180 protein-coding genes and 1 riboswitch are annotated in these 172,056 nt (G+C 32.7%); of the genes, 131 read left to right on the plus strand and 49 right to left on the minus strand.

What is annotated here, in order from left to right:
• The first annotated feature begins 333 nt into the window (after positions 1-333).
• A complete protein-coding gene (locus J5E45_RS08745; RefSeq protein WP_208182048.1) occupies positions 334-1,542 on the plus strand; it encodes a putative multidrug effflux MFS transporter TcaB in 1,209 nt (402 codons plus the stop codon).
• Positions 1,543-1,632: 90 nt separating this feature from the next.
• Here the strand turns inward: J5E45_RS08745 and J5E45_RS08750 are convergent, their stop codons facing one another.
• Complete coding sequence (locus tag J5E45_RS08750) at positions 1,633-2,181, minus strand: TetR/AcrR family transcriptional regulator (protein WP_039069860.1); 549 nt, start codon at positions 2,179-2,181, stop codon at positions 1,633-1,635.
• Positions 2,182-2,308: 127 nt separating this feature from the next.
• Here J5E45_RS08750 and J5E45_RS08755 point away from each other — a divergent pair, with 127 nt between their 5' ends.
• Both J5E45_RS08755 and J5E45_RS08760 read left to right on the plus strand, forming a co-directional pair.
• The gene (locus J5E45_RS08755; RefSeq protein ID WP_039069861.1) at positions 2,309-2,956 is read left to right on the plus strand and encodes an HlyD family secretion protein; all 648 of its coding nucleotides are present in this window, start codon (positions 2,309-2,311) and stop codon (positions 2,954-2,956) included.
• 13 nt (positions 2,957-2,969) lie between these two features.
• Positions 2,970-4,844, plus strand: a complete 1,875-nt coding sequence (locus J5E45_RS08760) for a DHA2 family efflux MFS transporter permease subunit (RefSeq protein WP_208182050.1) — start codon at positions 2,970-2,972, stop codon at positions 4,842-4,844.
• 386 nt (positions 4,845-5,230) lie between these two features.
• On the opposite strand, the gene J5E45_RS08765 is transcribed toward J5E45_RS08760, so the two are convergent.
• On the minus strand, positions 5,231-5,878 hold the full coding sequence (locus J5E45_RS08765) for a hypothetical protein (protein ID WP_039068132.1): 648 nt from the start codon (positions 5,876-5,878) through the stop codon (positions 5,231-5,233).
• A gap of 274 nt (positions 5,879-6,152) precedes the next feature.
• Between J5E45_RS08765 and J5E45_RS08770 the strand changes: the two genes are divergently transcribed.
• Positions 6,153-7,052 (plus strand): alpha/beta hydrolase fold domain-containing protein, encoded by a 900-nt coding sequence (locus J5E45_RS08770; RefSeq protein ID WP_069792365.1) that lies wholly within the window; start codon positions 6,153-6,155, stop codon positions 7,050-7,052.
• Positions 7,053-7,305: 253 nt separating this feature from the next.
• Here J5E45_RS08770 and J5E45_RS08775 read toward each other — a convergent pair whose 3' ends face one another.
• Positions 7,306-7,710: a hypothetical protein gene (locus J5E45_RS08775; protein ID WP_208182052.1), complete on the minus strand. Its 405-nt coding sequence runs from the start codon at positions 7,708-7,710 to the stop codon at positions 7,306-7,308.
• A gap of 15 nt (positions 7,711-7,725) precedes the next feature.
• The gene (locus tag J5E45_RS08780) at positions 7,726-8,193 is read right to left on the minus strand and encodes a thioesterase family protein (RefSeq protein WP_208182058.1); all 468 of its coding nucleotides are present in this window, start codon (positions 8,191-8,193) and stop codon (positions 7,726-7,728) included.
• Positions 8,194-8,338: 145 nt separating this feature from the next.
• On the opposite strand from J5E45_RS08780, the gene corA reads away from it, so the two are divergent.
• Both corA and fni read left to right on the plus strand, forming a co-directional pair.
• Positions 8,339-9,286, plus strand: a complete 948-nt coding sequence (corA, locus tag J5E45_RS08785; protein ID WP_039068128.1) for a magnesium/cobalt transporter CorA — start codon at positions 8,339-8,341, stop codon at positions 9,284-9,286.
• 74 nt (positions 9,287-9,360) lie between these two features.
• A complete protein-coding gene (gene fni, locus J5E45_RS08790; protein WP_039068126.1) occupies positions 9,361-10,404 on the plus strand; it encodes a type 2 isopentenyl-diphosphate Delta-isomerase in 1,044 nt (347 codons plus the stop codon).
• 162 nt (positions 10,405-10,566) lie between these two features.
• On the opposite strand, the gene gltS is transcribed toward fni, so the two are convergent.
• The gene (gene gltS / locus J5E45_RS08795; protein WP_039068125.1) at positions 10,567-11,775 is read right to left on the minus strand and encodes a sodium/glutamate symporter; all 1,209 of its coding nucleotides are present in this window, start codon (positions 11,773-11,775) and stop codon (positions 10,567-10,569) included.
• Between the two features lie 327 nt (positions 11,776-12,102).
• Between gltS and J5E45_RS08800 the strand changes: the two genes are divergently transcribed.
• The 4 genes from J5E45_RS08800 (at position 12,103) to J5E45_RS08815 (ending at position 15,205) form a co-directional block, all read left to right on the plus strand.
• The gene (locus J5E45_RS08800) at positions 12,103-12,432 is read left to right on the plus strand and encodes a PadR family transcriptional regulator (RefSeq protein WP_069792366.1); all 330 of its coding nucleotides are present in this window, start codon (positions 12,103-12,105) and stop codon (positions 12,430-12,432) included.
• Positions 12,419-12,979, plus strand: a complete 561-nt coding sequence (locus J5E45_RS08805) for a DUF1700 domain-containing protein (protein WP_069792367.1) — start codon at positions 12,419-12,421, stop codon at positions 12,977-12,979. Before J5E45_RS08800 ends, J5E45_RS08805 begins: the two co-directional genes overlap by 14 nt.
• The gene (locus tag J5E45_RS08810; protein WP_208182060.1) at positions 12,976-13,776 is read left to right on the plus strand and encodes a DUF4097 family beta strand repeat-containing protein; all 801 of its coding nucleotides are present in this window, start codon (positions 12,976-12,978) and stop codon (positions 13,774-13,776) included. Before J5E45_RS08805 ends, J5E45_RS08810 begins: the two co-directional genes overlap by 4 nt.
• Positions 13,777-13,876: 100 nt before the next feature.
• Positions 13,877-15,205, plus strand: a complete 1,329-nt coding sequence (locus J5E45_RS08815; protein ID WP_039068121.1) for a Na+/H+ antiporter NhaC family protein — start codon at positions 13,877-13,879, stop codon at positions 15,203-15,205.
• Between the two features lie 120 nt (positions 15,206-15,325).
• Here J5E45_RS08815 and J5E45_RS08820 read toward each other — a convergent pair whose 3' ends face one another.
• Complete coding sequence (locus tag J5E45_RS08820; RefSeq protein ID WP_069792370.1) at positions 15,326-15,937, minus strand: DNA-3-methyladenine glycosylase; 612 nt, start codon at positions 15,935-15,937, stop codon at positions 15,326-15,328.
• 200 nt (positions 15,938-16,137) lie between these two features.
• Between J5E45_RS08820 and J5E45_RS08825 the strand changes: the two genes are divergently transcribed.
• Positions 16,138-16,839, plus strand: coding sequence for a DUF805 domain-containing protein (locus J5E45_RS08825; RefSeq protein WP_069792371.1), 702 nt, complete (start codon positions 16,138-16,140; stop codon positions 16,837-16,839).
• Between the two features lie 102 nt (positions 16,840-16,941).
• Here the strand turns inward: J5E45_RS08825 and J5E45_RS08830 are convergent, their stop codons facing one another.
• Entirely contained in the window at positions 16,942-18,558 is a 1,617-nt protein-coding gene (locus tag J5E45_RS08830) for a ribulokinase (protein WP_101051155.1), read from the minus strand.
• A 240-nt stretch (positions 18,559-18,798) separates the two neighbouring features.
• Here J5E45_RS08830 and J5E45_RS08835 point away from each other — a divergent pair, with 240 nt between their 5' ends.
• From J5E45_RS08835 to J5E45_RS08845, 3 genes are all read left to right on the plus strand, one after another.
• Positions 18,799-19,698 (plus strand): ABC transporter ATP-binding protein, encoded by a 900-nt coding sequence (locus J5E45_RS08835; RefSeq protein ID WP_069792373.1) that lies wholly within the window; start codon positions 18,799-18,801, stop codon positions 19,696-19,698.
• The gene (locus tag J5E45_RS08840) at positions 19,691-20,932 is read left to right on the plus strand and encodes an ABC transporter permease (RefSeq protein WP_039068114.1); all 1,242 of its coding nucleotides are present in this window, start codon (positions 19,691-19,693) and stop codon (positions 20,930-20,932) included. Before J5E45_RS08835 ends, J5E45_RS08840 begins: the two co-directional genes overlap by 8 nt.
• 586 nt (positions 20,933-21,518) lie before the next feature.
• Positions 21,519-22,529 carry an aldose epimerase family protein gene (locus J5E45_RS08845; RefSeq protein ID WP_039068113.1) on the plus strand — a complete coding sequence of 337 codons (1,011 nt, stop codon included), beginning with the start codon at positions 21,519-21,521 and terminating at the stop codon, positions 22,527-22,529.
• A 116-nt stretch (positions 22,530-22,645) separates the two neighbouring features.
• Here the strand turns inward: J5E45_RS08845 and J5E45_RS08850 are convergent, their stop codons facing one another.
• Positions 22,646-23,314, minus strand: a complete 669-nt coding sequence (locus J5E45_RS08850; protein ID WP_039068111.1) for an MOSC domain-containing protein — start codon at positions 23,312-23,314, stop codon at positions 22,646-22,648.
• Between the two features lie 157 nt (positions 23,315-23,471).
• Here J5E45_RS08850 and J5E45_RS08855 point away from each other — a divergent pair, with 157 nt between their 5' ends.
• A complete protein-coding gene (locus J5E45_RS08855) occupies positions 23,472-24,158 on the plus strand; it encodes a ribose 5-phosphate isomerase A (protein ID WP_039068110.1) in 687 nt (228 codons plus the stop codon).
• Between the two features lie 142 nt (positions 24,159-24,300).
• On the opposite strand, the gene sdpC is transcribed toward J5E45_RS08855, so the two are convergent.
• Entirely contained in the window at positions 24,301-25,677 is a 1,377-nt protein-coding gene (gene sdpC / locus J5E45_RS08860; protein ID WP_039068109.1) for a peptidoglycan release complex CPBP-like subunit SdpC, read from the minus strand.
• A gap of 255 nt (positions 25,678-25,932) precedes the next feature.
• Here sdpC and hutG point away from each other — a divergent pair, with 255 nt between their 5' ends.
• On the plus strand, positions 25,933-26,862 hold the full coding sequence (gene hutG, locus J5E45_RS08865) for a formimidoylglutamase (protein ID WP_069792376.1): 930 nt from the start codon (positions 25,933-25,935) through the stop codon (positions 26,860-26,862).
• On the opposite strand, the gene J5E45_RS08870 is transcribed toward hutG, so the two are convergent.
• A complete protein-coding gene (locus J5E45_RS08870) occupies positions 26,852-27,727 on the minus strand; it encodes a LysR family transcriptional regulator (protein WP_107548470.1) in 876 nt (291 codons plus the stop codon). The two genes, hutG and J5E45_RS08870, sit on opposite strands and share 11 nt — an antisense overlap.
• A gap of 140 nt (positions 27,728-27,867) precedes the next feature.
• On the opposite strand from J5E45_RS08870, the gene J5E45_RS08875 reads away from it, so the two are divergent.
• Genes J5E45_RS08875 through hutI form a run of 3 tightly spaced genes read left to right on the plus strand, consistent with a single transcriptional unit; the run spans position 27,868 to position 32,081 of the window.
• Positions 27,868-29,142, plus strand: a complete 1,275-nt coding sequence (locus J5E45_RS08875; RefSeq protein WP_069792378.1) for a YjiH family protein — start codon at positions 27,868-27,870, stop codon at positions 29,140-29,142.
• A gap of 39 nt (positions 29,143-29,181) precedes the next feature.
• The gene (hutU, locus tag J5E45_RS08880; RefSeq protein ID WP_208182061.1) at positions 29,182-30,843 is read left to right on the plus strand and encodes a urocanate hydratase; all 1,662 of its coding nucleotides are present in this window, start codon (positions 29,182-29,184) and stop codon (positions 30,841-30,843) included.
• Positions 30,843-32,081, plus strand: a complete 1,239-nt coding sequence (gene hutI / locus J5E45_RS08885; protein ID WP_208182063.1) for an imidazolonepropionase — start codon at positions 30,843-30,845, stop codon at positions 32,079-32,081. Before hutU ends, hutI begins: the two co-directional genes overlap by 1 nt.
• 481 nt (positions 32,082-32,562) lie before the next feature.
• On the opposite strand, the gene J5E45_RS08890 is transcribed toward hutI, so the two are convergent.
• From J5E45_RS08890 to J5E45_RS08900, 3 genes are all read right to left on the minus strand, one after another.
• On the minus strand, positions 32,563-33,021 hold the full coding sequence (locus tag J5E45_RS08890; RefSeq protein ID WP_119584700.1) for a threonine/serine exporter family protein: 459 nt from the start codon (positions 33,019-33,021) through the stop codon (positions 32,563-32,565).
• Positions 33,022-33,033: 12 nt separating this feature from the next.
• Positions 33,034-33,786 carry a threonine/serine exporter family protein gene (locus J5E45_RS08895; RefSeq protein ID WP_208182064.1) on the minus strand — a complete coding sequence of 251 codons (753 nt, stop codon included), beginning with the start codon at positions 33,784-33,786 and terminating at the stop codon, positions 33,034-33,036.
• A 111-nt stretch (positions 33,787-33,897) separates the two neighbouring features.
• Entirely contained in the window at positions 33,898-34,758 is an 861-nt protein-coding gene (locus tag J5E45_RS08900) for a MurR/RpiR family transcriptional regulator (protein WP_119584703.1), read from the minus strand.
• A gap of 173 nt (positions 34,759-34,931) precedes the next feature.
• Between J5E45_RS08900 and J5E45_RS08905 the strand changes: the two genes are divergently transcribed.
• The 10 genes from J5E45_RS08905 (at position 34,932) to J5E45_RS08950 (ending at position 47,471) form a co-directional block, all read left to right on the plus strand.
• Complete coding sequence (locus tag J5E45_RS08905; protein WP_208182066.1) at positions 34,932-36,422, plus strand: aldehyde dehydrogenase family protein; 1,491 nt, start codon at positions 34,932-34,934, stop codon at positions 36,420-36,422.
• Positions 36,423-36,446: 24 nt separating this feature from the next.
• Positions 36,447-37,331, plus strand: a complete 885-nt coding sequence (dapA, locus tag J5E45_RS08910; protein ID WP_119584707.1) for a 4-hydroxy-tetrahydrodipicolinate synthase — start codon at positions 36,447-36,449, stop codon at positions 37,329-37,331.
• 18 nt (positions 37,332-37,349) lie between these two features.
• Positions 37,350-38,729, plus strand: coding sequence for a flavin monoamine oxidase family protein (locus J5E45_RS08915; protein WP_208182068.1), 1,380 nt, complete (start codon positions 37,350-37,352; stop codon positions 38,727-38,729).
• A gap of 349 nt (positions 38,730-39,078) precedes the next feature.
• Positions 39,079-40,152: a YkvI family membrane protein gene (locus tag J5E45_RS08920; protein ID WP_208182069.1), complete on the plus strand. Its 1,074-nt coding sequence runs from the start codon at positions 39,079-39,081 to the stop codon at positions 40,150-40,152.
• 708 nt (positions 40,153-40,860) lie between these two features.
• Complete coding sequence (locus tag J5E45_RS08925) at positions 40,861-42,051, plus strand: SulP family inorganic anion transporter (RefSeq protein WP_208182071.1); 1,191 nt, start codon at positions 40,861-40,863, stop codon at positions 42,049-42,051.
• The gene (locus tag J5E45_RS08930) at positions 42,051-43,181 is read left to right on the plus strand and encodes an amidohydrolase (protein ID WP_069792382.1); all 1,131 of its coding nucleotides are present in this window, start codon (positions 42,051-42,053) and stop codon (positions 43,179-43,181) included. Before J5E45_RS08925 ends, J5E45_RS08930 begins: the two co-directional genes overlap by 1 nt.
• A 78-nt stretch (positions 43,182-43,259) precedes the next feature.
• Entirely contained in the window at positions 43,260-44,141 is an 882-nt protein-coding gene (locus J5E45_RS08935; RefSeq protein ID WP_069792383.1) for an SDR family oxidoreductase, read from the plus strand.
• A gap of 136 nt (positions 44,142-44,277) precedes the next feature.
• The gene (locus tag J5E45_RS08940; RefSeq protein WP_208182073.1) at positions 44,278-44,889 is read left to right on the plus strand and encodes a flavin reductase family protein; all 612 of its coding nucleotides are present in this window, start codon (positions 44,278-44,280) and stop codon (positions 44,887-44,889) included.
• Between the two features lie 148 nt (positions 44,890-45,037).
• Positions 45,038-45,138, plus strand: a riboswitch (SAM riboswitch).
• Between the two features lie 111 nt (positions 45,139-45,249).
• Positions 45,250-46,542 carry a Na+/H+ antiporter NhaC family protein gene (locus tag J5E45_RS08945; RefSeq protein WP_208182075.1) on the plus strand — a complete coding sequence of 431 codons (1,293 nt, stop codon included), beginning with the start codon at positions 45,250-45,252 and terminating at the stop codon, positions 46,540-46,542.
• Between the two features lie 422 nt (positions 46,543-46,964).
• Positions 46,965-47,471 carry an SRPBCC family protein gene (locus J5E45_RS08950; RefSeq protein WP_039068094.1) on the plus strand — a complete coding sequence of 169 codons (507 nt, stop codon included), beginning with the start codon at positions 46,965-46,967 and terminating at the stop codon, positions 47,469-47,471.
• 291 nt (positions 47,472-47,762) lie between these two features.
• On the opposite strand, the gene J5E45_RS08955 is transcribed toward J5E45_RS08950, so the two are convergent.
• Positions 47,763-48,524 carry a MurR/RpiR family transcriptional regulator gene (locus J5E45_RS08955; RefSeq protein WP_208182077.1) on the minus strand — a complete coding sequence of 254 codons (762 nt, stop codon included), beginning with the start codon at positions 48,522-48,524 and terminating at the stop codon, positions 47,763-47,765.
• Positions 48,525-48,747: 223 nt separating this feature from the next.
• Between J5E45_RS08955 and J5E45_RS08960 the strand changes: the two genes are divergently transcribed.
• Entirely contained in the window at positions 48,748-50,340 is a 1,593-nt protein-coding gene (locus J5E45_RS08960; RefSeq protein WP_208182079.1) for an alpha-glucoside-specific PTS transporter subunit IIBC, read from the plus strand.
• Positions 50,341-50,502: 162 nt separating this feature from the next.
• Here the strand turns inward: J5E45_RS08960 and J5E45_RS08965 are convergent, their stop codons facing one another.
• On the minus strand, positions 50,503-51,033 hold the full coding sequence (locus J5E45_RS08965; RefSeq protein ID WP_069792387.1) for a hypothetical protein: 531 nt from the start codon (positions 51,031-51,033) through the stop codon (positions 50,503-50,505).
• A gap of 265 nt (positions 51,034-51,298) precedes the next feature.
• Between J5E45_RS08965 and J5E45_RS08970 the strand changes: the two genes are divergently transcribed.
• From J5E45_RS08970 to J5E45_RS08980, 3 genes are all read left to right on the plus strand, one after another.
• Positions 51,299-52,213 carry a bile acid:sodium symporter family protein gene (locus J5E45_RS08970; RefSeq protein WP_208182080.1) on the plus strand — a complete coding sequence of 305 codons (915 nt, stop codon included), beginning with the start codon at positions 51,299-51,301 and terminating at the stop codon, positions 52,211-52,213.
• A 227-nt stretch (positions 52,214-52,440) separates the two neighbouring features.
• The gene (locus tag J5E45_RS08975) at positions 52,441-53,085 is read left to right on the plus strand and encodes an HAD family hydrolase (RefSeq protein ID WP_039068089.1); all 645 of its coding nucleotides are present in this window, start codon (positions 52,441-52,443) and stop codon (positions 53,083-53,085) included.
• 4 nt (positions 53,086-53,089) lie between these two features.
• Entirely contained in the window at positions 53,090-53,281 is a 192-nt protein-coding gene (locus J5E45_RS08980) for a hypothetical protein (protein ID WP_039068087.1), read from the plus strand.
• Between the two features lie 49 nt (positions 53,282-53,330).
• Here the strand turns inward: J5E45_RS08980 and J5E45_RS14375 are convergent, their stop codons facing one another.
• From J5E45_RS14375 to J5E45_RS08990, 3 genes are all read right to left on the minus strand, one after another.
• Entirely contained in the window at positions 53,331-53,513 is a 183-nt protein-coding gene (locus tag J5E45_RS14375; protein ID WP_017722850.1) for a hypothetical protein, read from the minus strand.
• Positions 53,513-53,869 (minus strand): hypothetical protein, encoded by a 357-nt coding sequence (locus tag J5E45_RS08985; protein WP_039068085.1) that lies wholly within the window; start codon positions 53,867-53,869, stop codon positions 53,513-53,515. The genes J5E45_RS14375 and J5E45_RS08985 overlap by 1 nt, the downstream gene beginning before the upstream one ends.
• 71 nt (positions 53,870-53,940) lie before the next feature.
• Complete coding sequence (locus J5E45_RS08990; RefSeq protein ID WP_208182082.1) at positions 53,941-54,771, minus strand: formate/nitrite transporter family protein; 831 nt, start codon at positions 54,769-54,771, stop codon at positions 53,941-53,943.
• A gap of 314 nt (positions 54,772-55,085) precedes the next feature.
• Here J5E45_RS08990 and J5E45_RS08995 point away from each other — a divergent pair, with 314 nt between their 5' ends.
• A complete protein-coding gene (locus J5E45_RS08995) occupies positions 55,086-56,474 on the plus strand; it encodes an amino acid permease (protein WP_208182083.1) in 1,389 nt (462 codons plus the stop codon).
• Positions 56,475-56,934: 460 nt separating this feature from the next.
• Positions 56,935-58,362 carry an alkaline phosphatase gene (locus J5E45_RS09000; protein ID WP_039068082.1) on the plus strand — a complete coding sequence of 476 codons (1,428 nt, stop codon included), beginning with the start codon at positions 56,935-56,937 and terminating at the stop codon, positions 58,360-58,362.
• A gap of 226 nt (positions 58,363-58,588) precedes the next feature.
• Here J5E45_RS09000 and J5E45_RS09005 read toward each other — a convergent pair whose 3' ends face one another.
• The 6 genes from J5E45_RS09005 to J5E45_RS09030 all read right to left on the minus strand — a co-directional run bounded on the left by J5E45_RS09005 (position 58,589) and on the right by J5E45_RS09030 (position 64,231).
• Positions 58,589-59,464: a MurR/RpiR family transcriptional regulator gene (locus J5E45_RS09005; protein WP_101093829.1), complete on the minus strand. Its 876-nt coding sequence runs from the start codon at positions 59,462-59,464 to the stop codon at positions 58,589-58,591.
• A gap of 2 nt (positions 59,465-59,466) precedes the next feature.
• Complete coding sequence (locus J5E45_RS09010) at positions 59,467-60,906, minus strand: PTS transporter subunit EIIC (RefSeq protein WP_039068078.1); 1,440 nt, start codon at positions 60,904-60,906, stop codon at positions 59,467-59,469.
• Between the two features lie 73 nt (positions 60,907-60,979).
• Positions 60,980-61,867, minus strand: a complete 888-nt coding sequence (murQ, locus tag J5E45_RS09015; protein WP_107549486.1) for an N-acetylmuramic acid 6-phosphate etherase — start codon at positions 61,865-61,867, stop codon at positions 60,980-60,982.
• The gene (locus J5E45_RS09020; protein WP_107548481.1) at positions 61,864-62,922 is read right to left on the minus strand and encodes a MupG family TIM beta-alpha barrel fold protein; all 1,059 of its coding nucleotides are present in this window, start codon (positions 62,920-62,922) and stop codon (positions 61,864-61,866) included. The genes murQ and J5E45_RS09020 overlap by 4 nt, the downstream gene beginning before the upstream one ends.
• A gap of 98 nt (positions 62,923-63,020) precedes the next feature.
• Positions 63,021-63,350 carry a hypothetical protein gene (locus J5E45_RS09025; protein WP_069792397.1) on the minus strand — a complete coding sequence of 110 codons (330 nt, stop codon included), beginning with the start codon at positions 63,348-63,350 and terminating at the stop codon, positions 63,021-63,023.
• Between the two features lie 188 nt (positions 63,351-63,538).
• Positions 63,539-64,231, minus strand: a complete 693-nt coding sequence (locus J5E45_RS09030) for a helix-turn-helix transcriptional regulator (RefSeq protein ID WP_039068075.1) — start codon at positions 64,229-64,231, stop codon at positions 63,539-63,541.
• A gap of 455 nt (positions 64,232-64,686) precedes the next feature.
• Between J5E45_RS09030 and J5E45_RS09035 the strand changes: the two genes are divergently transcribed.
• From J5E45_RS09035 to J5E45_RS09065, 7 genes are all read left to right on the plus strand, one after another.
• Positions 64,687-65,478: an inositol monophosphatase family protein gene (locus tag J5E45_RS09035; protein ID WP_039068074.1), complete on the plus strand. Its 792-nt coding sequence runs from the start codon at positions 64,687-64,689 to the stop codon at positions 65,476-65,478.
• 127 nt (positions 65,479-65,605) lie between these two features.
• On the plus strand, positions 65,606-66,568 hold the full coding sequence (locus J5E45_RS09040; protein ID WP_237282863.1) for an LCP family glycopolymer transferase: 963 nt from the start codon (positions 65,606-65,608) through the stop codon (positions 66,566-66,568).
• Between the two features lie 292 nt (positions 66,569-66,860).
• Complete coding sequence (fdhF, locus tag J5E45_RS09045) at positions 66,861-69,815, plus strand: formate dehydrogenase subunit alpha (RefSeq protein ID WP_039068069.1); 2,955 nt, start codon at positions 66,861-66,863, stop codon at positions 69,813-69,815.
• A complete protein-coding gene (locus tag J5E45_RS09050) occupies positions 69,815-70,282 on the plus strand; it encodes a helical membrane plugin domain-containing protein (RefSeq protein ID WP_208182085.1) in 468 nt (155 codons plus the stop codon). Before fdhF ends, J5E45_RS09050 begins: the two co-directional genes overlap by 1 nt.
• Before the next feature lie 310 nt (positions 70,283-70,592).
• Positions 70,593-70,826, plus strand: coding sequence for a hypothetical protein (locus J5E45_RS09055; RefSeq protein WP_039068066.1), 234 nt, complete (start codon positions 70,593-70,595; stop codon positions 70,824-70,826).
• Between the two features lie 28 nt (positions 70,827-70,854).
• Entirely contained in the window at positions 70,855-71,631 is a 777-nt protein-coding gene (locus J5E45_RS09060; protein ID WP_039068065.1) for an N-acetylglucosaminidase, read from the plus strand.
• A 45-nt stretch (positions 71,632-71,676) separates the two neighbouring features.
• Complete coding sequence (locus J5E45_RS09065; RefSeq protein WP_208182086.1) at positions 71,677-72,801, plus strand: FAD-dependent monooxygenase; 1,125 nt, start codon at positions 71,677-71,679, stop codon at positions 72,799-72,801.
• 106 nt (positions 72,802-72,907) lie between these two features.
• On the opposite strand, the gene J5E45_RS09070 is transcribed toward J5E45_RS09065, so the two are convergent.
• From J5E45_RS09070 to J5E45_RS09090, 5 genes are all read right to left on the minus strand, one after another.
• Positions 72,908-73,864 carry a 2-hydroxyacid dehydrogenase family protein gene (locus tag J5E45_RS09070; protein ID WP_208182088.1) on the minus strand — a complete coding sequence of 319 codons (957 nt, stop codon included), beginning with the start codon at positions 73,862-73,864 and terminating at the stop codon, positions 72,908-72,910.
• Positions 73,865-73,970: 106 nt separating this feature from the next.
• Positions 73,971-74,285, minus strand: coding sequence for a DMT family transporter (locus J5E45_RS09075; protein WP_039068061.1), 315 nt, complete (start codon positions 74,283-74,285; stop codon positions 73,971-73,973).
• Positions 74,285-74,605, minus strand: a complete 321-nt coding sequence (locus tag J5E45_RS09080; protein WP_039068060.1) for a DMT family transporter — start codon at positions 74,603-74,605, stop codon at positions 74,285-74,287. The genes J5E45_RS09075 and J5E45_RS09080 overlap by 1 nt, the downstream gene beginning before the upstream one ends.
• Before the next feature lie 484 nt (positions 74,606-75,089).
• Entirely contained in the window at positions 75,090-75,560 is a 471-nt protein-coding gene (locus tag J5E45_RS09085; RefSeq protein ID WP_039068058.1) for a CHAP domain-containing protein, read from the minus strand.
• 328 nt (positions 75,561-75,888) lie between these two features.
• Entirely contained in the window at positions 75,889-76,260 is a 372-nt protein-coding gene (locus tag J5E45_RS09090; protein ID WP_208182089.1) for a DUF4870 domain-containing protein, read from the minus strand.
• 270 nt (positions 76,261-76,530) lie between these two features.
• Here J5E45_RS09090 and J5E45_RS09095 point away from each other — a divergent pair, with 270 nt between their 5' ends.
• Together J5E45_RS09095 and nhaC are read left to right on the plus strand one after the other, a co-directional pair.
• Complete coding sequence (locus tag J5E45_RS09095) at positions 76,531-77,601, plus strand: NAD/NADP-dependent octopine/nopaline dehydrogenase family protein (RefSeq protein WP_039068056.1); 1,071 nt, start codon at positions 76,531-76,533, stop codon at positions 77,599-77,601.
• 29 nt (positions 77,602-77,630) lie between these two features.
• Positions 77,631-79,028 (plus strand): Na+/H+ antiporter NhaC, encoded by a 1,398-nt coding sequence (nhaC, locus tag J5E45_RS09100; RefSeq protein WP_039068055.1) that lies wholly within the window; start codon positions 77,631-77,633, stop codon positions 79,026-79,028.
• Between the two features lie 850 nt (positions 79,029-79,878).
• On the opposite strand, the gene J5E45_RS09105 is transcribed toward nhaC, so the two are convergent.
• Complete coding sequence (locus J5E45_RS09105) at positions 79,879-80,622, minus strand: CHAP domain-containing protein (RefSeq protein WP_069792405.1); 744 nt, start codon at positions 80,620-80,622, stop codon at positions 79,879-79,881.
• A gap of 479 nt (positions 80,623-81,101) precedes the next feature.
• Between J5E45_RS09105 and J5E45_RS09110 the strand changes: the two genes are divergently transcribed.
• From J5E45_RS09110 to J5E45_RS09125, 4 genes are all read left to right on the plus strand, one after another.
• Positions 81,102-82,154, plus strand: coding sequence for an LLM class flavin-dependent oxidoreductase (locus J5E45_RS09110; RefSeq protein WP_208182096.1), 1,053 nt, complete (start codon positions 81,102-81,104; stop codon positions 82,152-82,154).
• A gap of 14 nt (positions 82,155-82,168) precedes the next feature.
• Positions 82,169-82,528: a DoxX family protein gene (locus J5E45_RS09115; RefSeq protein ID WP_039068051.1), complete on the plus strand. Its 360-nt coding sequence runs from the start codon at positions 82,169-82,171 to the stop codon at positions 82,526-82,528.
• Positions 82,529-83,061: 533 nt separating this feature from the next.
• Entirely contained in the window at positions 83,062-83,409 is a 348-nt protein-coding gene (locus tag J5E45_RS09120) for a transcriptional regulator, SarA/Rot family (RefSeq protein WP_039068050.1), read from the plus strand.
• Positions 83,410-83,598: 189 nt separating this feature from the next.
• Positions 83,599-84,681, plus strand: a complete 1,083-nt coding sequence (locus J5E45_RS09125; RefSeq protein WP_039068048.1) for a PTS sugar transporter subunit IIC — start codon at positions 83,599-83,601, stop codon at positions 84,679-84,681.
• Positions 84,682-85,162: 481 nt separating this feature from the next.
• On the opposite strand, the gene J5E45_RS09130 is transcribed toward J5E45_RS09125, so the two are convergent.
• Genes J5E45_RS09130 through J5E45_RS09145 form a run of 4 tightly spaced genes read right to left on the minus strand, consistent with a single transcriptional unit; the run spans position 85,163 to position 88,158 of the window.
• Positions 85,163-85,861, minus strand: coding sequence for an amino acid ABC transporter permease (locus J5E45_RS09130; protein ID WP_039068047.1), 699 nt, complete (start codon positions 85,859-85,861; stop codon positions 85,163-85,165).
• Positions 85,862-85,874: 13 nt separating this feature from the next.
• Complete coding sequence (locus J5E45_RS09135) at positions 85,875-86,558, minus strand: amino acid ABC transporter permease (RefSeq protein WP_039068045.1); 684 nt, start codon at positions 86,556-86,558, stop codon at positions 85,875-85,877.
• Positions 86,558-87,412, minus strand: coding sequence for an amino acid ABC transporter substrate-binding protein (locus tag J5E45_RS09140; RefSeq protein WP_039068044.1), 855 nt, complete (start codon positions 87,410-87,412; stop codon positions 86,558-86,560). The genes J5E45_RS09135 and J5E45_RS09140 overlap by 1 nt, the downstream gene beginning before the upstream one ends.
• Positions 87,409-88,158: an amino acid ABC transporter ATP-binding protein gene (locus tag J5E45_RS09145; protein ID WP_039068043.1), complete on the minus strand. Its 750-nt coding sequence runs from the start codon at positions 88,156-88,158 to the stop codon at positions 87,409-87,411. The genes J5E45_RS09140 and J5E45_RS09145 overlap by 4 nt, the downstream gene beginning before the upstream one ends.
• A gap of 151 nt (positions 88,159-88,309) precedes the next feature.
• Here J5E45_RS09145 and J5E45_RS09150 point away from each other — a divergent pair, with 151 nt between their 5' ends.
• The 4 genes from J5E45_RS09150 (at position 88,310) to J5E45_RS09165 (ending at position 92,070) form a co-directional block, all read left to right on the plus strand.
• Positions 88,310-89,461: an acyl-CoA dehydrogenase family protein gene (locus J5E45_RS09150; RefSeq protein ID WP_208182098.1), complete on the plus strand. Its 1,152-nt coding sequence runs from the start codon at positions 88,310-88,312 to the stop codon at positions 89,459-89,461.
• Positions 89,462-89,621: 160 nt separating this feature from the next.
• The gene (locus J5E45_RS09155) at positions 89,622-90,524 is read left to right on the plus strand and encodes an ABC transporter substrate-binding protein (protein ID WP_039068040.1); all 903 of its coding nucleotides are present in this window, start codon (positions 89,622-89,624) and stop codon (positions 90,522-90,524) included.
• A gap of 193 nt (positions 90,525-90,717) precedes the next feature.
• On the plus strand, positions 90,718-91,266 hold the full coding sequence (locus tag J5E45_RS09160; RefSeq protein ID WP_039068038.1) for a biotin transporter BioY: 549 nt from the start codon (positions 90,718-90,720) through the stop codon (positions 91,264-91,266).
• A 54-nt stretch (positions 91,267-91,320) separates the two neighbouring features.
• Positions 91,321-92,070: a GNAT family N-acetyltransferase gene (locus J5E45_RS09165; protein ID WP_039068037.1), complete on the plus strand. Its 750-nt coding sequence runs from the start codon at positions 91,321-91,323 to the stop codon at positions 92,068-92,070.
• Positions 92,071-92,143: 73 nt separating this feature from the next.
• Here J5E45_RS09165 and fdhD read toward each other — a convergent pair whose 3' ends face one another.
• Positions 92,144-92,941 (minus strand): formate dehydrogenase accessory sulfurtransferase FdhD, encoded by a 798-nt coding sequence (gene fdhD / locus J5E45_RS09170; RefSeq protein WP_039068036.1) that lies wholly within the window; start codon positions 92,939-92,941, stop codon positions 92,144-92,146.
• Positions 92,942-93,139: 198 nt separating this feature from the next.
• On the opposite strand from fdhD, the gene J5E45_RS09175 reads away from it, so the two are divergent.
• From J5E45_RS09175 to J5E45_RS14385, 9 genes are all read left to right on the plus strand, one after another.
• Positions 93,140-94,144, plus strand: a complete 1,005-nt coding sequence (locus tag J5E45_RS09175; protein ID WP_208182099.1) for a LacI family DNA-binding transcriptional regulator — start codon at positions 93,140-93,142, stop codon at positions 94,142-94,144.
• A gap of 117 nt (positions 94,145-94,261) precedes the next feature.
• On the plus strand, positions 94,262-95,422 hold the full coding sequence (locus J5E45_RS09180; RefSeq protein ID WP_208182101.1) for a galactokinase: 1,161 nt from the start codon (positions 94,262-94,264) through the stop codon (positions 95,420-95,422).
• A gap of 32 nt (positions 95,423-95,454) precedes the next feature.
• Positions 95,455-96,456: a UDP-glucose 4-epimerase GalE gene (gene galE, locus J5E45_RS09185; RefSeq protein WP_039068032.1), complete on the plus strand. Its 1,002-nt coding sequence runs from the start codon at positions 95,455-95,457 to the stop codon at positions 96,454-96,456.
• A gap of 3 nt (positions 96,457-96,459) precedes the next feature.
• Positions 96,460-97,950 carry a UDP-glucose--hexose-1-phosphate uridylyltransferase gene (gene galT, locus J5E45_RS09190; RefSeq protein WP_069792409.1) on the plus strand — a complete coding sequence of 497 codons (1,491 nt, stop codon included), beginning with the start codon at positions 96,460-96,462 and terminating at the stop codon, positions 97,948-97,950.
• 201 nt (positions 97,951-98,151) lie between these two features.
• A complete protein-coding gene (gene modA, locus J5E45_RS09195; RefSeq protein ID WP_069792440.1) occupies positions 98,152-98,937 on the plus strand; it encodes a molybdate ABC transporter substrate-binding protein in 786 nt (261 codons plus the stop codon).
• 12 nt (positions 98,938-98,949) lie between these two features.
• Entirely contained in the window at positions 98,950-99,621 is a 672-nt protein-coding gene (gene modB / locus J5E45_RS09200) for a molybdate ABC transporter permease subunit (protein WP_039068029.1), read from the plus strand.
• Entirely contained in the window at positions 99,622-100,227 is a 606-nt protein-coding gene (locus tag J5E45_RS09205) for an ATP-binding cassette domain-containing protein (protein WP_069792410.1), read from the plus strand.
• Positions 100,228-100,432: 205 nt separating this feature from the next.
• Positions 100,433-100,768, plus strand: a complete 336-nt coding sequence (locus tag J5E45_RS14380) for an MBL fold metallo-hydrolase (RefSeq protein WP_237282866.1) — start codon at positions 100,433-100,435, stop codon at positions 100,766-100,768.
• A 14-nt stretch (positions 100,769-100,782) separates the two neighbouring features.
• Positions 100,783-101,262 (plus strand): metal-dependent hydrolase, encoded by a 480-nt coding sequence (locus J5E45_RS14385; RefSeq protein WP_237282867.1) that lies wholly within the window; start codon positions 100,783-100,785, stop codon positions 101,260-101,262.
• Positions 101,263-101,298: 36 nt separating this feature from the next.
• Here J5E45_RS14385 and cudC read toward each other — a convergent pair whose 3' ends face one another.
• Positions 101,299-101,856, minus strand: coding sequence for a choline uptake/conversion transcriptional regulator CudC (gene cudC, locus J5E45_RS09215; RefSeq protein ID WP_107548703.1), 558 nt, complete (start codon positions 101,854-101,856; stop codon positions 101,299-101,301).
• A gap of 232 nt (positions 101,857-102,088) precedes the next feature.
• Between cudC and J5E45_RS09220 the strand changes: the two genes are divergently transcribed.
• Both J5E45_RS09220 and J5E45_RS09225 read left to right on the plus strand, forming a co-directional pair.
• On the plus strand, positions 102,089-103,093 hold the full coding sequence (locus tag J5E45_RS09220; RefSeq protein WP_069792412.1) for a ThiF family adenylyltransferase: 1,005 nt from the start codon (positions 102,089-102,091) through the stop codon (positions 103,091-103,093).
• A gap of 10 nt (positions 103,094-103,103) precedes the next feature.
• The gene (locus tag J5E45_RS09225; protein WP_172643877.1) at positions 103,104-103,610 is read left to right on the plus strand and encodes a MogA/MoaB family molybdenum cofactor biosynthesis protein; all 507 of its coding nucleotides are present in this window, start codon (positions 103,104-103,106) and stop codon (positions 103,608-103,610) included.
• Positions 103,611-103,807: 197 nt separating this feature from the next.
• Here the strand turns inward: J5E45_RS09225 and moaC are convergent, their stop codons facing one another.
• Entirely contained in the window at positions 103,808-104,293 is a 486-nt protein-coding gene (gene moaC / locus J5E45_RS09230; protein WP_039068022.1) for a cyclic pyranopterin monophosphate synthase MoaC, read from the minus strand.
• 65 nt (positions 104,294-104,358) lie between these two features.
• On the opposite strand from moaC, the gene J5E45_RS09235 reads away from it, so the two are divergent.
• From J5E45_RS09235 to J5E45_RS09265, 7 genes are all read left to right on the plus strand, one after another.
• Positions 104,359-105,618, plus strand: a complete 1,260-nt coding sequence (locus tag J5E45_RS09235; protein ID WP_069792413.1) for a molybdopterin molybdotransferase MoeA — start codon at positions 104,359-104,361, stop codon at positions 105,616-105,618.
• On the plus strand, positions 105,615-106,106 hold the full coding sequence (mobB, locus tag J5E45_RS09240) for a molybdopterin-guanine dinucleotide biosynthesis protein B (RefSeq protein ID WP_101093818.1): 492 nt from the start codon (positions 105,615-105,617) through the stop codon (positions 106,104-106,106). Before J5E45_RS09235 ends, mobB begins: the two co-directional genes overlap by 4 nt.
• Positions 106,107-106,562, plus strand: a complete 456-nt coding sequence (locus tag J5E45_RS09245) for a molybdenum cofactor biosynthesis protein MoaE (protein WP_039068018.1) — start codon at positions 106,107-106,109, stop codon at positions 106,560-106,562.
• Positions 106,559-106,792: a molybdopterin converting factor subunit 1 gene (gene moaD / locus J5E45_RS09250; RefSeq protein WP_039068017.1), complete on the plus strand. Its 234-nt coding sequence runs from the start codon at positions 106,559-106,561 to the stop codon at positions 106,790-106,792. The genes J5E45_RS09245 and moaD overlap by 4 nt, the downstream gene beginning before the upstream one ends.
• Positions 106,793-106,799: 7 nt before the next feature.
• Positions 106,800-107,408 (plus strand): molybdenum cofactor guanylyltransferase MobA, encoded by a 609-nt coding sequence (mobA, locus tag J5E45_RS09255; RefSeq protein WP_039068015.1) that lies wholly within the window; start codon positions 106,800-106,802, stop codon positions 107,406-107,408.
• Between the two features lie 14 nt (positions 107,409-107,422).
• Entirely contained in the window at positions 107,423-108,445 is a 1,023-nt protein-coding gene (gene moaA, locus J5E45_RS09260) for a GTP 3',8-cyclase MoaA (RefSeq protein ID WP_069792416.1), read from the plus strand.
• A 480-nt stretch (positions 108,446-108,925) separates the two neighbouring features.
• Positions 108,926-109,285, plus strand: a complete 360-nt coding sequence (locus J5E45_RS09265) for a transcriptional regulator, SarA/Rot family (protein WP_208182103.1) — start codon at positions 108,926-108,928, stop codon at positions 109,283-109,285.
• A gap of 509 nt (positions 109,286-109,794) precedes the next feature.
• On the opposite strand, the gene J5E45_RS09270 is transcribed toward J5E45_RS09265, so the two are convergent.
• The gene (locus J5E45_RS09270) at positions 109,795-111,006 is read right to left on the minus strand and encodes an MFS transporter (RefSeq protein WP_039068011.1); all 1,212 of its coding nucleotides are present in this window, start codon (positions 111,004-111,006) and stop codon (positions 109,795-109,797) included.
• 1 nt (position 111,007) lies between these two features.
• Positions 111,008-111,442: a MarR family winged helix-turn-helix transcriptional regulator gene (locus J5E45_RS09275; RefSeq protein ID WP_208182105.1), complete on the minus strand. Its 435-nt coding sequence runs from the start codon at positions 111,440-111,442 to the stop codon at positions 111,008-111,010.
• 212 nt (positions 111,443-111,654) lie between these two features.
• Between J5E45_RS09275 and J5E45_RS09280 the strand changes: the two genes are divergently transcribed.
• The 3 genes from J5E45_RS09280 (at position 111,655) to J5E45_RS09290 (ending at position 117,420) form a co-directional block, all read left to right on the plus strand.
• Complete coding sequence (locus J5E45_RS09280; RefSeq protein WP_069792418.1) at positions 111,655-112,416, plus strand: VOC family protein; 762 nt, start codon at positions 111,655-111,657, stop codon at positions 112,414-112,416.
• 367 nt (positions 112,417-112,783) lie between these two features.
• A complete protein-coding gene (locus tag J5E45_RS09285; RefSeq protein WP_039068006.1) occupies positions 112,784-114,034 on the plus strand; it encodes a lipid II:glycine glycyltransferase FemX in 1,251 nt (416 codons plus the stop codon).
• A gap of 188 nt (positions 114,035-114,222) precedes the next feature.
• Positions 114,223-117,420, plus strand: a complete 3,198-nt coding sequence (locus J5E45_RS09290; protein ID WP_208182109.1) for an efflux RND transporter permease subunit — start codon at positions 114,223-114,225, stop codon at positions 117,418-117,420.
• Between the two features lie 214 nt (positions 117,421-117,634).
• On the opposite strand, the gene mspA is transcribed toward J5E45_RS09290, so the two are convergent.
• Together mspA and J5E45_RS09300 are read right to left on the minus strand one after the other, a co-directional pair.
• Positions 117,635-117,952, minus strand: a complete 318-nt coding sequence (gene mspA / locus J5E45_RS09295) for a membrane stabilizing protein MspA (protein WP_039068004.1) — start codon at positions 117,950-117,952, stop codon at positions 117,635-117,637.
• A 64-nt stretch (positions 117,953-118,016) separates the two neighbouring features.
• Entirely contained in the window at positions 118,017-118,193 is a 177-nt protein-coding gene (locus J5E45_RS09300; RefSeq protein ID WP_172643876.1) for an SE1832 family protein, read from the minus strand.
• 151 nt (positions 118,194-118,344) lie between these two features.
• Here J5E45_RS09300 and J5E45_RS09305 point away from each other — a divergent pair, with 151 nt between their 5' ends.
• Positions 118,345-119,253: an AEC family transporter gene (locus J5E45_RS09305; protein ID WP_101051089.1), complete on the plus strand. Its 909-nt coding sequence runs from the start codon at positions 118,345-118,347 to the stop codon at positions 119,251-119,253.
• 360 nt (positions 119,254-119,613) lie between these two features.
• On the opposite strand, the gene J5E45_RS09310 is transcribed toward J5E45_RS09305, so the two are convergent.
• The 3 genes from J5E45_RS09310 to J5E45_RS09320 form a co-directional block, all read right to left on the minus strand.
• Positions 119,614-120,405, minus strand: a complete 792-nt coding sequence (locus J5E45_RS09310; RefSeq protein ID WP_039068001.1) for a glucose 1-dehydrogenase — start codon at positions 120,403-120,405, stop codon at positions 119,614-119,616.
• 59 nt (positions 120,406-120,464) lie between these two features.
• Positions 120,465-121,322, minus strand: coding sequence for a RhaT/GlcU family sugar-proton symporter (locus J5E45_RS09315; RefSeq protein WP_069792420.1), 858 nt, complete (start codon positions 121,320-121,322; stop codon positions 120,465-120,467).
• A 215-nt stretch (positions 121,323-121,537) separates the two neighbouring features.
• Positions 121,538-122,407: a GNAT family N-acetyltransferase gene (locus J5E45_RS09320; protein ID WP_039069502.1), complete on the minus strand. Its 870-nt coding sequence runs from the start codon at positions 122,405-122,407 to the stop codon at positions 121,538-121,540.
• Positions 122,408-122,530: 123 nt separating this feature from the next.
• Here J5E45_RS09320 and J5E45_RS09325 point away from each other — a divergent pair, with 123 nt between their 5' ends.
• Together J5E45_RS09325 and J5E45_RS09330 are read left to right on the plus strand one after the other, a co-directional pair.
• Positions 122,531-124,669, plus strand: a complete 2,139-nt coding sequence (locus tag J5E45_RS09325; RefSeq protein WP_208182110.1) for a DNA topoisomerase III — start codon at positions 122,531-122,533, stop codon at positions 124,667-124,669.
• A 110-nt stretch (positions 124,670-124,779) separates the two neighbouring features.
• Positions 124,780-126,114, plus strand: a complete 1,335-nt coding sequence (locus J5E45_RS09330) for an NCS2 family permease (protein WP_039069500.1) — start codon at positions 124,780-124,782, stop codon at positions 126,112-126,114.
• A 189-nt stretch (positions 126,115-126,303) separates the two neighbouring features.
• On the opposite strand, the gene J5E45_RS09335 is transcribed toward J5E45_RS09330, so the two are convergent.
• Positions 126,304-126,690, minus strand: a complete 387-nt coding sequence (locus tag J5E45_RS09335) for a hypothetical protein (RefSeq protein WP_208182112.1) — start codon at positions 126,688-126,690, stop codon at positions 126,304-126,306.
• Positions 126,691-127,061: 371 nt separating this feature from the next.
• On the opposite strand from J5E45_RS09335, the gene rpsJ reads away from it, so the two are divergent.
• From rpsJ to J5E45_RS09515, 36 genes are all read left to right on the plus strand, one after another.
• Positions 127,062-127,370: a 30S ribosomal protein S10 gene (gene rpsJ, locus J5E45_RS09340; protein WP_002482611.1), complete on the plus strand. Its 309-nt coding sequence runs from the start codon at positions 127,062-127,064 to the stop codon at positions 127,368-127,370.
• A 27-nt stretch (positions 127,371-127,397) separates the two neighbouring features.
• Positions 127,398-128,057, plus strand: coding sequence for a 50S ribosomal protein L3 (gene rplC / locus J5E45_RS09345; RefSeq protein ID WP_017722923.1), 660 nt, complete (start codon positions 127,398-127,400; stop codon positions 128,055-128,057).
• Between the two features lie 26 nt (positions 128,058-128,083).
• A complete protein-coding gene (rplD, locus tag J5E45_RS09350) occupies positions 128,084-128,707 on the plus strand; it encodes a 50S ribosomal protein L4 (RefSeq protein ID WP_029378518.1) in 624 nt (207 codons plus the stop codon).
• On the plus strand, positions 128,707-128,982 hold the full coding sequence (gene rplW, locus J5E45_RS09355) for a 50S ribosomal protein L23 (RefSeq protein WP_002482614.1): 276 nt from the start codon (positions 128,707-128,709) through the stop codon (positions 128,980-128,982). The genes rplD and rplW overlap by 1 nt, the downstream gene beginning before the upstream one ends.
• Positions 128,983-129,012: 30 nt before the next feature.
• Positions 129,013-129,849, plus strand: coding sequence for a 50S ribosomal protein L2 (gene rplB / locus J5E45_RS09360; protein ID WP_039069498.1), 837 nt, complete (start codon positions 129,013-129,015; stop codon positions 129,847-129,849).
• A 64-nt stretch (positions 129,850-129,913) separates the two neighbouring features.
• Positions 129,914-130,192 (plus strand): 30S ribosomal protein S19, encoded by a 279-nt coding sequence (gene rpsS, locus J5E45_RS09365; RefSeq protein ID WP_017722926.1) that lies wholly within the window; start codon positions 129,914-129,916, stop codon positions 130,190-130,192.
• A 28-nt stretch (positions 130,193-130,220) separates the two neighbouring features.
• Positions 130,221-130,574, plus strand: a complete 354-nt coding sequence (gene rplV / locus J5E45_RS09370; protein WP_017722927.1) for a 50S ribosomal protein L22 — start codon at positions 130,221-130,223, stop codon at positions 130,572-130,574.
• A gap of 24 nt (positions 130,575-130,598) precedes the next feature.
• Complete coding sequence (rpsC, locus tag J5E45_RS09375; RefSeq protein WP_017722928.1) at positions 130,599-131,252, plus strand: 30S ribosomal protein S3; 654 nt, start codon at positions 130,599-130,601, stop codon at positions 131,250-131,252.
• A gap of 2 nt (positions 131,253-131,254) precedes the next feature.
• A complete protein-coding gene (rplP, locus tag J5E45_RS09380) occupies positions 131,255-131,689 on the plus strand; it encodes a 50S ribosomal protein L16 (RefSeq protein ID WP_017722929.1) in 435 nt (144 codons plus the stop codon).
• Positions 131,679-131,888 carry a 50S ribosomal protein L29 gene (gene rpmC, locus J5E45_RS09385; protein WP_002482620.1) on the plus strand — a complete coding sequence of 70 codons (210 nt, stop codon included), beginning with the start codon at positions 131,679-131,681 and terminating at the stop codon, positions 131,886-131,888. Before rplP ends, rpmC begins: the two co-directional genes overlap by 11 nt.
• A gap of 26 nt (positions 131,889-131,914) precedes the next feature.
• Complete coding sequence (gene rpsQ / locus J5E45_RS09390) at positions 131,915-132,178, plus strand: 30S ribosomal protein S17 (RefSeq protein ID WP_002482621.1); 264 nt, start codon at positions 131,915-131,917, stop codon at positions 132,176-132,178.
• 31 nt (positions 132,179-132,209) lie between these two features.
• Complete coding sequence (gene rplN, locus J5E45_RS09395) at positions 132,210-132,578, plus strand: 50S ribosomal protein L14 (RefSeq protein ID WP_039069497.1); 369 nt, start codon at positions 132,210-132,212, stop codon at positions 132,576-132,578.
• A 42-nt stretch (positions 132,579-132,620) separates the two neighbouring features.
• Complete coding sequence (gene rplX, locus J5E45_RS09400; RefSeq protein ID WP_017722930.1) at positions 132,621-132,938, plus strand: 50S ribosomal protein L24; 318 nt, start codon at positions 132,621-132,623, stop codon at positions 132,936-132,938.
• A gap of 25 nt (positions 132,939-132,963) precedes the next feature.
• The gene (gene rplE, locus J5E45_RS09405; RefSeq protein WP_017722931.1) at positions 132,964-133,503 is read left to right on the plus strand and encodes a 50S ribosomal protein L5; all 540 of its coding nucleotides are present in this window, start codon (positions 132,964-132,966) and stop codon (positions 133,501-133,503) included.
• A gap of 21 nt (positions 133,504-133,524) precedes the next feature.
• Positions 133,525-133,710, plus strand: coding sequence for a type Z 30S ribosomal protein S14 (locus J5E45_RS09410; RefSeq protein ID WP_002482625.1), 186 nt, complete (start codon positions 133,525-133,527; stop codon positions 133,708-133,710).
• A 31-nt stretch (positions 133,711-133,741) separates the two neighbouring features.
• Positions 133,742-134,140 (plus strand): 30S ribosomal protein S8, encoded by a 399-nt coding sequence (gene rpsH, locus J5E45_RS09415; protein WP_017722932.1) that lies wholly within the window; start codon positions 133,742-133,744, stop codon positions 134,138-134,140.
• Positions 134,141-134,167: 27 nt separating this feature from the next.
• On the plus strand, positions 134,168-134,704 hold the full coding sequence (gene rplF / locus J5E45_RS09420) for a 50S ribosomal protein L6 (RefSeq protein WP_017722933.1): 537 nt from the start codon (positions 134,168-134,170) through the stop codon (positions 134,702-134,704).
• A gap of 31 nt (positions 134,705-134,735) precedes the next feature.
• Positions 134,736-135,098, plus strand: a complete 363-nt coding sequence (gene rplR, locus J5E45_RS09425; RefSeq protein WP_017722934.1) for a 50S ribosomal protein L18 — start codon at positions 134,736-134,738, stop codon at positions 135,096-135,098.
• A 20-nt stretch (positions 135,099-135,118) separates the two neighbouring features.
• On the plus strand, positions 135,119-135,616 hold the full coding sequence (gene rpsE / locus J5E45_RS09430) for a 30S ribosomal protein S5 (RefSeq protein WP_017722935.1): 498 nt from the start codon (positions 135,119-135,121) through the stop codon (positions 135,614-135,616).
• Between the two features lie 16 nt (positions 135,617-135,632).
• Complete coding sequence (rpmD, locus tag J5E45_RS09435; protein ID WP_002482630.1) at positions 135,633-135,812, plus strand: 50S ribosomal protein L30; 180 nt, start codon at positions 135,633-135,635, stop codon at positions 135,810-135,812.
• Positions 135,813-135,830: 18 nt separating this feature from the next.
• The gene (rplO, locus tag J5E45_RS09440; RefSeq protein ID WP_039069496.1) at positions 135,831-136,271 is read left to right on the plus strand and encodes a 50S ribosomal protein L15; all 441 of its coding nucleotides are present in this window, start codon (positions 135,831-135,833) and stop codon (positions 136,269-136,271) included.
• Positions 136,271-137,563, plus strand: a complete 1,293-nt coding sequence (gene secY / locus J5E45_RS09445; RefSeq protein ID WP_039069495.1) for a preprotein translocase subunit SecY — start codon at positions 136,271-136,273, stop codon at positions 137,561-137,563. Before rplO ends, secY begins: the two co-directional genes overlap by 1 nt.
• A 17-nt stretch (positions 137,564-137,580) precedes the next feature.
• The gene (locus J5E45_RS09450) at positions 137,581-138,231 is read left to right on the plus strand and encodes an adenylate kinase (protein WP_039069493.1); all 651 of its coding nucleotides are present in this window, start codon (positions 137,581-137,583) and stop codon (positions 138,229-138,231) included.
• Positions 138,232-138,403: 172 nt separating this feature from the next.
• The gene (infA, locus tag J5E45_RS09455; protein WP_001118443.1) at positions 138,404-138,622 is read left to right on the plus strand and encodes a translation initiation factor IF-1; all 219 of its coding nucleotides are present in this window, start codon (positions 138,404-138,406) and stop codon (positions 138,620-138,622) included.
• Between the two features lie 31 nt (positions 138,623-138,653).
• Positions 138,654-138,767: a 50S ribosomal protein L36 gene (gene rpmJ / locus J5E45_RS09460; protein ID WP_002471372.1), complete on the plus strand. Its 114-nt coding sequence runs from the start codon at positions 138,654-138,656 to the stop codon at positions 138,765-138,767.
• Positions 138,768-138,788: 21 nt separating this feature from the next.
• Complete coding sequence (rpsM, locus tag J5E45_RS09465; RefSeq protein ID WP_002482635.1) at positions 138,789-139,154, plus strand: 30S ribosomal protein S13; 366 nt, start codon at positions 138,789-138,791, stop codon at positions 139,152-139,154.
• Positions 139,155-139,177: 23 nt separating this feature from the next.
• Complete coding sequence (rpsK, locus tag J5E45_RS09470) at positions 139,178-139,567, plus strand: 30S ribosomal protein S11 (protein ID WP_002482636.1); 390 nt, start codon at positions 139,178-139,180, stop codon at positions 139,565-139,567.
• A gap of 75 nt (positions 139,568-139,642) precedes the next feature.
• Entirely contained in the window at positions 139,643-140,587 is a 945-nt protein-coding gene (locus J5E45_RS09475; protein ID WP_017722939.1) for a DNA-directed RNA polymerase subunit alpha, read from the plus strand.
• Between the two features lie 18 nt (positions 140,588-140,605).
• A complete protein-coding gene (rplQ, locus tag J5E45_RS09480; RefSeq protein WP_017722940.1) occupies positions 140,606-140,974 on the plus strand; it encodes a 50S ribosomal protein L17 in 369 nt (122 codons plus the stop codon).
• Positions 140,975-141,410: 436 nt separating this feature from the next.
• Positions 141,411-142,220, plus strand: a complete 810-nt coding sequence (locus J5E45_RS09485) for an energy-coupling factor transporter ATPase (RefSeq protein WP_101051083.1) — start codon at positions 141,411-141,413, stop codon at positions 142,218-142,220.
• Complete coding sequence (locus tag J5E45_RS09490; RefSeq protein WP_101051081.1) at positions 142,217-143,080, plus strand: energy-coupling factor transporter ATPase; 864 nt, start codon at positions 142,217-142,219, stop codon at positions 143,078-143,080. Before J5E45_RS09485 ends, J5E45_RS09490 begins: the two co-directional genes overlap by 4 nt.
• On the plus strand, positions 143,070-143,876 hold the full coding sequence (locus tag J5E45_RS09495; protein WP_039069489.1) for an energy-coupling factor transporter transmembrane component T family protein: 807 nt from the start codon (positions 143,070-143,072) through the stop codon (positions 143,874-143,876). The genes J5E45_RS09490 and J5E45_RS09495 overlap by 11 nt, the downstream gene beginning before the upstream one ends.
• Before the next feature lie 6 nt (positions 143,877-143,882).
• Complete coding sequence (gene truA, locus J5E45_RS09500) at positions 143,883-144,677, plus strand: tRNA pseudouridine(38-40) synthase TruA (protein ID WP_039069488.1); 795 nt, start codon at positions 143,883-143,885, stop codon at positions 144,675-144,677.
• Positions 144,678-144,891: 214 nt separating this feature from the next.
• The gene (gene rplM, locus J5E45_RS09505) at positions 144,892-145,329 is read left to right on the plus strand and encodes a 50S ribosomal protein L13 (protein ID WP_017722945.1); all 438 of its coding nucleotides are present in this window, start codon (positions 144,892-144,894) and stop codon (positions 145,327-145,329) included.
• 19 nt (positions 145,330-145,348) lie between these two features.
• Positions 145,349-145,741, plus strand: a complete 393-nt coding sequence (rpsI, locus tag J5E45_RS09510; protein WP_017722946.1) for a 30S ribosomal protein S9 — start codon at positions 145,349-145,351, stop codon at positions 145,739-145,741.
• A gap of 223 nt (positions 145,742-145,964) precedes the next feature.
• Positions 145,965-146,831, plus strand: coding sequence for an alpha/beta hydrolase (locus J5E45_RS09515; RefSeq protein WP_208182114.1), 867 nt, complete (start codon positions 145,965-145,967; stop codon positions 146,829-146,831).
• A 120-nt stretch (positions 146,832-146,951) separates the two neighbouring features.
• Here J5E45_RS09515 and J5E45_RS09520 read toward each other — a convergent pair whose 3' ends face one another.
• Entirely contained in the window at positions 146,952-147,959 is a 1,008-nt protein-coding gene (locus J5E45_RS09520) for an LLM class flavin-dependent oxidoreductase (protein WP_208182115.1), read from the minus strand.
• A 150-nt stretch (positions 147,960-148,109) separates the two neighbouring features.
• Between J5E45_RS09520 and J5E45_RS09525 the strand changes: the two genes are divergently transcribed.
• The 6 genes from J5E45_RS09525 to J5E45_RS09550 all read left to right on the plus strand — a co-directional run bounded on the left by J5E45_RS09525 (position 148,110) and on the right by J5E45_RS09550 (position 153,442).
• A complete protein-coding gene (locus J5E45_RS09525; protein WP_069792427.1) occupies positions 148,110-149,117 on the plus strand; it encodes an NADP-dependent oxidoreductase in 1,008 nt (335 codons plus the stop codon).
• Between the two features lie 20 nt (positions 149,118-149,137).
• Complete coding sequence (locus J5E45_RS09530; protein ID WP_208182117.1) at positions 149,138-150,145, plus strand: zinc-binding alcohol dehydrogenase family protein; 1,008 nt, start codon at positions 149,138-149,140, stop codon at positions 150,143-150,145.
• Positions 150,146-150,360: 215 nt separating this feature from the next.
• The gene (locus tag J5E45_RS09535; RefSeq protein ID WP_208182119.1) at positions 150,361-151,944 is read left to right on the plus strand and encodes a BCCT family transporter; all 1,584 of its coding nucleotides are present in this window, start codon (positions 150,361-150,363) and stop codon (positions 151,942-151,944) included.
• A 134-nt stretch (positions 151,945-152,078) separates the two neighbouring features.
• On the plus strand, positions 152,079-152,615 hold the full coding sequence (gene amaP, locus J5E45_RS09540; RefSeq protein WP_017722952.1) for an alkaline shock response membrane anchor protein AmaP: 537 nt from the start codon (positions 152,079-152,081) through the stop codon (positions 152,613-152,615).
• Between the two features lie 12 nt (positions 152,616-152,627).
• A complete protein-coding gene (locus tag J5E45_RS09545; protein WP_029378536.1) occupies positions 152,628-152,867 on the plus strand; it encodes a DUF2273 domain-containing protein in 240 nt (79 codons plus the stop codon).
• A gap of 74 nt (positions 152,868-152,941) precedes the next feature.
• Positions 152,942-153,442, plus strand: a complete 501-nt coding sequence (locus J5E45_RS09550; RefSeq protein WP_039069478.1) for an Asp23/Gls24 family envelope stress response protein — start codon at positions 152,942-152,944, stop codon at positions 153,440-153,442.
• Between the two features lie 255 nt (positions 153,443-153,697).
• Here J5E45_RS09550 and J5E45_RS09555 read toward each other — a convergent pair whose 3' ends face one another.
• Positions 153,698-155,653 carry an IucA/IucC family protein gene (locus J5E45_RS09555; protein ID WP_039069476.1) on the minus strand — a complete coding sequence of 652 codons (1,956 nt, stop codon included), beginning with the start codon at positions 155,651-155,653 and terminating at the stop codon, positions 153,698-153,700.
• Between the two features lie 103 nt (positions 155,654-155,756).
• Between J5E45_RS09555 and J5E45_RS09560 the strand changes: the two genes are divergently transcribed.
• The 7 genes from J5E45_RS09560 to J5E45_RS09590 all read left to right on the plus strand — a co-directional run bounded on the left by J5E45_RS09560 (position 155,757) and on the right by J5E45_RS09590 (position 164,435).
• Positions 155,757-156,935: an MFS transporter gene (locus J5E45_RS09560; RefSeq protein WP_101051076.1), complete on the plus strand. Its 1,179-nt coding sequence runs from the start codon at positions 155,757-155,759 to the stop codon at positions 156,933-156,935.
• Positions 156,932-158,689 (plus strand): IucA/IucC family protein, encoded by a 1,758-nt coding sequence (locus tag J5E45_RS09565; RefSeq protein ID WP_101051074.1) that lies wholly within the window; start codon positions 156,932-156,934, stop codon positions 158,687-158,689. The genes J5E45_RS09560 and J5E45_RS09565 overlap by 4 nt, the downstream gene beginning before the upstream one ends.
• Positions 158,690-158,692: 3 nt before the next feature.
• On the plus strand, positions 158,693-159,754 hold the full coding sequence (locus J5E45_RS09570) for an alanine/ornithine racemase family PLP-dependent enzyme (protein WP_101051072.1): 1,062 nt from the start codon (positions 158,693-158,695) through the stop codon (positions 159,752-159,754).
• 95 nt (positions 159,755-159,849) lie between these two features.
• Positions 159,850-160,860, plus strand: a complete 1,011-nt coding sequence (locus J5E45_RS09575; protein ID WP_208182121.1) for an ABC transporter substrate-binding protein — start codon at positions 159,850-159,852, stop codon at positions 160,858-160,860.
• Positions 160,861-160,871: 11 nt separating this feature from the next.
• Positions 160,872-161,906 (plus strand): FecCD family ABC transporter permease, encoded by a 1,035-nt coding sequence (locus J5E45_RS09580; protein WP_039069802.1) that lies wholly within the window; start codon positions 160,872-160,874, stop codon positions 161,904-161,906.
• A complete protein-coding gene (locus tag J5E45_RS09585) occupies positions 161,903-162,865 on the plus strand; it encodes an iron chelate uptake ABC transporter family permease subunit (protein WP_101051070.1) in 963 nt (320 codons plus the stop codon). Before J5E45_RS09580 ends, J5E45_RS09585 begins: the two co-directional genes overlap by 4 nt.
• A gap of 250 nt (positions 162,866-163,115) precedes the next feature.
• The gene (locus J5E45_RS09590; protein ID WP_208182127.1) at positions 163,116-164,435 is read left to right on the plus strand and encodes a YjiH family protein; all 1,320 of its coding nucleotides are present in this window, start codon (positions 163,116-163,118) and stop codon (positions 164,433-164,435) included.
• Positions 164,436-164,577: 142 nt separating this feature from the next.
• Here the strand turns inward: J5E45_RS09590 and J5E45_RS09595 are convergent, their stop codons facing one another.
• Positions 164,578-164,895: a heme oxygenase gene (locus tag J5E45_RS09595; protein ID WP_039069805.1), complete on the minus strand. Its 318-nt coding sequence runs from the start codon at positions 164,893-164,895 to the stop codon at positions 164,578-164,580.
• A gap of 239 nt (positions 164,896-165,134) precedes the next feature.
• Entirely contained in the window at positions 165,135-165,395 is a 261-nt protein-coding gene (locus tag J5E45_RS09600) for a SunI/YnzG family protein (protein WP_039069806.1), read from the minus strand.
• A 172-nt stretch (positions 165,396-165,567) separates the two neighbouring features.
• Between J5E45_RS09600 and J5E45_RS09605 the strand changes: the two genes are divergently transcribed.
• The 6 genes from J5E45_RS09605 to J5E45_RS09630 all read left to right on the plus strand — a co-directional run bounded on the left by J5E45_RS09605 (position 165,568) and on the right by J5E45_RS09630 (position 171,614).
• Positions 165,568-166,071, plus strand: coding sequence for a metal-dependent hydrolase (locus tag J5E45_RS09605; protein WP_101093802.1), 504 nt, complete (start codon positions 165,568-165,570; stop codon positions 166,069-166,071).
• A 115-nt stretch (positions 166,072-166,186) separates the two neighbouring features.
• Positions 166,187-167,374 carry a UTP--glucose-1-phosphate uridylyltransferase gene (locus J5E45_RS09610; protein ID WP_107548537.1) on the plus strand — a complete coding sequence of 396 codons (1,188 nt, stop codon included), beginning with the start codon at positions 166,187-166,189 and terminating at the stop codon, positions 167,372-167,374.
• Between the two features lie 17 nt (positions 167,375-167,391).
• Positions 167,392-168,075 carry a PAQR family membrane homeostasis protein TrhA gene (gene trhA / locus J5E45_RS09615; RefSeq protein WP_039069809.1) on the plus strand — a complete coding sequence of 228 codons (684 nt, stop codon included), beginning with the start codon at positions 167,392-167,394 and terminating at the stop codon, positions 168,073-168,075.
• A gap of 284 nt (positions 168,076-168,359) precedes the next feature.
• Positions 168,360-169,700, plus strand: coding sequence for a multidrug efflux MFS transporter SdrM (gene sdrM / locus J5E45_RS09620; RefSeq protein ID WP_069792437.1), 1,341 nt, complete (start codon positions 168,360-168,362; stop codon positions 169,698-169,700).
• A gap of 159 nt (positions 169,701-169,859) precedes the next feature.
• Positions 169,860-170,318, plus strand: coding sequence for a SepA family multidrug efflux transporter (locus tag J5E45_RS09625; RefSeq protein ID WP_029378551.1), 459 nt, complete (start codon positions 169,860-169,862; stop codon positions 170,316-170,318).
• Positions 170,319-170,549: 231 nt separating this feature from the next.
• Positions 170,550-171,614, plus strand: coding sequence for a P-loop NTPase (locus J5E45_RS09630; protein WP_039069811.1), 1,065 nt, complete (start codon positions 170,550-170,552; stop codon positions 171,612-171,614).
• The last annotated feature ends 442 nt before the right edge of the window (positions 171,615-172,056 follow it).

The following is a 172,056-nucleotide window of genomic DNA, read 5'->3' on the forward strand; positions in this document are numbered from 1 at the left end:
GCATGAGTTTTTACTCAGGCGTTCCATTTTTTGAAGTGTAGTGGTTCTTACGCATGAGTTTTTACTCAGGCGTTCCACTTTTTGAAGTTAGTTATTCTTACACATGATCAACAAATTTAGAGTTCATGCATAAGATTCTCAAGTTACATTATTTAATAGAAATATTCAGTTTATATGAGTTACAAGTAACTATTTAATTATCTCATTATTAAAGCTATAATAGTAACAATGAACTTTAAAATAACTTGTAAAAGAATGTTTATAATTTTAAGAAATTAAAAAATATAAATATTTTCATCAACGAAATCATACATCATTGTGAGGAGAATAAATATGTCTAATTATCAAGAACAACGTAAACAATCTTTATTGTTCGTAATTATACTAGGGGCACTCACTGCTATTGGTGCATTATCTATAGATATGTTCCTACCTGGATTGCCACAGATTCAATCTGATTTTAATACCACAACATCAAATTCTCAATTAACTTTGTCACTCTTTATGATTGGACTAGCATTAGGCAACTTATTTGTTGGGGCAATATCTGATGCTATGGGACGTAAAACACCACTTGTAGTCGCAATGTTACTATTTACTTTGGCAAGTATTGGCATTATTTTTGTAGAAAATATTTGGGTAATGGTTGCGTTAAGATTTGTCCAAGGTTTTTGTGGTGGTGCTGGCGCTGTTATTTCAAGAGCGATTTCTAGTGATTTATATAGCGGTAAACAATTAACGAAGTTTTTAGCATTGCTTATGTTAGTTAATGGAGTGGCTCCAGTTATAGCACCAGCACTCGGTGGCGTTATACTGTCATTTGCTACATGGCGAATGGTTTTTGTTATATTAACAATTTTCGGGATCTTGATGTTACTTGGCTCTCTGCTAAAAGTTCCTGAATCATTAGTGGAGGAACGTAGAGATAGCCCACATATTATAAGTATATTTAAAAACTTCAAATTATTATTGATGACACCAAGATTTGTATTACCTATGCTAATACAAGGTGTAACATTTATAATGCTATTTAGTTATATTTCAGCATCACCTTTTGTTACGCAAAATATTTATCATATGTCTGCTCAGCAATTTAGTATTATGTTTGCATTGATTGGTTTGAGCTTGATTTTCTCTAGTCAACTAACAGGTAAGTTGATCGATTATATAGATAGACAAACATTATTACGTATTTTAACTATGATTCAATTAATAGGTGTTGCAGTTGTATCAGTTACATTAATTACACATTTGCCAATTTGGATTTTATTTATTGGTTTTATTATACTTGTTGCACCAGTTACTGGAGTAGCGACCTTAGGTTTTTCTATTGCAATGGAAGAACGCACTGGAGGTAATGGTAGTGCATCAAGTTTATTAGGGCTTATACAATCTCTATTAGGGGGATTAGTTTCTCCATTAGTAGGTGTAATGGGAGAAATGAGTTTCGTGCCTTACGTTATAATAATTATCTTAGCTGGTATCTTACTTATTATCTTACAAGTTATAAATTATTTTGTTTTTAAGCCTCAATCATCTTAAAAAATTAAATATAAAAAGACGCTATGTTTTAAAGTAGCGTCTTTTTTATGCTCAAGTAAATAGGCGATAGCACTAATAAAAATATGTTTATCAGCGTCTTAGTTTAATTACATTTGCAAGAAGAATTTGAGCAAGTTCATCTGCCGATTCAGGACAGCCTTCACGTATCCATAAATATACGATACCGATTTGGCCGCCCAATGCATAAGTAACAAATTGTTTTTTCATTTTTACATTTGTATAATCTACAATAATTTTAGTATATGTTTCCTTAGTAAGTGTTACATAATCAGAAAACAAATCGCGATTAGGGTGTGAAACAAATATTGCATGAAAGAAACCATAATGTCGTTCGATATAAGTTAAAATACTTTTGAAAAATTTATATAATTTATAATGATTTATCTCTTCTTTATTTTGACTGTCATATAATGAATTTAATAACTTTGAATACTTTTGTAGATGATACATTTGTATTGTAGATAAAAGATCATATTTATCTACAAAGTAATCATAAAATGTCGTTCTGTTTATACCACTATATGCACATAGCATTTTTATCGTGATGTTTTCAAAAGGGTGTTCTTCTAATAGTACAATCATACTTTTGATTATTTTATCTTTTGCTCTTTGTCTCATTTTTACTCCTTCAAAAACACGGTGGATACAAACCCAACACATTTTATATAAGTGTTGGTGTTTTTTTATCTTGCATGTATCTATAATATATAAAGTGAATTTTAAAAGCAAATAGGAGGAAAGAGTAATGAAAAAAATGGTATTAATCAACATCATTACCATTGTAGTTCTAGTGATTATTGGTGTAGTCGGTTTCCACTTTTATAATCAAGCTACAGGATTTGTAAGTACAGAAAACGCTAAAGTTGACGGGGAACAAATTAAAGTATCTGCGCCAACATCAGGCGAAATCAAATCATTTGATGTTAAAAATAACGAAAAACTAAGTAAAGGCGATAAAGTTGCTGAAATAGCAGCTAAAGGTGAAGATGGCCAATCACAAAAAATGGATATTAAAATGCCACAAGATGGAACAATCGTAAAAACTGACGGCATGGAAGGTTCAATCGCGCAAGCAGGATCTCCAATTGCTTATGCTTATAATTTAGATGATTCTTATATTACTGCAAATGTTGATGAAAAAGACATTTCAGATGTTGAAGAAGGTAAAGATGTAAATGTAAAACTTGACGGCGAAAAGGCTGAACTTAAAGGTAAAGTAGAAGAAATTGGTAAAGCTACAGCTTCAAGCTTTTCAATGATGCCTTCATCAAATACTGATGGTAACTATACTAAAGTTTCTCAAGTAGTACCTGTAAAAATCTCACTTGATTCAAAACCATCTAAAAATGTTGTTCCAGGAATGAACGCTGAAGTTAAAATTCATAAAAATTAAGGGGGGTCTATAAATGACAATGACCTTCATTATTATTTACGTAGTCATAGCGCTCATTTTTGTTGGATTGATTAATCTTTTTATGTCAAAAAGAAAGAAAAAACAATCGAGAAGACAAATGGAACAAACGAAGCACGGAAGTGATGCTTCTAATGAAAATTATCAATCTAAATTTAATGTAAGTGACAAAGAAGGTTCTAACGAATCAACTATGGAGTCAGAAACAGCAACAGAAGAAGATTTGGAAAATAGCGATACTTTAAGCAGTGAAGATGCTGATGTTTCAGAAGATAAAACAGATGCTGATCACGAAAATATCAATCCAAATTCTGAAGAAGCAAAAGTAAATGAAAAATTAAAAGAAAAGCATAGTTCCTTTATGTTTGGTAAAGGAACATCACAAGGTAAAGTACTATTAGCAATGATATTTGGTATGTTTATAGCCATCTTAAACCAAACCTTATTAAACGTTGCTTTGCCTAAAATCAATACTGATTTTAACATTTCTGCAAACACTGGTCAGTGGTTAATGACAGGCTTTATGCTAGTAAATGGTATTTTAATACCGATTAGTGCATATTTGTTTAACAAATATTCTTATAGAAAATTATTTTTAGTAGCAATGACATTATTCACTATTGGTTCTCTAGTCTGTGGTGTATCAGGTTCATTCACAGTGATGATGGCAGGTCGTGTATTACAAGCGATTGGTGCTGGTATACTTATGCCATTAGGAACGAATGTATTTATGACTATTTTCCCTCCCGAAAGACGTGGAGCTGCGATGGGTACACTTGGTATAGCCATGATTTTAGCACCAGCTATTGGTCCTACTTTATCAGGTTATATTGTTGAGAACTATCATTGGAATGTTATGTTTTATGGCATGTTTATTATTGGATTAGTTTCACTAGCTATTTCATATATTTGGTTTAGAGTTTATCAAGTTACAACCAATCCAAAAGCGGATATACCTGGTATTATCTTCAGTACAATCGGTTTTGGGGCATTGTTATATGGATTCAGTGAAGCTGGTAATAATACTTGGAGCTCACCTATAGTAGTAATCTCATTAATTATAGGTGTCATCTTTATTATTGCATTTGTGATTAGAGAGCTTACAATGCGTGTACCTATGTTAAGCATGGAAGTATTAAAATACTCTGGATTTACTTTAACTACAGTAATCAATATGATTGTAACAATGAGTTTATTTGGAGGTATGATTTTACTACCATTATATCTTCAAAATTTAAGAGGATTTACGCCAATACAATCTGGTTTATTATTACTACCAGGTGCATTAATTATGGGTGTTATGGGTCCTGTTGCAGGTAAACTGTTAGATACGATTGGTATTAAACCATTAGCTTTAGTAGGTACTGGTATCATGACATACGCAACGTGGGAATTAACGAAATTAAATATGAATACAACGTATGGACATTTAATGTTGATATACATTATTCGTTCGTTTGGTATGAGTTTTATTATGATGCCGATTATGACAGCAGGCATGAATTCATTACCACAAAGACTGATTTCACATGGTAATGCATTATCTAATACTTTAAGACAATTGGCTGGTTCAATTGGTACGGCGTTATTAGTCACAGTAATGTCAACACAAACTACGCAATACGCTGCTGGTTACGCACAAGATTTAGATAAAACAAGCCCATTTTTAAAAGATCGTTTACAAGAAATGGCACAATCAATGGGTGGAGAGCAAATGGCTACTTCACAAATATTAGAATTTGTACAAAAACTTGCTTCAATTAATGGTGTAAATAGTGCATTCTTAATTGCCACAGCATTAAGTGCACTTGCATTTATCTTAAGTTTATTCTTAAAAGATAAATCACACTACATTTCAAATGAAAAGTAATGTGATATGAAATTAAGCTAGTGTATTTTGTATAAAATATGCTAAGGTTAGACTAAGAATATCATGATTTTTGGCTAAAAAATAAACGTCAATTTCTATTGTAATAAAATAGGGATTGGCGTTTTCTTTGATTTTATAAAATTTTGAAGCTCGTTAAACTGCTACTGTTTCTTTTATGTATAGTGCTATTAGGTTAAATAAAAGATTGTGTGTTGCTTTATTGCAACTTTTATAAATATAGAACTATTAACATTAACTGATATTTTTATATTGTTGATAAAAAATAGATTTTAGTGTGATACAAAGTTTAGCTTCTTGTTGTAATTATAATAAAAGCATACAATTCAGTTATTGACCGAATTGTATGCTTATTCTAGTAATATGATTTAAATAATTCTCTTTTTATAAGTTTTGCGGTTTCTGAAAAATAAACTAATTAAAATCAGAGCAATGCTACAACCTAGTAATATAAACGCATTATGGAGAGCATCTGCTTCGGTTAAGATTTGTGAGGGTTTGACTGAAACATAGTATTGACTCATCGAATCAGCAATACGTGTAGCAATATTTTTAATAAGATATGAAAAACCAAAAGTAATAACTAACATAATAGCAATTACAAATAAGTTTACAATCTTTAATGCAGTTCTATTAAACATGAGTGTGAAAATAGTTAAAACTAAACTAACGATACAGGCAATAAAGAATACATAAAAGACTAATATCAATCGATCTATACTTGTTTGAAGATCATCAATGCTTTCGATATTAATGTTGAGATTCGAAAAATCATTAATTGTATCTTGGAAATTAGTAAGTTGATGGAAGTTAATAGTTTCTTGAACAAAAACTAAATTGAAAATAGGTTCTTTAAACATACTATAGCCAGTAATCGCTATTAATATTAAAACGATGATATGAATAATGATACTAACCCATGATCTTTTCTTTTTTTCATATTGTGAACCACGTTGCATAGGTTCACTAGTTAGGGTGTGCTCAAAATCTTTAAATTGTTGGTGCTTATCGGCCATAAGTACTCCTTTCACTGCATATTGCTAGCATTTGTTTATTTTGTGACTTTTGTTTTGTTATAATGTTTAATAACTACTACATTTTAAGTATTATTAACATGTCTTTTAAATTTAATAATAATGAAATTGTTAGTTTTTAAGTTACCCACATTATATTATGACTATGCTTTTTTGGTCATTATATTAATTTTACCATAACATTTATTTTTTTTAATAAATAAAACAAAGAATATTGAATGATTGCACAATAAATATAGATTGGATGGATTATGGAATGAAATCAAGACTAACAACTAAATTTATAAATAAATATCTATTGCCTCATAGATCTATTATTTTCAACACAGACCAAGATTTTGAGAAATTCATGGAAAATCGTAAAAAGATCAATGATAAGAAACACAAACAACCAGAAACATTAAACGTTAAATCTGATTTAGATAAACAAATATTAGATGACATGCAAGTCTTTAGATTTAGATTTAGGCATAGTCAGGAAAAAAAGATTTTATACATTCATGGTGGTTATAATACTTTACAACCGTCAGCTTTTCATTGGAGATACATGGATAAACTTGCATTAAGCACTTTAAATGAAGTTATTATGCCTATCTATCCAAAAGCACCAAAATATAATATTGAGGATACATTTAATGCTATTTTTAAAGTATATAATGAATTATTAAAAGAGGTTAATAGCAAAGATATTATCGTTATGGGAGATGGCACGGGCGGCGCTTTAGCGCTTAGTCTAGTTCAACAGTTGCAAGAGCAAGAGCAACCAATGCCTAAAAAACTATATTTATTTTCTCCGTTATTAGATGCACAATTAGATAATGCAGACATTACTGAAGTTTTAGATCGAAAAGATGTACTGGTAGATAAAGAGGGAGTTCAGAAAATATTAAAACGTTGGTCAAACAATTTACCATTAAATGACACAAGACTCTCTCCTATAAACGGTAATTTAATTGATTTACCGCCAATCTATATGTTTGCTGGCACTTATGAAATTTATCTGCCAGACATGCTGAAATTTACTGGGATTTTAGCTTCAGAACAACAAGAAATTCACTTTTATGAGTATAAACGTATGGTTCATGCTTTTCCATTATTACCAATTAGAGAATCTCATAAAGTAATTAAACAAATTGTTGAAACAATTAATGAGTAAATAAATTCATATTTTAAGTGATTTAAAGTTACTAACTTTAACGGACAGTTTTGGAAATCAAAGTTAACAAGGTTTCCAAAGCTGTTTTTTATGAAAAACAATAATAAATGTTAATGCGTACATATTGTTGAACAACAATGAGTAGGAAATAGAAATACATTTGATTAAACTTTAACCTCATGAAGGATAAAACAACTGCCAATAAAGCTAACTTTATTGGCAATGAGATTTCTATATAAAAAACAGTATAGGGTTATTGATTTATAATTGTCGTATTAATAGAATCGATGATGAATTTTTGCCCCATTAAAGTGTAATGATGGGCCAATATATCTTCGTAATCACTAGTTGGTTGTTCAAGCATTTTAAATTTTTGTAAAGCAGTGTCATAATCATTTAAAACCTTTGTTGTATACTCATTAAAATTAGAAATGAAAGCCTGTTCATCTGGATAAGATTTTAAAATGGCGTCAATGTGATCAATAGCTCTTTTTTGTCCTTGTAAATAACTAATATCTAAGCCACGTTTAATCAATTGACTATCAGGCCCATTGATAACAAGGCTTTTACTTTGATTAAGTTCACTAAGCTCAAATTTAGTTTGATCAAATAAATCGTATAATTGTAATTCAACACATGCCTGAATATTTTTTGTCATTTGTCTCTCAACTCCTTATCTAAAGATTCCTATACGATGACCTAATTGTTTTGGCCAGTCTATAAGCTGTTGATTATCATAATAGGAAATTATTTGATTTGCATATTGTTCTGGAAATGGGGAGGTTTTTTTGGTTTTGCGGTTGATGCCTAGCATCAAAGCTTCATTAGTTGCAACCGTTGTACCATCTGATTTCGTCATGATTGAGAAAAAGTGCACGCTTTTCTCATTATAATCGTATAAATAAACGGTAATTTGGTATTCATCATTTTCTACTAATTCAGATAAATAAGCGGTTTGTTCTTCCACAGTAAATAGGGTATAGCTTAAATTTTCTCTTTCATCTAAAGATAATCCTCTTTGGTAATTAAATTGGTTGATAGCATCACTGAAAACGATATTATATTGTGCATCATGTACATGATTATTATGGTCAATCATATCTTGTGTTACATAGTGATTAATAGTAAATGGATTTTGCATGAAGACACTCCTTGATAGTCGAAAGTTAATAATCAAATGGTAACAAGTTTTACTTGTCTACAATGTTAGTTTACTAAAAATAACATAAACTTACACTTGAACAGTTTCATGATAAAATAAAGTAAATGATTTAAGGAGGGGAACTATGACAATTACAATTAAATATCAGGCTCCTGGACAAGCATTAATGCAAGCTTCGCACTTGCATGATGTACCTGAAGTAGCCACATTTGTTTGGTACGATTTTCAAGACCCTTCAGAATCGGAAAACGAGATTTTTAAGTCGTATTTTAACTTTAATAAACTCGAAATCGATGATACAGTTAATGGAACGCCTAGGGCAAAATACAAAGTATACGATGCTTATCAGTATATCGTATTACATAGTATTGATACCAAAAGCAGTGGTAACAAGGCGTTGAATTTATTCATAAAAGAGCAAGTCCTTATTACTTATCATCATCAGCCTTTTTCAATTTTAACAGACCTCACACATATGTTGACTACAGATAATCAAAAGGGGTTACAAACATTTGATATCGCGTTACACATCATAGATAAAATGGTTGATAGTTACTTTGATTTAATCTATGAAATTGAAGATAAAGTATACGAATTTGAGGATTATCAACTCAAAGGCACTCCAGTGAAAGACATTATGGAAGAAGTGTTTAAAATAAGGTCGAATATTATTAAAATGAAGCGCATTGTTTACCCAATACAAGAATTAGTTGGTAATATCAAAGAAAGTAGCCTATTACTTGTAGATGAGAAGAATCATATGTATATTCAACATGTAGAGGATCATATTATAAAGCAACAAAATATTTTGAAGATGTCCCAAGAGATGACTGATGAAATTAAAGATAATTATTCGTCATATAACTCATTTAAAATGAACAATATAATGCAAATATTGACTTTGGTGTCGGTAATATTTCTACCTTTGACATTGATTACAGGTATATATGGTATGAATTTTACAAATATGCCTGAGCTGAAATGGCATTATGGTTACTATATCGTCTTAACGATTATGTTAGCGATAAGCTTGGGCTGTATATACTACTTTAAAAAAGAAAAATGGTTTTAATAAGTTATAGCAATATAACGATAGTTCGATATAATAAAATTAATTTAAAAATGTGTTGAAAGTAGGAGCGGAAAATGAGCGATATAAAAAGAGAACAACGTAAAAATGAACATGTAGAAATAGCAATGGCCCAGAAAGATGCAACAATTTCAGATTTTGATGAAATAAGGTTTGTACATCATTCTATTCCTAATATTGATGTTGATGATGTTGATTTAACAAGTAATTTAATAGATTTCACGCTAAACCAACCATTGTATATCAATGCGATGACTGGTGGTAGCGAGTGGACGAAACAAATTAATGAAAAATTAGCTGTTATCGCGCGTGAGACTGGAATTGCGATGGCTGTCGGTTCAACGCATGCAGCATTAAGAAATAGCAAAATGGCTTCTTCGTTTAGTGTCGTACGTGAAACGAATCCAGAAGGTATTATTTTTAGTAATGTGGGTGCAGACGTTCCCGTAGATAAAGCTGTAGAATCAGTTAAGTTACTTGATGCTCAAGCGTTACAAGTTCATGTCAATGCGCCACAAGAATTAGTGATGCCAGAGGGTAATAGAACATTTTCTACATGGATGGAGAATTTAGCACAAATCGTAACACGCGTAGATGTACCAGTTATAGTTAAAGAAGTCGGCTTTGGTATGAGTAAAGAAACAATTAAAAGCCTGAATGAAATTGGTATTAAGTACGTAGATGTAAGTGGTAGAGGCGGTACTAATTTTGTCGATATTGAAAATGAAAGACGTACATATAAGGATATGGATTATTTAGGTTTATGGGGGCAAACAACTGTAGAATCTTTATTAGAAAGTACATCATATCAACAAGATATGGATATTTTGGCAAGTGGTGGAGTCAGAACTCCTTTAGATGCAGTGAAATGTCTTGCCCTTGGCGCAAGTGCTGTAGGAATGTCACGCCCGTTTTTAAATCATGTTGAAAATTATGGTATAACTGAAACACTGAATTATACAGAACAATTTACGGATCATATGAAAAAAATAATGACGATGCTTAATGCAAAATCAATCAAAGATTTACAACACGCACAAATGGTATTTAGCCCAAAACTACAATCATGGATTGAACAAAGAGGTTTAGATATTAAATAAGTAACTATGATAATGGTATAAAACAGTAGATATATGAAACAAAATTAAAACAAGGCTGGAGCAGTTCATTGATAACTGTACCGGCCTTGTTTTTTAAATATCTGAAATTACAGATTTCAAGTATGTTAAATTCTCAAAATGATTGTTTAAATCCATATAAACTTAGCTAAAGATATTAATGAATGTTGTAACTATTGGCACACCTAATAAATCGATTAAAAAGGCACCTACAATTGGTACGACTAAATAGGCTTTTGGAGAAGCACCATATTTCTTGGTAATAACGTCTAAGTTAGCCATCGCATTTGGTGTTGCTCCAAGACCATGTCCAATAAAGCCACCCGTCATAACTGCAGCATCATAGTCTTTACCCAAACCTCGGAATAAAATTATTACAGAGAATAAAACGATAAAAGCGACTTGAACCAATACAATAATGATTAATGGAATTGCCAATTGATAAATTTCAGTTAGTTGAATACTCATTAACGCAATGGATAAAAAGAGACTAAGTGATACATCGCTAATACTGTTAATAAGTTTCATATCAATAATATTTAAATTACTATATTCAGATATATTCCGTATAATAACTGCAATAAACATTGCACCTACATATATAGGGATATTTATACCAGTTAAATCAGAAAATTGAGTTCCTAGATATGAACCAATGGCCATACAAATGGCAACAATTGCAAATTGCATTAGAAATACAGTAGTTGGTGCCATACGCTTATGTAAATACTGATTAGCCGTCACATCACTATAATCTTTGACAGTTTCTTCAGCATTTTCAGGTTTTAAATTATATTTATTAATTAAAAATTTAACAACAGGGCCGCCTATTAAACCACCAGCAACTAAGCCTAGGGTCGCTGCCGCTAAAGCTGCTGTTATTGCAGAATCAATTCCAAGTTCTTGGACTGTTTTCCCATAAGCTGCTGCATTACCATGTCCTCCTTCCATTGACATAGAACCGGCTGTTAAACCTAATAAAGGCGGTATATTTAATAATTTTGCCAGTGATACACCGATGATATTTTGAAAGATTGCTAGAACGCCACAAAAAATAAAATATATTATTAAGACTTTACCACCTAAACGAAGAAGTTTAAATGAAGCTCCTAGTCCAATCGTTGTGAAAAAGGCAAGCATAAAGAAATCTTGAATAAAGTCAGAATCTAACTTTATAGTTAATAATCCTGTTGATTCTAAAATTGCTACCATGACAGCAAAGAGTAAACCACCGATGACTGGTGCAGGTATACATAATTTTTTTAAAATACCAACGTGATTAATAATATAGATTCCTATAAGATACAATACGCTTGCTAAGGCTAAAGTGGTAATAGCATCTAACTCTAGCATGTTCATTCCCCCTTAAATAATAGTATACAAAACTAATAAATTAATCATATATAAACGTCACTTGAGTGAACGCTTACAAAACCCGTAAATTTGATTATACATTTTTGAAAAATAGAATGATAGTAATAAAAATGATTATTGAGAGATTTAATAAAAAACCAAAAAGGAAATTAATTTGTTGTGTATATATTTAATTATAATAGTATATTTAAAGTTGATTGAACAAAGTATAACTCAGTACCTTGTAATGTATAATAGCGTGTGTTATATTTTATTCAAGCTACTGTGTAATATATAGTACTGATTTTAATTATAAGGAGGACATTAATGAATAGCCAGTTTAAAAAGGGTGCATTAGAACTTATCGTTTTACTCATAATCAAAAAGGATGACCAATATGGTTATTCTCTTGTTCAAAATATATCAAGGTATATGACTATTGCCGAGGGAACGGTTTATCCAATACTCAGGAGATTAGTTAAAAGCGGAGAGTTAACTACTTACTACCAACCTTCAACGGAGGGACCAGCGAGAAAATATTATAAAATGACTGATCAAGGCAATGAACGATTAACTTTATTATTAGAAGAATGGGGAGCATTTTCAAAAGCTGTAAATCAATTTATTAAGGAGAGTGACGATAATGCGAAGAACTGAGTATCTTAAAATATTACATAAACATTTAAAACATTTAGATGATAATGAACGTCAAGATATCATAAACGAATACGACACCCATTTTTACAGTGGTATGGAAGAAGGAAAGACTGAAGATCAAATTTCAGAAGAACTAGGTGATCCACAGCAATTAGCGAAACAATTAAATGCAAATGCATCGATAGAAAAAGCAGAACAAAGTAATAATATTAGTGATGTAAGCCATGCAGTTGTATCAGTAATGGGTTTAAGTTTGCTCAATTTTTTCGTTATTTTAATTCCTTTTATAATAATTCTAAGTATAGTACTGTCATTAATTGTAACAACACTTAGTTTCATATTTACCCCCATAGCATTATTAGTTAAAGCTGTTATGGTAGGCTTCCAAGAGATTATGCTACTTGAAGTATACACGACAGGCGTCTTATTTGGTTTAGGTCTTATTTTATTTGTTATCACGTATTTGATTACAAAAGGATTTTACATTTTATGTGTTAAATATTTGAAATGGAATATTAAAGTAGTAAAGGGGAGTGCTACTAGATGAGGAAAGTATTAATATTTACTTTTATAATTGGGTTGGTCATTACAGTAATTTGTGCAATAGGAACAATTAAACAATTTAAAATTGAACAAGAAAAAGCAAAAGATGTAACAACAAACTTTAATAAGTCATATGAAGAAAGTGATATTAAAGCATTAAAAGTTAGTTTTGAGCATAGCAATCTAACGGTAAAGCATGGAGACAAATTTAACATAACGTCTAAAGGTTCGAATGAACAGACGAAAATCAATGCGCAGATAAGTAAAGGTGATTTAAAACTTACAGATAATGATGGTGCGTCTAATATTAATTTGTCACTTCTAGGATTTAAAAAGAACGACGTTGTTGTGACTGTACCTAAACATTTGAAAAGTATGAAGATTGATTCAAGTAACGGTTCAATTGATTTGAATAATATTGAAGTGGAACAAGCAAATATATATTCAGATGTTGGTAAGTTAGCAATTAAAGATTCAAAATATAATAAATTAAATGCTTCTAGCGATGTTGCTGATATTTTAGTAGAAAAGTCTAAGTATAACCAAGGGCAGTTTGAAACGGATACAGGACAGCTAACCATAGAAGACATGCCTATGGATAAACCTACAAATGTTGAAACGGATACTGGAGATGTTGTATTAAATTATGGTGGAGATCAACCTAAGAACACATTAATAGACTTTAACAGTGATATTGGAGATTTAAATATTGAAAATAGTAAATTAAAAGATAAGAAAATTGGTAATGGTGAAAATTTAGTTAAAATTGTAACAGACACAGGAGATACGACAATTAAATAATTAATATTGAAGGCAGGGATAATGTATTTAAAATGACATTATCCCTTTTTTGATTTACCATATATATCATATAAAATCCCTAGGAATAAGGAGCTCATTTATGGAACAAACTATGCGAAGCGAAAAACAATATGGCGCCTTAGCTTTATTGCCTTTAGCAATATTTTTAGTGTTATATATAGGTGTAGGTATTACTTTTACCGCTCTAGGTAAAGAAGACGCCTTTGATCAATTGCCACGTCATGTTGCAATATTAATAGGTATTGTTATAGCTTGGACTTGTTATGACAGAAAAACAGCTTTTACTAAAAAAGTACAAATATTTACTGAACATGCAGGGAATTCTGGCATAGTTAATTTAGGTCTGATTCTACTACTTGCTGGTGCATTTTCAACTGTTACATCTGAAATGGGTGGTAAAACGGCTATGGTGAATATGGGACTTTCTGTTATTCCACCAAGTTTACTCATTCCCGGAATATTTATTATGAGTGGTTTTGCAGCTTTAACATTAGGTACTTCAACTGGGGCACAAGCTGCTTTTATCCCAGTAGGTGTTGCAGTAGCACAAGCAGCTGATTTGAGTGTTGCTGCAGCTGGTGCAGCTGTAATAGCAGGAGCTTATTTTGGCGACAACCTATCTATAATTTCTGATACCACAATTGCTGCAACCAATGGTGTTGGTGCTAAGATGAGAGATAAATTCAAAATGAACATATTTATCGCATTACCTGCTGCTATAATCACGGCTGTTTTCTACGCTGTTGTAGGCGGAACAGGTAAGGTAGAAGGTGACTTAAGTTATAATTTCATTAATATCTTACCTTATTTATTTGTATTAATTGCTGCAATAGCTGGTTTAGACGTCATTCTTGTGCTTATTATTGGAATTGTTATGGCAGGCTTACTAGGTATCGTACAAGGTCAATTAGGTATATTCCAGTTTACAAGAGCTATTGGTGATGGTATGGAAAGTATGTTTAACATCTTTTTAGTAGCCTTTTTAGTTTCAGGGCTTGTCGCTTTAATTCGCTATTATGGTGGTATTGATTGGATTATCAAAGCAATGAAAGCAAAAGCTAAAGGACGTAAAAGTGCAGAATATGTAATCAGTTTAATGTCTGGTGTGCTCTCTGCGGCATTGTCACATAACACATTAGCAATTATTATTTCTGCACCCATTGCAAAAGAAATTGGCGACGAATATAAAGTGCCACCAAAACGCATGGCAAGTTTATTAGATATATTTGCTTGTTGTGCATTAATGGTGTTACCACATGATAGTGGTATGTTAATGGTAGAACAGTATGGAGATGTGTCTTACCTAGAAGTATTAAAATATTCATTTTACCCTGTAATATTTGTGATTTGTACTATAATAACAATTCAATTTGGATTGTTAGATCGGAAGAAAAAGCGTAAAGAATAAAATTTTAGCTAAATTACCAAATGCTAATCATGATATGTATTTAGTAAAAAATAAGAGGTTGAGACAATCAAAAGTCTCAACCTCTTATTGTATATATAGATAAAGTTGTTATTGCCAATATTAATCACGCCAAGTTACGTCTGGGTGTTTCATATCAGATTTGCGCATTCTAGAAACATATGGATTGCCTTTCACGGTAAAACGTAAAGGCTTATTTGTCCATTCACCTTTATTTGGTATGCCTATACGACCGCTTTCCTCAATCATTTTAGGATATTTTCTATTTTTAGAATCTATTTGTAAATGGCCTTCATTAATTTTAGAACCGTCTAAATGTCTTGGTATATTGAATGCTTTGGTCCATTTTCCTGGCCCATTTGTTAAGTCAAATCCTATTTTTCCGCGATTGTGTGTCATTGCCTCGATACCTTCTTCAGGTTCTACCGCTCTGATTAATACGCCTTCAGGTTCATCCTCTAATTGGGTTACAAAATTAATGAGTAAGTGTGTATGCATAACGTGTGCGTAAATTGTTCCACCTGTTTTATATAGTGATTCCACTTTTGGTGTTCGCTTGCCATTAAATCCATGCGCAGCACGATCTTTTTTGCCTACATAGGCCTCTGTTTCTACAATATAGCCAGTGTAAGTTTGTAATTCGTCATGATAGATAACGCGTACACCTAATAAGTCCTTGGCAATTGTAACAGTGTCTCGTTGTATAAAATCCATAAATTGCCCTCCAATATATAGTTTTTAAATTTAAATTTTTTTCGATAATTTTTAAAAAGTTGTAAAATTGTGTTACTACTAAGGTTATATTTTGTTACACTATTTTATGATAAGGTTAGTAGGTTTTTACATATAATCTATTAAAATCTAGTACAAAATAAATCTTATCTTAAACTAAGGAAAATGAAAAGAGGGAGCTTATGGAGAGGAAAATTGGTTTTGGACAAGCACTTAAATTATATTGGAAAAACTATATTAACTTTACAGGGCGGTCACGTAGAAGTGAATATTGGTTTATGGTATTATGGCATATTATTTTCTTGCTACCTGCGATTGTTTTAGGATTCACAGGTTTCTTTGTAATGTTAGCGGGCGCTTCTGCGTATACAGATTCTACGATAGGTTTAGGCGTGCTTATAATGTTTTTAAGTATAATATATGCTGTTATTTACTCTTTAGCTACACTTATTCCAAACTGGGCTATTTTGATAAGAAGATTTCATGATACAGGTAGAACAATGCTCATGCCATTAATTTATTTAGGCTTGTCAGTGATTGCTAATATTGTTAATTTTATCATTGAACTAAATGACCCAAATGAAACAAATATAATGACTAGTATTATACTGATTGTTTTTGGACTAGCTAACTTAGGACTGGGTATTTATATGATTGTCATTGCTTGTTTAGATAGTGAGAGAAAAATAAATAAATACGGCAGTAGTCATAAATATAGTCAATATGCCCAATCTCCAGACTACCTACAAGATAATCATTCAAATTCATTTAATACTGAATCCGTCCAAAATGATAGTCATCAATCAGATCACTTTAAAAATAGCGAAGATTCATTTGATGAAATCAAAGAACAAGATAAAAAACAGGATAATTTTAAATATTAAAGCATAGTTAGTTTTGCGTTTGATTATAAAATATAAACATAGGAGTCTAAGACATAAATAGCTGTCTTGGACTCCTATGTTTGTTATATTAAACTAAGATTATTAATCAATATATGAGAGTTCAGGATGTGATTTACCTAGTAAATCGTGTAATGACTTGTAACGTTGGAAGAGTATTTCATATTTTTTTACTTTTTCTGGTTCTGGCTGTTTGCGATAATATATAGGTTGTTTCATTTGTTGTACAGCTTCTTTTAATGTTGCATATGCACCACCAACGTTTGCAGCCAACATTGCAGCTCCTAAAGCAGTAGCGTTGCTTGAATCGATAACTACTATTTCTTTATTAAGCACGTTGGCATAAATATCAACTAGAAGTTCACTCTTAATTGGAATGCCGCCAGCAGCGTATACCGTGTGTACTGGAATATTATTATTTTCAAATTGCTGCATAATCATTTTAGTACCAAATGCAGTTGATTCGATATGAGCTCGGTGAATCATTTCAAAAGGTGTTTGTAACGTTAAGCCAAAGATACTACCGGTTAGATGACTATCACTTAAAATACTACGATTGCCGTTATGCCAATCAAGTACTGTAACATGTTGCTCGTCGATTGGTATTTCGCTAGCAAGTTGCTCTAAGTATTCAAAAATAGAAATACCTTGTTGTTCGGCTTGATCTGCAATTGCTTTTGGTGCAAGCTCTGCAGAGTAATTGAATAAATCACCAACGGCCGCTTGTCCAGCTTCGTAAGCGTATAACCCAGGAATGATTGCATCTTTTACAGAACCAGTGATTGCGGGAATAGGTTCCTGTTTAGGGTCTAACATAAGATGACAAGTACTCGTTCCAATTACTGGCGTAAATTCACCTTGTTCGATTGCACCTACACCTAATACACCTGAATGTGCATCAATGATGTAAGGAGATATTTGCACGTTAACAGAAAGTCCCCACAATTGTTGATAGTATTCACTAAGATTACCGGCGCTTTCCCCAATAGGGACTACAGGTGCTTCGCATTTATTTTTTACAATTGCAGGTAACTCTGGGTCTACAGCTTCAAAAAAGTCATAATTAAAGCCATCATCTTCATTATAAAAACCTTTAAAGCCAATACCACAATTTGAACGAATGTTTTTATCAGTAAGTAAGCTAACTAGATAATCGCCGGCTTCCATTATATAAGCAGTCTGTTTTAATATTTCAGGTGCTTTATGTTTAACTTCTAATATTTTTGGTATCATCCATTCACTATTAACGCTATGCCCGTAATAATCTAACCATGATGGGTTTATCTCATCACTGACTTTTTTCATTTGTGTTGCTTCATCTTGTGCACCATGATGTTTCCATAATTTAACATATGAATGTGGGTTATCTTTTAAAGCAGGGTTAAGATGTAATGGTTTGAAGTCTTCATCTAAGAACACAATTGTGCAACTTGTAAAATCAACCCCGATACCAATAACAGAATCTGAACTAACATTACTTTCAGCTAACACATGCTTAACACCTTCTTCTAAAATTGAGGTATAGTCTTCTGCATGTTGTAAAAAGTAGTTGTGTGGTAAAGGTTTGCCGTTCAAAGATTCAGAGATGGTGCCATGTTGATATTCTTTTATATAAGTAGAAATAATATCCCCATTAGATGTATCTACTAAAAACACTCTACCTGAAGCGGTGCCATAATCGATGCCGATACTATAAGTCATGTTGTAATGCCTCCTATTTGTTATTGATGAATAATAAGTGTTTGAGTTCTTATTTAACTTTATGATAGGGCTTACATTATTCGATGTAAAGCTAAGAACATCATAGTTTTTATTGAGTAAGATATTTTGTGAAAAATAAAGTATACAGTATTGAAAAATTTATTATTTAAAATGTATGTGTTATGGAATAAATGGTATGATGAGTCTAAAGTAATTTCAAAAGAGAGGGGTCCATATGTCATGTCATTAATGATTGAACATGTCACGAAAAAGTATAAAAATTTTACTGCCGTGAATGATATTTCACTTTCTTTAGAAAAAGGAAAGATGTTAGGATTTTTAGGGAGAAACGGGGCAGGAAAGACAACAACTTTTAGGATGATTTTAGGATTAACTCCGATTACAGAAGGAGCAATAACTTACAATGGTAAAATTATTGATAAATCATTGTATAATCGTATCGGTTATTTACCTGAAGAACGTGGGTTACATCCTAAGATGAAAGTAGAAGATGAGTTGCGATATTTGGCAACGTTAAAAGGTATGAAGTCAAAAGATATTACGGAAGCAATTGATTATTGGTTAAATCGATTTAACATTACAGAAAATAGAGAAAAGAAAATTGAAGCCCTCTCTAAAGGAAATCAACAAAAAATTCAACTCTTAGCAAGTATGTTACACAAGCCAGAATTATTAATTTTAGATGAACCATTTAGTGGACTTGATCCTGTAAATGTGGAATTACTGAAATCTGCTGTTCAAGATTTGAATGATGAAGGAACAACAATTATTTATAGTTCACACCGTATGGAGCATGTCGAAGAACTTTGTGATAACGTCTGCATATTAAATAAAGGGGAACTAGTTGTTTCTGGAGCTATTGATGAAGTGAAATCAAATCATGGCTATAAGCGTGTAGTTATTGAAACTGAACATCAAATGCCTGAAATTGATGCTATTGCGGGCGTGTTGGATGTAGAAAGAAATAAACGAGAAATTAAAGCGACCATTGAATCGGAAATTATTGCGGAAAAAATTTATGATGTTGTGACGCGTTATGGATTTGTTAAACGATTCCAAGTTGTAGAACCATCGCTTAATGAAATCTTTATAGCGAAAGTAGGTGATATCAATGAATAAATTTTGGGCTACTTTTTCGTTAACTTATAAAAATAAAGTGAAAGCCAAATCATTTATCATATTTACTGCTGTAGTGATAATTCTGATGCTCGCCGCATCTAATATTAATAAAATTATTGACTTATTCGATGATGGACCTGATAAAGTTGGGGTTGTGTCATCTAATAATCAGATTTATGAAGTTATTAAGTCACAAGGAAACCAACTAGATGAAGGCGCGAAATTTAGTAAAGTATCTGAAAAACAAGCAAGGATACAAGTGGAAAGCGAAAAATTAGATAAAGCTTATATCATTAAATTAAATGATAACCAAAAGTTATCAGGCAAAATTTTAAGTAAAGATACTGTTTCAGAGCAAGATAAACAAAAGTTAAAGGCGACATTATCGACAATTCAAACGCAATTTGTAGCTAATAGTCTAGATTTATCTCAAGGAGAGTTAAAGCAACTACAAGCCCAAAGCGATGTCTCCTCCGAAATAATTGCTAATAATGCTAAAAGTTCCAACTTAAGTGAGGCCCAAAAAGGCTTTAATACTGTAATTGTTTATCTTGGTATTATGCTTATGTTCTTCATTATATTTAATTACGCAAGTCAAGTTGCAATGGAAATTGCCACTGAGAAAACGTCACGTGTTATCGAAATGATTATAACAAGTGTAACACCAGTAACACATCTCTTTGCTAAAATGGCCGGCGTTATTGCAGTAGCATTAACGCAAATAAGTATTTTTGTAATAGTTGGTGTGATATGTTTCTTAACATTCGATATTGGTGATATGTTACAAGGATTTAAAGTCGAACCGAATGAACTGACACTTCAATTAGCTATTGTAGGATTTGTGTCGTTGATCATAGGTATTTTTTCATATATTATTTTAGCTTCAATACTTGGTTCAATTACTTCACGTATTGAAGACATTAATCAGGCTTTAATGCCTATGACTTTAGTTAGTATGATTGCTTTTTATATTTCATTATTTAGTGTGATGAATCCAGATACATTACTTGTGAAAATCGCAAGCTTTATCCCACTTATGTCACCATTTGTTATGTTTGTTAGAGCGTCTACACCAGATGTTGCAACATGGGAAATCCTCGTTAGTGTTGGCTTATCAATTGTAACGATATTTGTATTACTATGGGTTGCAGTGCGTAGTTATAAAGATACAATTTTAAGTTTTGACAAAGGTTTTATGGGGTCGATAAAACGCATTTTTAATAAAAAAAATTAATGGATTAAACTCAGAGGTTAGGATATAAAGTTATTCTAGCCTCTTAAATTTATTCAAGAGTTAGTCGTACTTATTCAGCAAGTGATTCTAAAATAAACTAAAGTTAAAGAAAAATAGTGAAAAATAGAAAAAACTATAACAATTTTCAATATTGTTTGATAAAATGCAACAATAGTATAGCTAATTATTTGTATAAATTGTTACAATATAAGAGACTTATATATAGATAAGAAATTTTTTATATACATATCATCGATAACTTATTATATTTAACTGATTGTTAGAGTCATGGTTTATGATTGAGGGAAGCGTAAATTGTGATAAACGACATACAGTCAAATAGTACAATGATTAAAGTGTGTGGAAAAGTAAAGCTTGGCTGTGAACGATTTTAGTTGTTTAGTTTTATTATTTTCGTGATTGCCAGATTTACAACGAAGTCTTTAAATTGCTTAATGATACACTTGAGCCCCTCAAGTTCTGCAATTTTTAGCTAGCATTTGAAAATGATGTTTTATTCATGACAACGCCTATCGCCATTAAATGAACAATGAAGGGCGGCGGGTTTGAAAGGGAGTAATTGAGGATGTTTGCAAAAGTAGAAAGTCAAAGTAATGGTATTGATTTGATTAAAATTGATAATGAAGATACGAAGATAGTTTTCACAAACTATGGCGCTAGAATTGTTTCATGGAAGTATGACGATAACAATATTGTGCTTGGTAATGTAGTTGAAGCAGATGAGTTTTATATTGAAAACCCTTATAACTTTGGTGCTACTGTTGGAAGATATGGTGGCAGAATTGCAAATGCAACATTTGAATTAGATGGTGAAAAATACAAACTTGAAGCCAATAATGGCCCACACAATATTCATGGTGGACCTAAAGGTTTAGATAAGCGCTTTTTCGATTACAGAATTGAAGAGCAAGTTGGTCAAGTTAAAGTGATTTTTACTACGGTTATAAAAAGTGAGGATGACCATTTTCCTGGAGATATAGATTTAGAAGTCATTCACACATATGATGTTGATCATAAATGGACGATTGAATATAAAGCTACATCTAATCAAAAAACGTTGTTTAATCCAATGAATCATGTATACTTCAATCTTAATAGAGACAATAATGTTATTGATAATCACAGTATTTCAAGCTCTAAATTAGATATGTATACATTGGATGAGGATAATATTGTAGAAACCAAAAATCCTATTGACTTAGTAGACATATTTAATGAACAAAACATCCAATTTAAGGATATTTTTAATAGTGAAGATGCAATAGTTAAAGAACAAATGGAACGTTTTGGTGGTGTGGATCATCCGTTCGATATAGGTGGCAATGAGATGACAGTTGAGAATAAACATTTCTTACTAACTGTTAAAACAGACATGCCTAATATTGTTATATTCACATTTAATGATACAACAGGTTGGCAAAGTGACTTCAATATTTACAAAGCGCACTCTGGCTTTACTTTAGAAACACAATGTATTCCGAATGATATCAATTTATTTGGTGATGAAGCACCATCTATATTAGAGGCAAATCAGCCATTTTACTCTAAAACATCATATAAAATTTCAGAGAAATGATACACTTATGTTAAGTTTGGAATTGTATATAAAGGTGTTTAACCTTTGTCTATAAAACAGAAATAGGGAGTAGGCGTAAGAAATCAAATTTCATATTTGATTTCTGGCCCACTCCCTTAATTATTTTTAGCTTTTTTAGCGCGTGTTAATAATCTTTCAAGTTTTGATATTCTTTCTTCTGTTAAATATGGATTTTTTAGCGCGTACGTTAAGCGTTCAATATTTTTATTATCACTGTAATAAATTTCATTTAAGTCAAAAACTGAAAGTAATGTTGCATTATCGGCTCGTTTAATTAACTCTAAATTTGAATCTTCTTGGACATAGCCTTCTTTTAAAACTCTAAAATAAAAACCAGTTTTACCAGAAACGGACATACGTTTAATTAAATTGGGTATTTTATACTTTTCTTGTATTTTCCAACATGGCTCTCTAATCTCTGAAACTTCTAATATTGCGTTTCCTAATTGAAATTGATCACCGAAATGTACATCTTTTTCGTCCATATCAGAGACAGTAATATTTTCACCAAACATCGCATATTCTGGAAGTACTGACACATCTTGTTCCCACAGTGAATAATTTTTCTTACTATATAGACAAACAGCTTTATTAGGGCCACCGTGACCTTTATATTCTTGTTCATCCTCAACGAATCCAGTTTTTGATAGCCACATATTACCGACAAATTTCTTTTTATTTAAAGCTGAGCGCATTGGTCGTTTAGCACTATAAGGTAAATCTTCAACTTTACCTGTTGAGATGGCTTCTAAAGTATAAATCATTATTTTTACCTCCAGATAATTAATAATTATAATTTTAAAACAATAAAATGAATATGCAAGTAAAGATATAATTTACTCTGGAAAATGATTTTTGAACTATGTATTTTAATGAATCTCATGTACAATAAGGATAAAAGTACAGTATAAAAGGGGAAGCATTATGGATAAGAAACAGTTGAAAATAAGTACATTTAATGATGCATTAGACCAAATCAAAGATGGTATGATTGTTGGAATTGGCTCTGGATCAACGATTGAATTGCTTGTCCCAAAAATTGCAGAGAAACTGGAACAAGAACAAATTAATATAACCGGTGTATGTACCTCCAATAAAACAGCATTCATTGCAAAGGAATTAGGGATACGTGTAGTTGATATTAATGACGTAGAAGTAATTGATATTGCTATTGATGGCGCTGATGAGATTGATAACAATTTAAATTTGATTAAAGGTGGCGGTGGCGCTTTATTTAGGGAAAAAGTCATTGATGCCATGGCTAATAGATTTATCGTTTTAGCGGATGATAGTAAATGCGTGGATTACTTGGGTCAAACGTTTAAACTACCAGTTGAAGTTGATAAATTTAATTGGTTGCTCGTATCTAAAAAAATAAAAGCATATGATAATTTAAATGTCATAAGACGTATGGCAGATGATGTACCGTTTATTACAGACAATGGTAATTATATATTAGATGTTGATCTAAATAGAAATATAGAGCCAGCTGCAATGCATGAATATTTAATACACCTCGTAGGCGTATTAGAAACAGGGTACTTCTTAGATGTTGCAGATCAAGCAATTATTGGAACGGAAGCTGGAGTTAAAATTATTAATAAATAATTTTTCACTCTTACTTCACTTAATTTTAATAATAGTAAAAATTAAAATTGTTCATTATTCATGTACTTAAAGCTTGATTAAAGATAGTCATAATAGAAAACAAGAGCTAAGACATAAATGTCTTAGCTCTTGTTTTTATATATTAACGACGGTGACCACGTTTACTCTTTAAATCAAATGGTGAGCGTTGGTTACTGTTGTCATTGTCGCTTGGGTTGTCATCTTGTGTTTTAGTTTCTTGCACATTCGTGTCATGTTGACGAGGTGATGCATCTTTAGAGTTTGGGTGTGCTTTTTCTGTTGATGCTTCAACAGCACTGTTAGTATGACGGTTTAATTTATTGTTATCTTCTTGTGGTTCGTTATGATGCGCCATTGCATCAGATTCACTTGAATCGGCAGAAGGTGTATTTTCTTTAATAATATTAGCACGGCTATTATCTTCTTCTGTATCAATTGTGTTCTCTTCTGTATAGTTAGAATCTGCTGTTGTGTCATCATTAGTATGATTTTGTACTGCTGTTGGCGAACCATGTGCTACAGAGTCGTCTGAGCTTGATTGTTGATGATCCTCATTTTGATTAATCTCATTTACAGTAGTAGAGCTATCATCTTGATGTTCTCTGTTCTTAACGTCATCAGTATTATTTTGATGATGTTCTGATGTTTTATCGTTTTGGTCGTCTTCATTAACGTGATCAAGGTAGTTGTTTTCTTCAACTTCATCTAAGTTTCGTTTCGTGAAGAAATAAAGTATTACACGGATAATTAGATTAATTAAAATGTATACAACTGCGACAGCAACCGTAGACAATGCAATTACTTTCATAGCAAAAACTTCACCTAATTCTTCATTAAATAAGAAGACAAGTCCAAATGACATGGACGCATGGAAGATTGTTGCAATATAAACTGTACGTCCTTTTGTAGCACGAATTAATTCCCCAGCAATCATTGAAAAGGCAAACGAGTATAGGAAACTGTATATTGCATAATCAAAACTAAAGGCAATATTAACGTTCCATATAGAATACATAAAACCAACAATAATAGATGCGAAAAATGTATTCATTTTATTCTCAACGATATTTTGTAAATAAGAACGGAAACCAAGTTCTACAAAGAACGCCATTACAATTTGTCCAATTATGATAGATAGAATTGAAACAGATAAGTCTTTTGTTTGTAATAAAACAAAACTATCAGCAAAGATATTAAAACTTACCATAGCAATGATGAAAATAAGCAATGGTAACACGAGTGCCAAAATGACACGTTCAATTACTTTTAAACTAATCGAGAGTTTTAAACTCGCTAATTGCGTACGCTTTTGTTTAAAAACGATAAGACAAATTATAGTAGCAATTAGTGGAGCTAGAGTACTCATGTCAAAGACAAAGCTCTTAAATGGTACTGTATTTTGAAAATCTTTAAGTATAATGGGTAATGCGTAGGCTATAATGAAGAAAATAAATATCATCATTGCCCATTGAAAACCGGGTATACGTTTTGTATTCATTATGTAACCTCCAATAGGGTTTCAGAAAAATCATTCGTTCTTAATTATACATATTTATCATAGAGAAATAAATTAAATTAAGGATTTATCATTGAAATGTAATAGTTTTACATTATCTAACATCTAATTGAAATATTTTTGGCAATTTTTAAATTATAGCGTGCACAATTGGGTAAAGTTAATTATAAATTGAATTGACTATAATGTAAGCGTATACTTTTAGATGGTAATTAAGTAATTATAAGGAGGAGAATTATGTATAAACTAGCACAACGTGATCTTTGGACAGGCAGAATAGATAGTGAAACAGATGAATCGCAATTTAGACATTTTCAAACGATACAGTTTCGCAATATTGAGGATGACTACAATGAACCACGTCAGGGTGTAGGTTTATTAGGCTATGCAGTAGATAAAGGAGTCGAACTTAATAAAGGGCGAACAGGTGCTAAAGAAGGGCCTGACGCAATTAAAAAGGTGTTTGCTAATCTACCTGTAACTAGAAAGTGTAACGTGTATGATTATGGTAATGTAGAACATGACCATCAAACTTTAGAAGAAACACAGGAAGAGTTTGCCCATTACGTAGCCAAATCGATTAAAAGACATAAACAAACATTTCTATTAGGAGGTGGGCATGATATCGCATATGCACAGTATTTGGGTACACGTGAAGCTTATCCAGATGAATCGATTGGTGTTATCAATATAGACGCTCACTTTGATACGAGAGAGGAAGAATATTCTACATCTGGCACGAGTTTTAGACAAATATTAGAACAGGACGACAATGCTGATTATCTTGTGTTAGGTATCCAACAAGGCGGTAATACACAAGCATTATTTGATTACGCTGAAACTAAAGATATCGGTTATGTTTATTCGGAAGAATTACTGCACCAAATTTCTCCTCCAATTAAGGATAAAGTAGAACGTTTTATTCATGATCATGATGTCATCATGTTTACAATATGTATGGATGTTATTGATAGCGCTTTTGCACCAGGTGTGAGTGCAAACGGCGTACTTGGACTATTCCCACATGTTGTCCTCGAATTGTCAAAACGTATTATACCGAATGAAAAAGTTCCAACGATTAGTATTGCTGAAACTAATCCAAAATATGATGTCGATAATAGAACAGCCAAATTATCAGCTAATTTCTTCCATCATTTTATCCTTTAAAATTCCAATAGTTTATACATTGGTCAATGAAAGAAAGCACGCGTTCAGAGTGCTTTCTTTTTTTTAGGTAATTGATGTAAATCGAACGACTTAACGTTGGACGGATATCTATTGCATCTAAGTCTCGTGCGTTAAATGATTGATAATAAACACGAGGAATAATTGCATACCCCAATCCTCTATGGACGAAATTAGTTGCTGCTTCGAAACGGTCAGCTTCAATAACAATATTTGGATGCATATTCATTCGATTAAAATAGTCATCAAGGTGTTTACGTACCTGAGAACCTTTAGTTGGTAAAATGAGTGGTAAAGATGCAATTGACGTCGTGCGTTTATATGGAAACGCATTTTTAGGTGTGATTAATACATAAGACTCTTCGTATAATGGTATGGATGTAATATCTTCATGAATAATTTGTTCATTTGTGAAAGCGAGATGATTTTCGAAATTAATGAGTAATTCTATGATTTTAGTTTGGTCATGAATTTCTGAAACGAGGTAAGTCTGGTCTGTGTTCTGTTTTTTATGTGTAGCTAATACTTGAGAAATCCACTGGTTCGTAGATTCTAAAATGGATATTTTAATTTTAGGCACATGTCCCATATTAAGATCATACATTTTCTCTATTGTTTGATGATAATTCTGTATGAGTTGTTGTGCATAGTTATAAAAATGGATACCTTTTTCAGTGATTTTAATATCTTTAGTAGTTCGCGTAAATAAATCATAACCTAAGTCTGATTCCATTTTTTTAATCGTAGTAGTTAGTGACGGCTGACTAATGTGTAAAAAATTAGCGGCTTTCGTAAAGCTATTGTATTTTACAACTGCTACAAAATATTCTAATTGAACAATCTTCATATCTCATACACCTCTAAAAAATTTATTTATAGTCTTAAGTTATCAATAATTAGTTTATTTATATTGGTAGTCTATATAATAACATACTATACTGTGAAATATAGAGGGAGGCGTACTTTCATGTAAGGGGCGTGAAGTACATGTGGAAATTTTTCGTTTATAGTTTGATTGGTATTATCTTTTTCTTTGTACCAGTAACTATTAGCGGTCAATCAACGATTATGATTGATCATATCGTACAGTGGATATCGAAATTACTTAATCCAATCTTACCGTACTATGTATTGATTTTAATATTGATTGGCGCAGCACATCCATTTATCAATAAGAAATGGAATAAGTCTAAAACAGATATAGTCTTTAGTTTATTTAAAATCATAGGGGTATTTATTGCTTTTATGGTGGTATTTGATTTTGGACCTGGTTTTGTATTAACAGAAAGTATTGGGCCATTTTTATATGAGAAGTTGGCAATACCTTTAAGCGTATTAATTCCTATAGGTGCAATATTCTTATCATTTTTAATAGGATTTGGATTACTAGAATTTATTGGTGTTATTTGTAGACCGATAATGAGACCTATTTTTAAAACGCCAGGAAAATCAGCTGTAGATGCTGTTGCTTCGTTTGTAGGTAGCTATTCAATCGGTTTATTAATTACAAACAAGGTATATAAAGATGGGGGATATACGCACAAAGAGGCAGTAGTGGTTGCAACTGGTTTTTCAACGGTATCTGCTACTTTTATGATTATCGTAGCAAATACATTAGGTATTATAGAATATTGGAATCTTTATTTTTGGTTTACTTTAGCAGTGACATTTATTGTAACTGCAATAACGGTACAAATCCCACCTATAAGAACAGAAAAGACAACGACGTATCAAGGCCAACCGTACAAAGAAGAAATTCGTAGAGATATGCCATTATTAAAAGAATCATGGTTAGAAGCTAAGATAGCTGTCAAAAATTCGAAAACATTGATAGAAAATGTGATAGAGAATTTGCGTGACGGTGTTGTAATGACGATTGCTATTTTACCATCTATTATGTCGATAGGATTTTTAGGACTAATTATCGCGGAATATACACCAATTATTGAATATATTGCTTACATTTTTTATCCAATTATAAGTATATTTCCTGTAAGTGATGTTGCAGTTTTAGCTCAAGCTTCAACAATTTCTATAGTAGAGATGTTGTTGCCAGCAGCGATAGCTCAAAGTGCTGATTTAGCGACAAGATTTACAGTAGCAGTCATGAGTGTTTCAGCCATTATTTTCTTTTCAAGTGTAGTACCAGTTATTCTATCGACGGAAGTTAAAATATCAGTTGGTAAACTAGTCATAATATGGTTTGAAAGAGTGATACTCACATTACTTATTACTATTCCATTTGCATTATGGATATTTTAAACAAAGGATTAATTTTATTAAATTAAGGAGTGATTTTTCATGAGAAAAATAGTAGCAAAAAAAGGTTTAGACATTGAATGTAAAGGTTGGGAACAAGAAGCGGTTTTAAGAATGTTATATAACAACCTTGATCCTGAAGTAGCTGAACGTCCAGAAGACTTGGTAGTTTATGGAGGTATTGGAAAGGCAGCTAGAAATTGGGAAGCATTTGAAGCGATTGAAGAAACACTACGCTCATTAGAAGCAGATGAAACAATGTTAGTACAATCAGGTAAACCAGTTGCTGTATTTAAAACACATGAAGAAGCGCCACGTGTATTAATTTCTAACTCAGTATTGGTTCCAGAATGGGCAAATTGGGATCACTTTAACGAATTAGATAAAAAAGGATTAATGATGTATGGGCAAATGACTGCAGGTAGTTGGATTTATATTGGTTCTCAAGGTATTGTTCAAGGTACATATGAAACATTTGGTGAACTTGCCAATCAACATTTTGGTGGTAAATTGAACGGTACAGTAACATTAACTGCTGGATTAGGCGGTATGGGTGGTGCACAACCACTTGCCGTTACGATGAACGGCGGTGTTGTAATTGGTGTAGATGTAGATGAAACACGTATTGATAAACGTATGGAGACACGTTATTGCGATGTGAAAACACATGATTTAGATGAAGCCTTACGTCTAGCTGCAGAAGCACGAGATAAAGGGGAACCACTTTCTATTGGTTTAGTGGGCAATGCTGTCGATACACATAAAGCAATTTTAGATAAAGGTTTTAAAATTGATATTGTAACTGACCAAACAAGCGCACATGATCCATTAAATGGTTATATACCAGAAGGTTACTCGTTGGAAGAGGCTAAAGCAATTCGTGATAAAGACCCAAAACAATATGTTAAAGAATCTCAAACTTCTATGAGGAAACATGTCGAATATATGCTTGAATTCCAAAAAAATGGTGCTGTCGCATTTGATTATGGTAATAATATTAGACAAGTCGCATTTAATGATGGATTAGAAAATGCATTTGATTTCCCTGGATTTGTACCTGCCTATATTCGTCCGTTATTCTGTGAAGGTAAGGGTCCTTTCCGCTTTGCAGCTTTAAGTGGAGATCCAAAAGATATTGAACGCGCTGATGAGGAAATGAGGAAAATTTTTCCAGACAATGAAAAATTAATACGTTGGTTAGATTTAGCTCAAGAAAAAATTGCGTTCCAAGGTTTACCATCACGTATTGCTTGGTTAGGCTACGAAGAACGTGCAAAAATGGGCTTAGCACTAAATAAATTAGTACGTGACGGCGAAATTTCTGCACCTATTGTTATTGGACGTGATCACTTAGATTCAGGATCCGTTGCAAGTCCAAACAGAGAAACTGAAGGAATGAAAGATGGCTCTGATGCTGTCGGTGACTGGGCTATCTTAAATGCTTTAATCAATACTGCAGCAGGTGGTTCATGGATTTCATTCCATCACGGGGGTGGCGTAGGTATGGGCTATTCGTTGCATGCTGGTATGGTTGTTGTTGCGGATGGTTCAGAACGTGCAGACAAACGTTTAGGACGTGTACTTACTACGGATCCGGGTATGGGTGTAGTGAGACATGCTGATGCTGGATATGAATCTGCAATTGAAGTAGCAAAAGAAAAAGACATAAAAATCCCAATGATTACAGGTAAAGGAGGTAAATAATGAACGATTTAATCATTCAAAATATAAAAGAACTTATTTTACCAAAATCAACTGAACGCCCATTAAAAGGAAAAGAATTAGATGAATTAAATATCATCGAAAATGGAACCGTCGTTGTTAAAGATGGCAGAGTAGTTTATGCAGGCAACCATTCTGATGACTATGAAGCGAATGAAGTTATTGATGCGACAGGCAAAGTAGTTTCACCGGCACTTGTTGAAGCTCATACACATCTTGTGCATGGAGGGTCACGTGAACATGAAATGTCACTTAAAAGACAAGGTGTTTCATATTTAGAAATTCTTGAACAAGGTGGCGGCATTTTATCTACAGTTGAAGCCACTCGCAAGGCTACTGAAGATGAATTGTTTAAAAAAGCAGAAAAGAATCTGTTAACAATGATTGAACATGGTGTGTTAGCTGTAGAGAGTAAAAGTGGTTATGGTTTAGATAAAGAAAATGAACTTAAACAGTTACATGTATCTAACCGCTTGGCAGACAAATACAATTTAGATATGAAGCATACTTTTTTAGGACCTCACGCAGTTCCGAAAGATGCAAAATCAAATCAAGCATTCTTACAAGAAATGATTGACTTGCTACCTGAAGTTAAACCATACGCAGATTTTGCAGATATATTTTGTGAGACAGGTGTATTTACTATCGAGGAATCAAGGAAGTATATGCAAGCTGCTAAGGCATTAGGGTTTAATGTGAAAATACACGCTGATGAAATCGACCCATTAGGTGGACTCGAATTAGCTATTGATGAAGGCGCAATTTCAGCAGATCATCTTGTTGCTTCTAGTACAGAAGGTAAGGCGAAATTAAAACAAAGTGATACTGTAGCTGTATTACTTCCAGGAACAACATTTTATTTAGGTAAAGAAACATATGCAGATGCAAGAGGCATGCTAGATAATGATGGCGCGATTGCAATTGCAACAGACTTTAATCCTGGTAGTTGTGTTACCAATAATTTACAACTTGTAATGTCTATTGCTGCATTAAAATTAAAACTATCACCGAATGAAATTTGGAATGCGGTAACGGTAAATGCTGCAAAAGCAATAGATGTAGATGCTGGAACAATTAATGAAGGCGATAAAGCAAACATTGTAATTTGGGATGCGCCAAACCATGAATATATTCCATATCATTACGGTATTAACCATGCCGAAACAGTAATTAAAGATGGTAAAGTATTATTAGATAATAAAATTCAGTTAAAAGGTTAATCTAATTATTTTATTGAGAGTATGAGACAGAAAAATCTCTGATTAAAGCATAAACGTCAATTTCTATCGAGATGATATAGAAATTGACGTTTTTTTGGGTCTTTGCCAAAGAAATTATATGAATTTTTTGAGAATAAGTAACTTGAAGTTGCTTATTCTCTTTTTTTTTGGAGTAATAAAAAGTCTTGAAGTAAGATTACGAAACCATTATAAATTCTATGTCTAAATGAAATTCTTTTAATAAGTTTTATTTTCCTATATAGTTCAAGAACTCTATATACTCCAATGGAATTTTAGAAAATGGGAGTAAAGTTGTTCAGATTTTTAATATGAATTTAAAATCCAAGAATCTGTCGAACTAATTCACACTATAACTATAAAAAATAACTGTGAAGCATCTATTTTTTATAGTTTGTATCATAACTCTTCATAGAGTTTCTTTGATATAAGCTGATAATCATTTGTAAATGACTTATGTTTACTATAATTGATTTCGTTTAATTTTCATAAATTTCCTTATATTCAAGGTTTTAGATAGTTGGTCAGAAATTATTAAACCTAGTGCTATTGAGCCAGCAATGAGTATGGTTCTAATAAATGTATTGCTTGCATCAGTGAAATTTAGTGTCACAAGTTGCTGCATAGCTCTAAATGCTAGGCTTCCTGGTACTAAAGGAATAATACCAGGAATCATAAAAACAACAACAGGAGATTTGAATAATCTACTCATTATATGGCTGATTAAACCCAAAGTTAAACTCCCTAATAAACTTGTGTAGATGCTATCCATTTGAAATGATGTGTTTAGGGTGAAGTTAATTATATAGCCTAGTGCACCAGCTAAGCCAGCTGGTAAGAACAATTTTTTAGGGGCGTCGTATATCAATGCAAAAAAATAAGAAGCTGTAAAACTAAAAAACAAAGTGTACATAAACGTCATAACGTTGCCCCCCTAAAAAATTAAATAAACAATTGAAATTCCTGACCCAATAGCAAAAGCGATTACTAAAGCTTCTAAAAATTTAGCTGTAAACATTAACATATGTCTGCTGAATAAATCCTGTATAGCAGTAGTAATTAAGACTCCAGGCACAATAGGCATAATAGAAGCAATCATTGCCGGGCCTATTGTTTGATTAATATTAAATAGTTTTGCGCTTAATAAAATAATAAAACCTAATACAAAAGAAGCAACCAATTCGGGTATAAACATTGTTGGTGACCTACTTTGCATCCACTCAACGATTAAAAATCCAACAGAGCCAGCAATAAATGTAGGAATAATATTTTGCCAATCACCGCCTTGTAAATATAAAAAGCTAAGTGAAATAAATCCAGCCGCAATAAGTTTTTTCCATAAAGCGATGGTTAAAGTCGTATGTTCAATATTGGATAAAAGATTATAAGCTTGATGAATTGAAATATTATTATTGGTTAGTTGACGTGAAATAGAGTTAACTTGAAAAATTTTAAGTAGATTTGTTGCATTTTTATTGATTCGAACAATACGTGTATCGTGATTTTCGCTAAGAGAAAAATTTATAAAGTTATTTATAACGTATCCTTGACTATTATTATAGCCCATACAGAGAGCCATTCGTTTCATCGTGTCTTCTACACGTGCAATTTCAGCACCTGAAGATAGCAATATTTTGCCGGCAATTAAAATAACACTCATAGTTATTTTATCTTGAGAACTATTCAATATCTGTACCTCCAAATCAATAATAGTGACACTATTCTAATACTAATCTGTCCAAGAGAAAGGAGTGGAAACTTTGCTAAAAAATAATGCCAGCAAAATTTTATTTAAAAATTATTTATGATATGTAACATTATTTCTAATCAATGTATCTTCTAGTGTTCTTAGTTTATCTAATGAAGATTCGGATGTACGTTTTCCTAATTCTAAGACTAATGCATCTATAAGGGCGATTATTGGTACGATTGAAAAATGATCTTTACTAACGGACAACTTTAATGTTACTGAAGCATATTCGATAATTGGGGAAGAATCATAATCTGTAATTAACAATACATCATTCCCTTGGTTCTTTGTTTCTTTTACTGCGTTAATGACTGAATATGTGTAGGGTTCAAATGCAAATACTATAAGAATATCTTTAGCAGCCATTTTAGTTATTTTATCGAGTGTTGCATCTGTATCCCCGCTTAGTTGATGGACATTTAAATAGAATTCATTTAATAAATGTTCAAGATATAAAGCTGTTGATTTATAAGGTCTAGTTCCCAAAATACTTACACTTGTCGCTTGTTCAATATATTGAACTGCTATATCAAAGTTAGCAATTAAATCAGTTTTCAACGATTGGTTTAATAAGTCCACGCTTTTATCCCATACGTTGGTCAAAGTATTGGTCTTCAATTTTTCACTATGGATAAAAGCATTCTTTAGAGAGAATTTAGTATTACTTGGTAGAGCTTCGTTGTAAATATCTTTTCTAAAATCATTAAAATTTTTATAATCCAAAGCATTGATGGTTCTCATCACTGTAGAAATACCCACATCTGCTTTATTTGAGAGTTCCTTAATAGTTGTAAGGCCTAAATCTTCAAAATTTTTAAGTATATAATTACATAACTTTTGTTGTTTTTTAGGTAGAGTACTTTTTCTATTTACAAGTTTTTCTTTTAAAGATAATGTTTTTCTGTTCATTAAGAATCCTCTCCTTCCGATAATAATTCTTATTTTAACTAATAATAACAGAAGAATTGCAGTAATCAAATAACAATATAAGAATAAAAAAATTCCTTTTTTATTTGAAAAGGTTTACATTTATTCATTTTTGGTGTTAAAATTCAAACCAATAAGATTAAGGAGGCAATTAAATGTTGAATTTTGATATTAAAGATTTGAAACCAAAGGTACAAGAGTTCTTAAGTAGAGAAATCCCGCTATATATAGATGGGAATTACACAAAAGCGATAAACAACAATACTTTTGAAGTAATTGATCCCTCAACAGAAGACTTTGTAGCGAATGTAAGTGAAGCTGGGGGAAAGGATATAGATAAAGCAGTTGAAGCTGCGAGAAAAGCATTTGACGAAGGTTCTTGGACAAAAATGGAAGCGCATACAAGGTCAAATATAATTTACGAATTTGCACGATTATTAAAAGAAAATCGCGAAGAACTTGCCGAATTAGAAGCTATTGATAGTGGTAAACCTTATGAGGTAGCTTTAGCAGACGATATAGATGGTACAATCCAACAATTTGAATACTATGCTGGTTTTGCAACAAAAATATCCGGTAAAACGACTCAAATATCAAATGATTTAGTTAGCTATACTTTACATGAACCAGTAGGAGTTGTTGGTCAAATTATACCTTGGAATTTTCCATTGTTAATGGCTGCTTGGAAGTTAGGTGCAGCATTAGCAGTAGGATGTACCATTGTAATTAAACCAGCGACAGAAACTCCACTATCACTACTTTATGCGGCTGATTTATTTAAACAAGCAGGTTTTCCAGATGGCGTAGTTAATATAGTACCAGGGCCAGGACGTACTGCTGGAGAATTTCTTGTTAATCATGAAAAAGTAGATAAGGTAGCGTTTACTGGATCGACAGATGTTGGAAAAGGTGTCATGAAAGGGGCAGCAGAGCAAATTAAAAATATTACGTTAGAGTTAGGTGGGAAATCTCCAGCTATATTACTAAAAGATGCTGATTTAGATGAAGCGATTGATGGTGCTTTTGATGGGACAATGTATAATCAAGGCCAAAACTGTAGTGCTTGTACAAGAATTTATGTACATCGTGATATATATGAGGAAGTTATTGAGGGATTAAAAACAAGAGCTGAAAACGTGAAAGTAGGTCCAAGTATGGAACAATCAACTGACATGGGGCCGCTTATTTCTAAGAGACAGCAAGATAAAGTAATTGATTATATTAATAAAGGTAATGAAGAAGGAGCAAGATTAATTTTTGGTGGTAGTAAAGTTAACGAACAAGGTTATTATATAGAACCTACAATTTTTGCAGATGTCGAAGATGATATGACAATTGCACGAGAAGAAATCTTTGGTCCTGTAATGGCAGTATTTGTATTTGATGAAATCGATGAAGTTATAGATAGAGCCAATAATAGTGAATATGGATTAGCTTCAAGTGTCTGGACACAGAATCTTAAAAATGCCCATTATATATCTAAAAAACTGAAAGCAGGAACGGTTTGGATTAATACAGTTGGTCTTGAATTAGAGACAATGCCTTTCGGCGGCTATAAACAATCCGGTATTGGAAGAGAAATGGGTGGTGAATACGGGTTACAAAGTTATACAGAAGTCAAAAGTGTAATGATTAATATTGATTAAATAAAAATAAATGGAGGATTTATTATGTATAAACCATATGGAATGATTGCAGCGCTACCAACGCCAATGTTAGAAAACGGAGATATTGATTATAATTCATTCGGTAATTTAATTGAACATGTGATTGCTGGAGGTCTTCAAGGCGTGCTTGTCGGCGGTAGTACTGGAGAGTATTCGTTAATGACTACAGAAGAAAGAAAACAAATTATAGAATTTGTAACTTTAAAAGTGAATAACAGAGTACAAGTCATGGCAGGAACAGGATGTCATAGAACATCAGATACAATTGAATTAACGCAATTCGCTGAAAGTGTGGGTGTAGATTCTGCCTTAGTTATAAACCCGTATTATATGGTTACAAGCGATGAAGGTATTGTAGAACATTATAAAAATGTAGCAGAGAGTACAAGCGTTGGTATAGTTATTTATCATTATCCAGAAGCCACTGGAGTTGAACTTGCACCAGAAATCATTCATGAAATTAGTAAAATTGATGGTGTAGTAGGCATTAAAAACACTGCAGATGGTGTTCACACTTCTAAGGTGCTTGATTTAGTTAAAGATGACCCTGATTTTGCATTATTAAATGGCTTTGAAGATCTATTTTTACCTTCATTAGCAATTGGTGCACAGGGAGCAATAGGTTTAGTAGATAATTTAGTTCCAAGTAAAATCGCTCGCTTATATAAACTTGTGCAAGATAATAACATTCAAGAAGCAATAGAATTAAATAAACAATTACTTCCTTTGTATAATTTATTAGAAGAAGAAACAGTGCCTGGGACAGTAAAAGCAGGATTAAAAGTTTTAGGTATTTCTGGAACAACATGCCGTTTACCGTTAAAACCGGCCACTCCAGCATTTGAAGAAAAAATGAAAGTAGTATTGGATGAAATAAATAATAGTTAAAATAAGAGGTGTTTAATTATGAAAGACGTAATTATTATCGGAGGTGGCCTAGCTGGGCTTTCAGCAGCTTGGCGCCTCAAAAACCACAATATATTGTTACTAGAATCATCAAATCGTGTAGGCGGTCGAGTAATGTCAGAAAGACGAGGTAACTATTGGTTGAACTGGGGAGGTCATGTCTATGCAGGAGAAGGATCAGCTACTGATGAATTATTACAATCTGTAGGTGTTAAATCTACACCTGTACCTGGCACGTTATCTGCTATGCATCTAAATGGAAAGTTATTATTGAGCGGAAGAGTAGAACTTTATCCATTTAGGGTACCGATGTCTTGGAAAGCAAGGTTGGCAATGTTAACTGTTGGCGCAAAGGTTAGGTTAGCAGTTATGAAATATAGTAAAGTAGCGAAGAAACGTCCTTTAGAAGAACCTAGTGTCCAGCAACAACGTATTCTAGATTTTATGAATGATAAAACATTTTCTGAATTTACTGGTAAATTACCTACAGATGCAGATGCAATATTTCGACCTACAGTAAGTCGCTCTACAGGCGATCCAGAACAAATATCAGCTGGCTCAGGTGTGGGATACTTTGATATGATTTGGAGCAAAGAAGGCGGACTCTCAAAAAATATAATAGGAGGTCCTTCAACTTTAACCAACACTATAGCATCAACATTAAAACATCAAATTGAGCTTGAAACAGAAGTTCGAGAAGTAGTTCATAACCAAGATTTTGTGACAGTGCGTTATATTAAAAATGGTAAAGAAATTACTGAAACAGCACGTTATGTGGTTCTAGCGACTCCTGCACCCATAACTAGAAAAATAACTAAGAATTTTAGTGCTGAACTTGATAATGCATTAAGTAAAATTAAATATGGACCTCATGTGAGTGCTTCATTTTTAACAAATGAAAGCGGAAAACAAGTATGGGATGATGTATATGCTTTTGCTACACCCAAAAAATCATTTGATGTTTTGATTCATAATTCTAATGTGAATCATGCTTCAGAGAAAAAAAGAGAACAAGGTAGTAGTTTTATGACTTTTTCTCCAGCAAATAGGGGAAAAATGTTAATAGATAAATCAGAAGAAGAAATTTTGGAAATTTATTTAAATGATTTAGAGGACATGGTCCCAGGCTTTAGAAATTATGTTGTAGAAGGACATGTTAACAAATTTCCGTATGGTTCAGCATATGTTTACCCAGGTCGTGCTAAGATACAACCAACACTAACTAAACCCGAAGGCAGATTATATTTAGCTGGAGATTATTTAGGAACTCTCTATACAGAGACGGCTATTCAGACAGGGTTTACAGCAGCTCAAAATATTAATAGCTTATTAGAATTTAACGAAATTAAAGAAGATAAAAAAATAAAAAATATTTTGTAAGCGCTTACTAATGATTTATTAGTTTATGGATAAAATAGCTTAGAAATATTTTATTTAATTAGTATTAAATTATTTTATCCTATGAGAATTTTTATAATGAACAAAAGAAGTTTGATTCAGTAACTTCTTAGTTATTATTACAATCTGAATTTAACATCGGTTGACAAATCATAAACCTATTTTCGATTATGTTAATTATGTTTGTAACTTGTAGGATAAAATATACTCAAAATTATCTATTTGAAGATAAAAGTAAATCTTGTTGTCAAATAAAAACTTGAATTTTAATTATTATTTGAAATCCTACAAGATTATTTTACAAATAATCGAAAAGGGGATGCTATGGGTAATGAGCAAAGATAATAAAGCAGCATTTAAAGTAACTTTGGCTTATTTAAGCTTTATTGTAGGAGCCGGTTTTACTACTGGTCAAGAGTTGTTACAATTCTTTGTGAATCATGGTAATTATGCATATATAGCTGTGATTCTCACAGGTATTATTATAACTTTTGCAACACGACAAACTTCAAAAATTGGCTATCTTTTAGATGCAAATACTTATGAAATATCGTTAAATAATATATTTGGTAAATTTATTGGGCGTATATTAGATTATCTGACTATATTTTTTTTGTTGGGGCTAACTGTAGTTATGATAGCAGGTGGTGGTTCAGCCTTATATCAAGGGTTTGATCTACCAATTTGGATTGGATCGTTAGCAATTGTTATCTTACTGTTCATCGTATTACAACTTAAATTTAATGGCATTATGGTAGTATTAAGTGTGGTAACCCCATTTCTTGTAATAGCAGTGTTAATCATTGCAGGATATAACATTATTAATCCAACAGTTCCTTTTTCAGAAGTGAATAAATATATCCAACCTTCGCAAACCTCTAGTCCTTTTTGGTGGTGGGATGCCCTTGTATATGGTGGGTTGATTATTGGCAATAGTTTTGGGTTTTTAACCATTATCGGTTGTGATTCAATTAGTCATAAAGCAGCGAGAAGAGGTTCATTTTATGGTGGTTTAGGATTCAGTATCTTACTATTAATCATGACAAGTGGTTTATTAGCAAATATTCAAAAAGCAAACAGTGTAGATATACCGACATTATTATTAGCTAATGATATACATCCATTGGTTAGCGTTTTTATGTCAGCGGTCATGATTGGGGTAATATTTAACGGTTGTGTTGGTATGTTGTATACTTTTTTAAACAGGTTTACTAAACCCAAAAGTAAACAATATGTTTTACTGCTTAGTATTTCACTAGTTGCCTCATTTTTACTTAGTTTCATTGGTTTTGTTGATTTAGTAAATTTCGTTTTCAAAACATTTGGTTATATTGGCTTATTTATTAGCGCAGCTTTATTAGTAAGATGGATTTATAATAAATTCTCAATAACAAGATTGATGTAATAGAAAACCCTATCAACTATAATTTAATAAATTTGTATATCAATGTAATAATAATTATATTTACACTGAACATCTTGAGCTTAAGATAATGATGAAAACACTCTCAAAAATAATTATTAAATCTAAATGGATATTTATTTTACGAAGAACCTTATGATTTCATAGTTAACATGTTTGCTATGTGACTTAGTCTATAAAAGGAATATAAACAATTAACAAGCTTGTATGATTTTGGAATGAAGAAGCGAGTGGTTAGCTTTTATATAGTTACTGCCAATTTAAATATTTATAAATAAGGACTGTCTATTAGTAATTGGATATCTTCATTAAGTCAAAGTTACCCAATTAAAAAGTAGGCGGTCTTTTTATGTATAAAGAGTGAAGGGTATTTACTAAGAAATTAAAACAGTAAATGATTAATTTATATTAAAGTGTAAAATCAAGAACAAATATTATTATAGAATATCTCTTAATAGAAACTACATTAAATTGTTAGTATTATATATGTTTATCTAGTGATTTATATAAGCATAGAGATGTTTGTAGGAGTTAAGGACATCGCAAAAATAATGATTTTGTATTTGTAATATTTGGTAGTGTAGTACATACGTATGAGTATCAGCTCAAGTACTGATGTTTTTATATTTTTGATAAACAGAATTGATAAAATATTTCGACAATTATGATACCATATGACAATAGGAACATATGGAGGTGACATTCGGCGTGACACACATTAGTTATATCAAACAATGGCAAGGTAATATCATGCCGAATGCACTATCTGGTGTATTAATAGCACTTGCACTTCTACCAGGCGCTATCGCGTTTTCTTTTATTGCAGGCGTGAGCCCGACAATAGGCATGTTAAGTACAGGATTGATGATGATTGTTATTAGTTTTACAGGAAATAGGAACTTAATGGTCTCAGCGCCAAGTAGTGGTGTCTCTTTAGTCGTAGCACCACTTATGGCGAGTTATGGTATGCAAGCAGTAATTTTAGCTACAATTTTTATGGGAATAATTCAAATTATATTTGGTTACTGTCATACAAATAAACTATTGGATTATATTCCTACAGGTGTTGTAATAGGGTTTATGAATGCCCTCGGGGTACTCCTATTCACATCTCAGCTTGATAATATATTTTATATTTCTAATACTACTTATATTCTTGTGCTAATTTCATTTTTAATTATTTGGTTGGTTCAACGATATATAAAAATTATACCGGCGCCTTTAGTTTCTATTATTGTACTAACATTTGCTGCTTGGTTAATTAAGCCAGATATTCAATATGTTCACAATTTAGCTCCCATACATGTGCGTATACCCAATATTAGTTTACCTAACATAAACTATGATTTGGAAATTGTTTTTATTATTTTTATGTATGGATTAACAATGGCCATTGTAGCTGTTGTACAAACAACCTTAACTGCTCGAATGATGGACGTTGTTACGGATACGCCTAGTGATAAAAACAAAGAGTCAATTGGTCAAGGTATTGCAAATTTTATTGTAGGATTGTTTGGTGGATATGGTGGTAGCGCATTAGTGGGACAATCAAAATTTAATTTAAGTATGGGAGCAACATCGAGAGTTTCAACTTTGATTACTGGTAGTTTTCTACTTTTTGGTTTATTTGTATTTGGAAGTATTATTGGTCAAATACCTATGGCGGTATTAGCAACCGTATTAATTACGATATCTTTAAATACATTTGATAGAAGAACTGTATCGTTTGTTAAAAAGGCACCAATTTTTAATGGGTGTATAGTAACGTTAACGATGGCGATTATATTAATAACGAATAATTTAGCTGCAGGTGTAGTAATTGTAACAATTGCCTACTATCTCATTTTGCGCTTAAAAAATAAGAAAGGACGTGACATGTAATGCCACATTATGAAGATTACATAAATTGGAGGAGAACTTTTCACCAATATCCAGAATTATCAGATGCAGAATATGAAACAACAAAAAGATTAAGAAGAATTTTAGAATCATATAATATTACAATCTTAGACTTACCATTAGAAACTGGTTTAGTAGCAGAGATTGGTCAAGGTGAACATTTTGTAGCAGTCCGAACAGACATAGATGCATTACCTATTAAAGAGCAAGTTGTACATGAATTTACATCTACGAACGAAGGTATGATGCATGCTTGTGGACATGATATTCATATGGCGAGCATACTTGCAGTAGCGACAAAATTGAAAGAAATTGAATCGCAATTAGCTGGGCGCGTACGCATTATCTTTCAACCTGCAGAAGAACTAGGTTATGGTGCGTATCATATTACTGATACAGGCGCGATAGAAGGCGCTAAAGCGGTGTTAGGCTATCATAATTACCCTACATTAGACATTGATGAATTTGCAGTAAAATCAGGTGTTATTACATCATCGGTAGATCGTTTTGAATTTAAAATTAAAGGTGTAGGGGCTCACGCTGCAAAACCTGAACAAGGTAATGATCCAGTTATTGTGTTAGGACAATTAATTAATAGCGTGCAATCTATTGTTAGTAGAAATTTATCAGCATTCGATAATGGCGTTGTTACTATCGGTGAAGTATCGAGTGGTAATACATGGAACGTTATTGCAGATGAAGCTTATGTTCAAGGCACAGTGAGAAGTTTTGACGAAGAGAAACGCAATTACATCGAAAAACGCTTGCGTGCAATTGGAAGTGGCCTTGCAGAAGCATTTGGTGTTGAAATTGAAACGTTATATCATCGTTTACCAGGTGCAGTTGTTAACGATGAAAAATTAACAGAAGACGCTATAGAGGTTGCTAAATCGGTAGGTTATAATGTGAGTATTATGGATCAACCATTAACCATCGGAGAAGATTTTTCTGGTTTCTCAAATAAATATCCAAGTGTATTTGTGTTTATTGGTTCTAATAGTGAATATGATCTGCATCATCCTAAATATGATCCAGATGAACGTATATTAGAAAAAGTACCTGATTATTTCGTAAGTTTTGTACAAAAACTTTTAAACGAACAATCTAAATAGAATCTTCGATTGATGTATTAAAAGTTAAAAAATCAGGGTAATGCATAAGCATATTCTTTAAATAAGGAGTGTTTGCATATGCCAGGACAAGATCCTAGAACAAAATTTTCAAGTGAAGATTTCCCGAAACAAGAACAAGCCATTCCAGGTTTACAAGATAAATTAGAGCCTAAGCCTGATTGTGGTGAAACAACTTACACCGGTTACGGACGTTTGAAAGATTACAAGATGTTAGTGACTGGTGGAGATTCTGCTATCGGCAGAGCCGCAGCTATTGCTTATGCAAAGGAAGGTGCGGATGTGGCGATTAACTACTTACCGGCTGAGCAAGTAGACGCTGAAGAAGTGCAACAAGTGATTGAAGCTGCGGGTCGTAAAGCGGTATTAATCCCAGGTGATATACGTGATGAACAATTTAACTATGATTTAGTTGAAACAGCTTATAACAAACTTGGTGGATTAGATAATGTAACAATTGTAGCAGGACATCAGCAATATAGAAATAATCTTAAAGGCTTTGATACTGAATCATTTACTGAGACATTCGAAACAAATGTCTATCCTATTTTCTGGTCAGTGCAAAAAGCAATTGATTATTTAGAACCAGGTGCAACGATTACATTGACGTCATCTGTACAAGGGTATAATCCAAGTCCAATCTTGCATGATTATGCCGCTTCCAAAGCAGCTATTATTTCACTTACCAAAAGCTTATCTGAAGAATTAGGTAGTAAGGGGATTCGAGTGAACTGTGTAGCACCAGGCCCATTCTGGTCACCGCTCCAAATTTCTGGTGGACAGCCCCAATCTAAAATTCCTACTTTTGGTCAAAAAGAAGTTTTAGGTAGAGCTGGCCAACCCGTTGAACTTTCAGGCGTATACGTCCATTTAGCTGCCGAGGAATCAAGCTATACAACAGGCCAAGTTTATGGTGTGACAGGTGGCACCCAATTAGATTAGAATTGATGCAGAAATGAGACCGTAATCTAATTTAACTATTAGTATTTTGATATCTAGGCGATACTAAGTATAAGGAGGCAAGGATACATTGATATCCTACCTCCTTCTTATTTATAGAAAGGTAAGGGAATCATTTATGAAGAAATTTAAAGCAGATACTTTAACTAAAAAGCAAAATTATAAATTATTAAGTGGTAGTGTGATACCTAGGCCCATCGCATTTGTTACTTCCCAAGATAAAGAAGGGCGTTTGAATGCAGCGCCATTTAGCTTTTTCAACGTTGTTAATAGTGCGCCTCCAATGATTATGATTTCTACAGGTCGTTCTGAAGGGAAACGCAAAGACACTTCTTTAAATATTGAGGAAACGGCATCGTTTGTTGTCCATATCACAGATGAAGCTACAGTAGAACAAATCAACCAAACAGCAGCACCATTAATCCGTAACCAAAATGAATTGGAAAGAACAAACCTGAATTGTGTTGACTCTGAATTAGTTTCAGTGCCTGGCATTGAACAAGCAAAAATTCGTATGGAATGTAAGTTAGATAGAATTATTCCGTTAGGTGACTCTCAAGAAGGATCTGACTTAATTATAGGTGAAGTAGTCATGTTTCATATTGATGAGTCCGTTTATTTTGAAGATAGTAAAATAGACGCCGATGCGCTTAGTGCAGTAGCTCGTTTAGCGGGTAATGATTACGCTTCTTTAGGAAATAAATTCACAATAGAACGTCCATTGGAGTAACTAAAAGATATTTAACAAAATAAGCTTTATTGAAATAATAGATAGTTGGAAGGGAGAGAAAATGAAAGCATTTATAAAAATTGTTTTCTATCCGCTTTCCTATTTGACGAATTACGATTAATACTGTACTGTAATAAAATAAAATAATAACTTATCAAGAGAAGTGTAGGGACTGGCCCGTTGATACTTCGGCAACATGATGATGCGTGTGCCAAATCCAGTAGCATAAATTATGCTAGAAGATAAGAATGAATCACAGATTACTCTTTCTTCTTAAATAGAAAGAGTTTTTTTATTTTTAGGACTTAAAAATAATAGAATGTTAGATTCTGTTTTAATATTTAGGAAAGTTGGTTATGTATGGAGGAGACAAAAAAAGGTAACGCATGGGCTTTGATACCTTTAATCGTATTTGTTGGTATGTTTTTAGGTGTAGGTGTTGGTACGGGTGACTTTACTACGATGCCACTCAATGTAGCTATATTAGTTGCGTCTATCGTTGGCTTAGCATTAAACAGAAAAGAAGCATTTCATAAAAAAGTTGAAGTTTTTACAAAAGGTGCAGGACATTCTAATATTATTTTAATGATGTTGATTTTCTTGTTAGCAGGTGCATTTTCCCAAACGACAGAAGATATGGGCGGCGTGGAGTCGACAGTTAATTTAGGGTTATCATTAATACCAGAAAACTTAATTATTGTCGGGCTCTTTATTATATGTATGTTTGTATCTTTATCAATGGGTACGTCTGTAGGAACGGTAGCTGCTATAGCGCCAGTTGGTTTTGGTTTAAGTCAGGCTACAGATGTTTCAGCAGCTATCACAATGGCTACTGTTGTTGGTGGCTCTATGTTTGGTGATAATTTATCGATGATTTCTGATACTACAATAGCTGCAGTACGTACTCAGAAAACGAAAATGAGCGATAAATTTAAGGTGAATATAAGAATTGTCTTACCTGGTGCGATATTTACTATTATTGTGCTTTGGTTTTTAACTAATGGTGCGCACATAGATGCAAGTAAAAGTTACGATTATGACCTTATTAAAGTAATTCCATACTTATTTGTGCTTATCTTAGCACTAATAGGTGTAAATGTCGTTATCGTATTAATCGGTGGTGTTGTACTTTCTGCAATTATCGGATTAATTTATGGTTCATTTGGATGGACTGGCTTATTAAATTCAATATCTAAAGGTATTATCGGCATGGAAGATATAGCGGTTATTGCATTGCTCATTGGTGGATTAGTTGCGTTGATTCAACATAATGGTGGTATTACTTGGTTGTTAAATTTTGTACGCAGTAAAGTTAAATCTAAACGCGGTGCAGAATTAGGGATTGCTGGCTTAGTAAGTGTTGCAGATATATCAACAGCAAATAATACTATTTCTATATTAATGGCAGGCCCATTAGCGAAAGATATATCAGAAGAATATGATGTAGATCCGCGTAAATCAGCCAGTATTTTAGATATGTTTGCGAGTTGTTTCCAGGGTATGTTGCCATATAGTCCTCAGCTGATTGCGGCTGCAGGTGTGGCGTCTATATCTCCATTTGAATTAGTACCGTATTCTATTTATCCAATGATATTAGGTGTTTGTGGACTGATAGCAATCTTCTTTAGATTGCCTAGATTAAATAAAAAGTAATTAAGATATATTTAAATTTGAAGTGAGGTAGACTTTTAAGTACTGGCTAGTGTGTCGGAGTTATAAATTGATAAATAGGATTTAGAAAGCATTCGAAAATTTTTTGTTTTCACTGTGATTTTAAATTTTAACTGATTATAATTGATATTAAATTTGAGTCCGGGCATGTGTACACCGGGCTCATTCGCTTTTTTTAATAAATAGTATGTGAACAGAATATGCTAAGATAAGCGTGAAGTTTATTTAGATAATATTCACTAAAAATGAAAGTTTTGACGTTTACTGACTAATAGCGATAAAATGAGATTGTTAAAGCTTTATAAATATTAAAGAACATTACTATATTTATGTATTAATTGTTTAGAAGTATAGTGGAATGCGTTAGAATAGTAATAAGAGTGAAAGTAGGTGAACAATCGATCGTGGGTAAATACAATGTAGAAAATGAGAATGTTGAAATTCGTCTTGAAAGATTATTCAAAGTAGAGCCTGAATTATTATACCAAGCGTGGACAGACCAACGCTTTCTTAAACAGTGGTTTATGACAACTGAAAGAACAAATAAAACTATTGAAGTAGCTGCGGAACAAAATGGAACGTATAAAATTGTTGATGTTCGTAAAGGTAAGGAAAATGTAGTACAAGGTACTTTTGCTTCATTATTGCCTTATGAATATATCGTCATGACAATTGGTATGCCAGAATTAAGCGATTCAGAAGATACGATAGAAGTAGAAATATTCGAAAGAGAACCTGGCATTACACAAATGGTTTTCAATTATACTGCTTTTGTACCAAGAGAAAGAAGATTAACATCTTTAGAATATAAACAGAAGAAGAAAGAATATCATGATTCAACGGCGCATGGATTTGAAATGCTATTCGACAAACTACAATTAACACTTGAAGAGTTTGAAGCGGATTTATAATATTGTTGAGTTGATATTGTAATCATATTGTCTGATATGATTTTGTTGGATTTTCATAATTCTGATAATATCGTTTAAGTTTGAATAAAGTTTCGGCCCGTATCAAAGGAAATACTTTATACGGTTTGCTCGGTCGTTACTTCAAATAAATAACGCTCCCTTTAAAGTAATTACTAAATGTGTAAAAACTTTAGAGGGAGCTTTTTATAAGTAATAAATTCAAAGTAATCATTTAAGCCTCAATACGGTTATTTGAACATGTCGAATAAGATGATAGTTGGAAAGTATATTTTAGTACAATTCACCTACTACTTTACGTTCATTATATTTTCGTAATAAGGTTTCGAAGAAAATATGGTAACTAATAAAGCTTGAATAATCTATGCCGTCTGCTAAGTAAAATGTATTACTAGATACATAAATATTATAATTTGCTTTCTGAGCAAGGGTATTATCTTTTAAAGTGGTAACAGAGAAAAAATATTTTTGACGTAACTGTAATAAATTGCTGATATCTGTTAATTGCTCTGATTCACCAGAAAGAGAAATGATAAAAAAGATATCTTTCGGTGTTGTTTTATTCAATACCATTTTAAATTCGTGTACGTCATGAAGTACGATAATATTTTTATGTACCGTTAGTAAGATACGCTGTGCCTCTTGAGCAACATTCATTTGGGCTAATCCAGTTCCATATAAATAAATGGTTTCTGCTTGGTAAATTTTATCTGTAATCAGGTCATAATCGATTCTTTCTAAATAAGTGAAAGTATTTTCGATTTCTTGTTTAAAACCTTCGATTGAATCTGAAGCTAATTGATGTGATTGTTCAGTTTCAAATTTTAAATAAGATTTAAAATCACTATAACCATCAAAGCCTAATTTACGTGTGAAACGATGAATGGTGGCGTTAGATGCGTGGGTGTGTTCTGCTAATTCTTGTATTTTCATCGTTTTACATTGTAGGATATGTGTATTAATAAAATGTGCGATATGTAAATCATTTTCATTTAATTTATTAAAGTTAGTATTAACACGTTCATCTAAAAACAAATTTGTCACCTCACACTTCATGAAAATATTTTCATGTTTTGAAAATATAATCTGATTATACAAAATTGTTCCGAATGGCGTCAAACTATTGTCTGTATGTAAGCGTTTCCCTTAATATTAAATTAATCACATACAACACATACTCAATGAATTATATTTATAGATTTATTATGAACGATGTGTAGATAAATGCTTATGTATAGAAATAGGAGGTTATACGACTATGAATGCAATTAAACGATTTGGGAGTGCGATGATTGTACCTGTATTAATGTTTGCATTTTTTGGTATTATTTTAGGATTTGCCACTTTATTTAAAAATCCATCGATTATGGGAAGCATTGCTGCTGATGGAACAACTTGGTTTAAAATTTGGTCAGTAATCGAAGCTGGTGGTTGGACAATTTTTAATCATATGGAAGTTGTGTTTGTGGTCGGTTTGCCACTATCTTTGGCTAAAAAAGCGCCTGGACATGCAGCTTTAGCAGCATTGATGGGCTACCTTATGTTCAATACTTTTATAAATGCAATACTTACGCAATGGCCGCATACATTTGGAGCGAATTTGGAAAAAGGCGTTGAAAATGTAACAGGACTTAAAGCGATTGCTGGGATTGAAACGTTAGATACGAATATACTTGGTGGAATTATCATTTCAAGTATCATAACTTGGATACATAATCGATACTACAGTAAACGATTACCAGAGATGTTAGGCGTTTTCCAAGGTCTAACATTTGTGGTGACGATATCATTCTTTGTTATGTTACCAATAGCACTACTTACATGTGTTATTTGGCCGACGGTGCAAGGTGGTATTACTTCATTACAAGGCTTTATTATTGGATCAGGTTATATTGGCGTTTGGTTGTATCACTTCTTAGAACGAGTATTAATTCCAACAGGATTACACCATTTTATATATGCACCAATTGAAGTTGGTCCTGTTGTAGTCAATCATGGCTTAAAAGCAGAATGGTTTGAACACGTTAATGAATTTGCTAAAAGCACTGAACCATTAAAAGAACAATTCCCATATGGATTTATGCTACAAGGTAATGGTAAGGTCTTTGGGGCTATAGGTATTGCTTTAGCGATGTATTCAACTACACCTAAAGAAAATAAAAAGAAAATTGCAGCATTACTTATTCCAGCAACATTAACTGCAGTTGTAGTTGGTATAACAGAACCATTAGAATTCACATTTTTATTTATAGCGCCTTATTTATTTGTTCTCCATGCGTTATTAGCTGCAACAATGGATACGATGATGTATGGATTTGGTTTAGTAGGTAACTTTGGTGGAGGACTATTAGACTTCTTTGCAACAAACTGGATACCGTTAGCACAAAATCATTGGTTAACTTATGTGATACAAATCATTATAGGCTTAGGATTTACTGCGATTTATTATTTCTTATTTAGGTTTTTAATTCTTAAATTTGATATTCCACTTCCTGGCCGTAAAAAAGATGAAAAAGATATGAAGTTATATAACAAAAATGATTATAAAGGTAAAAAGAATGAAGATAATAACGCAATATCCACAGGGAATGAGTATGAAGATAAGGCGATTTATTATTTAGAAGGTTTAGGTGGTAAGGAAAATATCAAAGATGTAACAAACTGTACCACACGCCTAAGACTTACTGTGAACGACGTTGAGAAAGTCGAAGATAGTGCGTATTTTACACATAATCAAATGGCGCATGGATTAGTAAAAAGTGGCAAAAATGTCCAAGTGGTTGTAGGTATGTCAGTGCCTCAAGTAAGAGAAGCATTTGAAAATTTAGTGAATAATGAAGATGTAAAATAATTATATAAAAGTAATATAGGATAAATTAAACAAGCGACAAAACGCTCGTATAAGAATTAATTAATAATTTCATTCTAAGTAACTATTGCGGTTAGATTAAGAGGAACCAAGACAAAAATATATGTCTCGGTTCCTCTTCTTTTGTTATTATTTATATTTATACTATGAAATTCTAGCTTTATTCATCCAACGAGGTTGGTATGCAGCGCCAAGTATATCAATGTTATGTGTAGCAATCATATATATGAGTTTTGCAAAAACTGAGGGTGACGTAGATACGTTTATCTTATTGCGATTGAAAGTATATGTAATGTATTCGGTTTGATTTATTAAATTCAAAATATCGATGACTTTGTCTTTAATGAATGCGTCACGAAGTCCATCTACAACTAATTCAAAACGTCTCGAAGATAATAATAAATGATCTAAATCTAAAAGGTCATTAGTATCTGTACCTAGTAGTATTTGATAAATAGAATAGTTATGAAAACTAAGAAAACTAATTATATATGGTAATTGCTGCTTTGGTAAATTAATCTCCAAAGCATACAAATTATTTTGTTTGAAAATCGTAAATTTAAATGAATTACAAAATTGTATTTGTTTACAAAGTTTGGTTAAATTTTTTCTTGTGGCACGATTATTTAATCCTCCAATATTTAACACAAAAGTTTCAGTTTTATCTAAAAACATATGATACCCCCAATATCTATAGAAAGTGTTTTATCTATATTAATCATAATATTCAATTACACTTAAATTTCCACAAGTTATTATTTCTATTAGATTGTACCACTCTTTTTTATTGGAATCACTAGGTCTTAAGAACGAAGTTAAAATTTTTTCATAGTAATTGATTACAGATGTTATTTTTAGAATATTTAGAAAATTAAGTTGTTTGGAAGTATAAAGTATGATACATTTTTCTTTGTTAATACATAAAGGGAAGTGTTTATAGATGTTATCAAAGGTAAGTAGGTTTGCAACCAACACATTTTTATTATGGATGTTAGTTGCTGCAATTATAGGTTTTATTTTTCCTGATCAATTAGCAACACTAAGTGGTTGGGTACCTTATTTATTAGGTATTGTTATGCTAGGGATGGGGTTAACGATTGACCCTAAAGATTTTAAAATAGTATTTCAAGCGCCGCGTGCTGTAATGATTGGTGTTATATTACAATATACAATTATGCCAGTAGCAGCTTTTTTAATAGCTAAATTATTTCATCTACCACCTGAAGTAGCTATAGGTGTCATTTTAGTGGGATGTTGTCCTGGCGGAACATCAAGTAATGTAATGAGTTACCTTGCTAATGCAAATATCGCTTTATCAGTTGCAATTACAAGTGTATCCACACTATTAGCACCGATTTTAACGCCAGCCTTAATATATTTATTTGCTAATCAATGGTTAGAAGTATCATTTATGAGTATGTTTTGGTCTGTTGTTCAAGTGATCTTAATTCCTATCATCATAGGCTTTGTCTTACAAAAATTATTTAAAAACTTTGCCGCTAAATCAGCGACAGCTTTACCAATTGTTTCAGTTGTAGCAATTTCACTTATCTTAGCGTCGGTAGTAGGGGGAAGTAAATCACAAATACTTGAAACTGGCTTATTGATTTTTGCAATTGTTATATTACACAATATTGTGGGGTACACACTTGGATATACTTTGGCTAAAATATTCCGTTTAGAAAGAGCTGATAAAAAAGCTGTTTCTATTGAAGTGGGTATGCAAAATTCAGGTCTAGCTGTATCATTAGCCACCGTTCATTTTAGTCCATTAGCTGCAGTGCCAGGGGCTGTGTTTAGTCTGATTCACAATATTACTGGACCAATATTAGCTAAGTATTGGAATAAACGATAAAAGTAAGAAGAGGCTAGGCCAAATTATAAACTGTGGACAGTCAAGTAAACAATTAAATAATTAGAGCAACTTAATGGTCGAATTTATAGCTATGCTATGGATTCGACCATTTTTAATGTTATTCATTTGTGTTATAAAAATGGATATATTATTAGTTAATTAAAATATGAAATATGATAAGCTATCATTAAATGAATGTTACCCCATATTAAATAGGAGGCGTAATTATGTATAAGGCAGTTGTATTTGATTTTGATGGCACAATTATAGATACTGAAAAACATCTGTTTGAAATTATTAATAAGCACTTAATTCAACACAATTTACAAGAAATATCATTAGACTTTTATCGTCAATCTATAGGAGGCGCCGCAACGGAATTACATAGTTATTTGGAAGCACAAATCGGTATGAATGATAAAGAAAAGATTTATTTAGAACATAATGAAACGAGTGTTACTTTACCAATTGTTGATGCTATGCATCAGCTTATGGAATATTGTAAAAAACGTCATATACCTATGGCAGTTGCCACAAGTAGTTATCGTGAAGATATTCAGCCAACGTTTGACAATTTAGGATTGAGTGAATATATAGATGTTATTGTAGGACGTGAAGATGTAGAGTCAATTAAACCAAACCCGGATCCATATCTCACTGCTGTCCAAAGGTTAAATTATAACCCAGCAAATTGCCTAGCGATTGAAGACTCAGTAAACGGTGCAACAGCAGCTGTTACTGCGGGCCTTGATGTTATTGTCAACACGAATCACATGACCGAATTACAAGACTTCAGTCATATTGCATATACAGGGAAAGATTTGTCTGCGGATGAAATCATAGCATTATGTTTTGAAGCTGATAGGAGTTAGTTGTATGAATGGTTATTTATTAATATTTTTCTTAGGTGGTCCTATCATATTAGCTATAGGTAATTTAGTTTTAGGGCCAATATTTAATAAAAAGATTCCTTTTAAGATACAATTTCGTTCATTTATGGTCGGTACAATGGTTTATTTATTAGGAGCTGTAGCTTTATATTATTTAGTACTACAAGATAGATTTTGATTATATATACTAAAACAGATGACGCTTTACAAGACAAGCGTCATCTGTTTTATAAAAGTTGAAATATTAATGTTACACATACAAGAACAAGCAGTATAGCATCTATACCTATCATGATAGCAAACCGGGGATTCTTTTCTCCGGTTTCTTTAGTTTTTTTATAGGCTTTCAAATTTGGAATTAAGCTTACAATTAATAAAATAATTACGACGATTCCTAATATTACACTCATTATTTGTCACCACCATTTTGATTTTTTGTTAAAAACTCCCAAACGTAGCCGGCAATAATACCTAAGATTAATCCAATAATGATTCCGGCTTTTATTGCTGAAAAGAGAGCACTTATGATAATCGCAATTAATAATGCAATAGGAATAGTTATACCAAATTTATATTTTCGTTCTGGAGAATTTACAATAGAAAATAAAGTATAATATAAAATGCCAAAAACAAAGATAACCATTACACTTTTTAATATTAAAGGAGCAACTGAACTATCAGACTCACTAAAATAATTTAAAAAGAAAAATAACACACCAAATATAATGGAAACCGTAAGGGTACGTTTCATTAAGTGTTTATTCATATATAACTCCTTTGTAATAAAATCTACTGAAAATTATACCATACAAAATAGATGAAATATTGTATTAGTAGTTATCTTGGTATTTTATGTTCATATTGGTGATGATCATTTAAATAAGCATAGAATAAACCTATAATTAATCCGCCACCGATGTAATTGCCGATGGCTGAAGCTATTAAATTGATACTCACAGGGATAAATATTAATTCACTACTTTGGTAGACTAAACCGCCACCAAATAGTACGGAGTTATATACAACGTGCTCATAACTCATAAATGCAAATATAGATACACCAAACATCATGACGAACATTTTAGCTAAAACATCATCTATTTGCATTGCTATGACTAAAGAAATATTAATGAAGAAATTAGCGAAAATTGCTTTAATCAATATTGCAGTAAAGCCAGCAGTTAAAGTCTTATGTTCAATCGTGTGCTCTAATTGTATTAACATGTCAGTGGTCATCACATCAGAATGACGTAATAACAAGAAAAATAAAAATCCGCCTAAGGCATTACCGATAAAGCATAGTGTAAAAATTTTAAAAACTCTGGTAGGGCTAATGACACGATAATATAAGCCAACTGTAAAATACATAAAATTACTCGTTAGCAATTCTGAATTGGTAAATAAGATAAGTACTAAGGCAAAACTAAATGCTATAGATGCAATTATATTGATAACACCAGAAGGTAGATGAGTGTCTAGTGACGCTTTAATAAGCAAAACGAAGACAGTAATAACACCTAAAATAAAACCAGCCATTATAGCTCGAAGTAAATAGCGTTTAAAATAAAAGCTTTGTAAAATGTCTTTAGTTTTGATGGTATCAACTACGTGGTCAATCCAAGCTTTCCCATAAAATACTTTATCCCATTTAATGTTTTTTTCCTTCAATTTTTTATCCTCGCTTTCTATAATTAATTATAAGTATACTATGTTAGCAAGTATTTGTGATATTTTTCACAATTTCTACATTAATTCACTTGGGATTAGATTTTCGCTCTATTTTAATAGTAGATTGTGAAGGGAATATTTTTTTAATAAAGCTTTACTTTTTAATGTAAAATCGCGTACAATTGTTAAATGGTTATGTAAGCCCTTACATAAAAGTGAAAATAATTGTTTTAATTTTTTGAATTTATAGTATAATAACGTCATAATAAGTGAATTTAGTTCCACTTATATTTGAAAGAGATGGGGTTTGAATGATGAAAGATAATAACGAATTACAGAGGGGGCTAGGTGCACGTCAAATGCGTATGATTGCACTTGGTGGAACGATTGGTGTAGGACTATTTATGGGAGCTACAAGCACTATAAAATGGACAGGTCCTTCTGTTATATTTGCATATTTAATTGCAGGTATATTTTTATTCTTAGTAATGAGAGCGATGGGAGAAATGGTTTATTTACATCCTACTTCTGGTTCTTTTGCTAACTTTGCAAGTGATTACATACATCCAGTAGCAGGTTATCTAACGGCTTGGAGCAACGTTTTCCAATGGGTAGTTGTAGGTATGAGTGAGGTAATCGCAGTCGGAGAATATATGAACTATTGGTTCCCTGATTTACCACAATGGATACCGGGTGTTATTGTTGTAGCGTTATTAGCCGGTGCTAACCTTGTATCTGTTAAAGCGTTTGGTGAATTTGAGTTTTGGTTTGCGATGATTAAAGTAGTTACAATTATTTTAATGATAGTTGCAGGTTTTGGTCTTATCTTCTTTGGTCTAGGAAATGGTGGAGAAGCAATTGGTCTCTCGAATTTATGGTCTCATGGCGGATTTATGCCTAATGGTTGGATTGGCTTCTTCTTTGCACTTTCAATTGTTATCGGCTCATACCAAGGTGTTGAATTAATTGGTATTACTGCTGGTGAAACAAAAGATCCACAAAAAAATATCAAGAGCGCGGTTAACGGTGTTATCTGGCGTATTTTGATTTTCTATATTGGTGCAATTTTTGTAATTGTTACAGTTTATCCTTGGGATGAATTAGGACATATCGGTAGCCCATTCGTAGCTACGTTTGCTAAAGTCGGCATCACTTTTGCAGCTGGATTAATCAATTTTGTTGTACTTACTGCAGCAATGTCAGGCTGTAACTCAGGTATATTTAGTGCCAGCCGTATGTCATTAAATCTATCTCAAAAAGGTATGTTACCTAAATTCTTTGGTAAAGTAATGAAAAATGGTGTCCCTATTTGGACTGTACTAGCAATTGCCACAGGTATTTTAATTGGTGCTTTACTTAATGTAATCTTACCATTGTTTATTAAAGGTGCTGATAGTGTATTCGTATATGTTTATAGCGCTTCGATTTTACCAGGTATGGTACCATGGTTCATGATTTTAATTAGTCATTTAAGATTTAGAAAAAATCATCCTGAAGAAGTGGAAGGTCATCCCTTCAAGATGCCAGGTGGCGCATTTACAAACTACATTACAATGGCGTTCTTTATTATGGTGTTAATTGGCATGTTATTTAATAAAGAAACTGTGGTTTCAGTAGTTATCGGTATTGTATTCCTATTGTTTATGACGATGTTCTTCTTCTTGAAGGGCTACCATAAATTAAGTAAAGATCAACAACTTTAAAGTATAAAGTCCCACTTCTCTAAAGAACCACTTCTCAATGTAATGAGTTAGTGGTTCTTACACATGAGTACTAACTCAGGTGTTCAGCTATTGAGTTAGTGGAACTTGTGCATGAGCATTAGCTCAAGTAAATCTTTTATTATTAAATATAGTCATCTTAAAGGGGTGGGACGATGAAATCTTTTTAAATTAATTAGATTTCTGTCTCACTCCTTGTCTTTTTATGTCATTTAGTCTCCTTGTTGAGAAAGTATTGATACAACGAAATTGTTTAGCAAATAAAGGATGTCTGTCTTGTTATTATTTTTAATTATTATCAGTATGTGAGGTTTGGCTCGTTGAATACATAACTTTATCTTTAATTTACATAAAATTTACTGCGTTAAAACAATTACTCAAAACTTCTGCACTACACTTAAAGTGTAGGTCTATAATACATATTTAAAGGAGTTATTACTTTATGAAAATTTTTAACAAATTAGCAACTGTTTCTGTGGCAAGTGCAATTATTATGGGTTCTGTGTTGGGGAGTGCGCAGTCAACCTATGCCTCGGGTGGAGGAGATACGTCAAAAGAAAATGATGTTTCATATATGGGGAATACAAAAAATCCAAAAAATGTAATATTTTTAGTTGGGGATGGTATGGGTCCTTCATACAATTCTGCTTATCGTTATTTTGCTGATAATCCAGAAACAAAAGAAATGGAAAAGACTGCTTTTGATAAATATTTAGTAGGTAATCAACGTACAAATCCTAGTGATCCAAAAGAAAATGTAACTGATTCTGCGGCTGGGGCAACAGCGTTTAGTTCTGGTCATAAAAGTTATAATGGGGCAATTGGTTTAGATGACAATAAGCAAAAGGTAAAAACTGTATTAGAGCAAGCTAAGGAAAATGGAAAGTCGACTGGACTAGTGTCTACTGCAGAATTGACTGATGCAACACCAGCAGCATACGCGGCACATGTTGATAGCCGTGATAAAAAAGATGAAATTGCTAAACAATTCTATAACGATAAAATTAATGGTGAGCATAAAGTAGATGTCTTACTAGGTGGTGGAGCAGAATATTTTGGCAAAGAAAATGGTAATCTAGTAGATAAATTTAAAAAAGACGGTTATGATGTTGTCGATAATAAAACAGATATGCAAAAGTCCACGAACAAACAAATCCTAGGGCTTTTTGCTGATAACGATATGCCATTGCAAATTGACGCACCAGATAAAAATCCTAAACTTCTAGATATGGCAGATACAGCAGTAAATAAATTACAACAAAATGATAAAGGCTTTTTCTTAATGATAGAAGGTGCATCTATTGATAAGGCTGGGCACCCAAACGATATAACAGGTGTAATGTCTGAAATGAATGGTTTCGAAAAAACATTTGAATTTGCAACAAATTATGCGAAATCAAATCCTGATACATTAGTAGTTGCAACAGCTGATCACTCAACGGGTGGTTTATCTATTGCTAAAGGTAAAGATTATGTGTGGAATCCAGAAGCAATTCAATCTATGAAACACTCAGGAATGTATATGACCAAAGAGATTGCTAAAGGTAAAGATCCACAGAAAGTAATTCAAGAGGGTTATGGCTTTGATGTTGAGCAAGCACAAATTGATAAAGTTAAAGATGAAGCAACAAAACTTAATAAGTTAGATAAAGAATCGGATGAGTATAAAGAACAAATGCAAAAAGTACAAGACGCAGTACAAAAGCCAATTAATGATAAATCACATACTGGTTGGACGACATATGGTCATACTGGTGAAGACGTAAACACTTATGCATACGGACCTGGTAGTGAGCAATTTAGAGGAAATATTGATAACACGGATAATGCGAACAATATCTTTGATTTCTTCAAAAATGAACAAAACTAATTGAATCAAATGAAATTGGTATAAAATCAGTGAGAAAATTATAAATAATGACAAATAAGAAAGAAGTGAGTTTGATAAATCACATAAAACATTGATTTATCTCTCGCTTCTTTCTTTATTTGGTGGTTAAAAATTATATGAGCTAAAATTTCTAATTCATATACCTATTGTAAAAAGATACAACCTACCTAGCAATGTAAAAATCGTTTGATAGGTAGGTTGTATTTTAATGTTTGAAATGAATATTTGATAAATGCTTTCGATAATTGTCTAAAGCCATTTTAGATTGCGTAATAGCATCTAATGAATCATTGTAATTTAGTGCGATGTAACGGTAATATAAAATATCGACTGTGAACAATTGAGCAAATAAAGATGTTGTTGCAGCCATACGTAATTCATTTTCATCCGTTTGCCCATATATCAACGTATAATCTGATATTTTTGCAATATGATTATCATTTGAACTTGAAATAGTAATTATAGGAATTTGATAATCTGTTGCTACTTTTGCCATGGATTGCATTTCACTATGGCTACCTTGATTTGTTACGAATATAATACAATCACGTTCATCATGTGTAGCGAGTGTAGACATAAACAAATGAGTTTCTTGTAAAAGCCTTACATTTAACCCAATTCTAGATAACTTTTGAAATAGGTCTGTAACAATTACAAGTGAAGCGCCATAACCAAATAGAAAAATTGTACGAGCGCTTTGCATTTTTTCGCATATCATATCAATAATTTCATTATCAATATGGTTTGACACAAAGTTCATAGTGTTTGTAGCACGAGACAACATTTTAGACTTCAATACATCTACTGTTTCATTATCCATTAATTCAAGATGATTGTTGTTTAATGTTTCTTCAGGTAAGTAGCGAGAGATAGCTATTTTTAGTTCTTGAAATCCTTTTTCAGTCATTTTCTTACTGAATCTAACAATAGAAGCGGTACTTGTATTTATTTCATTAGATAAATCTTGAACAGACATATTGATAATTTTGTGTGGTGTATTCAAAATATAATCTGCAATTTTTTTCTCACTTTTAGTTAATTCCGTGTATTGTCGATCAATTTTATATAGTACGTTGGTCATAGTTAATCACCTAGAGTATCAGTTTCTCGCATAGCTTTTGTTGTACCAAAGAAATAAGTGAATAAGAAACCACCGGCATATGCTGCGAGTAATCCGGCTATATAGCCTAAGTACATATGGTCCGAAATCAATGGTAATAATGAGATACCACTTGGGCCAATTGCGGTTGCACCTATGTGCCCAATGCCTCCGATAACAGCGCCTCCGATACCGCCACCAATACATGCTGTAATGAAAGGTTTCCCTAAAGGTAGAGTAACACCATATATAAGTGGTTCACCAATACCTAAGAATCCAACAGGTAGGGCACCTTTAAGTGTATCTCTAAGTGTGGTGTTTTTACTACATCTTACCCATAATGCTAAAGCAGCTCCGACTTGTCCAGCACCTGCCATCGCAGCGATTGGTAGCAAATAAGTTGCACCAGTTTGGTTAATCATCTCAATATGAATTGGTGTAAACATATGGTGTAATCCTAACATAACTAGTGGTAGGAAAAATGCACCAATAATAAATCCACTAAAGACGCCACCAACATCGATAATTGCATTTATTACTGAAACAAGGCCATCTGAAACGAAACCAGCTAAAGGCATAAAGATAAAGATTGTTAAAAGGCCTATAATAAACAAAGTAATTGTTGGCGTAACGATAATATCTACGGCATTTGGAACAATTTTATGTAATCGTTTTTCGACGATACTAAGGAGCCATACTGCAAAAATAACGCCGATTATACCACCTTGACCAGCTTGTAACGGTTCGCCTGTGAAAATGTTTGTAATCATATTTTCATCAGTTAGACCCGTTAATAATGTTGTACCACCAATAACACCACCTAAACCTGGCGTAGCGCCAAATTCTTTAGCAGCGTTAATACCTGTAAAGATTGCTAAATAGGCTAGCATACCATCTTTAATAACATTAAAAACGGTGACGAGTTGCGTTACCCACTCGCCAGAAATCTGACCAGCTGCTAAAAGGTTACTTAATACAGCTGCGATACCGCCAATTAAACCTGCCCCAATAAATGCAGGAATAAGAGGGATAAAGATATTAGCGATTGTTTTTAGTAATTTATTAAATTTACCACGTTGCTGTTTGCTTTGAATAGAAGATTTATTTTCTTTGGCTTTTGCTTCGGCATCTGCCCGATAATTTTTACTGTTATGAGGAATCGTTTCACCTAAACGTACACCACTTAACTCAGACATATGAGAAGCTACTTTATTGACTGTTCCAGGACCCACAACAACTTGTACTCGGTCGTCTTTTACGACACCCATAACTCCTTTAATGGCTTTTAGATTTTCATAGTCAATCTTATCTTCATCTAATACTTTTATTCTAACGCGAGTCATACAATTAATAACATTATCCATATTATCAAGTCCGCCTACAGCGTCTATGATATTTTCAGCAAGTAATTGCTCTTTTGTCATAAAATGACCTCCTTTTCTGTCATTAAAAATTTATGAAATGTGTAAATAAATGACAGTTGTATTTAAAAAATATTTAGTCTTTAATGGCTTTTTTGATAATATTGTCGTTGCGTTGTAAACGTTTTGAAGCTTCCGATTTTGATATATTACATAGGTGCATGACAACCGCTACTTTTAAATTTTGATCTGAATCTTTATATAATTTTTGTGATTGTTCATAAGAAATATCACAAATATCTTGAATGATACGAATAGAGCGATCAATTAATTTTTGATTTGTTGCTTTAACATCAACCATAAGGTTATCGTACACTTTGCCAACACCAACCATTGTGATAGTAGATATCATGTTCAGTATTAATTTTTGAGCAGTGCCTGATTTTAATCTAGTAGAACCAGTCAATACTTCTGGTCCAACATTAACTTCAATAGGGAATTGTGCTAATTTGCTAATTTGAGTGTTCACATTGCAAGAAATTGCTACAGTATATGAACCAATTTGAGTTGCATATTTTAGTCCACCTTTGACGTAAGGTGTACTACCGCTTGCAGCAATGCCAATGACAACATCTTTTTCAGAAACATGGATATGTTGTAAATCTTCTTGTGCCAGTGCTTCATCATCTTCAGCACCTTCAACAGCAACGGTCATCGCGCGTTGTCCACCAGCGATTAATCCAATGACCTCATTTGTATCCGTATTAAATGTCGGTACACACTCTGCTGCGTCTAGCACGCCTAATCGACCACTTGTGCCTGCGCCCATATAGATAATACGACCACCTTGTTTAAATTGTTGTGTAGTAATTTCTATTACTTTTGTTAGCTCAGGCAAGATAACTTTTATTTGCTCTGCTACTTTTTGGTCTTCGGCATTCATTGTTTCTAAAGCTTGCTGAATAGTCATTTCATCTAAATGCATTGTTGCTTCATTCCTTGATTCAGTTATTGACTTGTTCATAATTTTAACTCCTTACCAATTATAGTGAATTCAAATGAATCATTAGGTCGCATACAGTTGATGAGTGGTATGTCGTCGGTGTCAATCTGCGCTACAACGTTGACGTTTTTGTGAGATGGTAATACTTTTTTGATGATTTGTAGCTCACCTTGATAACGCCCGTTATGTTTATTGTCTAAAGTAATGGAGCCGCGTGTTCTTTCAGATATCAATAATGGCTGTATGTCAGTTTTACAGTAATTACGGGCCTCTTGAGATCTTATTAAATTGCCTGGATTGTCGGAACGCACCGTGTGTGGCTTTAGTAATATCTCTTCAGCTTGTGAATCACATAATATTATGGATAAACTAAAATGTCTTTGTGTTAAAAATGAGATAAGTTGTCGTGAGCATTGATTATTCAAACGCGGATCCCCAATCATAATATGCTGAGTATTTAAGTCTTGAAGTAACTGGGCGCTTTCAATTGTATGCATATACCTTGTATTTTCTATTGTCGGTAAGCCTTTGAAAAGGGGTCCACGAAGTGTTGTGCCTACGATAAAACCATAAATATTAGCCTGTGGATTATATGATAAAATTAAATCATTTTGTGATTTAACAAATTGGGTTTCTAACCCTGTGTCTGGTCGAGGGTAATAGTTATGACAATAGCATAAGTAATCAAAATGTTTCATGTGTTGATATAAATGTTGAAGTAAATGATTTGAAACGATACTAGCATTTAGACAACATTGAAAATCATTGCTTATAATTTCATTTATTATTTCAATTGAAGTGCTGTGGTCAATTCGAATTATAAATTGTGCAGATTCATATTGCTTTAAAAATTCATAAAAATGATGATCCAGCAACGAAGGATTGATATCAATCATATAGTTCAGCTGATCGTTTGATAAAAATTCTAAAAGTTCTCCCAAATAGCGATATTTAGTGTCCTCATTTTCCTCAGGTATTTGAACTGAAGTAAAAATCGTTTTGTACCCTAGATCGACCATGCGCCTAATATACGACTTATCGATGGGTTGGCCGAGATAAATAGAAAAGCCATGCATCAGTTATCACTCCTTAATTACTGTAATCGTTTTCATTGTACAATACATGAAAAACTATTACAATTTCATTTTCAATAAAACAATTAAGTGAAATTTTATTACAAAACAGCGGAGAGTAATTTTAGTATTTTAAGTAGGCGTTCTTGAACTGTTTCAATGTGCTTGAGCGTATTGCCAATTGTAAATTCATCCATTGGATCTTCTATTTGATTAGATAAAAAGTTGAAATAGTTATAATGAAAAAGGGAATTATGATGCAAGTTATTTTGGATAAAATCGTTGTAATCATGTTCGATGTAAGTATGTAAGTCTTGTTGAAATTTTAATTTATCTCTATGATCGGTCATAATGCCATATTTATATAATTCGATTAAGTTTAATAATTTTGTTATACGTTGCTTGAGATTGTGTAATTCTAGGTGATACATAAAAACATCCTTTCGTAATTTATGAAATTAATTTAAATAGATATTAAATCCTAGCTAAATAATGATGTGGTTAAACTGTATAGAAGATGCTAAGTGGGATATAGAAGAGTTTGTGACATTTTCTCAATTTATATAATGAAAAGTGTAATTCGTCACGACAACAGAAAATTAAAAAATCCAACTGGTTGTTATGACTCAGTTGGATTTAAAAATTGTTGATAATTATTTATATTTATATCTTGCGTTTTAATCGTTTTTTCAAATGAATACGAAATATCGTGGATATCAACAATTGGAATTTCATTTGTTTTACCGAGTCCAATTTCAAAGATAATTGCTTTCCATAATCCTTCATCACATAAGAGGCCAATAAAAATGACATTTTCTGTTACAACTTGATTGTTGTTGTAAAATTCCATCGCCATTACATTTCTTTCGGTACTATATATGAGCACATCAGAAAAGATAGGTGGTAAGTTTGTGTGTTGTTGTTTGTCAAATTTAATATAACGATCTAGTTTTTTTAGCGTGCGTCTCATTTTAGTATAGGGTAAGTTGAGACATTTTTTAATAATAGCATTAATTTCTTCTCTGTATGGAAGTGTTGTATATGATTGACTTTCATTGAGTACCAAGAACAAAGCTGATAATTGGTTCTCAGTCAACTCAATCTCATAACTATTGGGTGTTTCTTGTAGTTGATAGCCGCCAAGTTTACCATGTTTTGCTAGTATTTTGACACCTTGGTCTTCTAAATCTTGAATATCTCTTAAAATCGTACGCTTTGACACATTTAAATTTGAAGCTAACTCTGATGCTGTAATTTGTTTATTCTCTTGAATGGCTAGAACAAGCTTATTTTGTCTTTCGCGTTTATTCATTAGAAAGTCACCTCCCGAATGATTACATATTACATTTAGTATAGCATAAAAGTGACAATGACGACATTTAGAAAATAAATTTTTAAAAATTTAAAGAAAACGCTTACATATTAACGAAGATTATGTTAATATGAATTTAGTAACAAGGGGATAGCGAGTAGATGACAAAGGGGTAGGCTATTACATAATAGTTTTGTTAACATCTATTCGTACGAGTTACTAATCAAACATCTTCAATATTTATTACTTACTTTCCTTTCTATTTAACCGGCTAGCATCGCTAGTCGGTTTTATTTATGTGATGTAAGAGTATCAAAAAGCTACATATTTATATACAGGAGTTTTCAAAGTTAGGGGGCTATCATATATTTCTTTGATAATTCTATGATAGAATATAACAAATTATACATAATGATTATTTATTAAACATACTATTTAAAAGAGGTGTACAACATATGGAAAAAGCACAATTAAATTACATAGATGATTCAGTAATAGCTTGGTTAGAAACTTTAGATGATATTATCCCTAGCCTTATAAAAGAAATGGTGACAAGCACAAAACAAAATAGATTTGATTTAGTAACAAACGTTGATAAATCGATTCAACAAAAATTCGAGCAATTTTTAGCTCAACATTTTCCAGAGCACCAATTATTTGCTGAAGAAAAGTCTAATGTTGATATCAATGCGAGACAAGGGCATGTATGGATAATGGATCCTATAGATGGCACGACAAATTTAGTTAAACAACAAGAAGATTATTGTATTATTTTAGGTTACTTTGTTGATGGAGAACCAGTGTTATCTTATATCTATGATTATCCACATAGAAAATTATATAAAGCAATTAAAGGATACGGTGCTTATGTAAATGGCGAGCCAATATTAGAACCAGAACCAATAGATTTACAAGAAGCAATTATTTCATTTAATTCATTGGTGATTAATGATGAAACTATTCATGATTTACAGGATGGATCCTTTGGCTACCGTTGTATTGGTTCATGTGGTCTAGATTCAATTCGTGTTATTAAAGGACAATTTGGTGCTCATATAAATACAAATCCTAAACCATGGGATATTGCAGCTCAATTCTTATTTTCAAGTGAACTCGGGTTGAAAATGACAACATTGGATAACACAGCGTTAGATTTTGCTAAGGCAGGTCCATTTATAATTAGTAACCCCGCATGCCATGAAGCAGTATTAGCAATTTTGAATTCGGGTAAGGGCTATAAGAAATAAAGAAAGTGATTTACTATATTAATATTTTATTTAATAAATAATAGGTCTTAAGAACTATGTCATCTAAAAAATAATACTATATAATGTATTATTAAATAGAGTAGAAAATTGAATATGGAAATGGAGCATGATAAGAGTGAATCGTTCTGAGAAGAATAGAAAAATGGGATTACCTGCTAAAATATTTTTATGGTTTTTGGGAATATTAGTTTTATTTGCCTTACTAGCAGTGATTTACCTAGGTTTCAAAATATTTTCTGTCGGAGGGTCAATACATAACCCGTTAGATAGAGACAAATCGGCATTGAGAGATAAAAATGTGAACTTAGATAATGGTGATCCATTTAATATAGCATTATTTGGTGTAGATTCAGATGCTAAAAGAGATGCAAATGGAGGCGGGCAACGTAGTGATACGGTGATGGTATTATCGATAAACCCACAAAAGAAAACGACTGAAATTGTAAGTATCCCTAGAGATACACAAGCTGATATCGTTGGTAAAGGTACAACCGAAAAAATTAACCACGCCTATGCATATGGTGGTCCAGATATGGCTGTGAAATCAGTTGAAAAATTATTAAATGTACCAATTGATCATTATGCAACGATAGATATGGATGGTATGAAAGACATGATAGATACTGTTGGCGGTATTTCAGTTACAAGTAATGCTACTTTTTCATATGATGGCTATCAGTTTAATCAAGGCGAAAACAAAAAGATGGATGGCAAAGAAGCTATGGCATTTATAAGAAGCCGTAAAGAAGATGGTGCTGGTGGAGATTTTGGACGACAAGAACGTCAACAATTAGTTATCCAAGGACTTGCGAACAAACTGACAAGTGTAAGTTCGGTTACACACTTTAATTCATTGATGAATCACATCGAAGACAACGTCAAGACAGACCTTTCAATTGGGCAATTAAATAAAGTTAGAAGTAATTATAAAGATGCTAACGACAATGTCAATAGACATCAATTAGAAGGTCAAGGTGGCATACAAGATGATGGACTGTATTACTTTGTTCCGAGTGATAGTTCGTTAAGTGAAATCGAATCAACAATTAAAGATAATTTAGGTATATAATTTATAAAGCTATATGTTTACAGCACCATGTAAACATATAGCTTTTTTATGTGAATTATGACTACTGTAAACGTAATAGTTTCATTTTCCATATTTTTAATTTTGCGCTACATACTAAATAAAGAATAAAAAACAGTGAAATATAATAGAATACCTTAACATTTAATGTAAATACATATACAATGTAAGTAACATTATCTTAAAAAAGTGTGGGGCTTTTTAGATGGAATGTTAACTAACATCTTATGAAGTTTTTACATGGGCAGAATAAATAATAATAGGGGTGAAGATCATGCAAGAACATTTAATTGTCTCTTTAGACGGTAAAGACTATCTTGTAGAACCCGGAACAAATTTACTACAGTTTATTAAATCTCAAGATACTTTTGTTCCGTCGATATGCTATAACGAATCGTTAGGTCCTATACAAACATGTGATACATGTACTGTAGAAATCGATGGGAAAATGCAACGAGCATGTGGCACGACGATAGATAGACCAATGATTGTTAATACGCAAAATGATAAAGTACAAACGAGTCAAAAAGAAGCGCTAGATAGAATTTTAGAAAAGCATATGCTCTATTGTACTGTGTGTGATTATAACAATGGTGATTGTGAAATTCACAATACAATGGACCAATGGGGCTTAGAACACCAAACTTATGAATATAAAGAAAAACCATATGAAAAAGATTATGGTCCGTTTTATCGTTATGATCCAGATCAATGTATTTTATGTGGCCGTTGTGTGGAAGTATGTCAAGACGTTCAAGTAAACGAAACACTTACAATTGATTGGGAACGCCAACAGCCACGAGTAATCTGGGATAATGATACAACGATAAATGATTCATCATGTGTAGGATGTGGACAATGTGCAACAGTATGTCCGTGTAATGCAATGCTAGAAGTGAACATGGAAGGTAACGCAGGTTATATGACAGATTTAGAGCCAGGTTCACTTGCAGCGATGATTGATTTAACTAAGAAGGCAGAGCCTGGTTATGGTCCGTTGTTTGCAGTTTCAGATTCAGAAGCGGCTATGCGTGAAGAGCGTATCGAAAAAACTAAGACAGTATGTACATACTGTGGCGTAGGTTGTTCTTTCGATGTTTGGACAAAAGATAGAGAAGTGTTAAAAGTTCAACCACAACACGAATCACCAGCGAATAAAATTTCTTCTTGTGTTAAAGGGAAATTTGGTTGGGATTATGTTGATTCAGATGAACGTTTAACAAAACCTTTAGTACGTAAAAATGGACAGTTTGAAGAAGTTGAATGGGAAGAAGCTTTAAAAGTTGTTGCGAACAACTTTAACAAAGTGAAAGCATCGCACGGCGCTGACGGTTTAGCATTTATTTCTTCTTCAAAAGCTACAAATGAAGAATCTTATCTCATGCAAAAACTCGCTAGACAAGTTATTGGTACAAATAACGTAGATAACTGTTCACGTTACTGCCAAGCTCCAGCAACTAAAGGATTATTTAGAACTGTAGGACATGGTGGTGACTCAGGTTCTATAGATGATCTTGAGATAGCAGATATGGTTGTATTGATAGGTACAAACACAGCAGAAGCACACCCAGTAATTGCATCTCGTATTAAGCGAGGTCATAAATTATATAACAATACTTTAAATGTCTTTGATATTCGTAAACATGAAATGGCAGAACGTGCCGATAATTTCTATCAACCAAAACCAGGTACAGATTTAGTTTGGCTATCTGCTGTGACAAAATATATCATTGATAACGAATTGCATGATAAGTCATTTATTGATGAATGGGTTAACCATTTTGAAGATTATTATAAATCATTAGCGCCTTATACAATGGAATTTGCAGAAGAAACTACAGGTATTGCTAAAGAAGATTTAATTGATTTCGCGCAACAATTAGCCGATGCCAAGACAGTATCTATTGCGTGGGCGATGGGTGTTACACAACAAGATATAGGTAGTGATACATCCACTGCAATTTCTAATTTATTATTAGCAACAGGTAACTATAGAAAACCAGGTACAGGTGCTTATCCTCTACGTGGACATAACAATGTTCAAGGATGTAGTGACATGGGCAGTATGCCTGATCAATTCCCAGGCTATCAAAAAGTTGTAGACGATGAAATTCGCGCTAAATTTGAAAGGGAATATGGTCAATCTTTACCAAGTGTCCCTGGTAAAGATAATCATCAAATGATGGAAGGCATACATGAAGGTGAAATCGATTCCCTATATTTATATGGTGAAGATACTGGTATTGTAGATTCAAATATCAACTATGTACAAGCAGCATTAGAAAAAGTCGGTTTCTTAGTAGTACAAGATGAATTCTTTACATTTACAGCAACATATGCAGATGTTGTATTACCAGCAAGTCCTTCACTTGAAAAAACTGGAACATTTACAAATACAGAACGTCGTATCCAACGTTTGTACCAAGCTTTAGATACTAAAGGCGATTCTAAACCTGATTGGGAAATTATCCAAGCAGTAGCAAAATCATTAGGCTATGACTGGGGTTACACACATCCAAGTGAAATCATGGATGAAATTGCTAGAGTAACACCACTTTATTCAGGCGTGAATTATGACAGACTTGAAGGTTATAATAGTTTACAATGGCCAGTTGCTGAAGATGGTACAGATGAACCAACATTATATCTTAATGGGTTTAATTTTGAAGATGGGAAGGCTAATTTCTATCCATTGACATTTGATAATTTCTTTAAAGTAAATGAAGAGTATGATTTACATGTTAATAACGGACGTTTATTAGAACATTTCCATGAAGGTAATATGACTTATAAAGTTCCAGGTTTGGAATATAAAATGCCACATGCCTTTGTAGAAATATCTCCTGAACTTGCTAAAGAAAGAGATATTCATGAAGGGGCAGAAATTAAATTGATTTCTGAATCTGGTGAAGCAGAATTAATTGCGCACGTAACAGACAGAGTAAAAGGCAAAGAAATTTATATTCCTTTGAATAATAACGCAATGGTTCATGGTGATAAAGGTGCAATCAACTTATTGACCAATAGTGATGTTGATAAAGACACAGATACGCCGTCATACAAACGCACAAGTTGTCGTATGGAAGTTAAAACACGTAGAGGTAAATCACCATTAAATCCTACAAACTTCCGTGTCAATAAACAACGTCAACCACAGTATAGTGTTCGAGTTCAAGACAAATGGAAACGTGAAGATTATACATTCCCAGGAAGTCAGGTGGATAAATAATGGCTGAAAGAATAACTAATATTAAACGTATGCAAAAGTCCGAAGAAGAACTGAAGCAAGATAGTTTGGCAGAAGTTACAGATGCAATTGTTGCAAATAAAGATAGTATCTTAAAAGCAATTAATATTATCAGCACATTAGATGATGCTAAATTATTAGACGCATTATCCGGTGCAGTTAAAAGTAGAGGCGTTATTGCTAATAAGTTTGCTGTTGAACTCAACAAAGAGCAGTATACAGGGTTAATTTCTAATATGGCTTCACTAGTATTCTTACTTGGCGATTTAAATGTAAATGACCTATCGACAATGCTTAATAAAGTAAATAAAGGTTTAAGCGTTGCAAATAAAGCAAATCCAAATCAAAAAACATCTATTACTAGTTTAATGGGAATTTTGAAAGATGATGAAATGAACCGTAGCTTGACGTATATGCTGAATATGCTAAGAGGTATGTCTAGAGAATAGTTAGTTTGTGATTATAAAATTATATGAAATAAGCGAGGCTAGGATAGTTATTATTGTCCTAGCCTTTGCTATGTTCAAGGTAAGGCGTTAGATTGTATCGATTAATACATATTTAGTTGCTTAAAAATCAAATTATCTGTAGAGAGTGTGATGAAATCAACAGAGGAATTTGAATTTCTTTTGATAGCTTTACTGTTATTGTTTTAAAATGACATATTGAAAGATGATTAAATGTGATACAATTTCTATTATTAGTGTTTTATTTAACTTATTATTTAAGGTTAGGAGTGGAAGACGTATCAATCCGAAAATGATAAAAATCTCAGCTATAATGTCTAATATATTTCTAGTTATCGGTATTGTATTTTTATTAACTTATAATATCTTAATAGCGATGACCATGTTTGTATTATCTTTAGTCATTAGCTTAACTATATTTAACACGTTATTTAGAGATAGAAAAGGTATGAGAATAGCAATTAATGTTTCCTTTGTAATTGTTTTAATTGCTATTGTATTTGCTTATGTTACATTAACAAAATAAAGTGTAGGATAAGGGGTTATTTCACATAATGAATGAAAATCTAAAGCGTAAATTACCGTTGATTTTGGTGGCATTAATTGTATTAATATTTGTTGTTTTATTGGTTATTAATGAAACGGATTTGTTTGATAATCGTAAGACACACACGTTTGATGAAGCGGTTGATAAACAAGTAGGAGCAGGTACATTAAATATGACCGAAAAAGATGGTCAATTTGTTGATGCTTCAAAAAGAGATGTAAAGCAAGCAATGGATGTTAATAATGAAAAAGATAATTTGAATCACATGGATATTTCTGAAAAAGTGCCAATGTCTGAAAAAGAAGTAAATAATATCTTAAAAGACAAAGGCATTTTAAAAAATAAAGGTAAGACGTTTTTAAAAGCGCAAGATGAATATGAAGTAAACGTACTATATTTAATCAGTCATGCGCTTGTAGAAACGGGTAACGGACAATCAGATTTAGCTGAAGGCATTGAAGATGATGGAGAACACTACTATAACTTTTATGGTATAGGAGCATTTGATGAAGATGCTGTGCACACTGGTAGTAGTTTTGCTAAGAAACAGAAGTGGACTTCCCCTGAAAAGGCCATTATGGGTGGGGCTAAATTTGTAAGAAATAATTATTTTGAAAATAAGCAACTTTCGTTATATCAAATGCGTTGGAATCCAGAATCTCCAGGAGAACATCAATATGCCAGTGATATTGAATGGGATGAAAATATCGCAACGTTTATGCAAAGGTACTACAATGATTTAGGTATAAAAAAAGATCATGTAAATAAAGATTATTATTTATAAACAATAACAATAGAGAAGATTAGGGAAAGTTGGAGTGGTTTGAAAATGAAAATAGCTATAGTTGGAGCAGGCATCGGTGGTTTAACCGCAGCAGCTTTATTAAAAGAACAAGGACATGAAATAAAGGTGTTTGAGAAAAATAGAGAAATAGCTGAAGCTGGAGCAGGTATAGGAATCGGTGGTAACGTCATCGATAAATTAGGGAAACATGATTTAGCTAAAGGTATTAAAAATATTGGGCAAATTATAGATGTGATGGAAGTTTTAGACGAGAAAGCTAACGTATTAAGTAAAGCGAAACTTAAAAAGAATACTGTGAATTTAACTATGACAAGACAAGGACTGTTAGATGTTATTAAATCATACGTACCTGACTCTATCATATATACAAATCATAAAGTAAAGCGCGTAGATAGTGGTGCCTTGAAAGTTGAATTACATTTTGCTGAACATCAATCAGAAGCATTTGATTTATGTATTGGTGCGGATGGTTTACATTCTCATATCCGCAGCACAATAGCGCCTAATAGTAAAATATTATATCAAGGTTATACGGTGTTTAGAGGCTTAGTGGAAGATGTAGATATTAAACCGGACAACATTGCCAAAGAATATTGGTCATCTAAAGGAAGAGTAGGAATCGTCCCATTATTGAATAATAAAGCATATTGGTTTATTTCAATTAATGCTAAAACACAAGATGCTAGATTGAAGTCTTATGGTAAGCCTCATCTGCAAGCTAGATTTAATCATTTTCCTAATGAAGTTAGACAGATTTTAGACAAACAAAGTGAAACAGAAATTTTATTACATGATATGTATGATTTACAACCTTTGAAAACATTCGTTTATCAACGTGTGATACTATTAGGCGATGCAGCGCATGCAACTACGCCAAACATGGGACAAGGTGCAGGACAAGCGATGGAAGATGCTATTGTACTTGCAAATTGTTTGGGGGCGTACCCATTTGAAGAGGCACTTCAAAAATATGATAAATTACGTGTTAAACATACAAAGAAAGTAATCAAAAAGTCTAGAAAAATAGGTAAATTAGCACAACTAAGTAATAGACCATTAATTGCTTTGCGCAATAAAATTGCTAAATTAATACCCAATCAATTGGTGTCTAGACAAACGAAATTTTTATATAAAGCAAAAAGCAAATAAAATATTGTAATAAATAATAAGAACCTAGAAATACGTTTGATTTACAAAACGTGTCTCTAGGTTCTTTGCTTATTGCCTAATAACTTTTAAAAATATATTTAAAACGTTAGTTAACTACGTATTTAGGTTCATTATTAGTCAATTTATTAACTGTATCATTTGCAACAATTTTAGACATCATATCACGAGATTCAAATGTTGCATTACCAATATGCGGTGTGAGTACAACATTATCTAATGTTTTTAGTTCGTCGTTAATTTCTGGTTCGAATTCAAAAACATCTAATGCTGCGCCTTCAATTTCTTTATCTTTTAGAGCTTGTACTAAGGCTTGTTCATGTACGATAGGGCCTCTTGAAGCATTGATAAGATAACTTGTTGGTTTCATCATTTTAAATTGTTCAGTATCAATCTGATGATGCATTTTTGGATTATATGCAGCATTTATTGTTACGAAATCCGAATTTTTTAACAATGTATCTAAATCTACGTATTTAGCGCCGATTTCTCGTTCTCTATCAACTTTTTGGTTAGGACCTGTATAAAGCACATTCATATCAAATGCTTTCGCACGTCTTGCTACTGCGCTACCAATTTCTCCAAGTCCGATAATACCAATAGTCTTACAAGAAACTTCTCTACCACGGAAAAATAATGGCGCCCATCCATCAAAACCAGTTGTACGACATAATTTGTCTCCTTCTACAATGCGTCTTGCAGCTGAGAGTACAAGTCCAAATGTTAATTCAGCAGTTGAGTTAGTTGAAGCTTTAGGTGTATTGGTAACATCTATATTGAGTTGGCGTGCATAATCGCCATCTATATTATTGAAACCTGCACCGTAATTTGCAATGATTTTTAAATTATTTGCTGCATCAATCACATCTTTATCTACATTCGTTGAAAGTAGGCTAATTAATGCATCTGCATCTTTCACACCTTCTTTTAGTGTTTCTTTATCAATAATGCCTTTGCCTTCATACATATCAACTTCAAAACCTTGATCTTTTAATAAGTTGAGTCCTACCTCTGGAATTGGACCTGCTATATAAACTTTTACCATGTATAATCACTTCCTTTATATCAAAGTATAGTAAATTTCATTGAGTCAAACAAATAAAAGTGATGATTATATAGAAAAATATGAAAACGTTTTACATTTTTAAAATTTAGTTTATTAATTTTAATCCAACAATAGATAAGATAATGAGAGCAATAAAGAAAATGCGCTTTATACTTTTAGATTCATTATAGATGAGCATACCAACTAAAGTGCCGCCTCCAGTACCAATACCACTCCAAATGGCATAAGCAGTTCCCATTGGTATATCATTCATTGCGACTTTAAGTGTGCTAAAACTACAGACAAAAGCGACAGCTAAGAGTACAACTAGCCATTTATTTTTAGTTCGTGCAATTTCATTTAAGATAACAACGCCGACGACTTCTAATAACCCCGCAATAAATAATATAAACCAAGCCATCAGCTTTCAGCCTCCTCTGTTGATAATTTTAATCCAATGATACCAATAACTAATAAAATGATTAAGCCGACTTTTAAAAAGTTAAACGGGTCACCCAAAAAGATCATATCTACTGCTACAGTTCCAACTGCGCCAATACCAACAAAGACAGCATAAACTGTCCCAACTGGAAGGTATTTACAAGCGGAAATAACTAAGAAGAAACTAATTATAATCACGGTGATTGTACCAGTCCAACTAAGTAAAGAATCAGCAGCATTTAGTCCTGTTACCCACAATATTTCAATTAATCCAGCTAAGATAACTTTAAACCACTGCATAAATTGTGCCTCCTTTTTTCACTAAACTATTTTATTTTCTCAAATAATATATAAGAATTCAATGTTATTAATTGTATAAAAGTTATAGTAATTTGCGATTAATTTTAATATAAAAAGAAAATTATCAGAAAAGTGGGAGACAAAAAAATCAAATTTGAATATTAATATATGGGTAATAAGGGTAATGAGGTTGGAAAAGTTTAATAAGCGTATAATTGAAGTTAATGTGTAGAACACTGATAATTTTCATAAAAGGAACACCTGAGCTAATGCTCATGTGTAGAACACTGATAATTTTCATAAAAGGAACACCTGAGCTAACGCTCATGTGTAAGAACTACTAATTTTCATAAATGAAAAAGTAGTTCTTTAAAAAAAAGTCCGAAACATATGTTTATGTTCCGGACTCAATAGGGTATAAAGTATAAATAAGTTGAATTAAAATTATTTATGTGAAATACCAATATTAATTTTTAACTATATATTAGTTTACGTGGATATAGTTATAAGAGCTTGCTTCACCAGCTGAAATTGTACGTTCACTTACTGAATAAGGTCCGCCGTTATAGTTCATTTCTGATACTGTAACTGAGCCGTCACTACCAACGCTTTCAACGTAAGCCACATGACCCATTGGGCCTGAACCTGATTGTAAGATTGAACCAGCTTCTGGATTGTTATCTACTGAATAACCTGCAGAAGAAGCTGCAGAAGCCCAATTATTAGCATTTCCCCAAGTAGATCCAATGCCTCCGCCTACTTTGTCAAATACATACCAAGTACATTGTCCAGCAGTATATAAGTTAGCACCTGAGTGGTTAGATTGTGTAGTTTCATTTGTTGGTTGGCTTTGTTGTGTTTGTTCAGCTGCATCAGCTTCGTTTCCGTGATCTAATCCTACGATTGCTGCACCAATACCTGCTGTTAACGTTGTTGCTGTAACTAATTTTTTCATAATTAATAAATCCTCCCAAAGATTTTAAAAGTTTATATTTTAGCTTAAATGCTTATCTTTAAATTTAAATTTTATTTTTCGCTTTGCTTTCAACGACAAGTAATACTCTAACAGATGAATCAAGCTTTGTGTGGAATGTTACGCTTTTGTAAAACAATTAAAAAAACCTCACATATCGTTGTAATAAACGAGATGTAAGGTTACAAAATAGTATCGAGCCGTAATATTTCATAAACGGTGATATTACAAGGTTTTTGCTATAAATTTGGAATACGCTCCGACTTTATTGTTACATTCACTGTAAAAAGTCACAAAATTGCGTTTCAAATTATTTGAAGAATCTAATTGATAATGGCGGTAAATAATCTTCACCATTATATGCTTTTACAGCTGCTACAATTGTGAAAATGAAATTTAAAAGTACAAGTATTGGAAGAATAATAATTCCTATAATAATAAGAATAGCGATTGTAGCAACGGTTACCCAAATTAAGTAAGAAAGTAAAAAGTTCAAATAATTCTTACCAGCTCTATCTATAAATGGCGATTCTTCTCGTTTAATTAACCAAATAATTAATGGTGCAATTAAAGATGTAAAGAAACTTAAAACATAAATAAGTGTTGCCATTAATCTTGCGTCCGCATCTGGTTCTTGATTCCCGTGTGTGTGTGAAACTTGCTCGTCAAACTGTTCTGTCATAAGAAACAAACCTCCTTTACTTTAATATAATCATATCAAATATAAGTGGACTTTAGTATGTAATTAAAATAATACAAAAATTTTCAAGATACATCTATTTTGATCTGACTTTAGTTGTTAAAATGTAGCAATGCCACTATAGGTATCTTACTTATGTTATAGCCGTAAAATTAAGTTGTAAACCAGTGTTTATTCAATTTCTTATTAGGTTATAGTTGAAAGTAACATTATAAATTGTACATTCTAAAAAACTTGGAAAGAGGGTTGGTTATGAAAATTGCTATCGTAGGATCAGGGAATGGAGCGGTAACAGCAGCGTTAGATATGATTAATAAAGGACATGAAGTGAAGTTATATTGTCGGAATCAATCTATTAATAAATTTGATAAAGCGTTAGAACAAGGTGGATTTACTTTTAACAATGAAGGTGAAGAAAGCTTTGTAGAATTTACAGATATTAGTGATGATATGGAATATGTAATTGGTGATGCCGAAGTTATTCAAGTAATCATACCATCATCATTCATTGAACATTATGCTCATACTATGGCGCCTTTCGTGAAAAAAGAACAATTGATATTCTTCAATATTGCAGCAGCTATGGGTTCTATACGGTTTATGAATGTTCTGGAAGATATGCATATAGATGTCATGCCTCATTTTGCAGAAGTCAATACGTTAACTTATGGCACACGAGTGAATTTTGAAGAAGCTCGTGTAGATTTATCATTGAACGTGAGAAAAGTACATTTTTCAACTTATGATAAAGATTATTTGAGTGACTGTTTCGATAAAATTGAAATATTATATCCATATATTGTAAAAGAAGAAAGCTTATGGAAAACTAATTTAGAGAATGGTAACCCTGAAGTTCATCCTGGTCCAACATTATTAAACGTAGGGCGCATTGATTATGCAGATGAATTTGCTTTATATGAAGAGGGAATTACTAAACATACAGTGAGGTTACTACATGCAGTTGAATTAGAACGCCTAACATTAGGACGTAAATTAGGGTTTGAGTTATCCTCAGCGAAGGAAGCACGTATTGAACGTGGTTATTTAGAAAGGCAAGACGAGGATGAGCCATTAAATAGATTATTTAATACAAGCCCAGTATTTTCACAAATAAAGGGGCCAAATCATGTTAAAAATCGTTATTTAACTGAAGATATTGCTTTTGGTCTTGTATTATGGTCTAGTCTTGGACGTGAGATTGATGTTCCAACACCGAATATTGATGCAATTATTGTCATTGCTTCAACTATTTTAGAGCGTGACTTCTTTGAAGAAGGGCTGACGATAGGCGAGTTAGGGAAAGATAAATTAGGGCTTGATTAATTAAAATAATTGAGCAAGGGGGATTGCGTATGAAAAGACAACCAACATTTTTAGAGTCAATCTCAACCATATTAGTCATGATTGTAATCGTTATTACAGGTTTTGTGGTTTTTGAAATACCTATACAAGCATTATTAATTTTATCTTCTGCATACGCAGCCTTGATAGCCAGACGTGTAGGTTTGAAATGGCAAGATTTAGAAGAAGGTATAACGCATCGATTAGCAACAGCGATGCCAGCAATTTTTATTATTTTATCAGTAGGAATTATCGTTGGAACATGGATGTTTTCAGGAACAGTTCCAGCATTAATTTATTATGGATTAGAATTTTTAAATCCTAATTTGTTTTTAGTATCAGCTTTTGTTATTTGTGCTATAACATCTGTAGCGACTGGTACAGCTTGGGGGTCAGCTTCTACAGCAGGTATCGCATTAATGGCTATTTCCACACAATTACATATCCCAGCAGGTATGGCTGCAGGCGCCATTATCGCAGGAGCAGTGTTCGGAGACAAAATGTCGCCTTTGTCTGATACAACAAATTTAGCTGCATTAGTTACAAAAGTGAATATTTTTTCACATATTAGAGCAATGATATGGACAACAGTTCCAGCTTCGATTATAGGACTCATTGTTTGGTATATTGTTGGAAGACAATTTGGTGGAAATACGAATACTTCAAATGTTAATGAATTACTCAATGAACTATCCCTAGTTTATAATATTAATATTTTTGTTTGGTTGCCGTTAGTCATCATTATTATTTGTTTGTTGATAAAAATTTCTACAGTACCAGCAATGCTTATTTCGAGTTTAAGTGCCATTATTGTTGGTGTATTCAATAATGGATTTAATATGGTTGATGGGTTCAAATCAACATTTGATGGGTTCAATAAAGCGATGGTGTCATCAAATAATGGAGAATTAACTGATAGAACAATTGGTTTAATTGAACAGGGTGGCATGATGAGTATGACTGAAATTGTCGTTACAATTTTTTGTGGTTATGCTTTTGCCGGCATTGTTGAAAAAGCTGGTTGTTTAGATGTAATACTTAATAAAATTTCTAAAAATATCAATTCTGTTGGTCAATTAATACTAGCTACAGTACTTGGCGGTATTATGATGGTTCTTGCAGCAGGAGTAGCTTCTGTTGTAATTATTATGGTAGGTGTATTGATGTTGGAAATGTATAATAAAATGGGACTTGACCGTTCTAATTTGTCTAGAACGCTTGAAGATTCTGGAACTATGATCATTCCATTAATTCCTTGGGGGACATCAGGCATTTATTATACACAACAATTAGGAGTGACTGTAGATCAATTCTTCATATGGACAATTCCATGCTATTTATGTATCGTTTTTGCACTATTTTATGGTTTTAGCGGTATCGGTATTAAAAAAGCAAGAGTAACAGAGTGAGCATTTTTAATTAATTGGAGTCAAAATGTTTAGAGTTTTTAACACTTGAATAGGAAAGCATGGGAAAGGCTGAGGCAAATTTTTATTGTCTCAGCTTTAATCATTATATTGAGCTAGTGAAACTTATGCATAAGTTTCAGCTCAGGTAAACCTAGTATTCCTTTAACCCTCTAGCCATCTTTACTGAGGGATGTGAGGGATGACGAAATCATTTTTAAATAAACTTGGCTTCTGTCACTTTATCTTATACGCACTTTTTTCCTGTGAAAAGTCAGATATAGTTTGAATAATGCTTTGTTATGCTAATAATATACAAGTTTTTGACTCTTATTTTAATAGGAAATTCAAATTAGAAGTTTAAAAAATTATAAACAGGCTAAACATAACTATGAATGAGGTGGATCTTTGTTATACATAGTAATAATTGTAGCGATATTACTATTAGACATTGAAACTCATCAATATTTCAATATAGGTAAAAATTGTTAAATATACTTCCGTTATCTATTGTGCAATCGGTTTTGTTTTGTATATTGTAGCGATATTACATGACAAAATCGATTGATTAATGTAGCAAAGGCTTTTAGATGAAATATTAGGTATATTGCGATATTTGAATGGATTACTTAAATAATGATTTTTTATCATAAAGCAAAGCCTTAATCATATCTTGATGTATAAAGATAACTTAAAAAGAGAAGTAAAAAATTTAAATATAGTAAGATATTTGTTTTGATTTATGTAGCTAATGCAAGCATTATTAATCAATATGGATATAGTGAACATTTAATTGTAAATATAATAAAAAGACCAAATGCTAAAATAGCATTTGGTCTTTTTTGTATTACTATTAGTGAATGTAGTTGTAACCTGAAGCTTCGCTTGCAGAGATAGTACGTGAAGTTACAACGCCAGCACCTTGGCCGTAGTTCATTTCAGAAACGTTAATTGAACCGTCGCTGTTAACATTTTCAACGTATGCAACATGTCCCATAGCACCAGTTGAAGATTGTAAGATTGAACCTTGTGAAGGGTTGTTGTTTACTGTGTAACCTGAAGATGCTGCTGCGCTAGCCCAGTTGTTAGCATTGCCCCAAGTAGAACCGATTTTACCGCCAACTTTGTCGTATACATAGTATGTACATTGTCCAGCAGTATATAGGTTGTTTGAAGAACCTGAAGTATTTGAAATTGAGTTTGAAGAACTTGATGGTGCACTAGTTGTACTAACTTTAACATTGCTGCTTGAAGTTGAGTTTGAAACTGCGCCACTTCCACCAGTACCTTGGTTATTTGCTGTATATGATTGAGTTGAGTTCGTGTTGCTTGTAGCATATGAATTATTGTTATTGTAGTTATTGTAGCTATAACCACTGTTTGAGTGACCTTGGTCTGCTTGACTTGGGTTCCAGTTACCTTCCCAAGTGTAGTTGTAGTTACCTTGTTGATCTATTGTATAAGAATAGCTATATGAAGTAGGGTCATTTGGATTATAACCACCATTATTGTTTTCTGCTGCGTCTGCTTCATGTTGAGCTAAACCAAAAGTAGCGATTCCTGCAGTAGCGATTGTAGCTGTAGCGATTTTTTTCATTGTTAAATATCCTCCTAAGAATTGTAAATAAATATATCCCAGTCTCTAAACGACAATTTTTATAATTTTTTATTCGCTGTTTTAACGACAAGCAATACTTTATCAGAAAAACTTACGTTTGTGTGGGTTGTTATCATTTTGTAATTTAGTTCTAATAATATATCTGTTTATGTAACAAAAGAAATATAAGACTTCATGTGTATAATCGCTGTTGTTACAGCATTTTCAATTAACTTGGTGTAACATTGCACTACGCTTTATTACAAGGCTGTAAAATAACAGAAAATTTGAAACGCTAAAAAATGCAAGATTTAGATATTTAAAAATCTAAAATTATTACTTACTTTATTATGATGAAATGTCTAATGTATTATGCTAATTAATTTAATATTTGTTATTTAAGCAATGATATTGACACCATATAAGGAAGGTATTAATATAGTAGTATAAAAATTATACCTAATTAGTGAGGTGAACACATGAAGGTTGAATTGGGTTTAACATCTTTTGCTGATAACAGTGACATATATATGGAAGATGGTTATCAACCTGCTATTAGTAACGCACAGAGAATTCGTAATATAATAGAAGAAATTGAAGTAGCAGATCAATATGGACTCGATGTTTATGGCTTAGGAGAACACCATAGGCCTGATTATGCCGTATCTGACCCAGTAACTGTATTAGCAGCCGCAGCAAGGAATACTAAACATATTAAACTTAGTAGCGCAGTAACTGTACTATCTTCTGACGACCCTGTGCGTGTCTATGAAAGATTTTCTACATTGGATGCAGTTTCAAATGGACGTGCTGAAATTATGGTAGGTAGAGGATCATTTATTGAATCATTTCCATTGTTTGGTTATGACTTGAAAAATTATGAGCAACTTTTCAATGAAAAGATTGACTTATTAATGCAGATTAACCAAAAGGAAATTGTAAATTGGGAAGGTCATATGAGATCATCAATTCATAATTTAGGCGTTTATCCAAGAACAGAAAGAGGTTCACTGCCGATTACTATTGCTACTGGAGGTACACCTGAATCTTCTTTAAAAGCAGGAGCATTAGGATTACCGATAACTTATGCTATAATAGGTGGCGACCCAAAAAGATTTAGAAGAAATATAGATATGTACAGATCTATTGCTGAATCTTATGGACATAACGTAGATGAACTACCAATAGCTACACATTCTTGGGGATACATTGCTGAAACAGATGAACAGGCAAAACGAGAGTTCTTTCCATCGGTTAAGGCAAATCATGATATATTGGCAAAAGAACGTGGATGGCCAATGTATGATGAGAATAGTTTTGAGCGAGAAGCCGGACCAAATGGCGCACTATATGTAGGCAGTCCTGAAACGGTTGCTCAAAAAATAATTGAAACGATTGAAGCTTTAGGTATTACGCGCTTTATGTTGCATACCCCTGTTGGATCAATGCCACATGAAAACACAATTAACACAATTAAATTGTTGGCAGAGCGGGTAAAACCTATTGTAGATAAATTTTTTGAAAACAAATAAAAGGAGATTTTGTAATGATATTACGTTATTTAACAAATTTAAAATTAGCTAAAGAATTATATGGCGCAGCAAAACCTAAACTTAAAGGTGACCAATCAATGAAAGATACATTTGTAGAGGTATTTAATTTACCTTCAAACGCAGTACCTTTAGCTGGTTCAGTAGAAGCATTAAGTGCCGTATTCTTCGTATTAAGTTTTGCTAGTAAAAGACTTTCTCGTGTTGCTTCACTATTAACAATTTCAGTTTTAGGTGTAGCTGCATACAAACATTTTGAAGCTGGTCATGGTAAAGCAGGCGCTAAACACGCTTTAGATTTATCAGGTTTAGCAGCGTTAAGCTTCCTTGACACAATTGATTGTAAAAAAAAGTAAGTCGTTAATTTAAACGTATTAATAAATAAAGAGTGACACTTTTGAAGTGTCACTATATAGATGACAAGAGCCGGGACATTTAAGTATGTTTCGGCTTTTATTGTTGTAAGACAAGTGACTTAGGCACTATCTTACTTTATTTATATGGTAGATAATGGAAATAGTTATATTTGAATAACATTCGGACATAAAAAAATAAATTATGAAATAGAATATCTATGATTTACTTTATTATTATATTCGTGATACATCCGAGTAGTTAAGAGAGAAGGGAATAGATTGTAATTTACAAAATCATCATTTGTTAAATGCAATGGTTAGACATATTCTTTTTTTAGTAATAAAAAGAATGAATATCCAACTAAAATTTGAAATTGAAAAGTAAATACTAAAAAAATAGTAGTATTTTTTAATATTTCTTATACTTGGAGATATTGAATTAACGCCACGTAATAGTATAGAATTATTATATTAATATTGTTAGGAATCACTTTGACATATTAACATCACGAAGAAACAGAAGGAGTGGTTTTATGATTGAACAAAATTTTAAAACACTAAATGAATTAATTACAACGTATCAAAAGGGCAAACAATTTTTCAAAACAACTAAAAAGCAACATAAGCTTAACTATGAAGAAATATTCATTTTAAACTATATTTTTAATTGTAAAGACAATGAAATTACGGCAAAAGAAATAGCTAAGTATTCAGAACTACAACCTTATTATTTAACGAAAGCTTTGCAGAAACTAATTAAAATGGGGTATTTGAGTAAAAAGAGAAGTGAAATAGATGAACGAACTGTAGTTGTTCGTGTGAATGAAACGCAACGTGGTAAAATAAATGAGATAATTAAAACATTGCAACAAACATTGTAATGATTGATGAAGGTAGTGGTGAAACCAAATTGTACATAAGTAAAAATAAAAAGAATATTCTGAATAATGTAAAATTATAATATTTATTATGTATCCAACTAATATTTATTTTTAGAAACAAATTAACTGTGTTATACTAATATTTGTTGAATGAAAGCGCATACAAAAACGACTGGGAAAGGTGTTATCATGAATTTACTAATTGGAGTCATATTTTTAGGGATTGTATTATGTTTGTTTACATTATTCACGAGTAAAGCGCCTAATGGTGGTAAGGCGATGGGTGCTCTTGCTAATGCTGCAATTGCGTCATTTTTAGTTGAAGCATTTCATAAGTATGTGGGAGGAGACTTGATTGGTATACCATTTTTAGGCCAATTAGGAGATGCTGCCGGTGGACTTGGTGGTGTTGCAGCTGCTGGATTAGTGGCATTGGCGATGGGTGTATCTCCTGTTTATGCATTTGTTATTGCAGTTGCTTGCGGCAACATGGATTTACTACCCGGTTTCATTGCAGCTTATATTGTTAGTTTTGGTATGAAATGGATGGAAGAAAAGTTACCGGATGGACTTGACTTAATCGCAGCAATCATCGTTATTGCACCAATTACACGATTAATCGCAATTGGTACTACGCCATTGGTTGATGCAAGTTTGCTTCAAATCGGTAATATTATTAAAGAATCTACTACATCAAGCCCAATATTAATGGGCATTGTTTTAGGTGGTATTATTACTGTGGTTGCCACTGCGCCATTAAGTTCAATGGCATTGACTGCATTACTAGGATTAACTGGTACTCCGATGGCTATAGGTGCATTGGCAGTATTCGGTTCTTCATTTATGAATTTTGTATTATTTAAACGTATGAAGTTCGGAGATCGCAAAACGACAATTTCAGTAGCTATTGAACCGTTATCTCAAGCAGATATTGTAACTGCAAATCCAATACCTGTATACATAACTAACTTTGTTGGTGGCGCAATTTCAGGTGTGATTATAGCTATGTTTGGATTAGTAAATGATGCGACGGGTACTGCTACACCAATAGCTGGGCTTATGGTTATGTTTGGTTTTAATAACGCCTTAACTGTGATTACAGTTGCGGTTATGTGTGCTATCAGCAGTGCAGTTTGTGGATACTTAGGTTCTCTTATATTTAAGGATTATCCAATTATCACTAAAAATGAACTACAAAATGGAACGATGTCTAAAAAGGTTAAAAAGTATTATAAATTGAAAAAACAATATGCTAAAAGCTTAGCGTTATAATATTTTGAGAGTGAAACGTTGGCTGATTTAGAAAGGATAGAGACAATAAGATCTATTTAAAAATGATTTATTTTGTCATATTTCTACATATATTAAATATAAAAAAGTATTATAAAACAAAGGATACAATGTTCAAGATGTAGAAGCTTGATATCGTATCCTTTGTTTTTTATGAGCTAAAACTCTACAAGTTCATCGTCTGTAATAGGTGATATTTACAGGTAGTTATTAATATTGATAATGTATCCATATTAATAACTTTTAAATTCATTTTTGAATATAAAGCGTTAATAAAGGTGGAGTAAACGTAAGATCATTAATAATTATTAATTAGAGTAGTTTTAATGATTGAATTAATAAAACAACCAAAAAAATTAAAACCGCTGGCAGTTTGATTGACAAACGTAAACGCTATATTATTTTAATAGCGAGTTGCTATTGTAAATAAAGTATAACTATCTTTAAGACATATTAATTTGTATCAAGTTGTGCGTGTATTTAAGTAACGTGTTGTTCTGTATTCCATTTTTGAAAATAGAAACTCTAATAAAATGGCTAATAGCCAATAAAATGCTGCTGCAACTGAATAAACTGTTATAAACTGATAACCTTCATTAGCAATTACATGACTTACTGCCATAATTTCAGTGACTTGTACGGCAAATGCGAGTGATGTCCCTTTAATTAGCATAATAAATTGGTTTTCTATATTAGGCAGGGCATACGCAAAAGCTTGAGGCAAAACGATTTCTTTATAAATATGAAACCTTGAAAGACCTACACTTTGAGCTGCTTCTATTTGAGCAAATTCTACCGATTGTAATCCACTCTTTATTGATTCTGATAGATAAGCTATCGCATGTAATGAAAAAACAATAAAAGCAATCATTAAAGGTGAAAAAATATCTGGATTAATATGCCATTTGAATTGATCGTTTAAAAATATAATAAAAGCAGGTAAGCCATAATATAAAATAAACAGCTGAACGATTAATGGCGTACTTCTGAAAAATGAATTGTAAACAATGATAAAGTGCGACAGTACGGGAACGTGTTTTAAGCGAATCAGTGCAAAGCATAATCCTACAATCAGGCCTACGATTATGGCAACAATAGAAATCATTATTGTATTAGGAACACCTTTAAGCACTTCAGTTATTGTATATAAAACAAAGTCCAAATGAATATCCTCCTTAAATGCGATATGGTTTTTGTGCACGTTTGTCTATAAAAGTAAATGTGCCTTGTATAATTAAAGCGATAATCCAATAGATGATTGAAATGACAATATAAACTTCTAACATGCCTAAACCATAATTATTCCCGATAATCAATTTAACTTGTCCCATCATATCAATGATGCCTATAGTAAAAGCTAATGAAGTATCTTTTACCAGTTCAATAATTTGCGTTGTTAAATTTGGAATACTATTTCTTAAAGCCTGTGGAACAATTATTTCTTTTAGTATTCTAGGATAGGATAGACCGATTGATAAACCGGCTTCTATTTGATGGTAGTCTACAGATTGATATCCAGCTCGTATTATTTCTGATAAATAAGCTCCAGTATGTAATGTGAAGGCTAAGATAACGAAAAATAATCTACTAAAATGATTAATATCTATATGAATCAATAACAATAGTTGGGGCAGTGCAAAGTAAACTAAAAATAGTTGTAAGAGTAATGGTGTGCTACGTATAAAAGATAAATAAATTCTTACAATTGGTGAAAGTATCTTAATTTGCTTAATGCGAATAAGGGCTAATATAAAGCCTAGAATCAATGCACATATCAATGATATAACAATCATTAATAAAGTTAAGGGTAATTGTTGTAATACTTGTCCAAACAAATCTAACCAATTTACAGATTGCATTATCGTTGAACCTCCAATTGTGTTTTTTTGTCATTAATTTCATCTAAGTCATCGAAGACATTAATATCAAAATACTTTTCTGAAAGTGCTTGTAATTTACCTTCTTTTTTTAATTCTAATGTCGCTTGATCAACATCATCATGTAATTTTTGATGTTTTTTATTGTAAACGATATGTAGAGGTTCTTTTTTTACAATGCCACCAATTTTAACATCTTCTTTGATTTGTGTTTGAATGGCTTTATAAGTATTCCAGTTTAATAACATGGCATCACGTCGTTGCTGACTGACCATTTTTAAATTGTCTCCATTAGAAGGTTCTTGAATCGTGTTAATATTGATTTTTGAAGAATTATTTTTGTTGTACTGAGATAAAATGGAATATAGTCCGCCACTAGGTGCCATAGGTGTGATTGATTTTCCAGGTAAATCATCTAAACTGTGTATGTCTGTATTGTTACTATTGACTACTAACATAGGCAACGCATAACTATAGGGCACATCTTGGTACAGAAATTGTTTTTCGCGTTCAGGTGTTTTGAAAAACCAGTTAATTCCCATATCAAATTTACCAGCACCAATACCAACTAAATTTGATTCTTCTTCACCTATTTCATATTTAAAGTCATATTGTGGTAACTTTTTTTCAATTAATTTCATATAATCCATATCGAGCCCAACAAACTCATTTTGCTTATTGGTATACAGGTATGGTGGGTTGACTTCTGCTGATAATGCTACTTTAACTTCTTTTTTTTGCGTACCCTTATTTGAATTGTTGGTTTGAGTACAAGCAGTTAATAGAACAATAGATGAAAACACAAGGACAGTAATAAATGCTCTTTTTAAAATCATTGATTATCACGCTCCGTGATGACTTTATTTAAGAAACGTTGAATCCTTTCAGATTTAGAATTATCTAATACTTCTTGTGGCGTACCGTGATGAATAATTTGACCATCATCAATAAATATCATTTGATCGGCAATAGCTTTAGCAAATTCAATTTCATGTGTTACTAAAACCATTGTCATACCTTCTTGTGCAATTGATTTAATGAGTGATAGTACACTCTGTATAGATTCTGGATCTAACGCAGAGGTTGGTTCGTCCAACAATAATACATCTGGGTTAAGGGCAAGGGCACGTATGATACCGATGCGTTGACTTTGACCGCCAGACAGTTGGATTGGATATTTGTCTTTTTGATTTAGCAAATTAACGCGTTCTAAATAGGATAACGCGATTTCTTTAGCTTGAGTTGTACTGTGATTTTTACCATGTATTAAACCAACAGTTATATTTTCTAAAATAGTTTTATTCTTAAATAAATTATAATTTTGAAAGACCATTGCAGATTTTTGACGTAATTTTGTAATGTCCTTTTTAGTGTGCTTTGAAGCATTAAATGTTTCATCGCCAATAGTAATAGTCCCAGATTCTGGTAAGGCTAATGCATTTAAAGTCCTTAATAATGTTGTTTTACCAGAACCGCTTGGCCCAATAATTGCAGTAACAGTACCTTGTTCTTGAGCAAAACTTACATCATTAAGTATCGTATTTTGATTATATTTATGTATAAGATGTTTAACATTAATCATTCAATTTCCCCCAATATTTCATTAAGTATAAACTATCATAATAAATCTTATCGGTAAAGTAAGGTTTTTGCGCTTGAAAAGCTTTATTTCAATCATAGCGAGTGTTAAACTTGTATTTAATAAGGAAAAAGTGACGAACGAGGTGAAGGAAATGAATACTTCCGCATTAATAAATACGGAGATTCAAGAAAAATGGATTGCTAAATTAGATACTATAAAAGACGAGTTTAGAGCGAAAGCAGAATACAATGATATACATTCACATTTTCCCTACGAAAATATTGAGTGGCTTGTAAATGAAGGTTATACATTACTAACGTTACCGAAAGCATACGGTGGTGAAGGTGCGACTGTTGAAGATATGGTGATACTTCAAAGTTATTTGGGATCAATCGATGGCGCAACTGCTTTATCAATAGGTTGGCATTTGAGTGTAATTGGACAATTATATGAACAACAAATGTGGGAACCAGATATGCTTAATCAATTTGCTGAAGCAGTCAAGAAAGGTGCATTAGTGAATAGAGCAGTTAGTGAAGCGGAAACTGGTAGCCCAACACGTGGTGGCAGACCGGCAACTAATGTAGTGAAAGTTGACGACGGCTTTGTACTTAATGGTGTGAAGACATTTACATCTATGAGCAAAGGGCTTACACATTTTGTAGTAAGTGCCTATTACGAAGCAATCGACCAAGTGGGTTTTTTCTTAGTAACTAAAGATACTCCAGGGGTGGAAATAGCAGATAATTGGAATATGGTAGGCATGCGTGCAACAGAAAGCCATGACCTTGTATTGAATGATGTACATTTACCAGAAGAAAATTTTGTCGAAATAAGGGGCGCTGGTGGTAAAAAGCCTAATGGATGGATATTACACATACCAAGTGTTTACTTAGGTATCGCTCAAGCTGCGCGTGATTATGCAGTAGATTTTTCCAAAACGTATAGCCCTAATAGTATAGAAGGAACAATTGGTGATTTACCGACTGTCCAACAAAATATTGGGAAAATGGAAACACTTTTATTATCTGCACGCCACTTCTTATGGAGTACAGCTGCTTTATATAATAATGAAGATTCTCAAAAAGTGAAATGGAATGAAACATCTGCTAGTAAAGTGATGGTAATGAATCAGGGATTAGAAGTTATAGATATTGCAATGCGTATTGTAGGCGCGAAAAGTCTTGAAATGGAACGTCCTTTACAACGCTATTATAGAGATATGCGCGCTGGTTTACACAATCCGCCTATGGAAGACATGGCATATACAAATATTGCACACAGCGTATTAGATCATTTTTAAATATTAAGAGCAATACAATAACTATGCATTTAGACAAATTGTCTAAATGCATTTTTTAATAATTAAAAAAATAAAAAATTCACTTGTTTACTATTGTAAAATTACTTGAGTCATTATATAATCAATTGGTACTGATAATCATTTTCATTGGAGGAGAATTATGAAAAAATTAGTGTTTCCGTTACTTGTTTTAGTACTTATTTTAGCTGCATGTGGTAATAAATCAGATAGTGACAAAAAAGAAGAAACAAAGTCATATAAATTAGATAGTGGTAAAAGCCTAGATATACCAAAAAATCCTGAAAGAATTGCTGTTGTAGCGCCGACATATGCTGGCGGTATTAAATATCTTGGAGGTAATATTGTAGCTGTCAATGAACAAGTAGACAGTAGTAAATTACTGAAAGATAAGTTTAAAGACGTAGAAAAAATCGGGGAAAATGATGTAGAAAAAGTAGCAAAAGCTAAGCCAGACTTAATCGTTGTTTACTCTACAGATAAGAACATTAAAAAATACAATAAAATTGCACCAACAGTTGTTTATGACTATGGGAAGCATAAATACTTAGATCAACAAAGAGAATTAGGTAAGTTGCTTGGTAAAGAAGATGAAGTAGCTTCATGGGAAAAAGAATGGAAATCACAAACTAAAAAAGATGGTCAAGAAATCAAAGAGAAAATCGGTGAAGATGCAACAGTCTCTATCTTTGATGAATTTGATAAAAAATTATATAGCTACGGACCAAACTGGGGTCGTGGCGGCGAAGTATTATACCAAGCTTTTGGCCTGAAAATACCTGACAAATTAAATGACCTAGTTAAAAAAGAAGGCTGGGCAGAAGTGAAGCAAGAAAAAATTGCAGACTATGCAGGCGATTACATTGTTTCAACAAGTGAAGGTAAAGCAAAACCAGCTTATGAAAAAACAGATTTATGGCAAAATATACCAGCTGTTCAAAATAATCAAGTGATTCAAGTTCAAGCAGAAACATATTGGTATAATGACCCTTATACATTAGAATATATGAGAAAAGATTTAAAAGAGAAATTTTTAAATAAATAGAAATTTATATTCTATAAAAGTATATGTAAATAAATTTTAATGATTAATTAGCCTAAGGGGCGAGCATATGAAGTCAAAAGTTATCTTTTGGCTTCAAACTCGCTCCTTAAATTATGTCTTCATAAATGTAAACTTATTGTTTTTATTAGTTTACATTTGTGATATAATTTTTCTCATTGAAGGGGGAATCACTTTGACTACAAAATATTTAGTATATACTGCTTTAATGACGGCAATTATAGCTGTTCTAGGTTTTGTGCCTGCTATTCCATTACCTGTCATGCCCGTACCGATTGTATTACAGAACATTGGTATATTTCTAGCGGCAATTTTGCTTGGTCGTAAATATGGTACGTTAAGTGTCATTGTTTTATTATTACTAGTAGCTGCGGGGTTACCTTTATTATCAGGTGGTCGCGGTGGAATTGGTGTATTTGCTGGACCGTCAGCAGGATTTTTATTTATGTATCCAGTTATTACATATCTTATTGGTTTGGTAAGAGACTTATATTTTAAAAAAATTAATTTTGTTGTACTATTAATTACAACAATCGTTTTTGGCGTCTTATTGTTAGATATCACAGGTACAATCATAATGGGATTGATAACTAATTTACCTATTACGAAATCTGTTTCATTATCATTATTATTTATGCCTGCTGATATTTTAAAAGCAATTGTCGCAAGTTTGATTGGTAATATCATGCTAAATCATAGCCAATTTAAACAGTTGTTAAAATAAAAACTTTAGACATTCGTAAGAATAGACGAAGCAAATAAGATAGGGTGAGGGTTCATGACGATTTCGATGGCAAATATATTTCAAGAAGGTAAAATTTATTCTGACGATCAGGTTAAAACAATTTATTTAACGCCAGAAGAACCTTTAGTATATGATGCGAATAAATGGATGTATAAAGAAATGCCTGCAATCAAGGATTGGAAACAACATATGGAAATGCAACAAAGTTTACATAGACAACAATATTCTGACCATTTAGCGTTTACTTTTCCGGAGAATACACCTTTAAGCCAACTTTGGCTAGATGAAATTAAATCCTATGGCTTCGAATTAGGGTGTATGGAACTTTATGCAATTGAGGCGAAAAACATTCGTAGAACTCAAAATCATAATATTGACGTAAAATTTGTCACGAATCAAACCTTAGAAGACTATATTAAAATCTATCGACAGTTTTCGGAACCATTTGGACTTAAATACACAGAAGAAAGTATTCGAGTAATACGTAATCAATTTCGAAGCGAAAATAAATCACGTATTATTGCTTACGATAATCACATTCCAGTAGGTATTTTAGATTTAATAATTACTGAAAAAACAGTTGAAATAGATGGTTTTGGTGTATTAGAAGATTATCAAAGACGAGGGATAGGTAAAACGATGCAATCATTTGTAGCCGATGTCTCGGAAGATAAAGTTATTATCCTTATCGCTGATGGTGAGGATAGTGCGAAACACATGTATATCAAACAAGGATACATTTTTATCAGTTATTGCTACCAAATATTGAAAGAACAAGCTTAAATGTAAATTAAAAAACGATCTTAAGACATATAATTATGTCTTAGGATCGTTTTGTATATTAGTGAATTATTTATTACATATGCTCTAATTGGACGCGTTCAGGGTGACTATATATGTTGAAATTTCCGTCTCTAATAAAGCCAACTGCAGTAATATTTAAGTCTTCAGCTAGCGTAACAGCTAACGTGGTTGGGGCAGATTTCGAAAGTATAACACCTACACCTATTTTAGCGGCTTTAATTAGTATTTCAGAGGAGATACGTCCACTGAAAATTAGCACTTTATTTCTCACAGGGATGTGTCTTTGGATACAATAACCATAAAGTTTATCGAGCGCATTATGACGGCCGATATCTTGACGATGTTCGAAGAACGCCTCTCCGTCACTAATAGCTGCATTATGAAGACCACCAGTTTGTTTGAAAACGGCACTTGCACTTTGTAAACGTGTCATCATATTTAGAATTTGTTTTGGGCTAATAACAATTTTTGACATAGAAGTTTTTGCTACAGCAGCATCATTTTGAAAATAAAATTCCCTACTCTTACCACAACATGATGCAATCATTCTTTTAGTTGAATATTCAAAACGTTCTCCTAGTGGTTTTGTTAATTCAACGTGAGCAAACCCTTTACTATCATCTATTTGAACTGACTTTAAGTCATCACTTTTTAGAATAGCCCCTTCAGACGCTAGAAAACCAAGTACAAGTTCCTCCATATGGTTTGGGCTACAGATTACGGTAGCGAATTCTTCTCCATTGACCATAATTGTTAAAGGGAATTCTGTTACATAGTGATCCGTTTTTTCAATAAGTTTACCATTTTCATATCGTACGATTGGTTGGTTGGTTAAAACGTCTTCATTCATCCATACACCTCTTTTCGTCTTCACTTTATATTTTAGCGCATTTTTAATTATAAAAAAATAATTCGATTTTACTCATGTAAATTAATATAAGTAGAAGGAACACTTAAACCGTAATTATGAATTAGAAATAGTTAAGATTGATTTACGAATCTAATGAAAGTAAACTTGAGGTAAACAAAATAAAGAGGTGAATTTGATATGGTAAGTATAAGAGATATTGCACATTTAGCAGAGGTTAGTCCTGGTACTGTATCCAGAGTATTGAATAACGATCCAACACTTTCGGTATCAAAAAATACTAGAGAGCGTATCCACCAAATAGTAAAAGAGAAACAATATCACAAGTCAACAAGAAAAAATAAAAGTATTCAAATCATTACTTATGCGTCAAGAGCTAAAGAAATGTCAGACCCATATTATAGAGAAATTCGATTGGCAATTGAAGCGGAAGTTAAACGTTTAAATCTATCGTTAAAGCGAACAATACGTATAGATGGTAATCAAAACGATAATGAATTAAATACAATAGAAAAAGCGGGAGCAATTATCGTTATAGGTAATTTTTCAGTTGATGCGCTACACAAACTCCAATATTATAATCCTAATATGGTAGTAATTAATAATCCCCATGTACCTAAATCTATAGATGCTGTATATTCAGATCTTCATTACTCTATGACTAACTTGCTAGATAAGATAAAGGGCTTAGGTTTAACACGCATAGCATACATAGGCGGGTATCATACAATAAGAGATTTAGATGGCACCCCAACTTCAAATGCAACTGATGTAAGATATAAAGCTTATCAAGCTTGGTGTGAAAGACATCAATTAGAAACGATAGCATTGCTTAATGGATGGAAAAAAGAACACGGTGAGCTAGCGGTTAAAACATTTATACAGCACAAACAGGAGCTCCCACAAGTGTTTGTTGCAGGAAATGACATGGTCGCAATAGGCATTTTACAGCAAATTCAAGAGAATAAAATTGCAATACCAGAGAATGTAAAGTTAATCAGTTTTAATGATTTAGAGGTTATCCAATATGCTGTTCCTTCTATTAGTAGTGTACATATTCCTGTAGATGAATTTGGTAGAACTGCAGTAAGGATGGCAGAAGAACGTATTAATCAGACAAGAAAGCTTGCTATTCATATAGTAGTAGAAGCACCATTGAAGTCTCGGAATACTTTTAAAGTCTAAGTGAAGTATATTACGTTGACAAAACTTTTAGTAAACAAGTAAACTTTGTTTGTGTTTACTAATAAAAAAGAATTAATCACTTTGCATTTAATGTAGATAAAAAGGAGTGGGAATCTTATGTTACAAGCAATGCACGAAAAGTTTGAAACGTTATTTGGTGTAGAAGCTGAAGTCAGCGCTTTTGCCCCTGGAAGAATCAATTTAATTGGGGAACATACTGATTATAATGGGGGATATGTTTTTCCAGCAGCAATAGAATTAGGAACTTATGGATTAGCAACTAAAAGAGACGACCGTAAAATTCAACTTTATTCAAATAATTTTGAAGAAAATGGCATCGTAACATTCACTTTGGATGATTTAGTATTTAATCAAGATGATGATTGGGCGAATTATCCAAAAGGCGTCGTAAAATATTTAACTGAAACATTCAATGAAATTGACCAAGGATTTAATATTTTAGTCGAAGGTAACATTCCAAATGGAGCCAGTTTGTCGTCGTCTGCTTCAATCGAAATACTTACAGGTTGGTTATTAAAAGGTTTATTTGATTTGAGATTAGAACGTTTGCAGCTTATTAAAATAGGTCAATTGGTCGAGAATAAATTTATGGGTGTGAACTCAGGCATCATGGATCAATTTATTATTGGCATGGGTAAAGCAAACCATGCAATATTACTTGATACTGCAACATTGGAGTTTGAATATGTACCAGCCAAATTTGGAGATTATGTGATTTCTATAATGAATACGAATAAACGACGTTCATTGACTGAAAGTAAATATAATGAGCGCAGAGCGGAATGTGAATCTGCGCTTGCAGCATTAAAAAAAGAATTGAATATAGGAGCGTTAGGAGAACTTACATTAGCCCGATTTAATCAAAATAAGCATCTTATTAAAGATGAAGTATCACGTCGTAGAGCTAAGCATGCCGTATCAGAAAATGAACGTACAAAACTTGCGCGTAAAGTACTTGCGGAAGATGATTTCGAACAATTTGGCAAACTACTTAATATGTCTCATGCTTCATTGAAAGAAGATTATGAAGTTACAGGAATTGAATTGGATACATTAGCTGAAACAGCTCAACAAGTTAATGGTGTATTGGGGGCGAGAATGACAGGTGCAGGATTTGCAGGTTGTGCGATTGCCTTAGTGCATAAAGACAGTATCAAGCAATTAGAACATGAAGTTTCCCAAGCTTATTTAGAAAAAATTGGTTATGCACCATCGTTTTACCACGTAGGTATTAGCGGTGGCGTAACATCTTTATAAGTGATACAAAATAAATGAAGGAAGGTTTTTATATGTCTGTTTTAGTGTTGGGTGGGGCAGGTTATATAGGCAGCCATGCCGTAGATCAATTGATTGAGAAAGGTTACAAAGTTGTAGTTGTAGACAATTTAGGAACGGGACATAGAGAAGCAGTGCATCAAGATGCAAGTTTCTATGAAGGTGATATTCGTGACAAAGCATTTTTAGAACACGTTTTTACAAATGAACATATTGAAGGTGTGTTTCACTTTTGTGCATACTCATTAGTTGGAGAATCTGTAGGAAAACCATTAGCTTATTTCAACAATAATGTATATGGCTTACAAGTATTATTAGAGGTAATGTATGCGCACCAAGTAGAGCATATTATATTTTCATCAACAGCGGCAGTATATGGAGAACCAGATATAGTACCAATCACAGAAGAAGATTCTAAAACACCAACGAGCCCATACGGCGAAAGTAAATTAATGATGGAAAAAATGATGCATTGGTGCCATAATGCTTATGGTATAAACTATGCTGCGCTGCGCTACTTTAATGTTGCTGGTGCTAAACAAGGTGGATGGATAGGTGAAGACCATCGCCCTGAAACACATTTGATTCCTATTGTATTGCAAGTGGCGTTAGGACAACGTGATGCTTTAACTATTTTTGGTGATGATTATGATACTGAAGATGGTTCTTGCATACGAGATTATTTACATGTTGTAGATTTAATTGATGCACATATTTTAGCTTATCAGTATTTACAAAACGGAGGCGTATCGGGTGCGTTTAACTTAGGTAGTAGTCAAGGCTACTCTGTTTTTGAAATCTTAGAAGCAGCACGTAAAGTAACAAAAGCACCAATTAAAGCTGAAGTTGGGCCAAGGAGAGCCGGGGATCCAAGTAAGTTAGTTGCGGCAAGTGATAAGGCACAGTCTGTCTTAGGTTGGAAACCACAACATGATAATATACACGACATCATTGATTCAGCGTGGCAATGGCATCATCAGCATCCTAATGGTTATCAACAAAGTTTGGAGGGATAACGCATGTTATTAAATCAACAATTAGTGCAGCAATTTGTCGCACAAGCAATTTCATTTGGTGATTATGAACAAGAAGATAGTATTTATATTCAAAATCAATTATTGCGTATTTTAAATGCTCGAGGGGTTACAGAGAGCTTGAAATCCCCATTAGCTAAAGATGCTACAGCAAATGAAATAACACAATATTGGATTAATGAAGCTATAAATGAAAATTGCATTGAAGATGCGTTATACGTTAGAGAAATTGTTGAAGCACAACTTTTAGATTTAATCACACCAAGGCCGTCAGTCATTAATAGGAAGTTTAGAGAAGCCTATGAACAATCGCCAGAAATGGCGACAAATTATTTTTATGAAATTGCTAAACGTAATCATTATGTGAAAGAAGATGCGATAGCAAACAATATTAATTATGAAGTGGATACTGAATATGGTGATATTGAAATAACTATTAATTTATCCAAACCAGAAAAGGATGCAAAGCAAATTGCAAAAGCTAAAGCTGCGCCTGCTACGGAGTATCCTAAATGTGCCTTGTGCATTGAAAATGAAGGTTTTCAAGGCTCTGTTACCCAAGCAGCGCGTGCTAATCATCGTGTGATACGTTTAAATTTAGATGGACAACCATGGGGATTTCAATATTCTCCATATGCTTATTTCTTAGAACATAGCATTGTTTTTTCTGAACAACATGTGCCGATGGAGGTAAATAAACAAACCTTTGTTAATTTAATTGATTTTATAAAAAAATTCCCACATTATTTTATTGGCTCTAATGCGGACATTCCGCTTGTAGGTGGATCTATACTATCACATAATCACTATCAAACTGGGAGACATGTATTCCCTATGGATAATGCAACGGAAATTGAAAAATTTAATATAACAGATTTTCCATCGGTAGAAGCAAGTACTTTAAATTGGCCAATGAGTGTGATTAGATTAAAAAGTAAAAACAGTAGTGAGTTAATTCAAGCGGCTACACATGTGATGACGCAGTGGAATCAATATTCTGATAATAGTGTAGATATTAAGGCTTATAGCAAAGAGGGAGAGAGACATCATACGATTACACCTATTGCAAGGTATAGAGATGAATTGTATGAATTGGATATTGTATTGAGAGATAATCAGACTTCTATGGAGTTTCCAGATGGCATATTCCACCCACACAAAGACGTACAACATATCAAAAAAGAAAATATAGGACTAATAGAAGTGATGGGAACGGCGATATTGCCTGGCCGTTTAAAAGAAGAATTGCAACAAGTGAAATCATATTTACTAGGTGCAGTCCATATTAATCTAGGCGTCCATAAACAATGGGCTGATGATATGAAGCAAACTTATGATATCGACACTGACAATGTAAATAAAATTGTAGATAATGAAGTAGGTTACAAATTTAAACGTGTATTAGAGGATGCAGGTGTCTTTAAAAATACTAAGTTTGGTCGAGCGGCATTTAAACGTTTCATAGATATTTTATGAATAAAATAAATTAACAATAATAGTATAAACAAGGTAGATAAAGTAGCTTTTATGAAACTTTATCTACCTTGTTGTTGGTTAGGAGTAAGATGAGGCTATCAAATAACAAATTTTGATTTGCTTCTATCTTATTCCTATTTTCTTGCTTTTATTTTCTTATTTGCAAGCATATAATAAAGTGAAGGAGTGATTTTTTTGAAAATTAAAATTAAATACTTACTTATTACATTTCTTGTCCTAACAATTATTTTGGCAGGGTGTTCTAATGAAAATAAGGGTAATAAAAATGCTAAAACGAAAAACGAAGAAAATGAAAAACAAGTATTACATGTTGCAGCAGCAGCAAGTCTTACAGATGCAACAAAAGATTTAGAAAAAGCTTTTAAAGATGAACATAGTAATGTAGACGTTACATTTAATTATGGCGGTTCAGGTGCTTTAAGACAGCAAATAGAAAAAGGCGCTCCTGTTGATGTATTTATGTCAGCAAATGAAAAAGATGTAGATGCACTTGTAGACAAAGATCATGCACAAAATACATATGAATACGCGAAAAATAAGTTAGTGCTTATCGGTGGAAAAGATAGTGACTATAAATCTGTTACAGACATTAAAGATGGCGACAAATTAGCTATTGGGGAAACCAAATCAGTACCAGCTGGCAAATACGCTGAACAATATCTGAAAAGTAATGATTTATTTGACAGTGTTAAAGCTCACCTCGTTTATGCAAAAGATGTACGCCAAGTATTAAATTATGTTGAAAAAGGTAATGCGCAAATGGGTTATGTCTACCAGACAGATTTATATCAGAGTCAACAAAACGGTAATAGTAAAGTCAAAGAGATTAATACCGCAGAATTACAAAATCCAATTGTTTATAAATCTGCTACGATAACAGATGATAAGCTAGCTAAAGAATGGATAGATTTCTTAAAAACAGATAAAGCAAAAGCTATTATGAAAAAATATAAATTCGAGGTATAGGAGGTTTTAGCAATGCAAGATATGACACCATTTTGGATATCACTTAAAGTAGCTCTAATTAGTACCATTATTGTTACTTTAATGGGTATTTTAATATCAAAATGGTTATATAAACGCCATGGTATCATTGCTAGGATCTTAGAAAGTATCATTGTATTACCAATTGTATTACCACCTACTGTAATGGGCTTTATTTTGCTAATTATCTTTTCACCCCAAAGTTTCGTAGGTGCATTTTTCAAGAACGTATTAAATATGCCAGTTGTTTTCACTCTGACTGGGGCTGTTATTGCCTCAGTAATCGTAAGTTTTCCACTGATGTATCAGCATACCGTACAAGGCTTTCGTAGCATTGATCATAAAATGATAAATACTGCTAGGACAATGGGAGCTAGTGAGAATAAAATATTCTTTAAACTAATTTTTCCTTTATCCAAACGGCCAATACTTTCAGGTATTATGATGAGTTTTGCACGTGCGATTGGTGAATTTGGCGCCACGCTCATGGTAGCAGGTTATATTCCAAATAAAACAAATACATTGCCATTAGAAATTTATTTCTTAGTAGAACAAGGTAAAGAAAATCAAGCTTGGTTATGGGTAATCGTGTTGGTAGCATTTGCAATTACTGTAATTGGAACTATAAATATATTGAATAAAGATCGTTTTAGGGAGGTGGAGTAATTGTTGAAAATACATTTAAATCATCTACTAAAAGATCAACAGTTAAAAATCGATATCGAGGATAATAAGCCTAAAATTTATGCGATTAAGGGTCCTTCGGGGATAGGAAAAACAACATTATTAAATATGATAGTTGGTTTAAGAAAGCCGAATAATGCTTTTATCCAACTCAATAATCACGTTATTTCTGATACAAAGCGGGCTATAGACGTGAAAATACAAAAACGAAATATTGGTTATTTATTTCAAGATTATCAATTATTTCCTAATATGGATGTTTATCATAATATAACTTTCATGGCCAAACCTTCTCAACATATAGACAGACTTTTACAGCAATTAAATATTGAGCACTTAAAAGCACAATACCCTTTGCGACTATCAGGTGGTGAAGCACAACGTGTAGCATTAGCAAGAGCGCTAAGTACAAGACCAGATTTGATATTATTAGACGAGCCATTTTCAAGTTTAGATGACGCAACTAAAACAGAAAGTATGGAGCTTGTTAAACGTATATTTGAAAAATGGCAAATACCTATTATATTTGTGACACATTCCGATTACGAAGCTACTGGCTTAGCACATGAAGTTATAAATATTGTTTGAATAATACTTATACTGGATATTTACAATGAATAAACTATACAGTCTGAAGAATTAATACCTAAGACTTTGTTTGTTATATAGAAACACATCTTCATGTAATATTAGAAGAATACAAAGAAAGCAATTTACAAAAATCGACTTCTATCCAGTCTCTCTAAATGCTTGGTTTAAGATTATTATAAATACTTTTTAAGGCGGTGAATATATGAAAATAGAGTTTTTGGGGACTGCTGGTGGCGTGCCTTCGTTGTATAAGTCAGTTTCACAACATAAAGACACTGTTCAGCGAACTGGCCCAGCTATTTATATTCACGATTTACAATTGTTAATTGATAACTCGGGAGATATTTTTTATCAATTACGACGTTCTCAAATATATGATATAAAATATGGATTATATTCACATTGGCATCCAGATCATACAATGGGTCTTAGAATATGGGAAACACTCAACTATGATTTTATTAATAAAATACCACAATCAAAAATGTCTAAAATTTATATAACAAAGCAACAAAAGGCAGATTTTAAAAATATTTAGGTCATTGGGACCACTTGAATTACTTGAGTGAAATTGGCGTGATTGAAAAAGAAGTTTTAGAAAATAATTCAACAATAAATATTAAAGATGTGTCGATAGAGTGGGTTCAATTAGCAGAGGAAATTGCATTTGGATTTTATATTATCGCGAATACACAACGTATTTTGATTATCCCAGACGAAATAAAAAATTATAAACCTAGCCAAAAGGTAAAAGAAGTTGACGTGGCGATTTTACCTTTTGGTAGTAACGAAGTTAATCCTGTAACTCATGAACGTATACTTGAAGCAGGGATTCTTGACGGTCTAGGAGAAACACGATTTGATGAAAGTGTAGCACTTGCACGTGAAATAAATGCAAAACATACTTACTTTACACATATAGAAGCAACAGAAAGTTTAAATAAATCACAGTTAATGATGTTAGAACAACAATTAAAGCAGTCAGGCTTGGATGCGACAATCGCTTATGATGGTTTAATTATCCAAATTTGAAAAAGGCATGAAGTCCCAATTGGAACTTCATGCCTTTTACTCGTCACGGGTATTTGGAATAGGGAAATGTTCGAAAATTTCCCCTGTATTAAGTGCTTCAGATAATGTAGATAACCAAGCATAATATACTTTAGAATGGTCCAATTGCTTTGACATTTCTTTAGCTTCTTCGATGACTTCCTCAGATGCACTTTCTGAATGAATAATGGGGTCCAATAATTTTTCTGCTCGTTGAATTGCCAATAAATTTAATTTAATTTCTCTATTCCATTTTTGTGAGAAAAAATTACCGAAGAAAGTAAAGAAATCTTTTTCAGCAACAAAATGTTGTTTTCTACTACCACGCGTAAATTGTTGTTTAACGCCATCAAATTCTTGAAGTTTTTTAACTCCTGCACTCATACTTGGTTTGCTCATTTGTAATTCATAGCGCATTTCATCTAGTGTCATGCTTTTTTGTTCGAACACCATCGTCCCATATAAATTGCCAACGCTACGGTTAACCCCGTAAAGATCCATAGTCTCACCTATAGAATTAATCACGATGTCTTTAGCTTGGGTTAATAGTTGTTCATAATCCCTTGAACGTGCCATTGATTCACCTCCGAATAGTATTCAATTAATTGTATCATGAACGCTTAAGCAAGGGGTATGATTAATTAATATATAGTTTATTGAAAATAATTTCAATATAGAAATGAATTATTAACTACAAATATTTAGCTAAGGGAAAACACTACTTTTCATAATATTAATACCAAAACATTGTTACATTGTGACCCAAGATTTATAATGGAAACAATGATGTATAGAAGGGGTAATGCGTGTGACTAAAGATCGCTATTCAAGACAAACTTTATTTAAACACATTGGTCCTGAAGGACAAGATAAAATTATAAATGCGCATGTTGTAATTATTGGGATGGGTGCTTTAGGGACACATCTTGCTGAAAGTCTAGTTCGAGCTGGTGTAGGTGCGCTGACAATCGTCGATAGAGATTATATTGAGTTCAGTAATTTACAAAGACAAACTTTATATACGGAAATTGACGCACATGAAGCTTTACCTAAAGTCGTTGCAGCTGAACGGCATTTAAAAGCAATTCGCCAAGATTTACATTTAATTTGTCATATTGCACATGTTAATCGGCAATTTTTAGATGAACATTGTAAAAATGTACAGCTTATATTAGATGCGACAGATAACTTTGAAACGCGTCAATTGATCAATGATTTTGCATTCCAACAAAGAATTCCTTGGATATATGGTGGTGTGGTAGAAAGTACATATGTAGAAACAGCGTTTATCCCAGGATTAACGCCATGCTTTAATTGTTTGATACCGCAATTACCTGTTATTAACAGAACTTGCGATACAGTTGGCGTCATCCAACCAGCTGTAGGTATGACGACAAGTTTACAGATGAGGGACGCGTTAAAAGTGTTAACCAAGCAAGGCATTGGCTCCAAAGTAACATACGGAGACTTATGGGAGGGTACACATTTTACGTTCGGCTATAGTAAATTACAGCGGGCACATTGTCCGACATGTGGAGAATCGCCCACATACCCACATTTAAACAAAACAAAGCGGCAATTTGTTAGTTTATGCGGACGAGATACAGTGCAGTATGAAAACCCTAACATTTCCCAGGAAATGCTAGAAGCATTTTTAGTAGAACATCAAATTGCATATAAGCGTAACGACTATTTGCTTCAATTTAAATACAAAGGGTATCGAATAGTAAGTTTTAAAAATGGAAGAATGCTAATACATGGCATGATAAAGCCTGATTTAGCTATTAAACTAATGAATCAACTTTTTGGATAAAGGAGGATTGATAACGATGCATACGAACGTAAAGTTGGATAAAGATATAAATTGCGCAATACTAACTGTATCTGACACAAGAAATTACGATACAGATAAAGGCGGTCAATTAGCAATATCGCTCCTATCTGAATTAAACGTTCATATTGACGAAAATCATTACCGCATTGTAACGGACGATATGTCTGCTATACAGACTCAGTTAAAACAATGGTTGACTGAAGATATTGACGTGATTATCACTACGGGTGGGACAGGTATCGCACAAAGAGATGTGACCATAGAAGCAGTGTCATCTCTTATCACAAAGGAAATTGAAGGATTTGGAGAGTTGTTTAGATATCTTAGTTATACTGAAGATGTTGGTAGTCGTGCAATATTATCAAGGGCGATTGCAGGGACAATTGGAAAACGATTAATTTTTAGTGTACCTGGTTCTACCGGTGCAGTTAGATTAGCTTTAAACAAGCTAATAAAACCTGAATTAAATCATTTAGTCCAAGAAATAACAAAATAAAGCAGGAGCGATATAAAAATCAAAAACATCAATTGATTTAATCATTTCGCTCCTAAGTAAATTGGTTCAATATTTGTTACACGTGATGATATCCATTTACCAAAAACAATATAAGTTTAAGGCCAGTAATATCATAAATCATATTATTATATGCAATTTAGCGCGGCATATACTAGTTAAAAATACATAACTGAGTATTAATTCGGTCGTTGGAAATCACCAGATTTACCACCAGTTTTAGATAGCAAATATGTTTCACCGATAACCATGCTTTTATCTAAAGCTTTAGTCATGTCATAAACGGTTAACGCAACTGCAGAAGCTGCGGTAAGTGCTTCCATTTCGACGCCAGTTTTTCCAGTTGTCGAAACACTTGCTTGGATATTTAAAGTAAACGATGTGGCATTTTCTTTCCAGTTAAATGAAACATCAATCCCAGTAAGCGGTAATGGGTGACACATAGGAATAATATCAGCAGTATTTTTTGCTGCCATGATACCTGCGATTTGTGCAGTATTGAGTACATTGCCTTTTTTATTTGTATTATCGACAATTTGCTGATAAATTGCTTGATTAACTGTAATACTTGAATGCGCAATGGCTGTACGTTTGGTAATGTTTTTTTCTGAGACATCAACCATTTTAGCATTACCTTGTTCATTGATATGTGTGAATTCAGACAAAGATATCCCTCCTAATCGTTTCCTAGTATATCACGAAATCCATTTTTTTAAGGAGTAGATTTTAAATGACAGTTGAAAAAAGAAATCCAATCCCAGTAAGAGAAGCAATCGATCGTGTTGTGAGCCAAAATATATATACTAAACAAATTGAAGTGCCTTTAGAAGACAGTGCTAATTATATATTAGCGGAAGATATTGTAGCTACATATGAAATCCCGAGATTTAATAAATCGCCTTATGATGGATTTGCATTGAGAAGTAAAGATACTGAAGGTGCCAGTGGAAATCATAGAATTACTTTTACAGTGATTGATCATATAGGTGCAGGATCAGTTTCTGAAAAAGAAGTAGGGCCTTTTGAAGCGGTACGTATTATGACAGGCGCTGAAATGCCAAAAGGTGCAGATGCAGTAGTAATGTTAGAACAAACAGTAGAAGATAAACAAAGTTTTACTATAAGAAAATCTTTTGATATCAATGAGAATGTGTCTTTAAAAGGTGAGGAAACACAGATTGGTGATATAGTATTAAATAAAGGTCAACAAATCAATCCAGGCGGTATAGCCGTGCTAGCAACGTATGGCTACACTCACGTTAAAGTATTTGATAAACCTAGTATTGGTATTATTGCTACCGGAAGTGAGTTACTAGAAGTTGGTGATGAATTAGAACCAGGTAAAATCAGAAATTCAAATGGGCCTATGATTGTAGCCTTAAGTCAAAAGTTAAGTTTAGATGTAGCATCTTACCAAATTCAAGAGGATGATTTGAAGAGTAGTATTCAAGTAGTAAGAGATGCTATGTCTAAACATGATATTGTTATCACAACAGGAGGTGTTTCTGTTGGTGATTTTGATTATTTACCACAAATTTATGACGCGATTAATGCGAAAGTATTATTTAATAAAATTGCCATGCGACCTGGTAGTGTAACAACAGTCGCAGTAGCTGATGGTAAATATTTATTTGGTTTATCTGGTAATCCTTCTGCATGTTTTACAGGTTTTGAACTGTACGTTAAATCTGCCGTACTACATATGATGGGGGCAACAGCTATTTATCCTCAAATTATCCAGGCGACTTTAATGGAAGATTTAACCAAAGCTAATCCATTTACCCGTTTCGTACGTGCAACAGCTACTTTTAATGGAAAAGCGATGACAGTCGTACCTTCTGGATTTAATAAATCGGGTGCAGTGGTTGCTATTGCACACAGTAATGCGATGATAATGTTGCCAGGGGGAACAAGAGGATATCAAAAAGGGTATACAGTAGATGTTATTTTAACGGAGTCACAAGCTTATGAAATGGATTGTTTTATATGATTCTACAAATAGTAGGTTTTAAAAACTCAGGCAAGACCACTTTGATGTCACATACAATTAAACTTTTGAAAGCACATGACTTAACCGTTGCTACTGTAAAGCACCATGGACAATATCAACAGGATTTTCAAGATGATGATATTACGTTACAAAAAGATCAGGTGGATCATATGAAACATTTTCATGCTGGTGCTGATCAAAGCATTGTACAGGGGCATGTATATCAACAAACAGTGACGAGAAATGAGAAACAAAGTCTTGAGGAAATCATAAATGAATCTGTTACAATAGACAGTGACATCATATTGGTAGAAGGTTTTAAAAATGCAGGTTTTGATAAAGTAGTCGTTTACACTAATGAAAATGAGCGTCAAGCTTTAGCCAAGCTTTCCAATGTACAGTATTATATGAAAATGAATGATATCAATGCAATGGAGCATTATGAAAATTGGTTATTAACTTATTTTAAGATAAAAGGAATGCATTAAATGAAGCAGTTTGAAGTAGTGAATGAACCCATACAAACAGAAAAGTACAGGGAGTTTGTGTTAAATGAACATCAGGGTGCGATTGTAGTTTTTACAGGACATGTAAGAGAATGGACAAAAGGGATAAAAACAGAATACCTTGAATATGAAGCTTATATTCCTATGGCAGAGAAGAAACTTGCGCAAATAGGTGATGAAATTTCAAAAAAATGGCCAGGGACCTTAACGGCGATTGTTCATAGGATAGGACCACTAAAGATATCAGATATTGCTGTACTTATAAGTGTTTCATCTCCCCATCGTAAAGATGCGTATCGTGCAAATGAATACGCAATAGAACGCATTAAAGAAATTGTGCCTATTTGGAAAAAAGAAATATGGGAAGATGGCGCACAATGGCAAGGACATCAACATGGTAATTATTATGATGCTGTTAAAGGAGATGATTCTAAATGAGGGTATTATACTTTGCAGAAATCAAAGATATATTAGCGAAAACATCTGAAGATATTGATTTGAGTTATGATATTACGGTAGATGAATTTTTAACAGATTTATTTGAACGTTATCCACAAATCAATGATAAACAATTTCAAATTGCAATTAATGAAGAATTCGTTCAACATGATGACATAGTACATCCAAATGATACAGTGGCATTAATTCCACCAGTTAGCGGAGGGTAAATAAGACATGAAGGCTATTATACTTGCCGGAGGACAATCAGAGAGATTCGGCAAACCAAAAGCTTTTGCACAAATAGACTCGCAATATTTTTATAAGCGAATTATTAGTGTGCTAGAAGCAACAAATATGTTTAATCAAATCATAATAAGTACAAATGAAGATTTAGCCACACAATTTGATTATGAAGATATTGTTATTGATGATAATCAAAATAAAGGTAAAGGCCCTTTGGCAGGTATTTGTTCCGTGATGAACTTATATAAAAATGAAGAACTCTTTTTTGTGATTTCGGTTGACACACCAATGATAACGCAAAAAGCAATTAGTAAATTATATCAATTTATGGTGGAACATTTGATAGAGGATCAATTAGATGTTGCAGGTTTTCATGAACAGGGAAGGCCTATACCGACTTTGGCTTTTTACAGCCCACATACATTAAAGACGATGAACGAAGCTTTAGTTTCAGACGATTTCAGTTTAAAAAATGTATATAGTAAAGTTAAAAGTGACTGGCTAAGTGTAGATACTATAGAATCACCAGACTATTGGTATAAAAATATAAATTATCAACAAGATTTGGACTCTTTACAACAAGATATATTAAATAGATAAGGAGGCCTAACGTTATGGTAGAACAAATAACTGATAAACTCGGACGTCCCATTCGCGATTTAAGATTGTCAGTTACTGATAGATGTAACTTCCGTTGCGATTATTGTATGCCAAAAGAAATATTTGGTGACGACTTTGTGTTCTTACCTAAAGATGAACTGCTTTCATTTGATGAAATGGTACGTATAGCTCAAGTCTATACAATGTTAGGTGTAAAAAAGATAAGAATAACAGGTGGAGAACCGTTATTAAGACGTGATTTAGATAAACTTATTTACAAATTAAATCAAATTGATGGAGTTGAAGATATTGGCCTTACTACCAATGGTTTGCTATTAAAAAAACATGGTCAAAAGCTATATGACGCTGGTTTAAGACGTATAAATGTAAGTCTTGATGCGATTGAGGATGAAGTATTCCAAGACATAAATAACAGGAATATTAAAGCTTCAACAATCCTACAACAGATTGATTATGCTGTTTCTATTGGTTTTCAGGTGAAAGTCAACGTTGTTGTGCAAAAGGGTGTTAATGATAATCAAATTCTTCCAATGATTCAATATTTTAAAGATAAGGAAATTGAAATTAGATTTATCGAATTTATGGATGTCGGTAATGATAATGGTTGGGATTTTAGTAAAGTTGTTACGAAAGATGAAATGTTAGAAATGATTGAAAAAGACTTTGATATTGAAGCTGTTAGCCCTAAATACTATGGGGAAGTGGCTAAATATTATAAACATAAAGGCACTGAAGCGCAATTTGGTTTGATTACAAGCGTTTCTCAATCTTTTTGTTCTACATGTACACGCGCGAGGCTTTCATCAGATGGCAAGTTCTATGGATGTTTATTTAGTACAGTAGATGGTTTTGATGTTAAAGAATATTTGAGAAATGGCGCGACTGATACCGAGTTATTTGAACAATTTAAGCTTCTGTGGAATATAAGAGATGATCGTTATTCAGATGAACGTACAGCCCAAACAGTTGAAAATAGAAAACGTAAAAAAATAAACATGAATTATATTGGTGGTTAATTTAATTAACTTATTTAATGATAATAGCTATTATCATTAAATATTAAGAACATCGACGTAATCATTACATTGCTTGAATGGGGTCACTCATTTCTTGTTACTACGTCCCTATTAAAGTAGGCATTTCATACATTGCTTACTTTAATAGGGATTATTTTGTTTTTAAAAATAAAATAAAAACAAACACATTAGCATAGCAAACACTACTATAATTATATCATATCATAAAGAGATTAAAGAATTATAAAATAATAATGTTAAATAAAGAGGTTAATCGAGGTTGAAACATTTTAGGGAATACAAATTTTTAAAGATATTCATTTTAAGTGATATAAATAATGTTCAATAGAAAAAAATATTTATCTTTTCGATTAAAAATAATAGATTAAAAGAAGAAAGTGTTATATAATACTTTTGAAGCTTATTCATTAAGTAAAGCCAAATAAAACAACTAGAGTAGTCAATAAGGAGGCCATTTTTATGGATAGTAAAGTATCATATTTTATAACATCTGAAAGAGATTTGTGTCAGTTAAAGCATTGGTTAAAATCGAAGCGTAAAATGTCAATTGAAGAATTTGTTGTATTGTTTAAAGTATACGAAGCTACAAGAATAAGTGGTAAAGAATTACGAGATGCCCTTCATTTCGAAATGCTTTGGGATACTAGTAAAATCGACGTAATTATAAGAAAGATTTACAAAAAAGAATTGATTTCGAAAGTTCGTTCTGAGACAGACGAAAGACAAGTTTTCTATTATTACAATAATGCTCAAAAACAGTTATTAGATGGCATCATTAAAGAGGTTGAGCAAATTAATGTTGCACAACCAACAAAATGATACATAAGTGATATAACTACAAAAGTAAAGATTAGGTTGGGGCATAAATCCTAGAAAAATAACACTCAGATGTTTTAATTCTGTACTGAACCCTAAAAGTTAGATTTTTAGTCTAACTTTTGGGGGGCACATCAATTCAAATCATCTGAGTGCTTCTTTTTATTCAATACTTCGTATTGTTGGCTCGCTTTCTTAAGGGACAGCTTCAGCCTGTAGTCCTCAGCTTATCCTGTTCCCTCAAAAGTCTCGCCAAAATACCTCACATTTATATATAATTTTACATTATAATACTTTAGAAAAATAACGCCCTTACGTATAATTTAATAAACACGACTAAACTAAATTAACGAGCTAACTATAACCAAAACAATAATGAAAAAGACAATTTCTATTTTATTTCAATAGAAATCGTCTTTTTTCACTAATACAAGAATTTTATATTCTAGATTCTTATCCTTACTATTTTATTACCATAGTTAGATAATAAAATAATATTAAATAAATATTTTCTAGTTAGAAGTTAATTGCTTTACTTTTCTACCATGTAAAAAGTAATAAATAATTGCAGTTATCAATACAATGATTGCCATGATGGCGTAAAGTTGTGCGTAACTTACAGAAGAAGTGATAAAGCCTAATACATATGGTCCAAAACCAAGGCCTAAATCAAGTCCTATGAAATAAGTTGAAGTAGCTATGCCATATTTTGCAGGTGGAGATACTTTTATAGCAATTGCTTGCATACAAGAAGAAATATTACCGTAACCAGCGCCTAAGAATAAACCAGCTAGAATAAGTAACCAACCATTATTTGTAATGCTCAAGGTTAAAAAAGTAATAATTAAGAAAAAGAATGCTGGGTATGCAATAACATTTTCATTTTTTTGGTCCATTAAGCGACCTGCTATTGGTCGAGTAACTAACGAAGCGATAGCGTAAAATATAAAGAAGTAACTAGATATAGTTACAAGGTTGATTTCTTGTGCAAAGAACTGTAAAAACGTAAGAATTGAGGAATACGTTAGACCTGATATTAACATAATGATAGCAACAGGTACTGCTTCTTTTGCGATATAATTGTTGATATTAAATTTCTTATTTTTAACTTGTTCAGACGTAGTTTGCGTTTTTGCTTCTAATTTAAACTCTAGGTTTACAAAGAATGAAATAATAAAACTAACAATGCCACAGACCAAACAAATCAAAAATAATAATTTAATTGGGAAAGTATTGATAAGTAATAAACCAAAGAAAGGACCTATTGCGGCGCCAATAACAAGACTTAATGAGAATAAGCTGATACCTTCACTTTTTCTATCATTTGGTGTTACATATGCTGCAATTGTCCCTGTTGCGGTAGTAGTAACGCCTGTAGCAATTCCATTAATTAATCTAGTAAACATTAATAACGCCAATGATCCTTCTATAAAATAAAAGAGTTGCGTGATGATTAAGAATATCAAACCAATTAATAAGATGGTCTTTGGGCCTACTTTATTAACATATTTACCGGTCGCGAATCGACCAATTAGTGAGCCAATGATAAATAAGCCTGAAACGAGTCCAGCGATACTATCAGAAACATTGTATTCTGATTTAGTATAACTGGCTATAATAACGATAAGTAAATACATACTAAGATATATTGCAAAGTTCGTTATAAAATTGATATTAAAGCTTTTAGTCCATATAGGGGATCTCATGGATGATGATTGATTCATATTATATTTCCTCCATTTTTGTTATCTCTTTATGAATTTTTTCAATGACTTTAACTGTATATTGCAAATCATCTTCAGATAAACCAGTTTTTTGAATGATTTCTTCTTGCACGATAGACACACGTTTATTAATTTTGTCATAAAGGTCTTGTCCTTCTTCAGAAAAAGATAATAATTTTTCTCTTTTATCATCACCTGTTTCTATCTTTAACAAAGACTTTTCAGAGAGTACTTTTAAAATTTTACGAGTCGTAGGTTTTTCGATTGCGCGACGTTTAGAAATTTGAACTAAAGTAGTTGGTGAATTAAGCGCAATGTCTTTCATTACTAACCATTGTGCAGGGTATAAGTCATAATCTTCAAATATAGGTGAAAATAACTTTGTATAAGGTCGGTAAATTGCAATTAAATTATTGAATATACTAGATGTATTCATAATAACCTCCTGAAAATAGTTAGCAAAGCTAACTTTTAATAACGAATAATATTCTAAACCTTTTTAGTAAATAAATCAATAGTATCTTTTTAAGTAACGGTGAAAAATTGTGATATGGATAGAATTAACAAATTATTTGGCTGTTTATAAGAAGTAAAGTGGTACGCAATTTGTTATGATTAGGTTAAAGACGAAAACAGGGGAGAAAAGTTATGCAATATTTAAAATTAGATCATTTAGTACACTATATACAACATTTGGACAACTTTAAATATCCAGGACATTTGCTAACTTTACAACAAGGTGGACAACACGAGAAATTAGGTACATATAATAGGTTGGCTTACTTAAACAATGCATATATTGAGTTAATTGATGTATACAAACCGGATGTCTTACAAAAAATAATTAAAACTGATGAGGGCAGGGTGTCATTTCCTTCTAAAATAGTTCAAGATAATTATGCACAAGGTTTAAAAACATTAGCCTTTCGTACACAAGATATTGAGCAATTAAAATTAGACTTAGAAAAAAAAGATGTAGAGGTTATTGGTCCTGTAAACATGCAAAGAGAGAATATGAAAGGCGATAAAACGTCTTGGAAATTATTATATATTGCTGACCCAGATTATAGAGTAAAACCCCCATTTTTTATCCAATGGAATGAACAAGAAGATACGCGGAATGAAAAGTTAGCATCATTACGTCAAAATGAATTTATAATTCAATCTGTTGAATTGACTAGTACTGAGCGTGAACATACAGTGAATAAGTGGCAACGTTGGTTTGATATGGAAATTATAAACGAAACAGAAAGTGTCACAACATTAAAATTAATGGGGGATGAAATATTATTTAACATTAGTGATGGTAATGATTCAGGTTATAAATCAGTCACTATAAAAGATAATAAAACAACGTCCCCTTATACATTAATTATACGTGGTTTAAGTTACAAATTTATAGCAGACTAATAAATATATAAATATGCACTATGTGCAATTATGAATATGTGTATCAAAGATATGATAAGTGTTAAAATAGCTAAGTAAGTAGAAATTTTTTGAGTACGCAATAATACTAAATAAACAGATATTATAAATGTGAAAGCTGCTAAAATGATTCTTAAGCTTAAATATGAAATTGTAAGTGGTTCATTGATAGCTTGAAAAATGAAAATTAAATTAATTAATAATAGTAAACCAGTAATAAAAATCCTCATAAAAAAACCTCATTTCTATATTTATTATAGTATAGCAAATGATGGTTTGTATGTGAAAATTAGAATAAAACAATATATAATATCAAAGAATTGAATTGATAAAGGAGAAATCGGTTTTTATGGAAAAGATGAATATCACTAATCAAGCGCATGATGCATTTGTTAAAGCTCATCCGCAAGGTGACTTATTACAATTAACTAAATGGGCTGAAACCAAGACATTAACTGGCTGGTATTCAAGACGTATCGCAGTTGGAGAAGAAGGAGAAATTGTGGGTGTAGGACAACTGTTGTTTAAAAAAGTGCCTAAGTTGCCTTATACACTTTGTTATATTTCACGTGGTTTTGTTACTGACTATAGTAATAAGTTGGCTTTAGAGACATTGTTGGAAGCTGCTATGCAAATTGCTAAAGAAGAAAAAGCGTATGCAATTAAGATTGATCCAGATGTAGAAGTAGATAAAGGTGCGGAAGCTTTAACCAATTTACGTGCATTAGGTTTTAAACATAAAGGATTTAAAGAAGGACTATCTAAAGATTACATACAACCAAGAATGACAATGATTACACCAATCGACAAAACAGATGAAGAATTGATTCAAAGTTTTGAGCGTCGTAATCGTTCAAAAGTAAGATTAGCATTAAAACGTGGTACGACAGTTGAACGTTCAAATAGAGAAGGTTTAAAAACATTTGCTAATTTAATGCAGATTACAGGAGAACGTGATGGTTTTTTAACAAGAGATATTAGCTATTTCCAGAATATCTATGATGCCTTACATCCTGACGGTGATGCAGAGTTATTCCTAGTTAAATTAGAACCCAAACCAGTTTTACAAGAATTAAGAAAAGAATTACAAGAAATTGAAGCTGAAAAAGTAAAACTAGCTGAGAAGAAACAAGATAAAAAGACACTTAATAAAATCAACGATGCAGATAATAAAATCAGTAAAACGCAAGAACTGATTGATGAAATGGTTACATTAGAAACTAATCATCCAGAAGGTATATACTTATCAGGCGCATTGTTAATGTTCGCAGGTAATAAATCATATTATTTATATGGTGCTTCTTCAAATGAATATCGTAATTTCTTACCAAACCATCATATGCAATTTGCAATGATGCAGTATGCTAGAGAGCATGGCGCCATGACTTATGATTTTGGGGGCACAGATAACGATCCTGATAAAACTTCTGATCATTATGGTTTATGGACATTTAAAAAAGTTTGGGGCACTTATTTGAGTGAAAAAATTGGTGAATTTGATTATGTATTAAATCAACCACTATATCAAGTTATTGAGAATTTTAAACCTAAACTTACTAAAGCAAAAATTAAATTATCAAGAAAATTAAAAAATAAATAAGCAATCAAATTCAAATGCATGCACGTTATAAAGTTTTAGAATTAATTTAATAAACTATATAACGTGCGCTATTTATGTATACATATTTTACCGGTATTTATATTAATTAATGTTAACGCATCAAAAAGGGAAAATTTATTATTACTACAGAATGTGTCTTACTTAAGAAAAGGGAGAGGGGAAATTATATGATAAAGAAAATGTTGCAGTTTTCGTTGGGGAATAAATTCGCCATATTTCTAATGGTAATATTGGTTGTTTTAGGTGGATTATATGCTAGTGCTAAAATGAAATTGGAATTATTACCTGATGTAGAATCTCCAATGATTACAGTACAAACTTCTATGCCAGGTGCTACGCCGGAAACAGTTAAAGAAGACGTCAGTGATAAGATTGACGATCAAGTTAGATCGATGGCTAGTGTTAAAAATGTCACAGCACAGTCCATACAAAATGCTTCTATGGTTACAGTAGAATATGAAGAAAGTGTAGACTTGGATAAAGCGGAAAATGATTTAAAAAAAGAAATTGATAAAATCAAATTTGATGAGGGTATCGAAGAACCTGAACTTTCAAGAAATTCAATGGACGCCTTTCCGATTGTAGCATATTCATTTACCACTAAAGATAATAACTTAAAAGATACAACTAACAAAATTAATCATCAATTAATACCGAAACTACAAACAATAGATGGTGTACAAAATGCCCAACTAAATGGTCAAACATCACGTGAAGTTTCTATTAAATTTAATCAAGATAAACTTGAAAGTAATGGTTTAACCAAAGATAGCATTGAACAGTATTTGAAAAGTGCTACAAGTGAAACGCCACTGGGATTATTCCAATTTAATAATACGGAAAAATCTGTTGTTATTGATGGTGAATTTACATCTGTAGATGCACTTAAAAACTTAGACATACCATTATCTGTTGGTGCTAGTTCAGGTGCTGCGCAGTCACAAAGTGAAGGTGATTCAAGCGATCAAATGATGCAAGAATCTAATGGACAAAGTGAGCCACAAACTTCAGCTAACGCTCAGGCACAATCGGACAGTTCTTCATTGAGTAGCCAATCTGAAGAAGCTGAAATACCTTCAGTTAAATTAAAAGATATTGCAGATGTAACAGCCGGAGATGAACGTGAATCTATATCTAAAACAAATGGTAAAGATGCTGTAAACGTACAAATTACAAAAGCGCAAGATGCAAACACAGTTCAAGTAGCTAAAGATACGAAAAAAGAAATAGATAAACTTATTAAAGAAAACCCAGATATGGTTGCTACAAAAGTAATGGATACAGCAAAACCGATTGAAGACGCACTGTATACCATGATTGAAAAAGCGATATTAGGTACGATTGTGGCAATTATTGTTATTTTATTATTCTTAAGGAATATTAGAACAACAGCAATTGCCGTTGTTTCAATACCGATGTCTATTTTAATAGCGATGGTTGCTTTAAAATTATCGGATGTATCACTAAACATTCTAACATTAGGCGCATTAACGGTTGCAATCGGCCGGGTCATAGACGATTCAATTGTAGTAGTAGAAAATATTTATCGAAGATTATCAGATAGAAATGAGTCATTATCAGGAGATCGATTAATTGTAAGTGCAACGAGTGAAGTATTTAAACCAATCATGTCATCAACGATTGTAACGATTATCGTGTTCTTACCGCTAGCATTTGTCACTGGCTCTGTTGGTGAAATGTTTAGACCTTTCGCATTAGCGATAGCTTTTAGTTTATTAGCGTCGTTGCTTGTTTCTATTACAATTGTGCCTGCTTTAAGTGCTACATTCTTTAAAAAAGGCGTTAAAAACCATAAAGAAGAGTCTCTAGGTTTTATTGGTAGAAAATATAAAACAATTTTAAAATGGTCATTAAATCACAAATGGCTTGTTATCTTAATTAGTACGATTATTTTAATAGCAAGTATTGGATTAGGTGCAGCTAAGTTAGGAACTAGTTTTATTTCTACGGGTGAAGATAAATTTATGGCATTAACCTACACACCAAAACCTGGAGAAACGAAAAAAGGTGTGTTAAATCATGCAGAACAAGTTCAAAAATATTTAAATAAAAAAGATAAAGTGAAAACTGTACAATATTCTGTTGGGGGCGCATCACCTACAGACCCAACTGGTAGCTCAAACAGTATGGCAATTATGGTGGAATATGATTCAGATACACCAAATTTTGATGAAGAGCCAGATAAAGTGTTACAACACATAGAAAAATTTAAACATCCAGGTGAATGGGCAAATCAAGATATGGGAACAGGTGGTAGTAATAATAAACTTGAAGTTTCAGTGACTGGACCAACGCTTGAAGCCATTAAAGGTACAGTTAATAAAGTTGAAGATGAAATGAAAGACATTAGTGGTATGGCTAATGTCAAATCTGATTTAACACAGACATATGATCAATATAATATTAAAGTAGATCAGAATGAAGCCGCTAAATATGGCTTGTCAGCATCACAATTAGCGATGACCCTAAATCAAAACACACCTGAACAAAGTGTTACTACTGTAAAAGAAAAAGGGAAATCCATTGATGTGAAGATTAAGGAAGATAAAGAAACAGATTGGTCGAAAGAGAAGTTAGAAAATACGGAATTACAAACACCGATAGGCCGAACAATAGAATTAAGCGATATAGCTACATTAGAACAAACTAAAACACCGAATAAGATTGAAACAAAAGCAGGTGATTATACTGCTACCGTCTCAGCTAAAGTGACGAACGACGATGTTGGTGGTACGGCTCAAAAAGTGTTATCTAAAGTGAACGACCTTGATACGCCTACGAATGTGAAAATAAACGTAGGAGGCGCGAATGAAGATATTAGTAATGCAATTACTCAATTAGCTTTCGCCATGTTAGCAGCTATTATCATTGTTTATTTAGTGCTAGTGCTAACATTTAAAGGGGCACTTGCACCTTTCACTATATTGTTCTCTTTACCATACACAGTAATTGGTGTAGTACTCGCATTAGTCATTACGGGAGAAACCATTTCTGTACCAAGTATGATTGGTATGTTGATGTTGATAGGTATTGTTGTTACTAATGCTATTGTGTTAATAGACAGAGTGATTAATAAACAAAAGCAGGGTCTAGAAATGAAAGAGGCGCTATTAGAAGCTGGTGGAACACGTATTAGACCAATACTAATGACAGCATTAGCTACAATAGGGGCACTTGCGCCAATGTTATTTGGTGAAGATAGTTCAATCATTATTTCTAAGGGTATGGCAGCAACTGTTGTTGGAGGATTGATATCTTCTACATTATTAACATTGATTGTCGTTCCGGTTATTTATGAAATATTATTTACTTTAAAAGACAAAGTAATACGCAAAAAGAAATAATTTAAATAAGCATAAAGAGAGTCCGAGGCATAAGTATGTGTCTCGGATTATTCATGTGTTAAAGCACTCTTGTTTAAGTTTAACTAATGGAATGAATATTTTTATATAGAAGCCGTTTCTGCTCACATTCAATTAATGCATAAAAGACGAGACCGTAATCAATATGTAAAATTTGATTGCGGTCTCACATTTATATAAGTATTCAAATGTTATATTAATATAATACTAAAGTTAAAATAGCATAGATTACAAATAAAATAATCGTAATAATATTTAAAATTTGTACTGCTTTTTGATCTTTTTTACCACTTTTAAAACTTGTGATTTCCACGTTACCAACTAATAGTAAGAGTAGGATAAATACCCACCAGTTGATTGCAGGGAATGAAAGTGTTGTAATTGCTACTACGAATAATAATAATAAAGCCATAATTATTCGCAAAATGCGAGTGATGATTGTGTTCATTTTAAATATACTTATGTAACTCACAATTAGATAAAGTATTGGTAACAAGATAAGATATAGTTGCATACGTTGACATCCTTTCTATATTCGCTCTTAATCTTAGCATGTAAAAAATAGATTGACTAGGATGTTATCTATGTTCTTTTTGACTAATTTCTGAACGCACAGATGCAATTTCTTCTTCTATCTCTTCAAGTTGTCTTACCAATGGGTCTACATCTTGGTTGACGGATTCTCTTTTTTCCAAATCGCCTTGTAATCTGACATAATCATATTTAAGTTCTGCTAATTTATCATTTAAATTCATTGCTAGTCACTCCTTTTTTTATATAGCATTGGACTACACGAGTTTGACTAAAATTATAACATGAAATCGAAAGCTTCTAAAATAACCAACATTTATGTTAAAGTATGAAAATGGATTGAAAACGAAAAAATGTAATGAAAGAAGGATTATTGTGACTCAACAATTTATCATAATTATTATACTGATTGCATTGGGTTATACATTAAAGAGGATTAATTACTTTAAGGCGAATGATAGTCAAGTATTCTCTACCTTAGTATTAAATGTCACATTGCCTTCGCTAGTAATAGTTAATTTGAACGGTGCAGAATTAGATTTATCACTTTCAATTTTACCAATAATGATGATTATTTATGGTATTCTTGCCAAAATTATTGTGGTCTGGTTATTTATAAAATATGATAATCAGATTCGTGGTGCCACTGGCATGATGATGGCTTCGTTAAATATAGGGTTATTTGCGTATCCACTCGTTGAAGCGATATGGCCACAAACAGGGATGATATACTTTGGTATGGCTGATATAGGTGGGGCTATTATCATGTTTGGTGTAACTTACTTTGTCGGTAGCTATTTTAGTAGTGCAGGGGATAGTTTCGACTTTAAATATTTAGGGAAAAACTTGCTTAAATCGGTGCCACTCATGACATATATTATAATGTTTATCTTAAATATGCTTGATATTCATTTTCCAGAGCCAGTAATTGATTTCTTCTCTGTGTTATCAGGTGCGAATATGCCATTATCAATGATTTTACTAGGTCTGATGTTAAACTTCAGTATTGATAAGAGATTCTTACCAATTGCTCTTAAATATTTAGCTATACACTATGGCTTAGGTATTATTGCTGGTTTATTAGTACATTTCTTTTTACCAGTTGACGATGAGATGATCAAAACAACTCTACAAGTTGCCTGGTTATTACCAGTTGGCGTAGCTATCATACCTTACTCCATACAATTTAAATATAAAACTTTACCACTAGTAGGTATGGTCACTAATTTAACGATTGTCATTAGCATTGTCATTTTATATATTTATCAAGCTTTATTTGTATAAAACGTTTTTAATGAATACTTTATTTATCAAACACATGTTAAGGTTGCGGCAATTAATTGCCGCAACCTTAATCGTTATATGGGCAGTAGCTTAAACTCTCCTCTATTTATTAGCTTTATTAATTGAAAAACAAGAATAATAATACATTTCAGTTTAATTTAACACTATATATATATGAATAAAATAAAAAGTGCTCGAGACAAAAGTTTATTGTCTCGAGCACTTTAATTATAAATGTTAATTTAGATATTGTTGGTGGGGTATGACAACAATATCGTTTTTGAAAAGACATTTCAGTTTAAATGGTCTTAACAAACGATTTGTCGCTAGACAAGATTAAGTCTAATTGACAAATATAAGTTAGCCTTTACCGCCCATAAATGCTGGGTAGTTTGTCATACCACCATCTACATAGATTGTAGTACCATGAATGTAGTCAGCTAGATCTGAACATAAGAAACGTGCAACATTTGCAACTTGATCAGCTTCACCAATTTCTTTGGCTGGAATCATTTCTAATGTTTCAGCGCGTGTTTCTGGGTCAGAGAATTTTTCTCTTGTATGTTCTGTTACGATAGCCCCAGGTGAGATATTGTTAATGCGGATGCCGTGTTGAGCATATTCCATAGACATTGTTTCCATCATTAATTTCAAACCACCTTTACTAGCAGCGTAGTTTACATAGTTTGGCCAAGGAATTCTATCGTGAACACTTGATGTATTAAGAATAATACCTTTTTTATCTTCTTTAAGGAATTGATTAACAGCTGCTTTTGAACCGATAAATGCACCAGTTAAGTTGATATCAATAACTTTTTGCCATTCTTCTAGAGGCATTTCATGAGTTGGAATTGGTTTTTCGAAACCAGCATTATTAATAAGAATATCTAATGTACCGAATGTATCAACTGCTGCTTTAATTAAATTGTTTACATCTTCCTCTTTTGATACATCTGCATGTACTTTAATTGCTTGTCCGCCTGCATCTTCAATTAATTTGATAGATTCAGCAACATCGTCTAATGAACTTTCTGAAAGATAGTTAATAACAACTTTAGCTTTTTCTTTACCAAATTGTTCTACCATTGCTTTACCAATGCCGCTACTACCACCTGTGATAACTACTACTTTGCCTTCTAAATCTTTGAACATATTCAAACTCCTCCTTAATTAGTAACAATCTAAAGCATGGTCATATCTCTTAATTATAATTATGCTTTAATATTTCCGAGTACAAAGGCTGCAATAACGATAAGTACAATACCAGCCCAAATACCAATCATTTGACGTTTGTCTTTTTTCTCGCCTAATAGGAAAATACCGCCGAGTGTAGATACAATAACTAATAACTGTGAAAATGAGAAACTAGTTGCTACACCAACTTTTGGTTGTGAGTAGAACATAAATAAGTTACCGATACCCCACACAACACCTGGGATTAAATTCCATAGTGTACTTTTAACTGATGTTTCATGTTTAGCTGATAGTATTAAACCACCAATAGCCATACCTATAGATTGGAAGAATAAAGCATTCATTCCATCGACGCCGAATATTTGTGCTACTACTACGTAGACAACATAACCAACAGTAGAAATTAAAAGGATAGGCATCGCTTTACCAAAGTTTTTGGTACTTTCTGATTCTTCATTTTTACCTTTAATAGATGTTAAAGCAATACCGATAACAAGTAATACCATAGCAACAAGTCCTAATGTAACTTGCACACCAGTACTCCATTCACCTAAGAAAATAGCACTAAATAACGTTGTACCAACTAATTGTAAACCTGTAGAAATAGGCATTGTTTTTGAAACACCTATAAGGCTGACAGATTTTAATTGATAACCTTGTCCTAATGCCCAGAAAGCACCAGAAATTAAACCAACGATAATAATCGTAAGGTCATCAAATTTAGCATTACCTGTAAGTAATAAGATAATACCGATGATTAACGCACCAAAAGTTGTCCCTCTAATTTGATTATAAGGACCTCCACCTACAAGAACATTAATTAAAACTACACTACCCCAGAATAACGCGGGTAATAAAGCAATTAATAAATCCATACTTTTACTCACTCTCTCTCTATTTGTTTTTCTCCCCTTAAAACAATCACCAACAATTGTTTACAAACATTCATTCTAAACCAAACTATTATTTTAGTAAAAGTATTAGTTTATAATTTGCAATTTTTTTTATAATTAAATTGCAAAAAGAGAGCAATAGTGGACTATTACTCTCTTTTGTATAATTAAAAAGATTTTATTTTAAATAATATAGTTTAGAGATGTGCAGCTACGTATTTGAATTTTTTATATTCGTAATTAATATAGAAACCTAATTCGTTAAAACGTTCTACTAGTGTGTGATTTTTATTTCTAATCTTGAAATATGTTTTATCAATATCATAATTAGAGAATGCAAAATTTAAGGCGTGCGATAATAAGTCAAATGCGATTCCCATAAATCTATAATCTGTATGAGAAGAGAAATACTTAATTTCAGCATTTTTAGTCTTTTCATATATTTGTAAGTATAAGTAGCCTTTAAGAAGACCTTCAGACATGAAAACAAAAAGTTTATGTTGCTCATCCAATGAATTAACAATTTCTGCAGCGGTCATGACATCATGTTTAAATGTGTGCTCGTGTAATTTTTTGAACGAACGATAATAAGCTGGATGATAGTCTGTTATGTTTTGGATATTATCTACAGTACCAATGTCCTGTGTTGATATTAAATGATAATCTGTAAAACTATATGATGATTGAATTGATTTCATAAAAGAGGAATAATTTTGTTCATTTTCTTCAAAGGAAAAATTAAAATTAGCTGTATCAGGTTTACTTTGCGCCATAGTCTCAAATAAAATTTTAAATGACTCAGTAGTTAATTCACTCTTTTTATCGATGAAAGGACCAATAACTTTATATTTATTATCTTCATATTTAAATGCAAAGATAAGCATAACGATTTCATTTTGTTCATCGACTTGAGCAAATACACCAGGATCGTCTATAGCTTGTCTGATAGCAGTTTCAACATTTTCGTGTGCTTGTGGTAATTTATATAAATAAGATGCGGTATGATAATCAGCGTTATTAATAAACTTTACAATTTGATCATAGTCATTTAACTGAATAATTTTCATAACAATACCTCCATAGAATGATCGCTTAATTTAATTATAAGAACTTTTTTGAATAAATGGAAGTTTTGATGTGCTACATACATGTTACAATATATATTATATTGAATTTGAAAGGGCGAAATTATGAAATCATTAATTATAGCTGAGAAACCTTCAGTAGGTAGAGACATTGCAAATACGCTTAATATCAACGAAAAACGTAATGGCTACTTTGAAAATAATAAATATATTGTCACGTGGGCATTAGGTCATCTTGTAACTAACGCAACTCCAGAACAATATGATACGAATTATAAAGAATGGAAACTTAATGATTTACCAATCATACCTAATAAAATGAAGACAGTTGTTATTAGTAAGACTAGAAAACAATTTTCAACTGTTCAATCATTGATTAATAATAAAAATGTGAAAGACATTGTTATTGCAACCGATGCTGGGAGAGAAGGAGAGCTTGTAGCACGCTTAATTTTAGATAAAGCACATAATAAAAAGCCAATTAAGCGTTTGTGGATTAGTTCAGTAACACAAAAAGCAATTAGAGATGGTTTTAGCAAACTTCAAGACGGTCGCAAATTTAACAATTTATATTATGCTGCGTTAGCGAGAAGTGAAGCAGATTGGATTGTAGGTATTAATGCTACGAGAGCTTTAACTACTAAGTATGATGCACAACTATCGCTAGGGCGTGTGCAAACACCAACAATACAATTAGTTCAGATGAGACAGAATGAAATCAAACAATTTAAACCGAAAACATACTATACTATGTCAATCGATGCAGGAGGGTTAACTTTTCAATGTGCTAAACCACAGTCACATCCGGATAAATCAGCGTTTGAAAGCATAAGAGGAGAAATTAAAGGCCACCCAGCTCAAATAACAACAATTACTAAATCACATAAAAAAGCATATCCACAACAACTATATAGTCTAACTGACCTTCAGCAAGATGCATATAAACGTTTTAACTTAGGCCCAAAAGAGACATTGAATACATTACAAGCGTTATATGAACGTCATAAATTGGTTACGTATCCGCGTACGGATTCTAATTATTTAACTGATGATATGGTAGATACTTTAAAAGATAGATTACAAGCAATTATGGCAACTTCATTAAAAGATATTGCGAAAAAACAAATATCGCAATCATTTACAGCAAAGCAAAAGTTTGTGAATAATAGCAAAGTTTCAGATCATCATGCGATTATCCCTACTGAGGTACGGCCAGACATGGGGCAATTAAGCCAAAGAGAATCGAAAATATATATGATGGTTGCACAAAGATATTTAGAAAACCTAATGCCACCTCATGAATACGAAGCTGTGTCGATAGAGTTGAGTGTTGAGGATTACGTATTCACATTTAAAGATAAAGTGACTACTAAAATAGGCTTTAAAGAAGTATATGAAGATAAGGTAAAAATTAATGCTCAAATGGAGCAACTGCAAAAAGGTGCAAAACTAAGTATTAGTAATATACAAATAGATCAACATGAGACGACACCGCCTCCATATTTTAATGAAGGGACATTGCTTAAAGCGATGGAAAGCCCACAAAAATTCTTTGATTTAACTGATAAAAAACATAATCAAACATTAAAAGAAACAGGCGGTATAGGTACAGTTGCTACGAGAGCGGATATTATTGATAAACTCTTTAATATGAACGCAATTGAATCTAGAGATGGCAAAATAAGAATTACATCCAAAGGGAAGCAAATATTAGAATTAGCACCTCAGAAACTAACTTCACCATTATTAACCGCAGAATGGGAAGAAAAGCTAACCCTTATAGAACAAGGTAAATATGATGCAAATAAATTTATAACTGAAATGAAGTCATTCACTAATGAAGTTGTAGCTGAGATTAAAGAAAGTGAACAAAATTATAAACATGATAATTTAACAACAACAGAATGCCCAACATGTGGTAAATTTATGATTAAAGTGAAAACAAAAAATGGTCAAATGTTAGTCTGTCAAGATCCGCAATGTAAGACGAAGAAAAATGTACAAAGAAAAACAAATGCCCGTTGCCCAAATTGCCACAAGAAAATGACGCTATTCGGTAAAGGTAAAGATGCAGTATATCGTTGTGTGTGTGGTCATACAGAAACACAAGCCCAAATGGAGAAGCGTCATAAAAATAAAAAATCAGACAAAGTAAATAAAAAAGATTTAAAAAAATATATGAATAAAGACGAAGGATTAGAAAATAACCCGTTCCAAGACGCATTAAAAGGGCTGAAGTTCTAGATTTATCGAACAAATGGTACGAAAAATAAAGTAAGGTTCGTGTTTGCTATTGTAAAAAAGTTCGTTTGGTATTAGAATATGTAGGTATTTTAAAAAAAGGAGAACTAACCGTGAAAAAGTATTTCAAGTTTGATAAACACGAAACAAACTATAAGAGAGAGATACTTGGTGGGCTTACAACTTTCTTGTCTATGGCATATATATTAGCTGTTAACCCTCAAGTACTTAGTTTAGCAGGCGTTGATGGCGTGTCTGAAAATATGAAGATGGACCAAGGCGCAATCTTTGTTGCTACAGCTCTTGCGGCATTTGTAGGTTCATTATTTATGGGCTTAATAGCAAGGTATCCTATCGGGCTAGCACCAGGCATGGGTTTAAATGCATTCTTTGCATTTACAGTTGTATTAACCATGGGCATACCATGGCAAATTGGTTTAACAGGGGTTCTGTTTTCCGGAATAGTCTTTGCATTTTTAACAATGACTGGGCTCCGAGAAACAATTATAAATGCTATACCCTATCAGATGAAAATGGCTGTATCAGCAGGAATTGGACTTTTCATAACCTTTGTAGGTTTACAAAGTTCTGGGATAATTGTGAGTAACGATTCTACATTAGTAACATTAGGAAATATTACTGATGGACCAGTGTTGCTAACAATATTTGGTATTATAGCTACTGTTGTATTGTATGCTTTAAGAGTACCTGGAGCTATCTTTGTTGGTATGGCACTTACTTCTATTGTAGGTATGATTACAGGGCTTATACATACACCAAGTGCTATTGTAGGGCAAGTACCAAGTATAGAGCCGACTTTTGGAGCAGCATTTGAAGCGTTCAAAGATCCAAGTCAATTACTTACAGTCCAGTTCTTAATTGTAATATTAACGTTCCTGTTTATTGATTTCTTTGATACTGCAGGCACACTTGTTGCTGTGGCTACACAAGCAGGTATCATGAAGGATAATAAGCTCCCAAGAGCTGGACGTGCACTGTTCTCAGATTCATTAGCGACAATTGTTGGTGCAATATTTGGTACAACAACAACAACTTCTTATATTGAATCAAGTTCAGGTGTTGCAGTTGGAGCTAGAACAGGTTTTGCAAGTGTCATAACCGGGTTCTGTTTCTTGCTAGCGATATTTTTCAGCCCATTAATGGAAGTAGTAACAAGTGCTGTTACCACACCAGCATTAGTTGTAGTTGGCGTGTTGATGGCAGCAAACTTTGCAGAAATAGATTGGAAGAAATTTGAAGTAGCAGTACCTGCCTTTGTAACAATTATAATGATGCCTTTATCATATTCAATTGCTACTGGTATTGCATGTGGATTTATTTTCTACCCGATTACGATGCTTATTTCGAAACGTCATAAAGAAGTACACCCAATTATGTATGCATTAATGATATTGTTTATCCTTTATTTCGTATTTGTTCACGGATAATATAAATATAGAAAAGCGCACATTATCTTTGTCGTCTGACATAGAGCAATGTGCGCTTTTAAATTATCTATAACAAAAGCAAAGCTAATATTAGAACTAAATTTTTTAGTGGTAAATAATAGAAAGAACACGTTTCTTCATTATAATGGTAGAAAAATTATCTATATTAATAATAAATCACTATTAGAGCTATTTATTATTTCGTCTATCTTCTGTATAAATAACTTTAGCGTGCTTATTCGGAACATAAAGTGGCGTAGATAACAAGATAAAGACAAAAAATAACATTAAGAAGAATAAAATCCAATGTACTATCATTCCTACGACAGGTATAAAGGCAATAATGTTTCCTATAATACCTAATAATGGAATAAACATCATAGGTTTGATAGCGTTTTGCTTATCTACGATTAAAATAATCATCATTACAAAATAAAGCAATATGCTTATTAGTAATGGTTGCCAACCCAAACTAAGAATGATACTCCCTCCAAAGAAAGGGATGCCGTAGACTAGCTCACTAATTATTAAAATTATACTCAATATTAAAAGGGAAGTGCGAATTGCACTTTTCATTTTATTTCACCACCTGACACGATTATTATATCTGTCTATTATAAAGGAAATAATTAAAATAGAATAACAATAAGGAAACCTAGAACCAAAAAATTTAAATAATACAGTAGAAATATTAGAAAATAGGTTGAAGTGAAATGCGTAATCAAGTACAATAACAAAGTATGTGTTAGACAAAAGTTTTAAAAACTTTTATAGAAAAGCTTGATAAATCACTGTTTATCATGTATCATATCTAATGTTGGACTTTAAGAACACGCGATGAAGCGAAAGGTTACTGACACACCCGGCCGCTTTGCCATGGCGCTGTGTGAGATAGTTTTCGTGGAGAAGTCTATCACTTAAATGTAGACGAATAAGGAGGGAAAATTATGGCAAAACAAAAAATCAGAATCAGATTAAAAGCTTATGATCATCGAGTAATCGATCAATCAGCAGAAAAAATTGTTGAAACAGCAAAACGTTCTGGTGCAGATGTGTCTGGACCAATTCCGTTACCAACTGAAAGATCAGTTTATACTGTGATTCGTGCCGTGCATAAGTACAAAGATTCACGTGAGCAGTTCGAACAACGTACTCATAAACGTTTAATCGATATTGTTAACCCTACACCAAAAACAGTTGATGCTCTTATGGGCTTAAACTTACCATCTGGCGTAGACATCGAAATCAAATTATAATAGAAAAAATTAGGAGGTGGACTTTCGATGACCAAAGGAATCTTAGGAAGAAAAATCGGGATGACACAAGTTTTCGGAGAAAACGGTGATCTAATCCCTGTAACAGTAGTAGAAGCAAGTCAAAACGTTGTACTACAAAAGAAATCTGAAGAGATTGATGGATACAACGCTATCCAAGTAGGCTACGAAGACAAACAAGCTTACAAAAAAGATAGTAAAAGTAATAAATATGCAAATAAACCAGCTGAAGGCCATGCTAAAAAAGCAGGCACAGCACCTAAGCGCTTCATTCGTGAATTCAGAAACGTTAACGTTGATGAATACGAAGTAGGTCAAGAAGTCTCAGTTGATACATTTGAAGCTGGAGACGTAATTGATGTAACAGGCGTATCTAAAGGTAAAGGTTTCCAAGGTGCCATTAAACGTCATAATCAAGCACGTGGTCCAATGTCACATGGTTCTCATTTCCACAGAGCCCCAGGTTCTGTAGGTATGGCATCAGATGCTTCAAGAGTCTTTAAAGGACAAAAAATGCCTGGACGTATGGGTGGTAACACTGTAACAGTTCAAAACTTAGAAGTAGTTCAAATTGACGCTGAAAACAATGTTATTTTAGTAAAAGGTAATGTACCTGGTCCTAAAAAAGGTTTTGTAGAAATTACAACATCAATCAAAGGTAATAAATAATATAATACGAAAGGAGGAATTGCATAATGGCTAATTATGATGTATTAAAAGTAGATGGATCTAAATCAGGTTCAGTTGAACTAAGCGATGCAGTATTTGCAATCGAACCAAACAACAACGTTCTTTTTGAAGCGATTAACTTACAACGTGCTTCATTACGCCAAGGTACACATGCTGTTAAGAACCGTTCAGCAGTACGTGGTGGTGGACGTAAACCATGGAGACAAAAAGGTACAGGGCGTGCGCGTCAAGGTACAATCCGTGCTCCACAATGGCGCGGTGGTGGTGTCGTATTCGGACCAACACCAAGAAGCTATTCATATAAAATGCCTAAGAAAATGCGTCGTTTAGCATTACGCTCAGCATTATCTTTCAAAGTACAAGAAAAAGGTTTAACTGTAGTAGACGCATTAAACTTAGATGCTCCAAAAACAAAAGAGTTCAAAACTGTACTTTCTAATTTAGAACAACCTAAAAAAGTATTAGTAGTTACAGAATCAGAAGATGTAAACGTTGCTTTATCAGCACGTAACATTCCTGGTGTACAAGTTACTACAGCTCAAGGTTTAAACGTTCTAGATATCACAAGCGCTGACAGTGTAGTAATTACAGAAGCAGCTGCTAAAAAAGTTGAGGAGGTGCTCGGATAATGGAAGCAAGAGACGTTCTTAAGCGCCCCGTAATCACTGAAAAGTCTTCTGCTGCAATGGCTGAAGATAAATACACATTCGACGTTGATACTCGTGCTAATAAAACACAAGTTAAAATCGCTGTTGAAGAAATCTTTGATGTTAAAGTTGATAATGTAAACATCATTAACTATAAGCCAAAGAAAAAACGTATGGGCCGTTACCAAGGCTATACAAATAAGAGACGCGTAGCAATCGTTAAATTAAAAGAAGGATCAATCGATCTATTCAACTAAAAAAGATTACCAATAAGGAGGTAAACGACAATGGCTCTAAAAAAATATAAGCCAATTACTAATGGTCGTCGTAATATGACTAGTTTAGATTTCGCTGAAATTACGAAAACTACACCTGAAAAGTCATTATTACAACCGCTACCGAAAAAAGCGGGACGAAATAACCAAGGTAAATTGACAGTTCGCCATCATGGTGGAGGACACAAACGTCAATACCGTGTTATTGATTTCAAACGTAATAAAGATGGTATCAACGCTAAAGTTGATTCAATCCAATATGATCCAAACCGTTCAGCTAATATTGCATTATTAGTTTATGCTGATGGTGAAAAACGCTATATCATCGCTCCAAAAAACCTTAAAGTAGGTCAAGTACTTGAAAGCGGTGAAGAAGCAGATATTAAATTAGGTAACGCATTACCATTACAATTCATTCCAGTAGGTACTGTAATCCATAACATCGAGTTAAAACCTGGTAAAGGTGGACAAATTGCTCGTTCAGCTGGTACTAGTGCACAAGTGCTTGGTAAAGAAGGTAAATATGTTTTAATCAGATTAAGATCTGGTGAAGTACGTATGATTCTTTCAACTTGCCGTGCTACTATTGGTCAAGTTGGTAATATCCAACATGAACTTGTAAATGTTGGTAAAGCAGGACGTTCTAGATGGAAAGGCGTTCGCCCAACAGTTCGTGGTTCTGTAATGAACCCTAACGATCACCCACACGGTGGTGGTGAAGGACGCGCACCTATCGGTATGCCTTCTCCAATGTCACCATGGGGCAAACCTACGCTTGGTAAGAAAACTCGTCGCGGTAAAAAATCATCTGATAAACTTATCGTTCGTGGACGTAAGAAGAAAAAATAAAAATAACTTATTTGCGTGTGTGGCTTGAAAGCCGCACGCACACAATAAGAAGGGAGGCGCCACTATGGCTCGTAGTATTAAAAAAGGACCTTTCGCTGACGATCATCTAAAGAAAAAAGTTGAAGCTCAAAGCGGAAGCGAGAAAAAACAAGTAATCAAAACTTGGTCACGTCGTTCAACTATATTCCCTGAATTTATCGGACATACATTCGCTGTATATGACGGACGTAAACACGTACCTGTATTCGTAACTGAAGATATGGTTGGTCATAAATTAGGAGAATTTGCACCAACTCGTACATTCAAAGGACACGTTGCAGACGACAAAAAAACTAGAAGATAATTTCTAACAGGTAGAGGAGGAAATTCCAATGGAAGCAAAAGCGGTTGCTAAAACAATAAGAATCGCACCTCGTAAAGTTAGATTAGTATTAGATCTAATAAGAGGCAAAAATGCTGGAGAAGCTATTGCGATTTTAAAATTAAAGAACAAAGCTTCATCACCAGTAGTTGAAAAATTATTAATGTCCGCTTTAGCAAATGCTGAACATAACTACGACATGAACACTGATGAACTAGTAGTTAAAGAAGCTTATGCTAATGAAGGACCAACATTAAAACGTTTCCGTCCACGTGCACAAGGACGTGCAAGTGCGATCAACAAACGTACAAGCCACATTACAATCGTCGTAAGTGACGGTAAAGAAGAAGCTAAAGAAGCTTAATACATTTTTTAAGGAGGGAACACTTTGGGTCAAAAAATTAATCCAATCGGACTTCGTGTTGGTGTAATCCGTGATTGGGAAGCTAAATGGTATGCAGAAAAAGACTTCGCTTCATTATTACACGAAGATTTAAAAATCCGTAAGTATATTGATAACGCATTAACAGAAGCATCAGTTTCTCACGTTGAAATCGAACGTGCTGCGAATCGTATCAACATCGCTATTCATACTGGTAAACCTGGTATGGTAATCGGTAAAGGCGGTTCAGAAATTGAAAAATTACGTAATAAATTAAATTCATTAACAAACAAAAAAGTACACATCAATGTTATCGAAATCAAAAAAGTTGATTTAGATGCTAAACTTGTTGCAGAAAACATTGCACGTCAATTAGAAAACCGTGCTTCATTCCGTCGTGTACAAAAACAAGCAATCACAAGAGCAATGAAACTTGGTGCTAAAGGTATTAAGACACAAGTTTCAGGTCGTCTAGCTGGAGCTGACATCGCTCGTGCTGAACAATATTCAGAAGGAACTGTTCCACTTCATACTCTACGTGCTGACATTGGTTATGCACATGCAGAAGCAGACACAACTTACGGTAAGTTAGGTGTCAAAGTATGGATCTATCGTGGAGAAGTTCTTCCTACTAAGAACACTAGTGAAGGAGGAAAATAATAATGTTACTACCAAAACGTGTAAAATATCGTCGTCAACATCGTCCTAAAACAACTGGTCGTTCAAAAGGCGGTAATTATGTAACATTTGGTGAGTATGGTTTACAAGCAACTACAACTTCTTGGATCACATCTCGTCAAATCGAATCAGCTCGTATTGCAATGACACGTTATATGAAACGTGGCGGGAAAGTTTGGATTAAAATCTTCCCACATACACCTTACACTAAAAAACCTTTAGAAGTACGTATGGGTGCTGGTAAAGGTGCAGTAGAAGGTTGGATTGCAGTAGCAAAACCAGGTAGAATTTTATTTGAAATCGCAGGCGTTAACGAAGAAGTTGCGCGTGAAGCATTACGTTTAGCAAGTCACAAACTTCCAGTTAAAACTAAGTTTGTAAAACGTGAAGAATTGGGTGGTGAAACAAATGAAAGCTAAGGAAATTAGAGACTTAACCACTTCAGAAATCGAAGAGCAAATCAAATCTTCAAAAGAAGAGCTTTTTAACCTACGCTTTCAGTTAGCTACAGGTCAATTAGAGGAAACTGCACGTATTCGCACAGTAAGAAAAACGATTGCACGTCTAAAAACTGTTGCTCGTGAAAGAGAAATTGAACAAGGTAAAGCGAATCAATAATTCAATTGAAAGAGGAGGTTACTAAAGTGAGCGAAAGAAATGATCGTAAAGTTTATGTAGGTAGAGTCGTTTCCGATAAAATGGATAAAACGATAACTGTACTTGTTGAAACATACAAAACACACAAGTTATATGGTAAACGAGTAAAATACTCTAAAAAATACAAAACTCATGATGAAAACAACTCAGCTAAATTAGGGGACACAGTTAAGATACAAGAGACTCGTCCTTTATCAGCAACTAAACGTTTCCGTTTGGTAGAAATTGTTGAAGAATCAGTAATTATTTAATTAAATAGTGAAGATAAAGGAGGTTTAACTCATGATCCAACAAGAAACACGATTAAAAGTAGCAGATAACTCTGGTGCACGTGAAGTTCTTACAATTAAAGTATTAGGTGGATCTGGTCGTAAAACAGCTAATATTGGTGACGTTATCGTAGTAAGTGTTAAAAATGCTACACCAGGTGGCGTTGTCAAAAAAGGTGAAGTAGTAAAAGCTGTTGTTGTACGTACTAAATCAGGCGTACGCCGTAACGATGGTTCATATATCAAGTTCGATGAAAATGCATGTGTTATCATTCGTGATGACAAAGGCCCACGTGGTACTCGTATTTTTGGACCTGTTGCTCGTGAATTACGTGAAGGAAGCTTCATGAAAATTGTATCATTAGCTCCAGAAGTACTTTAATAAAAACATTTATAAATATATAAATTTAAGGAGGTGCCACACATGCATATCAAAAAAGGTGACAACGTTAAAGTTATCGCAGGTAAAGACAAAGGTAAAGAAGGCAAAGTTGTTTCAACTGAACCTAAAAAAGACCGTGTCGTTGTGGAAGGTGTCAATATTATCAAAAAGCACCAAAAACCAACTCAATTTAATCCTGAAGGTGGAATCTTAGAAACAGAGGCAGCAATCCATGTTTCTAACGTACAATTATTAGACCCTAAAACGAATGAACCAACTCGCGTAGGTTATAAATTCGAAGATGGTAAAAAAGTTCGTGTAGCTAAAAAATCTGGCGAAGAAATTAAATCTAATAATTAATAACTAATTGAAAGGAGGATCCACTGTGAACCGTTTAAAAGAAAAATATAACTCTGAAGTTACTCAAAACTTAGTGAAACAATTTGACTATAGTTCAGTAATGGAAGTTCCAAAAATAGAAAAAATCGTAGTAAATATGGGTGTCGGTGACGCTGTTCAAAATACAAAAGTATTAGATGACGCTGTAGAAGAATTACAGTCAATCACTGGTCAAAAACCATTAATTACAAAAGCTAAAAAATCAGTAGCAACTTTCCGTTTACGTGAAGGTATGCCTATCGGAGCTAAAGTAACACTTCGTGGAGAAAGAATGTATGACTTTTTAGATAAATTAATCGCTGTATCACTTCCACGTGTACGTGACTTCCGTGGTGTATCAAAAACTGCATTCGACGGTAGAGGTAACTACACTCTAGGTGTTAAAGAACAATTAATTTTCCCTGAAATCGACTATGATCGCGTAAGTAAAATACGAGGAATGGATATCGTTATCGTAACTACTGCTAACACTGACGAGGAAGCTCGTGAATTGTTAACACAATTCGGTATGCCATTTCAAAAATAATCTCTAAAGGAGGCTAATTAAGTGGCTAAAACTTCAATGGTTGCTAAGCAACAAAAAAAACAAAAGTTCCAAGTACGTGAATATACTCGTTGTGAACGCTGTGGTCGTCCACATTCTGTATATCGTAAATTCAAATTATGCCGTATTTGTTTCCGTGAATTAGCTTATAAAGGCCAAATCCCTGGCGTTCGTAAAGCTAGCTGGTAATAGAAAATAGTCTGAAAGGAGGCAACAATCAATGACAATCAACGATCCAATTGCAGATATGCTAACTCGTGTAAGAAACGCAAACATGGTGCGTCACGATAAATTAGAATTACCTGCTTCTAACATTAAAAAAGAAATTGCTGAAATATTAAAAAGTGAAGGTTTCATTAAAAACGTAGAATACGTTGAAGACGATAAACAAGGGGTAATTCGTTTATTCCTAAAATATGGTCAAAATAATGAGCGTGTTATCACTGGATTAAAACGTATCTCAAAACCAGGTTTACGTGTATATGCTAAAGCTAACGAAGTACCTAAAGTGCTTAATGGTTTAGGTATTGCATTAGTTTCTACTTCAGAAGGTGTTATCACTGATAAAGAAGCTAGAAAACGTAATATCGGTGGAGAAATCTTAGGTTACATTTGGTAATAATAAATAATAAGGAGGTGCGATAACATGAGTCGTGTTGGTAAAAAAATTATTGACATCCCTAGCGACGTAACAGTAAGTGTTGAAGGTAACACAGTTACTGTTAAAGGTCCTAAAGGTGAATTATCAAGAACAATGAATGAAAGAATGACATATAAACAAGACGAAAGCACTTTAGAAGTTGTAAGACCAACTGATTCTAAAGAAGATAGAACAGTACATGGTACAACTCGTGCTTTAATTAATAATATGATACAAGGTGTTAAAGAAGGATACCAAAAAACACTTGAACTAGTTGGTGTTGGTTACCGTGCTCAAATGCAAGGTAATGACTTAATCTTAAACGTTGGTTACTCTCACCCAGTAGAAATTAAAGCTGATGACGGTATTACTTTCGGTGTAGAAAAGAATACAACAGTTACAGTTGCTGGTATTTCTAAAGAACAAGTTGGAGCTATCGCTTCAAACATTCGTTCAGTAAGACCTCCAGAACCTTATAAAGGTAAAGGAATTCGTTACCAAGGTGAATACGTTCGCCGTAAAGAAGGTAAAACTGGTAAATAATAAATAACTTTCTATAGAAAGGAGAATTAAGATGATCAGCAAAATTGATAAAAATAAAGTGCGTTTAAAAAGACATTCACGTGTACGTAGTAAATTAGCTGGTACAGCTGAGAAACCTCGTTTGAATATCTATCGTTCAAACAAGCATATCTATGCACAAGTTATAGATGATGTTAATGGTAAAACAATCGCTCAAGCATCAACACAAGAAAAAGATTTAGCTAATGAATCTGGTTCAAAAGTTGACTTATCAGCTAAAGTTGGCGAAACTGTAGCTAAAAGAGCTAGCGAAAAAGGCGTAAAAACAATTGTATTTGACCGTGGAGGATATTTATACCATGGCCGTGTTAAAGCCTTAGCAGATGCAGCTCGTGAAAATGGTTTAGAATTTTAATTTAAAGGAGGGACATTTACATGGCTCGTAGAGAAGAAGCGAAAGAATTTGAAGAACGCGTTGTTACAATTAACCGTGTTGCGAAAGTTGTAAAAGGTGGTCGTCGTTTCCGTTTCACTGCTTTAGTAGTAGTAGGAGATAAAAACGGTCGCGTTGGTTTCGGTACTGGTAAAGCACAAGAGGTACCAGAAGCAATCAAAAAAGCAGTAGAAGCAGCTAAAAAAGATTTAGTTGTTGTTCCACGTGTTGAAGGTACTACACCTCACACAGTTACTGGACGTTTCAGTTCAGGCAGTGTATTTATGAAACCAGCTGCACCTGGTACTGGTGTTATTGCAGGTGGCCCTGTTCGTGCAGTATTAGAATTAGCGGGTATCACTGATATCTTAAGTAAATCTTTAGGATCAAATACACCAATTAACATGGTTCGTGCAACAATCAATGGATTAAAAAACCTTAAAAATGCTGAAGACGTTGCGAAATTACGTGGCAAATCAGTAGAAGAATTATACAATTAAGGAGGGAATATAAGTTATGGCTAAATTACAAATTACCCTCACTCGTAGTGTTATAGGTCGTCCAGAAACACAACGTAAAACTGTTGAAGCTTTAGGTTTGAAAAAAACAAACTCTTCAGTAGTCGTTGAAGATAACCCTGCTATTCGTGGGCAAATCAACAAAGTAAGTCACTTAGTGACAGTAGAAGAAAAATAATTTTAAGGAGGTGCCGAAATGAAATTACATGAGTTAAAACCGGCAGAAGGTTCTCGTAAAGTTCGTAACCGCGTTGGTCGTGGTGCAGCTACTGGTAACGGTAAAACTAGTGGTCGTGGACAAAAAGGTCAAAAAGCACGTTCAGGTGGTAGTGTAAGACCAGGCTTCGAAGGTGGTCAATTACCATTATTCCGTCGCTTACCAAAACGAGGTTTTACTAACATTAACCGTAAAGAATATGCTATTGTTAACTTAGACCAACTTAATAAATTTGAAGATGGTACTGAAGTAACTCCTGCTTTATTAGTAGAATCTGGTGTAGTTAAGAGTGAAAAAGCTGGTATTAAAGTACTAGGTAAAGGTTCACTTGACAAGAAATTAACTGTTAAAGCTAACAAATTCTCTGCATCTGCAGCAGAAGCTATTGATGCAAAAGGCGGAGCACACGAGGTGATCTAATGTTTGAAACGCTTGTGAATTTCTTTAAAACTAAAGAAGTTCGTAACAAGATCTTTTTTACTCTCGCAATGTTAGTTATTTTTAAAATAGGTACTTATATTCCAGCACCTGGTGTGAACCCAGCTGCTTTTGACAGTCAACAAGGTTCTCAAGGTGTCACTGACTTGTTAAATACATTTGGTGGCGGAGCCTTGAAGAACTTTTCTATCTTTGCCATGGGTATAATGCCTTATATAACTGCATCGATTGTTATGCAGTTATTACAAATGGATATTATTCCGAAGTTTTCAGAGTGGGCAAAACAAGGTGAGGCAGGTAGGAAAAAACTTAATAACGTAACTCGTTATTTTGCGATTGTACTTGCTTTTATCCAATCAATTGGTATGGCGTTCCAATTTAATAATTACCTTAAAGGTCAGTTGATCATGGATCAGTCAGTCCTTAGTTATTTATTAATCGCTGTTGTATTAACAGCTGGTACTGCATTCCTAATTTGGTTAGGTGAACAAATCACTCAGTTCGGTGTTGGTAATGGTATATCCATTATTATCTTCGCAGGTATTTTGTCTTCGTTACCTTCATCATTAATACAGTTTTATCAACAGGCCTTCGTTGGTCAAGATGATACTTCTATGGCATGGTTGAAAGTAATTGGATTAATTATTGGCATGATATTATTAACGGTTGGCGCAATATTTGTATTACAAGCTATTCGTAAAATTCCAATTCAATATGCGAAGAAACAATCAACACAACGATTAGGTTCACAAGCAACATATTTACCTTTGAAAGTTAACTCTGCAGGGGTTATCCCAGTTATCTTTGCAATGGCGTTCTTCTTGTTACCAAGAACATTAACATTGTTTTTCCCTGACGCTAGTTGGGCGCAACGGATATCTGATGTGGCAAATCCATCGAATAACATCGGTATGATTGTATATGTGGTGCTTATTATTGCATTCGCATATTTCTATGCATTTGTCCAAGTTAATCCTGAAAAGATGGCTGATAATCTTAAGAAACAAGGAAGTTATGTCCCAGGTATTAGACCTGGCGAACAAACAAAACTATATATTACTAGAGTTCTCTATCGTTTAACATTTGTAGGATCAATATTCTTAGCTGTAATTGCGATTCTGCCAATTATTGCAACCAAAGTTATGAGTTTACCGCAATCTATTCAGGTTGGTGGTACTAGCTTACTGATTGTAATTGGTGTAGCGATTGAAACAATGAAGAGTCTAGAAGCTCAAGTGAGCCAAAAAGACTATAGAGGCTTTGGTGGTAGATAAATTGTAGGAGGGCACTTATGAATATCATTTTAATGGGTTTACCTGGTGCAGGTAAAGGAACTCAAGCGAGTGAAATTGTTAAGAAATTCCCAATTCCACACATATCTACTGGCGACATGTTCAGAAAAGCGATTAAAGATGAAACTGATTTAGGTAAAGAAGCTAAATCATACATGGATCGTGGAGAATTAGTCCCTGATGAAGTTACTGTGGGTATCGTCAAAGATAGAATATCTGAAGACGATGCAAAAAAAGGATTCTTACTTGACGGCTTTCCTCGTACTATTGAACAAGCTGAAGCATTAAGTAATATTATGCAAGAATTAGATAGAAAAATTGATGCTGTTATCAATATAGAGGTACCTGAAGAAGAATTAATGAACCGCCTTACTGGTCGTAGGATCTGTGAAAAATGCGGAACAACTTATCATCTTGTATTCAATCCTCCAAAAGTTGATGGAATTTGTGATCTTGACGGTGGTAAATTGTATCAACGTGAAGATGACAACCCAGAAACAGTTGCAAATCGTTTAAATGTCAATGTTAAACAATCTAAACCTATCTTAGAATTCTATGATAATAAAAATGTTTTAAAAAACATTGATGGTTCTAGAGATATTAACGTAGTCACACAAGACGTAATTGATATCTTAGAAAATTTAAAATAAAGTCAACTTTGTACGGTCTATGTAATGCTAAAGGTATAATTAAATAAGAGTGACTATGCGTTAACGTAATTCATTTAATTTTGTTAAACTGATTAACAACACTTATAGACTCGTATGGTTAGAGTTGATTTTTGACGATAACCAACTATTTCAAAAAGGGGGAAGTTAATTAATGGCTAAACAAGATGTAATTGAATTAGAAGGTACTGTATTAGATACTTTACCAAATGCAATGTTTAAAGTAGAATTAGAAAATGGTCATGAGATTTTAGCTCATGTTAGTGGTAAAATCAGAATGAATTATATTCGCATTCTACCTGGCGACAAAGTAACAGTTGAAATGTCTCCGTATGATTTAACGCGCGGAAGAATTACGTATCGTTATAAATAATCGTCACTCCATAATATAGGGAGGTATTAAAATGAAAGTAAGACCATCAGTAAAACCAATTTGCGAAAAATGTAAAGTCATTAAACGTAAAGGTAAAGTAATGGTAATTTGTAGCAACCCAAAACATAAACAAAAACAAGGCTAATAAAGAGAGGTGTAATTAATTATGGCACGTATTGCAGGAGTAGATATTCCACGTGAAAAACGTATTGTTATTTCTTTAACTTATGTGTATGGTATCGGTACTACTACAGCAAACAAAATTGCTGAAGAAGCTAACGTATCACCTGAAACACGCGTTAAAGATTTAACTGATGATGAATTAGGTCGTATCCGTGAAGTAGTTGACAACTATAAAGTAGAAGGTGACTTACGTCGTGAGCAAAACTTAAACATTAAACGTTTAATGGAAATCTCATCATACCGTGGTATCCGTCACCGTCGTGGATTACCAGTTCGCGGACAAAAAACGAAAAACAATGCTCGTACTCGTAAAGGCCCAGTTAAAACTGTAGCTAACAAGAAAAAATAATAGGTAAAGGAGGCAAAATTTAAATGGCACGTAAACAAGTATCTCGTAAACGTAGAGTGAAAAAGAATATTGAAAATGGTGTGGCTCACATCCGTTCAACATTCAATAATACAATCGTAACTATTACTGATGAATTTGGTAACGCGTTATCATGGTCATCAGCAGGTGCACTAGGCTTTAAAGGATCAAAAAAATCAACTCCATTTGCAGCTCAAATGGCTTCTGAAACTGCTTCAAAAACAGCGATGGAACACGGTTTAAAATCTGTTGAAGTTACTGTAAAAGGCCCTGGTCCTGGTCGTGAATCAGCTATCCGTGCATTACAATCAGCTGGATTAGAAGTAACTGCAATTCGTGACGTTACTCCAGTACCACATAATGGTTGTCGTCCACCAAAACGTCGTCGCGTATAATTTTATTGTTATTGTCGCAGGTCACTGAGAAATACAGTATATATCAAGTCGACGTAATCAAGGAGGATATTGTAAATGATTGAAATCGAAAAACCTAGAATTGAAACAATTGAAATTAGTGATGATGCTAAATTCGGTAAGTTCGTTGTTGAACCACTAGAACGTGGCTACGGTACTACACTAGGAAACTCCTTACGTCGTATCCTACTATCTTCATTACCAGGTGCAGCCGTTAAGTACATTGAAATCGAAGGCGTGTTACACGAATTTTCAGCAATAGATAATGTGGTTGAAGATGTTTCTACAATTATTATGAACATCAAAAAACTTGCATTAAAAATCTATTCTGAAGAAGACAAAACTTTAGAAATTGATGTTAAAGATGAAGGCGATGTAACTGCAAGTGACATTACTCATGATAGTGATGTTGAAATTTTAAATCCTGAGATTAAAATTGCAACAGTCTCAAAAGGTGGACATTTAAAAATCCGTCTAGTTGCTAATAAGGGTAGAGGTTACGCATTAGCAGAACAAAATAAAACTAGTGATTTACCAATTGGTGTAATTCCAGTGGACTCACTTTATTCACCAGTAGAACGTGTTAACTATACTGTAGAAAATACACGTGTGGGTCAAAGCAGTGATTTTGATAAGTTAACTTTGGATGTTTGGACTAATGGTTCAATCACACCACAAGAATCTGTTTCATTAGCTGCAAAAATCCTAACTGAACATCTGAATATCTTCGTTGGATTAACTGATGAAGCGCAAAATGCTGAAATCATGATTGAAAAAGAAGAAGATCAAAAAGAAAAAGTACTCGAAATGTCTATTGAAGAATTAGACTTATCAGTGCGTTCTTATAACTGTTTAAAACGTGCAGGCATTAACTCTGTTCAAGAATTAGCAGATAAATCTGAAGCAGATATGATGAAAGTACGTAATTTAGGTCGTAAATCTTTAGAAGAAGTTAAATACAAACTCGAAGATTTAGGTTTAGGTTTAAGAAAAGAAGATTAATATAAAGGAGGTTAACTCATGGGTTACAGAAAATTAGGTCGTACTTCTGATCAACGTAAAGCGATGTTACGCGATTTAGCTACTTCACTTATCGTTAGCGAACGCATTGAAACTACAGAAGCACGTGCAAAAGAATTACGTAGTGTGGTTGAAAAATTAATCACTTTAGGTAAAAAAGGAGATTTAGCTTCTCGTCGTCAAGCGGCTAAAACTTTACGCAATGTTGAAATCTTAAATGATGATGAATCAACACAAACTGCATTACAAAAATTATTTGGTGAAGTTGCTGAACGTTATACAGAACGTCAAGGCGGTTACACTCGTATTCTTAAAGCAGGTCCTCGTCGCGGCGATGGCGCTGAATCAGTAATTATTGAATTAGTTTAATTTAAATATACGTAACTACTATGTATAAAGCAAATGAGTGCAACGATAATGTTTGCCACATACAAATATTGTCTAGCTCAGAGTACCCCATCAAAACTTAATAAAATTTAAAGCGTGAACTCAAAATATGATGGGGTGCGCGCTTTTTTATTTAGTCCCCCTTAATTCTTCAGAATTTAGGGGGACTTATGCAATTGCGAAGCAATAGCGAACTGCAGAACCTTAATTCTTCAGAATAAAAAAAGAATACATTCGATAAGCGAATGCATAAGCAGTGCTAGCTAAACAAAGTCTTAGAGTGTTGCTTATACTTATATATAGATACTGTTAAAATCAATATTGAGACCTTCTTTAATGGTAGTATATATTTAAATTTTCATGTAAAATAGATAAGGTATATAAAAAATAGACTTACTAGTTATTGGAGGCAATAGATATGGAGACGCAAGAGCATATTATTAAATTTAAGAATGTTTCATTTAAATATAATAGTGATGAACCACTTGCGTTGAAAGATGTATCTTTTAGTATTCCAAAAGGGAAATGGACTTCCATAGTTGGACACAATGGTTCGGGCAAATCGACGATTGCTAAATTAATGGTAGGCATTGAAAAGCCGTTTGAAGGTAATATTTATTTTCAAAATGAAGCTGTTAGCCAGCAGAATTTGGATTATTTAAGGCAGCATATTGGTATTGTATTTCAAAATCCAGAGAATCAATTTGTAGGATCGACTGTTGAATTTGATGTGGCATTTGGTCTAGAAAATCACAGTATCTCATATGATGATATGAGAGCGATAGTGCCTAAAGCTTTAGATGATGTAGATATGTTAGATAGAGCAAATTATGAACCACAATCGCTTTCTGGTGGCCAAAAGCAGCGTGTCGCAATTGCAGGCGTACTTGCATTAGATACCGATATTATTATTTTGGACGAAGCGACATCTATGTTAGACCCTGCTGGTAGAAAAGACTTAATTGATTTAATTCACCGTATAAAAGAAGAAAAAGACGTAACGATTATTTCTATTACACATGATTTATCAGAAGCTGCAGAAGCTGATTACCTCGTTGTATTAAATGAAGGAGAGGTATATCAAACGGGACTACCAAACGATATTTTCAGTGATGGTGATAAACTCACTCAAATTGGTTTAGACTTACCATTCTCTATACGAATGCATAATCAATTACTAGGTAGTGTTGATTTCATAACATATGAAGGGTTGGTAAAAAAATTATGACTGTTAATTTCAACCGAGTAAGTTATGTTTATCAAAAAGGAACACCATTTGAGCATCAAGCATTAAGTGAAATTGTAACGACTTTTGAACAAGGAAAGTATTATGCAATTATTGGTCAAACAGGTTCCGGAAAATCTACACTAATTCAGCATTTTAATGGACTACTTAAACCAACAGAAGGTTTGCTTCAAATTAATGATGTGGAAATTAGTCATAAGACGAAAGATAAGTATTTGAAGGATGTTCGTAAGCGAGTGGGTGTTGTATTTCAATTTCCAGAGTCACAGTTGTTCGAAGATTCAGTAGAACGCGAGATATTATTTGGTCCAAAAAACTTTAATATGCCATTAGATGAAGTGAAGGAAAGAGCATTTCGTTTGCTCATAGAATTTGGATTTAATAGAGATATATTACAACAGTCACCATTTCAAATGTCTGGTGGGCAAATGAGAAAGATAGCTCTTACATCAATATTAGCAATGGATCCTGACATTGTTATACTTGATGAACCTACAGCGGGTCTTGATCCTAAAAGTAGAAAACAGATAATGAAAATGATAAAGAAACTTCAAGTTGAACAGCAAAAGACAATTATCCTTGTGACGCATGAAATGAATGATGTGTCGAAGTACGTGGATGAAATAAAAATTATGCAACACGGTCAACTGATAGAATCCTGTCCACCTCGCAAACTATTTAGTGATACGAATTATGTGAATCAAATGCATCTTGATGTACCAGATGTTGTAAAATTGCAACGTGATTTAGAAGACAAGCATCAATATTATTTCAATAAAATTGCTTTGACTGAAGAAGAGTTTATTGAAATGTATAAGGGGTGGCGACAAGATGAAAGATAAGTTTATTATAGGACGTTACCTTCCACTAGATACGATTATACATCGTTTAGATCCACGTGCGAAATTGATTTTTGTCTTTATATTTATTATCTTAATCTTTTTTGCGCATTCTTTTACAACGTATTTATGGTTATTTATTTCAATTATTATATTTATGAAACTAGCACAAATTAAATTTTGGTTTTTAGCTAAAGGTTTAACACCCATTTGGATTTTTCTAATATTTACGTTTTTAATGCATTTGTTCTTAACCAAAGGTGGTACAAGGTTATTTGAATTAGGATTTGTCTCAATTGATACAGATGGTATTTTAGAAGGTATTTATATAGTTTTGCGACTTATGTTTATTATTATGATTTCAACCATTATGACGTTAAGTACAAGTCCAATTGATTTAACGGATGCTTTTGAAAAACTACTATCACCACTGAAATTAGTGAAAATACCTGTACATCAATTAAGTATGATGATGTCTATTGCGTTAAGGTTTATCCCTACGTTGATGAATGAATTAGATAAAATTATATTGGCTCAAAAATCCAGAGGTTCTGAAATTAGTTCGGGTAGTATAATTAATAGAGTGAAAGCATTTGTACCTTTGTTGATTCCTTTATTTATTTCTGCGTTCCAACGCGCTGAAGATTTGGCGATTGCGATGGAAGTGAGAGGTTATGATACGAAAAAGCAAAGGACAAATTATCGTAAGCTACAGTGGCAAGTGAAAGACAGTTTAACGCTGTTACTATTATTGCCAATATCAGTAGTATTATTTGTGTTAAAATTCATGGGAGTGTAGTAAATCATGCGTGTTTTAGTAAATATTTCTTATCAAGGAAGCCAATTCCTAGGTTTTCAAATACAACAAAATGGAAGAACGGTACAACAACAATTCGAAAAGATATTAAAGCGTATGCATAAGCATGATGTGAGAATTCACCCAAGCAGTAGAACAGATAGAGGTGTACATGCAATTGAGCAATATTTTCATTTTGACACAGAGTTGGACATCCCTGAACAACAATGGCAATATGCGATGAATCGAGCATTACCGGGTGATATATATGTCAATCATGTCAGTTTTGTTAGTGATGATTTTCATTGTAGATATGATTGTGTAGGTAAATCTTACCGATATAAAATTTATCAATCTAAACACAAAGATCCGTTTCTTAATGGCTTAAAAACACATATCGCTGAAACGTTAGATATAGATAAAATGAATACAGCTGCACGATACTTTATAGGTACTCATGATTTTACAGGGTTCTGTTCGCAAAAAACAGAAGTTGTTAGCAAAGTGAGAACGCTATACGAAAGTCGTATAGAAAAAACAGAAAATGGCTTTGACTATATTGTCACCGGCTCAGGTTTCCTATATAATATGGTGCGTGTGTTAATAGCCTTTTTAATTGAAGTAGGCAAAGGAAAACGACAACCAGAAGAAATACCTAAATTATTAGAGGATAAAGATCGTAATAAAGTACCGTTTACTGCACCGGCAGAAGGGTTATATTTAGAGAAGATTTATCTAACGCCAAGTGAATTAACCACTGATTTTGGTAATGATATAAAATTACATCGAAAAAAATCTATATGAAATTACTAAATGTCGTTGACAAAATGACAAAAAAATTATACGATTACTAACGGTATTGTTTTATATCACCCACGATAAGCCCCGGAATCTTATTGTGTTACAAGATATAGAAGCACGTAGAAACAAACTATTAAAAAAATAGATGAAATTTAAGATTTAGCAAGTATAAACTATTAAATTAAGAAACATTTATTTATTCTAGGAGGACAATTATATGCGTCAAACATTTATGGCTAATGAATCAAACATTGAGCGCAAATGGTATGTTATTGATGCTGAAGGTAAAACACTTGGTCGTTTATCATCAGAAGTAGCAGCTATTTTACGCGGTAAAAATAAAGTAACTTATACACCACACGTTGATACAGGTGATTATGTAATCGTCGTTAACGCTTCAAAAATCCACTTCACTGGTAATAAAGAGCGCGATAAAATGTACTATCGTCACTCAAATCACCCAGGTGGCATCAAATCAGTTTCAGCTGGCGAGTTAAAAGCTAACAACCCAGAACGTTTACTTGAAAATTCAATTAAAGGTATGCTTCCAAGCACACGTTTAGGTGAAAAACAAGGTAAAAAATTATTTGTATATGGTGGCGCTGAACATCCACACGCTGCACAACAACCAGAAAACTACGAGTTACGTGGTTAATTAAAAGGAGGAAATTACATTGGCACAAGTTGAATATAAAGGCACAGGCCGTCGTAAAAACTCAGTAGCACGTGTACGTTTAGTACCAGGTGAAGGTAACATTACTGTTAACGGCCGTGATGTACGTAGTTATTTACCATTCGAATCATTAATTTTAGACATTAACCAAGCATTTGATGTAACAGAAACTAAAGGTAACTATGATGTATTAGTTAACGTTCACGGTGGAGGATTTACTGGACAAGCTCAAGCAATCCGTCACGGAATTTCACGTGCATTATTAGAAGCTGATCCTGAATACAGAGGTTCTTTAAAACGCGCTGGATTACTTACTCGTGATCCTCGTATGAAAGAACGTAAAAAACCAGGTCTTAAAAAAGCTCGTCGTTCACCACAATTCTCAAAACGTTAATATTGCCGAAGCTATTGCAAATTCAATTTGCATACAGGTTTGCTACACAAGTTGCTTAGTAATTTGTGTTCAATTAAACAAACGTTTAAAACTTCCCAATTTCTTGGGAAGTTTTTTTGTTTTACTTTAATAATATTTATTTGTATCAAAATGAATGACTAATCTTGTAAAGTGTCATAGTATAATTAATAATAGAAGACAATTTTAAATTTGAGGTATTTATATGAAAAATAGTAAACATAAATCTAATATATATCTGACTATAGTATTGATTGCATTCATTTTATTTGTCATCGTTATGATTGCAGCTTTTAAAACATATAGTCAACATAAAGAAAATAATTATAAGTATACTAATACACCTACATTTTATTTACATGGTTATGGTGGGACAGAGAATTCCATAAAGTTCCTAATTGACTCGGCGATAGAAGAAGATATTACTCAAGAAGTAGTTAAAGCAAAAGTTTCTGAAAAGGGAATGGTGACATTTGAGGGGGAATTGTCACCTGAAGCGAAAAATCCAGTTATTGAAATTATATTAGAAGATAATACAAATAAAGATTTAAATAAAAATGCGCAATGGATTCAACAAGTTATTATTGCTATGATGAGCCAATATCACTTTGACCAGTTTAATTTTGTCGCACATTCTATGGGTAATCAATCTTTCAGTTATTACATGTTGAATTATGGAGGTAATCAAAACTTACCAAAACTAAATAAACAAGTGAGTTTAGCGGGTAATTTTAATGGCGAAGTTGATATAAATGGTCTTGATTTAGATATTAAATTAGATGAAAATGGGAAACCAAATAAAATGCTAAAAGCATATAAAGATTTGTTACCTATGAAAACATCATACCCAGAAACAGCAAAAGTGCTAAATATTTATGGTGATATAAAAGATGGCACACATTCTGATAATCGAGTTACAAATGTTTCATCTAAATCATTAAGGTACTTAGTTGATGATAAAGTAAGTAGTTATGAAGAATTTAAAGTGATTGGACAAAAAGCTGATCATAGTGAACTTCATGATAATACTTATGTCACCGATAAAATAAATCAATTTTTATGGGGCAAATAAATTTAAAATATCACTTAATTTATTGAGTTAATTGTGCTTATACAATAAGAGAGCTCTTGTTTTCTACAATTTGATAAATGGCACTTACGCATCAAATATAGTACATGTGTAAGTGCTATTTTATTTATATTCAAAGTTCTCTGTTGCGAGTAATTGAATTAATTGTTTTCTGTTACCTTCTCCATAAACATGTGGTTGAATCATAATTTCGTCAGCATCAAAGTCAGTCATCATTACTTTTAATTTGGAGATGACTTCTTTAGGTGAACCTACTATAACTCGATTATTCTGTTGACTCATTTTTTCAACTTCTCTCGAAGAAAATGATTTGTGTTTCACGTAGTTCACAGAGGGATAGAATTTTGGTTGGTCTAAATAACCAATACGCAATAACCACAAATGGAACGCATAAGATAAATCTTGACGTTGATGTTTATTATTTGCCGTAATTACAAAAGAAGTCATGATGACATAAGGATGATTTGTAGGATACTGTGCTTTGAATGAAGAACGATAATGAGTTATTACAGATTTAATTTGATCCTTATCTTGCCCCATATTGGCAATAACAAAAGGTAAGCCTCTATTAGCAGCGAGAGTTGCACTTTTTTTACTTGTACCCAAAACAAACATTTTTGGCTTAGTGTCGATAAGTGGCATCACATATAAATCTGTATAGCGATGATTTATATTGTTCTCACTGTCACTATTAAAATAAGTTATCAGATCATCAATTTGATTCTCATAATCAACAGGTATTGTTTTGTGCTCATTCAAAGCTTTATTTACATTCTTATAACTCTTAGAATGACCAGTACCTAAGTTCACTCTACCAGGGTGTCTAGCTTCCATAGTTTTAAATACTTCAGCCACTTTATAAGCACTATAATGTGGTAACATAACACCCCCGCTTCCAATTTGAATTGAACTAGTATTTTCTAACAATGACATCATAATCATTTCGGGGGCACTAGATGCTACTGAAAAGACTTGATGATGTTCAGCAACCCAATAACGTGTGTAATTTAGCTTTTCAGCTAATTGGGCTAATTCAACAGCATGATTTAATGCTTGAGTAGCGGTACTTCCTTCAAATATTGGTACATAATCTAAAATACTAAGTTTCAATATACAATCTCCTAACGTGATAAAACGAATGATATGTTTTATAAATTAGCAATAGCATAACACGTAATTGAAATAATGAATAAGCGATTTGATTGATTGATGAAAAGTATGCCTTTAGAATAAAGTCAAACAATGAATGGAGGTAATATAATGAACACAGAAAGAATTGTATTAGCAAAAAGACCTGAAGGCATTCCATCCGATGATGTATTTAGATATGAAACTGTGGAAGTAGAAGAACCGAAGCAAGATGAAATTCAAATAGAATCGTTATATATATCAGTAGATCCTTACATGCGTGGTCGTATGGATGATAGTGAATCATATGTAGCCCCATTCCAATTAGACGAACCAATGAATGGTCATGTAGTAGGAAGAGTTACTGTATCAAATGTAGATGGATTTACAAAAGATGACATTGTTACCGGCACGTTTCCTTGGCAAAAAATAGTTAATATTAAAGCCAAACATGCTATTAAAGTGAGCCAAACTGATATTCCTTTATATTTATATCTTAGTGTTTTAGGTATGACTGGGCAGACTGCTTATCATGGTTTACTAAAAATCGGCCAACCTCAAGAAGGTGAAACAGTTGTAGTATCAGCTGCATCTGGTGCAGTTGGTTCAGTTGTAGGTCAAATTGCAAAGTTAAAAGGCGCACATGTAGTTGGTATTGCAGGCGGTAGTGAAAAAACTAATTATTTAACCGAAGAACTAGGTTTTGATGCAGGGGTAGATTATCAAGCGAATGATTTTGCTGAACAATTGGCAAAAGCAGTACCGAACGGCGTAGATGTCTATTTTGAAAATGTAGGCGGTACAATCGCAGATGAAGTTATGAAACATCTTAATCAGTTTGCTAGAATCCCAGTTTGTGGTGCAATTTCTGGTTATAATAATACAGAAATTGAATATGGCCCTCGAATCCAGCCAATCATTATTAAATCACAAGCATTAATGCAAGGATTTATTGTTGCTAATTATGCAGATGATTTCCCAAATGCTAGTAAAGAACTTGCACAGTGGGTTCAAGAAGATAAAATTAAGACTAAGACATCTGTTAAAAAAGGTTTTGACAGCTTACCAAATGCCTTTAGAAACTTATTTACAGGCGATAATTTCGGAAAACAAGTTGTTCAAGTTTCAGATAATGTATAATCAAGAAAGGAGTGCATACGATGAAAGCGATAGGTGCAGATAAAAGTTTTAATCTAGAAGATGGCAATTTATTTTATGAGTTTGCTGTTGATACTCCCAAACCTGAACAATATGAATTATTAGTACGTGTTGAAACAATTAGCGTTAACCCTGTAGATACAAAAATCAGAAAAACAGAGGTTGAACAAGCGCCAAGAATTTTAGGTTTCGATGCGGTAGGTGTGGTAGAAGCAGTGGGCGATGGTGTTAGTCACTTTGATATTGGAGATGAAGTTTTTTATTCAGGATCGCCTAAATACCAAGGTTCCAATCAATCTTATCAAATTGTTGATGAGCGTTTAGTAGCGAAAAAGCCAAAAAATATATCTAATGTGGATGCAGCAAGTCTTCCATTAACCGGTTTAACTGCTTACGAAACACTATTTGATGTTTTTAAAATATCATTTAATCCAGAAGAAAATAAAGGTAAATCTATTTTAATCATAAATGGTGCTGGTGGTGTAGGAAGTATAGCCACACAAATCGCTAAACACTATGGCTTACATGTTATCACTACAGCATCACGTGAGGAAACACACCAATGGTCTAAAGATATGGGTGCAGATATCGTGTTAAATCATAAGAATGATTTAGCCGAAGAATTTAAGAAATATGAAATTAGTGAAGTAGATTACATTTTCTGTACTTTTGATACGGATATGTATTATGAAAAAATGATTGAATTAGTAAAACCAAGAGGAATAATTGCAACGATTGTTGCTTTCAAAAATAAACAAGATTTAAACTTGCTGAAACCAAAGAGTATTACATTTACTCATGAATTTATGTCATCAAGACCTATTCATGAAACCGAAGATATGCAAATTCATCGTGATTACCTTACTGATATTTCTGAAAAAATAGAAGCGGGTATATATAAACCGACCGTGAATGAAGTGGTAGATGGCTTAACTGTTGAAACTTTATATGATGCCCATGTTAAATTAGAAAATCAAAGTATGATTGGTAAGCTAGTAATTAAACTTTAAAAATTAAAACTAACAAAATTATTACTTTAAAATTGAATATAAAGTGAAGCATCTTCTATAATTCATCATAATATGATGGCTAAGAAGATGCTTTTTTTATTTAAAGCAATATATATAAAATTTATAATATGCATTATATTATAAATTTTACGAATACATGTAATGAGATAGGGTATGTAAGTTACATAAAAGTATAGGGAGTGTGTAATTTTGACATGCGTTTAAACAAATTAACGGTTGTATTTTGGGTAGCATTATCAATTTGTACTATGTTTGTTGTATACGGTGCAATATTGCCAAAACAACTAGAAACAGTAACACAAAGCATTACAAATTTTATTGCATTAAATTTTGGTTGGTACTATTTATTATTGGTACTTGTCATATTAATTGTGTGTGTTTATCTATTATTCTCTAGATATTCATCGATTACATTAGGTGAAGATGGAGAGGACCCAGAATTCTCATTGAAATCATGGTTCGCTATGTTATTTAGTGCTGGTATGGGGATAGGATTAGTTTTTTGGACTACAGCAGAGCCAATCAATCATGCATTTACGTTAACACCTTTACATAAAGTAGGTACGCAAACTGCAATTAATGATGCTATACAATTCTCATTTTTTCATTGGGGGGTACATGCTTGGGCAGTTTATGGCATTGTGGGATTAATATTTGCTTATTTTAATTTTCACAAAGGGTATCCAGGACTAGTAAGTGCGACGTTAACACCAATATTAGGTTCTAAAATGATGAGAGGACCAATAGGTGGTTCGATTGACGTATTAGCGATTATTGCTACTGTAACAGGCGTAGCAGCAACACTTGGATTTGGGGCATTACAGATTAATGAAGGATTGAATTTTTTATTTGATATACCTTCAAATTTTACAACTCAAGTAATTATTATTGTTATAGCAACGATATTATTTACTTGGTCAGCTTGGTCAGGGATTAATAAGGGGATCAAAACACTAAGTAATATTAATATGATACTCGCTTTTCTAGTACTCATTGCATTATTTTGTGTTGGCCCCACTTTAACTATATTAAATACTTTTACCAATTCACTTGGTGATTACATTGCAAATTTCTTTAATATGAGTTTACGCATTCCGCAATCAGGTGGCGAAAAATTCCAATGGCTACAACAATGGACTATTTTCTATTGGGCTTGGTGGATTTCATGGGCACCATTTGTTGGTATATTTATTGCACGTGTTTCAAGAGGTAGAACAATTAAGGAATTTATTTTAGGAGTGTTGTTTGTACCAGCCCTTGTTTGTTTCTTATTCTTTGCAGTATTCGGAGCATCTGCCATTTATTTACAACAACATGGTATTGCAAACATTGCGAAAGAGGCAACAGAGACTGCTACATTTGCCACTTTAGAACATTTCCCATTAGGGTTCTTGTTAAGTATAGTGACATTAATAGTGATTATGATTTTCTTTGTAACTTCAGCAGACTCAGCAACATACGTTTTAGGCATGTTAAGTTCTAAAGGTAGTATCAATCCTAAAGGTATTGTAAAAGTTAGTTGGGGTATCATATTGGCTTTATTTGCAATGATTATGATATACACTGGCGGCACTCAATCTATACAGAACCTATTAATTATTGCTGCTTTACCATTTTCAATTGTCATTATATTTATGATATGTTCACTTTTTAAATCATTAGCAATTGAAAAACCAAGGCCGAGTAACAAGTTGCTCGTGCCAGATGACAAACTTTTGCAATATCGCATTGCAAATCATCCAGAACTAGCTGACCAAGAAATAAAAGATAATCAATAAAGCGGACTAACAAATTTGTTTTGTAATAAAAATTAAAAATTAAATTCAATAAAAATGTTTCTAAGAATTTTTTTAAGGGTAGTAGTTTTGTATGACAAGTACATATTACCAAAGCATAGGAGGTGTCATACGAGGTGAAACGACTTAAGAATTTTATCCTAGGCATATTAATTGTAGTAATCGTTGGATTCTTACTCTTCATGTATATTCAAGATTCTAGAATTAGCCAGTATCAAGACTATTTTAATCAGTTTAACTGGTTTGAACCAACTCTAATTGGTTTAGCAGCGTTACTCATTATTATTGGTCTCATATTAGTATTCAGCTTGTTTAAACCTACGTATAGAAAACCCGGACTATATAAAGATTTCGAAGATGGTCATATTTATGTATCGAGAAAAGCAGTTGAAAAATCTGCATACGATACACTTACGCAATATGATCAAATACGTCAACCAAACGTGATTGCAAAACTTTATAACAAGAAAAAGAAATCACACATTGCTTTAAAAGCAGATTTCTTCGTTCCTGGTGATGTTCAGGTTAATTCTTTAACTGAAGAGATTAGAAATGACATCAAGCAAAATGTCGAGCATTTTACAGAATTACCAGTATCAAAATTAGAGGTTAATGTTAGAGATCAAAAAACCTCAGGCAAACGTGTGTTGTAAGGGAGGGTTATCATGGCTAACAATAATAACCAAAATGGACAAGATTCTACTCAAGAAGTTGTTGAATTTTTCAAAACGTTTAAATGGAGAATTATTGGCTTCTTAGCATTTCTAATCATAGCAATATTATTTTTAACTTTAGGTTTCTGGAGTACAATTTTAATTCTAGTATTATGTTTGATTGGAATTGGAGTTGGGTATACTAAAGACCGTAAGCAAGACTTTTTAAATTTCCTTAATCGATGGAGTTAATCGATTAACTTGTATGTATTCTAATGCAGTTAAAAATTTTTAAACAAATTATATAAGGTAAAGGAGAATGTAATATGGCAGTAGACAACAATAAAGCTAAACAAGCTTATGACAACCAAACAGGAGTTCAAGAAAAAGAACAAGAAAGAAGACAAGAGGAGCAAACTCAAGAGCCTCAATTTACTAATAAATTATCGTTCTCAGATGAAGTGATTGAAAAAATTGCAGGTATTGCTGCACGTGAAGTTAGCGGTATCTTAGAAATGAAAGGCGGATTCGTCGACAATATTTCTAGTTCATTTGGTAGCAGCAACAATGTTACACAAGGTGTTAGTGTTGAAGTTGGAGAAAAACAAGCTGCTGTTGATTTAAAAGTAGTATTAGAATATGGTGAATCAGCACCAAAAATCTTCCGTAAAGTAACTGACTTAGTTAAAGAACAAGTTAAATATATTACTGGTCTTGACGTAGTTGAAGTTAACATGCGCGTTGAAGATGTTATGACTAAAAAAGAATGGGCTCAAAAAAATGAAAAAAGCCAAAACTCAGACAATGAAGAAAAAGGTTTACAATAATTAATAACCATTCAATTTAAATAAAAAGGTCCGAAACATTTAATGTTTCGGGCCTTTTTTTAACTACTATTTTTTATTTATGAAAATTATTAGTATATACACATGAGTGTTAGCTCAGGCGTTCCATTTTTGAAAGTTGGCGATATTTACTCATAGCCTACAACCAAAGTAACTCTTTATATCATGCTTCTTTGACATCCTCTGGCAAGTTAATTAAAAAGTTGTATTCTAAAAAGTGCTTAATTTTATTGTTGTTTAATTCAACTTTCTATATAAAGGATTATTCACTTTAATATAAGTATAGTAATCCGCTTCATCTTCTAATCTCATTGTAGTAACACATTTATAATCAATTTGTGGGGCAAATAAAACGGATTTTATTTTTGTAATTCTGTCGTTATTGTTCATTGTAGAGGCAATATCTTGTAATTTTTCAAACATGATATCACTTATGACTGACCAAATATGTTGTTCTAATTCATTACTTTGACTAGATTGAGCGATGGTTACAATTAGTTCACCGAGATGATTTTGAATACTAGAATAAAACACTTTGTTGAAAACTGTCTGTGCCTGATCTGTAAGAATTAATGATTTTTCATGAAAGTCTGCTGTGCTGTAGCCCGCTTGATTTAAGTAAGTTTTATCAATACGCAATCCTTCAAAATCACGAATATATAATGTATGGATTGAACCATCTTGATTAAATGTAGCTATAGAGTTTTGTAAATGTGCTTCTAATGCAATACCGTATTTCACATATAAAGGTAGTGCTATATCAATTAATGCTTGGCTATATTGCGCAATCCAATTGCTACATGCTTCTTCATAACTTTTAATATTGAACTTATCAGCGTATGTTTTGATTAAAGTCACTATAGGCGCTTCATCATTATTGCTGTAATTTGCAACTAAGCTAGAAGGGATGAGCGGTATTGTATCAGAGTCCTTGATATTATAAATATTTTCTCTAAAGAGTGTACCTAATTGTTCGCTCTTTACTGTTCGTTGTGATGACGAATCTTCTGGATTATAAAAATGAATACCCGCCATTTCATCAATCGTGTCTGCCTGAATATGGTTAAATAAAGGATCATGCGCTTTAATATGATTCAATATACGTGTGACTTGTGGTCCGTTATACGTTGTTTGTTCAGATAGAGTACGTATTTCACCAGTAATATGTACATTCGTTGATAGTTTGATGTGCGGTTCAATATTTGGGCGTTGTGGCATTAATGTTCTAAATGACAGACCGGCGTAATAATTTAAATCAAAGTCTAATGGTATTAGCTGCTGCTCATTTAACTCATTAGCATAATCACTTTCTAATACTGCGTTATATTGCCATGGGTGCACAGCCATAACGTAATAGTCTTCAATTTGATTATCAGTTAATAATTTTGCTACAGCTTCATATAGACCATTAAATAATGTAAATACAGTGTCGTTATATGGTCTCGTTAATGATTGCACTTTTGCAATATCTTGATGAATTAATATAAATTTCATAGCGATGGGATTCCCAAACTCTGAAGAATAATCTATAGCCGTTTCTGGTGTCATGCCTTTACGTAGCTTTGCACCTGGGTGTAATGGATGACCTTCAACAACTGCTTGTTCAGATCTTAAATAACTATCTTCTGCATTAATAATTAATTCTAACAATGGTTCATTATTTTGAGACAATGTGATTGATTGATAACTTAAGGAAATAGCCATATTCGCGACACTATTATTCATATCATCCTTAAATTGATTACTAGCATCATTATTAAGATTAGGTGCTTCTATTAAAATAGCGTTTAAAATTTCATTTGGATGTAATATCCGCTCTAAATGGTTGTTATATTCAAAATAAAATGGACCTTCAACATCTATTCTATCAAAAGCATGTTGTCCTGAAATAGGTGCATATAAAGTTTTTTTAGCTTCTGGAAAATTTATTTTTAAAACAAGAGTTTGCTTGATTGCAACATCTAAGTTTAAGTTTTTTATGTTGATAATCTCACTATGATTTCGGCTCTGAACTAAATTCTCTCTATGTAAAGAAGTGATTAACCTTTGAGAAATTTTATCACGACTTTCTAATAATACGTCTTCGAAAGCATTTGCCCATCTTATATCTGCCGAACGTAAATACGATAAAGCGTATTGTTCGTCATTAGTGAGTTTTGCAATTAAATTGTTGTCATTTATTTTGTAATTCATAATGCACCTCTAAAAAAATTATTTTACAAACGTATAAGATATTTGTATAATCCATAATATCGATAATGATAATTATTATCAATTAAAAAACAGGAGGAATTTTATGGCAAAGTATTTTTTTCCTAGTTCATTCCTACTGTTCTTAGGGAATTGGATTGGACAAATCACGCTAAATTGGTATGTATTTACTCTATATCATAACGCAATTTATCTAGGGCTGATAAATTTTTTCCGTCTCGTACCTATTTTACTCATAAGTGTATGGGCGGGAAGTTTAGCAGATAGATGTGATAGAGGAAAATTATTAAAATTAACAATAACCTCCTCATTTTTATTAACAACGATACTATGTATTTTAACATTTCAAAATCCACAATTACCGATAATTGTATTTTTGTTATATTCATTAGGTCGTGGCATTATGAGTGCAATAGAAACGCCAGTACGTCAGGCAGTATTGCCAGATTTGACACAGCGTTTAACAACAACGCAAACAGTATCGTATCATTCATTTATTATAAATATATGTCGTTCAATTGGGCCTGCGATTGCTGGTTTTATTATGGCAGCTTATAATGCGCAAATCAGTTTTGGTGTACAGGCATTGTGTTATTTCATATCTTTAATACTTTGCTTACCGTTATCATTTAGTCATAATGTGTTATCAAAAGCAAATCCAGAAGTGAGCTTTAAGTACGTAATCAATTACTTTAAAGATAATCAAATAGGCGCAAGAATATTTGTGACATCATTACTTATTATGGCAACTGGTTTTACTTATACTACACTTTTACCGGTGTTAACGGACAAGACATTCCCTAATCAAGTAACAATATTTGGTAGTGCTATGACTTGTTGTGCGATAGGCGGTATTATAGCAACAATAGTATTACCTAATATTTTGGAAAAAGTATCCATGGTCAAAATGTATTACATAAGTTCTGTACTTTTTGGTATATCTTTATTATGTACGATTAGTAGCAACACCTATTTATTATTTATTTCATTATTTTTTATTGGCTTGTTCAGCCAATGGGCGAGAACGACAAATAGGATATATTTTCAACATAGAGTAGAACCTGAACATAGAGGGAAAATACTCAGTGTCATTATGATGGATAGAGGTATGATTCCTTTAGGTGCCATGTTAATGAGTTTCTTAGCAGAACTTATTGGTATTATTGAAACATTTATTATTATGGGAATGAGTACATTTGTCATTGCATTGTTATTCAGTGCAATTACAAGAAGGCAAAGAAAAAATGGAGGCAGTATTGTATGATGCATGAGACATGGCAATTGGCAGATAGAAATGTACAGTATCGTATTTTTAACGCAATTATTAAGGAAGAAATATTTCCGCAAGGTATGTTATTTAATGAATATGATCATTGTGTTGAAATACAATATCAAGGCCAAGTGTTGCAATTAAATAAGATTAGAAAAAGCGCTATGGAGCGTTATGAATTTTATGGTGTGATTTCTTATATCAAGGGTAAGGTTCAAGTAACGATCCAAACTTTAGAACAACTATTAGAAGTCCTAGAATCACACTTTAATATGCCTATTAGTCAACGATTAACAGATGAATTGTTTTCTAGTAGGGAAGGTTTTGCACTTACTTATGAACATTTTAAACATAGAAAGTCGTTGATTCACGCAACGCTAAAATTTTCAAAAATGCCTGAAACAATCAACTTCTTTTCATGGTTACAGCATATGGTTGGTTCAAAACAAATAAATGATTTAAATTATTCTGAAAGTCTTGTTATCGAAGGCCATCCTACACACCCATTATCTAAGACTAAGCTACCATTGACACCTGACGAAGTGAGACAATATGCTCCAGAATTTGAAAAGATTATTCCATTAAAAATTATGCTCATTCATAAAGAGGATTGTATAATCACTTCTATGGAAGATGATGCAAACTATATGGTAGATGAAGTTATTCCAGAATATCGGTATAAATTAAAAGGATTTTTAGCACCACATGATTTAGAGTTAAAGGATTATAGTGTAGTATTTGTACACCCTTGGCAATATGAGAACGTTATCGTCTATAAATTTGCGGATTGGATATTAGAAAAAAGATTACTACCTACACCTTTTGAAGTTGAATCTAAAGCAACTTTATCATTTAGAACTATGCAACTTATTCATAAGCCGTTTCACATTAAGTTACCTGTTAATGTACAAGCTACAAGCGCTGTAAGGACTGTGTCGAGTGTGACAACGGTGGATGGACCTAAATTGAGCTATGAATTACAAGACATGTTAGCAATATATCCACAGTTACAAGTTGCTATGGAACCATTTGGTATACATGCCAAAACTGAACCAGATGATGCACGTCATTTGGCTTGTATAGTACGACATCAACCTTATATTTCAGATAACGGGACTACTCTAGTAACTGCAAGTTTAGTTAATAAAAATCCTGTTGATAATCAAGTAACTGTAGACAGTTATATCAATTGGGTAAATGATGGTTTAACGGTAGATGCGATTAAACAATTTATATTGCATTATAGTAAAGCATTAATCGATCCATTAATTGCATATATTCAAGATTATGGTATTGCTTTGGAAGCACATATGCAAAATACAATCGTTAATCTAGGACCAAATTATCAAATGAAATTTATCGTTAGAGATTTAGGTGGTTCAAGGATAGATTTAACGACATTAAAACATAAAATTCCTAATATTGATGTTACTAACACGAGTTTAATTGCAGAAAATATCGAAGCGGTGATAGCCAAGTTTCAACATGCAGTTATTCAAAATCAAATTGCAGAGCTCATTCATCATTTTTCACAATATGAATATGTAGAAGAATCCGAATTATTTGAGTTAGTAGGTGAGGTAGTTGAACACGCAATTGATCTTAATAAACCACATGCTAACAAGTTAAAGGAAGTACTATTCGGTGCGACGATAACAGTAAAAGCACTCTTACGTATGAGAATGGAAAGTAAAGTGAAACAATATGTGACCATTGATTTGAGGAATCCTATATATAAAGAGGTGTAATAGATGGCTGAAATAAAGATAAATTTGTCCAAAATACAATATAATGCACAAGTATTATTGTCTATTTTTCAAGAGAATCATATGCAATTTACACCAGTTATTAAATGCGTAGGCGGCGATAGAAAAATTGTTGAGACATTGAAACGTATTGGTATAACACATTTTGCTGATGCACGTATTGATAACATTAATAAGAGTAAAGATTATGATTTAACTTATATGATGATTAGAACAGCAAGTCAACATGAACTGGAAGATGTAGTTAGATATAGTGATATAAGTATACAAACAGAAATAGCGACGATTCGCAGATTGAATGAAATAGCTCAAAAGCAACAAGTAAAACATCATATATTACTTATGGTGGATTGGAAAGATTCAAGAGAAGGTGTTTTAACATATGATGTTGTAGAGTTTATTAATGAAATACTGTCGATGCATCATGTAAGTGTGGTTGGATTAGCATTTAACTTTATGTGCTTCCAATCAATTATTCCAACAGAAGAAGATGTGTCTTTAATTAATCAATTTGTAGAATCAGTTGAATTAGAAACACATATGAGGTTTAAAATAATCTCGGGTGGAAATTCTAGTATGATATCTCAAATGTTATATCAAGATATGGGTAAGATTAATGAGTTACGTGTAGGAGAAACACTTTTTAGAGGTGTTGAAACTACAACTAACCAACCGATAGCGTCATTGTACCAAAACGCTATCATTTTAGAAGCGGAGATAGTTGAAATTAAACCACGTATTGATATTTCATCGGGTAAGCAATATTTACAAGCAATCGTTGATATTGGTAGCTTAGATACGTTTATAGAAGATATTCAGCCACATCATCATCACGTTAAAGTTATAGGTGCAACTAGTGATCATGTGATGATTGATTTATTGAACCAAGACCACTATCAAATTGGCGATAAACTTCAATTTAATTTAGGCTATAAGGCATTGGCGCAAAGTATGTATATGACAAACTTAGATAAAAATTATATTCATGATAACGTTATTGAAAAATTATGCCACAACTTTAACATTGAAAAATCCAATCGGATTTAAAATTCAATAAATATTTTAAAAATTTTTATTGACACCGATAATCATTATCAATAGAATTATATATGTAATTATACATATCCTAAGGAGTGAAAACGATGAAACATAGTTATAAAATTATGGCTATCCTGTTTTTAACTTTAACTGTAGTAATGTTGTCTGCATGTGGCAGTGTCAGTGATAAAGGTTCTGACAAATCAAGCAAAGGTGAGGACAACAAAGATGGTGTAACAATTAAGCATGATGGTGGTGAGACAAAAATTGCTAAAGACCCTAAACGTGTCGTAGCATTAGAATTCTCATTTGTTGATGCGCTTGCAGCATTAGATGTTAAACCAGTTGGCGTTGCTGATGATGGTAAAAAAGATAGGATTCTTGAACCTATACGTAAAAAAATTGGGGATTATAAATCAGTAGGTGCACGTAAACAACCTAACTTAGAAGAAATAAGTAACCAAAAACCAGATGTTATTATTGCAGATAGTAATAGACATAAAGGTATCCAAAAAGATTTAGAAAAAATTGCACCGACAATTATGCTTCCTAGCTTCGATAGTGATTATAAAGACAACTTAGAAGCATTTAAAACAATTGCAAAAGCAGTAGGAAAAGAAGATAAAGGTAAAGATAGATTAAAAGAGCATAATGAGTTAATGGATAAATACAGTAAAGAGATTACAATGGATAAATCACAACCTGTATTGGCATCTGTTGTTGCAAAATCAGGCTTATTAGCGCATCCTGAAAATACATATGTAGGAGAACTTTTAAAAGAGTTAGGTTTTGATAATGCGTTAAATAAAACAAAAACTGATAACTTGTCTAAGTATCTAAAAGGGCCTTACTTACAATTAAACGCAGAAGTGCTTTCAGACATTAACCCAGGTCGTATGTTTATTATGGCTGATAAAGGCGAAAATGATCCAAACCTTAAAAAACAAGAAGAGGATCCAGTTTGGCAAGACTTAGATGCGGTTAAAAAATATCGCGTATCTGTAGTTGATAGAAATACTTGGGCACGCGCAAGGGGTATTATATCTTCCGAAGAAATTGCAAAACAACTTGCTGAAATTTCTAAAAATGAGCAAAAAGACTCACAACAAAAGTAGGATGAACGGTAATGATTAAATCACATAGCGTTAACCCAACAAAATCCAATGAAAAGAAAGCTCAAAAACGTACTGCACTCACATTTATTGTGAGTGTATGTGCGCTTTTTGTTATTATATACTTCAATCTTAGCGTTGGAGCTTCACATATTACTTTCCAAGATTTTATTGATTACAGTGTAAAACACATCGATACAAAACAGACATTTTTGATACATAATGTACGCATGCCAAGAATGTTTGCTGGTCTTTTAATAGGCGCAGCACTTGGTGTTTCAGGATTACTGATGCAAGCGATGACTCGCAACCCTCTTGCATCGCCACAAATATTTGGTGTTAATTCAGGTGCTTCATTTGTTATTGTATTTATTTCAATGATTGTACCTGCTTTAACCGCATATTCAACGATACTTGCGTTTATTGGTGCATTTATCGGGGGGCTTACAGTATATACACTATCAGGTTCCACTAAAGGGATGACCCCTATCAAACTAGCATTAGCTGGTATGGCTATTCATTTATTCTTTTCTAGTATGACGCAAGGGATTATATTATTAAATGAAGATGCAACTTCAACAGTAATGTTTTGGTTAGTAGGTTCTTTATCAAGTATTCAATGGCCTCAAGTTATTGGCGTATTTCCTTGGTTAGTGATGGCATTTATTGGAGCGATTTTTATATCTAAGCAATTAACTATTATGGAATTAGGTGAGGATTTAGCAACATCACTGGGACAAAATGTGAAGGTTGTACGTGTTACTGTTGGCTTATTGGTTATTATTTTAGCTGGAGCATCCGTTTCAATCGCTGGTCCAATCGGTTTTGTAGGACTCATTGTTCCACATATTGTAAAACATTATATTAGAACAGATTACAGGTTAATGGTGCCTTTAACAATGATTATCGGAGCAGATTTATTATTGTTATCAGATGTTTTAAGTCGTCTAATAGCATTTCCGTTTGAATCACCTGTAGGAATTGTTACTTCATTTGTAGGAGCAGTATACTTTCTATTCATTACAGTTAGAGGAGTTGATAGACTATGATTGGGAGATTAACCTTTCGTTATGGTATCGTTGTAATATTAATTCTAATCTCAGCAATTGCATCATTGTCTATCGGAGCAGTTTGGATTAACCCAATAGAAGCGGTTAAAAGTTTATTTGCACAAGATAATTTTATATTAAATGAATATCGCATACCAAGAATGATTCTCGCAATTATTGTGGGAAGCAGTCTTGCGATTTCTGGTGCACTTATTCAAGGCGTGGTACGAAATGCGCTTGCTTCACCAGATGTTATTGGTATAACTAAAGGAGCGAGTTTATCAGCAGTTTCCATTATTATGCTGTTTCCATCTGCGCCTTTATTTATTTTACCGTTTGGATCATTCGCAGGTGCTTTATGTGTAAGTTTGATTCTGACATTGTTAATAGCAAAATTTAATGTTAAAGGATCTAAGTTAGCATTAATAGGTTTAGCAATCGGTGCAATATGTACAGCGGTGGTACAGTATTTATTAATACGTAACCCTCAAGATGCCAACACAGCTTTAGTATGGTTAACAGGTAGTTTATATGGCCACAGCATGTCGAATGTTTTAGTTATATTACCTTGGTTTATCGTAGCTTTACCGATTATATTTTATTACTGTCATCAACTCGATATTTTAACTTTGGGTGATGATATTGCAATCGCTTTAGGTACAAAAGTGAAAAAAATAAAAATGATACTGTTACTATTAGCCGTTATTTTAGCAGGCGCATCTATTTCAGTAGTAGGTGGATTAAGCTTTTTAGGGCTTATCTCTCCACATATTGCCAGAAGAATTGTTGGACATAAGCATGTCCATATTACAATTATGTCAGGACTGATAGGTGCGTTAATATTATCCATAAGTGATTGTTTAGCTCGAGGAATACATCCACCTATCGACATCCCAGTAGGTGTTGTTGTAGCAATCGTGGGGGTACCTTACTTTTTATTCTTATTGAGAAAAATATAATTATAAATTGCAAAAGTAAACGCTTTCATTTAAAGTAGAGTTAATTCCGTATATTAGGATTAACTCTACTTTTTTATACAAAAATAACAACAAATAGACACAATTTATAGATTTACATATTTATACATCATAGGTTATAATTATTGGTGTTGTTTTTTAAGTATATATCAAATAATACACCTAAGGGGTGAATGTAGTGACTCAGTATAGTAAATCACAGCGCACACGAGGGCAGCTTAAATTCATTATCATGTCATTAATTGGTATCATTTTATTTTTAGTACCAATTACTGTAACTGAAGATGGTGAAAAACAAACAACACTACCTGTTGCATTTTTAGCAGGATTACTAAAAGATCTAATTGGGAATGCAATGCCATTGGTCATTGTAATTATCATTACGATATCAGGTATATTATCTATTTTATGTTCGACAGTATTGAAAAATAAATTTAAACCAGAGGGGCTAATGAATAATGCATTCAATGTAAAGATTGTCTGGTTGATTTTAAGAATATTAGCAGTAGTGTTTGTTTGGATGACATATTTAAAAGTAGGTACTGACATTATCTATTCCGAAGATACGGGTGGCCTCGTATTTGAAAGCCTACTACCTACATTAGTAACTGTCTTTTTCTTTGCAGCGTTATTTCTACCGTTACTTATGGAATACGGATTATTAGAATTATTAGGACCGATTTTCAGACCGATTATGAGACCGTTATTTACATTACCAGGACGGTCGACAGTTGATAATCTTGCATCATTCATTGGTGATGGAACAGTAGGGGTTTTAATCACTAGTAGACAATATCAAGAAGGATTCTACTCTAGAAGAGAAGCGACAGTCATTGCTACTACGTTTAGTGTTGTTTCACTAACATTTGCCATTGTTGTTGCCGACACTGTACATATGCAAAAGCATTTCTTCTATTTTTATTTGACTGTAATCATCTCTTGTGTAGTATGTGCGTTAATTTTGCCAAGAATTTGGCCGCTCAGATCTATTAAAGATGAATACTCTAAAGAAGTATCGGAAGAAATGAGAACAGAGAAGTTACCTGACAATAAAACTGCTCTAGATCATGGTTTTGATATGGCGACTGAAACAGGCATTAATGCACCTGGTTTTAAAGCATTTTTTAAATCAGGTTTCAAGACCGTAATCGACATGTGGTTTGTAATTTTACCTGTAGTGATGAGCGTTGGTACACTTGCAACAATTATAGCAACGTATACACCATTATTTGCGATTATTGGAAAACCATTTGTTCCATATTTAGAATTACTTCAAATACCTGAAGCAGCTCAAGCATCAGAGACAGTATTGATTGGATTTGCCGATATGTTCTTACCATCAATTTTAATAGAAGGTGTTGGTAACGATATTACATTATTTGTTGTTGGCGCTTTAAGTATCACGCAATTGATTTACTTATCAGAAGTTGGTGGGGTAATCTTAGGTTCTAAAATACCAGTAAGTATCTTTAAACTCTTTATCATATTCTTAATAAGAACAATCATTGCTTTACCTATTATAGCGTTAATGGCTCACTTGTATTTCAATTAAAAAGTATGTAATAAAAAAGAAATATAAAAGTGTAATAAAAGCTAGCTCAAAGTGAAAAAGGAACGTCTCGGACAATTATGTGTGCCTAGGACGTTCCTTTTTATATATGGTATAGTAATTATAATCATTTAAAATGTTATTATTAATTATCTAATACTGATATTACGTTAGCTTTGACAACTTTATTACCTAACACAGGTGATTCTTCGCTGCTTGATTTGGCTTTTCCTTCATGAGCTTCTTTGAAAGCATCGCTTTGAAGCCATGCTTTAAAATCGTCTTCAGTTTCCCACCAAGTATTTATATACATTTGGTCGTAATCTTCCTCATCATCAATCAACCAGACTTCTACTTTACGAAAGCCGTCAAGTTCTTGTATTTTCCCACCTTGAGTAAATTTTGGAGCCATCTTTTTAGCAAATCCTTTTTTTACATCAATTCTATTTGTAACTACATACATAAAGCGCACCTTCTTTCCATAATATATTCACAGTATATCATTGATAATTTATTAATATAATTGAGAAACCTTATTAATTAGTGGAATATTAATAACTAGCTGAATCTTTGATAAAAACATATTAAGGGTGGAACATATTTTAAATTGTTTTAGCTTCTCTAAAACAATTTAAAATAGCTATGAAGAAATCTGTCGTCATAGATTTCTTCATAGCTAATCTTAGTATATTTTTAAATTAATTATTTAGTTAATTCGTTATAAACTTTTTGATCATTTTGAGTGTATATAATGTATTCATGGTCATCAGTGTCGATGATAACACGGTTTGTTTTTCCAAATGTAGAACCAATTCTTGAAACTTTATTTCTATCAAGTTTAGGAACTTCGTGAATATTTTGGTCCTGTGAAATATTTTTTATTTCACTTGTTGGAATCTTAATGTCTGCAACTCTCCATTGAATTCTTACTTCACTGTTATCTTTTTTTACTGTCATTGCCATATATCGAACACATCCTTTAATTAATTTATAGCTATATCATACAATAAACTGCAAACGTTATCAAGTAATTGTGTGATACTTTTTTAAAATAGGTTATACTCATTTTTACGAAAGTATGTTCGCATTTAACGCGTAAATGTGCTAAAATATAATCCGATAAGGAGTAGTGAAAATGACAGGTAAAACCCACGCATCATGCGGCTTATTAGTCGGAGCTTTAACACTAGAATATTTTCATACTGATTTGTTTACATCTGTTACAGTTATAACGCTTGCAGTTATTTCGAGTTTGATACCTGATATTTGTCACGCACAAAGTAAAATTGGTAGACGATTTAAACTTATTAGTTATTTAATTAGGATAGTATTTGGACACAGGACATTTACACATTCACTTTTATTTATAGGAATTATTATCTTTTTACTTTATTTGATTCAAACCCCGGATTATTATTTGAGTAGTATTGTTCTTGGTTTGCTTTCACATGTTATACTAGACATGTTAACCCCAAGAGGTGTTAAATTATTTTATCCTGTTCCAATAAGCGTAAAATTTCCAATAGTTTTTAAAACAGGCGGTCTAGTTGACTTGTCTCTAGCTAGCGCGTTGTCGATTGGAGCAATTTATGTAATTTTTCAACCGTCTATACATAGGTTATTATTGAATTGGTTATAATTATGGTTGTACTGAGCATCATAATAATATAAAGTACATATAGTGAAATTATATATCCGTAATGCAAATAAGATATATTTTTTATTTAAATATTTGGATATTAAGGAGAGAGAGCATGCTAGATAAGAAAGCTTTAGAAAAGTTTAATCAAGACCATCTCATTGAGTTTGAAAAATTAATGAGCACAAATGAGAAAGAACAACTATCTGAAAAACTAGATGCACTAAATTTAACGGATATTCAAGATTTATACGAGGATTTATATATAAATAAAAAAGAGATTGATGATGTTACTTCTATTAATGAAGTAAAGTATGATATAAAAAATGAATTTACAGACGAAGAGATTGAGCAATATGAAAAAGTTGGATTTGAAGCTATTCGTAAAGGTAAATTTGCAGTACTACTTATGGCTGGAGGGCAAGGTACTCGATTGGGGTATAAAGGACCTAAGGGTTCTTTCGAAATTGAAGGCGTAAGCTTATTTGAGATTCAGGCTAAACAATTATTAGCATTAAAAGAGCAAACAGGCGAATTTGTTGATTGGTATATCATGACCAGTAAAATCAATGATCAAGAAACACAATTATTCTTCGAGTCAAATAATTATTTTGGTTATGATAAATCACATGTACATTTCTTTATGCAAGATAATATTGTAGCTTTATCTGAAGAAGGTAAATTAGTATTAGATGTAGATAATAATATATTAGAAACACCAAATGGTAATGGCGGTGTATTTAAAGCGCTTAAAAAGGCTGGGTATTTACAAGAAATGTTAGATAATGGTGTCGAATACATTTTCTTAAATAACATCGATAATGTACTAGTTAAAGTACTTGATCCATTATTTGCGGGATACACATTCCAAAATAGTATGGATATTACTACAAAATCGATACAACCCAAAGATGGCGAAAGTGTTGGTCGATTAGTTCATACAAAACACAAGGACACCGTACTTGAATATTCAGAACTAAGCCCAGAGGTAGCAAATGAGTTTAATAATGCTAATATAGGTATCCATTCTTTCAAACTTTTATTTATTAATAATGTCGTTGACAATGAATTACCATATCATTTAGCAATCAAAAATTTAAAACAATTAGATGAAGATTTTGGTGTTATTGAACAATCAACGTTGAAATTTGAACTCTTTTATTTTGATATTTTCCAGTATGCAAATAGCTTTATTACTTTACAAGTTCCGAGAGATGAGGAATTTTCCCCACTCAAAAATAAAGAAGGTAAAGATAGTGTGGAAACAGCTAGAGCAGATTTAAAACGTATGAATATGATATAAAAAAGGTGGTTACACTGTTGTCTCAATCAATAAAAGCTGATGATAATAAAGTAGTTAAAACATTTAAAGATATTGTACCTTTAACATTTGGCGAAGAAATAGGAAATGCAGTATCCCACGGTGTAGCAGCTTTTATAGCGTTATGTGCGCTACCTTATGCTGCCATCTTAAGTTTTCTAAACTTTGGTGTAATGGGGGCATTTAGTGTTTCTGTTTATGTTATAAGTATATTTTTAATGTTTATATCATCAACGGTTTACCATTCGATGCCAAACAAATCATCACATAAATTCATTTTGCGCATAATTGACCACAGTATGATTTATGTTGCAATCGCTGGTACATATACTCCAATTTGTTTAGCTTTAGTTGGTGGTTGGATTGGCTGGTCAGCAATGATTGTACTATGGGGAATAACGATTTGGGGCATTTTATACAAATCACTAGCTAAAAATGTTAACCATAAATTAAGTTTAATTATGTATCTAGTAATGGGGTGGGTTGGTGTGTTGTTCTTACCTAAAATTATTTTTGATACGTCACTTACATTTATGCTATTTATACTATTTGGTGGAATTGCATACACAATAGGTGCTTGGTTTTATGCACAAAAGGATCGACCATATTTTCATATGATTTGGCATTTCTTTATTGTGATTGCGTCAGTATTCCATTTTATAGCGATTATATATTTTATGTAGATTTATATATGGTAGTGGGGCTTATATTTTGAAGCCAGTAAGTTATTACCAATATAACGGATGAGGCTGAGACAATTAATTTGTTGCAGCCTCATTTTTGTACAAATAGTCATTTTAGCAAATAATTATTTGTGTATTTAAATGGTAAATATAATGGAGTATTAATTCCGATAATCATCAGTTTTTTAACTAAAAGTAAAATAATGATATTGAACTTACAAATAAATAATGATTAAGTAGAAATGGATATAAAATTAAAAAGATAAGAGAGTTGAGAAAAGTACATGAATATAAAATCATTAGGTATCGTAGTTGCGCTTATTTTAATAATGTTTATGTCTGCTATTGAAACATCCATTGTTTCTTTAGCTTTACCAACAATTAAAATGGATTTGAATGTAGAATCATCCATTTCACTCATATTCGCAGTTTATTTTATTGCGATAGTCATTGCTAATCCAATAGTAGGTGAACTACTAGAACGCACTAAAATTATATACATAACATTATTAGGACTGTTATTATTCACGGCAGGAAGTTTGCTATCTGGACTAAGTGACACTTTTACTTTATTAATTGTGTCTCGCTTTATTCAAGGATTAGGTGCTGGGGTTATGATGGCTTTAAGCCAAATCGTACCTAAATTAGCATTTGAAATCCCATTACGTTATAAAATTATGGGTACTGTAGGAAGCGTATGGGGGATATCAAGTATTATTGGTCCAGTACTAGGTGGCGGAATTTTAGAATTTGCAACTTGGCACTGGTTATTCTTTGTGAATATTCCGATTGCTATAATAGCAATGATACTGGTTATATTTACTTTCCATTTTGAGAATGAAAGCACGAGGGCTAAAAATAAGTTAGATATAAAAGGTTTAACTTTATTTTATGTTTTTGTTTTTTTTATAATTTTTACAGTTATGAATAAGTCAAATCTATATTTAAATATATTATCTTTGATTATAGCGATTGTAGTAGCAACCATATTATTTAAAAATCAAAAGAGGGTCAAAACACCATTTGTACCAGTAAAAGAATTTAATAAAATGATTGTCTTAATTTTCTTTACTGATTTTGCGTATGCAATTATATTGATGGGATACAATTTGTATATGCCAATCTATTTACAAGAAGATATTGGTTTATCACCATTACAAAGTGGGTTTGTCATTTTTCCAATTTCGTTTGCATGGCTAGTTTTAAATTTTTCACTTGATAAGATAGAAGCGAAAATGTCGAGAAAGGCATTATATATCAGTGCGTTTACATCATTAATAATTTGTGGGATATTAGTATTTATTGGAACGGACTCTCCACTATTTGTTGGATTTAGTCTATTATTAGCTGGTGTTAGTTTCGGAACAGTTTATACTAAAGACAGTGTAATTACCCAAGAAGAAACATCTCCTGCAAACATGAAACGTATGATGTCACTGTATACATTAACTAAAAGTTTAGGCAACTCAATAGGGTCTACAATTATGGGATACATGTATGCTTTATCGTTTACTTTTATTAGCGTTCAAATACACAATGTTATTATTTTAAGCTTTATTATACTAATAGCACTTATTTTGTTATGGTTATTCTTATATAAGGAGAAGCCAGTAACATCTAATTAGTGATGTACTTACATTAAATTAATGTTGAAATTACGTGAAAATTACTACTTGCGTATATGGTTTTTGTACCAGTCGGGTATAATGGTAATATAAATAATAAGGGTGAATATATCATTTGCATATACTATAGATATGTGGAGAAAGGGAGGACAGTAAGCAATGAAATATATTAGATATTTATTTACAACGCTTATTGTACTTTCTGTATTTATAATATCAGGCGCCATATTCTTAACATTTCTAGGTTTTGGCTTATATGGGTTGAGTAGGATTTTAATATATTTTCATTTGGCGTACTTTGGTTATAATAAAAGTTTTTACGATAATTTAATTTATTATGGTAGTTATATCGTGTTAGGCTACTTTAACTTATTTATTATAGAGAACTTAATGGATTACTTTCGGAAAAAAATACCTGAGAATCCGTATTTTCAAGGAACAACATATCATTTAATCACATTTACGGTAACGACCTTACTATTTTATTTTATAGTGCATATTCATTATGCGTATATCAATATTGATTTTTGGGTGATTGTCCTAATTATTGGCATTTTGTTCATATGTAAGGAAATCTTCTACCCAGATAGTAAAAATCTAAATGATAAGCACAAATAGTATTTCCATCATATACTTCAGCTCAAAACAGTTGTGTAAGTAAATATGTTGATTGATTTAAACATTGTTAGATTAAAGCAGCTAGTTCATAATTCTTATATTAAGAATAAATTGAGCTAACTGCTTTTTTATTAACTGTATTAAATTTATACTAAGTATAAATAATTTAAAGCATAGTCAAAGTTTATTTGTTAGAATATAATTGATAATGAAATAAGAGGGGGACGCTTTGTGTTAACGATAGAGCAAGTTAAAGAACTTGTTGGAGAATTGAAAGATCCAATAATAGATGTACCATTGAAAGAAACTGATGGAATTGTTGAAGTAAGTATTAAAGAAGAAAAAGAGCATGTAAGTGTTAAAGTAGCTATGGCTCAATTAGGTGGACAACCGCAATTAGATTTGCAAATGGCAATTGTAGAAGTACTTAAAGAAAATGGTGCAAATACAGTCGGCATTCGGTTTGAAGAATTACCACCAGAAGTTGTAGAACAATACCGTGGGTCAGGGGAAGAACAAAATCAAACAATAGAAGGATTGCTATCAAAGGATAATCCGGTTGAATTTATTGCAATTGCCTCAGGTAAAGGTGGTGTCGGTAAATCAACAGTAGCGGTCAATCTAGCTGTGTCTCTAGCAAGAGAAGGTAAAAAGGTTGGACTAGTTGACGCAGATATTTATGGTTTTAGTGTTCCTGATATGATGGGTATTGATGAGAAGCCAGGTGTTCAAGGGAAAGAAATTATACCAGTTGAACGTCACGGTGTTAAAGTGATATCTATGGCATTCTTTGTTGAAGAAAATGCACCAGTTATATGGAGAGGGCCAATGCTCGGTAAAATGCTCACAAACTTTTTTGTTGAAGTAAGATGGGGTGATTTAGATTATCTTATCCTAGATTTACCACCTGGCACAGGGGATATCGCATTGGATGTTCATACTATGTTACCCTCAAGTAAAGAAATTATTGTAACTACACCACATCCAACAGCAGCTTTTGTTGCTGCAAGAGCTGGAGCAATGGCGAAACATACAGAACATTCTATTTTAGGCGTGATTGAAAATATGTCTTATTTCCAAAGTAAAGAAACTGGAAATAAAGAATATGTCTTTGGTACTGGCGGTGGAGAGAAACTTGCAGAAGAACTGCAAACTGATCTATTAGGACATCTTCCATTAGAACAACCCTCATGGAATCCTAAAGACTTTGCGCCATCTATATATCAAACAGATGATAGACTTGGTCAAATATATCAATCTATGGCACAACAAATCATTGAAAAGACTAATAAATAGGGAGTTTTTGTTAGCGGATAGAAATTATTTTAATTTCTATTCGTTTTTCTATTGCTTTTTTTCTGAATGGTGGTAGAATTGTTTCTTGTGGCAAACATTTGATTTTACAAACGTGAATTCAAAAATATTAAAATTAAAATTGTTGTTGACTTTTCTAGATGAAATTGATATTATATAAAAGTCGTCAAAAACGGCAAACAAATTATTTAAATTAATTATAAAAAGTGTAAAAAATATACTTGCATTAATAAGAATAATAATTTAATATTGTTACAGTAATGTTAATTGATTGTTAAAAAATAATATTTTCTTATTGACAAAGCGTCTAGCAAGATGTTAACATTGTAAAGCAACTATTAATTAAATGAAGAAATGAACATTGAAAACTGAATTGCAATATGTCAACGTTAATTCCGAACACAACATTAAATTGTTGGTTCAA

Origin of the sequence: Staphylococcus shinii (genome assembly GCF_017583065.1) — a bacterium.
Classification (GTDB): Bacteria; Bacillota; Bacilli; order Staphylococcales; family Staphylococcaceae; genus Staphylococcus; species Staphylococcus shinii.

Excerpts from the sequence above, each read along its gene's own strand:
- J5E45_RS08745 (WP_208182048.1), top strand. The coding sequence starts at position 334 with ATGTCTAATTATCAAGAACAACGTAAACAATCTTTATTGTTCGTAATT.
- J5E45_RS08750 (WP_039069860.1), bottom strand. The coding sequence starts at position 2,181 with ATGAGACAAAGAGCAAAAGATAAAATAATCAAAAGTATGATTGTACTA.
- J5E45_RS08755 (WP_039069861.1), top strand. The coding sequence starts at position 2,309 with ATGAAAAAAATGGTATTAATCAACATCATTACCATTGTAGTTCTAGTG.
- J5E45_RS08760 (WP_208182050.1), top strand. The coding sequence starts at position 2,970 with ATGACAATGACCTTCATTATTATTTACGTAGTCATAGCGCTCATTTTT.
- J5E45_RS08765 (WP_039068132.1), bottom strand. The coding sequence starts at position 5,878 with ATGGCCGATAAGCACCAACAATTTAAAGATTTTGAGCACACCCTAACT.
- J5E45_RS08770 (WP_069792365.1), top strand. The coding sequence starts at position 6,153 with ATGAAATCAAGACTAACAACTAAATTTATAAATAAATATCTATTGCCT.
- J5E45_RS08775 (WP_208182052.1), bottom strand. The coding sequence starts at position 7,710 with ATGACAAAAAATATTCAGGCATGTGTTGAATTACAATTATACGATTTA.
- J5E45_RS08780 (WP_208182058.1), bottom strand. The coding sequence starts at position 8,193 with ATGCAAAATCCATTTACTATTAATCACTATGTAACACAAGATATGATT.
- corA (WP_039068128.1), top strand. The coding sequence starts at position 8,339 with ATGACAATTACAATTAAATATCAGGCTCCTGGACAAGCATTAATGCAA.
- fni (WP_039068126.1), top strand. The coding sequence starts at position 9,361 with ATGAGCGATATAAAAAGAGAACAACGTAAAAATGAACATGTAGAAATA.
- gltS (WP_039068125.1), bottom strand. The coding sequence starts at position 11,775 with ATGCTAGAGTTAGATGCTATTACCACTTTAGCCTTAGCAAGCGTATTG.
- J5E45_RS08800 (WP_069792366.1), top strand. The coding sequence starts at position 12,103 with ATGAATAGCCAGTTTAAAAAGGGTGCATTAGAACTTATCGTTTTACTC.
- J5E45_RS08805 (WP_069792367.1), top strand. The coding sequence starts at position 12,419 with ATGCGAAGAACTGAGTATCTTAAAATATTACATAAACATTTAAAACAT.
- J5E45_RS08810 (WP_208182060.1), top strand. The coding sequence starts at position 12,976 with ATGAGGAAAGTATTAATATTTACTTTTATAATTGGGTTGGTCATTACA.
- J5E45_RS08815 (WP_039068121.1), top strand. The coding sequence starts at position 13,877 with ATGGAACAAACTATGCGAAGCGAAAAACAATATGGCGCCTTAGCTTTA.
- J5E45_RS08820 (WP_069792370.1), bottom strand. The coding sequence starts at position 15,937 with ATGGATTTTATACAACGAGACACTGTTACAATTGCCAAGGACTTATTA.
- J5E45_RS08825 (WP_069792371.1), top strand. The coding sequence starts at position 16,138 with ATGGAGAGGAAAATTGGTTTTGGACAAGCACTTAAATTATATTGGAAA.
- J5E45_RS08830 (WP_101051155.1), bottom strand. The coding sequence starts at position 18,558 with ATGACTTATAGTATCGGCATCGATTATGGCACCGCTTCAGGTAGAGTG.
- J5E45_RS08835 (WP_069792373.1), top strand. The coding sequence starts at position 18,799 with ATGTCATTAATGATTGAACATGTCACGAAAAAGTATAAAAATTTTACT.
- J5E45_RS08840 (WP_039068114.1), top strand. The coding sequence starts at position 19,691 with ATGAATAAATTTTGGGCTACTTTTTCGTTAACTTATAAAAATAAAGTG.
- J5E45_RS08845 (WP_039068113.1), top strand. The coding sequence starts at position 21,519 with ATGTTTGCAAAAGTAGAAAGTCAAAGTAATGGTATTGATTTGATTAAA.
- J5E45_RS08850 (WP_039068111.1), bottom strand. The coding sequence starts at position 23,314 with ATGATTTATACTTTAGAAGCCATCTCAACAGGTAAAGTTGAAGATTTA.
- sdpC (WP_039068109.1), bottom strand. The coding sequence starts at position 25,677 with ATGAATACAAAACGTATACCCGGTTTTCAATGGGCAATGATGATATTT.
- hutG (WP_069792376.1), top strand. The coding sequence starts at position 25,933 with ATGTATAAACTAGCACAACGTGATCTTTGGACAGGCAGAATAGATAGT.
- J5E45_RS08870 (WP_107548470.1), bottom strand. The coding sequence starts at position 27,727 with ATGAAGATTGTTCAATTAGAATATTTTGTAGCAGTTGTAAAATACAAT.
- J5E45_RS08875 (WP_069792378.1), top strand. The coding sequence starts at position 27,868 with ATGTGGAAATTTTTCGTTTATAGTTTGATTGGTATTATCTTTTTCTTT.
- hutU (WP_208182061.1), top strand. The coding sequence starts at position 29,182 with ATGAGAAAAATAGTAGCAAAAAAAGGTTTAGACATTGAATGTAAAGGT.
- hutI (WP_208182063.1), top strand. The coding sequence starts at position 30,843 with ATGAACGATTTAATCATTCAAAATATAAAAGAACTTATTTTACCAAAA.
- J5E45_RS08890 (WP_119584700.1), bottom strand. The coding sequence starts at position 33,021 with ATGACGTTTATGTACACTTTGTTTTTTAGTTTTACAGCTTCTTATTTT.
- J5E45_RS08900 (WP_119584703.1), bottom strand. The coding sequence starts at position 34,758 with ATGAACAGAAAAACATTATCTTTAAAAGAAAAACTTGTAAATAGAAAA.
- J5E45_RS08905 (WP_208182066.1), top strand. The coding sequence starts at position 34,932 with ATGTTGAATTTTGATATTAAAGATTTGAAACCAAAGGTACAAGAGTTC.
- dapA (WP_119584707.1), top strand. The coding sequence starts at position 36,447 with ATGTATAAACCATATGGAATGATTGCAGCGCTACCAACGCCAATGTTA.
- J5E45_RS08915 (WP_208182068.1), top strand. The coding sequence starts at position 37,350 with ATGAAAGACGTAATTATTATCGGAGGTGGCCTAGCTGGGCTTTCAGCA.
- J5E45_RS08920 (WP_208182069.1), top strand. The coding sequence starts at position 39,079 with ATGAGCAAAGATAATAAAGCAGCATTTAAAGTAACTTTGGCTTATTTA.
- J5E45_RS08925 (WP_208182071.1), top strand. The coding sequence starts at position 40,861 with ATGGAGGTGACATTCGGCGTGACACACATTAGTTATATCAAACAATGG.
- J5E45_RS08930 (WP_069792382.1), top strand. The coding sequence starts at position 42,051 with ATGCCACATTATGAAGATTACATAAATTGGAGGAGAACTTTTCACCAA.
- J5E45_RS08935 (WP_069792383.1), top strand. The coding sequence starts at position 43,260 with ATGCCAGGACAAGATCCTAGAACAAAATTTTCAAGTGAAGATTTCCCG.
- J5E45_RS08940 (WP_208182073.1), top strand. The coding sequence starts at position 44,278 with ATGAAGAAATTTAAAGCAGATACTTTAACTAAAAAGCAAAATTATAAA.
- J5E45_RS08945 (WP_208182075.1), top strand. The coding sequence starts at position 45,250 with ATGGAGGAGACAAAAAAAGGTAACGCATGGGCTTTGATACCTTTAATC.
- J5E45_RS08960 (WP_208182079.1), top strand. The coding sequence starts at position 48,748 with ATGAATGCAATTAAACGATTTGGGAGTGCGATGATTGTACCTGTATTA.
- J5E45_RS08965 (WP_069792387.1), bottom strand. The coding sequence starts at position 51,033 with ATGTTTTTAGATAAAACTGAAACTTTTGTGTTAAATATTGGAGGATTA.
- J5E45_RS08970 (WP_208182080.1), top strand. The coding sequence starts at position 51,299 with ATGTTATCAAAGGTAAGTAGGTTTGCAACCAACACATTTTTATTATGG.
- J5E45_RS08975 (WP_039068089.1), top strand. The coding sequence starts at position 52,441 with ATGTATAAGGCAGTTGTATTTGATTTTGATGGCACAATTATAGATACT.
- J5E45_RS08980 (WP_039068087.1), top strand. The coding sequence starts at position 53,090 with ATGAATGGTTATTTATTAATATTTTTCTTAGGTGGTCCTATCATATTA.
- J5E45_RS14375 (WP_017722850.1), bottom strand. The coding sequence starts at position 53,513 with ATGAGTGTAATATTAGGAATCGTCGTAATTATTTTATTAATTGTAAGC.
- J5E45_RS08985 (WP_039068085.1), bottom strand. The coding sequence starts at position 53,869 with ATGAATAAACACTTAATGAAACGTACCCTTACGGTTTCCATTATATTT.
- J5E45_RS08995 (WP_208182083.1), top strand. The coding sequence starts at position 55,086 with ATGAAAGATAATAACGAATTACAGAGGGGGCTAGGTGCACGTCAAATG.
- J5E45_RS09000 (WP_039068082.1), top strand. The coding sequence starts at position 56,935 with ATGAAAATTTTTAACAAATTAGCAACTGTTTCTGTGGCAAGTGCAATT.
- J5E45_RS09005 (WP_101093829.1), bottom strand. The coding sequence starts at position 59,464 with ATGACCAACGTACTATATAAAATTGATCGACAATACACGGAATTAACT.
- J5E45_RS09010 (WP_039068078.1), bottom strand. The coding sequence starts at position 60,906 with ATGACAAAAGAGCAATTACTTGCTGAAAATATCATAGACGCTGTAGGC.
- murQ (WP_107549486.1), bottom strand. The coding sequence starts at position 61,867 with ATGAACAAGTCAATAACTGAATCAAGGAATGAAGCAACAATGCATTTA.
- J5E45_RS09020 (WP_107548481.1), bottom strand. The coding sequence starts at position 62,922 with ATGCATGGCTTTTCTATTTATCTCGGCCAACCCATCGATAAGTCGTAT.
- J5E45_RS09025 (WP_069792397.1), bottom strand. The coding sequence starts at position 63,350 with ATGTATCACCTAGAATTACACAATCTCAAGCAACGTATAACAAAATTA.
- J5E45_RS09030 (WP_039068075.1), bottom strand. The coding sequence starts at position 64,231 with ATGAATAAACGCGAAAGACAAAATAAGCTTGTTCTAGCCATTCAAGAG.
- J5E45_RS09035 (WP_039068074.1), top strand. The coding sequence starts at position 64,687 with ATGGAAAAAGCACAATTAAATTACATAGATGATTCAGTAATAGCTTGG.
- J5E45_RS09040 (WP_237282863.1), top strand. The coding sequence starts at position 65,606 with ATGATAAGAGTGAATCGTTCTGAGAAGAATAGAAAAATGGGATTACCT.
- fdhF (WP_039068069.1), top strand. The coding sequence starts at position 66,861 with ATGCAAGAACATTTAATTGTCTCTTTAGACGGTAAAGACTATCTTGTA.
- J5E45_RS09050 (WP_208182085.1), top strand. The coding sequence starts at position 69,815 with ATGGCTGAAAGAATAACTAATATTAAACGTATGCAAAAGTCCGAAGAA.
- J5E45_RS09055 (WP_039068066.1), top strand. The coding sequence starts at position 70,593 with ATGATAAAAATCTCAGCTATAATGTCTAATATATTTCTAGTTATCGGT.
- J5E45_RS09060 (WP_039068065.1), top strand. The coding sequence starts at position 70,855 with ATGAATGAAAATCTAAAGCGTAAATTACCGTTGATTTTGGTGGCATTA.
- J5E45_RS09065 (WP_208182086.1), top strand. The coding sequence starts at position 71,677 with ATGAAAATAGCTATAGTTGGAGCAGGCATCGGTGGTTTAACCGCAGCA.
- J5E45_RS09070 (WP_208182088.1), bottom strand. The coding sequence starts at position 73,864 with ATGGTAAAAGTTTATATAGCAGGTCCAATTCCAGAGGTAGGACTCAAC.
- J5E45_RS09075 (WP_039068061.1), bottom strand. The coding sequence starts at position 74,285 with ATGGCTTGGTTTATATTATTTATTGCGGGGTTATTAGAAGTCGTCGGC.
- J5E45_RS09080 (WP_039068060.1), bottom strand. The coding sequence starts at position 74,605 with ATGCAGTGGTTTAAAGTTATCTTAGCTGGATTAATTGAAATATTGTGG.
- J5E45_RS09085 (WP_039068058.1), bottom strand. The coding sequence starts at position 75,560 with ATGAAAAAATTAGTTACAGCAACAACGTTAACAGCAGGTATTGGTGCA.
- J5E45_RS09090 (WP_208182089.1), bottom strand. The coding sequence starts at position 76,260 with ATGACAGAACAGTTTGACGAGCAAGTTTCACACACACACGGGAATCAA.
- J5E45_RS09095 (WP_039068056.1), top strand. The coding sequence starts at position 76,531 with ATGAAAATTGCTATCGTAGGATCAGGGAATGGAGCGGTAACAGCAGCG.
- nhaC (WP_039068055.1), top strand. The coding sequence starts at position 77,631 with ATGAAAAGACAACCAACATTTTTAGAGTCAATCTCAACCATATTAGTC.
- J5E45_RS09105 (WP_069792405.1), bottom strand. The coding sequence starts at position 80,622 with ATGAAAAAAATCGCTACAGCTACAATCGCTACTGCAGGAATCGCTACT.
- J5E45_RS09110 (WP_208182096.1), top strand. The coding sequence starts at position 81,102 with ATGAAGGTTGAATTGGGTTTAACATCTTTTGCTGATAACAGTGACATA.
- J5E45_RS09115 (WP_039068051.1), top strand. The coding sequence starts at position 82,169 with ATGATATTACGTTATTTAACAAATTTAAAATTAGCTAAAGAATTATAT.
- J5E45_RS09120 (WP_039068050.1), top strand. The coding sequence starts at position 83,062 with ATGATTGAACAAAATTTTAAAACACTAAATGAATTAATTACAACGTAT.
- J5E45_RS09125 (WP_039068048.1), top strand. The coding sequence starts at position 83,599 with ATGAATTTACTAATTGGAGTCATATTTTTAGGGATTGTATTATGTTTG.
- J5E45_RS09135 (WP_039068045.1), bottom strand. The coding sequence starts at position 86,558 with ATGCAATCTGTAAATTGGTTAGATTTGTTTGGACAAGTATTACAACAA.
- J5E45_RS09140 (WP_039068044.1), bottom strand. The coding sequence starts at position 87,412 with ATGATTTTAAAAAGAGCATTTATTACTGTCCTTGTGTTTTCATCTATT.
- J5E45_RS09145 (WP_039068043.1), bottom strand. The coding sequence starts at position 88,158 with ATGATTAATGTTAAACATCTTATACATAAATATAATCAAAATACGATA.
- J5E45_RS09150 (WP_208182098.1), top strand. The coding sequence starts at position 88,310 with ATGAATACTTCCGCATTAATAAATACGGAGATTCAAGAAAAATGGATT.
- J5E45_RS09155 (WP_039068040.1), top strand. The coding sequence starts at position 89,622 with ATGAAAAAATTAGTGTTTCCGTTACTTGTTTTAGTACTTATTTTAGCT.
- J5E45_RS09165 (WP_039068037.1), top strand. The coding sequence starts at position 91,321 with ATGACGATTTCGATGGCAAATATATTTCAAGAAGGTAAAATTTATTCT.
- fdhD (WP_039068036.1), bottom strand. The coding sequence starts at position 92,941 with ATGAATGAAGACGTTTTAACCAACCAACCAATCGTACGATATGAAAAT.
- J5E45_RS09175 (WP_208182099.1), top strand. The coding sequence starts at position 93,140 with ATGGTAAGTATAAGAGATATTGCACATTTAGCAGAGGTTAGTCCTGGT.
- J5E45_RS09180 (WP_208182101.1), top strand. The coding sequence starts at position 94,262 with ATGTTACAAGCAATGCACGAAAAGTTTGAAACGTTATTTGGTGTAGAA.
- galE (WP_039068032.1), top strand. The coding sequence starts at position 95,455 with ATGTCTGTTTTAGTGTTGGGTGGGGCAGGTTATATAGGCAGCCATGCC.
- galT (WP_069792409.1), top strand. The coding sequence starts at position 96,460 with ATGTTATTAAATCAACAATTAGTGCAGCAATTTGTCGCACAAGCAATT.
- modB (WP_039068029.1), top strand. The coding sequence starts at position 98,950 with ATGCAAGATATGACACCATTTTGGATATCACTTAAAGTAGCTCTAATT.
- J5E45_RS14380 (WP_237282866.1), top strand. The coding sequence starts at position 100,433 with ATGAAAATAGAGTTTTTGGGGACTGCTGGTGGCGTGCCTTCGTTGTAT.
- cudC (WP_107548703.1), bottom strand. The coding sequence starts at position 101,856 with ATGGCACGTTCAAGGGATTATGAACAACTATTAACCCAAGCTAAAGAC.
- J5E45_RS09235 (WP_069792413.1), top strand. The coding sequence starts at position 104,359 with ATGACAGTTGAAAAAAGAAATCCAATCCCAGTAAGAGAAGCAATCGAT.
- mobB (WP_101093818.1), top strand. The coding sequence starts at position 105,615 with ATGATTCTACAAATAGTAGGTTTTAAAAACTCAGGCAAGACCACTTTG.
- J5E45_RS09245 (WP_039068018.1), top strand. The coding sequence starts at position 106,107 with ATGAAGCAGTTTGAAGTAGTGAATGAACCCATACAAACAGAAAAGTAC.
- moaD (WP_039068017.1), top strand. The coding sequence starts at position 106,559 with ATGAGGGTATTATACTTTGCAGAAATCAAAGATATATTAGCGAAAACA.
- mobA (WP_039068015.1), top strand. The coding sequence starts at position 106,800 with ATGAAGGCTATTATACTTGCCGGAGGACAATCAGAGAGATTCGGCAAA.
- moaA (WP_069792416.1), top strand. The coding sequence starts at position 107,423 with ATGGTAGAACAAATAACTGATAAACTCGGACGTCCCATTCGCGATTTA.
- J5E45_RS09265 (WP_208182103.1), top strand. The coding sequence starts at position 108,926 with ATGGATAGTAAAGTATCATATTTTATAACATCTGAAAGAGATTTGTGT.
- J5E45_RS09270 (WP_039068011.1), bottom strand. The coding sequence starts at position 111,006 with ATGAATCAATCATCATCCATGAGATCCCCTATATGGACTAAAAGCTTT.
- J5E45_RS09275 (WP_208182105.1), bottom strand. The coding sequence starts at position 111,442 with ATGAATACATCTAGTATATTCAATAATTTAATTGCAATTTACCGACCT.
- J5E45_RS09280 (WP_069792418.1), top strand. The coding sequence starts at position 111,655 with ATGCAATATTTAAAATTAGATCATTTAGTACACTATATACAACATTTG.
- J5E45_RS09285 (WP_039068006.1), top strand. The coding sequence starts at position 112,784 with ATGGAAAAGATGAATATCACTAATCAAGCGCATGATGCATTTGTTAAA.
- J5E45_RS09290 (WP_208182109.1), top strand. The coding sequence starts at position 114,223 with ATGATAAAGAAAATGTTGCAGTTTTCGTTGGGGAATAAATTCGCCATA.
- mspA (WP_039068004.1), bottom strand. The coding sequence starts at position 117,952 with ATGCAACTATATCTTATCTTGTTACCAATACTTTATCTAATTGTGAGT.
- J5E45_RS09300 (WP_172643876.1), bottom strand. The coding sequence starts at position 118,193 with ATGAATTTAAATGATAAATTAGCAGAACTTAAATATGATTATGTCAGA.
- J5E45_RS09310 (WP_039068001.1), bottom strand. The coding sequence starts at position 120,405 with ATGTTCAAAGATTTAGAAGGCAAAGTAGTAGTTATCACAGGTGGTAGT.
- J5E45_RS09315 (WP_069792420.1), bottom strand. The coding sequence starts at position 121,322 with ATGGATTTATTAATTGCTTTATTACCCGCGTTATTCTGGGGTAGTGTA.
- J5E45_RS09320 (WP_039069502.1), bottom strand. The coding sequence starts at position 122,407 with ATGAAAATTATTCAGTTAAATGACTATGATCAAATTGTAAAGTTTATT.
- J5E45_RS09325 (WP_208182110.1), top strand. The coding sequence starts at position 122,531 with ATGAAATCATTAATTATAGCTGAGAAACCTTCAGTAGGTAGAGACATT.
- J5E45_RS09335 (WP_208182112.1), bottom strand. The coding sequence starts at position 126,690 with ATGAAAAGTGCAATTCGCACTTCCCTTTTAATATTGAGTATAATTTTA.
- rpsJ (WP_002482611.1), top strand. The coding sequence starts at position 127,062 with ATGGCAAAACAAAAAATCAGAATCAGATTAAAAGCTTATGATCATCGA.
- rplC (WP_017722923.1), top strand. The coding sequence starts at position 127,398 with ATGACCAAAGGAATCTTAGGAAGAAAAATCGGGATGACACAAGTTTTC.
- rplD (WP_029378518.1), top strand. The coding sequence starts at position 128,084 with ATGGCTAATTATGATGTATTAAAAGTAGATGGATCTAAATCAGGTTCA.
- rplW (WP_002482614.1), top strand. The coding sequence starts at position 128,707 with ATGGAAGCAAGAGACGTTCTTAAGCGCCCCGTAATCACTGAAAAGTCT.
- rplB (WP_039069498.1), top strand. The coding sequence starts at position 129,013 with ATGGCTCTAAAAAAATATAAGCCAATTACTAATGGTCGTCGTAATATG.
- rpsS (WP_017722926.1), top strand. The coding sequence starts at position 129,914 with ATGGCTCGTAGTATTAAAAAAGGACCTTTCGCTGACGATCATCTAAAG.
- rplV (WP_017722927.1), top strand. The coding sequence starts at position 130,221 with ATGGAAGCAAAAGCGGTTGCTAAAACAATAAGAATCGCACCTCGTAAA.
- rplP (WP_017722929.1), top strand. The coding sequence starts at position 131,255 with ATGTTACTACCAAAACGTGTAAAATATCGTCGTCAACATCGTCCTAAA.
- rpmC (WP_002482620.1), top strand. The coding sequence starts at position 131,679 with ATGAAAGCTAAGGAAATTAGAGACTTAACCACTTCAGAAATCGAAGAG.
- rplN (WP_039069497.1), top strand. The coding sequence starts at position 132,210 with ATGATCCAACAAGAAACACGATTAAAAGTAGCAGATAACTCTGGTGCA.
- rplX (WP_017722930.1), top strand. The coding sequence starts at position 132,621 with ATGCATATCAAAAAAGGTGACAACGTTAAAGTTATCGCAGGTAAAGAC.
- rpsH (WP_017722932.1), top strand. The coding sequence starts at position 133,742 with ATGACAATCAACGATCCAATTGCAGATATGCTAACTCGTGTAAGAAAC.
- rplF (WP_017722933.1), top strand. The coding sequence starts at position 134,168 with ATGAGTCGTGTTGGTAAAAAAATTATTGACATCCCTAGCGACGTAACA.
- rplR (WP_017722934.1), top strand. The coding sequence starts at position 134,736 with ATGATCAGCAAAATTGATAAAAATAAAGTGCGTTTAAAAAGACATTCA.
- rpsE (WP_017722935.1), top strand. The coding sequence starts at position 135,119 with ATGGCTCGTAGAGAAGAAGCGAAAGAATTTGAAGAACGCGTTGTTACA.
- rpmD (WP_002482630.1), top strand. The coding sequence starts at position 135,633 with ATGGCTAAATTACAAATTACCCTCACTCGTAGTGTTATAGGTCGTCCA.
- rplO (WP_039069496.1), top strand. The coding sequence starts at position 135,831 with ATGAAATTACATGAGTTAAAACCGGCAGAAGGTTCTCGTAAAGTTCGT.
- secY (WP_039069495.1), top strand. The coding sequence starts at position 136,271 with ATGTTTGAAACGCTTGTGAATTTCTTTAAAACTAAAGAAGTTCGTAAC.
- J5E45_RS09450 (WP_039069493.1), top strand. The coding sequence starts at position 137,581 with ATGAATATCATTTTAATGGGTTTACCTGGTGCAGGTAAAGGAACTCAA.
- infA (WP_001118443.1), top strand. The coding sequence starts at position 138,404 with ATGGCTAAACAAGATGTAATTGAATTAGAAGGTACTGTATTAGATACT.
- rpmJ (WP_002471372.1), top strand. The coding sequence starts at position 138,654 with ATGAAAGTAAGACCATCAGTAAAACCAATTTGCGAAAAATGTAAAGTC.
- rpsM (WP_002482635.1), top strand. The coding sequence starts at position 138,789 with ATGGCACGTATTGCAGGAGTAGATATTCCACGTGAAAAACGTATTGTT.
- rpsK (WP_002482636.1), top strand. The coding sequence starts at position 139,178 with ATGGCACGTAAACAAGTATCTCGTAAACGTAGAGTGAAAAAGAATATT.
- J5E45_RS09475 (WP_017722939.1), top strand. The coding sequence starts at position 139,643 with ATGATTGAAATCGAAAAACCTAGAATTGAAACAATTGAAATTAGTGAT.
- rplQ (WP_017722940.1), top strand. The coding sequence starts at position 140,606 with ATGGGTTACAGAAAATTAGGTCGTACTTCTGATCAACGTAAAGCGATG.
- J5E45_RS09485 (WP_101051083.1), top strand. The coding sequence starts at position 141,411 with ATGGAGACGCAAGAGCATATTATTAAATTTAAGAATGTTTCATTTAAA.
- J5E45_RS09490 (WP_101051081.1), top strand. The coding sequence starts at position 142,217 with ATGACTGTTAATTTCAACCGAGTAAGTTATGTTTATCAAAAAGGAACA.
- J5E45_RS09495 (WP_039069489.1), top strand. The coding sequence starts at position 143,070 with ATGAAAGATAAGTTTATTATAGGACGTTACCTTCCACTAGATACGATT.
- truA (WP_039069488.1), top strand. The coding sequence starts at position 143,883 with ATGCGTGTTTTAGTAAATATTTCTTATCAAGGAAGCCAATTCCTAGGT.
- rplM (WP_017722945.1), top strand. The coding sequence starts at position 144,892 with ATGCGTCAAACATTTATGGCTAATGAATCAAACATTGAGCGCAAATGG.
- J5E45_RS09515 (WP_208182114.1), top strand. The coding sequence starts at position 145,965 with ATGAAAAATAGTAAACATAAATCTAATATATATCTGACTATAGTATTG.
- J5E45_RS09525 (WP_069792427.1), top strand. The coding sequence starts at position 148,110 with ATGAACACAGAAAGAATTGTATTAGCAAAAAGACCTGAAGGCATTCCA.
- J5E45_RS09530 (WP_208182117.1), top strand. The coding sequence starts at position 149,138 with ATGAAAGCGATAGGTGCAGATAAAAGTTTTAATCTAGAAGATGGCAAT.
- J5E45_RS09535 (WP_208182119.1), top strand. The coding sequence starts at position 150,361 with ATGCGTTTAAACAAATTAACGGTTGTATTTTGGGTAGCATTATCAATT.
- J5E45_RS09545 (WP_029378536.1), top strand. The coding sequence starts at position 152,628 with ATGGCTAACAATAATAACCAAAATGGACAAGATTCTACTCAAGAAGTT.
- J5E45_RS09550 (WP_039069478.1), top strand. The coding sequence starts at position 152,942 with ATGGCAGTAGACAACAATAAAGCTAAACAAGCTTATGACAACCAAACA.
- J5E45_RS09555 (WP_039069476.1), bottom strand. The coding sequence starts at position 155,653 with ATGAATTACAAAATAAATGACAACAATTTAATTGCAAAACTCACTAAT.
- J5E45_RS09560 (WP_101051076.1), top strand. The coding sequence starts at position 155,757 with ATGGCAAAGTATTTTTTTCCTAGTTCATTCCTACTGTTCTTAGGGAAT.
- J5E45_RS09565 (WP_101051074.1), top strand. The coding sequence starts at position 156,932 with ATGATGCATGAGACATGGCAATTGGCAGATAGAAATGTACAGTATCGT.
- J5E45_RS09570 (WP_101051072.1), top strand. The coding sequence starts at position 158,693 with ATGGCTGAAATAAAGATAAATTTGTCCAAAATACAATATAATGCACAA.
- J5E45_RS09575 (WP_208182121.1), top strand. The coding sequence starts at position 159,850 with ATGAAACATAGTTATAAAATTATGGCTATCCTGTTTTTAACTTTAACT.
- J5E45_RS09580 (WP_039069802.1), top strand. The coding sequence starts at position 160,872 with ATGATTAAATCACATAGCGTTAACCCAACAAAATCCAATGAAAAGAAA.
- J5E45_RS09585 (WP_101051070.1), top strand. The coding sequence starts at position 161,903 with ATGATTGGGAGATTAACCTTTCGTTATGGTATCGTTGTAATATTAATT.
- J5E45_RS09590 (WP_208182127.1), top strand. The coding sequence starts at position 163,116 with ATGTCATTAATTGGTATCATTTTATTTTTAGTACCAATTACTGTAACT.
- J5E45_RS09595 (WP_039069805.1), bottom strand. The coding sequence starts at position 164,895 with ATGTATGTAGTTACAAATAGAATTGATGTAAAAAAAGGATTTGCTAAA.
- J5E45_RS09600 (WP_039069806.1), bottom strand. The coding sequence starts at position 165,395 with ATGGCAATGACAGTAAAAAAAGATAACAGTGAAGTAAGAATTCAATGG.
- J5E45_RS09605 (WP_101093802.1), top strand. The coding sequence starts at position 165,568 with ATGACAGGTAAAACCCACGCATCATGCGGCTTATTAGTCGGAGCTTTA.
- J5E45_RS09610 (WP_107548537.1), top strand. The coding sequence starts at position 166,187 with ATGCTAGATAAGAAAGCTTTAGAAAAGTTTAATCAAGACCATCTCATT.
- sdrM (WP_069792437.1), top strand. The coding sequence starts at position 168,360 with ATGAATATAAAATCATTAGGTATCGTAGTTGCGCTTATTTTAATAATG.
- J5E45_RS09625 (WP_029378551.1), top strand. The coding sequence starts at position 169,860 with ATGAAATATATTAGATATTTATTTACAACGCTTATTGTACTTTCTGTA.